This window comes from Gordonia sp. G4 (assembly GCF_057770005.1).
This window is the reverse complement of sequence record NZ_CM173442.1, coordinates 4,650,720-4,881,405: the sequence shown is the minus strand read 5'-3', so window position 1 is coordinate 4,881,405 and position 230,686 is coordinate 4,650,720. Positions and strand designations below refer to the sequence as shown.

Sequence of the window (230,686 nt, the reverse complement as noted above, 5' to 3'; positions counted from 1 at the left end):
CGCCTGCGCGATGTGGTCGCGTACGCCGAGGATCCGGTGGGGCCGGAGGGCAGGTTCTCCGGCCGTGAGGTCATGGCCGAGTTCAAACGCGCGACCGGACTCCCGACCGCGACGAACATGATCGCGACCGACTGGCGCGAGCTGGGACACACGATCCGGACGAACGCCGTCGACATCCCGTTGGCGGATCCGCATTTCTGGACCATGGCCGGCTCCGTGCGCGTCGCGCAACTCTGTGATGCCTGGGGCCTCACCTGGGGCTCGCACTCCAACAACCACTTCGACGTCTCGCTTGCCATGTTCACGCACGTCGCGGCCGCCGCGCCGGGCGAGATCACCGCGATCGACACGCACTGGATCTGGCAGGACGGACAGCGCCTGACCACCGAGCCGTACGAGATCGTCGACGGCCATCTCTCGGTTCCCGACCGGCCAGGACTCGGCGTCGAACTCGACATGGAGCAGGTGGAAGCGGCCCATCAGCTGTACCGCTCCGAAGGGCTCGGAGCGCGGGACGACGCGATCGGAATGCAGTTCCTCATCCCGGACTGGACCTTCGACAGCAAACGTCCCGCACTCGTGCGGAGCTGAGGCGGTGACGGAATCGGGGAGCGACGTCCTGAAAGTCGTGGTGGGCGAACGCAATTTCGCGCCACACCGCGAATTGTTCGAGAGCCTGCTGCCCGCCGGTGTCGACACCTCCTGGCACGCGGCCTTCGACGAGGCCGCACTCGTGGCCGATCTGGCCGACGCCGATGTCTATGTCGGCGGCCGGGTGACGCCGGCGATGGCCCGAGCGGGTTCGGGACTGCGGCTGGTGCTCACCGGCGGTGCCGGCACCGACAAGGTGAGTTTCGATGATCTCCCGGTGCACACCGAGGTGGCCAACACGTTTCACCATGAGGACTCGATCGCCGAGTACATCGCCGCCGCGGTGGTGACGGTGCGCCGCGACCTTCTCGTCCAGGACGCGGCCCTCCGGCAGGGGTCGTGGGCGTCGGCGGTCTATCGAGACGGCGTTCCGCAACCACAGACCCTCCGCGGGGCCATGATCGGTTATGTCGGCTTCGGCCACATCGGTCGGCGAACCGCGGATCTGATGGGGGCATTCGGCGCGCGGGCCTGTGCGGTGACGGGCTCCGGCCGGGTCTCCGACGCCTCCGGGCTCGAATGGCACAGCGACACCGCCGATCTCGGCCGTCTGATGACGGAATCCGACGTCGTGGTCGTCTCCGCGCCGCTGACGTCGAGCACGACAGGGATGATCGACGCCGCGCAGCTGCGACGGCTCGGGGCCTCGGGTGTGCTGGTGAACGTGGGCCGCGGCCCGCTCGTGGTCGAGCAGGATCTGTTCGAGGCGTTGCGGGACGGGGTGATCGGTGGCGCCGCGATCGACGTCTGGTATCGCTATCCGACCGCCGGTGATCACGCGGATCCGTCGGAACTGCCGTTCGGCGAACTGCCCAATGTCCTGATGACCCCCCACATCTCGGGAGTCACCCGCGACACCTTCGTCGGGCGGGTGCACGACATCACCGACAACATCTCCCGGCTGCGGTCGGGACGAGAGATCCTGCGCGTCGTCAGCAGGCCTCAATCGCCCAGCGCAACCGTGTGATTGAGCCTGACCCGAAAGACCCGACCCCCATCGATCCCTGAGGAGCGTACGCGCAGACCTACTGCTCCCTAATCCGAAAGAACCACGCACCCACTGGTCCCTGATCCGAAAGAACCACGCACCCACTGGTCCCTGATCCGAAAGAAGCGACCACCCACTGCTCCCCAATCCGAAAGAAGCGACGACACACTGCTCCCTGAGCCTGGATCCGTGGATGGTTATCCGGGGGTGTGGTTGGTGATGGCTGAGTGTCTGATTGTGGTGTGGGCGTCGGGTATTCGCTGACCTTGTGTCAGCTTTTTCACTGGGGTTCCTGGTCGTGGTTGGGCAGTGTGGAGTTTGGGTGTCAGGTGGTGTTCACTGCGGTCCACAACGCGGTGAAGGCGTGTTGTGCTGGCCAGTGGCGGGGTAGGTGCAGGACGGGTGTTCGTGCTGGTCGGGCCAGTCGGGCGGGCACGGCGATGAGTGTTCGGCGCAGCGTCGCCCCGCGTGCGGCGCGCAGTGCCGGTGCCGCGCTGAGCGCGGCGAGGGCGCGCAGGAGGTTGTGGCTGATGGCGGCCAGGGCCAGCCAGGCTGCGTTGGCACCGAACACTCCGGAGGGCAGATGTGCCAGTGGTCCGTCGATGAGGTCGGCGAACACGGTTTCGATGATGGCGTGGCCGCGGTGGTTGATGTCGGCGGTGACGGTGTCGTCGGTGGTGTTGGTGAAAAATGCGTGGTACCGCCAGGCGGGCATCAGGGTGTCGGTGTTGGCGGGGTGGTGGGCTTTGACGCGGCGCACGATGAGTCGGGCGGTGATCGGGTGAGGCGACTGGGGTTTCACGGTGTAGGTGGTTTCGGCGACTTCGGCATCAGAGATCAGTTCGCCGGTGTCGGGGTCGGTGACCGCGCCGGGATAGTGCACCGGTGTCCAGGCATCGTCTTTGATGGCCGTGATCGCGCGGGCGATCGCGGTGTTGGTCCGCAGGACCAGCGAGAACGTGGCTCCCGCACGCTCGCAGGTCGCCATCACCTCGGCCGAGCCGTAGGCCGAATCCCCGCGCACCGTGATCTCGCCGGCGGCTCCGGCGCGGCGTGCGGTGGTGATGGTTTCGGCGATCATTTTTGCTGCCCCGGCACCGGAGGCGGCGCGCCCGGCGCGCAGCCACGCGTTGGCGATCACAGGTGGATGCCCGGGCGCGCAGACGGTGGCGATCAATGGCGACAGGCCCCGGCGCAGGAGTTCACGTCCGGCGATCTTGGCGTGGCCGTAGGAGCCGCCCTGTTTCTGATAGCCGTAGACCGGGCGCAGCAGCGAGTCGATATCGACAAACACTCGGGCGCCGTCGGTGGGTAACAACCCTGCCCGCGCGCACATCGCCGGTAAGGTCCGGGTCATCACGGCGTTGAGTTGTCGCACATGACCGGTGGTGAACTCGCGCAGGGTCTGTCCGATCGTGGCCGGGGCGTACACGCGGTCGAACAGGCGGGTGTGCCCACCGGCGCGGACGAGGTTGAGGTCGTCGATACTGTCGGCGCCGCAACAGAATCCGGCGATGACGGTCAACAGCTTCGCGTCCAGGTTGGCCCCGGCAGAGGCGACTTGGGTGGTGCCCAAATCGACTCGCTCAGCCAGCTGGGAGGCCAACCCCGTCGAGTGGGCCAGTCGCATCACCGGTACTAGCCCGGCATGCGACACCAGATTGTCGTCATCGAAGACAGCGGACTCGGTAGTGAACTTATGCGATACTTTCACTGAAAGTGCCTTTTGACTGGATTGTTTTGTTGTCTCAACACCACCAATCATCCCAGCTCAAAGGGCATTTTCTTGTCATCGACACCCCAAACTCATCCACGGATCCAGGCTGAGGTGCGAGGAGCGATAGACGGTATGAGGGCCTTGGGGCCGAAGGCCTCAAGCTGCAAACACATCGTGGGTTGCTGCTGCTGAGTTCACACTCGGCGGTAGCACCACATTGCAGATCAGGAGGCCTCCGGTGATTGTTCAGGGTACAAGTGTCGGATTGGATGTTCACGCACGTTCGGTGGTCGCTCACGCCATCGATGAGGACAGCGGCAACGTGATTCGGGAGACGTTGGTTCCCGATGCGGCGACCATCGTGAGCTGGCTTCACAGCTTGGCTCCGCCTGTGCGGGTTGCCTACGAGGCCGGTCCGACGGGTTTCGGATTGGCTCGGGCGATCACTGCGGCCGGGATGGAGTGTGTGGTTGCCGCGCCCTCGAAGCTGCAACGGCCAGCCGGGGACCGCGTCAAGACCGATGCCCGAGACGCTGCGCACCTGGCGAAGTTGCTGCGCCTGGGCGAGGTAGTCGCGGTCGGTGTGCCCGAGGAGGGTACCGAAGCGGCCCGTGATCTGGTCCGCGCCCGCGAGGACGCTCGCAGCGACCTGATGCGGGCGCGGCATCGATTGTCCAAACTGCTTCTGCGCCAGGGGATCGTCTACTCCGGCGGGAAACCCTGGACCGGTGTTCATCAACAGTGGCTGCAGCGTCAACGTTTCGAGCTGCCGCTGTTGCAAGCCGCCTTCGACAACGACCTGGACGCGGTGTTGAGCGTGACCGCACGCCGAGACCGCCTCGATGAGCTGATCGAACAGACCGCGGCCACCGATCCGTGGCGGGCTGTGGTCACCCGATTGTCATGTCTGCGGGGTGTGTCGACGCTGACCGCGTTCGCTCTGGCCGTCGAGATCGGCGACTGGTCGAGGTTCAGTGGCGCCACGATCGGCCCCTACGCCGGGTTGGTGCCCTCGGAATACTCGACCGGCGGTACCCGCAGTCAGGGATCGATCACCAAGGCCGGGAACGCCCACGTGCGGCGGTTGCTGGTCGAGGCGGCCTGGCAACACCGGCGGCCCTACGGCACGCCCGGACAGACCATGCGCCGTCGGTGGGAGGCCGCCTCACCCTCGGCCCGCGCCCGTGGCCATGCCGGCAACCGACGGCTACACAAGCGTTGGCAACAATTCGACCGCCGCAGCAAACATCCCTGCGTGGCCAACACCGCGATCGCTCGTGAGCTCGCCGGCTGGTGCTGGTCGCTGGCGGTGCTCGACGACTAACCAGCACTGACACACAATCTTGGCCACCCGCCGCGACTGCGCTGTGGTGAACAGGGAACGAATCCACGGCGTCGCTATGTGCGCCAGCACCTCTGGGTGCACGGTACGCACGCTTACATAGACCCGTCGGTCAGCGTTTTCATCTCCTGTCGAACACCGTTGAGCGGTAACCAACCCGCGTATATCAGTCCGACAACACCGTCGCGAGTAACGACCACCACACACCGCGGCGGGTGGCCAACCCCCACTACAGCCCCCTAGCAAGGAGGCCAACTCGCCATGGAACTTGACAAAGCAGCACTACATATCAGCGACGAGCCTCGAAGGGCCTGGTGAGATACCTCGCGATGCCCTTCGTGGCTCGCTTCGCTCGCACCTCAGGGAGCGGGGCGGGCCAGCGGGTCTGTGGTTCCCGGTGTGCCTTTCAGTCGACGGAGGCTCCAGACCATGCCCTCGCTCAGGCGTCGGCTGTCTCGACCCGGTCCGGCTCGGCCGCCGAGCGCTTGCCGTTCTGGAACAGCAGGGGGTAGAGGAGGCCGCCGATGAGTCCGCCGATCAGCGGGGCGAGCCAGAAGGCCCACAGCTGACCCGGGGCGCCGTTGCCGTTGAAGAAGGCGACCGCCGTCGAACGTGCCGGGTTGACCGAGGTGTTGCTGATCGGGATCGAGATCAGATGGATCAGGGTGAGGCACAGGCCGATGGCCAGTGGACCGAAGCCGGCGGGAGCGCGACCGTCGGTCGCACCCAGGATCACGATCAGGAAGAAGGCCGTCAACAGGATCTCCGCGATCAGCACCGCGGCCAGAGGGTAGTTGCCGGGGGAGTGTTCGCCGAATCCGTTGGCGGCCATGTTGCCCTCGGCTTCGAAACCGGGTTGACCCTTCGCGATGAGGAAGAGCATCAGACCGGCGAGCAGACCACCCACGACCTGCGCGATCCAGTAGGTGGGCAAATCTTTCCAGGACAGGCGACCGCTGACGGCGGCACCGAGCGTGATCGCAGGATTGAAGTGTGCTCCCGACACGTGCCCGACCGCGTAGGCCATGGTGACCACGGTCAGTCCGAAAGCCAGCGCGACACCGAGGAATCCGATTCCGACCTGGAAGGTGTCCTGGCCGTCTTCGGATTGGGCGATCTGCTTGGCGGCGTAGATGGCACTACCGCATCCGCCGAACACCAACCAGAAGGTGCCGAAGAACTCAGCCGCAAGTCGTGCTGCGGGCGACGGAGAAGGCATGGACGTCCTTTCGCTCGGTGACCTGACCGTCGAGGCGCGCGAGGTGCCTCACCGTTCGAATGGCTCACACCCTAGCGGTGCTGCCGCAAACAGGCAGCAATATAACAAATCATGTGCAGATCAGTGAACAGTTAGGAGCTGCGGGATGTCCCGGCGACGGTCAGCGGGAAAACGTCGTGTGCATCTCCCAGAACAGGATCTCGGCTTCGGTTGTCGTGGAGACGGTGAGGGCGCCGTGGTCGGTCGTGCGCAGAGCGTCACCCTCGACGAGTCGTGCGCCGTCGTCGAGGTCGACGACGCCCCGGGCCACGTAGAGATGTCCGAACGGTGCCGGGGGCAGGGTGACCGATTGTCCGGGTCCGAGACGCGCGACGTGCAGTGCCGCGTCCGGGTTCTTGAGCGAGATCGCCGTGGTGGTGGCGTGTCCGGCCATTCCGGAAGCAACCGTCACCAGCCCGCCGGTGGCGAGGTCGGCGCTGAAATCGCGCTCGGCGTAACCGGGTTCACCCCCGGCGTGCTCGGGAGCGACCCACATCTGGACGACACGCAGGTCCCGGTCTTCGCTGCGCCGGGAAGCGTTCGCCTCTGTGTGGGTGATACCGCGGCCCGCGCTCATCCGCTGTGCGACGCCGGGGGTGATCACGCCGGCGTTGCCAAACGAATCACGATGAGCCACTGCGCCTTCGAGAACCCACGTGACGATCTCGGCGTCGCGGTGGAAGTGGGCCTCGAAACCTTCGCCGGCGTCGACGCGATCGTCGTTGTGGACGAGCAGGATGCCGTGTGCATTCGCGGTCAGGTCGAAGTTGCCGGTGACCGGGAAGGACTGGCGGGAATCGAGCCACTCGCTCCGGAAGACGTACCGGTCGGCGCCCCGGATGACCTGCCGCGACGTCGTGGTCGTGGCCCGTGTTTCGCTCATCGTCGATTCCGATCTCGTCCGGGGACTACGTCGGCTCAACCGCCACGTCGCCGACGCTATTCCGGTAGCACGGCTAGTCGAGGAGATTGACCGCGTTGGCCACGACCAGGCTGAGGATGACGATCGACAACAGTGACTGCGATGCCATCGCGAGCTTCGAGCGACGCGACAGCGGCATCACGTCGGTGGGACTGAACGCAGTTGCGTTCGTCAGTGCCAGGTAGAGGTAGTCGAAGAAGACGGGCCGCCAGTCCGGTGCTGCCAAGCGGGGCTCGAGTTGCTGGGGAAACGCGAGATCCGGGCGTTCGGCCGGGTGCAGGTGCCGGTTCACCGGACCGCCGCCGTCGAGTTCCCAGTAGAGGAACGCGAACGCGATGACGGTCTGCAGCCAGACGAGTGCTCCGGCGACCAGCAACTCGTTCGCCGCCTCGGTCTGCGGATTGCCGTACAGGAGATCCCACACGAGTCGTCCCGCAGCCCAGGCCGCGCCCGCGGCGATGGCCACGACGAGACCGATCGAGAGTGCACGGACCCACCGTCCGGGACGGTCGATCCGGCCGGGATCCACCACGATCAGCATCAGCAGCACGGTCCCCTCGATCGCCGGGAGCAGCCAGGAGACGCCGGCGGCGTAGCGCGCGGGGAGCAGGAACGGGATCGCCATCGCGACCAGCACGAACCCCGATGCCGTCCAGCGTTGCTCGGCGCGGGGCAGGTTCTCCCCGGGAACTCGGTCGTCATCGTTCATCCGGAGGCCTTCGGTGTAGGGGCTACGACACGTTCGGCCAAGACCGTTGACTCGACGTGCCCGGCCGGTACTGTGTTGTGCATCACATAGGCAGGAAGGGATGTGCCATGATATCGACCGAGATGAAGGATCTGCATCGCAGTATCGGGGTCTTGCGGCATCACATGACCACGCTGCAGACGCAGTACGGCGATGTCGACGCCGTCCGGCGAATGTCCAACGATCTGGACCGTCTGGAGATCGACCTCCACGATTTCGAGCACGCGCCACCGCCGCCGCTGCAGGCGAAGCTCGGGCGGGACCAGGTCATCTATGTTCCCGACAGCAAGTCCGACGAGTCGGCCTGGCTGGGCGCGCAAGACGAAGGGCTGGGCTTTCATTCGCGTGAGCGCACGAAGTGAGCGCCCCCGCGACTGAGCGGGACACAGTCGGGGTCTTCTCTCCGGGTCGCGCGCGGATCCTGGCGCGAACACTTCGCCAGGACAGGTGGTGGCTCGCGCCGCTGCTGACTGTCACCGGTCTCGCGGCTTTCGTCATCTACGCCACCGTGCGGTCGTTCGTGCGGAGTGCCTATTACGTAGCGGATTACCACTACCTGTCGCCGTTCTACTCGCCCTGTCTGAGCGAGTCGTGCGTCCCTGGTGCCAGTCATTTCGGCACACCCTTTCCCGAGCTTCCGATGTGGATTCCGCTGGCGTTCTTGTCGCTGCCGTTTCTGCTCGGATTCCGGTTGACCTGTTACTACTATCGCAAGGCCTACTACCGTTCGGTCTGGTTGTCGCCGCCGGCATGCGCGGTCGCCGAACCGCACAGCCGGTACACGGGCGAGACCCGGTTGCCGCTGATCATCCAGAATTCGCATCGCTACTTCTTCTACGCCGCCGTGATCGTCTCGGTGATCAACACCTACGACGCCGTCGTCGCGTTCCACGGCGCGGACGGTGGTTTCGGATTCGGGCTGGGCAACGTCATCCTCGTCGTGAACGTGCTGCTGCTGTGGACCTACACGGTGTCGTGCCACTCGTGTCGCCACGTCACCGGCGGCCGGCTCAAGCATTTCTCGAAACATCCGGTGCGGTACCGGATCTGGACCCAGGTATCCAAACTGAACACACGACACATGCAGTTCGCCTGGATCACGCTCGGCACGTTGGTGCTCACCGACCTCTACATCATGCTGGTCGCCAGCAACACCATCTCGGACCTGAGGTTCGTGGGTTGACCTGTTGAGACACAACGCCTGTTGTGCAGCCGTTTTCAACGTTGGGAGTCGCGCCAGATGGCCGAGCCGGAACGCTACGAGTACGACGTCGTTGTCATCGGTGCGGGTGGCGCCGGGCTGCGCGCGGTCATCGAGGCCCGCGAACGGGGTTACTCGGTCGCCGTCGTGTGCAAGTCGCTGTTCGGCAAGGCCCACACCGTCATGGCGGAGGGCGGATGTGCCGCATCGATGGGCAACGCCAACTCGAAAGACAACTGGCAGACCCATTTCCAGGACACGATGCGTGGCGGCAAGTTCCTCAACAACTGGCGCATGGCCGAGCTGCACGCGAAAGAGGCCCCCGACCGGGTCTGGGAACTCGAAACCTACGGCGCGCTGTTCGACCGGACCGCGGACGGACGGATCTCGCAGCGCAACTTCGGCGGTCACACCTATCCGCGACTCGCGCACGTAGGCGATCGCACCGGGCTGGAGCTGATCCGGACGATGCAACAGAAGATCGTCTCGCTCCAGCAGGAGGACTTCGCCGCCACCGGCGACTACGAGTCGCGCATCAAGGTGTTCGCCGAGTGCACGATCACCGACCTGCTCAAGGACGGCGACGCGATCGCCGGAGCATTCGGGTACTGGCGCGAATCGGGCCGCTTCATCCTGTTCGAGGCACCGGCGGTGGTTCTCGCGACCGGGGGTATCGGCAAGTCGTTCAAGGTGACCTCCAATTCGTGGGAGTACACCGGCGACGGCCACGCGCTCGCGCTCCGGGCCGGGGCGAGCCTGATCAACATGGAGTTCATCCAGTTCCACCCGACCGGGATGGTCTGGCCGCCCAGCGTCAAGGGCATCCTGGTGACCGAGGGCGTGCGAGGTGACGGCGGAGTTCTCAAGAACACCGACGGCAAGCGCTTCATGTTCGATTACATCCCACCGGTCTTCAAGGGGCAGTACGCCGAGACCGAGAAAGAGGCCGACGAATGGCTGGCCGACAACGACAGCGCCCGCCGAACCCCGGACCTGTTGCCCCGCGATGAGGTCGCGCGGGCGATCAACGAGGAGGTCAAGGCCGGGCGCGGCACCGAGCACGGCGGCGTGTACCTCGACATCGCGTCCCGGATGCCTGCCGAGGAGATCATGCGCCGGCTGCCGTCGATGCATCACCAGTTCAAAGAACTCGCCGACGTCGACATCACTGCCGAACCGATGGAGGTGGGGCCCACCTGTCACTACGTGATGGGCGGGATCGAGGTCGATCCGGACACGGCCGCCTCGCGGGTGCCGGGACTGTTCGCGGCGGGTGAGTGTTCCGGTGGGATGCACGGCTCGAACCGGTTGGGCGGCAACTCGCTGTCGGACCTGCTGGTCTTCGGCCGGCGCGCCGGACTCGGCGCGGCGGCGTACGTCGAATCGCTGACGACGCGGCCCGCGGTCTCCGCCGGTGACATCGACCGGGCTGCGGCGTCGGCTCTGGCGCCCTTCGATCCGCCGGCAGAGGGCAAACCGGAGAACCCCTACACCCTGCACACCGACCTGCAACAGGCCATGAACGACCTGGTCGGGATCATCCGGAAAGAGGCCGAGATGCAGGAGGCGATCGGCGTCCTCGCCGACCTGCGAACCCGGCTGGGCGGTATGCAGGTCGAAGGGCACCGCCAGTTCAATCCGGGCTGGCATCTCGCGGTCGACCTGCGCAACATGCTGCTGGTCTGCGAGTGCGTCGCGAAAGCCGCGCTCCTGCGTACCGAGAGCCGCGGTGGACACACCCGCGACGATCACCCCGCGATGGACTCGAGCTGGCGCAATGCCTTGCTGGTCTGCACCGCGGATCTCGACGGGGACGGTCCGGTTCCCGAAGTCAGCGTCGTGCGTACGGAACAGACCCCCATGCGGCCGGACCTGATGGAGTTGTTCGAGTTCCAGGAGGTCGAGAAGTACTACACCGCAGACGAGATCGCCGGTCATCCCGGCGCCGGAGGCGAACGAGCCGAGGGACATTCGGAGGACTGACATGGGATACGACGCGAAGTTCCGGATCTGGCGCGGCGACACCGACGCCGGTGGGCTCGAGGACTACACGGTCGCAGTCAACGAGGGCGAGGTGGTGCTCGACATCATCCACCGGCTGCAGGCGACGCAGGCCCCCGATCTGGCAGTGCGGTGGAACTGCAAGGCGGGCAAGTGCGGCTCGTGTTCGGCGGAGGTCAACGGCCGCCCGAAGTTGCTGTGCATGACCAGGATGTCCACCTTCACCGAAGACGAGGTCGTCACGGTGACCCCGATGCGGACGTTCCCGGTGATCCGCGACCTGGTCACCGACGTCTCGTTCAACTACGCGAAAGCCCGTGAGATCCAGTCGTTCACGCCGCCCGAGGGTCTCGCGCCGGGCGAATACCGGATGAAGCAGGTCGACGTGCAGCGCTCGCAGGAGTTCCGCAAGTGCATCGAGTGTTTCCTGTGCCAGGACACCTGCCACGTCGTGCGAGATCACGAGGAGAACAAGCAGAACTTCGCCGGGCCGCGCTTCCTCATGCGTGTCGCCGAGCTCGACATGCATCCCCTCGATGTGGCCGAGCGGCGCGACTCGGCCCGCACCGAGCACGGACTGGGACTGTGCAACATCACCAAGTGCTGTACCGATGTCTGTCCCGAACAGATCAAGATCACCGACAACGCGCTGATCCCGATGAAGGAACGCGTCGCCGACCGGCACTACGACCCGCTCGTGTGGTTGGGCAACAAGCTGTTTCGTCGGTAGAAGAGCCGGCGCAAGTGCGTGGCCCGGCCGGCGTGACCGTCCCAGGCTGATGTCGCGCAACGTTGCGGCCTGCGCAACGACTCACTACATCCACCGGAGTGCCTCGGACGTGGCACGCCTCGCTGAGACAAAGTGGCTCGGCCATGCCAACGCGACCTTGCCAACAGTCACTGTTACGCTCGCCGTTGACACTGTTATTCGTGGATAGGTAAGCACACCATGGCCGAACGTTCCTCCTGGGAAGACGACGATCTCACCGCATTGCGCGACCTCGCCCGCAGCTTCTGCGAGAAGGAGATCAAGCCGAACGCCGAGAAGTTCATCGAGCAGCACCACGTCGACCGCGACCTGTGGAACAAGGCCGGAGACCTCGGCCTGCTCTGTATGTCGATCCCGGAAGAGTACGGGGGCGGTGGCGGCACCTTCGCTCACGAGGCGGTTCTGATCGAGGAGCAGGCCCGCGTCGCGGACAGTTCGTGGGGCGTCAGCCTGCACAACGGCATCGTTGCGCACTACATCCTGGAGTACGGCTCCGAGGAGCAGAAGAAGACCTGGTTGCCGAAGATGGCGAGCGGCGAGGCGGTCGGTGCCATCGCGATGACCGAACCGGGCACCGGATCAGACCTGCAGAACGTGAAGACGAAGGCGATCAAGCAGGGCGACGAGTACGTCATCGACGGCTCGAAGACCTTCATCACCAACGGCAGCCAGGCCGACCTCATCATCGTCGTCGCCAAGACGGATGTGTCCGAGGGGGCCAAGGGCATCTCCCTGATCCTCCTCGAGGCCGAGCGCGAGGGTTTCCGTCGCGGACGGGTGCTCGACAAGGTCGGCCAGCGCGGTCAGGACACCTCGGAACTGTTCTTCGACGGCGTTCGCGTCCCCGCCTCGAACCTGCTCGGCGCCGAGGAGGGGCAGGGCTTCATCCAGCTGATGCAGCAGCTCCCGCAGGAGCGGCTGATCATCGCGGTCGCGTCGGTGGCAGGTATGGAGAAGGCGGTCTCCGAGACCATCGCCTACACGAAGGACCGCACGGCATTCGGCCGACCGATCTTCGGTTTCCAGAACACCAAGTTCAAACTCGCCGAGGCGGCCACCGAGACGCGGATCGGCCGCGTGTTCGTCGACGACTGCATCGACAAGCACATCAAGGGCGAACTCGACATCCCCACCGTCGCGATGGCCAAGTGGTGGACCAGCGACCGCGCCATGGTGGTGGCCGACGAGTGCCTCCAGCTGTTCGGCGGATACGGCTACATGAACGAGTACCCGATCGCTCGTCTCTGGGCCGACAACCGTGTCCAGAAGATCTACGCCGGGACCAACGAGATCATGAAGGAGATCATCGCGCGGACCCTCTGACGACCGAGCGACTCTCGATGTGGCGGCGGCCCCGGTGATCAGATCACCGGGGCCGTCGCACACCCGTCCGGTTCCCGGGGCGTTCCGAATGTCTGGGGACCGAGAACCGGCCGGCTGTGATCCATTCGATGATTCGTTAGCGGGCGAAACGGATACACCGGGTTGCCGGGGTGCTCAGAAGGGGAGTCAGTACTGACGATGAGAGACGACAACCGCGACGCTCCATGTGGTCCAGAGCTCCTATGAGGTCGAGTGACGACCTTGCGGCAGACGGTCGGACCCGGCACTACGGCGAGTTCTACGGCGTGGCCGAGGCCCCGGGAACCGACGATCGGGAGATGCTGGTCGTCTGGGGAAACTGCCAGGCCGAGGCACTGCGGATCGTTTTGTCCAGCTCGCCTGACCTCCCGTTCCGTACCGTGCGCGTCCCGCCGGTCCACGAACTCGAGTCCTCCGACCTCGCCCGGGTCGAACACCTCGTCCGCCGGGCCGCGGTCATCGTGTCCCAGCCGGTTCGTGCCGGCTACCGAGGTCTGCCGATCGGCGGACCGGACCTGGTGGACATGGCGCCGTCGGCGTCCGTCATCGTGTGGCCGGTCATCCGATACGGCGGTTTGTACCCGTTTCAGGTCATCGCCCGGCATCCCGCGCAACCGTCCGCGGTACCCGCTGCTGTTCCGTACCACGATCTTCGGACGGTGCTCGCGGTGCGGGACGGTCGTGGCCATGACGACGAGTGGGATGTCGACGTCGCGGCCGACCGCATCCGAGAGGCAGCGCAGTGGAGTGTGGAGCAACTCGAGGTACGCGAGCGGCGGCACTGTGACGTCGGGATCTCCGACATCCTGCTCCCTGCCGGGGCCGAGGCCGCTCACACGATCAACCATCCCGGAAACCGGGTGTTGCTGACGCTCGGCGCGCGGATCCTCGACGCACTCGGCGCGTCGGCCCCGGTCCCGCCGTCGCGCGACCTGCTCGGCAACATCCGAGCACCGTTGGAACGACGGGTCATCGATGCGCTCGGTATCGAGGCGTCCCCGCGAGCGTCCTGGGACGTCGACGGCGCAGTGATGTCCGACGACGATGTTCGCCGCCGCCAGATGCACTGGTACGCCGAACATCCCGAATTCATCGATGCCGTCCTGGACCGGTACGTCGACCTCATCGAGATCCTGGGACTGTCGTGACGGGGCCGATAGGACATCTCGTCGTCGGACCTCGGTCGCACGGTGTGGTGCGGTATGCGCAATCGGTTTTCGATGCGGTGATCGCCGAGAGTGCCGGTCACCGGCTCGCGTACATGCGCACACTCAGAGCGGGTGTTCCCCCGGGACTGGCCGAGTGCGCGCTCGTGCACGTGCACGTCACCGATCGGTTGTTCGGACGTACCCCATCGCGAGCACGTGACAACCTGCTCGCCCTGATCGCCGGGCTGCACCGACCGGTCTCGGTGACGCTGCACGATCTGCCCCAGCCCTCGGACGGGGCGGCGATGCAGGCACGCATCGAGTTCTTCCGCTCGGTCGCCCGATCCGCGATGGGGGTGATCGTGTCGAGCCGACACGAGGCGTCGCTCTTCGCGGAGTACGTCGACGCGTCGATCACGCCGGAGGTGGTTCCGCTGATGTTCGACACCATCCGTGTCGACAAACCCACGGAGTCAACCGAATTGACCGTCGGCGTGCTCGGTTACCTGTATCCCGGGAAGGGACACATGGAGACACTCCGGGCGATGTCCGGTCTGGATCCGTCGGTCGGCTTCGTCGCGCTCGGCACCCCGTCACCCGGGCACGAGGACCTGGCCGACGACCTCGCCAAGGTCGCCGCGGACATGGGCAGACGCTGCACCATCACCGGCTATCTGACCGACGACGAACTCCGTCGGGCGTCGGCCCAGGTCACGGTTCCGGTCGCCTACCACCGGCACATGTCGGCGTCCGGTTCGATCAACTCCTGGATTTCCGCCGGTCGCCGGCCGCTGGTCCCTCGTACCACCTATACCGAGGAACTCGATGCTCGTTCACCGGGAGTCGTGACGATGCACGGGAACAACGACTCCGCGCTGAAGTCCGCCATCGAGAGTGCGTTCGTCCGACCGGCGGCCACCTGGATCGATTCGGCAGTGGTGCCGTCGCCCACGGCTGTCGACGTCGGCCGAACCCACGAGCGGTTGTGGCGGCGGTGGAGTGCGTGACGGTCATCGAGCTCGACGACGGTCGGATCATCGTCCCCGACAACCGCTGGGACCTCGTCGGCGACTCCTCGCCGCGGCCGTTGGTGAGTGTCGTGATCCCGTACTACAACCAGCCTCACCAACTCGGGTTGGTCCTCGAGGCACTGACGGCCCAGACCTATCCGGCAGATCGTCTGGAGGTGGTGGTCGCCGACGACGGTTCGACATGCTCGCCCGACGTGAGCGCGTGGACATCCCGTCTGATCCTCACCGTGGTGACACAGGAAGACAAGGGATTTCGGGCGGCGGCCGCCCGCAACCTGGGAGTCGCGGCGTCGAGCGGCTCGGTTCTGTGTTTTCTCGACGCAGACACGGTCCCGACAGCTGACTACGTTCGCCACGCGGTCAGGTTGCCCGCCGCGGTGCCCGACGCACTGGTGGTCGGGCGACGCAAACATGCAGATCTCGGTCAGGTCGTCGTGGACTCGGTGGTCGAATGGCTGCGCGGACGGCGTCATCTCGAGAACTCGCATGACTGCGAACCAGGATGGCTGGTCGACGCATACGACCGCACGTCCAGCCTGCTGGCCCCGGGCTGGGACAGCTACAAATACCTGATCAGCGCGGTGATGACCTGCAGCCGTACGTTGTTCGACGACGTGGGTGGATTCGACCCGTCCTTCGTCCGATACGGGGGAGAGGACTGGGAGCTGGCGAACCGGGCCTTCATGATGGGTGCGGTGTTCGCTCACGAGCCCCGCGCAGTGGCGTGGCACGACGGCCCCGACTGGGCCGACCGTTCGGTGCGCGAACGGATCTCGGAGAAGAACTCGGAAGCGCTGGCACTCGCTCCGCTCGTGACCGATCCGGCGGCGCGAACAGCCGGACTGTCATACGAAATCCCGGACATCGTGGTGCTGGTGTCGACGGAGGGCCACACCGCGGCATCGCTGATGCAGACCGTCGGCAGTGCGCTGCGCGGTGTGGACGGCGCGGTCTGGCTCGTCGGCCCGCGCGCCGGCTCACTGTATGACCAGCTCGGCGTGCATGATTTGCGAGTCCGGATCGGCCGCCCGGACGCATCGACGTTGTCGCGGTGCAGGTTCGTCGCCGAGATCGCCGGTCCCGTCGTCTTCTCGGAGAGCTCGCTCGCGCTCCTCACCGCCCACGTTGCGCCGGGGGAGTGCGGCCAGGTGACGGTGGACTTCGACGGGCCGCGGTCGGCGTCCGTCATCCTGGCGTCGTCGCGTGCACGACACCGGGCCCGACGCTGGGCGGCCCACACCGGCGTGGACTCCGATGACCTCCTCCGCGGGCTGTTCGGGGTCCGGACCGTGCACCACAGCGAGGTCGAGATAGACGTCGCGGATGGCGAGCCGTCGTTGTCCTGGTGAGCGGCGAGGCGATCGCCGCCTGCCCGCGCCGGCCCTCACCGCGTGATCCGGGGGACGGGTCCGATCTATGCCATTCGTCATTCTGTCATCGGAACCGGGTGTCCACACGGTCGTCGAACACGCCGGACTCCACCGCTGAAGGTGTCGGATCAGTTGTGCAGCAGGTGATAGGAGATCTGAGGCCCGTCGAAGCCGCTGGTGGGAATAGCACTCACGATTCTCGTCGCAATCATTTGGTGGCGACTGGGTGCACCTCCTTCACGGTGTTCCTCGGCTTGCCCTAAACCGTCGGCGTGCCACGAGTGCGCTATGTCTCACCCCACAACTTGAATTTGTTGATACATCAACCTATGGCGAGCTATAGTGGTTGATATGTCAACCTCAGCTGTCGAGACCAGGGGGTACCTGTGACCAACTATGGGCACGCCATCCGGACGGGAGTGGAGATGGTCGGCGCGCCGAACGATCCGGCCACCTCGGCCGAGCTCTCCGCGCTCGCCGAACAGATCGGATACGACGTCGTGGTCCTGCCCGACCAGCAGGAGGGTGGCGGTCACGACGCGGCGACCCTCGCTACGTGGGTCTCTGCGCGCACCAGCACTGTGGGTATTGTTCCGAGGCTTCAGGCGGCGGACCGTCCCGCGTCGATCGTGGCTCGCACCACCAGCAGTTTGCAACTGCTGTCGGGTAACCGAGCGGCGATTGCGATCGAAACCGATTCTGCGACCGGAGATGTGGGATCAGTTGAGGACGCGGTCGCCGTGATCCGTTCTCTTCACGACACGTCCGGCCCCAGTCGGGTCAGTCACCACGGTGCACATCATCGTTTGGCGGGGGCGGAGCCTGGTCCGAGCCTGGAGCGCGGAGTCCCCATATGGCTTGCGGGCTCTGCGGCAGCTACCGCTGCGGTGTCCGGCCGGGTGGCTGACGGCTGGATGGTCGACCTCGGGGAGGTCGGCGTCGACGACATCTCCGAGCTCAATGACGTCCTGGACGCTGAGGCAATCGGTGCCGGTCGAGACCCGCGCGAGGTGCGACGCGCAGTGGTGTCGACCATCGACGCGGCGGTCGACCTCGACGCGCTGGTGTCGCTCGTGGTCGGCAGCGGTGTGAGTCTGTTCGTGCTCCGCGTCGATGCAGCTGCCGGGACCGACGTCGGAGCTGCTTCAATGCGGACGTTCGCCGCCATCACCTCCTCGGTGCGGGCACGCGTCGAGCAGATGCTGCCACAAGATGCTCTGTCCACGCGTCCCGTTCGTCGACAGGACGCACTCGCACGCCGGCGCGCGGCGATAGCCTACGACGAGGTGCCCGAGGACTTGGCCGAGGGTGCGGTCGAGCCCGGCGATCCCGCGTTCGCAAGGCTTCGTTCGACATACCTACGGGGAGGTAGTCCAGGCATCCTGCTGCGGCCGACAACGGTGTCTGAGGTGTCGAGTGCGGTGACCTTCGCCCGCAAGCATCAGCACCTTCCCCTCGGGATCCGTAGTGGCGGTCACGGCATCAGCGGTCGGTCGACCAACGACGGAGGACTCGTCATCGATGTGGGTGGACTCGATGACATCACTGTTCTCGATCCGGCCGAGCGATTGGTGAGGATTGGCCCGGGCGCGCGGTGGCGTGACGTCGCCACCGCATTACAAACGCACGGTTGGGCATTGAGCTCGGGTGACTACGGAGGAGTGGGCGTCGGTGGGCTCGCCACCACCGGCGGTATCGGCTTTCTCAACCGCAAGCACGGCCTGACGATCGACCATCTGCGCGCAGTCGAGATGGTCCTTGCCGACGGCACTCGAGTCCGGGCCAGCGACAGCGAGAACACCGAGTTGTTCTGGGCAGTGCGCGGCGCAGGCGCCAATTTCGGGATCGCGGTCGCCTTCGAGTTCGAGGTCGACGAGATCGCCGAGATCGGGTGGGCGCAGTTGGCGTTCCAGGTGTCCGACCCCGCAGACTTCCTGGAGATGTTCGGTCGAGTGGTGCTGCAGACGCCGCGCGATACGACACCATTCCTCGTGCTCGGTCAGGGAATGGCGCAGATCATGGCAATGGTCGACTCCTCCGATCCGGCCACCATCATCGATCAGCTGCAGCCATTTGCAGACATCGCGCCACTGGCCGACCAACAGGTTGCGATCGCGCCGTATGCGTCGGTGATGAACATGTTCCCCGCATCGGCGCACAACGGGCGAGGCGAGCCCGTGTCGCGTTCAGCCTTCACCCGGTACATCACCCCCGAATTTGCCTCTGCCTCCGCTGATCTCATTCGAAGTGGCGCATCCCACTGGTATCAGATCCGCACCGTCGGTGGTGCTGTCTCGGACGTTGCAACCGACGACACCGCGTACGCCCACCGCGATGCCAACTTCGCACTCACGGTGATGGGTTCCAACGCCCAGCGGCTCGACCGATGGTTCGACCCCGTACGCCGAGAGTCCGACGGGCTGTATCTCAGCTTCGAGAGTGATAGCTCCCCGGATCGGATCAATGACGCGTTCCCGCCGGCCACCCTCGAGCGACTACGGCGACTCAAAACGCAGATCGACCCTCAGAACCTGTTCCGCGACAACTTCAATATCACCCCGGCCCACCACACCATGAGGAGCGCCTGATGGACACCAGCACTACCGACTACGGCCACGAGTTGCTCTTCGGTACCTTCGTGACACCGGTCAACAATCCGGCCCATCAGGCCGTCGAGCAGGCACTGGTCGCCGACCGCGCGGACTTGGACTTGGTCACTTTCCAGGACCATCCCTATGTTCCCTCGTTCCACGACACGTCGACCCTCCTGGCGTATGCGGCCGCGCGGACCGAGCGCATCCACCTGGCCGCCAATGTCACCAACCTTCCTCTACGACCCCCGGCCGTACTCGCTCGTTCCGTCGCCACCCTGGACGTGCTGAGCGGCGGACGTGTTGAGCTGGGAATCGGTGCCGGAGCCTTCTGGGACGGTGTCGTCGGTATGGGCGGACCTCGGCGCAGTCCCGGTGAGTCGATCGAGGCACTTGCGGAAGCGATCGAGATCATCCGGGGGATCTGGGACGCCGGCGACCGGTCGCGCCTGTCGGTGAGAGGGCAACACTACGAGGTGCAGGGTGCCAAACGGGGGCCGGCGCCGGCGCACGACGTCGGCATCTGGGTCGGCGCCTACAAACCGCGCATCCTGCGATTGGTCGGTCGCACCGCTGACGGTTGGCTACCGTCCATTCAGTACCTGAAGGATGGCGTGGGGGAGCTCACTGCGATGAACAAACACATCGACGACGCGGCCGTAGAGGCCGGACGAGACCCCAGACGTATCCGCCGGTTCCTCAACATCGGCGGCCGATTCTCCCAGCGAAGCACTGGATTCTTGCAGGGTCCCCCCGACCAATGGGTCGAGGAGCTGACCGACGTCGCGCTCACCTATGGAACCAGCGGGTTCATCATGGCGTCAGACGACACCGCCACGACACAGAAGTATGCAGCCGAGGTGGCACCGGCGGTGCGAGAAGCCGTCGCCGCTGAGCGCGGTCGTCGGCCGTCATGACTCAGTGGCTCGACGAAGACGAGCAGCGCACCTGGCGCGCGGTGGTGAAGATGTTCGGTCAGTTGACCGCCGAACTGGCGCAGGCGCTGAACAGGGATTCGGACATGTCGATTTCGGACTACGAGGTACTAGCGATCCTGTCAGAGGCACCTGATGGGGCACTCCAAGCGCGCGCGCTGCGATGCGAACTGCAGTGGGAGAAGAGCCGTTTGGCTCATCAAGTACGCCGAATGGAGCAACGCGGCCTGGTTCGGCGCGAAACGTGCGCCGACGATCGCCGAGCACCCCTGGTGTGCATCACCGAGGCAGGAAACGCGGCTGTCCGCGCCGCGGCCCCGGCTCACGTGGCTCGTGTTCGCGAACTGTTTTTCGACGCGCTCACACCCGCCCAGTCCCACGCCATGCGCGAGGCAGCCGAGGCGATCCTCGAGAACCTCAGCGCATCCGACCCCGGCGCCGAGGTCGACCGCGCATCCAGCTAGTCGGTACCGCAGTCCTGGAGTTCGATGCGCACGAGAGGACTATGGCGCAGAACATGCATCTTCCACGCGTCGCAGCAGCATGGTCACGCCCGAGAGAAAGAAACACCTGCAATCAGGTGGTCGATGGTGCCCCCGGTCAGACTCGAACTGACACTGGACGGGTTTTGAATCCGTTGCCTCTGCCAATTGGGCTACGGGGGCCAGTGCACGGGGTTGCCCCGCGCCGGGAACCAACTCTAGATGATCGGCCGAGCGGCCTGCCAACCGGTACTCTGCGGGCACACAGACGTGGCGTGAGCGACGTGGAGGAGGGGATGGTGACGGTGACCGACAGTGCGACGACTGCAGCCGGTGAGACCACGACAACCCACCGAGTTCTGGTGGCCGAGGACGATTCGTTGATCCGGATGGATCTGATCGAAATGCTCCGCGAGGAGGGGTACGACGTCGTCGGTGAAGCGCCCAACGGGCAGGTCGCCGTGGAACTGACCGAATCGCTGTCGCCCGACCTCGTGATCATGGACATCAAGATGCCGGTGCGTGACGGTATCGACGCCGCGACCGAGATCGCCGAGAAGCGCCTCGCGCCCGTTGTCATGCTGACGGCGTTCAGCCAGCGGGACTTCATCGACAAGGCGCGCGATGCCGGCGCCATGGCCTACCTGGTCAAACCCTTCACCAAGGCCGATCTGGTTCCGGCCATCGAGGTGGCGGTGAGCCGCTATCAGGAGCTCAAGCAGCTCGAGCGCGAAGTCGCGACCATGAACGAGCGGTTGGAGACCCGCAAACTCGTCGAGCGGGCGAAGGGCCTCCTGATGGAGAAGCAGGCCCTCTCCGAGCCCGAAGCGTTCAAATGGATACAGCGTGCGGCCATGGACCGCAGGACCACCATGAAAGCCGTTGCGCAGGTTGTGGTGGAGACCCTCGGGACCGACTGATCCCGAGCGCCTCCCAGGCGCAATGACCGTGTGCGCAAGTCAGTTTCACTGTCTTTACGCAGCCGCAACAAGATCGCGCTAGCTTTTCTCCAGCGAGGCGCGGTCCGTTGTACTCCGACGTGCCGCCTTCGTGACGAACGCCGAACGCACAGGCCGAACGCCGAACGCGCAGGCCAGACGCAAGGAGAGCATCGATGTCCTTACGCTTTATCAGGAGCGGGGCAGTGGTCATGACCGCCGCGGCAGCACTCGTGGTCGCCGGCTGCAGCAGTTCCGACTCGGGTTCCGAGGGAGGTTCCGAGGCGTCGTCGAGCGCCGCCGTCGAGTCCACTCCGGCCCCTCCGGGCCTCGGCCTCGCCCAGAAACTGGCGTGCAACCCGCCGAAGGCCACCCCTGGCCCGGCCAGTACCGAAGCGCTGAAGATCGGCACCCTGCTCCCGGCGACCGGATCGCTCGCCTTCCTCGGGCCGCCCATGGAGGCGGGTGTGGAGCTCGCGGTGAAGGACATCAACGCCGCGGGCGGTGTGTTGGACAAGCCCGTCGAACTCGTCACAGGTGACTCCGGCGACACCACCACCGACACGGCGAACGCAACCGTCGACCGCGAACTCAGCGCCGGCACCCAGGTCATCATCGGCGCGGCCTCGTCGTCGGTGTCGCTGAAGGTCATCGACAAGGTCGCCAACGCGGGCGCGGTCATGTTCTCGCCCGCGAACACCTCCGACGAGTTCACCTGCTACCAGGACAAGGGTCAGTACTTCCGCACCGCGCCGGCGGATGTCCTGCAGGCGCAGGCACTCTCGCAGACGATGGCCGAGGACGGCGTGCAGCGTGTGTCGATCCTCGCCCTCAACGACCCGTACGGAACGGGACTGGCCGACAACACCGTTCGCGATCTCGAGGCGGCGGGCGTCCCGGCGGACCAGATCCAGAAGATCATCTACGATCCGAACGCCCAGTCGTTCAACGCCGAGGTCGACCAGGTGAAGAACTTCAACCCGGACGGCATCGCGATCATCGGTTTCGAGGAGAGCGCCAAGATCATCACGCGTATGCACGAGGTCGGCATCGGTCCCAGCGACGGCAAGCTCGTGTACGGCGTCGACGGCAACATGGGCAACGCACTCGGCGAGTCGGTCGGCCCGGGTCTCCTCGCCGGCATGAAGGGCACCACGCCGCTCACTCAGACCAGCGGTGACTTCCAGGCGGCTCTGAAGGAGGTCGACAGCGAACTCATCGACTTCAACTACGCGGGTGAGAGCTACGACGCCGCCGTCCTGAGCGCACTTGCGGCCACGGCCGCCAAGTCGACCGACGGGCGGACGATCGCGGCCAACATCATCGGCGTGACCAACGGCGATGAGAACTGCGACTCGTACCAGGCCTGCCTGGACCTGCTGAACGGCGGCAAGACGATCGCCTACGTCGGCAAGACCGGCAACCTGGCCTTCAACGCCGCCGGCGAGCCGAGTGTCGGCTCGTACGGTGTGCTCGAGTTCGACGACAAGAACGCACTGCTCACCCCGACGCGCAAGTACGTCTCGGTCGCAGCGCAGTAAACCCACACAGAACGAGACCCCCGGCTCCGGCCGGGGGTCTCGTCATGTGGGTCACACTCGGGGTACTCGTGCACGTATTCCGTTGTCGCTCAACGCGTCGGCGGGAACGGCCACGGAACGGGTGTGGGGCTCACTTCTTCTCCGAGCTGCCTGCGAGGGTCCCGAGGTAGAGCTCGATGATCTTCGGATCGTTGGCGAGGTTGCGGCCGGTGTCGGTGTAGGCGTTGCGGCCCTGGTCGAGCACGTACCCGCGGTCGCAGATCTGCAGGCACCGGCGGGCGTTCTGCTCGACCATGATGATCGAGACGCCGGTGGCGTTGATCGCCTTGCAGCGGATGAACACCTCGTCCTGGAACATGGGGGACAGGCCCGCGGACGGCTCGTCGAGCAGCAGCACCGCGGGGTCCATCATCAGGGCGCGTCCCATCGCGACCATCTGCCGTTCGCCGCCGGACAGCGCGCCCGCCTTGACCTTCCGGCGTTCGGACAGCAGCGGGAAGAGCTCCGACACGAACTCGAACCTGGTGGCGAAGGTCTTGGGCCGCAGATAGACGCCCATCTCGAGATTCTCTTCGATGGTCAACGCGGGGAAGACGTTCTGCGTCTGCGGAACGTAGCCGACACCCTTGTCGACGAGGACGTGCGCCTTCGCCGAGGTGATGTCGTCGCCGCGGAGTGTGACCGAGCCCTCGCGGACGGGGATCAGTCCGAACAGTGTCTTCAGCAGAGTCGACTTGCCGGCGCCGTTGGGGCCGATGATCCCGACGATCTCGCCGTCCCCGAGATAGAAGTTGCACTCCTCGAGGATGTTGATGCCGGGAAGGTAACCGGCGGTGATGTCGTCGGCGCGCAGTAGTGCGTCGCCGGCGAGTTTGCGGTGTTCCTCGGCGGTGGCCGCGAGTTGCGCCGGCGTCAACTGCCCGGACCCGGGTTCGGTGCTCATCGTCCGTCCTTCTTCGTATCGGGCGCCGACGGTGGCAACTCGGAGACCTCCGAGAGATCCCCGCCTTCCTCGAGTGTGGCCTCGATGGCGGCCTCGACCTTCTCCGCGAGCACCGCGGTCGCACCGACCGGACGCCCCTGATCGTCGAACTCGAGTGCCTGATCGTGGTGGCCGCCGAGGTACGCATCGACGACGGCCTCGTTGTCGCCCAGTCGATCCGGGAGCGACTCGGCGATGACCTGGCCCTGGGCCATCACCACCACCCAGTCGCTGATGTCGCGGATGACGTCCATGTCGTGTTCGACGAAGACGACCGTGACCCCCTCGTCGCGCAGCGATTTGATGTGCTCGAGCAGGCTCTGGGTGAGCGCCGGGTTGACGCCGGCCATCGGCTCGTCGAGCATCACGATCTCGGGGTCGGTCATCAGTGCGCGCGCCATCTCCAGGAGTTTCCGCTGGCCGCCCGACAGTGAACCGGCGAAGTCGTCGGCCTTGGCCTCGAGCTTGAAGCGCCGGAGCAGTTCGTGGGCCCGGTCGGTGACTTCGGCTTCCTGCTTGCGCCAGGCCCAGGGCGCGAGAGCGGCGAGAAAGTGCTCGCCTCGCTGTCCGGTGGCGCCGAGCCGGACGTTGTCGAGGACGGTGAGTTTCGCGAGCGCCTTGGTGAGCTGGAAGGTACGCACCATCCCGCGCCGGGCCACCTGGTGGGGAACCATCCGGCCGAGGGAGTCCCCGTTCAGCGACCACGTGCCCGAGTCGGGCTTGTCGAATCCGGTGATCAGGTTGAAGAAGGTGGTCTTGCCCGCGCCGTTGGGTCCGATGAGGCCGGTGATGGCGCCGCGCTGTACCTCGAGATGATCGACCTGCACCGCCTTGATGCCACCGAAGGTCCGGGAGATGTTGTCCACCACGATGATCGGATCGGGTTTGGACGACCCGGGTTCGGGTGTGACACCGGCGAACAGCCGCGACCGATCCGACGCCGAGAGCGTGGTGAGGTCCCGGCGCGTGGCCCGTACGGATGGGCCCTCGGTCTCGGAGTCGACGGTGACCGCGGTCGACGGTTCGCTGCCGGGGGCGGCATGGCGGCCGGGACGCGGTGTGGTGTCGTCAGGCATCGAGCTGCACCTCCCTCTTGTTCCCGAGCAGTCCCTGTGGTCTGAACACCATCATCAGAATGATCGCCAGACCGAGCAGTACGTAGCGGAATGCACCGACCTGTTGCGCCGACAGATTCAGCAGCGGGTCGTCGCCGGATGTGGCCTGCCGCAGCAGTGCGTCGGGAACGGCGAGCAGGAACCAGAACAGCATGGCGCCGAGCACCGGGCCGAACACCGTCGCCGCTCCGCCGAGGATCAAGGCGCCGTAGGCGAAGAACGTCTGTGCGGTCGAATAGAAGTCGGGGTTGATCGACTGGGTGGCGAAGGCGTTGAAGACACCAGCCAGTCCGCCGATACAACCGCCGAGCACCAGGGCCTGCATCTTGAAGAAGTAGGCGTTCTTACCCAACGATCGTGCGGCGTCCTCGTCTTCGCGGACCGCTTTGAGCACCCGGCCCCACGGACTGCGGACGAGCAGGTACACCATCAGGCACAGCAGGCCGACGACGATCCAGCCGACCACCATCGACCACAGATCGCCGCCGAGGAACTTGACCCCGAAGAACGAATACTGCTTGCCGTTGTCGAACGGGCTGATGGAGAAGAAGCTGCCCGCGTAGGCGTAGATGCCGTTGGTGGAGTGGGTGAAGTCGTCGGTCGAGGTCGACCGGAAGACCAGCCGCAGGATCTCCGACGCCGCGATGGTGACGATCGCCAGATAGTCCGCACGCAGGCGCAGGGTCGGCAGGCCCAGCACGACCGCGAGCATCCCGGCGGCGGCGATGCCGATGATCGCGCCGAGCCACAACGGCTGGTCGTAGTTCACGGCCATGATGCCGACGCCGTATCCGCCGAGCAACGCAAAGGCGATCTGGCCGAAGTTGAGCAGTCCGGCGTAACCGAAGTGCAGGTTCAGGCCGATGGCCAGCAGGGCGTAGAAGATCGCCGACGGGCCGATCAGCTGCGCGATCGCGATCTGGAGCGCTGAGATGATGTCCATGGGTCAGCCGATCCTCGCTCGAGATCCGAGAATGCCCTGGGGCCGGATGGTCAGGATGATGATCAGGATCAGCAGTCCTCCGATGTACTTCAGGTCGGGACTGAGGATGTAGGTCGACAACTGGACCAGCAGGCCGACGATGAGACATCCGAGCAGTGCGCCGTAGGCCGTGCCGAGCCCGCCGAGCGTGATGCCGGCGAACATCAGCAGGAGGAGTTTGAAACCCATCTCCCACTGGACCCGGCCGCCGAGTTCGGAGAGCGCGAACATCACGCCGCCGAGTGTCGCCAGACCCCCGGCCAGTGCCCAGACGAACAGGATGACCCGGTCGACGTCGATTCCCGACGATTCGGCGAGGTCCTTGTTGTCGGCCACTGCGCGCATCGCCTTGCCGATCCTGGTGCGCTGCAACAGCACGGCGACCCCGAGCAGGACCACGATGCTGATGAGGATGCACGCCAGGTTCACCGGTGTGATCGCGAACGGACCGGAGCCGATCTGGGTCTGCGCCTGATAGTCGTTGAACGGTTCGGCCCGATCGGAGAAGAAGATCAGGATCAGGTAGCGCAGTACGAGCGACAGGCCGATCGACACGACGAGCATCGCGATCAGCCCGGTTCGTCGTCTTCGCAGCGGTCTCCACAGGCCGAGTTCGTTGAGGATCCCGATGCCGACGCCGACGATCACCGCCAGGATCGTCGCGGGGATCAGCTGTACACCGAGCTTGACGTTGATGACCCACGCGATCACCGCGCCGAGGGTGACCAGCTCGCCGTGGGCGAAGTTCGTCAGTCCCGTCGTGCCGAAGATGAGGCTGAGTCCCACGCCGGTGATGGCGATGATCAGGCCGAACCGGATCCCGTCGATGGCCAGCCGCGTCAGTTCGGAGATCGCCGACACCTCGGTGCCGGTCCGCACGTCGCCGAAGGAGAAGATGACCGGCCGCGGCGTGCCGCCGCTGACGTCGACGGGTAGCTCCGATTTCTGGACCTCGACGCCGTCGGGGAGTGAGTCGGTGTCGATGACGATCGTGTACTGGCCGGGCGGCACGTTGATCGACCACGCACCGGTGGCCGACGAGGTCGCGGTGCCGACGACGGCCCCCGAGGCGTCCTTGGCCTCGAGGTCGACGCCTTCGACCTTCTCGGTGCCGTTGCGCAGCACACCGAAGACGCGTACCTCGTCGCCGGGGGCGGCCGAGGCGGTGGCCGTACCGAAAAGGCCGCACAGTATCGACGCCGCGACGAGAAGCAGCATGGCGATGGCGGTGAGTCGCCTCGGGGATCGGGGGACAGGCGGTTGGCTCTCGACATCTGAGCGATCATCGAGAGCGCTTCGGGGCGGCGTCTGCGTACAGGTGCCGGCGCGTTGCGATGTCATCCTGCGGGACATTAGCGCCAGCATCGTCACCGCGTGACGACAACGACGTTTCCCGGAGGTAACTTCTGTCGCGGCGACAGGGCCGTCGCTGGTTCCATCGCAATGCGCTGCCGCAGGCTCGATTCGGACCGTAAGGTGACCGTATGATCCCGGTCACCGTCTCGACCACGACAGACCTCGAACTCGCCAGCAGGTTGCTCGCGCAGGCATTCGCCGACGACCCCGTGACGGTGTGGATGCAACCGGACACGTCGCGGCACCTGGTCATGTTCCGCACGCTGTTGAAGTACAGCCACGGGCCGAACGCGACGCTGGACCTCGCGATGCGCGACGGACAACCGGTCGGTGCCGCCGCGTGGGATCCGCCCGGACACAAGGTGTCGGCGAAGGCGCAGACCCTGTCGATGTGGGGCTTCTTCCGGGCAATGGGTTCCCGGATGAGCCGCGGTGCCAAACTCGAGGCGGAGTTCGGCAAGCGCAGGCCCAAGGAACCCCACTGGTATCTCGGGCAGATCGGCGCCCCGGTCCACGGCGTGGGTGTCGGCACCACCCTCTTGCGCCACCGGCTCGACCAGATCGACGGTCCGTCCTACCTCGAGTGCTCGAACGTCCGCAATGTCCCGCTCTACGAGCGATTCGGCTTCGAGGTGACCGAGGAGTTCGAGTTGCCGATGGACGGTCCGAAGGTGTGGGCCATGTACCGGCCGGTGTGAGCTGTCGGGAGTCATCACTAGACTTTGCGAGGTGAGTCCAGCGCAGAGTTCCCCGGCAACGACCCCCGCCACGGCAACCGGAACGACGGGCAAGGCGGCCGCCGGCGCCAAGGGCAAGACCAGGCAGCCGGTGTTGATGCTGCTCGACGGGCACTCGCTGGCCTATCGGGCGTTCTTCGCGCTGCCGGCGGAGAACTTCAAGACGCATTCCGGCCAGACGACGAACGCCGTCTACGGCTTCACCTCGATGCTGATCAACCTGCTGCGCGACGAGGAGCCGACCCACATCGCCGCCGCCTTCGACGTCTCCCGGAAGACCTTCCGGTCGGAGATGTATCCCGAGTACAAGGCGCAGCGATCCAAGTCGCCCGACGAGTTCAACGGACAGGTGGATCTCACCAAGGAGGTTCTCGATGCGCTGGGGGTCTCGGTGCTGGCCATCGAGGGATACGAGGCCGACGACATCATCGCGACCCTCGCGACCCGGGCTCGTGAGGACGGGTACAAGGTCCTGATCGTCACCGGCGACCGCGACTCGCTGCAACTCGTCGACTCCTCGACCACCGTGCTCTATCCACGCAAGGGAGTCTCCGACCTCACCCGGTTCACGCCCGAGGAGGTCGAGAAGAAATACGGTCTCACCCCCGCCCAGTACCCCGACTACGCCGCGCTGCGCGGCGACCCCAGCGACAACCTGCCGGGCATACCCGGCGTCGGGGAGAAGACCGCCTCCAAGTGGATCCGTGAGTACGGATCGCTCGCCGCGCTCGTCGATCACGTCGACGAGGTGAAGGGCAAGGTGGGCGACGCGTTGCGCGCGCATCTGGCGTCGGTGCAGACCAACCGCCAGCTGACCGAGCTCGTCCGCGACATGCAGCTGCCGGCGTCCCCCGACGACCTGGCCATGGTCGGGTGGGACCGCGATCGCATCCACCAGCTCTTCGACGACCTGGAGTTCCGGGTCTTGCGGGATCGTCTCTTCTCGACGCTGAGTTCCGTTGAGCCAGAGGCCGAAGCAGGTTTCGATCTCGACGGAGCGGTCCTGGGTGCGGGCGAGGTCGCCGGCTGGCTCACCGAGCACGCCCGCACCGGCCGCGTCGGTCTGGCCATCACCGCGCCGCACGTCGTCGTGGGGTCGGATCCGACGGGCGTGGCGATCGCGGCCGCAGACGGGACGTCGGCGTATGTCGACGTGACCGCGCTGAACCCGGAAGACGAGGCGGCACTGGGGGACTGGTTCGCCGACCCGTCCGCGTCGAAGGCGGTCCACGAGGCGAAGTGGGCCGTCCACGCGCTCCGCTCGCGCGGCTGGAAGCTCGACGGCGTCACCAGCGACACCTCGCTCGCGGCCTACCTCGTGCGGCCCGGACAGCGAACCTTCAACCTCGACGATCTCGCGCTGCGATACCTGCGTCGTGAACTCCGGGCCGACGGCAGTCCGGGCGACGGCCAGATGTCGCTGCTCGACGACGACTCCGACGGTCGCGTCGCCGAGCAGCACATGCTCGAGGCGCGGGCGGTCCAGGAACTCGCCGACACGCTCGACACCGAACTCGACCGGATCGACTCCAAGCCCCTGCTGACCGAGATGGAATTGCCGCTGTCCTTCGTGCTGGCCGACGCCGAGGCGGCCGGCATCGCGGTCGACGTCGACCACTTCGGTGCTCTCGAGCGGATGTTCGCCGACCGGATCCGCGCCGCGGCCGAGGCGGCGTACGAGGTCATCGGAGAACAGATCAACCTCGGTTCCCCCAAGCAGTTGCAGACCGTCCTCTTCGACAAGCTCGACATGCCGAAGACGAAGAAGACCAAGACCGGTTACACCACCGACGCCGACGCGCTGCAGTCTCTCTACGAGAAGACCGAGCACCCGTTCCTCGCGCACCTTCTGGAGCACCGCGATGCGACGCGGCTGAAGGTCACCGTCGACGGCCTCCTGAAGTCGGTCGCCGACGACGGGCGTATCCACACGACGTTCAACCAGACGATCGCCGCCACCGGACGCCTGTCGTCCACCGAACCGAATCTGCAGAACATCCCGGTGCGCACGGAGGCGGGCCGGGAGATCCGCCGCGGCTTCGTCGTCGGCGCCGACACCGCGACCGGCGTGCCCTACGACTGCCTGATGACCGCCGACTACAGCCAGATCGAGATGCGGATCATGGCGCACCTGTCGGAGGATGCCGGCCTGATCGAGGCGTTCAACACCGGTGAGGACCTCCACAACTTCGTCGGGTCACGCGCCTTCGGTGTGCCGATCGACGAGGTCACCACCGAGATGCGTCACCGAGTGAAGGCCATGTCCTACGGGCTCGCCTACGGCCTCAGCGCCTTCGGGCTCGCCGCCCAGCTCAAGATCAGTCGTGATGAGGCCAAGGAGCAGATGGAGGCGTACTTCGCGCGATTCGGCGGGGTGCGCGACTATCTGCACGACGTGGTCGCCGAGGCCCGTCGCAACGAGTACACCGCGACGCTGTTCGGCAGGCGTCGCTACCTGCCCGACCTGAACAGCGACAACTGGCAGCGTCGGCAGTCCGCGGAGCGAATGGCGCTCAATGCGCCCATCCAGGGCACCGCGGCGGACATCATCAAGGTCGCGATGATCAACGTGCACAAGCGTCTTGCGGCCGAAGGTCTCACGTCGCGGACGCTTCTCCAGGTCCACGACGAACTCGTGATCGAGGTCGCCGCCGGCGAGCGGGAATCCGTCGAAGCGGTGGTGCGCGAGGAGATGGGCAATGCCATCACCCTGTCGGTGCCGCTGGAGGTGTCGGTCGGTTTCGGTCGGTCTTGGGACGACGCAGCGCACTGATGGGCCTGCGCGAGAGGAGGTTCGGCGTCCTCACCGGCGACGGGATCGGACCGGAGATCGTACCCGTGGCAATCGCGATCGCGGATGCTGCCGCCGGACTGGAGTCGATCGAGATCGACTGGCAGGAGCTGCCTTTCGGGTCGTCGGCCATCGCCTCGCACGGCGACCCGGTACCCGCGCAGACTCTGTCGGCCCTCGACGAGCTCGGATTCTGGATCGTGGGACCCCACGACTCGGCCGCGTACCCGCCCGGCCACGGCGATCGGACACCGGGTGCCACGATCCGTACCCGCTACGAGCTGTTCGCGAATCTCCGTCCGGCACGCGGTTTTACGGGCGTGCCGGCGCTCCGGCCCGACATCGACGTGCTGATCGTGCGGGAGAACACCGAAGGCTTCTACGCCGATCGCAACATGGCGGTCGGCAGCGGCGAGTTCATGCCGACCCCGGACGTGGCGCTCGCGGTCGGGCTGATCACCCGCGCGTCCTCGGAGAGAATCGCGCGGGTCGCGTGCGCCGCCGCGATCGAGCGCGCGGGTACCGACCGGCAACCGCGGCTGACTATCGTGCACAAGGCCAACGTCCTGCGTATGACCACCGGCCTGTTCCGTGATGCGTGCCGCGACGTCGCCGCCGAGTTCCCCGAGGTGAAGGTGTCCGAGCAACACGTCGACGCGATGGCGGCCCTGCTCGTCCGGCGCCCCGCCGACTTCGACGTCCTCGTCACCGAGAACCTCTTCGGTGACGTCCTGTCCGATCTCGCCGGAGAGTTGGCCGGCTCGCTGGGCATCGCGGGTTCGGTCAACAGCTCGGAGTCCCGGGTGATGGCGCAGGCGACACACGGTGCGGCGCCCGACATCGCCGGACGCGGCATCGCGAATCCGGTCGCGATGATCGTCTCGGTGGCAATGGGCTTCCGGCGTTACGGCCTGATGACGGACGACGCGGCACTCGTCGCGGCCGGCGCCCGGATCGACGCCGCGGTCGCCGACACACTTGCGCACACCGCAACCCGCGATCTCGGTGGTGGCGCGGGGACCGCGGAGTTCGGGGACGCGGTGGTCCGGCGAATCGCGGAGGCGTGACCCTCTGCTGCGTGAGGTGCGAGCGGAGGCGTGACCCTTTGCTCCCTGAGCCTGAATCCGTGGATGAGGTTCTGGTCGGGTGAGGTCGCGGTGTTTGAGTGTCTGATTGTGTTGTGGGCGTGTGGTATTCGCTGATCTTGTGTCAGCTTTTTCACTGGGGTTCCTGGTCGTGGGTGGGCATGTGAGGGTTGAGGGGTCAGGTGGTGTTCACCGCGGCCCACAGGGCGGTGAAGGCGTGTTGGGTTGGCCAGTGGCGGGGTAGGTGCAGGACGGGTGTTCGTGCTGGTCGGGCCAGTCTGGCGGGTATCGCGATCAGGGTGCGGCGCAGCGTCGCCCCGCGGGCGGCGCGGAGTCTGGGGGTGGCGGTGAGTGCGGCGAGGGTGCGCATCAGGTTGTGGCTGATGGCGGTCAACGCCAGCCAGGCGGCGTTGGCGCCGAACATCCCGGAGGGTAGGTGTGCCAGTGGTCCGTCGATGAGGTCGGCGAACACGGTTTCGATGATGGCGTGGCGGCGGTGGTTGATGTCGGCGGTGACGGTGTCGTCGGTGGTGTTGGTGAAAAACGAGTGGTATCGCCAGGCGGGCATCAGGGTGTCGGTGTTGGCGGGGTGGTGGGCTTTGACCCGGCGCACGATGAGTCGGGCGGTGACCGGCTGTGATGACTGGGGTTGCACGGTGTGCAGGGTTTCGGCGACTTCGGCCTCGGAGATCAGTTCGCCGGTGTCGGGGTCGGTGACCGCGCCGGGGTAGTGCACCGGGGTCCAGGCGTCGTCTCCGATCGCGGTGATGGCGCGGGTGATCGCGGTGTTGGTGCGCAGGACCAGCGAGAACGTCGCTGCGAGGCGTTGGCAGGTGCGCATCACCGCGGCGGTGCCATAAGCGGAGTCGCCGCGTACGGTGATCTCCCCGCTTGCCCCACACTGCCGTGCAGTAGTGAGGGTTTCAGCGATCATCTTCGCGGCCCCGCTACCGGAGGCGCAGCGGCCGGCGCGCAGCCAGGTGTTGGCAATCACCGGTGGATGATCGGGTGCGGACAGAGTGGTGATCAGCGGGGACAGACCTTTGCGCAGGAGTTCACGTCCAGCGATCTTGGCGTGCCCGTAGGAGGCTCCGGCCTTGTGGTAGCCGTAGACCGGGCGCAGTAGCGAGTCGATGTCGACAAACACCCGGGACCCGTCGGTGGGTAACAACCCTGCCCGCGCGCACATCGCTGGTAGTGCCCGGGTCATCACCGCGTTGAGTTGTCGGGCATGGCCGGGGGTGAACTCACGCAGGGTTTGTCCGATCGTGGCTGGGGCGTACACGTGGTCGAACAGGCGGGTGTGCCCACCACTGCGAACCATCCCGAGGTCGTCGATGCTGTCAGCACCGCAACAGAATCCGGCGATCACGGTCAACAGTTTCGCCTCGAGGTTGGCCCCGGCCGAGGCGACCTGGGTGGTGCCGAGATCGACCCGGTCGTCCAGCAGAGACGCCAACCCGGTCGACTCGGCCACCGCCATGACCGGTACCAGCCCGGCGTGCGACACCAGGTTGTCGTCGTCGAAGACAGCGGATGTGGCGGTGAACTTGTGCGATACTTTCACTGAAAGTGCCTTCTGAGCTGGAATGTTTTGTGTCTCAACACCACCAATCATTCCAGCTCAGAGGGCATTTTCGCGTTATCGACACCCCGCACCTATCCACGGATCCAGGCTGAGGTGCGAGCGGAGGCGTGACCCTTTGCTCCCTGAGGTGCGAGCGGAGGCGTGACCCTTTGCTCCCTGAGGTGCGAGCGGAGCCGTGACCCTTTGCTCCCTTCAGTGTCAGGGTTGTGGAGCCACGTGAGTGGTGATTGGGTTTCGTCCACCAGGTGTTTGGCTCTCTTGCTCCCTGCCACCCCTGCGGGGTTGGTGATGCCTCATCGTGCCGACATCTGGTGTGACGGACCGGCCGGCGTGACTTGATAGGAGCGTGGCAGCGGAGCTTGTCAAGATGTCTGTGTAAGAACGTGACTCCTGGGTTTCGTGTGGTTGTTGTTGGGGTCTAGTTGAGGTGGGGTTCGATGCGGTCGGGGTAGGCCAGGGCGAGTTGCCCGAGGGCTTGTTTCCAGTTCGTCACGACTTGGCCCTCGACGAGGCGTCCGGGGGCTTTGCGGGTGGCGGCAGGCTTGCCGCGTTCCTTTTCGCGTTGCCTGGCGCGTTTGTCCTCGATGTCGCAGATGGCCAGCCACAGCAGTTTGCGGACTGCGACGTCGTTGGGGAAGTGTCCCCGGTTCTTGATCACCTTGCGGAGCTGGTAGTTCAGCGATTCGATCGAGTTGGTGGTGTAGATGACTTTGCGGAGCTCGGGTGGGAACGCCAGGAACGGTATGAACCGGTCCCAGGATCGATCGAAAGCCATTGCCGCACTGGGATATTTGACTCCCAACTCTGAATCGCGGAACGCTTCCCATTCGCGGCGGGCGGTCTCGGCGTCGGGGGCGGTGTAGATCGGTTTGATCGCCCGCGCCACGTCTTTGCGGTCTTTGTAGTTCACGAACCGCATCGAGTTGCGGATCAGATGCACCACGCAGGTCTGCACGGTGGCCAGTGGCCAGGTCGCCTCGATCGCTTCGGGGAATCCGGTCAGCCCGTCGCAGCACACGATGAGCACATCCTTGACGCCGCGGTTGGCCAGATTCGCACACACCCCGGCCCAGAACTTCGCGCCTTCCTCGGCCTGAATCCAGATGCCCAGCACATGCTTGACGCCGGTCATGTCGACGCCAATAGCGATGTGGGCGTGTTTGTTTCGGACGTGAGCGCCGTCTTTGACTTTCACCACCAGGGCGTCGAGGTAGATGACGGGGTACAACGCTTCCAGCGGCCGGTTCTGCCATTCGTCGACCGCGTCGAGGACCTCGTCGCAGATCTTGGAGATCGTTTCATGCGACAGATCGGTGCCGATCGTCGAGGCCAGATGATGCTGGATGTCGCGTAACGTCATGCCGCCGGCATAGAGCGAGATGATGATGTCATCGAGCCCGCCGAGCCGGCGGGAGCCCTTGGGCACCAGACGTGGGGTGAAGGTGCCGGCACGGTCACGAGGAACGTTCAGATCGACCGGCCCGGCCTCGGACTGCACCGTTTTCGGGCTCGACCCGTTGCGGGAATTGGGCAGTTCCCGACCGGCCGGATCGCCTTTCTCATAGCCGAGGTGATCGGTCAGCTCGGCCTTCAGGCCGCGTTCGAGGGCGAGTTTGATCAGACCCGGGATCAGGCCGCCGTCGCCGGTGATCTGAACCTGTCCGGTATCGATCTGGGCCAGCAACTCATCGACCATGCCCGAGGCCTGCAGCGCCTCGGCTACCTCCGCAGTCGAGCGCGGCTCGGCCAGCTCAGCCAACCGCTGGTCGTCGTCTCCCTGCTGCTCGTCGTCTAACGCCATGCTCATAGATTGTCCTCTCACTGATGAGCACCGGACTTACACAGACCATCTGACACGCCCTGGCAGCGCCCCTCCACTGAAGTATGTCCACCGACCGGCCCGACTGTCCGCCCACCCTGTGACAGGAAGGCAAGCTCCATGATCGTCATCGGTGCTGATGTTCACAAGCGCTCCCACACCTTTGTCGCCGTCGATGACGTCGGCCGCAAACTCGGATCCACGGTCGTACCCACAACGACCGCCGGTCATCACACAGCACTGCGCTGGGCCCACGATAAGTTCGGTCACGAACTGCTCTGGGCCATCGAAGACTGCCGCAACATGTCCGCCCGCCTCGAACGCGACCTACTCGGCGCAAAGCAGAAAGTCGTGCGGGTCACCCCGCGGTTGATGGCCGAACACCGCCGCACCGGGCGTGAACGCGGTAAGTCCGATCCCATCGACGCGTTGGCCGTGGCGCGGGCCGCCGCCCGGGAACCTGATCTGCCGGTGGCCTCCCACGATGACGTGTCGTATGAGGCCAAAGCGCTGGTGGACTATCGGGAAACCCTTGTGCGGGAACGCACGTCGAAGACCAACCGGGTGTTGTGGCGGGTGCATCAACTCGACCCCGAATACCACATTCCTCGCGGCGGGTTGACGCTGAACAAACACCAGAACAACCTCGCGGCGTGGCTGATCGACCGCCCCGGGATCGATGCCCGACTGGCCCGCCACGAGGTCGCCGCGATCATCGCGTTGACCGCCGAGATCAAGCAGGTCACCCGCGAGATCACCACCCTGGCGCGCGACGCAGTGCCGACGTTGATGACGATGCCCGGTTGCGCGGAACTGACCGCGGCGAAACTACTCGGCGAATCCGCCGGCATCACCCGCTTCGGCACCGAGGCGCATTTCGCCCGGCACGCCGGAGTCGCACCCGTGCCGGTGTGGTCAGCCAACCCCGGCCGCCACCGCCTCACCCGCTCAGGGAACAGACAACTCAACGCCGCCCTGCACCGCATCGCTTTGACCCAAGCCCGCATGCCCGAGTCCCTCGGCCACACCTACTACCAACGCAAACGCGACGAAGGCAAAACCAAACGCGAAGCCATGCGCTGCCTCAAACGACGCCTGGCCCGCGTCGTCTACAACAACCTCACCCTCGACCACCACAACCGCACAACCCCACAACAAGACGCCGCTTGACATAGGAGCTATGAGGTGCGAGGAGCGCAAGCGACGAGCCTCGAAGGGCCGGAACACGCGTGAATCGCGGGTGGCGAGCCGGGGTGCAGGAGGCGAACTACAGTGAGTTGGTGCGCTCGGCCGGATGGAGGGAAGTGGTGTGACGCGGGTTGCTCGCTGGCTCGGCGTCCTGCTCGCCGTCCTGGTCGTCGTGACGGGTTGTGTGGACAACGAAGCCCGTGAACGCGCGAACCAGGTCGCCCCGATCGACGTCGACGTGGCGAAGGTGCCGGCGATCGCCGCCCTCGTCCCACCGGAGATCGCTCGCACCGGACGGCTGATCGTCGGGGTCAACATCCCGTACCAGCCGAACGAGTACAAGGACGCGTCCGGGAAGATCGTGGGCTACGACGTCGACCTGATGAACGCCGTCGGCAAGGTGCTCGGACTCGTACCCGAATACAAGGAGTCCCAGTTCGACACGATCATCCCGTCGATCCAGGCCGGCACCTACCAGGTCGGCATGTCCTCGTTCACCGACACCCTCGAACGCGAGAAGCAGGTCGACTTCGTGACCTACTACAGCGCCGGCGTGCAGTGGGCGCAGGCGACCGACAACGACGACGTCATCGATCCCGACAACGCGTGCGGTCTCCGGGTGGCGGTCCAGACCACCACGTACGAGGACACCGACGAGATCCCCGCGAAGAGCGAGGCCTGCGTCGCGGCCGGAAAGCCCGCGATCGACAAGGTCAGGTTCGACAGCCAGGACGAGGCGGTCAACGCGCTGATCCTGGGACGCGTGGCCGCGATGTCCGCCGACTCGCCGGTCACCGCCTATGCCATCAAGCGCACGGACGGCCGGCTGAAGCCGGCCGGTGGGATCTTCGATTCCGCCCCATACGGTTGGGCCATACGGAAGGGCTCGCCGCTCGCGGTCGCGATGCAGCGCGCAGTGCAATACCTCATCGACAACGGACAGTACGAACAGATCGCGGCCAATTGGGGTCTCGAGGAGGGGATGATCGATGTCTCCGTCATCAACGGGGCGGTGAGCTGAGGTGACGTCACCACAGGCCGGCCCCACCACATCGGCCGAACCGGAACCGATCAAGGCGGTCCCGCTCCGTCGTCCCGGGCAGTGGATCGCCGCCGTGATGATCATCGTGCTGGCTGCGCTGTTCATCTACGGTGCCGCCACCAACGAGGCCTACAGCTGGGGCACGTACGGCAACTATCTCTTCGACTCGCGCATCTTGTCGGGTGTCGGCTACACCCTGGCCCTGACCCTGCTGTCGATGGCGATCGCCATCGTGCTCGGTGTGCTCCTCGCGATCATGCGGCTGAGCCCGAATCCGGTGCTGCGCGGGACGTCGTGGGTGTACCTGTGGATCTTCCGCGGCACGCCCGTGTACGTGCAGCTCGTGTTCTGGGGCCTGTTCCCGGCGATCTACAAACAGATCGACCTCGGCATCCCGTTCGTGCACCAGTTCGTCTCCCTCGACATCCAGACCCTCAATGCGGCGTTCCTGTTCGCGGTGATCGGTCTGGGCCTCAACGAGGCCGCATACATGGCCGAGATCGTCCGGGCCGGTGTGTCTTCGGTCGGTGAGGGACAGACGGAGGCCTCGGTCGCGCTGGGTATGTCGTGGTCGCAGACGATGCGACGCACGGTCCTGCCGCAAGCCATGCGGGTCATCATCCCGCCCACCGGCAACGAACTGATCAGCATGCTCAAGACCACCAGCCTGGTGGCGGCGGTCCCGCTGACCCTCGACCTCTACGGACGCCAGCGTGACATCTCGGGCGTGATCTTCGAGCCGATCCCGTTGCTGCTCGTCGCCTCGACCTGGTACCTCGTCATCACGAGCGTCCTGATGGTGGGGCAGTACTACGTAGAGCGCTATTACGCCAAGGGAGCGACCCGCGCGCTGACCGCGCGACAACTCAAGACGATGGCCGACGGAGCGGCCACGGCCCCCGGCGGCGCCGCCGGCCCGGCAGGGGGAGAGAAGGCATGACCCAGCCAGAGCACACGGCCGCATCGGCAGCACCCGGTGGCTCGCCGCCGCCGATGGTCGTGGCCGACCGTGTCTGTAAGAGCTTCGGTTCGGTGCAGGTCCTCAAGGGGATCTCGCTGGAGGTCGCACGCGGTGAGGTGTTGTGTCTCATCGGGCCGTCGGGGTCGGGGAAGTCCACGTTCCTGCGATGTGTGAACCATCTGGAAGTCGTCAACGCGGGCCGGCTCTACGTCGACGGTGATCTCATCGGCTACCGCGAACGCAGCGGCAAACTCTACGAGATGAGCGCCAAGGACGCGGCCACCCAGCGACGCGACATCGGCATGGTGTTCCAGCATTTCAATCTGTTTCCGCATCGCACGGTGCTCGAGAACGTGATCGAAGCTCCGATGCAGGTGAAGAGACAATCGCGATCGGAAGCGGTCGACAAGGCACGCTATCTGCTGGACCGGGTGGGGCTGTCCACGCGGGCCGATGCCTACCCGGCGCAGTTGTCGGGGGGCCAGCAGCAGCGGGTCGCGATCGCCCGTGCGCTCGCGATGGACCCCAAGCTCATGCTCTTCGACGAACCGACTTCGGCCCTCGATCCCGAACTCGTCGGCGACGTCCTGAAGGTGATGCGCGAACTCGCAGCTTCGGGCATGACCATGATGGTCGTCACGCATGAGATGGGTTTCGCCCGGGAGGTCGCCGATCAGCTGGTCTTCATGGACGGCGGTGTCGTCGTCGAGCGGGGCGATCCCCGCGAAGTCCTCGCCGACCCGAAGGAACAGCGCACACGGGAGTTCCTGTCGAAGCTCCTGTGAGTGCCGCTAGGCGGCCTTGTGACTGCAGAAGATCGCGGTTCCCGGAAAGTAGCTGCCACGCAACGGACTCCACTGGCCCCATGTTCGGTCGAAACCGTCCGGCCACTCGGGTTCGATGATGTCGTCGAGGACGAAGCCGGCGGCACGGAGTTCACGGACACGGTCACCGATCGTGCGGTGGTGCTCGACATAGGTCAAGGCGCCGTCGGCATCGGTCTCGGTGTACGGCGTGCGGTTGAAGTAGGGGATCCGCACGGTCAGACCCTCCGGGCCCGGGTCGTCGAGGAACATCCACCGCATCGGGTGGTTGACGGCGAAAACCCAACGCGCGCCCGGCTTCAGGACTCGGGCGACCTCGCTCATCACGCCGGCGGAGTCGGCGACGAACGGTACCGCGCCGAACGCCGAGCAGGCGGCGTCGAACGACTCGGCCGCGAAGGGCAGGGTCTCGGCGGTGGCCTGCACGAGCGGTACCCGCACACCTTCGGCAGCCATCGCGTCGAGCCCGATGCCCAGCATCCGCCGCGAGAGGTCCACCCCTACCGCACGTGCGCCGTGCGCGGCCAGCCACCGGGCACAGGGCGCCGAACCGCAACCGATCTCGAGGATGTCGCGCCCGTCGATGTCGCCCAGGAGCCGGACATCGGATTCGCGGAGGCCTTCCGGGCACCAGACGAAGTCGCCGCCCGCGGCATGCGCGCCGAGAAAATCACCATGCTCGTCGTGGTAGTTCTCGGCGTCGTGATCCCACCACGACCGGCTGGCACGGTCGCTGGTCGCGGAGTCGACGTCGCCGAGAATTCTCGGGGGTCGGCTCGATCCGGGGCCGGTCGACGTCGTTTGTTCGGATTCCGCCTGGTTGGGGGACATCCTGCGATGATAAGGCCATGGTCTGTCTCGCTCTGCTGGGTCCGGTGGACACATCGGACGGCGCGGGCGTGCCTCGACCCCAGTTCGGGACCCCTCGTCTCCGGTGCCTGCTTGCCGCACTGGCGTTGCGTGCCAACGCGGTCGCCGACGTGGACTGGCTGACCGAGATCCTCTGGACGGATGTAGCTCCCGCCACCCCCGAGTCCGCACTGCACAACCTCGTCTTCCGGCTGCGGGCAACCCTGCGACAGCGTGAGGTCGATGACCGGCTGAGGGTCGTCACGACCTCACCCGGCTACACCCTCCAGGTGGATCGGGCCGACGTCGACACCCTGTTGTTCGACGACATGGTGACGCGCGCCTGCGCTGTCGTCGACACCGAGCCCCGACTGGCGGTCGATCTGCTCGACAGGGCCGAGACTCTGTGGCGTGGAAGGCCTTTCGGGGAGTTCGCCGACGCCTCCTGGGCGCGGGCGGAGGTCGGGGCACTGATCGAGCGGCGCGTGCTGGGAGTCGAGACCGCGGCCGACGCCCTGATCGCCCTCGGCCGCCCGGAGGATGCCTATGTGCGGTTGCTGCCGATCATCGACGAGCACCCCTATCGCGAGGGACTCCACCTGAGAGTCATGGATTCGTTGTGGCGGATGGACCGTGCGGCCGACGCGCTCGACGTGTACCAGCGGCTCCGTCGACGTCTCGCGGAGGACATCGGCACCGATCCGGCCGTGTCGGTCCGCGAGCTGCACGCCCGCATTCTCGACGGGGAGTCGTCATCGTGGACGCTCGGTGTCGCGACGGACCCGGACGCGCCGGACCCGGACAAACCGGCCCACGACCGGACGGTCACCGCCTCGGATGCGCGTGACGGTGCACCGCAGTCCGGATCGGCGTCCCTGATCGGACGCGAGGCACAATTGGCCGACTTGGCGGCAACCATCCGCGCCGGCGGGGTGGTCACTGTGGTCGGACCCGGAGGCGTCGGCAAGACGGCTCTCGTCCGTCGGCACGCACGGTCGGTGAGCGATCGTCCCGTCTGGTTCGCCGAGCTGGCGGCGATCGGGAGTCCCGACGGGGTCGCGCATGTCGTGGCGTCCGCGACGGGGTCGACGATGCGGCGCGACCTCCCGACCCTGGACGCACTCGCCGACGCCCTGAGCGGGCAGCAGGGTCTGCTCGTGCTCGACAATTGTGAGCACGTACTGGACGCCGTGGCCGAAGTCGTTGTCGCGCTACAGGATCGATGTCCGAACGTCACCGTGATCACGACCTCTCGGGCACCGCTCGGACTCGCGACCGAACAGATCATCGTTCTCGATCCGCTGCCCGTGCCCGACGTGGACGCGACCGCCGATGACATCGAGTCATCTGATGCGGTGCGGCTGTTCTGCATGCGCGCCCGTGCCCGGGACCCGCGGTTCGAGTTGAACCCGAACAGCGCGCCGGCGGTCGCCGAGATCTGCCGGCGACTCGACGGGCTGCCGCTCGGTGTCGAGCTCGCAGCGACCAAGGCCCGCGCGATCCCGCCGACCGAATTGGTCGACCGGTTGCACTGGCGTTTTCGAATCCTGCGGGCTCCACACGGAGTCGAGCCTCGGCACCGCAGTCTCCATGCGCTCGTCGACTGGTCCTACACGCTGCTGAGTGAACCGGCACGCGGTCTGTTCGACGTGCTCAGCGTCTTCCCCTCTCGGTTCGGCCTCGACGACGCGGAGTTCCTGGCGGAGGCCATCGGTGTGCTGGCCCGCGACGCCGTGGCCGACGCCGTGGCCGAACTGGTCGAGGCGTCCATGGTGTCCACCGACACGGGTGGCTACCTGATGCTGGAGACGTTGCGCGCGTACGGTACGGAGTCGCTGACCGGCCGCGACGCCCTCGGCGCCGCGCGATGTGCGCACACCGCGTGGGTGGCGGACTGGCTCGGGCCGTTGGGATGCGACGTCTACGGACGCGGGCACCTCGAGGCCGCGCGACTGGTGCACGACCGGCTCGACGACGTGCGGCAGGCGATCGACCACGCGGGCGTTCATGACCTCGACCTCGCCGACACGATGCTGCAAGGGTTGATTCCCTATCTCGAGCTGACCATGAGCCCGGAAGTCACTGGGTGGGCACGGGTCCTCGTCGACCGTCACGAACCCTCGTTGCTCGGTGCCGGCGTGTGGGCCGTGTCGGCCGGCGGCGCTCGATTCGACGGGGATCTGCCGGCCGCTCGGCATTGCACCAACCAGGGCCTCGCCGCCGACCCCGGCCCGGCCGTCCGGGTCTATCTCCACATGATGTTGGTCGACGTCGGACTCTTCCAGGGGGATCTCGACGCCGCGCTACGAGACGCGCGTACGTTTCGCGAACTCGCGCTGGTGGCCGACATGCCGGGCGCGGCGCACATGTCCGACATCAGCGCTCTGCTCATCCGCTCCTACCAGGGCGAGGACTCCTACCCGGCGGCCCGTGCCCTCGAGATCGCCTGCTCGACCGCGGGGGAGGACGTGGTCGCCGCATGGTGCCGATACGTCTCGGGCGAGTGCTTGCTCGACACGGATCCCGTCCGGGCACGGCAACTTCTCGACGGCGCCATCGGATCGGCGCGCCGTCACGGCGATCGGTATCTGCTCGGGGTGGCGATGGCGTCTCGGGCGTCGATCGTGGCGCGGTCCGGCGATACCGAGCGCGCCGCTCTGCTCTACGTCGACGTACTCGAGCACTGGCGACAGACCGGGAACTGGACCAATCAGTGGGTGACCCTGCGTTCGGTGGTCGATGTCTTGGTGGAGCTCGGACGGAGTGAACCGGCCGCGCTGCTGCTCGGCGCCATTCGGCGCGCGAGCCGGGTGGCCGGGTCCGATCCGTTCGGGAGTGATGTCGAACGACTCCGCTCGGCCGAGAACCGCATCCGTGACGCGGTGGGTGACACGACGGCGGACGATCTCGTGGCCACCGGTGCGGCGGTGACACCCTCGGATGCTGTCGACGTGGCCCTGACCGCGTTGGCCACCGGGCGCGCCGACCAGCTCAGGTGGTCAGCTCGTAGAAGCGGAAGAAGCTGAAGTCCTCGATGGGGAGGACTTCCACGCCGGCGAACCCCGCATCGTCGGCGTACTGCCGCAGGGTCGACGACCGGAACACGGTGCCGGTGGCTGCCGACGGAGGCGAACTCATCGAATCGGGTAGACAGACGAACAGCGAGAACCCGTACATGATCTTGTCCAGATCGTCTGCGGGGCCGGTGAATTCGTCGGACACCGCCTCATCCATGACGATCAGCGAGGCGCCGGGTGCCAGCGAGCGACGGACCGCGGCGAGCACCTCGACCGGCCGGGGCATGTCGTGTAGGCACTCGAAAGCGAAGGCGGCGTCGAACGGACCGTGTGCCGCCGCCCCGTCACCATCGGCGACAAGGAAGGTCACACGCTCGGAGACCCCCGCGGTTGCGGCGTTGGCACGGGCCATCCGGACCGACGCCTCGTCGACGTCGAGTCCGATGAAGGTCGCCTCCGGGTAGGCCCGGGCGAGAGCGATGGTCGAGTGGCCCGCTCCGAACCCGACGTCGGCGACACGGGCACCGGGGCGCGACAGCCGCTCGTGGAGGTGTTCGACGCCGGCGAGCGCAGGAGCGAGTCGGGCGTCGAACCACGGCCGATTGAGGTCGGCCTGGGACTCGCGCGCGTCGGCGCCCAGGGTCTCCCAGCTGACGCCTCCGCCGTGCCGGTAGGCGTCGAGCAGCTCCGGCAGATGACGTGCCGCCGCCGCGAACATGCGCGGGAGTGCTCCGAGATACGACAGGCTCGAGGTGTCGGTGAGCACCTCCGCGACGCCCGGCGAGATCGCGAAGGTGGGTGGCCGGTTCGTCAGGTCGGCGTCGAGGATGCCGAAGGCGCACTGCATCTCGAGCCACTCGCGGGCGTAGCGCGCGTTGGTCTGGGTGCGTTCGGCGAGCCCGTCGGCGGTGAGGGGGCCGGATTCGGACAGGCATCGGTACCACCCGAGCCGGTCCCCGAGATAGACGCTCAAGGTCTCGGCGGTGGCAAGGGCCGAACCGAAGAGTCGTTCGGCGAACTCGTCGGCGCCCGGTGCTGATGAGTCGGTGGCGGGTGTCGTTGTTTCGGTCATGACCCGATGATGGCGGCAGCACCTCTCACGTCGCTCTCACGGCGATCGCGAAACCGCGTCGCCGGTGCTCTCGGAAATCAGCTCCGACCGGGAAACATTCCCTGAAGGTATGGAAGAAATGATTTCGCGGCCATCCATATCGGCGGGCGGAAAGGGGTCGATTCGCGATGCCTTGTCGGTGACTGGTTCGCACCGCGCATCCAAACGGATTGGTGCGCAACGTTAAACGGTTCCGTGATTTAACTCACTGGGCGGAAATGCGTTGTTCACACTGTCGCGATTGCGCGCTTAGGGGTTCTGTGCCAGATTGGATTCAGCGATGCACGGGGGGAAACCATTCCGGGGGGAAAGGTTCCGGCGTCGCCCAGCCCCGAGTTCGGGGGCTTCATGCGCAACTCACTGGTCCGACAGGCCGCCGCGGTTGCCGGCATGTCGGACCGACCATGTGTGAGCGCTTCGCTTCTGGTCGACCGGAAAAGGTTTTTGTCATGGGGGAGAATCAATTCGCTCCCGGGGGGAGTTCTGCTGTTCCCGGGATCTGGGACCATCTGGCGCCGGGAACCCCGCGCCCGAAGGTCTCGGTGATAGTGCCTGCGATGAACGAGGCGAGGAACCTGCCGCATGTCGCGGCGCGGATGCCACCGGACGTCGACGAGATCGTCGTCGTCGACGGGCATTCGGTCGACGACACGGTGGCGGTGGGTCGTGCCCTGTGGCCCGACGGCATACACGTCACCCAATCCCGCAAGGGCAAGGGCAATGCGCTGGCCTGCGGTTTCGCGGCCTCGTCCGGCGAGATCATCGTGATGATCGACGCCGACGGAAGTACTGACCCGCAGGAGATCTCGCGGTACGTCTCGACGCTCGTGGACGGTGCGGACTACGCGAAGGGCTCACGGTTCGTGGCCGGCGGCGGCAGCGCGGACATCACCAAGGTTCGCCGCGTGGGGAACTGGGGACTCAATCTGATTGTGAACACCCTCTTTTCGTGTCGGTTCACCGATCTGTGCTACGGCTACAACGCGTTCTGGCGGCAGTGTCTGGGCGTCATGCAACTGCCGTCCACGGCTGAGCCCGATCCGCAGTGGGGCGACGGTTTCGAGATCGAGACACTCATCAACGTCCGTATCGCGGTGAGCGGTCTTCGGGTCGCCGAGGTGCACAGCTTCGAGGCGAACAGGATCCACGGAGAGAGCAACCTCAACGCGGTTCGCGACGGACTCCGGGTGCTGCGGACGATCCGTCAGGAATTCACCCATCAGCGCAGGTCGGCCCGGTCGGTGGGCCCGGTCCGGAACCTGCCGCCGGTGCCAGCCGCGCCGGAACCGCGCGGCGACTCGGGCTGGGCGAGATCCCGCAATGTCAGCTGACCTCGACGCCGGGCATCCATCGACCTCACGGTACGGCGCTCAGCGAGTGCAACGCGAAGCGATTGCGGTCGCCATCGGTTCGGCGATCAATGCTGTTCTCGGGGTTGCCTTCTGGGCGTTCTCGGCGCGGTTCGTGGCACCGGACGAGCTCGGTGTGATGACGGCCGTCCTGTCGGTCATCACTGCGGTCGGATCGGTCATCGCCGCGGGTGTCGGCGACGCCTACACCGCGATCCTGCCCGCCGTCGGTCGCGACCGCCCAGCCGTGTTCCGGCGTGGCCTCCGCCTGACGACTGTGCTGTCGACCGTCGCCGGAATCGTCAGCGGCCTGGTGGTCATCACCTCGCTGTCCGAGGTGCGCGGCGACTACGCGGTTGCCGCCGTCGTCGTCGTCGGGATCATCGCTTGGTCGGCATACGGATTGCAGAGCGCCACGCTGATCGCCATCGGGCGGGCGAACTGGACACCGCCGTCGAACATCGCGCACGGCGTCGCCAAGATCGTGGTGCTGCCGGTGCTCTGTGCGACCATCGCGTGGCAGAGCGTGCCCCTCGCGGTGGTGATCGCCTCTGCGGGAATGGTGGTGGTGCTGCGGCCGTCGATCAGGCGGCTGATCGACACCGGTGACGGGCTACCCACGAGCGGAACCATCTCCGCGGGACAGGCGATGGTCGAGTTCCATCGCGTGGTCAGCCGTACGACCGCGTTGTCCGGGCTCAACCTGGGCGTTCTCGCCCTCACTCCATTTCTCGTGACACTCTTCGCCGGTCCCGAAGACGGTGCGCGATTCGCCCTCGTCTTCGCGATCGTGTCCACCCTCGACTTCATCGGTGCGTCGATGGCGGTGTCGCTGGCGGTTCATGCGTCCGCGGAGCCCGCCTCGGCCGGCGCGATGGCCAAGAGGCTCATGGCCCGTGCGGGTGTCGTGACCGTGCTCGGATCGGTCGGCGCCGCAGCAGTCGTTCCCACCGCGCTCCATGTGCTCAACCCGGCCTACGACAGGGGCACGACTCTTGCCGTGGTCGTGGTGCTGTGCGCGGGCTCGATCATCCGGTTGCCCTATCTGATGTGGGCGGCGCTGCGGCAGTCGGAGCGGCGTCTTCGGGCGCCGTTGGTACTCAGCGGCGCCACCGCGATCCTGCTGTTCGCGATGATGCCGGCGTGCTGCGCGGCGTTGGGAGCCGTCGGTGCGGCGTGGGTCGTTCTCGCGCATCAGGCAGTACTCACCGCGGGAGCGGGGATCGTGTTCGGGCGCAGGTACTTCGGTGATAGTGCCCGTGGTCGCGAAGTGTTGTCCCGCGGCTCGTCTCGGAAGAAGGAGAAGCGATGAGAGACACCGAGACGTCCACTGGACCGGCGACGCTCACACCGGTCAGACAGATCGTGGGCGCGGGTCCGGTGTGGTCGGGAGCCGTCTGGGTGGGGCAGGTCGAGGACGGGGACATCCCGCCCGGGCGGATCGAGGTCGTCGGCGGCTCCGGCTTCTCCGAAGCACGGTTTCTCGTCAGACGGGACGGTCAACCTCTCGGCTTCGTCCAGGTCCCGATCGTCGACGGTACGGTCGACGGGTCGATTCTGCGCACACGCGCCCGTGAACTGCCCGGTCTCGTGTCGCAACCGCGTCGGGAGACCTCACCCGCGGTGTCGGTGGTGATCTGCACCAGGGACCGCCCGGACCATCTCGCGCGGCTGTTGGCGAGCCTCGTCGAACTCGACTACCCGGAGTTCGAGATCCTGGTGGTCGACAACAACCCGGCGAGCGGTGTCACCCGGCCCGTCGTCGAAGCGGCTTCCGGCCTTCCGGTGCGGGTCGTCGACGCGGTCGGGCAGGGATTGTCGATCGCCCGCAATGTCGGTGTCCGCCATGCTATCCACGACATCGTCGCCTTCACCGATGACGACGTGGTCATCGACGCGCAGTGGCTCGATCGCCTCGTGATCGGCTTCGAACGGGACTATCGCGTGGCCTGCGTCTGCGGGATGGTGCCGTCGGTGGAAGTGCTGACGCCGACGCAGGCCTGGTTCGACCATCGGGTCGGTTGGGCCCGGCGGTGGGAACCGGCGCTCTACGGGCTCGACGACCACGCGGCGGACGACGACCTGTTCCCGCTTCGCGTGTCGGAGTTCGGGACGGGCGCCAACTTCGCTGTGCGCAAGGCGGCGGTCACTGCACTCGGCGGGTTCGACGAGGCGCTCGGCGCCGGGTCGCCCGCCGGGAGCGGTGAGGACATGGACATCTTCGTGCGGATCCTTCTGTCGGGCCGGCTCCTCGCGAGGGAGCCCGGTGCGATCGTCTGGCACAGCCATCGGGAGACCGTCGCCGAACTCGACAAGCAGATGCACGACTACGGAGTCGGGTTGAGCGCCCTGCTCGTCAAGATGCTGGTGCATCCCCGCACCACGGGCATGGTCGCCAAACGACTCGTCGTCGGTGTGCGCCATCTGGGAGCAGTCACCGACGTCGAGCATTCCGCGGCGCTCGCGGCGGAGCCCGAGCTGGCCACGGTACGCCGGCGGGAGCTGACCGGCGTCGTTCGTGGTCCGTGGAGGTTGCTGCGAGGCAGACTCGCCGGGCGTAGCGGCACTCCGCTGCGCAACCGTGCGCGCGGGGTCGCCGGGCTCTTCGACTTTCGTCGCGAGCAGATGTGGGGGGACCGGGGCAACACGATCCTGGCGGGCCGCCTGGCAGGCACCGCCGTCTGGTGCGGGGCGATCGGCATGCTGGCGGCGGCCGGGGTGCTGCCGGGCGCGCTGCAGGCGCTGGCGGTGGCAGTGTTCGTCCTGGCCGGGCCCGGTTCACTCGCGGTGTCGTTCTCGGCATACCTGCCGGGTTCGGCGCGTTGGGTGCTGGTCCCGACGCTCGGTTCGGCCATCTGCACCTTCTCGGTGACAGGTCTGCTGATGGCCGGGTTCTGGGATCCATCGGCGCTGTTGGCGGGCCTCGGCGCGCTCACGAGCGTGGGAGGACTGCTGCGTGGCAGGTACCTCGCGTCCCGGGCGGTGCGGCGATGACGGCCACCCCGACCATCGAGCCCATCACCACCGCACGCGAATCGGCAGCCACGGGTTCGACAGCGGCGGGGTCGGCGGCACGGGTCCGCCCGCCGTGGCGCCGGGTGGCGACACCCTGGGTCGTGCTGGCGCTCTGCCTGGCGTGTTTCGTCCACGGCGTCCGGACGATCCCGACGTCGGCCTTCAACCAGTTCGGACTGCTCGCCGGGGCGTCGCCGACGTATGCGATCTCGATCGTGCTCGCCGCACTGGGTTTCGGTGTTGCGATACGACAGCGCAATTCGCCCGCGGCGGTGACGGCGATCGTCGCGATGGTCGTGTGTCAGCGGCTTCCGCGGGCGATCTCCACCGAGGAGCCGATGTATGCATGGACCTACAAACACCTGGGTGTTGTCGACCATGTCCAGCAGAGTCATTCGCTCGCGCACGGTGTCGACGTCTACAACGGCTGGCCCGGGCTCTTCGCACTGACCGCCTGGCTCAGCGATCTCACCGGCGTCGAGCCGATCGACATCGCGCACGGATTCACCCCGGTGTTCTGTCTCGCATTGGCCGCTCTGGTCTACGCCGCGGCGCGTGCCTGGCGATTGACGCGGGACCAGAGTCTGACGGCGACGTTCCTGGTGGTGTCGTTGAACTGGGTGGAACAGGACTATTTCGCTCCCCAGGCCTTCGCCATCCTCCTCACGGTCGGCATCCTCGTTCTCATCGGGCTGTCCCGGACCCGGCCCGCGGGGACCCTCGCCCTGGTGATCCTCTTCGCTGCTCTCGCCATCTCCCATCAGCTGACCCCGTACTGGGTCCTGGGAGCTGCCTGCCTACTCGTGCTGGGGCGACAACTCAAGCCCTGGTGGGTCGTCCTGCTGATGGCCGCGGCCCTCGCCGCGGTTCTCGCCTACAACTTCGACGTCGTATCGCAGTACACGCTGTTCTCCAGCGATGTCACGGGCAATGCGCGGACGAATGGTGCGGGACTCACCGGAATGGCCGGACAGGTCGTCGCGAGCTGGGTGATGCGACTTCTCACGGTGTCGATGTGGGGCGCCACCGCGACCGTCCTGCTGATCAGATGGCGACGTCGCCAGCCGGTCTGGGCGCTGGGAGTGCTGGCGCTGAGTCCCATCCTGATTCTCGGTGGCCAGAGCTACGGGGGCGAAGCGGTGTTCCGCGTGTTCCTCTACTCGCTGGTCGGTTGCGCATTCGTCCTGGCTCCGGCGCTGGTGGGTGGATTACGTTCTCGGCCGGCCATATCCGTGCCGGCGTTCGCGGTGTTCTTGTTGGTCACCGTGATGGCCGCACAGGCGTCCTCGGCCAACTGGTACACGAATCTGATCGGTGCCCCGCAGGTTGCGGCAAGCGAGGAGCTGCTGGAGGGCAACGTCTTTCCCGCCTACGTCACGCCGCTGGTGCCGACGTGGCCGGAGCGCAGCACCGGCGACTACGTGCGCTTCGCCGAGTTCACCGACACCTACGACCACTCGCTGATGTTCGTACCCGGAATGCGCGGCCGGAGTTTCGCGTCCGACACCGACTACCAGCAGTTCATGTCGGTCGTGACCGGACGGGACCGGCCGACGTATCTCGTGCTGTCCGAACCGATGCGGGCCTACGGCGCCTATTTCGGAATGTTCCCGGCCGACTCGGTCGCGAACCTACGCGCCCACGTGTCCACCGACCCGCGGTGGGAGGTCGTCGACGACCGTCCCGGCGCGTGGGTCTACCTGTACCAGGAGGCTTTGAGATGAGTAGAACCGTGACGAGCGATGCGGTGACGAGTGACACCGGGGCCGGCAGCAGCACCGGTCGGACGGACCCCCTCGCGTTGCAGAGGCGCGACCGGCCATGGGTCGGAACGGTGTTGAGCCTGCTGCTCGGCCCCATCGACCTGCCACCCCTCGAGGGTGTCCGGGCGGCGGTGGCCAGGGTGGCCGAGGAGAATCCCCATGCCCGCATCGGATGGGGACTCGACCGCGACGAGCTGCGCTGGATACCCGGAGCGCCGACCGAGGCCATGGTGACCGAGGGCGCGGCGTGGGACGACACCACGGGTATCGGTGAGGTCGTGGATGCGATGGTCGCGGACGCCGACCCGCACCTGCCGCTCCAGTTCGTCGTGTACCCGGGATATCTCGGGATGGTGGTCTGGCATGCGCTCGGCGACGGGCGGAGCAACGGCGCCCTCATCGAGGCCGTGGCCGGCGCGGCGTCCGGTGGCGGGTACAAGCCGGTGGCCTCGCACCCTTCGGGACGGGCACCGGTTCTCGCCGCCGCCTGGGCGACCTTCGGGCGAGACCCGAAACGGCTGCGCGCGGCCTTCACCGACCGGCCGGATCGTCCGGAGACGCCGGCGTCCGGTCTGACGGTGCCCTGGCGACCCTCACGGAAGACGTTGTACACCAGTATCGACGGTGCGGTCCGCGATGAGGCGTTGTCCGCCGCGCGGGAGGCGTCGGGCAAGGTCAGCAACTTCGCGGTCATGGCCTTCGCGGTCACCCGGGCGCTGCGTGAGGCCGGCATCGTCATCGCGCCGATCTCGAACGTCGTCGTCGACCTGCGAACCTACCTCGACGGGGACTGGATCAACGGCAACTTCCTCGGCTCGCTGCCGATCCGGATCGACGACCGCACCTCGATCTCGGATGTGTCGCAGTCGATCCGCTCGGGTCTGCGGACGGGCCGGCCCCTGGCCGGGGCGGTCCTGTCCTCCGTGCGTACCGGCGGACGACGGCACCGCACCGCGATCCCCGAGTCTGCCGACCGGGGCATGCCCGCGGTCGTCTCCTTCTCCGATGTCGGAATGCGCACCGACATCCCGTTCGCGCCCGGTGGCCGTCCGGTGTACGCGAGCAGTTCCGAACCCGATGGGCCCCACGGGGTGACGGTTGTCGGCCTGCACACCCGCGAGGCGAGTCTGCTGTCGGTCTCGTTCCACGACAACGTCGTCGACGCCGACCGCGTCGGCGCTGCGCTCGCCGCGCTGACACATGACTTCGGCGCGATCGTCGCGGGAGGGAGGGTGCGGTGATCAGGGTCCTGGCGGTCTCTCCGTCGCCCGACGTGACCGGCGCCGAGCAGAGCCTCCTCAACATCGCGGCGCACTTCGAGCAGTCCGCGATCCACATGACCCTCGCCGCTCCCGCAGGCGGGACTTTCGAGAAGCGCTGGCGCGAGACGGGTCTCGGGTTCCACGCGCTGGATGTTCCCGCCCGGCAGGGATTGCGGTCCGGTGATGGCCGCCGGTGGCATGGTCTGCGTGCGCTGTCGACCAGCGTGTGGCGAACGGTCCGGGCGACCGGCCGGCTGGTTCGCTCGGTCCGGGAGACCGAGGCCGACGTGATCCACTCGAATCTGCTGATGACGCACGTGGATTGCGTGATCGCGGGTTTGCTCACCGGGGCGAGGCCGGTGCTCGAACTCCACGAGATCGTCGCGCCGGGTCTCCCGCGCTGGATTCTGGGCGCGCTGATCCGCATGTCCGGTGCGACCATCGCCATCAGCGCCGCGTCACGGGACCAGGTGCCGACGTGGGCCCGAGCCGGAGTGGTCGTGGTCCCGCAGTGCGTCGACCCCCGCCGGTTCGACACCCGCCGAGAAGGGAACGGCGCGGCCGACACCCCGTGGCGGGCACGGCTCGCGGCACGCCCGAACGAACTGATCGTGGCCGCCGTCGGCCGCGTCGACCCCGAGAAGGGTCTGCACATCCTGGTCAGAGCGGTTGCGCGGTCCCGGGAGAAGGGACACCCGTTGCAGTTGGCCCTGGTGGGTTCGCCGGGGACCGACGATGGACGGTACCTGTCGGAGCTGACCGCACTGGGTGCGGAACTGCTCGGTGAGGCGGTGCGGGTCGTCCCGCACACCGACGACATCGCCGGCGTGCTGGGCGCGATCGACGTGCTCGCCTGTCCGTCCTACGCAGAACCGTTCGGCATGATCTTGCTGGAGGCCCAGTTGTGCGAGCTACCGGTGATCGCCTGCCGGTCGGGCGGGCCGGCGGAGTTCATCGAGGACGGGGAGACCGGGTTGCTGGTCGAACCGGGGGACGTCGACGATCTCGCCGCGGCACTCGTCCGGCTCGCCGAGGACGACCTCCTGCGGAAACAGCTGGCGCGTTCCGGTTCCGAGCGTGTGCGCGACGAGTACACCGCTCCGGTGCGTGCGAGTCGGGTCGGATCGCTGTACGAGTCAGTGGCGGGTGTGCAGTGATGCGCCGTGTCGGCCTCGTCATGATGCTGGCGGCAGTGCTCGCGTCGACGGGGTGCTCGACGGTCGACGACGGCGGCCTCACCCGTGACCGCGTGGTCGTGGACGGGGAGAACACTGTGGGCGTCGTCGACGCGGATGTGACCACACGAGGCGTCGTCGTCTACTTCCACGGGCTCGACGAAGACGAGTCGATCCTCGAGAAGGATGACCCGCACCGGTCTCTCGTGCGCGATCTCACGGACGCGGGCTACGCGGTCGTGGCCAGTCGTGCGGGCGGAAATGCATTCGGAAACAATGCGTCCCAGCTGAACTACGCCGAGTTGGCGACCTGGGCGGCCGACCGGTATCGCGTCTCCGACGTGTTCTTCCTCGCGGAGTCGATGGGAGCGATCGCCGCGATGAACCTGCTGGCGAAAGATCCGGACCTGCGGCCCCGAGGGCTCGCCGCGATCGGGCCCGCGCTGAATTTCGACCAGGCGCCTGCCGACTATCGGACGAGTATCGCGGACGCGAACCCCGATCCGGCTGCGGTCGATCCGATGCAACTGCCGGTGGAATCATTGAGCGGCAGCAACATCCGCTTCTACGTGAGCCCGTCGGACACCCTGGTCCCGACGTCGGCGAATGCCGATGCGTTCCGCGCGCGGTTCGGTGGCGTGGCGGACATCTCGATCGTCGAATGCACGGGACCGCACCTGGATCCGTCGTGCCTGCAAGGAGAGGATGTGGTGACGTGGTTCAACGGACTCACCCGTTGGTGATCGAGGAGGCCCCCGCACCCTCGGTACCGGACACCGGCATCGAGCGGGTGATGGTCGTGGGCTCCGGGCCGCACTTCGTGAGCGGGATCAGCTACTACACGCACGCTCTCAGCGAAGCGCTCGGTACGCGGTACGACACTTCGGTCGTCCTGATGCGACGCCTGCTGCCGACCCGGATGTACCCGGGCGCGGAACGGGTCGGCGAACCCATCGCCGACCTCGAGTATCCACGGGAGATGCACGTCTACGACGGGGTCGACTGGTTCTGGTTCCCGTCCATGTTCCGGGCCCTCTTGCTGTTGTGGCGGCGTCGCCCGCACGTGGTCACCTTCCAGTGGTGGACCGGGACCGTCGCGCACAGCTATCTGTTGCTCGCCGCGGTGGCACGGTGCCGCGGATCGCGAATCATCATGGAGATGCATGAGATACAGGACACCGGCGAGGCGGACATACCTCTCGTGCGTCGGTACACCCGCATCATGATGACGCTCCTGCTGCGACTCGTCGACGGCTTCGTCATCCACTCCGAGGCGGATCTGGTACCCCTGGCCACGACCTATCCGATCGGCTCGAAACCCGTCGAGGTCGTACGGCACGGGCCCTTCCGGCAGTATTCGTCGAGTTCCCGACCGACGCGGGTGGCGCCGGCGGACTGCACCAACCTGACCTACTTCGGCACCATCCGGCCCTACAAGGGGCTCGAGGATCTCATCTCTGCGTTCGAGACCCTCGAGAACCCGGAACGGTTCTGGCTGACGGTGATCGGGGAGACCTGGGAAGGGTGGGAGCTGCCCGCCCAGCGCATCGGCACGAGTCCGCTCTCCCATCGGATCACCTTCGTCAACCGCTACGTGACCGACGCCGAGGCGGCGAGCTGGCTCGCCGGCGCGGACGCCCTGGTCCTGCCGTACCGGAGATCGTCGGCCAGCGGCCCGTTGCACGTCGGCATGTCCCTCGGCCTCCCCGTGGCGATCACCGCCGTACCGTCCCTGACGGAGGCGGCGCGGGGTTACGACGGCTGCGTGTTCTTCCCGTCGGGGGACATCGGTGCCCTGCGCGATGCCCTCGTCACCGTCGCGACGATGCGCGACACGACCTTCGATGATCCCGCGTCCTGGCAGCATTCGGTGCAGGCGTACGGAGATCTCGTGGGCCGAATCGACGCACGGGCTCGCCGGTGAACCGCCACCGTCAACGGAGTCGCTCCGGAGGGCTGTCCCGTCGATACCTCTGGATCGCGTTGCCGCTCGCGGTCATCGCCGTCCTCGCCCTGGTCGGTGGTCATCAGCTCGGCGTCGGGTCGTCATCGGCGGATCCGGAACGGTGCACCGCCACCGCGGCGCAGCGTGGGGGATGGGGGAGTCCGTCGAAACTGGATTCCTTCGACACCGAGGCCTCGCTGGACAACTGGTGGATCTACGACGGTCCGGGTCACGCCGACAACGGCCGTCGGACGCCCGACGCGGTGGCCGTCTCGGACGGCAACCTGGTCATCACCGCCCGCCCGGACGGCAGCTCGGGCGGGATGGCCGTTCGCGGCGGGGGCAGCAGATTCGGGCGCTGGGAGATCTGCTCGCGGTCCTCGGTGGCCGCGCCGACGTGGCACGCGGTGGCGCTGCTATGGCCCGACACCAACGACTGGCCGGTCGGAGGCGAGATCGATTTCATGGAGATCATCGATCCGCTCCGCCGTTCGGTCGAATACAACCTGCACTACGGAGCGCAGGACGACATCGAACATCACCGGGTGGAGGTCGACGCCACGAGATGGCACGCGTGGGCGGTGGAATGGACCCCGCGCCGCATCGCGGTGTACCTCGACGGAGAGCTGTGGGCGCAGAGCACCGACGTCTCCCGTTTTCCGCCCCGCTCGATGCACCTCTGTCTGCAACTCGACAACTTCGGCGGGCCGACGGTGCCGGGTGGCGAGATGCTCGTCGACTGGGTGACCGAGTATTCCGTGTAGCGACCTCACGTCATAGCCGGTGGATTTCGGTCCCGAGTGGGTAATCTTTGCGCCGTGGGCGACGAGACTTGCCGATGCGGTCACGACCGAGCGGCGCACGAGCACTATCGGGCAGGCACCGAGTGCGCATTGTGCGGCGCCGGCTCCTGTCCGCGATTCCGGCGGAGGTCCCGGCTTCGGCGCCTTCTCGGCGTATTGCCCGGCGGCCCGGGCTCCGGCCGCGCATCCGCCTGACGCCGTTCGGGTCTCTCGGGCGTGATCGGCGGCGCTGTCGTGGCGTCCCTCAGCAGGCCCGCCCCGCGAGCACCACGTCGGCTCCCTCGTCGGGGTCCCAGCGGCGGAGCGCGGTGAACTCGCCGACGATCTCGGCGCGCGGGTCGAGGACGGCCAGTGCCCGGACGAGCTGCTCGGCGTCCATCCGTCGTGCGAGGGTGACGTGCGGTGTCCACTGCCCGGGGGAGGTGTGCGCGAACGCGGACCCGCGACTCCCGGGCGTCGCCGAGGCGCCCGCCTGTCCGGACTCGACGAAGTCGGCGGACAGCCGGCAGACCTGCGCATGGACCGAGAGGAGTTCGCTCGACGGCACCACGAGTCGTGCGAGCGTCGATCGGGTGCCGGCGCCGAAGACGATCGGAGCGCCGAGCCGCATGCCGACCGGCAGGCGCATGGCGACCCCGGCGAGCGCCGCATCGGCCTGGGGATCGATCCGCGACGCGGCCACGAGCGTCACGTGGGGCCGGTTGGTCGCCGAGGCGACGCGCCCCTGATGGGGCAATCCCGCCGTGGCGAGTGCGGCCCATTCGGCACGAACCTGCTGGTCGGACGAGTCGTCGAGGAGGAGTTCGAGCGAGTGGGCCACCAGGCGATCATCTCATCCGCCCGCGGGGCGCTCGTCGGTGCGCACTCATGCGACGAGCCATTTGCCCAGCACATTGCCGCTGGAGTAGGCTTCTACACGCGCGTGTGCGCTATGACGCGCGGTTCGCACCTGACCTGACCGGTGACAGGCTGGTCCAGGTGGTGTCGATCAACAAAGCTTTGACGAAATCGTACCTACTACACACCTGTCCGGAGCAACTCAACATATGTCGTCCCCCACGATCACCTCGCCGCAAGTAGCCGTCAATGACATCGGCACTGCCGAGGACTTTCTCGCCGCCATCGACTCCACGATCAAGTACTTCAACGATGGCGACATCGTGGAAGGCACCATCGTCAAGGTCGACCGGGACGAGGTTCTGCTCGACATCGGTTACAAGACCGAAGGCGTCATCCCTTCTCGCGAACTGTCGATCAAGCACGACGTCGACCCCAATGAGGTCGTCAACGTCGGTGACGAGGTCGAGGCCCTGGTTCTCACCAAAGAGGACAAAGAAGGTCGTCTGATCCTCTCCAAGAAGCGCGCGCAGTATGAGCGTGCGTGGGGCACCATCGAGGAGCTCAAGGAGAAGGACGAGGCCGTCAAGGGCACCGTCATCGAGGTCGTCAAGGGCGGCCTGATCCTGGACATCGGGCTGCGCGGCTTCCTCCCGGCATCGCTGGTGGAGATGCGTCGCGTCCGCGATCTGCAGCCGTACATCGGCAAGGAGATCGAGGCCAAGATCATCGAGCTCGACAAGAACCGCAACAACGTGGTCCTGTCGCGTCGTGCATGGCTCGAGCAGACCCAGTCCGAGGTCCGCAGCGAGTTCCTGCACCAGCTGCAGAAGGGCCAGGTCCGCAAGGGCGTCGTGTCCTCGATCGTCAACTTCGGTGCGTTCGTCGATCTCGGCGGTGTCGACGGTCTGGTTCACGTCTCCGAGCTGTCCTGGAAGCACATCGATCACCCGTCCGAGGTCGTCGCAGTCGGCGACGAGGTCACCGTCGAGGTCCTCGACGTCGATCTGGACCGCGAGCGTGTGTCGCTGTCGCTCAAGGCAACCCAGGAAGATCCGTGGCGTCAGTTCGCCCGCACCCATGCGATCGGTCAGATCGTGCCGGGCAAGGTCACCAAGCTGGTGCCGTTCGGTGCGTTCGTCCGCGTCGACGAGGGCATCGAGGGTCTGGTCCACATCTCCGAGCTGGCCGAGCGCCACGTCGAGGTGCCGGATCAGGTTGTCGCCGTCGGTGACGACGCGATGGTCAAGGTCATCGACATCGACCTGGAGCGTCGCCGGATCTCGCTGAGCCTCAAGCAGGCCAACGAGGACTACACCGAGGAGTTCGACCCCTCGAAGTACGGCATGGCCGACAGCTACGACGAGCAGGGCAACTACATCTTCCCCGAGGGCTTCGACGCCGAGACCAACGAATGGCTCGAAGGCTTCGAGAAGCAGCGTGAGGCATGGGAGGCCCGGTACGCCGAGGCCGAGCGTCGCCACAAGATGCACACGGCCCAGATGGAGAAGTTCGCCGCTGCCGCCGCCGAGGCCGCCAACGTCCCGACCGACTACTCGTCGGCGACGGAGAGCCGCGGAGGCTCCTCGTCGAGCAGCAGCTCGACCGGTGGGTCGTCGGCGGGCGGATCGCTGGCCAGCGACGAGCAGCTCGCTGCGCTCCGCGAGAAGCTGTCGGGCAACGCCTGACACACCCCGCTCACCGAGCAGTAGAGAAGCCCTCCCGGGAAACCGGGAGGGCTTCTCTCGTTCTCACCTCCGGTCAGCGAGGGAGGTCGGCGCGAGGCCCGGACTGCCAGTAGTCCCTGACATCGAACGCGGTCAGCGCCGACCAGCGCGGGGGTATCCGACTCGATGGTGCGTCGGGATCCGGTGCGGCGTCGACGGACGAGCCGTCGAGCGATCCCTCGAAGTCGCGGAGCCGGAGGGCAAGGGCGGGCTCCCGGTCGACCGCGGCGGCGAGCGCGTACAGCGTCGCGAGGATGTGCAGGCACCGATCGCCGCGCGCGCGACACGAACAGTCGGCGACATCGAGACCGGCGGGCGACCACGCCGCGGCCTCGACCAGCCGGTGGTACATGTCGTCGGTCGGTTCGGTGGACGCGCCGAGCAGCTCGCGCAGGGCTGACGCGGTGGCCGAGGTCATCGGGCCGAATTCGAGATGTGCCACCGACGCCTCGCCACCCCGTTGGACCAGACCGCTGACCGATCGTCCGTCGACCGTCAGCGTGACTCCGCCATTGCGGGCGACACTGCGGGCGCGTGGCGCGAGCTGGTTGGGAGAGCGCGTCGAGATCGGCTCGGCGAGCCGGACGATCTCGGCACCCCAGCGGCTGAAGCCGAACTCGGCGGGTGGGCCGGCGGTCATCGCACCTCCCGATTGCGGCGCAGGACGTCGATCAGCCGCTCGTCGCTCAGGCCGGTCAGCTCGGCGAGGGCCGAGGAGTCGTCGGCGTGCGCGCTGAGTGCGGACTTGCGGCGGTGCAGGTCGTCGATGTGCTCCTCGAGAGAGGTGGCCGACGTGAGGGTCGTGATCGTGACCGGACGCTGCTGACCGATGCGGTGCACCCGATCGGAGGCCTGGGCCTCGACCGCGGGATTCCACCAGCGATCGAAATGGATGACGTCGCACGCGCGAGTAAGGGTGAGTCCGACGCCGCCGGCCTTGAGACTCATCACCATCACCCCGGGCCCCGGCCGGCCTGGAAGTCGGCGACGAGTTCATCGCGCCGGCCCGGTGGAAGACCGCCGTGGAAGAACGGGACGTCGACACCGAACTGCTCGGCGAGGTGACGGACCAGGAGTTCGCCCGTGTCGCGGTACTGGGTGAAGACGAGCGTGGGGGAGTCGGTACGCAGGTTGTCGACGAGAATCTCTGTGCACACATCGAGTTTGCCCGAGCGGCCCGTGAGCACTCGGGTGTCGCCGGTGACGAGACCGGGATGGTTGCAGATCTGTTTGAGCCGGGTGAGGGTGGCGAGAATCCTTCCGTGCCTCTCGAATCCATCGCCGAACCCATCGTCTTCCACGCGTGCAAGATGGGCGTCGTAGAGCTGCGCCTGCTCGTCGGTCAGATCGACGAGAACGGGATTGGAGATCTTCGGTGGCAGTGCCGACGCCACGCGGGATTTGGAACGCGCCAACACCACCGGCGACACCGCGACCCGGAGTCGGTGCAGTGCTCCGGTGTCACCGTCGTCCAGGGCCCTGGTGAATCGGCGTCGGAACACCGCCCGGTGGGGGAACACTCCGGGCGCGATGACGCGGAGGATCGCCCAGAGGTCGTCGAGACTGTTCTCGATGGGCGTGCCCGTCAACGCGATGCGAGCGCGGGCGTCGATGGAGCTGGCCGCGCGGGAGACCTGGGTCCGCGGGTTCTTCAAGGCCTGCGCCTCGTCGAACACGACTGTCGCCCAGGGATACCGGCGTATCGCCTCGATGCTCAACCGCAGTCTCGCGTAGGAGATCACGGCGACCGAACCGGGCGCCTCCGGGGTGTGATCGAGAGGTCCGGTGTGCACGTCGAGTGTGGGCGCGAAGCGGGTCATCTCATGTGCCCAGTTGGTCACGAGGCTCGTCGGGCAGACGACCAGTTGGGGTCCCTCGTGTGCCCGGAGCGTCAGCAGCCCGATGGCCTGGACGGTCTTGCCGAGTCCCATCTCATCGGCCAGCACGGCGCCACCGGTGACCTCCGCGGTACGGGCGAGCCATGCGACGCCGCGGATCTGATACGGCCGCAGGCTCGCTCGAAGCGAGTCGCGTAGTGCGTCCTCTGCGGCTAGACAGTCGTGCATCGCCGAGCGCGCGAACTCGGCCGTGGTCATCGCGGTGCCGGTGGGGTCGACCTCGGCGTGCGCGGCGAGAGGCAGTGACGTCGCGGAATCACCGGCGAGCGTGCGCTGCCAGGCGTGTACCGACTCGGCGACCGGACCGGACGCGCTGAGTTCGCCCGGTTCGCCCGGTTCGCCTGCGGCGACGAGCGTCGGGACGTCGACGAGGTCGCAACGGACGTCGCGGACGACGAGGCCGCGGCCCTCGGGAACCGCCAGGCGGCACGAGTCCGGACGGTGTGCGGCATCGGGATCGTGTGACGACCACAGGGCGAATTGATGGAGATCCGGCAGATATGTGGCCTGGATGGTCAGCAGGGGCTCCTCTTGGTACGGTGTACGGAGTTTCTACTCGGTACACCGTACGGGAAAGGCTTCGCCGTGTCGACCGCTGATGACGCACGCGTGCTGGTCCGGCTGTTGTGGCGGGCCGAGGCCGGAGTCGAAGGTCCGCGGCGCGGTCCGCGACAGCGGGTCTCGATCGACGACATCGTGACGACGGCGATCCGCCTCGCCGATGCGGGGGGACTCGACGCGGTGTCGATGCGCGCACTGGCCGCCGAGATGGGCGTCGGGCCGATGAGTCTCTACACCTACGTACCGACACGTGACGTCTTGGTGGCGCTGATGGTCGACCAGGTGGCGGCGGACGCGCCGATGCCTCCGAGCTCGCCGACCGTGGTGGAGTCGCTGGCGGGTGTCGCGCGTGCACTGCGCGCCGAGTGTCTCGCCCACCCGTGGCTGCTGGAGGCCACGCCCTGGCGCCAGGTGCTGGGGCCCCACCGGCTCGCCCGCTATGAGCGACAGCTCGAGCTGCTCGAGTCTGCCGACATCTCGGATGTGCAGCGCGACAACATCATCGCACTGATCGGCGCCTTCGTGACCGGCAACGCCCGCGAAGCGGTCGGGGAGCGGTCGGCAGCCGTGGAGACCGGGATGAGCGATGCGCGATGGTGGGAGATCGTCGGCCCCGCACTCGCGGCGGTCGTTCCTGACGGCGCGTTCCCCCTTGCGGACCGGGTCGGGAGTGCGGTCGGTGAGCTCCATCAGGCGCCCGGCGCCCCCGACGACGCCTTCGAGTTCGGGCTCATGCACGTACTCGACGGATTGCGACCATTGCTGACCTGACTCCCGGGCGCGAGTGCTCGGAAGGATAGCTGCGGACGCGAGGGCTCACCTGCATCCATGCGTTGTTGACAATCATTTTCATTGAGCTGTTCACTGTTCGGGTGTTTGCACAACGGACAAATCTGACCCGATCTCTGGCGATCCTCACCGCCGCATCGTTCGCGCTCGTCGCCTGTGGCAGCGAGGATTCCGGCGACTCGACGCCCGCTGCCCCCAGTTCGGCCAAGGCCGTCGAACAGCAGAGCGCCACACCGCGTCTCGCGCTCAGCTACGACGGCGGCATCCTGGTTCTCGACGCGGAGTCGCTCGAGCAGGTGGCCGACCTTCCGGTCGACGGCTTCATCCGACTCAACAGCGCCGACAACGGCCGGAACGTGTTGGTCTCCGAGTCGGACGGATTCCGGGTTCTCGACATGGGGACCTGGACGCGCCAGCACGGCGACCACGGTCACCACTACACGACCACTCCGGCCCTCACCGACATGACCTTCGGCGGCGAGGAGCCCGGACACGTTGTGCCCCATGACTCCCGGATCACACTCTTCACCGACGGGACCGGCGAGGTCGAGATCGTCGAACCCGCCGAACTTCTCCGTGGCAACCCGGCATCGACCTCGTTCACACTCCCCGAGCCCCACCACGGGGTCGCGGTGTTCCGGGAGGACGGCACCGTCGTCGTCACCGTCGGCAACGAGGACTCGCGCAGCGGGGTCGCGATCCTCGACGGTGAGCGCAAGGAGATCGTGCGCAACGACCAGTGCCCGGGAGTGCACGGTGAGGCCGCCGGCGCCGACGGTGTCCTCGCCTTCGGTTGTGAGGACGGCCTTCTCATCGTGCGAGGGAACGACATCCGCAAGGTGGACAGCCCCGACCCCTACGGCCGGATCGGCAACCAGGCAGGCAGCGACGAGTCCCCGATCATCCTCGGCGACTACAAGTCCGACCCCGACGCCGAACTCGAACGCCCGACGCGCTTCTCGCTCACCGACACCCGCACCGGTCAGCTCCGTCTCGTCGATCTCGGCACCTCGTACAGTTTCCGGTCCATCGAGCGTGGTCCCGGAGGTTCCGCGGTGATCCTGGGAACCGACGGCGCCCTGCACGTCTTCGACGTCAACACGGCCACGAAGACCGCCACCATCCCGGCGATCGGTGCGTGGACCGAACCGGACGAGTGGCAGTCCCCGATGCCGAACGTCGTCGTCCAGGAGGGCATCGCGTACGTCAGTGATCCGGCGGCGAAGAAGATCGTCGCCATCGATCTGAACAAGAACGAGAAGGTCGGTGAGGCGGAACTGCCGCACGAGACCATCGAACTCGCCGCCGTCACGGGCTGACCGGCAGTCCACGGAGACCTCGTCCCGCCGGCGTGTTCCCGATCCGGGATCGCGCGGGTGGTACGAGGTCTCTGCCTGTTTCGTAACATCCGTTCCGGTGGTGCGGCCACGACACCGCGCAGTACTCAGCCGAGGAACAGGGGTCCGGCGTCGTCAGCTCGCGGTACCCGGCCGACGGCCCGGAATAGGGACCAGACCGTCACCTGCGTGGCGGTCAACACCGGAACCCCGGCGGCCTGCACGAGGGCAGAGGTCAAGTGGTCGGTGTGCAGAGCAGTTTCCGGAAGTAGGACGACCCGCGCATCGGGATGAGCGGCCTTATCGACCAGGTCGATGATCCTGGCATCGCCCCACTCCGCCAGGTCACGATCGGTGCGAGCGTTCGCATCGACCCGGTGGATGACCGAAGTGCCGGACTTGGCGATGTGCTCGATGAATCGGTCGGTGAAATGCGGCGGGTACACCGAGGCGACGCTGACGGCAGTCGCCCCGAGATGGGCCAGTGCCTCCTGAAATCCACGCATCGTCGAGGTCGCGGCACACCGGGCTGTCGATTCGATGGTTGTCAGTTGTCGCCGGTGGGCACTCGGGCTGAGCATGAAACTCGCCGAGGTGACCGCCAATGCAACGGCGTCGAACCGGTCCGCAGAACCACTCAGCGCATCGGATATCGCGGAAGGATGACCGAGCCGGGCGACAGTGGCCGCCAGATCTCGGTCCGACATGCTGCCCAGTTCGAAATGCGTCTCTGCCGGCCACGGCAGCTCGACCACCTGCAGCGTCGACCGCGGTGAAGTTCGCCCCGCGAGGCTGGCGAAGTCGTGGACATCGGCGTTCGCAGTAGGGAAGAGCAGACCGAAGTCCGGGTCGGCGTTCGACATCTCGTCACCGTCGCACGACGCAGTCGGTTCCGTCGAGCGGGGCGTGGAACCCGTCGGTCCGATTCAGCCTAGGCTGCACGTATGAAAACGCCGTCGTGGGTGGAGCTCGCCGGTCGCAATGCGGCCGCCGAATCGGTGTATGTGGCCGGTACATTGGCGGTCCGCGAGTCGCCGGACGAGGAGATTGCCTTCGACTTTCAGCACGCCCCGGGCGGGAGATGGCGCGTCGAGAGGGCCGGCAGACCGATATACCTCGCGAATGGCCGGTCCTCGGTCGTTCGCGTCGACGATCACATGCAGCAGCTCGACGGCGACATCCGTATGGCACTTCTGGGTGCTCGGTTCAGCCCACTCGATCTGTTGGGCCCGGACTCCTTGTTGCACAAGATGAGTGCCGGGTTGGCGGCCGACGCGACGAGCCCTGAGGACATCGGCGGCCGGCCCGGGTGGTCGGTCCGACTCGTCGGGGCGGGCGCGGGCGCGGTCGTCCTGGTTTTCGACGACTCGACCGGCTTGCTGGTGCGGGTGGCGAACGACCGCGGCGACGTCCTGCTGCAGGTCGACAACCTCGCCGAACCGGAGACGCTGCCCGACGCACTCTTTGTGTGGGACGGGCCGATTCGCCCGGCCCCGTCGCCTCGCGATCGGCGTCGGAACACGGCAGACGACGACACCGAGCGCCTCGAGTACATGCGGGCCGTCGTCGCCGCGCAGGCAAGACCTCACGAGGTTCTGGCTGCTGTCACCGCTGCCGACGGCGAGGCCTCTGCCCGGGCGGCCGTGATTCGGCTTCTCGGCGTCACCGAGTTCGGCGCCGACGCGATCATGGCGACACCCATCGGTCGGTTCCGGGGTGATCACACGGCCGCCGACCGCCGGACCTTCGAGGTCCTGGAGGAGCGGCGCCGGTACTGATCACCGGTCCGGGCCAGCGCCCCGGCTAGCTTGTGGCCGACGGCCACCGATGGGCCAATGTCTCGCATATGGTGCGCTGTTCGCCTTCGTCCCGCGTGTGCATCAAAAGTCCCTCGACGGTGAACACGGCGATCGTCACCTCGGCGTCGACGGTCTCCGCAGGGACGCCTGCTGTTTCCAGCTCGGCACGGAACAAGGTGGCCGTGAGGAGGTGAAAATTGTTGTGCCACTCCGCTACTGCAGAGGAGTGTGGTACGCGAGAGTGCACTGTGGTCACCAGACCGCTCATCTCGGTCAATCGCCGCACGATCCACAACACCCGAGCGGCGATCGGCTCGTCTGCAATTGCCTGATACTGGGGCCAGACATCGGCCATGACGGCGGACACGACTGCAACGAGCACGTCATCCTTGTCATCGAAATACCAGTAGATGGTGTTGGGCGCCACCCCGGCTTCCTTCGCCAACCTGCTCATCGACGTCGCCTCATATCCGCCTTCGATGAACAGCCTCCGGGCGGCCGCGACGATCTCCTGGCGCTTCTCGTCGGCAGCCTGCGGCCTCTTGTTCCGCGCCACGGACACCACCTCCACACCACTTGGTCTTGAACGGCATTCAAGAAGCTGCTAGCTTGTTGAACGCCATTCAAGATACCTGATGGAGGTCCATCGATGACGCGTCAGTTCACCTACGTTCGATCCGATGTCACGTTCGAGTCCGGCGATGTCCAGTGCGCAGCCTGGCTCTACCGCCCGGATGGGGTCGTGAACCCGCCCATCGTCGTCCTCGCTCACGGTTTCGCCGCATTCCGCGAACTGAGGCTCGACGCCTACGCCGCACGGTTCGCGCAGGCCGGGTATGCCGCGCTTGTCTTCGACTACCGCCATTGGGGTGCCAGTGGCGGGTCGCCGCGTCGCATTCTCGACATCGGAAAACAGCTCAGTGACTGGGATGCCGCAATCGCCTACGTTCGGGGCCTGGAGGGCGTCGACACGCGGCGCGTGGTGGCGTGGGGGTCGTCTTTCGGCGGCGGCCACGTCCTGAAACTGGCTGCCCACGACCACGATGTGGTCGCCGCGATCGTCCAGGTTCCGCACGTGAGCGGCCCCGCGTCAGCGTTCTCCCAGTCTCCAACACTGGTGGCGCGACTGATCATCGCCGGGGCGCGTGATCAATTCCGGGCGTGGACGGGACGGACGCCCTACCGGATGGCCGCGATAGGGCGACCCGGCGACGTCGCGATGATGACCTCGCCAGGCGCTTACGAGCAAGTCGAACGCATGGGGGACATGCGTGAGGAACTGCTCGCCGAAAACGACGTCGCCGCCCGGATCGCACTGCGCGTGCCCTTCTACTCTCCCGGACGTCACGCAGCGGCGATCAACGTCCCAGTGCTGGTCCAACTGGCAGCGAAGGACGACGTCACGCCGATCGACAAAGCCCAGGCTGTAGCGCGCCGCATACCGAAAGGCGAGGTGCACACCTACGATTGTGGCCATTTCGAGCCCTACCTCGACCCGTACTTCGAGACCATCGTCGCCGACCAGCTCGACTTCCTGGACCGCCACGTTGGCGACCCGCGATGAGCGCACACCCTCCCCGCCGCACAGCTCTCGTCACGGGAGCCTCCGCCGGAATCGGAACCGCGTTCGCCCGACATCTCGCCGCCGAAGGCCACGACCTGATCCTGGTGGCGCGACGGGCAGGCCGGCTCGACGAGCTCGCAACCGAACTCCGTCAGCAACACGGCGTTCTCGCCGAGGTCATTGCGGCCGACTTGAGTGACCCGGCCGCTCCCGCCGCCGCGATCATCGATCGGGCGGACGAGCTGGGGATGCCGATCGACGTGCTGGTCAACAACGCAGGCCTGTCCTCGAGCACCAAGTTCTCCGAGACCCCATGGGAATCGGTTGCCGCCGAACTCCAGCTCATGGTCACGGCGGTGACCGAGCTGACCCATCGCGTGATACCCGACATGAAAGCACGGCGCTGGGGACGGATCGTGAACCTGTCGTCTCTCGCTGCGGTATCGCCCCGGGGGAGGGCCTGCTCTACACCGGGATCAAATCCTATGTGCTGAACATGTCCCAATCGCTGGATATGGAGCTCAAACCGCACGGCATTCATGTGACAGCACTGTGCCCGGGCTTCACGCACAGCGAGTTCCACGACGTCATGGGCACCCGCGACGCCGCGGACCGGTTGCCGGGATTCATGTGGCAGGAACCCGAAGATGTCGTCCGCGAAGGTTGGGCCGCGGTCAAGGCCGGAAAACCCGTCTGCATCCCCGGCGTCATCAACAAGGTGTCCGCGGCCGCGATGCGCCCCATCCCCGGACGTATCGGCTACCGCCTTGGGCGCACACTGAACCCGTTCAAGTAGCAGCAGACGAGTTCGTACGTTCTGTTGGGAGGCCGCTTCGTTGACCGCGGCGTGATGGTGTGCAGGGCGACTGCCCCGGACGTACTCCAACGTGAAGGCGTTTGTCAGACTGGGGTCGTGATCAGGCTTGGACTGACCGGTGGCATCGGCGCCGGCAAATCGACCGTGGCAAAGACGTTCGTCGAGCGGGGCGCGTACATCATCGACGCGGACAAGATCGCCCGGGAGGTGGTCGAGCCGGGGTCGGAGGGTCTGGCGGCGCTGGTCGAGGCGTTCGGGCCGGACATCCTGGCCACCGACGGGAGCCTCGACCGTCCGGCTCTCGCGGCGAAGGCCTTCGTCGACGACGAGTCGCGGCAGACCCTCAACGGCATCACCCACCCGCTCATCGGGGCGCGGACGCAAGCCTTGCTCGACGATGCGCCGGCGGACGCGATTGTGGTGCAGGACATTCCGTTGCTGGTGGAGAATCACACGGCGCCGTTCTTCCATCTGGTCGTCATCGTGTTCGCCGAAGCCGACGTGCGGTTGCACCGGTTGACGACGATGCGCGGTGTCGCCGAGGCCGACGCCCGCGCCCGCATCGCCGCGCAGGCGACCGACGAACAGCGTCGTGCCGTCGCCGACGTGTGGCTGGACAACTCCGGCGCCCCCGAGGATCTGGCGGCATCCGCGGCGCGGGTCTGGGATGAGCGTCTCGTGCCGCTCGAGATGAATGTCCGCCGTCGCCGGGTCGCCGATCCCGTCCCTGAACTCGTCGCGTCCGAACCCGATCCGCACGGTCCGTCCGCGCGTCTGGTCAATCGGCTGTGGGCGGTGGCCGGTGAACTGGCCACCGCCGTCGACGTCACCGACGCGGCAGCGGTCGAGTTGCAGGTGACGGCCCGTGATGCCGCTGCCGCCGAAGGCCTGGTCGACCGGTTGGCCGACGGTGGATTCGCGCCGGCCGGGCCGGATCTGTACGGCTCGTGCGACCCCGGCAGACCGGCCACGGTGCGAGTCGTCACCGGGTGAGAGGCGCGCGGCACAAAAACTGACTACAAACGTTGCCAAAATGCTTACGCGCGGTGCGGAGCGCTGCTAGCTTGTGAGTCGCACGCCTCCGCGGTGGTGGTGTGCTCGAGGACGAGCCCAGGAGTGGAGCACAGCATGGTCGGTCGGGGACGTAGGGGTCGCGCGCGGATTGTCGGCGGCGCAATAGCTTTCGGTGCGGTGACGTGCGCCGGTGTCGCACTGGCCGCGCCTGCCGAGGCGGCCCTGCAGGGCATCGCGGTGGACACCCTCCCGGGGTACGGGTCGTCGGCCAACGGCTCGTTCAACTACGGCGTGTACGGCGCAGGGTGTGCCTACGAGCTGTCCGTGCTCGTCGGTGACCCCGGCTCGGCGAAGTCGAATCTGAAGGTGACATCCGTCGGTGCCGGTCGCACGGTCACCATCTACGACCGGAAGCCCACGAGTGTCGAGGTCAGGCCGACGTGGCGCCCGTCGACACCGGGTCGATACGTGCTCAAGGCGACCCTCGACGGGGTGGAGAAGACGCGAGCGGTCACCGTCGGTACCGGCGTCCAGCTCCCGGACTTCATCCGCAACGGAGCCTGTTTCGTCCTTCCCACCTACTGAGACCTCTGAGGTCTGTCGAGATCTACCGGGCGCCGCCGCGGCGATGGTCGTGGTCGCTGAAGGCCACCACGCCGCCCGCCGCGGCGTCCAGCCAGGCCTGGACGTCGTTCCCGTGCTGGGCCGTACCGACGAGCGCGCGCGTGGCGATCTCGACGGCCTCGACGCACTGTGCGGTGTCGAGGAGCCCGTCCCGGTGCGCCTCGAGCAGTTCATCGGTGTCGAGCAGCACCGGCGGGGTGCCGGGTACGTCGACGAGATCGAGATACCAGTCCTCGGCGTACCACCTCCCGGCGTCGTCGGGGCCGGCGAAGCGGCCGACATCCAGATACAGGCGCTGACCCTCCCGGTAGCCGCCCTGATAGTGGAAGATGTTGGCGCGCAGTCCCAATGCGGGCAGGAGCCAGGATTCCAGGTGATCGAACCGCGGATGTCCGGGTGCGTGGCGCGACATGTACAGCCCGTAGTCGGTGACGCGGTACTCCTCGACCGGCCGGACGAACCCCTTGTTGTCCGTGTTCGTCATCCCGGGTACGTCGAAGACCTCCCGCTTGGGCGGGTGCACCGGGTGTGATGCGGGCACCGGCTCGGCCGCGCGTCCGCGATGGTTGGTCATGCACCGAATCTAGACAGAACGACCGACGATCTCAGGGTGAAAGCCCGAGTTCTCACCGATGTGCGAGGCGGGGCGGTCGGCGCAAGGTCGACAGATGACTTCCGTCGAAGCGACCCGTGGTCCCGCGCGCCGATTCACCGCACCGAAATCGTCTGCCAGGCGCGCGAGGCAGATGCTCCTGTGGATCCATGTGCTGTCCTCGGTCAGCTGGATGAGTCAGGCGCTCGCCCTGCTGGTGCTGATGCTGAATCCAGGGGAAGGCGGCGTCGTCGCGGCGCACGTCCTGGACACCACGGTGCTCGTCGTCTCGGCCAACCTGTCGGCGATGTCCGGGTTCCTCCTGTCGTCGACGACGCCCTGGGCTTCTTCGTGCACTGGTGGGTACTCGTGAAATTCGTGATCACGGTCGGGCAGCTCGTCGTCGGGATCGCGGTGCTCTCGCCCACGCTCGACGAGGCGACGCGATCCGGCGACGACGCAACGCCGGGTCTGCTGACCGCGACTGTCGTGATGGCGACGCTGATCGCATTCCAGGCCTGGCTGTCGATCGCCAAGCCGTGGCCGCGGGTGCCGCGCCGGACCCAGGGAAAGGCGCCGGTCCCGGGTACTGTCGTCCGGATCGCGGCGCCGGCGGCGCTCCTCGGCGACGTCGTCGTGTTCGTCTCCGTCGGCCAGCCGATCCCGCTCTGCTCGGTGGTCGTTCTCGTCGCCGCACTCATCGGGCGTCGGCGGGCGCATCGAGCGGGAACATCGTTGTCATAGGTCGCGTTTACCCTGGCACTATGGCTTTTGCAGCAGAACGCCCCGTCATCGCGCACTCGGAGTTCCGGCCGGTCGGCGAGATCGAACGGACCGAAGCCCGGCTGGAGGTCGTCAGCGAATACGAACCCGCCGGCGACCAGCCCGCCGCCATCAAAGATCTGACCCGCCGGATCAACGCGGGTGAGAAGGACATCGTGCTCCTCGGTGCCACCGGTACCGGAAAGTCGGCGACCACCGCCTGGCTGATCGAGCAGGTGCAGCGTCCCACCCTGGTCATGGCTCCGAACAAGACGCTCGCGGCGCAGTTGGCGAACGAACTGCGCGAGATGTTGCCCAACAACGCCGTCGAGTACTTCGTGTCGTACTACGACTACTACCAACCCGAGGCCTACATCGCGCAGACCGACACCTACATCGAGAAGGACTCGTCGATCAACGACGATGTCGAGCGTTTGCGTCACTCGGCGACGTCGAGCCTGCTGTCCCGGCGCGACGTCGTGGTGGTCGCCTCGGTGTCCTGTATCTACGGCCTCGGCACACCGCAGTCGTACCTCGACCGATCCGTCGAGGTGGAAGTGGGTCAGGAGATCGATCGCGATGCACTGCTGCGGCTTCTCGTCGACGTCCAGTACACGCGTAACGACATGTCGTTCACCCGCGGGAGTTTCCGTGTCCGTGGCGACACCGTCGAGATCATCCCGTCGTACGAGGAACTCGCCGTCCGCATCGAGTTCTTCGGCGACGAGGTCGAGTCGCTGTACTACCTGCACCCGCTGACCGGAGACGTCGTGCGCCAGGTCGACTCACTGCGCATCTTCCCGGCCACCCACTATGTCGCCGGGCCCGAACGCATGGAGAAGGCCATGGCGAGCATCGAGCGCGAACTCGAGGAACGGCTCGCCGATCTGGAGGGCAAGGGCAAACTGCTCGAAGCCCAGCGTCTACGGATGCGGACCACGTACGACCTCGAGATGATGCGCCAGGTCGGATTCTGCTCGGGCATCGAGAACTACTCTCGGCACATCGACGGACGCGCCGCCGGGAGCGCCCCGGCGACACTGATCGACTACTTCCCCGACGATTTCCTTCTCGTCATCGACGAGTCGCATGTGACCGTGCCCCAGATCGGCGGCATGTACGAGGGCGACATGTCGCGCAAGCGCAACCTCGTGGAGTACGGATTCCGCCTACCGTCGGCCGTCGACAACCGGCCGCTGACATGGGACGAGTTCGTGGATCGCATCGGACAGACCGTGTACTTGTCCGCCACCCCGGGGCCGTATGAGCTGGGCCAGTCCAACGGCGAGTTCGTCGAGCAGGTGATCCGCCCGACGGGTCTCGTCGATCCCCAGGTCGTTGTCAAACCCACCAAGGGCCAGATCGACGACCTGGTCCACGAGATCCGTGAGCGAACCGACCGTGACGAGCGCGTGCTGGTGACGACCCTGACCAAGAAGATGGCCGAGGACCTCACCGACTACCTGCTCGAACTCGGCATCCGGGTCCGCTATCTCCACTCGGAGGTCGACACCCTGCGCCGCGTCGAACTCCTGCGTCAGCTCCGATCGGGTGACTACGACGTCCTCGTCGGCATCAACCTGCTGCGCGAGGGCCTCGACCTCCCGGAGGTGTCCCTCGTCGCGATCCTCGACGCCGACAAGGAGGGTTTTCTCCGGAGCACCACCTCGCTCATCCAGACGATCGGTCGTGCGGCCCGCAACGTGTCCGGCGAAGTCCACATGTATGCGGACAAGATCACCGACTCGATGCGCAACGCGATCGACGAGACGGAGCGACGTCGCGAGAAGCAGATCGCGTACAACAAGGCGAACGGGATCGACCCCAAGCCGTTGCGCAAGAAGATCGCCGACATCCTCGACCAGGTCTACCGGGAGGCGGAAGACGAGACCGTTGCGGTCGGCGGTTCCGGACGGAACTCCAGCCGCGGACGCCGCGCCCAGGGCGAGGTCTCGAAGGCCGGCAGCTCGGGGGTCATCGAGAAGCGCGACGTCTCGCTGATGCCCCGGGCCGAACTCGCCGACCTCGTGTCTCAACTCACCGACCAGATGATGAGCGCTGCTCGGGACCTGCAGTTCGAACTCGCCGGGCGACTCCGCGACGAGATCGCCGATCTGAAGAAAGAGATGCGCGGGATGGACGCGGCCGGGATCAAGTAGACGCCTCACCGGTTCGCCCGCGCCGTGTGAACGGACAGCTGAGAGTGGTAGTGGCCCGAGGTGAGCGGACCGCCGTGATGCGCAGCTGATGTGCCGATCACCACGAACGGGGGACAGACACGTCCGTGGCAAACTAGTGTCCCGATGCAAGACCCCTGCAATTCGGGGATACGCGGTGACGCCTCGCTGATGGGCAGCGAGGCGATTTCATGTCGGGAGGTTGGGATGAGCTCTTACGAAACCGTCGTCGTCGGTACCGATGGCTCCGAGTCGTCGATGAAGGCTGTGGAACGTGCGGGTGCACTCGCGGGCGACGCTCAGTTGGTGATCGCGTGCGCGTACTTCCCGAACGAGCGCGGTGCCGGGGACGCGGCCGACGTCCTCAAGGACGAGGCATATCAGGTCACCGGGTCGACCCCGACCGAGGAGATCCTGCGGACCGCGAAGGAACGCGCCGCCAAGGCCGGTGCGACGAACGTGGTGCAGCGCCCGGTCAAGGGCGCTCCGGTCGACGCGCTCCTGCAACTGGTGAGCGACGTCAAGGCCGACCTCCTGGTCGTGGGCAACCGCGGCCTGAACTCGATCGCCGGCCGGCTTCTCGGATCGGTCCCCGCCGATGTCGCTCGCAAGTCGGCGTGCGACGTCCTGATCGTGCACACCACCGGGTAGTCGCCGGGAGTCGCCGCGCAGTCGTGCTGCGGCCCACCGATCTCGAGGGCCGATCGATCTGCGTGGCTCATCGACAGGTGTCCCCGCCTCAGCGGGCGGCCGGAAAAGGTCCGGCACGTCCGAGGAGTGCGGGGACATCCTTGTCGAGGGCTGTGCCCAGCCATTGTGCGGCGTCGACCAACTGTCGCATGTCGACGCCGGTGCTGACATCTGATCGATCCAGTGCGTAGACGAGATCCTCGGACGCGATGTTGCCGGTGGCCGCAGGCGCGAACGGGCACCCGCCGAAGCCGCCGATGCTCGCGTCGAGCGCGCGCGCACCCGAATCGAGTGCGGTAAGCGCGTTCGCATAGCCGGTGTTCCGCGTGTTGTGGAAGTGCCAGCGTTGCGGGATGCCGGGAGCTCGTTCGGCGGTCCGTCTGGCGAGGTCGCGAACCTGTGCCGGCACCCCGACGCCGATCGTGTCGGCGAGCGCGATCTCGTCCGGTGCGGCCTGATCGGTCAGCCGGGCCACGATGTCGGAGACCCAGCCCGGACTGACCTCGCCGGTGAACGGGCAGCCGAACGCCACCGCTATGGTCACCGTCGACGCGATCCCGGCCGCGCGCGCGTCCCGGACGACGTCGACGGCTGCCGCGACGGTGTCCTCGACGCTGCAGCCCTGGTTCCGTCGACTGAACTCCTCGGTGGCCACGACCACCGCGTTCACCTCGTCGACCGCGGATGCGAGGGCGCGGTCGAGACCACGACGGTTGAGGACGAGCCCGATATAGGAGACGCCATCCACGCGGGGCACCCGGTCCATGACCTCCTCGGCACCGGCCATCTGCGGAACCCGCCTGGGGTTGACGAAGCTGACCGCCTCGATGCGGCGCACGCCGGCGTCCACGGCCCGGCTGATGAAATCGACCTTCTGGTCGATCGAGAGCAGCGCCTGTTCGTTCTGCAACCCGTCCCGCGGCCCGACCTCGATCACCTGCACGTCTGACATGAGTTCGATCTTGCCCGTTCCGCCTCCACGACTCCACGGGGGTCTCGTTCGGCGCCGGGCGCAATTCGGCCCGCTCGCTTCGCTCCCGGCGCCGGGCGCAATTCGGCCCGCTCGCTTCGCTCCCGGCGCCGGGCCCCATTCGGCCCGCTCGCTTCGCTCCCGGCGCCGGCGACGCCATGTCCGGTATGTCGTTCCATCCCTCTGTCGGTCGAACGACCGAATCTCGGGGGTCTCGAACCGCCTCAGACGGTACGGGAGTGGCCAGTGTGACCCTGCTGGACTCGGGTGATCCCATCTGTCACATATGCTTTCGACTTCTTTTGTTCTCACGAACCACCCGAAGATGCGGGATGTATCACTTTCGGAAGCCGATGCGATGTACCGCGTATGATTCGTTGCTGTTCGACGATCGCTGCGGGGGGACGCGGGGGCGTCTTCGTCGAGCGACCCAATCGGCGAAACCGACGTCGGACGAGGCATGGATGACACTGCGTCCCACCGAGATGGGACTGGGGGGCACAGGCGCCCGGGGACACCCCGAGCGCCTCGAGGGGCGGACCTGCTGGGTCGACCGCGGCGCAACGTGCGATGTGGTTTGCCGAGAACCTCGTCGACGACCACTCGGTCACGGTCGCGCACTACCTCGACATCGTCGACGACGGGCGCCCGTTCGATCGGGACTTGTTCCGTCGTGGCGTTCTCGAAGCGGCGCGTGACCTCCAGACGGCGTACACCCGCGTGATCGAGGTCGACGGCACGCCCCAGCAGTACATCGACTTCTCCGTTCCGTTCGACGTCGTCGACGTCGACCTGCGGTCCGATCCGGATCCCGAAGCGGCGGCCGAGGACTGGATGCGCGCTGACCATCAGCGGACTGTGGACCTGCTCGCCGACCCGGTCGCCGTCGCCGCCTTCATCCGGATCGCCGACGATCGCACGTACTGGTACATGCGCGGGCACCACATCGCGTTCGACGGGTACGGCGCGCTGATGTGCCTCCACGAGGCGGTGGCTCGGTACAACCGGCATCGTGAGCCCGGCGGCGACGATCCCGGCAACATGGCATCGTCAGGGACCGGTCGCCGTCCGGTGCGGCGTGCCAGCGTCGCCGAGGTCGTCGCCGACGACGCCGCGTACCGCGAGAGCACCAGGTTCGAGAAGGACCGCGAGTTCTGGCGCGAACGCGCCGCCGGACTCCCCGAGCGGGTCACCCTGGCGGCCCATCCCGCGACGACGGGCGTCTGCAACGAGACGATCGTCTCCGCTGGAATGCTCGGCCCCGAGCTGGACGAGGCACTGCGTCGGTGTGCCCGGGACCTCGACGCCTCGGTTGCCGCGATCCTCACCGCCGCATTCGCCGCATTCCTCGCCCGTATGTCCGGAAGCGACGACATCGTCCTCAGCCTGCCGGTGACCGCGCGTACGACGGCGCGGATCCGGCACTCGGCCGGGATGGTCTCGAACATGCTGCCCCTGCGGGTGGACGGAATCGCCTCGGCGACGTGTGCCGACGTCGTCTCGGCCGTGACCGCGGAGATCACCGCGGGTCTCCGCCATCAGCGCTACCGGTCCGAGGACATCAGGGCGGCAGCCGGTTTCGGCGACACCCTCGGCACGACATTCGGGCCACTGGTCAACCTGCTGCTGTTCGACAAGCCGATCGTCATCGACGGCGCCCGGGTGCGCTATCACATGTTGTCCGCCGGGATGGTCGAGGACCTCGTGATGAACGTCTTCGCGGCCGGTCCGGACGCGCCGCTGGAAGTGGGCCTGCACGCGAACCCCGCCCTGTACGAGTCGGCCGAACTGAACCTGCACCGGGAACGCCTGCTGAACCTGCTCACACAGTTCGTGGCCGGGCCGAACCGGCCCGTCGCAGACCTCGACCTCCTGATGGTCGGGGAGTCGGCGACGCTGGACGACCTGGGGTCCGGCGGACCGGCCGTCGGCGTGGACGGTGAACACGTCCTGGACGCCTTCGATCGCCAGGTCGCTTCGACGCCGGACGCACCCGCGGTGACCTTCGGCGACACCACCCTCACATATCGCGAGTTCGCGTGGGCCTCCGCGAGATTCGCGGATCGGTTCGCGAGTCTGGGCGTGCGCCGTGGTGATCGGGTCGTCGTGGCGCTGGACCGGTCGATCGAGCAGGTGTGCGCCGTCTACGCCGCGATCGGGCTGGGTGCGGCCTATGTGCCTGTCGATCCCGCCGAACCGGAGGAGCGTCGACGGGCGATCACCGCCGCGGTGGATCCGGGTCTGGTCGTCGACGCGCGGTTCGTCGCCGACCTCCACGCCGACCTCGTCTCACCGGACCCTGTTCCGGCCGCACCGCCGCACCGAGATCGGCAGGCGCCGGCGGGTTTGGCGGCCTATGTCATCTTCACCTCGGGGTCGACCGGGACTCCCAAGGGCGTCGAGGTCGGTCACCGGGCGATAGAGCAGCGCCTCGCGTGGATGCAGCATGATCACCCGATCACCGCCGGGGATGCCGTGCTGTACAAGACACCGGCGACCTTCGATGTGTCGGTCTGGGAGTTGCTGTGGCCGTTGCGCGTCGGGGCGCGGATGGTGATCGCGGCGCCGGGCGGGCACCGCGACCCCGACTATCTCCGCGACCTCATCGAGCGTTCCCGCGTCACCGTCCTGCACTTCGTGCCGTCCATGCTCGACGCATACCTCGACGTGGTGCTCGGACGGGACCCTGCCGGTCCGGAGGCCGACGGGCGCCGGGTGATCGGCGATTCCGGCCCGCGCGACGCAGCGCACGAACGGATCTCGTTGCCCGATCATGTGCGCTGGTTGTTCACCTCCGGGGAGGCGTTGCCTGCCCGGCTCGCCCAGCGCGTGCGGTCGACCAGCCGCGCCGGACTCGTGAATCTGTACGGACCGACCGAGGCCGCGATCGACGTGACCGCCCAGCGGATCACGACCGATGGGGTCGTCGTTCCGATCGGTCGGCCGGTGCCGGGCACGGTGGTGCGGGTCCTCGACGGCCGTCTGCGTCCGGTCCCGGTCGGAGTCGCCGGCGAGTTGCACCTGGTGGGGGATCAACTGGCGAACTGTTATGTCGGCGCACCGGGTCAGACGTCGACCAGGTTCGTGGCCGATCCACAGGGCCTCGCGGGTGCTCGGATGTACCGCACCGGTGACCTGGTCCGGTGGACCGGCGACGGAGAGCTGGAGTATCTGGGGCGGACCGATCAACAGATCAAGATCCGGGGTCAGCGTGTGGAACCCGGCGAGGTCGAGGCGGTGATCGCCGCGATACCGGGCATCGACGCGGTGGCGGTCGTCGCACGCCGCGACCTCGGACCCGCGCCGGTCCTGGTGGCCTATATCCGCGCTCGCGGGGATCAGTTGGCGGGCAACGACTCCCACGCTGCCAACGGCCTCGGGGATGTCGGCGGTGTGGTGGATGCCGAGGTCGTGCGCGCACACTGCCGCCGTCGGCTTCCCGGCCACATGGTGCCCCACGGGGTGGTCGTGCTCGATTCGTTTCCCACCACCAGATCGGGAAAACTGGACCAGCGCGCCCTTCCGGCGCCGGAACTCGGTTCCGTCGCAACGAGTTTCCGGCCACCGCACACGCCTGCCGAGCGGGCGATCGTGGCGCTCGTGGAGGAGGGGCTCGACCGCGACGGGGTCAGCGTCTCGGACAACTTGTTCGCGTTGGGTTCCGACTCGCTGCTTGCCGCCCGGATGGTGTCCCGCGCACGCGTCGATCACGGGCTCGGGATCGCGCTGACCGATGTCTTCGAGGCGGTCGATCTCGCCGATCTCGCCTCGCGTGCGGTGGCGATCCCGGAGTCCGGCCAGGCCACCTCACGCCCGTCACGTCCGCTGCGTCCGGCACGAATTCCGCTGTCGCAGGCGCAGACCCGACTGTGGTTCATCAACCGGATGTCGCCGGCCGACTCGACCTACAACATGTCCGGGGCGCTGCGCCTGACGCATCCGGTCGACGCCGACGTGCTGCATCGGGCCGTCCTGGATGTCGTGAACCGACACGAGATCCTGCGCACGGTGTTCCCCGTCGTGGACGGGGAACCGGAGCAGCTGATCCTGGACCCGAAGGTGGCCGCCGATCTCCTCGGGAGCGGAGCGAGCGGGACGGGTGTCGACGGGAGGGACCTCGCAGCCGCGATCTCCGCGATCACGGACGTGGGATTCGACCTCGCCGAGCAGATCCCGTTCCGCTACCGGCTGGTGACGGGTCATCCCGACGGCGACGCCATCGTGCTGGTCCTGCACCACATCGCGGCCGATGGGCAGTCGCTCCGGCCGCTGCTGCGCGATCTGATGACCGCCTACGACTGTCGGCGCGCGGGCGAGGAGCCGGATTTCCCGCCGTTGCCGATGCAGTACGCGGATGTCGCCGTCGAGCGTGCCGAGACCCTCGGTACACCGGAGTCGCCGTCGCCGTTCCTGGTCGAGGGGCTGGAGTTCTGGCGTGCGGAGTTGCGTGGGGCGCCGGATCTGTTGCAGTTGCCCACCGACCGGCCGCGGCCGCGGGTGATGTCGAGTGGTGGGGCCCACGTGGACATAGTGCTCGGCCCCGATCTTACCGCCGGGATCCGGCGGCTTGCGATGTCGTTGTCGGCCACCCCGTTCGCGGTGTTCCAGTCGGCCCTGGCGATCACGCTGGGCCGGCTGGCCGCCACCGACGACGTGAGTATCGGCACCGCTGTCGCCGGTCGCGACGACCCGGAGGTCGCCGACCTGGTCGGCATGTTCGTCAACACCGTCGTCCTGCGCACGACGCTGCATCCGGGGGACACCGTCGCCGAGTTCGTCACCGCCGCGCATCGCCGCTGCGCCCGCGCGATGAGTTGCGCCGACGTCCCGTTCGAGCGCGTGGTGGACGCGGTCGCGCCGCATCGGTCTCCGGCGCACTCGCCGCTGTTCCAGGTCGCGCTGACGGTGCAGCCCGACCAGCTGGCCGAGCTCGCGCGCTGGACCGGGTCCGCGGAGGTTCTCGATGCGCGGGTGCCGTCGGCGAAGTATGACGTGACCGTCTCGGTGACCGATCACACCGACCGCTACGACGTCGAATTCGCCTATGCCACCGATCTCTTCGACGCCACCACGGTGCGGGAGATGGCGGGACGGCTGGAGTTCGTCCTGCAGCAGATGGTGCGCGGATCGTCGCGGACGATCGGTTCGATCGACCTGTTGCGGCCGGACGAGACGCGCCTCCTGGCGTCGCCGGCCCGGGGCGCGCGTGCGGAACAGACACTCGCCGGTCTGCTGGCGCGCGGCCTCGCCCGCGCGGACCCCGGCGCACCGGCCCTCGTCGGCGACAGTGCGTTGCGCTGGTCGGAAGTCGCGACCACCACCCATCAGATCGCCCGCGTCCTGATCGAGCGTGGCATCGGTCCGGGTGACGTCGTCGCCGTGAGCATTCCGCGATCACACCGGTCCGTCCTGGCCGTGCTGGGGGTGGCCGCGAGCGGAGCCGCCTTCGTGATGATCGACCCCCGTCTGCCCGTCGCGCGCCGAGCCGCGATGCTCGCCGACAGCGGGGCGGTGCTGCTGATCACGACGGATTCGGCCGCCACGGATGAGGGCATTACACCCGGTAGCGGGTCATCGGAGACCCGTTCCACGGTCGCACAGCTCGTCCTCGACGACCTCGAGGTCGATCTGGGCATCGCGGGTCGGCCGACGCACCCGGTGGCCGATGCCGAGAGGGTCCGGCCGATCTCCCTCGACGACGTCGCATATCTCCAGTTCACCTCTGGGTCCACCGGTCGGCCGAAGGCCGCCACATTGACACACGCCGGGTTCGCCGAGCTGGTCGCCGAACAACAGCACCGGCTGGGTGCGGCCCCGGATTCGCGCATACTGCACGTCGCCGCACCGGGATTCGATGTGGCGGTCTGGGAGATCGTGTTCGCGGTGTGTTCGGGGGCCCAGCTGGTGATCAGCCCACCCGATGTGTTCGCCGGACCCGAACTCGAGAACGTCATCGCCCGGCATCGGGTCACGCACACGATCATGACGCCCACCGCGCTCGCCACCCTCGATCCCGCAGCGGTGCCCGAACTCTCGGTCGTGATGGTGGCGGGTGAGGCCTGCCCGCCGGAGCTGGTCGCCAAATGGGACTCGGCGGGTCGCCCGCTGCTGAATCTGTACGGCCCCAGCGAGACCACCATCTGGGCCACCGCCTCCGCGCCCCTGCGGCCGGCGGAGCCGGTCACGATCGGCGGTCCGATCTCCGGAGTCGGCGTCAAGATCCTCGACGGGGGTCTTCGCCCGGTTCCGAACGGTGTCCTGGGTGAGCTGTATCTGTCCGGACGGGCGCTCGGGCGCGGCTATCACGGTCGTCCCGGATTGACGGCGGCCCGGTTCGTCGCCGATCCGTTCGACGTCGGGGGCCGGATGTATCGCACCGGCGACCTCGTCACGAGGACGCCGTCCGGTGACATCGTCTATCACGGCCGCAACGACTTCCAGATCAAGATCCGCGGGATGCGGGTCGAACCCGGTGAGGTCGACGGGGTTCTCGCGAGCCATCCCGACGTAGAGAGCGCGGTCACCGTCGGCACATCGACGCCGGCGGGGGAGACGGTCCTGGTGTCGTACGTGACCGCTCCGGCCGATCAAGTGCCGGCACCCGAGCACATCCTCGACCACGCTGCCGCCCGTCTGCCCGCACACCTCGTGCCGCACACCGTGGTGGTGCTCGACGAGCTGCCGATGACCCGCACAGGCAAGGTCGACCGCCGCGCTCTGCCCGCGGTGGAGATCTCGCCCGCACGTGAGTATGTCGCGCCCCGCAGCCGGCTCGAAGGCATCGTGGCCCAGATCTTCGCCGACGTGCTCGGGGTGCGACAGGTCAGCGTTCACGACGGGTTCTTCGAACTCGGCGGCAGCTCGCTGTCGGCGACCAAGGTCGCCTATCGCGTCGAACAGCACATCGGACGCCGCGTACCGATGTCGCTGCTCTTCGAGAATCCCACCGTGGCGGATTTCGTGGCCGCGGTGGCGACGGCCGACCAGGCGGTGGCCGGGCGCATGCTGACACCGCGCGAACGCACCCACGTCGTCGACCTCACCGGGGTCCAACGCGGGCTGTGGTCCATCAACCAGACCGATCCGACGTCACCCGCGTACAACGTCGGCCTGACCCTGGAACTCGACGGCCGATTGGACGTCCCCGCCCTCACCGGCGCGGTGGGCGATCTCGTCGCCCGCCACGAGTCGCTGCGGACCCGCTATCCGCTGCACGACGGTGCGCCGGTACAACTGATCATCCCCGCCGCGGATGCCGTGCACGTGTTGCGGATTCCGCTGGTCGATCTCGCCGGGGACCGGCTCGAGACCACCTCCGGGGACCGGGTGGCCGCCGAGGTGGCCGGGGTCGTCGACGCCGGTTTCGATCTGACCGGACCGCCGGCCGTCCGTGCGACGATCCTGCGACTGAGCGCCGACCGACACGTGCTGGTGTTCGTCGTGCACCACATCAACGCCGACGGTGGATCGCTCGGCCCGCTCGCTCGGGACCTCGCCGAGTTCTACGCCGCCCGGATCGCGGGCAAGCCAGGACCGCGCAGTGCCGCCGGGCAGCGAGTGCAGTTCGCGGACTACGCGATCTGGCATGCTGAGCGCCTCCAGACCACCCGACCCGACGGAGTCACCGAACGACAGCGTCAACTCGAGTACTGGGGACGGCGTCTCGACCGGGTGGGGGAGCCGGCGACGATCCCGACGGACCGTCCGCGGCCCGTCGAGCCGCGTCACCTCGGTGGCGTCGTCGATCTCCACATCCCGTCGTCGACCGCGACGATGATCCGACAGATGGCGCGGGTGGGTAACACGACCCAGTTCGCCGTCCTGCATGCGGCGCTCGCCGTCCTGATCGGACGACTGGCGGGCAGCGACGACGTCGTCATCGGCACGCCGTTCGCCGGCCGGGACGATCCCGCCCTGACCGACATGGTGGGAATGCTCGCCACCACGGTGCCACTGCGTACGCAGCTGCTCCTCGACGAGCCGTTCGCGGACCTGTTGCGACGCGTACACACCGACGATTTCGCCGACCTGGGGCACACCGACGTGTCCTTCGACGAGATCGTCGATCACCTCGCCCGCGCCGACCGCGGGTCGGTCCGTCGCGGACGCCGCAATCCGCTGTTCTCGGTGATGATCGCCTACCAGAACCTCGAATTCCCGGACGTCGAACTCGACGGCCTGCACGTCCGCCCGCGGCTGCCCTCGTCGTTCCCCGCCAAGGTCGATCTCGAGGTCATGCTCTACCCGGGTGACCCCGACGGCGTCGACCGGAACGGGGCCCTGGGCGGGCAGATCGCCTTCGACACCGATCTGTTCGACCCCGACACCGTGGCCTTGTTCGCCGATCGGTACCGAAACCTGCTGGCCGACATCGTGACACGGCCGGACACCGCGGTCGGGGATCTCGCGCTCTGGGAGGAGGGGACCGCCGCGGACCACCGGGGAACCGAGGACGCGCGGCCGCTGCACGACATCGTGTCGGCGGTCGCGGCGGTCGCGCCCGACACCGTCATCGGCGTCGCGGGGGCGCCGACGGTGACCTTCGCCGACCTCGAGGCGACGGCTGTCGCGATGTCGATCTCGGTTCCCGACGACGATCCGGCGGAGGCGCTGACCATCGCCGTGGCAACTCTTCTCGCCGATGCCGACCGGTCCATCGACGACGTCTTCGAGAGTGTACGAACCGCCGCCGAGGCCGTGTTGCATCTCGACACCGATTCCGGAACGGGTGCGGTCCCGCGAAATCGTGTGGGACCCGCGTGACGTCGGACGCCTCGATTCCCCGCGCCTCGACGGTGCCCGCCCCATCGTCGCCGCACCGCCCCTCGGCGCTACGGTCACTCGCGCTCGCCGCCACCCACGCGGGCGACGACCAGGCCATGACCGGTGCGGCGGGGCCGGTGTCCTTCCGCGCCCTCCATCGACGGGTGTCGGCGTCGGCCATCACCCTGGCCGAGCGCGGCGTCGCGTCCGACGCCGCGCTGCGTGCGACGGTGACGGCGTTGATGCCGCGCGCAGGGCTGAGTGGGTCGCAGCTCGCTGCGGCTGCCACCGAGATCGTCGAAGAACTCGATCGGCGCTTCGCCGAGGTACTCGGCGCCGGCGACCGCGAGTCGCTGCCGGGACTCTTCCGGATCGCCGCACGCCGCCGTGCCGACGCCGTCGCCATCACCGACCTCGACGGCGCGACGCTCACCTACCGTGACCTCGACGGGCGATCGGAACAGATGGCCCACGCCCTCGTTGCCCGCGGCGCGGGACCGGAGACCCTCGTCGGCGTCGCGCTGCCGCGGTCGGTCGACCTCGTCGTGGTGTTGGTGGCGGTCCTCAAGACCGGCGCCGCCTATCTGCCCCTCGATCGCACCCATCCGGTCGCGCGCCTGACCGGCATCGTCGAGGACGCGTCACCTGTCGTCGTCCTGGCCGAGGCCGAGACCGTCGAGGCCTGGGCCGAGATGGACGTGCCGCTGTGCACTCCGCAGGACTTGACGGCGCAGTACGAGATCGCCGCCGACGGCACGCCGCCCCCGCCGCTGCCGGAACACGTGGGCGCGCATACGAGCGCCTACGTGATGTACACCTCCGGGTCCACCGGGCGACCCAAGGGTGTCGTCGTCACCCACGACAACGTGGTGGCGCTGCTGACGGCACTCGACGCCGTCGTGGAGAGCACGCCCGACGACGTGTGGTCGCTGTTCCACTCCTACGCATTCGACGTGTCGGTGGGTGAGATCTGGGCTGCCCTGCGCGCGGGCGGGCGCCTGCTCGTGCTCGATCACGCGACCACACGCGCCCCCGACGACGTGGTCGAGGCCTTCGACCGGCACGGGGTGACGATCGTCAACTTCACCCCGTCGTCGTTCTATCAGTTCGCCGCGGCCGTCCGGCCGCCCCACGGCCGCCGGTTGCCCGACTCCGTTCGGCGAGTGCATTTCTCGGGAGAGCTGCTCGACTACGAGCAGGTCCGGAAGTGGCAGTCGGACCGGGAGACAGACGGGTCGGCGACCCGTTCGGGCGCCGACGTCGCGGGTCCGCAACTCAACAACATGTACGGTCCGACCGAGACGACCGTCTACATGACCCGCCGCGAACTGACGCGCGCCTTCGTCGACGAGGCGACCGCCTCCGACATCGGGACCTCACTGCTCGGTTCGCGTGTACACGTGCTCGACGGCCGGCTGGCACGCGTGCCCGACGGGGTGCCCGGTGAACTGTACGTCTCGGGTGCGCAGGTCACCCGCGGGTTCCTGAACCGGCACGGTCAGACGTCCACCCGGTACGTGGCCGACCCGTTCGGTCCGCCGGGCAGCCGGATGTATCGCACCGGCGACGTCGGGGTGTCCCGTAACGGGTCCATCGAATTCGTGGGACGACGCGATGGCCAGGTGAAGCTCCGCGGCTTCCGCATCGAGCTCGGCGAGGTGGAGTCGGCCATGTCGGGGCTCGCCGGTGTCGACGCCGCGGGAGCGGACATCCGCACCCTCGGCGACACCGAGCATCTCGTCGGTTACCTCGTCGCCACCGACGGGGTCGGTGATCCGGTCGCCACCGACGGGGTCGGCCTGGCGGCGAACGAGATTCGCACACTCCTGGCGACCGCGGTGCCCGACTACATGGTGCCGACGCGATACGTCTGGCTCCCGCGGCTCCCGCTCACCGTGAACGGCAAGCTCGATCGCGGCGCCCTGCCCGACCCGGTGGTGTCCGGGAACTCGCCGGCGGTCGCCGAACCGCCCGCCACCGCCACCGAGACGGCGCTGGCCGCGATCGTCGCCGAGATCCTGGGTGTCGGCGACGTCGGGGTCACCACGTCGCTGTTCGATCTCGGCGGCAACTCGCTCACCGTGACGCGGGTGGCTGCCCGGGCAGCCGAGCGATTCGACACCACCGTCTCCGCGCGTGCCGTGTTCGCCGACCCCACCGTTCGAGGTCTGGCATCGATCATCGACGGGCAGGACGGCGGGGACCCTGATCGGACGGGCGTCCCCGCGCGGCATGTGCCCCTGCGCCGGGTCGACCGCGACGGCGTGCTGCCGTTGTCGCCCGCGCAGCGTCGCATCTGGTTCCTGGAGACGCTCGACCCGGGCGGCGCCGGCTATCTGATCCCGGCGGTCCTCCGCCTGAGCGCCGCGCCGACGCCGAGTCGCGACGGCGGTCACCGGGCCCCGGACCCGGCGGTCGTCGCTGCCGCACTCGAGGATCTGCTTGCGCGCCACGAGGTCCTGCGCACGCGATTCGTGTCGGTGGACGGTGTTCCCGAACAGGTGATCGCCTCGGCCGGCGACCCCCGGCACGACGTCCGGGTGGCGCCCCCGATCGACATGCGCGGCGCGGACGAGGCCGATCTCTCGGCCACCATCGCCGAGATCACCACTCGTGGTTTCGATCTCGAGACCGCCGCGCCGGTCCGGGCGCGTCTGCTCCGCGTCGCCGACGACGACGCGATCCTGGTCCTGGTGGTGCACCACATCATCAGCGACGGCGGTTCGGTCGCGCCGATGGTCACCGACTTCATGGCCGCCTACGAAGCGCGTCAGGCCGGCCGGGAACCCGGCTGGGCGCCGCTGCCGGTCCACTACGTCGACTACGCGGTGTGGCAGCACGACAAGCTCGGGGACGCCGCCGATCCCACGTCCCTCGCCGCACGCCAGCTCGACTATTGGCGGACCCGCCTCGCGGGTGCACCGGAACTCGTCGAACTCCCGGTGGACCGACCGCGTGCCCCGGTCCGCGACGACACCGGGGCCGAACTGTCCTCGGTGTTCGACGCGGCCACCTGGAACGCGTTGAGAGAGCTAGCCGGACGGCACGGGGCGACGATGTTCATGGTCGTCCACGCACTGCTCGCGGTCACTCTCGTCAGGTCCGGCGCGGACGAGGACGTCGTCATCGGGACTCCGGTGGCCGGGCGAGGCGAGCGCGATCTGGACGCACTGATCGGGATGTTCGTCAACACGCTGGCGTTGCGAAGCCGGGTGCGTCGCGACGCCGCTTTCGCCGATCTCCTGGACGACATCCGCGACATCGACGTGGCCGCACTCGATCACGCCGATCTCCCGTTCGAGACCGTGGTCGACGAGGTCGTCGCAGGACGCAACACCGCACATCCACCCCTTGTCCAGGTTGCCCTCGCGTTCCAGAACGCCTCCCGGCCCGAGGTCGAGTTGCCAGGTCTCGTCGTCGCCGAGATCGAGGCCCCGGTCACCACGGCCAAGGTCGACCTGCAGGTCACCGTCCTCGATGAGCCGGGCCGCCCCGCCGACGCCGACACCCGCGTGATCGCGACCTACGCCACCGCGTTGTTCGACGCCGACACCGTGGACGCGTTCCTTCGTCGGATGGTCACCATCGCGCGAGCGGTCGCGGTCGACCCACACACGCCGGTCGGCGACCTGCCCACCGGCGACGACGACTCGGGCTCGGTGGTCGCATCCCCGGGAATCGCGTCGTCGAGGGCGACCTTGGCCGACCTGCTGGACGCGGCGATCTCCGCCAACCCCGACGGCATCGCGGTCACCGAGAACGGGCGGCATCTGACCTACGCCGAGCTCGACGTCCGGACCCGGCGGCTGGCCGGTGTGCTCGGCGCCCGTGGTGCCGGGCCGGGGTCCGTCATCGCCTTGGCCATCCCGAGATCGCTCGAGGGCACGGTGGGGTTCTGGGCCGTCGCACGCACGGGCGCAGCCGTGGCGCCCGTCGACCCCGCCCTGCCGGGCGAGCGTCTGCGACACATGCTGGACACCGTCGACTCACGTCTCGGGGTCGCCTCGGCCGCTGTGGTCGCCGGACTGGAGCCCGCGGTGGAGTGGGTCGTCGCCGACAACCACACTTGTGACGACGTGACCGGGAGCGGCGAGACAGGCGTCGAGACGGCCGCCCGACACCCGCGAACCGATGAGATCGCCTACGTCATCTTCACCTCCGGGTCGACGGGACGGCCGAAAGGGGTCGCGGTCACACACCGTGGGCTGGCCGACCTGGTCGCCGACGCCCGCGTCAGATTCGACCTCACGCCCGCGGCCCGCGTACTCCGCTTCGCCGCACCGGGTTTCGACGCCGCTGTCTTCGAGACACTGGTCGCGGTGGCAGCCGCGTCGACGATGGTGGTGGTACCGGACGGGGTGACCGGCGGCGTCGAGCTCGCGGCGACCCTGCGCCGGGAACGCGTCACGCACGCGACGATCACCCCGACCGCACTGGCCACCGTGTCCGATGCGCTCTCCGAGCCGGTGTCCGATGGGCTCTCCGAGCCGGGATCCGACGATCCGGGATCGGGCACGCGCGCGGCGGGATTCCCGGATCTCGAGGTCATCTCCGTCGCCGGTGACGTCTGTTCGCCCGAACTGGTCCGGACCTGGTCACCCGGACGCTCGATGCGAAACCTCTATGGCCCCACCGAGGCCACCATCTGGGCCACCTCGTCGGGGCCGATGCGTCCGGATTCGGCGGTCACCATCGGCGGTCCGATCGCCGGGATCACCGCCGCGGTGCTCGACCCGCGACTTCATCCCGTCCCGGCAGGCGTGACCGGCGAGCTGTATCTGGCCGGTCCCGCGCTCGCGGCCGGCTACGTCGGCCAAGCGGCGCTGACCGCCGAACGGTTCGTCGCCGCCCCGTTCCCGACCACCGCGTCCGGCGCGCCGGGGGAGCGCATGTACCGCACCGGGGACATCGTCCGGTGGCGCCGACGGAACGGTCGGTGGTCACTGGACTTCTTGGGCCGCACCGACTTCCAGGTCAAGATCCGTGGGTTCCGGATCGAGCTCGGCGAGATCGACGCCGTCCTCGGGGAGCATCACGCGGTGGACTTCTCGACGACCGCCGGCATCGAGCACCCGACATCGGGCGAGACGGTCCTGGTGTCCTGGGTGCACGGCGTCGCCGGTGTGGCACCCGACACCGACGACGTGGCCGCCCACGCGGCCCGTCGACTACCCGCCCACATGATGCCCGCCGTCATCGTGCCGATCGGCGAGATCCCGCTGACGGCCACCGGAAAGCTCGACACCGGGGCGCTGCCCACGCCGCGTTTCGGCGGCGACGTCCACGTCTCGCCGGAGACGGAGACCGAGCAGACGGTCGCGGCCGTCTACGCCCAGGTACTGGGACTCGACCCCGCGGAAGAGGTGTCGGCCGAGGCGTCCTTCTTCGCACTCGGAGGCACGTCGCTGTCGGCGACCCGGGTCGTGGCACGCCTGGGTGTCGCTTCCGGCGTGGAGATCCCGGTGCGCGCGCTGTTCGAGACCCCGACCGTGCGCGCGCTGGCCGCTGCCGTCGACGCCGGCACACACGGCCGCGGCGGCGACCTGCCGGCACTCGAGGCGGTCCGCAGGCCCGACCCGGTGCCCCTGTCGTACGCGCAGCGCCGGATGTGGTTCCTCAACCAGTTCGATCCGGACTCGACCGCCTACGTGATCCCGATCGTGGTCCGCGTGCGCGGCGACCTCGACGTGCCCGCGATGCGCTCGGCGATCCTCGACGTCGTCGACCGGCACGAGGTGCTGCGCACGATCTACCCGACGGTGTCATCCGACGATGCGGTCGGCGCCGGAGCCATCTCGGGCGGTGTCGAACCCGTGACGCACGTACCCACCGACTGGGCGGAGCGGATCACGGTCGGCCACACCGAGATCACGCCCCGGGCCGTCGCATCCTCCGACGAAGTCGTCCACCAGGAGATCCACGAACTGGTGGCCGCCACGTTCGATGTGACGACCGACCTGCCGGTGCGCGCTCGCATCGTGTCCGTGTCGGCGACCGAACACGTACTGGTCATCGTGCTGCACCACATCGCCGCCGACGGCGAGTCGGCGCCGGTGCTCGCGACGGAGATCGCCCGGGCCTATCGGTCCCGGCGATCGGGCCGGGCGCCGGACTGGCCCGCCCTGCCGTTCCAGTACGCGGATTACGCCGTGTGGCAACGACGTCGGCTCGGCGACGCCGCGGACCCCGAATCCCTGATGGCACGACAGCTGCGGTTCTGGGCCGAGCGGCTGACCGGCCTACCCGACGTCCTCCCGCTGCCGACCGACCGTCCCCGCCCCGCCGTATCCGACGGACGGGCGGCCACGGTGCGGTGGACGTTGCCGGCGGCGGCCGTCGCGCGACTGCGCCGGCGCGCCGCGGCGCGCCGCGCCACCCTGTTCATGGTCGCGCACACGGCCACCGCCGCGGTGCTCGCGCGTCTGACGTCGACCACCCGGATCGCGGTGGCCACACCCGTCGCCGGCCGCGGCCGCCAGGAGATCGACCAGCTCATCGGCATGTTCGTCAACACCGTCGTCCTGTCGGTCGACGTCGAGCCGCATCTCACCGTCGGCGCACTGCTCGAGCGTGTCAAGAACGCCGACCTCGCGGCGTTCGACAACGCCGACGTCCCGTTCGAGCGCGTGATCGACGCGGCGAACCCGCGACGCATCGAGAACGTGGAGCCGCTCGCGCAGGTCCTGCTCGTGCACGCCACGACCGGCGAACCGTCGCTCGGCGCACTCGACGGTCTCGACGGTCTCGACGCCGAATTCGTCGAACTCGAGGACACCGCGGCCAAGTTCGACCTCTCCATCGGCTTCCGCGAGACCGCCGACGGCGGGGTGGCCGGCTCGATCACCTATGCCACCGCGCTGTTCGACCAGGCGACCGCGGAGATGATCTCCTCGGCGTTGTCCTCGGCACTCACCGCACTCGCCGCCGACACCGATCTCCCGGTCGCCGACATCCCGATTCTCACGACGGCCGAAGCTGCTGCCCAACAACAACTCTCGGTCGGCCGCGTGGTGCGGTCGGCAGACCTCACGGTGCCGGGCGCGATCGCGGCCGCCGACCACGTCCGAACTCCGGAGGCGGTCGCGGTGCGCTGTGGCGAGCGCACGCTCACCCACCGCGAGTTCGGCGCGCGGGTGGCCACTCTCGCCCGGGATCTCATCGATCTGGGGATCGGCCCCGAGGACTGCGTCGCGGTGTGCATGCCACGGTCGGTCGAACTGGTCGTCGCGATCCACGCGGTCCTCGCCGCCGGCGGACAGTACATGCCGGTGGCACCCGACGCCCCGACCGACCGCACCCGGTACATGGTCGACACCTCGCACGCGACGATCGCGCTGGTCTGCGACGACCGGGCGCCGGCCGCACACGTGGTCGACCGCACCGTCGTGGTGGACGCCGGAAGCCCCGTCGACCTCGACACGGCCCCGGTCGCCGACGCCGAACGCCGGTCGACGCTACGACCCGAGCACGCGGCCTACACCATCTTCACCTCGGGCTCGACCGGCCGGCCGAAGGGCGTCACGGTGAGCCACCGCGCAGTTGTGAACCGGTTGCGGTGGGGCGTGGACGAATTCGGGATCGGGCCGGACGACTCGATCCTGCTGAAGACACCCGTCACCTTCGACGTGTCGGTTCCCGAACTGCTGACCCCGCAGCTGACCGGCGCCCGACTGGTCGTCGCGCCCGACGACGCACATCTCGATCCGCGCTCGATGGCCCGTCTCATCGACGCCGAGGAGATCACCACGGTCCACTTCGTCCCGTCACTGCTCGCGGTCTTCGTGGATGAGATTCGGGACGCCGCGCACCCACTCCTGCCGACCCTCCGCCACCTCTACTGTTCCGGTGAGGCGTTGCCGCCGGCGACCCTGCGGGCGGCGCGCGCGGTGCTCCCACATGTTCGCGTCACGAACCTGTTCGGTCCCACCGAAGCCGCCGTCGAGGTCACCGCGGCGACCCCGGACCCCTACGCCGACATGGTGCCGATCGGGCGACCGGTGTGGAACACCCAGACGCTCGTCCTCGACCGACGGCTGCGTCCGGTGCCCGCCGGCGTGACCGGCGAGTTGTATCTGGGAGGCGTCCAGCTCGCGCGCGGGTATGCCGACCGCCCCGATCTCACCGCCGAACGCTTCGTCGCCGATCCCGCGGGCGGCGGTGCCCGGCTCTACCGCACCGGCGACCTCGTCCGACGCAACCGCGCCGGAGACCTGGAGTATCTCGGGCGCAGCGACTTCCAGGTCAAACTACGCGGTCAGCGGATCGAGCTCGGCGAGATCGAGGCGGTCCTCGCCGAGGTGGACGGCGTCCGGCAGGCCGTGGTCACCGTCGCGAGCGCCCCGGGTGGGTCGGATCACCTGGTGGGATACCTCATCGGACCGGACACCAGCGGAACGGGCGGGGCCGACTCCGTCGCGCGCGCACGGGAGGCGGTGACCGCGTCGCTGCCGGCATACATGCGGCCGACTCTGTGGGTCCCGATGACCGAGGCACCGCTGGGCAGTACCGGCAAGTTGGACCGCAAGGCGCTGCCCGCGCCGCGATTCGACCCGTTGTCGGCAGCCGAGGACTCCGATGCCGCTCCCGTCGGTGAGTCGGAGCAGACGGTTGCCGCGATCGTCGCCTCGGTGCTGGGGCTCGAGGACATACCGATGACCCGTTCGTTCTTCGAACTCGGCGGGGACTCGATCGCATCCATCCGGCTCACGTCGGTACTGCGCGCCGCGGGACTGCACCTCACACCACGCGATGTGTTCGCGGCGTCGACGATCCGTGATCTCGCGCGAGTGGCACGGACGGAGTCGATCGCCGGGCTCGACGAATTACCCGGCGGCGCAGTCGGTCCGGTCGGAATGACCCCGGGTCTGGGGTGGATGCTCGAACTCGCCGACGAACCGGACGAGCTCGCGGACTTCTCGCAGAGCACTGTGCTCACACTCCCCGCCGAGGCCGACGATGCGGCGGTGCGGGCGGTGGTGACCGCCGTCGCCGCGGCCCACCCGATGCTCACCGCGTCGTTGCGGATCGATGCCGGTGGTGCGCCGAGCGTCCTGGCAGGCGGCGGCGACCCGGGGGACGTCGCGGTGGAGATCATCGACCGTTCCGACATCCCCGGGACGGGCACCGGGACGGCGACCTCGGCACCCGCGGTGGACGACGCCGTCCGGGCGGCCCACGCGCGAGCTCTCGGAACGTTGTCGCCCGCCGACGGGCGCCTGCTCGCCGCAGTCGGTGTCCGCTTCGCCGACGGCACCGGCCGACTGGTCGTCGCGGCCCACCATCTCGGCGTCGACGCCGTGTCGTGGCCGACCATCGTGACGGGTCTGGGCCGCGCGTGGTGGCAGCACCGCAACGGGGAGTCGCCGGCCCTCACCACATCGGGTACCTCGTTCCGGCGCTGGTCGGGCGTGCTGGCCGAACTCGCCGACCGGACCGCGGAGATCGACTGGTGGTCAGGACAGTTGCCCCTCGCGTCGCCTCCGGAGTGGACTGTCGACCGCGTCCGGGACCGCCTGGCCACCACGGTCTCGGCGACCCGTACCGTCGAGCCCGTTCTCGCCGAGCGGGTGCTGGGCACGGTCACCGAGTCGTTCCGCGCGCGCCCGGACACGGTGCTGGCGGCCGCCGTCGCGCTCGCGGTCCGGGGTCCGGAGTCGGCGTCGGGTCCGGTGTCGATGATGATCGAGAACCACGGCCGCGAAGAGGGCATCGCACCCGGTGCCGACCTGACGGAGACGGTCGGGTGGTTCACCTCCTTCGTCCCGGTGAGTGTCGATGTCCCGGGGACAGCGTGGACCGGAGGTGTGCCCGGCCCGGTCGGGAAAACCCACGACGTCACTCCGGGGCGTCGTCTGGCAACGATGGTGAAGGCGCTCAAGGACATACAGGCCCGCATGCCGGACAACGGCATCGCGTTCGGACCGCTGCGCTGGTCACGTCCCGACTCGCCGCTTCGGGCGCGGCCCCTCCCACCGATCACGGTGAACTACCTGGGCCTTCTGGGTCATGGCGCCGGGCGCGAAGCGAGCGGGCCGAATAATCGTGCGAACCTCGATGAAACCGAGACGACCGCAACGGAATTCGTTCCGGTCCCCGATGCGCCGTCTCTTCCGCCGTCGGTGCGGGGCGAGATGTCGGCCCTGGCCGCGCTCACCGTGACGGTCGCAGCGGCGGCGACCGCACACGGTCGCGAGTTGCGGGTGGACCTCACCGCGCCCGAAGGTCTGCTCGACGAGTCGGCACTGGCCGGCATCGCGGATCGATGGGCGACGGCCCTGTCGTCGCTCGCGGCGTATGTGGACGCCGTGGGCGATCCGGGGCCCAGTGAGACCGACGTGATCGGCGGACTCGATCAGGCGGAGATCGACCACGTGCTCGCCGCGCGGTCGGCGACACCACGTACGCGCGCCCCCTACGCGATCTGGCCCCCGACCCCGCTGCAGCACGGGCTGTTCTACGAGGCGGAGCGGCTCGTGGGCGCCGACCCCTACGTGACGCAGTCGATCATCGAGTTCGACGGCAATCATCCCGTCGACACGATTCTGCCGGCGATCCGCGAACTGCTGGCCCGGCAACGCGTCCTGCGTTCGGGGTTCACCCGGACGCCGTCCGGCCGGCTGGTGGTGGTCGTGCCGCCGACCGACCATCCCGCGGTCACCGAACCGGACTTCCGCGGCGCCGATCTGACCGATGTGAGCGTGGCCGACGCTGCGGCGCGGATCGCGGAGATCGCCGCCGAGGACCTGCGCCGCCCGTTCGCACTGGACACCCCGCCGTTGCTCCGGTTCTCGGCGGTGTCCCACGACACGGTGACCGGCCCGGCTCTCACGCTGGTGATCACGGCCCACCACATCATCCTGGACGGCTGGTCGGGTCCGGTCCTCGTCGCCGACCTGCTCGCGGCACATCTCGGCCGGCCCGCGATCACCCCCGCCCGCGACTTCGAGTCCTACCTCGCATGGCTCGAGAGTCGCGACCGGACGACCGCGCTGGACGCGTGGCGCGAGCATCTCGCCGACGTCGGCCCGACGCTGGTCTGTCCACAGGTGCACCCCCGCGGTGATCGCGAACCCCGCCGCCACGAGGTGACCGTCCGGGTCACGGCGGACCGGCGGACGGCACTGGAACGGACGGTGCGCCGGCTGGGCACGACGACGAGCACGGTGCTGCACGCGGCGTGGTCGATCGTGCTGTCCCGCTTCACCGGCGAGGAGCGAGTCGTCTTCGGTGAGACTGTGTCGGGGCGGCCCGCCGACCTCGACGGTGCCGACAGCATGATCGGCCTGTTCATCAACACGGTGCCGGTGGTCGCCGACGTCGACCCGCGTCAGACGCTGGCCGGGCTCATCGGTGAACTGCACCGCGCCCGGGCGCGGATGCTGGACCACCAGTTCGTCGGGCTCGGGGACATCACCGCGGTCACCGGACACTCGAGGCTCTTCGACACCCTCGTGGTCTTCGAGTCGTATCCCGTGGACGTGGACACGGTGGTGGAGGGGTCGCGGACCTCGGGTCTGGAGATCCGCGACGTGAGCACGACTGATGCCACGCATTATCCGTTGGCACTCATCGCCGCGCCGGAGGGGGACGACCTCTGTCTCACGGTCAAGGCCGATCTGGCCGTCGTCGGTGACGGGATCGCCGAGGTGATCGCGGCCACGCTGACGGATGTCCTGGACGCGGTAACCGATGATCCGGCGCTGCCGACCGCCGCGCTCGATCCGATGCCGGCCGCCATGCGCTCGACGGTCGAGGGTTGGTCGCGTGGTGTTGGGGTGGGGTTGGGGTGGTCGGGTCGTTCGGTGGGGTCGGTGGTTGCTGAGCGGGTGGGGTTGTCGGTGGGTGCGGTGGCGGTGCGGGTGGGTGAGCGGGTGGTGTCGTATGGGGAGTTCGGTGGGTTGGTGGGGGGTGTGGCGCGGGAGTTGTCGGGGTTGGGTGTGGGTGTGGATTCGGCTGTGGGTGTGGTGATGTCGCGGTCGTTGGAGTTGTTGGTGGCGGTGCATGCGGTGGTGGCTGTGGGTGGTCGGTATGTGCCGGTGGAGGTGGATGCGCCTGCGGAGCGGGTGGGGTTCATGTTGTCGACGGCTGGTGTGGGTGTGGTGGTGGTGCGGGCGGGTGATCAGGCGTTTGGTGATGTGGCTTCTGTTGGTGTTGGTGGGGTGTCGGGTGTGCGGCGTGTGGTGGTGGATTGTGGTGAGGGGGTGGGTCTTTCGGTTGATGGTGTGGTGGTTGGTGGTGTGTCGGGTGTGGTGGGGGCTGGGTTGTTGGGTGGGGTGGTGTCGGGTGTGGGGGAGGTGCCTGGTGGTGCGGGTGTGTACACGTTGTTCACGTCTGGGTCGACGGGGCGGCCGAAGGGTGTGACGGTGTCGCAGGCTGCGGTGGTGAATCGGTTGGGGTGGATGCAGTCGTTGTTCGGGTTGGAGCAGCGGGATGTGGTGTTGTGGAAGACGCCGGTGTCGTTTGATGTGTCGGTGTGGGAGTTGTTTTGGCCGTTGATGGTTGGTGCTTCGGTGGTGGTGGCTGAGCCTGGTGGTCATCGGGATCCGTGGTATGTGGCGTCGGTGGTGGAGCGGTGTGGTGTGTCGGTGTGTCATTTTGTGCCGTCGATGTTGTCGGTGTTTGTGGAGGCGCTGGGGGAGTCGGCGCAGCAGCAGGGTTCGGTGGGGTTGGGGTCGTTGCGTCAGGTGTTTTGTTCGGGTGAGGCGTTGGGTGTGGGTGCGGTGGAGGGGTTGCGGGGGTTGGTGCCGTCGGTGCGGGTGGTGAATTTGTATGGGCCGACTGAGGCTGCGGTGGATGTGACGTCGTATGTGGTCTCGGGTGGTGAGGTGGTGGTGCCGATTGGTCGGGCGGTGCCGAATGTGTCGGTGTGGGTGTTGGATTCGCGGTTGCGGCCGGTGCCGGTGGGTGTGGTGGGTGAGTTGTATCTGGGTGGTGTGCAGGTGGCGCGGGGGTATGCGTCGCGGGCGGGTTTGACTGCGGAGCGGTTTGTGGCGGATCCGTTTGGTGGGGTGGGTGTGCGGTTGTATCGGACGGGTGATCGGGTGCGGTGGAGTGGTGTGGGGGAGTTGGAGTATGTGGGTCGTGTTGATTTTCAGGTGAAGTTGCGGGGGCAGCGGATCGAGTTGGGGGAGATCGAAACCGTCCTCGCAGGTGCCGACGACGTCGTCGCCGCGGCGGTGGTGGTGCGCGACGACCGGCTGGTCGCCTACATCGCCGGTCCGGACGAGTCCGCGGTTCCCGGGGTACGCGAGCATGCGGCCCGGCGACTCGCGTCGTACATGGTGCCCGACACCGTCGTCGTGCTGGATGCGTTGCCGTTGAACACCGCGGGCAAGGTCGACCGCAAGGCGCTGCCCGCGCCGGATGTCGTCTCCGCCGCCCGGGTCGAACCCGACACCGACACCGAACTCGCCATCCAGACCATCGTCGCCGAGGTGCTCGGCCGCGATGAGGACGCCGCAGCAGTCTCGGTCACCGACAGTTTCTTCCAGATCGGCGGGCACTCGCTGTCCGCGACTCGCGTCGCCGCGCGCATCACGCACGCTTTCGGTGTCCGCTTCGGCGTGCGCGAACTGTTCGACGCGCCGACGGTGCGGTCGATGGCCGCGTACGTCGATGCGGAACGCCGCCACTCCGGTGTCGACACCTCCGGCGGGACAACGGAACTCGGGTCCATGCCACGTCCCGCGCGTCCTCCGTTGTCGACCGCGCAGCAGCGGATGTGGTTCATCAACCAATTCGACCCGACGTCATCGGCCTACAACATTCCATTCGCGCTGCGCCTGCGTGGCCGTGTCGATGTGGTCGCCCTCCGGACGGCGCTCGCCGATGTCATCGAGCGTCACGAGGTCCTTCGGACGCGGTACCCGCAGAGTGCCGACGGCCGGCCGTGGCAGGACATCACGCCGATGTCGGAGATCACCGTCGATCAGTGGTGGCGCAACGCGGGCGTGGACACCTTGCCCGCGGAACCGTTCGACGTCACCCGTGACCTGCCGATCCGGGCGGGGATCACCGACGTCGACCCAGGCGAGAGTGGTCCCGACGACCAGATGCTGGTCGTCGTCGTACACCACATCGCCGCCGACGGTGAGTCCCTGGTGCCGCTCGTCGACGATTTCCTGCACGCCTATCGATCTCGGGTCGCCGGCGTCGCGCCCGCCCGCCCTCCGCTGTCCGTGCAGTACGCCGATGTCGCGCTGTGGCAGCAGCGGGCCCTGGGCTCGGTCGACGATCCGGACTCCGAACTCGGCAGGCAGGCCCGCTGGTGGCGGGCTCGGCTCGCCGACCTGCCCGAGGTCCTCGAACTGCCGGCCGACCGTCCACGGCCGCCGGTGGCATCCCATCGTGGTGCGTCGGTCGCGTTCGACCTACCCGACGACCTGGCGCCGAGGATCGAGGCCTTCGCCCGGAGCCACGGCGTGACCGCGTTCATGGTGTTGCACGCATCGGTCGCCGTCGTGCTCTCCCGGTTGTCGGGAACCTCGGACATCGCGGTGGGTTCGCCGGTCGCCGGACGTGGCCGCGCCGAACTCGACGCCCTGATCGGGATGTTCGTCAACACCCTGGTGCTGCGCACCTCCGTCGATCCCGCCGCGACCTTCGGTGAGATGGTCCGGCTGGTGCGGGACACCGATCTCGACGCGTTCGCCGCGGCGGACGTGCCCTTCGAGTACCTCGTCGAGGCGCTCGCACCCACTCGCAGCGAGGCGTTCGCGCCGCTGACACAGGTGTTGCTGACTCTCGAACAGACGTCCGTGGGGGAGTTGTCGGCACCGGGTCTGACGATCACGCCCGTCGATGCCGGTCCGCCCGCGGCCCGATTCGACCTGATGATCGGGATGAGTGCCGAGCGAGACTCCGGTGGCGCCCTCGCATCGCTGGCCGGCCGGATCGTCTACGCGACCGATCTGTTCGACGCGCGCACGGCACGACGCGTCGCCGCCAGGATCGTCGACGTTCTCGACGCAGGCCTCGCCGATCCGGACGTGATCGTCGGCGACATCGACCTCGTCGACGCGGACGAGCGCGCCGCCATCGAGGGTTGGTCGCGTGGTGTTGGGGTGGGGTTGGGGTGGTCGGGTCGTTCGGTGGGGTCGGTGGTTGCTGAGCGGGTGGGGTTGTCGGTGGGTGCGGTGGCGGTGCGGGTGGGTGAGCGGGTGGTGTCTTATGGGGAGTTCGGTGGGTTGGTGGGGGGTGTGGCGCGGGAGTTGTCGGGGTTGGGTGTGGGTGTGGATTCGGCTGTGGGTGTGGTGATGTCGCGGTCGTTGGAGTTGTTGGTGGCGGTGCATGCGGTGGTGGCTGTGGGTGGTCGGTATGTGCCGGTGGAGGTGGATGCGCCTGCGGAGCGGGTGGGGTTCATGTTGTCGACGGCTGGTGTGGGTGTGGTGGTGGTGCGGGCGGGTGATCAGGCGTTTGGTGATGTGGCTTCTGTTGGTGTTGGTGGGGTGTCGGGTGTGCGGCGTGTGGTGGTGGATTGTGGTGAGGGGGTGGGTCTTTCGGTTGATGGTGTGGTGGTTGGTGGTGTGTCGGGTGTGGTGGGGGCTGGGTTGTTGGGTGGGGTGGTGTCGGGTGTGGGGGAGGTGCCTGGTGGTGCGGGTGTGTACACGTTGTTCACGTCTGGGTCGACGGGGCGGCCGAAGGGTGTGACGGTGTCGCAGGCTGCGGTGGTGAATCGGTTGGGGTGGATGCAGTCGTTGTTCGGGTTGGAGCAGCGGGATGTGGTGTTGTGGAAGACGCCGGTGTCGTTTGATGTGTCGGTGTGGGAGTTGTTTTGGCCGTTGATGGTTGGTGCTTCGGTGGTGGTGGCTGAGCCTGGTGGTCATCGGGATCCGTGGTATGTGGCGTCGGTGGTGGAGCGGTGTGGTGTGTCGGTGTGTCATTTTGTGCCGTCGATGTTGTCGGTGTTTGTGGAGGCGCTGGGGGAGTCGGCGCAGCAGCAGGGTTCGGTGGGGTTGGGGTCGTTGCGTCAGGTGTTTTGTTCGGGTGAGGCGTTGGGTGTGGGTGCGGTGGAGGGGTTGCGGGGGTTGGTGCCGTCGGTGCGGGTGGTGAATTTGTATGGGCCGACTGAGGCTGCGGTGGATGTGACGTCGTATGTGGTCTCGGGTGGTGAGGTGGTGGTGCCGATTGGTCGGGCGGTACCGAATGTGTCGGTGTGGGTGTTGGATTCGCGGTTGCGGCCGGTGCCGGTGGGTGTGGTGGGTGAGTTGTATCTGGGTGGTGTGCAGGTGGCGCGGGGGTATGCGTCGCGGGCGGGTTTGACTGCGGAGCGGTTTGTGGCGGATCCGTTTGGTGGGGTGGGTGTGCGGTTGTATCGGACGGGTGATCGGGTGCGGTGGAGTGGTGTGGGGGAGTTGGAGTATGTGGGTCGTGTTGATTTTCAGGTGAAGTTGCGGGGGCAGCGGGTCGAGTTGGGGGAGATCGAAACCGTCCTCGCAGGTGCGCCGGGTGTCGCCCAGGTGGTCGTCTCGGTCATGGCGCTCCCCGCGGGAGAGCAACTCGTCGCTCATGTCACCGGAACCGATGTCGACGTCGAGGTGCTGCGTGCGACGGCTGAACGATTGCCTGCGTACATGCGGCCCGCGTCCTGGGTCGTGCTGGACGCGTTGCCGTTGAACACCGCGGGCAAGGTCGACCGCAAGGCGCTGCCCGCGCCGGACGTCGTCTCCGCCGCACGGGTCGAACCCGACACCGACACCGAAGTGGCGATTGCCGGTGTCTTCGCCGACGTGCTCGGACTGTCGGGCTCGGAGTCGATCTCGGTGACCGACACCTTCTTCGACCTCGGCGGCAACTCGCTGGCCGCCACTCGGCTGGCGGCACGCGTCTCCCGGATGCTCGGCGTCACGGTGCGGGTCCGGGACGTCTTCGACGCCCCGACGGTTCGCGACCTCGCGCGCCGAGTCGACGCTCCCGGCTCCGGTACTGCGACACCGGGTCTGCGCCGCTCGTCGGTGTCCCGTCCGTCCGACTCACCGCGTCCGTCCGTGCTGCCGCTGTCGAGTGCGCAACGCCGGATGTGGTTCATCAATCAGTACGAGCCGGAAGTCGCGTCGTACATCATCCCGTTCGCCTTCCGCATTCGCGGCCAGGTCGACGTCGAGCACCTACGTCGTGCACTCGCCGACGTGGTCGCACGCCACGAGATCCTGCGGACCACCTACCCGATCGGCCGCGACGGGCGCCCGGAACAGCTGATCCGCGAGGTCGATCCGGGGTCGCCTGCATTCGACGGAGATGTATTCGACTGGTCAACTGTGGATTCTGAATCCGAAGCACTCGCCGTGGCCGCCGAACCGTACGATCTGACGCGCGACCTGCCCGTGCGTGCCCGAGCACATGTCGAGCCCGGAACGGGTGCGCTGCTGGTCATCAGCATCCACCACATCGCGGCCGACGGCGAGTCGGGTCGAGCGCTGTCACGCGACCTGCTCATCGCGTACGAGGCGCGACGCGACGGTCGGACCCCGGACTGGTTGCCGCTGCCGATCCAGTACGCCGATCACGTCGTGCGCACGGCCGGACGCGTGGACGAGCAGGACGAGCACCGGCACTGGTGGGTCCGGCAGCTCACCGGTGCGCCGGTTCTTCTCGATGTGCCCACCACATATCCTCGTCCGGCCACGCCGACCATGCGAGGTGCCGCGGTCGAGTTCGTCATCCCGGGACGAGTGGCGCAAGGCGTGGACGCACTCGCACGGCACTGCGACGCCACCGCATTCATGGTGCTGCACGCGGCACTGGCCGCGGTACTGGGCCGGCTGGCGGGGACCCGCGACGTCGTCATCGGGACCGCCGCGGCGGGCCGGGACGGCGACACCGACGACCTGATCGGCATGTTCGTCAACACCGTTGCGTTGCGGACCCCGATCGTGCCCGCACAGGCATTCGCCGACCTTCTGCGGGTGGTGCGCGAGGTCGATCTCGACGCCCTCGATCATGCCGACGTGCCGTTCGACGACGTCGTCGACGAACTCGGCGTGGTCCGCGCTGCCCCTCACGCACCGCTGGTCCAGGTTCTGCTCACCACCTCCGAACTCGCCGTTCCCGTCACACCCGACGGTCGATTCGCCGGACTCGAGATCGAACCCGTTTCGGTCGAGGACAATTCGGCGAAACTGGACCTCACTCTGGGTGTCCTCACCGACCCGGCGCAGGGGGCTCCCTGGCGCGGTTCACTCACCTACGCGACGGACCTCTACGACGAATCCGACGCCCGCCGTCTCGTCGATCGCTTCGTCGGCGTGCTGGCGGCCGCGGTCGGCGACAGCACGTGCCCGGTCGGTGACCTCGACGTGCTGACCGGGGATGAGGAGATGGTCCCCCTCGTGTCCGGCATTCCCGATCCCGATCCGACGCTCCTCGCCGACCTGCTCATCGGCGCGACGCGGACGCGTCCGGCGCACCCGGCCGTCGTCGATGGCGAGGAGATCTGGAGCTACGCCGAACTCGACACGGCGAGTTCACATCTCGCGTATGACCTGGTCGAGCGCGGCATCGGCCCGGAGGACGTGGTGGCGTGCGCGTTTCCGCGGTCGGCGACCGCGCAACTCGCGTTGTGGGCCGTGGCCAAGACCGGTGCGGTGTATTGCCCGATCGATCCCCGGTATCCGGCGGAACGCATCGCTCGCGTCCTCGCCGCCGCGGACGCCGCGCTGATCCTGACCGATGGGACCGTGGACGGACTCACCACCGACGTGGCCGCGACGTCGTCGGCGCCGTTGCTGCTCACCCCGGACCTCGTCCGCGACCTGCGACGGCGACCGGTCGTCGACCCCCCTCGTCCCCTCCGACCGATGACCGCCGATTCCGGCGCCTACATGATCTTCACCTCCGGGTCGACCGGAACTCCCAAGGGAGTGCTGGTGACGCACCGAGGACTCGCGGGCGTCGCCGCGGTGCTGCGCGACCGGCACCGGTCCGGGCCGCAGGCGCGCTGGCTGGGTATCAGCTCGCCGGCCTTCGATGCCGCCATTCTCGAGGTTCTCGGAACCTATGGCAGCGCCGCAACGCTCGTCGTCGTACCTCCCGACGTCGTCGGCGGTCGTGACCTCGCCGATTTCGTCACGGCGAACAATGCCACCCATGCCTTCCTGGTGACCTCGGTGGCGGCGTCATTGCCGGACCCCGCCCGTCTGCCCATGACCGACGTACTCGTCGGCGGCGAGGCCGTCCCCGACACCGAGAAGAACCGGTGGGCCCCGCACGTGGGGTTCCACAACGGCTACGGACCGACAGAGACCACGATCATCAGCGTCACCTCGCCCCCGATCGGGACCGACGAGCCGGTCCATCTCGGCAGCCCGGTCCCCGGTGCGAGCGCGGTCGTCCTGGACGAGCGGCTGCACCCGGTACCGCCGGAGGTCGTCGGGGAGCTGTACCTCGCCGGACCCGAACTCGCGCGCGGCTATAACGCAAGGCCGGCGATGACGGCCGAGCGCTTCGTCGCCGCGCCGTTCGGTGAGCCGGGGACGCGGATGTACCGAACCGGAGATCTCGTGCGCCGGTCCCGTGACGGCGCACTGACGTACGTCGGCCGGTCCGACTTCCAGGTCAAACTGCGCGGCCAGAGGCTCGAACTCGGTGAGATCGAGTCGGTCCTGAGCGCGCACCCGGAGGTGCGGACGGCCGCGGTCGTCGGCGTCGGGAACCCGGTGGCCTCGCTGGCCGGCTATGTCGAACCGGTCGATCCCGGGGGCGGACCGGACCAGGCGCGACAGATGACCGCCGCGCTCCGGGAGCATCTGGCGGCCCACCTCCCGCCGCACATGATCCCGGCCGCGCTCGCGGTCCTCGACACCATGCCGCGCAGCCCGATCGGGAAGATCGACCGTGCGCGCCTCCCGGCCATCGAGCCGACGAGTGCCGACGCCGAGCGCGTTCCGCCCTCGACCCACACCGAGCGGGTACTCGCCGCCATCGTCGGTGACGTCCTCGGCGTCGACGAGGCGGCGTCGGACGGCTCGTCCGGCACCGGGGTTTCGGTGACCGCGGATTTCTTCGCCATCGGCGGCAACTCGTTGTCGGCCACCCGCGTCAGTGCCCGCGCCGGCGACGCCTTCGGGGTCCGCGTGGGTGTGCGCGACATCTTCGAGGCGCCCACGGTCCGTCGGCTGGCGCGTCGCATCGACGCCGCCTACGACGACGCATCGCGCCCGCCGCCGTTGCGCCGGGCCGATCCGCGGCCGGCGTTCATCCCGTTGTCGTATGCGCAGCAGCGCATCTGGTTCCTCAACCGGCTCGACCCGGGATCGGGTGCCTACACCATCCCGCTGCTCGCCCGTCTTCGCGGCCGACTCGATCGGGACGCCCTGCGCGACGCCGTAATCGACCTGATCGCCCGCCACGAGGTCCTGCGAACGATCTTCCCGGCGCAGGGTGGCGAGCCCCGCCAGCACATCCTGCCGGTCGACGAGGCCCGTGCCCGCCTGCGGTGGGAGACCGTCGAGGTGTCAGGGGATCTCGCCGATCCGGACGAGCTCGTCGGGGACGTGACCTTCGACGTCACCACCGAACTCCCGCTGCGGGTCCGACTCGTCGCGGTCGGCCGCGATGGGATGCAACCCGACGAGCACATCCTGGTCGTCGTGCTGCATCACATCGCCGCCGACGGCGAGTCGATGCGCCCGCTCGTCGCCGACCTGTGGAGTGCGTATCTGGCACGCGCCGAAGGAAGGGCGCCGGAACCCGGCGCCGGGAGCGGAGCGAGCGGGCCGAATACCATCGCCGCGGCACCGCTGATCCAGTTCGCCGATCACGCTCTGTGGCAACGGGACACGCTCGGCGACATCGACTCGGCGGAGTCCGTTCTGGGTCGCCAGGTCAGCTACTGGACGAACCGACTCGCCGGAGTTCCCGACCTGCTCCCGCTGCCGACGGACCGGCCGCGACCGCCGGTGGCGTCGCAGCGCGGGGGCCGCGTGACCGCGAACATCCCGGTTGAGCTGACGGGGCGCATCGCGGCCACGGCCCGCGCACACGGCGCCACCGAGTTCATGGTGGTCCACGCGGCACTGTCGATCATGCTGGCGCGGCTGTCGGCGACCCGCGACATCGTGATCAGCACACCGGTCGCCGGTCGCGGGCACGCACAGCTCGACGATCTCGTCGGCATGTTCGTCAACACCGTGGTACTGCGTACCGACGTGGACCCGCGGACACCGATCGGAGAGTTTCTCGAGCGGGTGCGCGTCGACGACGTCAACGCGCTCGCGCGTGCCGACGTGCCCTTCGAGTACTTGGTGGACCGCCTCTCCCCGGTCCGGTCGGAGGCGTTCGCCCCGATCAGCCAGGTGATGCTGTCGGTCCTGCATGACCGGGAGGATCCTGACCGGGCCGACGCTGACCGGGACGGCACCACCCCGCGGGTGCCGGTCGTCAGATCCGGCGCGGTGGGGTCGGACGTACTCGTCCTCGAACCGATCGAAGCAACCACCGGCACCACCCAACTCGACCTGACAGTGGCGGTGACGATCCGTCCCGGACGCCCGTGGGCGGTGGAGATCGTCTACGCCACCGACTTGTTCGACGAACCGACCGCGCGCACCGCGATCATCCGGCTGACCAGGATCCTCGAGGCGATCGTCGGGGAAGGTGACCTGCCCGTCGGCGCGATCGACCTGACCGACGGGGCCGAGCGTGCGCGGATCGCCGGGCTGGTGGCGGGACCGGACCTGCCGGTGCCGTGGTCGACGATCACCGATGCGTTCGTGGCCGCCGCGCGCCGCTCACCGGAGTCGACGGCCCTCGTGGCAGGCGAGCGGACGGTGACCTACCGCGAGTTCCTCGACCGGGTCACCCGGCTCGCCGAGACCCTGACCACCCGCGGGGTGGGGCCGGATGTGGCGGTGGGCGTGTGCATCCCGCGCTCGGTCGAACTCGTCCTGGCGATCCATGCCGTCATCATGGCGGGCGGCAGCTACGTCAGCATCGACCCGTCGACACCCACCGACCGGGTCGCGGCCATGGTCGACGCCGCGTCGATCGCGATGATCCTGACGGTCGACGTCCGACCGCCCGCGCTCTCCGCACTGTCCACGCCGACGCTCGTGGTCGACGGAAGCGCGCCGCAGGCGGCGATCTCCGGTCCACGACCGGAACTGCGCCGGCCTCGTCCGAGCAACGCCCTCTACACCTTGTTCACGTCCGGATCGACGGGAACGCCCAAGGGCGTCACCGTCAGTCACGGTGCCGTACTCAACCGGCTGACGTGGATGTCGGTTCGTTCCCCGCTGCGTCCCGACGACGCGGTCATGCTCAAGACACCGGTCACCTTCGACGTGTCCGTCCCCGAGCTGTTCGAGGCGCTGATGGCCGGCGCCCGCCTGGTCATCGTCGAGGACGGTCGGCATGTCGACCCGGCCCACGTCCTCGCCGAGATCGAGCGGCACCGGGTCACGTCCGTCCACTTCGTGCCGTCGATGATGGCGGCGTTCGTCGAGTACATCGGTGACCATCCGCAGCGGCGGGAGGCACTGTCGTCGCTGCGGCGGATCAACGCCTCGGGTGAGGCCCTGCCTGCCGCCGTAGCGGAGGCGATGACCGCACTGGCACCGCAGGCCGACCTCGACAACCTCTACGGTCCGACCGAGGCAGCAGTCGAGGTGACGGCGTATCGCTTCGCTCCCGGTGATGTGCTCGTGCCGATCGGCCGGCCCAACGCGAACACCACGACGTGGGTGCTCGACGACATGCTGCGTCCGGCGCCGGTCGGGGTGGTCGGCGAGCTGTACGTCGGCGGGGACCAGCTGGCGCGCGGGTACGCGGGTCGACCCGATCTCACCGCCGAGCGCTTCGTGGCCGACCCCACCGGGGTGGTGGGAGGGCGGCTCTACCGGACCGGTGACCTGGTGCGCTGGAACGTCTCCGGCGCGCTCGAGTATCTCGGCCGGGCGGACTTCCAGGTGAAGCTGCGCGGGCAGCGAATCGAACTGGGCGAGATCGAGACCGTCCTGGCTCGCGCCGACGGTGTGACGCACGCGGCCGTCACCGTCCGGAGCGGTCCGGCGGGCGATGCGCTGGTCGGATATCTCGCCGGCAGCGTCGACCTCGACGCGATCCGTGAGCACCTCCGACAATCGTTGCCGCAGTACATGCGTCCGGCCCAGTGGGTGATCCTCGATTCGGTCCCGCTCACGGCGACCGGCAAACTCGACCGTCGAGCACTGCCCGCACCGGGCGGCGAGCTGACCGGGATGGAGCCGCCTGCCGACGCCGCCGAACGAGCGGTCGCCCTCGTCTTCGCCGAGGTGCTCGGACTCGACGAGGTGTCGGTGACGGTGCCGTTCTTCGATCTCGGTGGCAACTCGCTGGCCGCGATGCGGGTCGTGGCCCGGATCGGCGAGCAACTCGGTGTCGACCTCGATGTCCGCGACCTCTTCCGCACCCCGACGGTCCGCGAGCTCGCGCGGATCCTGATGCGACGTCGGGTCGCCGAGCATCCGCTCGTCGCGCGCCCCCGTCCGCAGCGCATCCCGTTGTCGTATGCGCAGCAACGCCTCTGGTTCATCAACCAGTTCGACGTGACCTCTCCGATGTACAACATGCCCGTCGCCTTCGACATCCGCGGATTCCTCGATGTCGGTGCGCTGCGCGCGGCGGTCGTGGCCGTGATGACCCGACACGAACCGCTGCGGACCGTCTACCCGCTGGGCGAGGACGGGGTACCCACACAGCACATCCTCGATCCGGCGACGGCTGCGGACGAACTGCGCTTCGACTCGGCCGGCACGCCAGAGGAAGCGATGGCGTTGTGCGCGGAGGGATTCGACGTGTCGACGCAGTTGCCGCTGCGCGTCGCGATCGCCACGTCACGACCGGAGGCGTCGAGCGGTACGCCGCCGACGCATCGGGTGGTGCTGGTCCTCCATCACATCGCCGGCGATGCGGCGTCCCTGGCGATCCTGGCCGGGGAAGTGCTCGGCGGATACCGCCACGACGCGACGATCGACGTGCCGGAGATCGCGTACGCCGATCACGCTCTCTGGCAACGCGACGTGCTCGGGGACATCGACGATCCGACTTCGCCCATGTCCGTGCAGTATTCGTACTGGGCCGAGACGCTCGCCGGCGTCCCGGCCGCGCTGGAGATACCCGGTGACCGTCCGCGTCCGCCGGTCGCCGATCCCACCGGCGGCCGGCTGTCTCTCGAACTCGGCGAGCGACGCAGTGCGGCAGTGGCATCGACTGCACGAGCCCACGGGATGACGCCGTTCATGGTCTGTCACGCCGCGTTCGTCGCCGCACTCGCGCGCGTGGCCGACGTGGACGATGTCAGCGTCGGCGCCGCCGTGTCGGGGCGCGGCCACGCGGCCACGGCAGGGCTGATCGGGATGTTCGTCAACACGGTGGTGCTACGGACCGAACTGCGGGTCGCGGACACGGTCGGGGACCTTCTCCGTCGGGTACGCGACACCGACCTCGCGGCGTTCGCGCACGCCGACATCCCCTTCGAGACACTGGTCGAGCATCTCGCGCCGGTTCGTTCCACGGCTCACGCGCCGCTCGTCCAGGTCATGCTCAACTACATCGCCGAGTCGTCGGGGGGACCGGCCGTACCGGGACCCGGTCGTGGCCCGGTGATCGGTGTGGACTCCCACCCGTTGATCGTGGACGGTCTCGAAGTGGTGGCTGTCGAACCGGGGCCGCCGCCGGCGAAGGTCGATCTCACCCTCGGTCTCGCGGAGCGACCCGTCGGCGCCGGTTCCGGTGTCGAGCTGGTCGGCGAGATCGATTATGCCGCGGCGCTGTTCGACGTCGAGACGGTGATGACGATCCGGGACGTCTTCCTGCACATGCTCGATGCCGTCACCGGTGACGTCGACGCCGTCGTCGACGAGGTCGACGTGTCCGGTGCCGGGGATGGGGTGTCGGCGATCGTCGACTCCGCCGGCCGGGCCGTGCCCCCGCGGGTGCCGGGGGAGCTGTACGAGCGCGCGGAGGACGGTGCGCTGATCCCGACGGGAGTGCGGGCGCGGTGGGTGGACGCACCGGGGTCACGACCCGAGATCGTGGGGCCGATCGCGCGCCATCCCCGGATCGACGGGCGACGAGTGGATCTGGATGTGGTGGAGGAGGCGTTGGCCGCGGTGACAGGCGTGACCGCGGCGGCCGCTGTCGGTCTGCCGACCGATGACGGCGTCGAGGTGGGCGCCTGCGTCGTACTCGACCGTGACGACCTCGATGTTCCCGGGCTCCGCCGCGAACTGTCGCAGACTCTGGCAGCCCATTGCGTGCCGACGATGATCAGCATCGTCGAGAGCATTCCGCTCGGGACCGACGGCCGGCCCGACCACGGCGAGGTCGCCGCACGGATGACCGCCGACGGTGGCGTGCGGAACGGCACCGAGGACACGGCGCCGACGGGTCGTTGGGAGGTGACCGTCGCGGAAGCCATGACGGAGATCACCGGACAGGCGGTGACGAGCGCGGGCCAGGGATTCTTCGACGCGGGTGGGACGTCGTTGTCGGCGGTGCGGTTGGTGTCGCTGCTGCGTCGTCGAACCGGTGTGCCCGTCGAAGTCGCCTGGATCTTCGCCGGACCCACGCCGCGCGATCTGGGCGCGCGACTCGCCGCGTACGTCGTGCAGGAGGACCCGGGCGCCACGGACGTCCCGCGGGGCGAGGTGGTCGTTCCGCTACGTGCGGAGGGCAGCCGCGCGCCGGTCTTCTGTGTTCACCCGGCCGATGGGTTGGCGTGGCTCTTCGCCGGCTTGACCCCGTATCTCGACGATCGGCCGGTTTTCGGTCTGCAAGACCCCTTCGTCGTGGCCGGCGACACGGCCGACGCGTCGATCAGTGACCTCGGCGCACGGTATGTGACCGAGATCCGACGGATCGTCCCGCACGGCCCCTACCACCTCGTCGGCTGGTCCATCGGTGGGCTGATCGCCCAGGAGATGGCAGCCGAACTACGTTCGCAGGGTGCCGAAGTCGGTGTCCTCGCCCTCCTCGACAGCTATCCCGCCACCGGTGACGACCTCGAGATCGACGACGAGACGGCGCATTCCGGGGTGTCCACCCAGGACGCGCCGGCCGGCGCCGCGAACGCGAGAACAGCGGACACACGGACCACGGTCGCGGACCTGCTCGGCGGGTGGCAGGCCGTCATCGACATCGACACGGTCACCGCGGCGGACGATCCGGCCGTGATCGCCGCGGCGATCCGCGAGCGGGTCACCGGACTGGGCCTGCTCGACGGCGTTGCCTTCGATCGCATGCTGCAGCGGATGGCGACGTCGGCCGAGCGCACCGTCGACCACCGGCCGCGTGCCTACGACGGCGACGCGATGCTCGTCATCGCTGCCGCCGGTGAAGCCGACCCGGACATGACGGCCGAGCGCTGGGCACCGTTCCTCCGTGGGCGGGTCACCCGCGTCGATGTCGATGCCGATCACCTCGGGATCGTCGGCAGCGATGCGCTGCGGGAGATCGGACCGCGGATCGACGCGGCGATCGCGGAGGCAGAGGTTACGACTCCTGCGTGAGGAGTTGCACGGTGACCCAGCTGGTGGCCTCGGTCGGGTGCGCACTTCTACCCACTGACGACCGTCGGCGTCCGGGCCCCGGCGATGAGGTCTGTGCCGGTTCAGTCCGTGAGGTCGGTGGTCGTCGATACCGTCGACGCGCGGAACTGCGGAGATCGCTCCTGCCGGTACTGGCCCGGGGTGCAACCGAAGTGTGCGCGAAATGCCTTGGCCATGTGGGCGGAGTCCGCGTACCCCCAGCGTGCCGCGAGCTCGCCGATCGGCCGACGGTGGTCGCCGCTGAGCAGGTCATGGCTGCAGGCGTGGAGACGGCGCTGGCGAACGGCCGCGCCGAAGGTGGTGCCGGATCGTTCGAAGACCTTGTGCAGCGTGCGTACCGAGACGTTGATGGCTCGGGCGGTCCCGGCGGCCGATACCGGCCCGAGCGGCAGATGCGTGTCGATGTAATGGACCGCGGCGGCGTGACGAGCGGCGTTGTCGACGTGACTCGAGTCAGGTGTCGGGGATTGCCGGGCTCCCGCCAGTACGGCGCGGATGACGGCGGTGTGAGCAGCTCCGAGCATCTGGAGTTCGGCCGCGTTCTCGACGCTGCCGGCCGACTGCCACGTCGAGGTCATGAGTGTGCGCGCGATGTTGGCGCTACCACCATCACCGGTGAAAGTCGTTGCGGTGGCTGCCCGAGACGGGTCCGCTACGAGGTCTGCGACAGACTCTCGTGGAAGACGAAACGACAGCACCCGCCACAGCTGTGAGGAGTCCTCGGGCTCCACGAATTCGAGGCTGTAGGGCCGTGTGGAGTCGACGATGGCGAACTCGCCGCGTCCCACGACGCAGCGGCGGCCGTCTTGCTCGGTCAGGCACTGTCCATCGATCTGCAGGTTCACGAAGATCACGTCGTCCGCGGTTCGGGAAACCTCTCGTTCGCCGTGATCGACCCGCTGAGTGCATGACGCGATCTCGGCGGCATTCGAGGTACCGATGGGCAACGAACGCACCCAACCGGGGAGGCCGGTGCTGACGCGGCTGCGCTCCATGTGGTCGCGTGAGCGTGACGGCGCCAGTGGCGTGAATGCCTGGCACAGCACGTCGGCCCAATAGCCGACCTGGTCGGCGGCCCCCAACTCTGTGGTCGTCCAAAAGTCTGTCATTGCGCACTCCGCGATCCGCCGCCGCCAGGTCTCGTACGGCCACTGGGTCCACCCAACCGCATCGACGGGCTCCTCGCCTGTCGAACGGAATATCGGTGCAGAAATCTACTGCGAACTGCGCAGACAGATCCAAGACCGGCGACCCGAGGGTCGGGCACAGTTTCTCCACATGTGACTCGGCCCCACCATCGTCTACCCCGGTCACTGTCGAAGCAGGAGGGAATCCCATGTCGTTGAGTTTCGAGCTCAGCTCTGAACAGATGGCCGTTCGTACTCAGGCACGTCACGTCGCCGACACGGTGCTGTCGCAGGTCGCGGACGCCATCAGCTCGTTGGACAAGCCTGAGGACAGGTTCTACGCGTTGCTGCCCATCTACAAGCAACTTGTCGGAATGGGCTTCCTGAAAGGGTTGGTGCCCAACGAGTATGGCGGCGCCTACTTCGACAACCTGACGTTCGCACTGGCTGCTGAGGAACTGGCTCGGGTCGACGTGAACGTGCCCTCGGCCCTTCTCGGTACCGGACTGGGGCTCAACCCGATCATCAATTTCGGCACCGAGGAGCAGAAGCAACGGTGGCTGCCCCTGTTCTGCGGCGACGAACCTCGCCTTGCGGCGATCGCCTACACCGAGGTCACCGGGGGAGCGAACTACGATTCACCCGATCCGACCGTCGGCATTCAGACGTTCGCGGTTCGTGACGGAGACGAATGGGTCATCAACGGCGCCAAGCACTACACCACCAACGCCTCAGGCTGGGACGGACTCGGTGCTGACCTGATCAGTGTGGTGTGCCGCACCGACCCGGCGTTGCCGCCCGCCGAGTCCCTGGCCGTGATCGTCGTCGAGCGGGGCACGCCCGGAGTGTCGATCACCGGAATGATCGACACCATGGGCCACCGCGCAACCAACTCTCCGCGTGTCGAATTCTCCGACGTCCGTGTTCCGGTCGGCAATCTCATCGGCCACCCCGGTGATGGGCTCGACATCGTGGCCACCGCCTTCTCGTGGACCTGTTCATCCATCGGCGCGGCGTGCGTCGGGCGGATGCGCGCAGCCTTCGACTACGCCTATCAGTTCACGACCACCGATCATCGGTCCGGACCGGTCCCGGTCATCGATTACCAGAACGCCGGGTACATGCTCGCCGACATCAAAACCCGGATCGAAGCCGTGCGCTACTTCGCCTGGAAGGCCGCAGACCACTTCGATCGCACCGGCGGTAAGGATCGTGAACTGGCCAACGGCGTCAAGATCTTCGCTTCGGAAACCGCCGTCCAGACCGTCTACGACGCCATGCGCCTCGTGGGTGTCGACGCGTACACCAACCTCACCCCGATCGCGTCGATCATGGAAGACGTGCTGTGTTTTCCCGTCTATGACGGCGGCAACATGGGCGTCCGGCGCCGCAACCTGCACAAACTCTTGAAAGACCCCTCGTTCGACCCGCTTGCTGCCGCCGAAAACCGGTTGACGACAGGAGCTGACGCACCGGATCGGTGACTCCGCCACCGACCACGGTCGACTCTCCCGAGTTACGCATACAGCCTGGCGTGGCCATCCGAGCGGTGCCACCGCGTTCGGGGCGAACGCGGTCCGTGGACACTCGGCAAGTGGGCCGCGAGCTCGCTGGGGTGGCCGCCACGCACGGAAGTACGATATGTTGACTGTCACTGACGTATCTACTTCTTGAGTGGCCGATGACGGCGAGGGTTGTGGCAATGAGCGTGACCGATGATCAGCAGAGTCGTGAGCTGGTGTTCGCCGCGTTGGCGGATCAGGTTCGCCGCCAGATTCTCGACACGCTTGCGTCGCACGGCGAATGCAGTGCTGGTTTCATCAGCGATCAGATCTCATCGGTCGGCCGCACCACGGTGTCGACTCACCTCAAGGCGCTGAAGCTGTCGGGAGTCGTCGTCGAGCGACGCTCGGGACGGCACCGTTACTTCTCCATCGATCCTGCCGGACCGGCGAATGATGCCTTGCAGTTCTTGCAAGGTGTGCTCGAGCGGGCCCTGAGTTTGGATGAGGACGCTCGAACCGGCGATGTGCGCGACGACAGCGGATCACGCGTGCGGCGCCGAGCCTGACCTTCTGTCTGTCGCCGGCTACCCGGGGTGGTGTTCTGTGCCGACTCTTTCTGTGACTGCCCAGATCTCGACTGTCGACCCGCCAGAAGCCGCCTTCCGTCGATTCGCTGACGGCGGACTTCTCGAGCTGGAATGCACCAAGCTCGTAGTCGGTGCGGCGGTATCGGTGTCGTTACCGGTCGGTGGGGGCCCGGGTGTTGCCGGGTCACCCATCACATTGCTGGGTCATGTCGCGGCGGTTCGTTGGGGAACTTCGGTGACGATCGTCCACCATCAGCCCTGGCGCGGTCGCCTGACCATCCGGTTCTTCGCCGACCGCGACGGTTCGCGAGTGGTGGTGGAATCCAGCCTGGACCAGGATGGCGTGACGTGGCTGGCCCACAAGCGCGGTTACGATCCGCCTGAACCATTGCGTCCCGACCGTCACCGGATCGGATTGCTCGTGAGCAAGTCCGGGTCCGCGGCGGTCTTCGCCCAAGCGACAGAATCACTGGCGCAGTTGGCCGTCGAGGAGATCAACGCCGGCGGCGGCATCGGTGGTGTACCGGTCGAACTCCTGATCGGAGACGACGCATCGGACTCCCTCGCGGGAGCCACGGCCGCCACCCGGTTGTTGCGCAGCGGTTGCCGAATCATCTTCGCCTGCGTCACCTCGGCGACTTTCAACGCCGCAGCCTCCGCGCTGCGGGGCACGAACGCGCTGCTCGTGCACACGGTGCTCAACGAGGGCGGCAGACCGAGTCCGACCACAGTGCGGCTGGGTGAACGGCCGTTGGCGCAAGCGCGCGCCGCGGTTCCGGTGTTGATGACGGAAACGGGCAGCCGCAGATGGTTTTTCGTGGGCCATCGGTACTCCTGGTCCTACGGCGCCCACTGGGCGGTACGGCGGGTGGTGGCCGAGAACAACGGGTCGGTCCTCGGCGACGTCTACGTGCCGTTGGGCACCCAGGACTTCAGCTCCACCGTCGCCGCGATCGAGGAGTCGGGTGCCGAGTTGATCCTCTCGACGCTCGTGGGTCACGACGAAGTCGTCTTCGAGCGGCAATGCGCTCAGCAAGGGCTGCGCAGTACGACCAGAACACTCGCTCTCGTGCTCGACGAGGCCACCCTGCAGCTGATCGGCGACAGCGCTGCCGACGGGGTATGGGCGGCATTTGCGTATTTCCAAGGCGCTCTTGACGGTTACCGGGATCTCGAGCGCCGCTACCGTGACGAACAGCGGGGGCCGGTACCGCCCATGAGTTCACTGTCCGAGACAACGTACGAAGCGATCAAGATCTACGGCCAGCTGATGACGAGCGAACCAGGACTCGACAGAGAAGAGCTGCGGCACAGGATGATCGCCGGTACAGCAACTTCGAGCAACGAGACTGCCCGACCCATTCTGCTCGCCGAATCGCGTCGGGGCACTCTGCGCCCTCGATAGGCAGACGTCGATATGTCTGTACTCATTGACATATGTGCAGTGGGCCACTACCGTGTGCATATGTGCGGGCAGCCACCAGGGTTCTCCGGGTCGTCCAGAGAGGCTCGACAGCCTGATCGGTGCGCGCCGCCAGCCGTTCGATGGTGACCACGCGAGCCAAAACATATGGCAGGCAGTGTAGTTCGCATCTCACCGGTGAGGTGCGGACCCATCCGGCCGGCGAGAAACACAACCTTAACATGTCAATATGTCGGCATATGTTGACGTATTGGAGGTGGTGTTCGTAGCCTCGAGTTGTTCAGACATCGGCGGAGGCGCCGGCGGGCGCCGGTCTCACACGGTTCACTTCGAGAAGGGGATAGCATGGCGGTTCTTCGTCCTGACGGAAATGACATCAGTGCTGCTGCAGCGCATTTCGGACTGACGCTGACGAGAGCGGACTGCGATGAGTTCGCGGCACTCGTCGACGGCGCCCTGGGGTCCTACGACGTGGTCGACGACCTGTACGAAGCATCGGCGGCACCGGTGGCCCCGGCTCGGACCTACGACGTGGTGCCGCCGGGGGAGTCGAATCCGCTGGGCGCGTGGTACGTGAGAACCGCTCTCACCGAGGACGCACCAGGAGATACCCGACTCGCCGGCCGCCGGGTGGCGATCAAGGACAACGTCGCGGTGGCCGGGGTGCCGATGATGAACGGGTCTCGATCACTCGAGGGTTTCGTTCCGGCCCGGGACGCGACCGTTGTCACGAAGTTGCTCGATGCAGGTGCTGAGATCGCGGGCAAGGCCGTCTGTGAGGACCTGTGCTTCTCCGGTTCGAGTTTCACCCCGGCCTCCGGGCCGGTCCGCAATCCGTGGGATCGCGACCGTGAGGCCGGCGGGTCCTCGGGTGGCAGCGCGGCGTTGGTCGCCAACGGCGACGTGGATCTCGCCATCGGTGGAGACCAGGGCGGGTCGATACGGATTCCGGCATCGTTCTGCGGAATCGTAGGGCACAAGCCGACTTTCGGACTCGTCCCGTATACGGGCGCTTTCCCCATCGAGCGCACCATCGACCATGTGGGCCCGATCACCCGTACGGTCGCAGACGCGGCTCTGGTGCTGTCGGTGATCGCCGGTCGCGACGGGCTCGATCCACGCCAGCCCGACGCGATCACGCCCGCTGATTATCTGTCGGGTATCGCCGATGGTGTGCGCGGATTGCGGATCGGTGTGGTGGCGGAAGGTTTCGGCCACGATGCGTCACAGCTCGAGGTCGACGCCACGGTGCAGGATGCGGCCCTGAGGTTCGCCGATGCCGGAGCGGTTGTCGAGCAGATCAGCATTCCGTGGCATCGGGACGCTTTCCACGTGTGGAATGTGATCGCCACCGACGGCGGCGCTTATCAGATGCTCGATGGGAATGGGTACGGTCTGAACGCCGGCGGTTTGTACGACCCTGAACAGATGGCCTACTTCGCCGGTGGTCGCGTGGAGTTCGCGGACGAACTCTCCGAGACCGTCAAACTCGTTGCACTGTGCGGCCATCACGGCGTCAGCGCCCTGGGTGGGGCGAGCTACGGCAAGGCCCGCAACCTCGTTCCACTGGTTCGAGCAGCCTATGACAATGCCTTGCACGACTACGACGTCTTGGTGATGCCCACGGTTCCCTACGTTGCCACCGAACTCCCCTCGGCCGGGATCGATCGCGCCACGTACCTGACCAAGGCCCTGGGGATGATCGTCAACGCTGCACCCCTCGACGTCACCGGACATCCCGCGTTGTCGGTGCCTGCCGGTCTCGTCGACGGACTGCCCGTCGGAATGATGATCATCGGCAAACACTTCGACGACGCCACTGTCTTGCGCGTCGGGCACGCCTTCGAAGAACTGAGCGGTGGATTCGCCACACCACAACGTGATTCGGTGTCCGCGCGCTGATGAAGGGGACGCGAGGGGTCCGTCTGGTGAGGGAGCTGCCGCCCGACCGCACCGCTGCTCGAACTCTCCGGAGAACAAGAGCGTGAGCAGGATCGCGAATCGGGATTCTCGCGGACCGGGCTCCGCGAGAACGACTGTCAAGCGTCAGACGGTGCGCGACGTGCTCGCCGTTGCACAAGAAAACAAGGAGGCCATCTCATGAACGGTGTTTTTGATCTCGGTGGGACCGACGGTCTCGGTCCGGTCGTCGTCGTCGAGGACGAGCCGGTGTTCCGCGCCGAGTGGGAAAAGCCGATGTTCACCATGTTCCCGGCGTGCTTCCGTGCCGGGTACTTCGGAGTCGATTCGTTTCGGCACGGCATGGAGAAGATGGACCCTGCGGTCTATCTGAAGGCTCCGTACTACGAGCACTGGCTGTACTCGATCGAGAATCACGCCATTGCCGCCGGTGCGATCGATCCGGCCGAACTCGATCGCCGCACCGAGTACTACCTCGCGAACCCGGATGCCCCGTTGCCTGAGCACGAGGAGTCCGAGGAACTCATCGATTTCGTCAACGCTGTCGTCCCGGCCGGCGCGACAGCCATCCGCGCGACCGACAAAGTCGCCAGGTTCAGTCCGGGTGATGCGGTGACGGTGACCGACGTGAGCCCGTTTGGTCACACCCGGCGTGCACGGTACGTCCGGGGCAAGACGGGAACCGTTGTGGCGCATCATGGCTCGTTCATCTACCCGGACACCGCCGGCAACGGACTGGGCGAAGACCCCGAACACGTCTACACGGTGAAGTTCGCCGCCGCGGAACTGTGGGGTACCGGCTACGCAGACCCGAACAGCTCCGTCTACTTCGACGTGTGGGACCCCTACATCGAATTCGCAACAGAAGGAGCAGACAAGTGAGCAACGGAGTACCCAGCCAGGAAGAAATCGCCGCGCGCGTCAAGGCCCTGGAGTCGATGCTCATCGAGAACGGAGTGATGACCACCTCGATGGTCGACCGCATCGTCGACATCTACGAGAACGAGGTCGGCCCACAGCTCGGCGCCAAGGTCGTCGCCAAGGCCTGGACAGACCCCGACTACCGCGCGCGGCTCCTCGCCGATGCCACCGAGGCCTGCAAGGAATTGGGCATCAGCGGCCTGCAGGGCGAGGACATGCGGGTCCTCGAGGACACCGAGACCGTCCACCACGCGATCGTGTGCACCCTGTGTTCCTGCTACCCGTGGCCGGTGCTCGGGCTGCCGCCGAACTGGTACAAGGAACCTCAGTACCGTGCGCGCATCGTGCGTGAACCACGCAAGGTCCTCGCCGAGGATTTCGGGTACGACATCCCCGAGACCACCGAGATCCGGATCTGGGACTCCAGTTCAGAAATGCGGTACTGGGTCCTGCCCCAGCGACCCGCCGGCACTGACGGCTGGACCGAGGAACAGCTCGCCGACCTGGTGACCCGGGACTCCATGATCGGTGTCGGACCGGTCAAGGAAGCGATGGCGTCATGAGGACCATCGCACCGATCTCGGCCGAGCAGCGTCAGACAGTCGAAGACCTGGTCTGTGATCTGCCCGGTGGTCGACCCGAGGACCTCGCATTCAACAGCCCGTGGGAGATCAGGGCGTTCGCGCTCGCCGTGGCGGCCCACCAGAGCGGCCACTATGAGTGGACACAGTTCCAGGGCGCGCTCATCGCCTCGATCCAGGAGTGGGAGACCTCGGTCGCGGACCTGTCAGACGAATCCTGGTCCTACTACCAGCACTGGGTCACAGCGCTCGAACACGTCCTCTCCGAAGTCGGCGCCGTGCACCCCGGCGATGTCGCCGGCCGCACCGCTCGTGTCCTGGCCACGCCACCGAACCGCAACCACCACAAAGCCGTTCTCGAACCAGTCGCCATCGACCGCGCCACGACGTCCTGAGGCATCAGGGCACCCGCCGGTCATCCCGCCCCAAGGAGGCAACGTCATGTCCAACACCGCAGCCCACACCCGCACCGCCGTCCGCGGCTGGGCGGTACCGCATCTGGAGACCGCGTCCGTCGCACTCACTCTGAGTCTGACGACCGCGCTGGCACTGCTTGCGTACTACTTCATCGGCTACGACCAGGGAGCGGTGTCGATCTTCGGATCCGACACCCACGTGCACGAGTTCGTGCACGATGCCCGCCACTTCCTCGGCTTCCCGTGCCACTGACGCACCGACGGACACCAGACCAATGGAGAAGAAGTTCATCGGCGCGGGTCTCTGCGCCGGCCTGATCTCAGGCATCATCACCTATGTCTTCGCCCGCCTCTTTCTTCAGCCACAGGTGAGCGCGGCGATCACCTATGAGGAGGGTCGCGCAAGCGCACAGGAGGCACTCGACAGCGCCGGTGCACACGCGCACGACCACGGCGAGGTCTTCAGCCGGGCCATGCAGGCGAATCTGGGCGCCGCCGTCGGCAGCATCGCGTTCGCGCTCTGCATGGGCGCCCTGTTCGCCGTCGCATTCACCCTCCTGTGGAGCCACGTCGGCAGTCGCCACCCCGACACCGACCCGCGGTGGGTTGCCGCGGCGCTGGGCGCAGCCGGGTTCATCTCGGTGTTCGCCATCCCGTATCTCGTCTATCCCGCCAACCCGCCCGCGGTCGGCAGCGACGAGACCATCGGAGCACGGACCAGCGCATTCCTCACCATCACACTCGTGTCCGTTCTGGCCGCGGTCGCCTCGACGATGCTGGTGACCGGTTGGCTACGAGCGCGATTCGGAGGGCTCGTCTCAGCACTGGCCGGTGTGGCCGTGTACCTGGCGGCCATCGCGGTCACAGCCACCATCCTGCCGAGGTTCGACGAAGTGCCCGGTCCACTCATGAACGGCTCCGCGATCGCCTACCCGGGTTTCCCCGCCGATGTTCTCGGCGCCTTCCGGATGTACACCATCGCCGATCATGCCGTTCTGTGGGCCTCACTCACGACGGTGTTCGCCCTGTTCCTCACGGCGCTGCGGCAGACACGACGGCCCGAAGCAGCAACGTTTCAGCCCAAATGATTCATCGACACACCAAGGAGAGAACATGACCGAGCCCGCAAGCCTCTACGACCGGCTGGGTGGACTGGAGACAGTGAAGTTCCTGGCGAAAACACTTGTGGTACGGGCAATGTTGAACCCGACCATCGGGCACATCTGGAACCACAAGACCGAAGCCGAAGTCCAGGAGGAGATCAGTGGATTCGTCGAATTCCTGGGCATGCACTGGGGTGGCCCGCACACCTACCACGGACCCGACATGGCCACGTCCCACAGGGGCATGGGAATCACCGAAGAGTACTGGGACGCACTGTTCGACGACATCGTCACACCGGCGTTCGCGGAGTTCGACATCCCGGCGAGGGAAGCAGAGGACATCGAAGCCTTTCTGAGGTCGTACAGGTCGGTCATCGTGGGCAGCCCGACCTTCAAGGATGTCATCAAGGAACACCCTGACATGGACGTGATGGCAGGGATGAAGAGTGTCGGCGTGACCTGGCCGGCATCAACGGACGCATAGGTGCCCGACTGTCTCTGTGGCCGGTTCCCGAGACGACCTGCGAAGTGACGGAAGGAGTTTCGATGTCCGAACAGCGCTGGCATTCGGAGGTCTCGCGCCACTGCATCGGTGCCGGCCTCTGTGTCTCTGTCGCGCCCGACCACTTCGAGTTCACGGAGGGGCGCGCACAGAGCACAACTGCGGTCATGGAGAGCGCGGACGATGTCGTCAGCGTTCGCCGGGCCGCCGCCATCTGTCCCGCGCAAGCCATCGCAGTGACGACGATCCAGACCGGCCCGTCCTGATTCCGCGACGCCGCACCACATTGCCGCGAACGCGAGCCCGCCTCCGGTGGCAATCCCGGCCCGTGGCGGCAGACCTCGGCCGGCGACTCAGTACAGAATCTCTGAAAGGAGCAGCCCTCCATGGAATCCGCGATCGACACCCACCTCGCCTGTCCGCGCAGTATCTCCCGCCGGGTGCCAGCCGACTATCAGCCACCGTTCCCCATGTGGGTCGGACGCGCCGACCACCAGATCGAGCAGGTCACCATGGGCTACCTCGGGGTCCAATCCCGCGGTGAAGACCAGCGATTCGCCGCGTTGGGGGCGGTCAGACACCTGGTGGACAGTCTTTCCACCGCCGACGGCACGCAGCACCACGACATCACCCACCATGTCGACAACCAGGGTTACGACAACTACATCGTCGTCGGCTACTGGAACGACCCCGCAACCTTCCGCCGATGGTTGCGTTCACCCGAGGTCGACCAGTGGTGGACATCAGAGGACCGAATCACCGATGGCATCGGCTATTTCCGAGAGATCATCTCCCCGCGAGTCGACCAGTTCGAGACTCTCTACGCATTCCAGGAGCAGCTTCCCGGAGTCGGTGCACTCATGAGCGACATCAGTGGCGAGATCAACGAGCACGGATACTGGGGATCGATGCGCGAACGTGTCCCGCTCTCCCAGACGGACTGGATGCAGCCCGCGGAGACCGACACCCTCCACATCGTTTCCGGGGACCCACATTCCGGCGGCCGAGTGGTCGTGGCCGGTCACGACAACATCGCGCTGATCAGGTCCGGTCAGGACTGGCGCGAAGCCGGAGTGGAAGAGCGAGCACTCTATCTCGACGAAATCCAACCGACACTACAAGCCGGCATGGATTTCCTCCGCGACAACGGCGCCGACGTCGGTTGCTACAGCAACCGGATGGTGCGCAACATCGACGTCGACGGCAATCCCGTCGACGAGTCCTACAACATCGGACACTGGCGATCACTCGAGAGGCTGGAACGCTGGGCAGAATCCCATCCCACCCATCTGCGCATCTTCACCACATTCTTCAAGGTCGCCGGCGATCTCGACAAACTCCGTCTGTATCACGAGGTCTCGGTATCCTCCGGTGCCGATCAGACCTTCGAGTACATCAACTGCCATCCCGCGACCGGAATGATGCGAGATGCCACACCGGGTCCCGCCGCCTGACCTGACACTCGTGCACCGCTGATGTGAGGCGGACGATTCGGACAAGACGGATTCGGACAAGACAAGGGGACGGCGTATGGTGACCCTGGCCGCTGGTGCGGCGCCGATCGGTCGAGAGAATCCGGTGTGAATCCGGAACTGACGCGCAACGGTGAGTGTCCGGCCCCCGCCTGGGGCCGGATGCGAGTCCGATCGCTCCTCCGATCCGGCACAGGTGAACCGAGGTCCCGCGAACGGACCTACGACCAGAAAGTGTTCCCACTCATGCCCATGTCAGCTCTGCGCTGCGCACTCACCCTGGCTGTGTCGGCCCTGAGCCTCGCCGCGTGCGGCAGTTCGACCACCGGACCTGACGCCTCGGCGGGCGGCAAGGAAACCTCCATCTCGCTCGAGAACTGCGGTCGAACGATCCACGTCGAGACTCCGCCACAGCGAGTGGTCTCGCTCAACCAGGCCTCCACGGAGATCCTGCTGTCGTTGGGACTTGCTGATCGCATGGTCGGGACCGCGACGTGGACCGATCCGGTGCGCGCGAACCTTGCCGAAGCCAACGCCTCGGTCCCGAGGCTCGCCGACAACAAACCCACCATGGAGACGGTGCTCGGGGCCAATCCCGATTTCGTGACCGCGTCGTTCGGCTCGTCTGTGGGCGACGGGGGATCGGCGGGCCGGGATCAATACGAGAAACTCGGTGTGCCCACCTACCTTTCGCCGACCGACAACGGTTGCAGCGGTGAGGTGTCGTCGGCATCCAACGCTGACGGTGCGCGGACGACCCCGTACACGATGGACAGCGTCTATCAGGAGATCCGGGATCTCGCAGCGATCTTCGGGGTCGACGAACGTGGCGACGAGTTCATCGGCGAGCTGCAGGACCGCGTGCGAGCGGCATCTCATCCGGTCGACGAGGCAGGCGTATCGCTTGCGTTCTGGTTCGCCGACACCCACACCCCGTACATGGCGGGTTGTTGTGGTTCCTCGGGCGCGATCAGCCGAGCCGTCGGCGCGACGAACGTCTTCGCCGACACCACCGACGAATGGCCGCAGGTGCCATGGGAGACGGTCGCCGATCGCGATCCCACCGCACTGGTACTGGCCGACCTGAGCAGGCGCAGCATCGACGGCGACGCACTCGACAGCAAGATCGCGTTCCTCGAATCCAATCCGGTCACCTCCCAGATGAGGGCCGTGCGTGACAAGCGCTACGTCATCGTCAACGGCGCGGACCTGAACCCGACGATCCGCACCGTCGACGGGATGGAGAAGGTCGCCACTGCCCTCCAGGACTGGAACCTCGTGACTCCTCGGTCATGAGCACCGGTGCAGTCGAATCGGGGGTTCGGGTGTCCGGCGGCCCCGCTGTGCCCGCGCCGCGTCATGAGTCCGCGACCGTTTTCGCGGCGGTTGTCGTCGTCGGCGTCGCGCTACTGGTCGTCTCGGTCGCGGTAACGGTCACGTTCGGGCCGGCGGACCTGTCGGTACGCGACGTGTACGCCGTCATCGGTGCGCACTGGGGCATCGGCTCATCAGGTCTGACCGCACTGCAGGACGGCATCGTCTGGCAGCTCCGGCTCCCGCGCACCCTACTCGCCGCGGTGTGCGGTGCGGGTCTCGCATTATGTGGCGCGATCATGCAATCGCTGCTCCGCAACCCGCTGGCCGACCCCTTCGTCCTCGGCATCTCCTCGGGTGCCTCGACCGGCGCAGTCCTGGTGGCGATCCTCGGGATCGGGGGCGGCGCCGTCTCGCTGTCGATGGGCGCGTTCGGCGGCGCGGTGCTGGCGTTCGCCACAGTCATCGCCCTCGCCGCCGGCGCGGGAGGAGGAACCGCGCGGGTCATCCTCGCGGGAGTCGCGGGCACGCAACTGTTCTCCGCGGTGACCTCGTTCATCGTCATGTCCTCGGCGAACGCCGAACAGACCCGTGGCGTGCTGTTCTGGCTACTCGGTTCACTCAGTGGCGCCGACTGGACCGACGTCATGGTCTGCGGTGCGATCACGAGCTTCGGAATCATCGTGTGCCTGCTGATGTCCTCGTCGCTCGACGCGTTCACCTTCGGCAACTCCGCCGCGTCGTCGTTGGGCGTGTCCGTCCGTCGGGTCCGGTTCCTGTTGCTCACGGTGACCGCTCTGATCACGGCGTCACTGGTCAGCGCCGCCGGCGCGATCGGATTCGTCGGCCTGGTCCTGCCACATGCGGCCAGGCTCCTCGTCGGCCCGCGGCATGGGCGGTTACTTCCGGCCACCATCCTCGTCGGTGCGGTGTTCATGGTCTGGGTCGACGCAGTCGCGCGCACTCTCTTCGCTCCGCAGGAGATTCCGGTCGGTGTCGTCACGGCGCTGGTCGGCGTCCCGGCCTTTGCTCTCATCCTGTTCCGGATGCGTGGCAGCCAGTGACCCCACCCACGCGGAGATCGGTGCGCTGATGCCGCTACACGCCAAGCACATCGGATGGAGCCGCGGCGGCCACCTCGTACTCGACGGGGTCACCGTCGAACCCACCCCGGGTGAGACCATCGGACTCCTGGGGCCGAACGGGTCCGGAAAGTCGTCGCTCCTCGGTCTCCTGGCCGGGGTTCACCATCCAGACACCGGGCGAGTTCTGCTCGACGACAACGACATCCGAACGCTGCGCCGGCGTGACGTCGCGCGACGAGTGGCCATCGTCGAGCAACAGGCCGACACAGAAGTCGACATCACGGTCGGCGACATCGTCCGACTCGGGCGCATCCCACACCGAGGCATGTTCGGAGGTGACGAGGTCGCCGACCGCTCGGCGATCGACGAGGCACTCGCCCACACCGGCATGCTCGGGTATCGGAATCGCCGTTGGCACACGCTTTCCGGCGGCGAGCGCCAACGCGTCCAGATCGCGCGGGCGCTTGCACAGCAACCCGACGAACTGCTTCTCGACGAACCGACGAACCACCTCGACATCTCTCACCAGCTCGACCTCCTGGCCCTGGTCTCCGATCTCCCGATGACCAGTTACATCGCGCTGCACGATCTCAACCTCGCGGCGATGTTCTGCGACCGCGTCGTCGTTCTCGCCCACGGGTCGATCGTCGCACTCGGCACCCCGGCCGAAGTGATCACCGAGCAACTCGTCGAGCACGTGTACTCTGTTCGCGCCCACATCACCGTCGACGATGGAATCCCGCAGGTGACGTGGAGCAGGTACAGACGAGACCGGCTGCTGCACAACGAGTCACCGCACCAGCACGTCGCCGGCACGCGACCCTGACCCCCGCGGCCGATCAGCCGTCCGGGAGGTCGTCGAGTACGTCGGGGAGGTCGTCGCGATGGACGACGACGAGTCGCTGGGTCGCCCGGGTGAGGGCGACGTACAGGTCGCTGAGTCCGCGCGGCGACTGGTCGATGATCGCAGCGGGCTCGACGACGATCGTCGTGTCGAACTCCAGGCCCTTGCAGCTTCGTACCGTGTACACCCGGGGCGGCTCGCGGTCGGTGAGGGCGAAGCCGTCCGGCGACAGAGCCGCATGGATCACGTCGTGCAGGTGATCGGGGACCACGACGGCGGTGAGGCCCTCGGGTTCGGCGAGCGCGACGGCTCGGAGGACGGTGGCGACGATGTCCTGCGGCGACCCACCGTTCGCACGCAGTGCCACCGGTTCGATCCCGTTGCTGCGCAGAGAGGTCGGCGCCTTCTCGCCGTTGCCGATCTCGTCGAGCACACGGGCCGCGTACTCCATGATCTCGCTGGGCGTTCGGTAGTTGACCGATAGTTCCTTGAACTGCCAGCGGCTCGCGACGTACGGCTCGAGGACCTCGCCCCACGAGCGGGTGCCCGCCTCGTCGGACGTCTGGGCGGTGTCGCCGATGATCGTCATCCACCGATTCGGGATGCGCCGCATCACCATGCGCCAGGCCATCGCCGAGAGCTCCTGGGCCTCGTCGACGATGACGTGGCCGAACGTCCAGGTCCGGTCGCCGTAGGCGCGCTCGGCTGTGGTGGCGCGCCGGGTCTCGGTCTGGCGGGAGGCGAGTTGCTCGGCATCGATCAGGTCGTAGGCCATCAGGATCTCGGGGTCGAGTTCGTCCTCGAGGTCCTGAGGCGCCGAGCCGGTCAGGATGTCCAGGGCGTCTTGTGCGTCGGCGAGCTGGCGGCGCCAGCGTGCGCGTTCGGCCCGCTCGGCGTCCTCGGTGCCATAACCGATCAGCTCGGCGAGCTCGTCCAGCAGCGGGACGTCGGCCGGTGAGAAATCCTCGCCCGTCGTCGTGGCCGGCCGCGACGACCGCTGCAGCGCAGCACGATCGGCGTCCGTCCATCCCGGGGTGGCCTTGCGTATCGCGCGCTCGTCGGCGAGGAGGTCGCGCAACAGTGCCTGCGGCGTGAGGGTCGGCCAGTATCGCAACAGCGCGGCACGGATGTCGGGATCGCGGCTCATGTCGTCGCGGATGTCGGCGATGTCGGCGGGACTGAGCAATTGTGAGCCGTCGAGCAGGCTCGATCCGATCGTCGCCGCGTGCCGCGCGGCGAGCTCGGCGAGTCCCGCCTTGAGGAAGGCGTTCTGCGACAGGTTGTGGGCGCGACGCGTGGCGCGGGCCTTGGCGCGCGCGGTCTTGATCAGCTCGGAGTCGATCTCGACCCGGTAGCTGTCGAAATCCACCGCCTCGGGCCGGGACGGCAGCGACTGCTGTGCGCGGACCGCTCGCTTGAGTACGTCGACCATCCGCAGTCCACCCTTGACCGCCGCGGTCGGCCGCGGGTCCTCGGTGCCCGCCCGCACGCCGGGGAACAGATCCCCGATGGTCGACAGGAGTACGCCGGACTCGCCCAGTGAGGGGAGCACCTGGCCGATGTAGTTCAGGAAGTCGTCATTGGGTCCGATGATGAGAATGCCACTGCGCGAGAGGTTCTCGCGATGGGTGTAGAGCAGATAGGCGGCCCGGTGGAGTGCGACCGCGGTCTTGCCGGTGCCGGGGCCCCCCTGGATGACGGTGACTCCCCGGTGGGTTGAGCGGATGATCAGGTCCTGCTCGCGCTGGATGGTCTCGACGATGTCGGTCATCTCACCGGTGCGCGCCGCATTGAGTGCTGCCACCAGTGCCGACTCGTTGACGACGTCGCCGTGCCCGAAGTCGTCGAGTAGGGCATCGCCGGCGGTCAGGGACTCGTCGCTGACGCCGCGGACCTTGCGGCTGCGGGTGCGGATGTGCCGACGGCGCGCGACGTCCTCGGGCGCCGCCGGGGTCGCCAGATAGAACGGACGGGCCAGGGGAGCGCGCCAGTCGAGCAGGAGGGTGGCGTCGGTTGCGGTGGCGTCGAGCTCGCCGTCGTCGGCGAAACCGTCGTCGAGGACACCGATGCGTCCGATGCGCCGGACCTCGCCGTCTTCGAGATCGAGTCGTCCGAAGTACAGATTGTGTTCGGCGGCATCGAATTTGGCGAGATCCTCGTTGTACATCCGCTCGTACGACTCGCGCTCGGACAAGGCCTGCGGGGTGCCGCCTCGCTCGGACAACGTCGACGACAACCGGCGCTGCGTGGTCCGCCGCATCCGGTCGAGGCGGCCGTATACGCGGTCGAGGTGCCGTTGTTCCTCGTCCACCCGGGGATCGGTGTCCGGAGAGAGCGCGGTCATCGGCCGTGTCCGATCGGCAGCGGATCGTCGGACCCGCACGGCCGGGACAATCCGGCGGCCCGGATCCGGGCGGTCGTCGCCTGAGGATCGGCCGCCAGTCGGGTGCACACCTGCGATGCCCGGGCAGCGAGGGACAGATCGTCGAGCTGCAGGGACAACCACGCGAGAACGTCGGCCTGCGGAGCGAAGGGGAGTGGTTCACCGGTCACCGGGTCGGCGAGCACGCCGTGCCGGGACACGTAGAGGTCGAAATCCGTGGGCAGGGGCGGCCGATCGTCCGAGAGGAGAGTGGCGGGCCGGCCATGTGTCAAGGGGTGGTCGCGCGTATTCACTGTCTGTCGATGGTAGTTGGGTTCGGTGGCGTCCAGTGCCGCGACGTGTGCGGGACCGAGCCAGGCCGCGATGGTCCCGATTGTCTGTTGACCTGCGAACACCGGGGCAGCAGGTAGATAGCCGCGGGCCGCGACATGCGCGGAATGGCCGACTGTGATGTTCGTGACGTGGACCGCCTGCAGGCAGATGGTGTCCGCCGACGGCACGTGCGCCAGCTTGCGGCGCAGGACGTCCGGGGCTGCGTTGGATCCGACTGCGACGACCAGCCGGGCGCCGACGGGCGGAACGGTCCCGAACGCCGGATGGCCGAGCACGTCCTGTAGCATTGCCTCTCTCAGCGCCACGGACGCGGGCACCCAGGGATAATCCTCCGGCGGGTGCACCGCGTCCGTGGTCGTGAGATCGGTTGTGTTCAGGGTCGTGCTCGTATCTTGTGCTCGTTCGCGAAAGGATCCCGAGGGATCAGCGACGTGCCTTGCGCAGACGCTTGCGGCCCTGATCGGCCGAGTCCTCGGCGGCTGCGGCGAGCTGACGCGCGGTCTCGGCGAGCTCGGCCGATCGTGCGCGGGCCACGTCGGCCAGCTCGGCGGAGCGGTCGCGGGCCACGTCGGCGAACTCGGGTGCGCGCTTGCGCGCGGTGTCGGCGAGATCCGACGCGCGGTCGCGGGCGGAATCGGCGATCTTCGGAGCCTTCTTCTTGGCCTGCTTCTGCGCCTTCTTGGCCTGCTTCTGGGCCTTCTCGGCTCGCTTCTGCGCTTCCTTGACGAGCTTCGGGCCTCGCTTGCGGGCGGTCTCGGCGAGATCCGACGAGCGCGCGAGAGCGGTGTCGGCGAGTTCCGACGAACGAACGAGCGCCGCATCGGCCAGAACCGGGGCGCGGTCACGGATGCGGTCGGCGACGTCGGATGCGGTGTCCGCAGCCTTCTCGGCGAACTCGAGCGAACGCTTCTGCGCGGCCTCGGCGATCTCGGGAGCGTGCTCGCGGAACTTCGCCGCGGCGTCGGCAGACCGCTCCGAGACGATCTCGGCGCCGTCGTGCGTGCGTTCGACGAGGTGTTCCCAGGTCGACGACCCGGCGGCGGCACCGATCGGCAGGGCCGCGGCGACGGCGGAAGCCTTCTGACGTCCGCGCCACGCGAGCGAGGGCTTGCCCTCGGTGTCGACGGCAGCCAGGAGAACGCCGCCGAGGAGACCGACGTTCTTGATGAAGGCGTTGCGCTGCGCTTCCTTCCTGACCGGGTCCGCCTCGTTCCAGAAATCGGTGCCGGCCGCGGTGGTCGGGATCAGTGTCCCGGCCAGGACGACCGACGCGACTCGCGGGAACTTACCGGTCGCGAGGAGGATGCCGCCGCCGATCTGGGCGGCCGCGTTGATCTGGACCAGCGTCTCGGTGTTCTCCGGGATCCGGCCGGCCACCTCCGGCGGGAGCGACGACCGGGCCTTGTCCACAACCGGTTCCGCGGATTGCGCGATCGGTTTGGGGCTCCGGATGGCGTCCACGCCGCTGGCGACGAACGCCGAGGCGAGGAGCGGACGGGCTATACGGCGGAGAATCATCGGTCACAACCTTCTTCAGTCGGGTTTGGCTATCGAGATCCGTCGGGTGAAGCACGTTTCTGGCCCGTTCAACGCTACCCTCTCGCGACGAATCTGCAGGTCACTCGGCGTGCCGTGATGAGTTTGCCGCTCGCGGGGCCTCCCGGGTCACGTCTCGCCGAACGATCCGATGAACAGGTAACCGTCCACGACGAAGACCAAACACCCGGTGTTCACGAGCGTCGCTCGCGCCACAGTGGTCACCCGCGACGCTCGCGCCGCAGTGGTCACCAGCGGCGCTCGCGCCAGTCCGGCAACGACCCGCGCTCGGCACCCAGAGTCGTGTCCTTGCCATGTCCGGGATAGACGACGGTCGAGTCGTCGAACCGGTCGAACAGCTTCGTCGAGACATCCTCGAGGAGGGTGTCGAAGTCCTCCGGCTTCCAGGTCTTCCCGATGCCGCCCGGGAAGAGGCAGTCGCCGGTGAACAGGTGCACGGTTCGCTCGCCGCCGTCACTCACGTCGGTGAGGGCGAGGGCGATCGACCCCGGAGTGTGTCCGACGAGGTGGATGGCCTCGAAGGAGAGGTCGCCGACCTCGATCACGTCACCGTCGTCGACGAGGCGGTCGGGTGCGACCGGGAGTTCGCCGGCGTCGAGTCGTCCGGCAGCGGTGGGAACCCCGGTCGACTCGGCCACAGCGGCGAGGGCCTGCCAATGGTCGAAGTGCTGATGGGTCGTGAAGATCAGTTTCGGGGTCCCCTCGACAGCCGAGAGCACCTCGGTGATCGTGTCCGCGTCGTTGGCTGCGTCGATGATCAGCTGATCACCTGTCGCGCGGGAGGTCACCACGTAGACGTTGTTGTCCATCGGACCGACGGACAACTTCACGATCGTGGCCGACGACAGCGTGCGGCGCTGCGGGGTCTTCGACTCGGAGAGATCGCCGGTGTAGGTGTCACTGATCGGTGTCGCTTCGGAGGTCATGCCGACAGGCTATGACAGCGGGCGGCCGGAATGTGACGGTCGTGACCCTGAGGGTTTGCGTGGCGCGCGTATCCTGGACTATCGGTTCGACGATGACACACGGGCGGCGAGACCGATCGCCCGGTCGTCGGACTCCGAATCTTTCCCGGGGCGAGCTCGTGATGACGATCCTGTCGGTGGCCGTCGGTACTGTGCCCCTGCGCCGGTCGTGCGCCCTGTGACTCGAGAATGTTAGGACTGCAGTGGTTGATCGTCTGATCGTCCGAGGTGCCCGCGAACACAATCTGCGCGGCATCGATGTCGACCTGCCCCGGGACAGCCTCATCGTCTTCACCGGGCTGTCGGGATCGGGCAAGTCGTCCCTGGCCTTCGACACGATCTTCGCGGAGGGCCAGCGGCGCTACGTCGAGTCGCTGTCCGCCTACGCGAGGCAGTTCCTCGGGCAGATGGACAAGCCGGACGTGGACTTCATCGAGGGGCTCTCGCCCGCGGTGTCCATCGATCAGAAGTCCACCAACCGCAATCCTCGGTCGACCGTCGGCACGATCACCGAGGTCTACGACTACCTGCGTCTGCTCTACGCCCGCGCGGGCAAGGCGCACTGCCCGATCTGCGGCGAGCCCATCGCCAAGCAGACGCCGCAGCAGATCGTCGACCAGGTCCTCGCCATGGACGAGGGCACGCGTTTCCAGGTCCTCGCGCCGGTTGTCCGCACGCGCAAGGGTGAGTTCGTCGACCTGTTCGCCGAACTCCAGACGCAGGGCTTCTCACGTGCGCGCATCGACGGGGTCGTGCACCCGCTGACCGATCCGCCGAAGCTGAAGAAGCAGGAGAAGCACGACATCGAGGTGGTCGTGGACCGCCTGGTGGTCAAGAGCAGTGCCAAACAGCGCCTGACGGATTCGGTCGAGACCGGTCTGCGCCTGGCCGACGGCATCATCGTGCTCGACTTCGTCGACCTCGACGAGGACGACCCGGAGCGCGAGCGGCGCTTCTCGGAGCGGATGGCCTGCCCGAACGCGCATCCGATCGCGATCGACGACCTCGAACCGCGGTCGTTCTCGTTCAATTCGCCCTACGGCGCCTGCCCGGAATGCGACGGGCTCGGCGTCCGCAAGGAGGTCGACGAGGAACTGGTCGTGCCCGACCCGGAGATGTCACTCGCCGAGGGTGCGATCGCGCCGTGGTCGACCGGACACAACGCCGACTATTTCCTCCGGTTGATGTCGGGTCTGGCCGACCAGATGAAGTTCGACATCAACACGCCTTGGAAGAAGCTGCCCATCAAGGCACGTCGGGCTCTGCTCAACGGCAGCGATCACCAGGTCCACGTCAAGTTCCGCAACCGATACGGCCGGACCCGGTCGTACTACACCGAGTTCGAGGGTGTCCTCTCGTTCCTCGCGCGCCGCATGGACCAGACCGAGTCCGAGCAGATGAAGGAGCGCTACGAGGGCTACATGCGCGACGTGCCGTGCCCCGCATGTCAGGGTGCGCGCCTCCGCCCCGAGATCCTCGCGGTGACGCTCGATCACCCGGAGTACGGGCCGAAGTCGATCGCCGAGGTGTGTGCACTGTCGGTCGCCGACTGTGCCGACTTCCTCGACCAGCTGCAGCTCGACTCGCGGCAGGCAGCCATCGCCGGCCGTGTCCTCAAAGAGGTCCAGGCCCGCATCCGGTTCCTGCTCGACGTCGGGCTCGAGTACCTGTCCCTGGAGCGCGCGGCGGGTTCGCTGTCGGGCGGTGAGGCACAGCGCATCCGACTGGCCACCCAGATCGGATCCGGCCTCGCGGGCGTGCTCTACGTCCTCGACGAGCCGTCGATCGGTCTGCACCAGCGCGACAACCGCCGGCTCATCGACACGCTGACCCGTCTTCGGGATCTCGGCAACACACTCATCGTCGTCGAACACGACGAGGACACCATCCGCGCGGCCGACTGGATCGTCGACATCGGTCCCCGGGCCGGCGAGCACGGCGGCCACGTCGTGCACAGCGGTAGCTACAAGGACCTGCTGAAGAACCGGAAGTCGCTGACCGGTGCGTACCTCGCGGGTCGCGACACGTTGCCGGTGCCGGAGATCCGCCGGCCGATCGACCGCAAGCGGCAGTTGACCGTGGTCGGTGCGCGCGAGCACAACCTGCGTGGCATCGACGTGTCATTTCCGCTCGGCGTGATGACCGCGGTGACCGGTGTTTCGGGGTCGGGCAAGTCGACGCTCGTCAACGACATCCTGGCGACCGTGCTCGCCAACAAACTCAACGGTGCGCGGCAGGTGCCCGGACGTCACACGCGAATCAAGGGTCTGGACAACCTGGACAAGCTCGTCCAGGTCGACCAGTCGCCGATCGGCCGCACCCCGCGGTCCAACCCGGCCACCTACACCGGTGTCTTCGACAAGATCAGGACGCTCTTCGCGGCGACCACCGAGGCCAAGGTGCGCGGCTACCAACCGGGCCGGTTCTCGTTCAACGTCAAGGGCGGCCGCTGCGAGGCGTGCACCGGCGAGGGCACGATCAAGATCGAGATGAACTTCCTGCCGGACGTCTACGTCCCGTGCGAGGTCTGCCACGGTGCGCGCTACAACCGGGAGACCCTCGAAGTGCACTACAAGGGCAAGACCATCTCCGAGGTCCTCGACATGCCGATCGAAGAGGCAGCCGACTTCTTCGAACCCGTCACGTCGATCCACCGCTACCTCAAGACACTGGTCGACGTCGGTCTCGGTTACGTCCGGCTCGGACAGCCGGCACCGACCCTGTCCGGTGGCGAGGCGCAGCGCGTCAAGCTGGCCGCCGAGTTGCAGAAGCGGTCGATGGGCCGGACCGTCTACATCCTCGACGAACCCACCACCGGGCTTCACTTCGAGGACATCAAGAAGCTGCTCGCCGTGATCAACGGCCTGGTCGACAAGGGCAACACGGTCATCGTGATCGAGCACAACCTCGACGTCATCAAGACGGCCGACTGGGTCATCGACATGGGACCCGAGGGCGGCGCAGGCGGCGGGACCGTCGTCGCCGAAGGTGTCCCGGAGGACATCGCGGCGACCCCGGGCAGCCACACCGGCAAGTTCCTGGCCGAGATCGTCGACATCGACCGCGCGGTGGCGTCGGTCGGCTGACCCACCGGACAGAATCGCCACTTCCGTTGCAGCAGCGCTGGTCACAGCCTGCGCGTCTGCGGGGAAGTGGCGATTACGTGTAAGTGTTGCCGGGCCTACTTGCCCATCGACTTGCGGATCTCATCGAGACGTTTCTTCGCGGCCTCGTCGCGCTTGCGCATCATCTCGTCGACGCTGTGTCCTTCCGGACTGGCCTCCGCGAGCTCCTGGGAACCGATCGCGGTCGTGATCCGGTTCTCGATCTTGTCGCGGACGAAATCGAAGGTCGGGACGCCGCTGTCGGAGTAGTTCGGATCGGGGAACGCTCCCGGTACCGGGGCGGTCGGCACGATCTCGGCATCGACGATCTCGTCGGATCCCCCGGGCTCATCGGCATTCGTCATGAGTCCAGGGTAGAGGGTTTCGACACGGCTCGTCGCTACGCTCCTCGCCTGCTCAACCAGCAGGAACCGCTACCGCCGAGGCGCGCGAACCGGACCGGTGTACTTCTCGCCCGGGCCCTCGCCGGGCTCGTCCGGGTAGGCACTCGCCTCCCGGAACGCCAGCTGCAGGCTCTTCAGGCCGTCACGGATGGGCGCGGCATGGATGCCGAGATCGGCCTTCGACGCGTCGACGATGCCGGCCAGGGCGGTGATCAGGGTGCGGGCCTCGGGGAGGTCGATGCGGTCGGCGGGGGTGCCCTCGGCCAGTCCGAGCTTCTCGGCCGCCGCACTCATCAGCATGACGATGGACCGGGTGATGACCTCGATGGCCGGAATATCGCCCAGGTCACGGACGTTGTCCGGATCGGTGTGCGCTGCATCTCCCGTGTCGGCGCCGCCACCCGTCGCACCTTCCGGGGGTAACGGTGCAGGTGACGAATAGGAGTTCTCGGCCATGGCTGTTAGACTCCCATAGCACGACCGCCCTGGTATGCGCCGGGGTCGTAAGTGGAGTTCCGCTCCCACCGTTCGACGCGAGGTCACTCGCAGTCGCACGGTCCGGTTCACGCCGATCGTCGCAGATCGCATCTTTCGATGCTGAGCTGTACATCGGCGGCAACGTGTGTCAGTGATGGCATCCGCGTTGCGAACCGGTCGGTATCGGAGCCCCGCGGACAAAAGTCCCGGGGCTTCCTTGCTGAGGTGTCCCGCAGGTTCTCTTGCATACGTCCCTCGCCACGACGCGACGGTTACCACTGCAGGATTGAACAAGGAGGCCCCATCAGCACTGAGACCCGCATCAACGAGCGCATCCGCGTCCCTGAGGTCCGACTCGTCGGACCCAACTCGGAGCAGGTGGGCATCGTGCGTGTTGAAGATGCGCTTCGCTTGGCCTACGAGGCCGATCTCGACCTGGTCGAGGTGGCTCCGGACGCCCGTCCGCCGGTCTGCAAGATCATGGACTACGGCAAGTTCAAGTACGAAGCGGCCCAGAAGCAGCGCGAATCGCGTCGCAATCAGCAGATGACCGTCATCAAGGAGCAGAAGCTCCGTCCCAAGATCGACGACCACGATTACGAGACCAAGAAGGGTCACGTCATCCGGTTCCTCGAGGCGGGATCCAAGGTGAAGGTCACCATCATGTTCCGCGGCCGCGAGCAGTCCCGTCCCGAGCTCGGCTACCGACTGTTGCAGCGCCTGGGCAACGACGTCGCCGACTACGGCTTCGTCGAGACGTCGGCCAAGCAGGACGGTCGCAACATGACGATGGTCCTCGCCCCGCACAAGGGCGCGAAGACCCGCCAGAAGGCGCAAGAGAGCCGTGAACGTTCCGGTGGCCCGAAGGCCGCCGCGGACGAGAACTGAGTCGATCGGCCGGACGAGAGTCCGAACCGTTCCGGCCGAGATCACGACACGCGAACCCGGTACACACCGGACCTCGCCAGGTCCGGTGCCCGAGTTCGCCCGAGAGAAGGAAGAACATGCCGAAGAGCAAGACCCACAAGGGCACCGCGAAGCGCTTCAAGGTGACCGGCAGCGGAAAGATCGTCCGCCAGAAGGCCAACCGCCGCCACCTGCTCGAGCACAAGTCGTCCAAGCGCACCCGTCGTCTCGACGGCACCACCGTCGTCAGCGAGAACGACGCCCCGCGCATCAAGCGACTGCTCAACCGCTGACGCCAGCGACCCCAGACATCTGACAAGCAAAAGGATCTAACACATGGCACGCGTGAAAAGGGCCGTCAACGCCCAGAAGAAGCGTCGGTCCACCCTCGAGGCCTCCAAGGGCTACCGCGGACAGCGGTCGCGCCTGTACCGTAAGGCGAAGGAGCAGCAGCTCCACTCGCTGAACTACGCCTACCGCGACCGTCGCGCGCGCAAGGGTGAGTTCCGCAAGCTGTGGATCTCGCGTATCAACGCCGCGGCCCGCGCCAACGACATCACCTACAACCGACTCATCCAGGGCCTCAAGGCCGCTGGTGTCGAGGTCGACCGCAAGGTGCTCGCCGACATCGCCGTGACCGATCCCGAGGCCTTCACCGGTCTGGTCGAGGTCGCCCGCAAGGCACTGCCGGCCGACGTCAACGCCCCGGCTGCCTGATTGCGCCCCAGCACCCACGACCCGCGAGTCGCGCGGACGAGCCTCCGATGACGGAGATCCTGTCCGAGCGATCCTCGCGGGTCGTGTCGTATGCGAAGCTGCATCGCGCCGCCGAGCGGCGGGAGCAGGGTCGCTTCCTCGCCGAAGGGGCGAACGCCGTCGCGTCGGCGCTCTCCGTCGGACGGGTCGAGGCGCTCCTGATCGCCGACGAGGAGCACCACCGCCACCGCGCTCTCGTCGACACCGCCGCGGCGGCCGACATACCGGTGTCGGTGATCACCGACCGTGCCGCGTCCAAACTCGCGGAGACATCCACGCCCGCAGGTATCTTCGCGATCTGTCCGCTTCTCGACGTTCCGCTCGAGTCCGCTCTCGCCGGTGAACCCCGGCTCCTGGCGATCGCCGTCGAGGCCCGTGAGCCCGGCAATGCGGGGACGCTGATCAGGTGCGCCGACGCGATGGGCGCCGACGCCGTCGTCCTGCTGGGCGACGCCGTCGATCCGCACAACGGCAAGTGCGTCCGGGCGAGTGCGGGAAGCGTGTTCACGGTGCCCGTGGTGCGCGAGCGGTCCGTCGAGGACGCGCTCGACGCCATTCGCGCGGCCGGTGTCACGCTGCTCGCCACGGCGGCCGACGGCGAGGTCGACCTGGACTCCGCCGGCGACATCCTCGCCGGCCGCGTCGCCTGGCTCTTCGGCAACGAGGCGCACGGGCTGCCGCCGCACACTCAGCGCTCGGCCGACCATCGCGTGTCCATTCCGATCCGCGGTCGCGCGGAGAGCCTGAATGTCGCTGCCGCGGCGGCCATCTGTCTGTACGAGAGCGCTCGCGTCCACCGCGCGGCGGGTCGCGTCTGACCGCTGTCCGAGTCGGCCGGTAGGGTCGGCGATCGTGTCAGAAACTGTGTCACCCGACTCCGCCCCCGAACCCGCGCCCTCGACCCCCGGCTCGCCGGCCGCCGCACCGCAGACGGTGCCCGCGCCCGATCCCGCGGTCGTGAACTCCCGCATCGCCTCGGCGATCGCCACCGAGCTCGGTGTGGGCGTCGGCCAGGTGCGGGCGGCGATCGAACTGCTCGACGGTGGATCGACCGTTCCGTTCGTCGCCCGGTACCGCAAGGAGGCCACCGGTGGTCTCGACGACGCGCAACTCCGCACGCTCGACGAGCGTCTCGGCTACCTGCGCGACCTCGAAGCCCGACGTCAGGCGGTCCGCGAATCGATCGCCGCGCAGGGCAAGCTCGACGCCGCTCTCGACGCACGCATCCTCGAGGCCGACACCAAGGCGCGCCTCGAGGACATCTACCTTCCCTACAAGCCCAAGCGCCGCACCAAGGCCCAGATCGCGCGCGAGGCCGGCCACGAGCCCGTGGCCGATGCGTTGCTCTCGGACCCGACGACGGACCCGTCGACCTTCACCGCCGAGCAACTCGACGGTGCTCGCGCGATCGCGGTGGAGCGGTTCGCCGAGGACGCCGACCTGGTCGGTGAACTCCGCGAACTGATGTGGCAGACGGGAGTGCTGCGCACCGCGGTTCGCGAGGGCAAGGAGTCGGCCGGCGCCAAGTTCGCCGACTACTTCGAGTTCTCCGAACCGTTCACCTCGCTGCCGTCGCATCGGGTCCTGGCGGTGCTGCGCGGGGAGCGCGAGGAGATCCTCTCGGTCACTCTCGACGCCGATCCCGAGGCGGCCGATCGACCCGCCGGCCCCGGGCCGTACGAGCAGCGGATCGCCGCCCGTTTCGGCATCTCCGATCAGGGCCGTCCCGCCGACCGCTGGCTTGTCGACACGGTGCGATGGGCATGGCGCACCAAGCTCTTCGTCGGGTTGTCCCTCGATGTCCGGATGCGGCTGCGTCAGGCCGCGGAAGCGGATGCGGTCGCCGTGTTCGCGACGAACCTCAAAGACCTCCTGCTGGCCGCGCCCGCCGGATCGCGCACGACCATGGGGCTCGATCCGGGTCTGCGGACCGGTGTGAAGGTCGCCGTCGTGAACGCGACCGGCAAGGTCGTGGACACCGCGACGATCTACCCCCACGAGCCCCGGCGTGACAAGTCCGGCTCGCTGGCCGTGCTGGGCGCGCTGGTCGAGAAGCACGGCGTCGAACTCATCGCCATCGGCAACGGCACCGCCTCGCGGGAGACCGACGCGCTCGCCGGGGAACTGCTGTCCGCGATCAAGGCGGCCGGCAAGACTCCGCCGACGAGCGTCGTCGTGTCCGAGGCCGGTGCCTCGGTGTACTCCGCGTCGGCCTACGCCTCGAAGGAGCTGCCCGACCTCGACGTCTCCATCCGCGGCGCGGTCTCGATCGCGCGTCGACTCCAGGACCCGCTCGCAGAGCTCGTGAAGATCGACCCGAAGTCCATCGGGGTCGGCCAGTACCAGCACGACATCTCCGAGACCCTGCTCGCGCGCTCGCTCGGCGCGGTCGTCGAAGACGCGGTGAACGCGGTGGGCGTCGACGTGAACACCGCCTCGGTGCCCCTGCTGTCCCGGGTCTCCGGCATCACCGCCGGTCTCGCGGAATCGATTGTCGCGCACCGTGACACCAACGGCGCGTTCCGGAATCGCAAGCAGATCACAGCTGTACCCCGACTCGGACCCAAGGCGTTCGAACAGTGCGCAGGCTTCCTGCGCATCGCCGACGGCGACAATCCGCTCGACGCGTCGAGCGTGCACCCCGAGGCGTATCCGGTCGTCACTCGCATCATCGAGAAGGTGGGCACCGACGTCCGGTCGCTGATCGGTGACACCGCGACCCTCACCACGCTGCGTCCCGAGGAGTTCGTCGACGAGACGTTCGGTCGTCCGACCGTCGTCGACATCATCGCCGAACTGGACAAGCCGGGACGCGACCCGCGTCCCGAGTTCAAGACCGCCACCTTCGCCACCGGTATCGAGAAGGTCTCCGACCTCACCCCGGGCATGGTCCTCGAAGGTCAGGTCACCAACGTGGCCGCCTTCGGTGCGTTCGTCGACGTGGGTGTCCACCAGGACGGACTCGTCCACGTCTCCGCGATGGCGCACCGCTTCGTCTCCGACCCCCACGAGGTCGTCAAGTCCGGTGACATCGTGAAGGTGAAGGTCATGGACGTCGACGTCGAACGCAAGCGCATCGGCTTGTCGCTCCGGCTAGACGACGAGCCGGGGAGCGATGGCAAGCCTGCCCGCGCACCTCGCGGTCAGGCGCGTGAGGACTCTCCGCGCGGCGGCGGGCAGCCGCGTAAGAACGACCAGCGCGGCGGCGGTCGCGGCAACCCGGCCGGGCAGGGTGGCCGGGGAGGTCAGGCCAATCGAGGCGGGAATCGCAACGATCGGCGGCCGGCGCCCAGCGGAGCGATGGCCGACGCGCTCAAGCGAGCCGGCTTCGGCAAGTAGCGTCACAGCCCCGGCGGTCCGGTTTCTCGAACCGGGCCGCCACGGGCACAGGTGGTGTCCAGAGGTTCCGGCCGGCGTCCGGCGACACGGGAATTGCTGACCCCGACCGAGTAGTTCTGCTCAGGTCGTCGCGGCCGCCGCTGCCGAGACTGACGGCATGCTCAGCACCGAATCCGGATGGCCGGCGTCGACCGGTCTGCCGGGTACCCGTGACCTCGACGCTCTCACCGGCAACCGTGATCGCGTCGTCGACCTCCTCCGCATCGTCTCGCTCGTCGTGGTCGTCGCCGGCCACTCGATCATGCTCACCGTCGAGGTCGCCGACGGCTCGATCCATCTGGGCAACACACTCGGCGACGTGCCCGCATTGCAGCCGGCGACCTGGGTGCTGCAGGTGCTGCCGCTGTTCTTCTTCGCCGGGGCCGCCGCGGCGACCCTCGGCTGGACCTCACGCGGCCCTGCCGACATCCCGACGGCGGGGCAGTGGCTGTTCGGGCGGTCGCAGCGCTTGTTGCGCCCGGTCTTCTGGTACCTCGGAACCGTCGGGGCCGTGTACGCCGTCCTGTCCCGCATCGGTGCCTCGGCAGCGGCCGACGTCGTCGCGCGTCTCGGGGTGCAGTTGCTGTGGTTTCTCGGCGCCTACCTGCTCGTGCTGGCCGTCGTCCCGTTCCTGCAACGGCTCTCCTCCGGTGGTGGCGTGGCGCTCGCCCTGGCGTTCTGCTGGGGGAGTACGGCGATCGTCGACGCCGTCCGACTGGCGGACGGTCCCGCCGCACTGGGCTACCTGAACTTCCTCACCGTGTGGACGATCCCCGCTGTCCTCGGAGTCGCCTACGCCAAGAGGATCCTCCGACCCGCCACGGCACTCGCGGTGGCCGTCGGCGCGCTCGTCGCCGACCTCGCCCTCGTCGCGTGGGGGCCGTATGAGGTCTCGCTCGTGACCGTGCCGGGCCAGCAGTTGTCCAACATGAGTCCGCCGAGCCTGCTGCTCGCCGGTCACGCGATCGTGTTGTGCGCGGGCGCGATCGCCGTGCGCCGGTTCCTCGCGGTCGTCGTCGGCCGTCCGCATGTCTGGTGGTGGGTGGTGCTGGGCAACCGGGGTGCGATGACGCTCTATCTCTGGCATCTGCCGGTGCTCGCGGCGATCATCGGGACCGGTGCTGCGCTCGGTGTCGACCGTGCCGATGTCGGGTCGGCATCGTTCGGGGCCGTCGTCGGTGTGCAGACCCTGCTGCTGCTCGCGGCCATGATCCCGGTGGTCGGGGTGCTGTCGCCGCTGGAGAACCGGCCCCTGCCGTGGTGGGACGATCCCGTTGCCCGACGCAGCGGGCCGCTGCGGAATGCGACCCTGCTGATGCTGCTGGCCGGTGTCGGCGTGGCGATCCTGATGGTCGCGCGTGCCGGACTGGCCGGTGGAGGCGTGTGGTGGCTGGTCGTGGGCCTCGTGTGTGCCGTCGCCGCTCGTGGGCTGGCGGTTCCCGCCGGTCGCCGGACCACGGCGGGAGTTGCTTCCCGGAGACGGGGCTCCCGGCAGGTCAGCGCGTCGCGGTAGTCGACTACCCTCGACGGGAGTCATCGTCGGCACCCGAGGTGTGCCGCTGGGTCAGCGTGCGCAGCGGGACGACGGTGGCCCACCATCCACCGATCGACGCATGAGGAGCACGCCCACCGTGGCCACTTCCGCCGACGCAACGGCATTCCCGGGACCCGACGACCTCGAGGCGGCCGCATCCGCGGCGATCGCGGCCTTCGAGGCGGCGGTCGATCTCGATCAGCTCGCCGCGGCCAAGTCGGCGCACCTCGGTGACCGCTCGCCGATCGCTCTCGCCCGCCGCGCGCTGGGTTCGATTCCCAAGGACCAGCGCTCGGAGGCGGGCAAACTGGTCAATCAGGTCCGCGGCCGGGTGTCGGCGGCTCTGGAGGCACGCACCGCAGTCCTCGACGCCGAGCGCGACGCGGCGGTCCTCGTCGCCGAGTCCATCGACGTGACGTTGCCGAGTGGGCGGCGTCCGGTGGGTGCACGTCATCCCATCACCGTCATCGCCGAGCAGGTGGCCGACGTGTTCGTCGGCATGGGCTGGGAGATCGCGGAGGGCCCGGAGGTCGAGACCGAGCACTACAACTTCGACGCGCTCAACTTCCTTCCGGATCATCCCGCCCGGTCCATGCAGGACACCTTCTACATCGCGCCCGAGGGGTCTCGTCAGGTCCTGCGGACGCACACCTCGCCGGTGCAGGTGCGCTCGATGCTGAGCCGCGACCTGCCCATCTACGTCGCCTGTCCCGGCCGTACGTTCCGGACCGACGAACTCGACGCCACCCACACGCCGGTGTTCCATCAGATCGAGGGCCTCGCCGTCGACAAGGGGCTCACGCTCGCCAATCTGCGCGGCACTCTCGAGACCTTCGCCCGAGCGCTCTTCGGACCGGAGACGACGACCCGTATGCGGGCGAGCTACTTCCCGTTTACCGAACCCTCCGCCGAGGTCGACGTGTGGTTCCCCGCCAAGAAGGGCGGGCCGGGCTGGGTCGAGTGGGGCGGTTGCGGCATGGTCAATCCGAATGTGTTGCGCGCCAGCGGTATCGATCCCGACGTGTACTCCGGCTTCGCCTTCGGCATGGGTCTGGAGCGCACCCTGCAGTTCCGCAACGACATCTCCGACATGCGCGACATGGTCGAGGGTGACATCCGTTTCACCCTCCCGTTCGGTCCGGCCGCCTGACACCACGCGGCCGCACCTCCGCCGACTTCTCACGACGCGACGAAAGTAGTTGATACACAGTGCGTGCACCACAGTCCTGGTACACCGAGGTCCTCCGATCCGGCGACCCACAGTGGTCGGCGACCACCGAGGAGATCGACGCGGGATTCGTTCGCGTCGGGTTCGAGATCGAGGACATCGAGGCGTTCCCGGAGATCACCGGTCCGCTCGTGATCGGTCGCGTGGAGACGATCGAGGAACTCACCGAGTTCAAGAAGCCGATCCGGTTCTGCACGGTCGCCGTCGGTGAGGCCGAGCCGCGCGGGATCGTGTGCGGCGCGCGCAACTTCGCCGAAGGTGACCTGATCGTCGCCGCCCTGCCCGGTGTCGTGCTCCCCGGTCCGTTCGAGATCGCCTCACGCAAGACCTACGGCCGGGTCTCCGACGGCATGATCTGCTCGGTCTCCGAGCTGGGGATCGGTACCGATCACAGCGGCATCCTGGTACTCGCGCCCGGCACCGCCGAACCGGGTGCCGACGCCCGTGAGGTCCTCGGACTCGACGACGCCGCGATCGATGTGAACGTCACCCCCGACCGCGGTTACGCGTTCTCGGTGCGCGGTCTGGGCCGCGAACTCGCCGGCAGCTTCGGGGTGCCGTTCGTCGATCCGGGACTGCGATCGGCGGACCTGCCGGACGACGGGTCGGTCCCGGCGTGGCCCGTCGCCATCGACGAGGACTCCGGCGCGACGCGCTACACCGCACGGGTGATCACCGGCGTCGACCCGACGGCCATCTCGCCGTGGTGGATGCAGAAGCGGCTCATGGTCGCCGGGATCCGTCCGATCTCGGCCATCGTCGACATCACCAACTACGTGATGATCGAGCTCGGTCAGCCCCTGCACGCCTTCGACGCCGACCGGGTCACGGGCACCGTCACCGTCCGCTCGGCACAACCGGGGGAGAAGCTCACCACCCTCGACGACACCGTGCGCGTCCTCGACCCCGAGGACGTGCTGATCACCGACGAATCCGGGCCGATCGCGCTGGCCGGGGTCATGGGCGGCGCGAGCACCGAGGTGGGGTCCGAGACCACCACCGTGCTGTTGGAGTCGGCGACCTTCGATCCGGTTCGGGTCTTCCGTACCGCGAAGCGCCACAAGCTGACCTCCGAGGCGAGCAAGCGGTTCGAGCGGGTCGTCGATCCCGAGATCACCGCGGTGGCCTCCGATCGCGCGGCGCAGCTGATCGTCGAGATCGCCGGTGGGCGGGTCGCCTCGCCGCTCGCGGAGACACACGTCCAGACCCCGGCCCGGCCGACGATCTCCATCGCGGCCGACGAACCGGACCGCGTCGCGGGGGTCGGCTACCCGCCCGGCACCACCCTGACCCGACTGACCGAGGTCGGCTGTGTGGTGACCGGAACCGACGAGCTCGACGTGTTCCCGCCCTCCTGGCGACCCGACCTCCGTCAGCGCGCCGACCTCGTGGAGGAGGTCCTGCGGCTCGAAGGTCTCGAGGACATCCCCGCCGTGGTTCCCCGGGCACCCGGCGGCACCGGTCTGACGCCGGTCCAGCGACGCCGGCGCAGCATCGGGCGCACGCTCGCGCTCGACGGATACGTCGAGGTCCTGCCGTACCCGTTCATGCCGTCGGGTGTGTTCGACCTCTGGGACCTCCCGGCCGACGACGAACGGCGACGCACGGTCAAGGTCCTCAACCCGCTCGAGTCCGACCGTCCCGAGCTGAACACGACGCTGCTGCCGGGCCTCCTCGAGATGGCGGCCCGCAACATCGCCCGGGGACAGCGCGATCTGTCGCTCTTCACCATCGGTCAGGTCGTCGTCGCGGGCGATCACGTGGCCGCGGTGCCGGCGCTCGACGTGACGCGCCGTCCCACCGACGAGGAGATCGCCGCGCTCGACGCCTCCTTGCCGCATCAGCCGCTGCACGTCGGCGTCGTTCTCACCGGACTGCGCGATCCGGCCGGACCCTGGGGTCCGGGACGCGCCGCCGACCATCTCGACGCCTTCGAGGCGGCACGCACGATCGGCCGGGCGGCCGGTGTCACCGTCGAGCTGACGGCCGACGATCACCGCCCGTGGCACCCCGGCCGCTGCGCGCGGCTCACGGTCGACGGACGCACGGTCGGATACGCCGGCGAGCTCCACCCCGCGATACTCGAGCGAGCCCATCTGCCCAAGCGAACCTGCGCAGTGGAGATCGACGTCGACGCGCTGCCCCTGGGCGAGCGACTTCCGGCGCCGTCGGTGTCGGTGTTCCCCGCGGTGCTGCAGGACGTCAACGTCGTCGTCGGTGGCGATGTCCCGGCCGCGGACGTCGAGAAGGCGCTGCGTGACGGGGCCGGCGACCTGCTCGAGGACATCGCGCTGTTCGACGTCTTCACCGGCGAGCAGGTCGGCGCGGGGAACAAGTCGTTGACGTTCTCCCTGCGGTTCCGCGCACCCGACCGGACACTCACCGAGGAAGAGGCCAACGAGGCCAAGCTGGCCGCCGTCGATGCCGCAGCCGCCCGGGTGGGGGCCCGACTCCGCTGACAGTCCAGATCCACACCCACCCCTGAGTGAATTCATTTGCACCCTGCTGCATAATGATCCCATGGCTTCGACAAGCTCAACCAGCGGCGAACTGCGCTCGACCAGTGGCGAGGGTTCGTCCTCGACCAGCGGCGAGGGTTCGTCCTCGACCGGCAGTGCAGGGACATCCTCGACCGGCAAGGTGAAGGTGGCGGTGGCCGGCGCGAGCGGCTACGCGGGTGGCGAGATCCTCCGGTTGCTGTGCGGGCATCCCCGTCTGCGATCCGGTGAGCTCGAGATCGGGGCGCTCACCGCGGGCGGAAACGCCGGGTCACTCCTGGGCACCCACCACCCTCATCTGCTCCCGCTGGCCGACCGGGTCCTGCAGGACACGACACCGGAGATCCTCGGCGGGCACGACGTCGTCTTCCTGGGCCTGCCGCACGGCGCGTCGGCGGTGATCGCCGATGCGCTGCCGCCGACCACGCTCATCATCGACTGCGGTGCGGACTTCCGGCTCCGCGACGCCGGTGAATGGACGTCGTACTACGGCGGCGACCACGCCGGGACCTGGCCGTATGGTCTGCCGGAGCTGCCCGGCAATCGGGAGGTGCTCAAGGATGCGAGTCGGATCGCGGTGCCGGGCTGCTATCCGACGGTCTCGATCCTGTCGCTGCTCCCGGCGATCGCCGCGGGCATCGCCGACCCGCACGTGACCGTCGTCGCGGTGAGCGGTGCCTCGGGTGCCGGCCGGTCACCCAAGGTCGACCTCCTGGCGTCCGAGGTCATCGGGTCCGCGCGGGCCTACGGGGTGGGCGGGGTCCATCGGCACACACCGGAGATCTCCCAGGCACTGTCGGCCGCCGCGGACCAGCCGGTGACCGTCTCGTTCACGCCCATCCTCGCCCCGATGGCCCGCGGGATCCTCGCCACTTGCACCGCGCGCACTGCAGCGACCGCCGAGGAGGCCCGCGCGGTGTACGAAAAGGCCTATGCCGACGAGGAATTCGTGCACGTCCTGCCGGAAGGGCGGCTACCCGCCACCGGTTCGGTGATCGGCTCCAACGCCGTACAGCTCGGCGTGACCGTCGACGAACGCGCGCAGACCCTGGTGGTCGTCGGAGCGGTCGACAACCTGACCAAGGGCACCGGCGGTGCCGCCGTCCAATCGATGAACCTGGCTCTGGGTTGGACCGAGAACGAGGGACTGAGCACCGTGGGAGTGGCACCGTGACCGGATCGCACGACACCGACAGCGCCGACACCGGGCAGGACCGGATCGAGGGCGGCGCACCCGGCGACCATCCCCGCCTCGTGCGGGGGCAGGGCGTCACCGCGCCGCTCGGATTCCGGGCCGCCGGCATCGCCGCCGGGATCAAGGCGTCCGGCGCGCTCGACCTCGCGCTCGTCTTCAACGAGGGTCCCGATCACTCCGCCGCAGGCGTTTTCACCCGCAATCAGGTGAAGGCGGCGCCGGTGCTGTGGTCGCAGCAAGTCCTCACCACCGGCCGGTTGCGCACGGTGATCCTCAACTCCGGCGGCGCGAACGCCTGCACCGGACCGGGCGGATTCCAGGACACCCACAAGACCGCGGAGGCCGTGGCCGACGCGCTCAGCAACTGGGGGACCAGCACCGGTGCCGTCGAGGTCGCGGTGTGCTCCACCGGACTGATCGGCGACCGGCTGCCGATGGACAAGGTGCTTGCCGGGGTCACCGAGATCGTCCAGGACATGGGCGGCGGCCTGTCCGGCGGGACGGATGCCGCGCACGCGATCATGACCACCGACACCGTGCCCAAACAGGCTGCGCTGCATCATCCGCAGGGGTGGAACGTGGGCGGCATGGGGAAGGGGGCGGGCATGCTTGCGCCGTCGCTGGCGACCATGCTGGTGGTCCTCACGACCGACGCCGCCGCGACCCCCGAGCAACTCGACACCGCCTTGCGCAGGGCGACGGCGCGGACCTTCGACCGGCTCGACATCGACGGCTCCTGTTCGACGAACGACACGGTGCTGCTGCTGAGTTCGGGCGCCAGCCAGATCCCGGTCGAGCAGACCGACCTCGACGACGCGGTGTTCGCGGTCTGCGACGATCTCGCCGCCCAGATGATGGCCGACGCCGAGGGCGTCACCAAACGGGTCGTCATCACGGTGATGGGGGCCGATACCGAGGACGACGCACTGACCGTCGCCCGCGCCGTCGCGCGCGACTCCCTGGTGAAGACCGCCCTGTTCGGGTCGGATCCGAACTGGGGCCGGGTGCTGGCCGCTGTCGGTGCCTCGCCGGTCACGATCGATCCCGACCGGATCGCCGTGTCCTTCAACGGGAGTCCGGTGTGCGAGAACGGTTTCGGCGTCGAGGGAGCTCGCGATGTGGACCTGTCGGGTCCGGACATCACCGTCGTCGTCGACCTGAAGCTGGGGGAGTCCGCGGCGAGTGTCCGGACCACTGATCTCTCCCACGCGTACGTCGAAGAGAATTCGGCGTACTCGTCATGAGTGGGACGACATCGGGGGCCCACCCGATCGACCCGGCCGCCGGCCTCGCGAAGGCGAAGGTCCTCGCCGAAGCCCTTCCCGCGCTGCAGCGACTCGCGGGTGCGACCGTCGTCGTCAAGTACGGCGGCAACGCCATGATTGACGACGCGCTGAAGAAGGCGTTCGCGGCGGACATGGTCTTCCTGCGCGCGTGCGGCCTGCATCCCGTGGTGGTTCATGGTGGCGGCCCGCAGATCTCGGCGATGCTGAAACGGCTGGGACTCTCCGGTGAGTTCAAGGGCGGCTTCCGGGTGACGACCCCGGAGGTCATGGACGTGGCCCGGATGGTCCTGTTCGGCCAGGTCGGGCGCGAGCTCGTGGGCCTGATCAACTCACACGGCCCGTACGCGGTCGGCATCACCGGCGAGGACGCCCATCTGTTCACCGCGACGCGCCGCACGGTGCTCGTCGAGGGCGTGCCCACCGACATCGGGCTCGTCGGCGACATCGCGTCGGTCAACACCTCGGCCGTGCTGGACCTCGTGGCCGCCGGCCGTATCCCGGTCGTCTCGACGATCGCGCCGGACCGCGACGGGGTGGTGCACAACATCAACGCCGACACCGCGGCAGGTGCTCTGGCCGAAGCGCTCGGTGCTGCTCGGCTCGTGATGCTGACCGACGTCGAAGGTCTGTACACGGACTGGCCCGACCGCGGGTCCCTCGTGTCCCAGATCGACACGGACACACTGACCGAGCTGTTGCCGTCGCTCGACTCCGGCATGGTCCCCAAGATGGAGGCGTGCTTGCGCGCGGTCACCGGCGGCGTCGACCGCGCGCACGTGATCGACGGGCGTGTCGCCCATTCGGTACTGGCCGAACTGTTGACCGAGAGCTCGACCGGCACCACCGTCGTCGTTCCCGAGGAGGACGCATGACCGCCCCACTGCAGCAGCGCTGGACACAGTCGCTGATGAACAACTACGGCACCCCCGCCATCGCCCTCGTCGAGGGTTCGGGAGCGTATGTCACCGACGCCGACGGCAAGCGCTATCTCGATCTCCTCGGCGGGATCGCGGTGAACGCCCTCGGTCATGCGCACCCGGCGATCGTCGACGCAGTGACCACTCAGCTCCAGACGCTGGGGCACGTGTCGAACCTGTACATCGCGCCGCCCGTGGTCGAGCTCGCCGAGAAGTTGCTCGACCGGTTCGGCCACCCGGGCCGCGTCTTCTTCTGCAACTCCGGGACCGAGGCGAACGAGGCCGCGTTCAAGCTCGCCCGGCGGACCGGTCGGCCCGAGATCGTCGCCGCCGAGAAGGCCTTTCACGGCCGGACGATGGGTGCGCTCGCGATGACCGGACAGCCGGCGAAGCGCACGCCGTTCGAACCGATGCCCGCCGGCGTGCGGTTCGTTCCCTACGGAGACGTCGACGCCCTCGACGCGGCGGTCTCCGACCAGACCGCCGCGGTGATCCTCGAGCCGATCCTCGGGGAGGCCGGCGTCGTGGTGCCCCCGGCCGACTATCTGGCGGCCGCACGCCGGATCACCGAGGAGCGCGGCGCACTGCTGATCCTCGACGAGGTGCAGACCGGCGTCGCCCGGACCGGAACGTTCTTCGCCCATCAGCAGGTGGGCGTGGTGCCCGATGTGATGACGCTCGCCAAGGGGCTCGGCGGTGGCCTGCCGATCGGCGCGTGTATCGCCACCGGCCCCGCTGCCGACCTGTTCGAGCCCGGTCAACACGGCACCACCTTCGGCGGCAATCCCGTCAGTGCGGCCGCCGCGCTGGCCGTACTCCGGGTCATCGAGTCCGACGATCTAATCGATTCTGTTGCAGCGGTGGGGAAGTCGATCGCGACCGGTATCGAGGACCTGCAGCACCCGCTGGTGTCCCACGTGCGGGGGTCGGGTCTGTTGCTCGGAGTGGTGCTGACCCAACCGCTCTCGCAGCGCGTCGAGGCCGCGGCCCGGGACGCCGGATTCCTCATCAATGCGCCCGCGCCCGACGTCCTACGCCTGGCCCCACCGCTGATCCTCACCGAGGAGCAGGGACGGGGTTTCGTGCGCGCACTGCCAGAACTGCTCGACACCGCCGCGGCCGCACACGCCGCCACATCGAACGAGGGGGACAAGCCATGACCAGACACTTCCTGCGCGACGACGATCTGACCCCGGCCGAGCAGGCCGAGGTGCTCGCACTCGCGGCCGAGGTCAAGGCGAAACCGTTCGACTTCCGGCCATTGGAGGGCCCGCGGGGAGTCGGGGTGATCTTCGACAAGAACTCCACTCGAACCCGGTTCTCGTTCGAGGTCGGCATCGCTCAGCTCGGCGGTCACGCGGTCGTCGTCGACGGCCGGACGACGCAGCTGGGGCGCGAGGAGACGCTGGAGGACACCGGTCTCGTCCTGTCCCGCTTCGTCGACGCGATCGTGTGGCGGACGTTCGGGCAGGACCGCCTGGAAGCGCTCTCGTCGACCGCCACCGTGCCCGTGGTCAACGCCCTCTCCGACGAGTTCCACCCGTGCCAGGTGCTCGCCGACCTGCAGACCATCGCCGAGCACAAGGGTGCGCCTGCGGGGCAGACGATGACGTATCTGGGTGACGGTGCCAACAACATGGCGCACTCGCTGGCCCTCGGCGGCGTCACGGCCGGCATGCACGTGATCATCAGCTCGCCGGACGGCTTCCAGCCCGACCCCGTGGTCATCGCCGCCGCCGAGAAGCGCGCCGCGCAGACCGGCGGCTCGGTGAAGCTGGTGACCGATCCCGTCGCCGCCGCGACCGGTGCCGACGTGCTGGTGACCGACACCTGGGTGTCGATGGGGCAGGAGGCCGACGGCAAGGACCGCACGGCGCCGTTCCGGCCGTACCAGATCAACGACGAACTCCTCGCTCATGCCGCGGACGACGCGATCGTGCTGCATTGTCTGCCTGCGCATCGCGGCGACGAGATCACCGCCTCGGTGATCGACGGTCCCCGCAGCGTGGTGTTCGACGAGGCCGAGAACCGCCTGCACGCGCAGAAGGCCCTGCTGATCTGGCTGCTGGACCACCAGTGATCCGGTACCACGAGTGACCGGGGAACGACAGTGAGCGTCGAACCGACCATGACCAGGAATCCACGATGACCGCCGGAGCCGAGCCCTCGGAGAGCCGACTCGCCGCCACCCGCGCGGGGCGACATGCGCGGATCATCGAGATCCTCTCCACGCATCAGGTCCGCAGCCAGTCCGAACTACAGCGGCTGCTCGCCGAGGAGGGCGTCGACGCCACCCAGGCGACGCTGTCGCGCGATCTCGACGAGCTCGGCGCGGTGAAGCTGCGCGCCGCGGACGGCGGCGCCGGTGTCTACGTGGTGCCCGAAGACGGTTCGCCCGTCCGCGGGGTGTCCGGCGGGACCGACCGGCTCGGCAGGCTCGTCTCCGACCTGTTGGTGTCGACCGACAGCAGCGGCAACCTCGCGGTGCTGCGAACGCCCCCGGGTGCCGCGCACTATCTCGCGGCCGCGCTCGACCGGGCACGCCTGCCCGACGTCGTCGGGACGATCGCCGGGGACGACACGATCTTCGTGGTGGCACGCGAACCGCTCGACGGAGCCGAACTCGCCCGCCGGATCGAGGGCCTCGTGTAGCCGTCCCCTCATCCATGTCCGGTTCCGCCCCCCATGGCGGACAGACCACACCAACCACAACAGACGAGACGCCGCCAACCGAGACCCGGACGGTGGCGTCGGAACACCGGGGCCGATGATGGACTCGGTCAACGCGCAGAACAGGAGCTTCACCTCATGGCAGAACGTGTCGTACTCGCATATTCGGGCGGCCTGGACACCTCGGTCGCGATCAGCTGGATCCAGAAGGAGACCGGCAAGGAGGTCGTCGCCGTGGCGCTCGACCTCGGCCAGGGTGGCGAGGACATGGAGGTCATCCGTCAGCGTGCACTCGACTGCGGCGCGGTCGAGGCCGTCGTGGTCGACGCCCGCGACGAGTTCGCCGACGAGTACTGCCTCGGCGCCATCACCTCGAACGCGCTCTACATGGACCGCTACCCGCTCGTCTCGGCGCTGTCCCGCCCGCTGATCGCCAAGCACCTGGTCACCGCGGCCCGTGATCACGGCGGCACCGTCGTCGCCCACGGATGCACCGGCAAGGGCAACGATCAGGTCCGCTTCGAGGTGGGCTTCGCGACCCTGGCGCCCGATCTGCAGGTCCTCGCGCCGGTCCGCGACTACGCGTGGACCCGCGAGAAGGCCATCGCCTTCGCCGGGGAGAACGACATCCCGATCAACGTGACCAAGAAGTCGCCCTTCTCGATCGACCAGAACGTGTGGGGTCGCGCCGTGGAGACCGGTTTCCTCGAGGACCTGTGGAACGCGCCGACCAAGGATGTCTACGACTACACCGAAGACCCCACGGTCAACTGGAACTCGCCCGACGAGGTCATCATCGGCTTCGACAAGGGCCGCCCGGTCAGCATCGACGGCCGGCCGGTGAGTGTGCTCGAGGCGATCCAGGAACTCAACCGCCGTGCCGGAGCCCAGGGCGTCGGACGCCTCGATGTCGTCGAGGACCGACTGGTGGGCATCAAGAGCCGTGAGGTGTACGAGGCTCCCGGCGCGATGGTCCTCATCCGCGCGCACGAGGAGCTGGAGCACGTCACCGTGGAGCGCGAGCTCGGCCGCTACAAGCGCGGCACCGATCAGAAGTGGGCCGAGCTGGTCTACGACGGTCTGTGGTTCTCGCCGCTGAAGCGGTCGCTGGACGCCTTCGTCGCCTCGACGCAGGAGCACGTCACCGGCGAGATCCGACTGACCCTGCACGGCGGCACGATCGCGGCCACGGGTCGTCGCAGCTCGGAGTCGCTCTACGACTTCAACCTCGCCACCTACGACGAGGGCGATACCTTCGACCAGTCCGCGGCGCGCGGCTTCGTCGAACTGCACGGCCTGTCGTCGAAGATCGCCGCGAAGCGGGACCTGAATCTGTGAGTGCGGGCACCGGCGGCGGCACCGGCCCGGAGACCGGTGGGACGACCAACCAGGGTTCGCTCTGGGGCGGTCGTTTCGCCGGTGGGCCGGCCGAGGCGATGGCCGCGCTGAGCAAGTCGACTCATTTCGACTGGGCCCTGGCCCCTTTCGACATCGAGGCCTCCAAGGCGCATGCCCGGGTGCTGAACAGCGCCGGGTTGCTCACCGATGACGACCTCGTCGGCATGCTCGACGGGCTCGATCGCCTTGCCGCCGATGTCGCCGACGGCAGTTTCGGGCCCGCGGAGTCCGACGAGGACGTCCACGGCGCCCTCGAGCGAGGCCTGATCGAGCGGGTCGGTCCCGAACTCGGCGGCCGGCTGCGGGCGGGGCGGTCCCGCAACGACCAGGTCGCCACCTTGTTCCGGATGTGGCTGCGTGCCGCCATGCGTCGGGTCGCGCTCGGCCTGCTCGATGTCGTCGACGCGCTGACCGCCCAGGCGGCGGCGCATCCCGATGCGATCATGCCGGGCAAGACGCACCTGCAGGCCGCGCAGCCGGTGTTGCTCGGTCACCATCTGCTCGCGCACGCGCAACCCCTGTTGCGCGACATCGACCGGCTCGCCGATGCGGATCGTCGAACCGCGGTGTCGCCGTACGGTTCCGGCGCACTCGCCGGCTCCTCGCTGGGCCTCGACCCGGCGGCGATCGCGGCCGACCTCGGCTTCGACGGGCCTGCCGAGAACTCGATCGACGCCACCTCCGCGCGCGACTTCGCCGCGGAGGCCGCGTTCGTCTTCGCGATGATCGCGGTCGATCTCTCCCGGTTGTCCGAAGAGGTGATCATCTGGAGCACACCGGAATTCGGCTACGTCACGCTGGCCGACGCATGGTCCACCGGCAGCTCGATCATGCCGCAGAAGAAGAACCCGGACGTCGCCGAGCTCATGCGCGGCAAGGCCGGTCGACTCATCGGTGACCTGACCGGACTGCTGGCCACGCTGAAGGCGCAGCCGCTGGCGTACAACCGGGACCTCCAGGAGGACAAGGAACCGGTCTTCGACGCGGTGGCGCAGCTGGAACTGTTGCTGCCGGCGGTGACCGGACTGGTCGCGACACTGGAGTTCCACACCGACCGCATGGCGGAACTCGCCCCCGCGGGCTTCACCCTCGCCACCGACATCGCCGAATGGATGGTCCGAGAGGGCGTGCCGTTCCGCGTGGCCCACGAGGCCGCGGGCGCCTGCGTCCGCGAAGCGGAATCACGCGGTGTCGGCCTGGACGAACTCGACGACGCGACGCTGGCGGGTGTCCATCCGGCGCTGACGCCGGCGGTGCGGGAGGTCCTGACGGTGCGCGGTTCGGTGGAATCGCGCAACGCACACGGCGGTACCGCGCCCGGACAGGTGCGGCGACAGATCGAGGTCGTGACGGCCGCGACCACCGATCTTCGAACACGCTGGACCGCTGGGCCCGGCGGGCGTCGCTGATCCCGCCCGACTGGGTACAGTGACCTGAGTCACCGACTCGTCGGTGAGTCCGGGAACACCGACGACTGGAGGATCGACACGATGGCGGTGTGGGACGGGGGCCCCGATCTCGCGGGGATGGTCGGCAGGGTGCTGGCCACCGCGCAGAACGGTCTGGAGGTGCTGCGCTTCGGCGGGCTGGAGACCGGTACCGAGCCGGCGCCCTTCGCGGTGGTCGAGACGCACAAGATGTTCAAGCTTCGCCGGTACTTCCCGAACGATCCGTCGACCGGCCCGAACATCGTTCTGGTGCCGCCGATGATGGTGTCCGCCAACGTCTATGACGTGACCGAGCACAACGGTGCCGTGTCGATCCTGCACCGCAACGGCATCACGCCGTGGGTCGTCGACTTCGGCTCGCCGGACTCCGAAGAGGGCGGGATGGAGCGCAATCTCGCCGACCACGTGGTCGCCATCAGTCGGGCGATCGACCTGATCGTCGAGGCGACCGGGCGCGACATCCATCTGGCCGGGTACTCCCAGGGCGGGATGTTCGCGTACCAGACCGCGGCGTATCGCAGATCCAAGGGGATCGCGAGCCTGATCACTTTCGGTAGCCCGGTCGACGTGCTCGCCGCACTGCCCCTGGGGCTGCCCGCGGGACTGGTGGCACCGGCCGCCGAATTCCTGGCGGACAAGGCGTTCTCGCGCAATCTCTGGGTGCGGGATTGGATGGCACGCACCGGATTCCAGCTGTTGGACCCGGTGAAGACGGTCCGCAGCCGCATTGATTTCCTGCGTCGCCTGCACGACCGCGAGGCGCTGCTGCCCCGCGAGGACCAGCGCCGGTTCCTCGAAGCCGACGGCTGGGTCGCGTGGTCGGGGCCGGCGATCGCCGAACTGCTGCGGCAGTTCGTCGCGCACAACCGGATGGTGTCCGGGGGCTTCGTGATCAACGGTGATCTGGTCTCTCTCGCCGAGATCACCTGCCCGGTCCTCGCGTTCGTCGGCGATGCCGACGACATCGGGCAGCCCGCGGCGGTGCGGGGCATCGTCCGGGCCGCGCCCGACGCGGAGGTCTACGAATCGACCCTGCCGGTCGGACATTTCGGACTCGTGGTCGGCAGCGCGGCCGGTGAGCACACCTGGCCGACGACCTCCGACTGGGTGAACTGGATCTCCGACAACGGTCCGCGCCCGGAACTCGTCTCCGAGATGTCGCTCGTGGAGCCGGGGCACGGCGGCGGGGTCAGCCTGTCCTCGCGCATCACGCACGGAATGGGCTCGGTGGCCGACGCCGGGACCGCAGCCTCGCGCGAGCTGCTCGGTCTGGCCAACTCCCTGCAACGGACCTCGCGGGCGGTGGCCTCGGAGTCGGTGCGGACCGTGCCCCGGCTGTTCCGACTGGGCCAGATCCAGAGCGGGACGCGCATCTCGCTCTCGAAGCTCATGGCCGAGAACACCAAACGCGGCGGCGACAGCGAGCTGTTCCTGTTCGAGAACCGCGTGCTCACCCACGCACAGGTCAATGCGCGCATCGACAACGTGGTCGCGGGTCTGGTCGACTGCTGCATCCGTCCGGGCCAGCACATCGGCGTCCTGATGGACACCCGGCCCAGCGCGCTGGTCGTGATCGCCGCGTTGTCCCGCCTGGGTGCAGTGGCGGTGCTGCTCGCCGCGGACGCCGACGTCCGCGAGATGATGCGGCTCGCCGACAGTTCGGTGATCGTCACCGATCCCACGAATCTCGACCTCGCGACCGCTGCATCGGATCGGGTTCTGGTGCTCGGCGGTGGAAGTGGCGATTCCCGCGCCATCGAGGGTGCCGATGGGACGTCGATCGTCGACATGGAGCGCATCGACCCCGACGAGGTGGTGATGCCGACCTGGTACCGGCCCGATCCCGGGCTCGCGGGCGATCTCGCATTCATCCTGTTCAGCCGGGCGTACGGCAAACTCGTCCCGTGGCCGGTGACCAACCACCGGTTCGCGATGTCGGCCTTCGGTGCGGCGTCGGCGGCGGCGCTCACCGACCGCGACACCGTGTACTGCCTGCCACCGCTGCACCACGCGTCGGGACTGCTCACCACGCTGGGTGCGACCGTGGTCGGACGGTCGCGGATCGCGCTGTCGAACGGCATCGATCCGGCGAACTTCTCGGTGGAGGTACAGCGCTACGGCATCACGGTCGTGTCGTACACGTGGTCGATGCTCAGCGGCATCGTGCGAGATCCCGATTTCCACATCAACCAGCACAACCCGATCCGGTTGTTCATGGGCTCGGGCATGTCGGCGGGACTGTGGGAGGACGTGTGCTCGAGCTTCCCTCGGGCGCGGATCCTCGAGTTCTTCGCGACCGCCGACGGTTCGGCGATCCTCGCGAACGTGTCCGGGGACAAACTGTCCTCCGTCGGCCGGCCACTGCCGGAGACCAATCCGGTCGAGGTCGCGGCCTACGACATCGTCGGCGACCGGTTGCTCATCGACGACTCGGGCTTCGTCCGCCGGGCGGAGACGGGGGAGCCGGGTCTGCTCCTGGCCAAGGCGAAGCACAAGTTCGACACCAACGGGACGGTGTTGCGCGACGTCTTCACGACTCGTGACCGGTGGGAGGTGTCGGGACATCTGTTCGTACGTGACGCCGACGGCGACCTGTACTTCCTCGGTGCGACAGACCGGGTGATCCGGACCGCTGACGGGCCGGTGTTCATCCCCCCGCTCACCCACGCACTGTCGCGGCTCAAGAGTGTCGACCAGGTCGTCGTGTACGGCGTCGGCGAACCCGGACACCAGGTCGTGGTCGCCGCGATGACCCTGCGTCCCGACGCGAAACCGGACTCGCTCACGGTCACGCAGCTGCGGATCGCGCTGGGGGAGTACCGCGCCGACGCCCGGCCGCACCTCATCCACGTCGTCGACGACATCCCGCAGTCGGCGTCCTTCCGTCCGCTGAGCACCGGCCTGGTCGAGGACGGACTGCCGAAACCGGGTGCGCGCGTCTGGTATCGCGACGAGGAGGGGCGTTACCGCAGGTACACCCGCACCGTGGCCGGCAAGCTGGACTGGGCCGGGTCGCGGACGAGCGATGCCCTAGGGTGATCGGGGTGACGACACGCGCTGAGGCCATCGACCCGATCGTGCGCGAACGACTGGCCTGCCCGCAGGACCACGGTCCGCTGATCAATGCCGGCGACGAGCTCTACAACCCGCGGTTGCATGTCGCGTACCGCATCGACTCCGACGGAATCCCGGTGATGCTGATCGACGAGGCGCGCGCGGTCGACGACGCCGAGCACGAACGCATCGTCGCCTCGCAGTAGTCGCCGATCGGGGGTCTCTCGTCGGATGACAAGATCGAGGGGTGAGTGCTGACAACGCCGAACCCCCCGAGCCGGCCGAAACCCCCGAGCCGACTGACGTCCCCGCAACCGTCGACATCCTCGACGAGCTCCGGTGGCGTGGGCTGATCGCTCAGTCCACCGATCTCGGCGCCCTGGGTGATGCGCTGGCGAACGGGCCGGTGACCTTGTACGCGGGGTTCGATCCGACGGCGGCAAGTCTCCACGCCGGTCACCTGGTCCCCTTGCTGACCCTCAAGCGGTTCCAGCTCGCGGGCCATCGGCCGATCGTCCTCGCCGGAGGTGCCACCGGCCTGATCGGTGACCCCCGTGACGTGGGGGAGCGGACCATGAACTCGCCCGACGTCGTCGCCGAGTGGGCCGGACGCATCGATGCCCAGCTCCGACGATTCGTCGACATCGAGGACACGCCCACGGGTGCCGTGGTGGTCAACAACCTGGACTGGACCGGTGAGCTGTCGGCGATCGAGTTCCTGCGCGACCTGGGCAAGCACTTCTCGGTGAACGTGATGCTCGCCCGCGACACGGTCAAGCGACGCCTCGAGGCCGATGGCATGAGCTATGCCGAGTTCAGCTACCTCCTCCTGCAATCGAACGACTTCGTCGAGCTCCACCGCCGGTACGGCTGTGTCCTGCAGATCGGTGGCTCCGACCAGTGGGGGAACATCGTCGGCGGTGTGGACCTGGCCCGACGTCTCGACGGCTCGGCGCTGCACGCCCTGACGGTTCCCCTCGTGACGTCGTCGGACGGGAAGAAGTTCGGCAAATCGACCGGCGGTGGCAGCCTGTGGCTCGACCCCGAGCTGACGAGCCCCTACTCCTGGTACCAGTACTTCGTGAACACCGCCGACGCCGATGTCGTCCGCTACCTGCGGTGGTTCACCTTCCTCGGGCGGGAGGAGATCGACGAACTCGAGCGCGCGACGGTCGAGACCCCGCATCTTCGGCGCGCGCAACGAGCACTCGCTGGCGAGATGACGACCCTCATCCACGGCAAGGCCAACACGGATGCGGTCGAGCTGGCCAGCCAGGCGCTCTTCGGAAGGGCCGAGCTCGGCGAACTCGACGAGAGCACGCTTGCCGCGGCCGTTCGGGAGACCTCGATCGCCGAATACCCCGAGACACGTCCGACCATCATCGAGTTGCTCGTCGACACGAAGCTCTCGGAGAGCAACAAGGCTGCCCGTCGCGCGGTCTCGGAGGGCGGCGCGTACGTGAACAACACCAAGATCACGGACCCGGAGTGGCAGCCGGCGGACGCCGACCTGCTCCACGGACGGTGGTTGGTGGTCCGTCGCGGCAAGAAGAGTTTCGCCGGCGCCAGACTAGGCCGCTGACCAGGCGATTTGACGCGTTGTTCGCGCCTGTGTAACTTAATCGACGCACCGCAGAGAGCAACTCCCCCGGAGCCGCAAGCCCCGGGGAAGCCGAAGTGCCCGAGCAACTCGCTCGGGCCGCCTGTGCGGGGCCACTCCCGAGAACGAGATCGCGAGCGTTCAGCGCGCTCTGGGGAGAGCTCATCGGAGCCGGCTTCATACCGAAGACGTCTGGTGGGTGTGTGTTCTTTGAGAACTCGATAGTGTGTTGGTGGATTGTTTGATGCCATTTATTGTGGCGTCGAATGGTTTGCTTAGATGATGTGTCACGCGGCTTCAAGTCGTGTGACGCTGATGAGTTTATTTTTTGATGCCAGTTTTTTTGAGGTTTATTTTGGTCAGGTTTTGCTTTCCTGATTATTGTTGAAACGCTGGCCCTTTTGTGGGGGTTGGTTTTGTTTCGCTGTTTTTTCATGGAGAGTTTGATCCTGGCTCAGGACGAACGCTGGCGGCGTGCTTAACACATGCAAGTCGAACGGAAAGGCCCAGCTTGCTGGGTACTCGAGTGGCGAACGGGTGAGTAACACGTGGGTGATCTGCCCTGCACTCTGGGATAAGCCTGGGAAACTGGGTCTAATACCGGATATGACCAACTGTCGCATGGTGGTTGGTGGAAAGCTTTTGCGGTGTGGGATGGGCCCGCGGCCTATCAGCTTGTTGGTGGGGTAATGGCCTACCAAGGCGACGACGGGTAGCCGACCTGAGAGGGTGATCGGCCACACTGGGACTGAGACACGGCCCAGACTCCTACGGGAGGCAGCAGTGGGGAATATTGCACAATGGGCGCAAGCCTGATGCAGCGACGCCGCGTGAGGGATGACGGCCTTCGGGTTGTAAACCTCTTTCACCAGGGACGAAGCGTGAGTGACGGTACCTGGAGAAGAAGCACCGGCCAACTACGTGCCAGCAGCCGCGGTAATACGTAGGGTGCGAGCGTTGTCCGGAATTACTGGGCGTAAAGAGCTCGTAGGCGGTTTGTCGCGTCGTCTGTGAAATTCTGCAACTCAATTGTAGGCGTGCAGGCGATACGGGCAGACTTGAGTACTACAGGGGAGACTGGAATTCCTGGTGTAGCGGTGAAATGCGCAGATATCAGGAGGAACACCGGTGGCGAAGGCGGGTCTCTGGGTAGTAACTGACGCTGAGGAGCGAAAGCGTGGGTAGCGAACAGGATTAGATACCCTGGTAGTCCACGCCGTAAACGGTGGGTACTAGGTGTGGGTTCCTTTTCACGGGATCCGTGCCGTAGCTAACGCATTAAGTACCCCGCCTGGGGAGTACGGCCGCAAGGCTAAAACTCAAAGGAATTGACGGGGGCCCGCACAAGCGGCGGAGCATGTGGATTAATTCGATGCAACGCGAAGAACCTTACCTGGGTTTGACATACACCAGACGCGGCTAGAGATAGTCGTTCCCTTGTGGTTGGTGTACAGGTGGTGCATGGCTGTCGTCAGCTCGTGTCGTGAGATGTTGGGTTAAGTCCCGCAACGAGCGCAACCCTTGTCCTGTATTGCCAGCGGGTTATGCCGGGGACTTGCAGGAGACTGCCGGGGTCAACTCGGAGGAAGGTGGGGATGACGTCAAGTCATCATGCCCCTTATGTCCAGGGCTTCACACATGCTACAATGGCTGGTACAGAGGGCTGCGATACCGTGAGGTGGAGCGAATCCCTTAAAGCCAGTCTCAGTTCGGATTGGGGTCTGCAACTCGACCCCATGAAGTCGGAGTCGCTAGTAATCGCAGATCAGCAACGCTGCGGTGAATACGTTCCCGGGCCTTGTACACACCGCCCGTCACGTCATGAAAGTCGGTAACACCCGAAGCCGGTGGCCTAACCCCTTGTGGGAGGGAGCTGTCGAAGGTGGGATCGGCGATTGGGACGAAGTCGTAACAAGGTAGCCGTACCGGAAGGTGCGGCTGGATCACCTCCTTTCTAAGGAGCACACAACAACACTCATTACGTGGCCGATTGTGTCGCGGTGAGTGTGTGTTCAAGGGTGAAACATCAAACACGCCACGCAACGGTGCCGGCCTTCAATGGGCGGGTGCCAGTGGTGAGCTTGCCGGGTGACCGGTTTGTTGCTGCCAACACGCTATCGGGGTTCTGAGAGAACACACGTTTTCTCTGGGCTGATCGTTGAGACGTCGTGCTGAGGCATCCTGTGATGGGGTGTGGAGCGGCTGACTGGTGGTCGGTGTGTGTTGTTTGAGAAGTGCATAGTGGATGCGAGCATCTTTATTTCAAACCAACTTTTGTTGGTCTGTGATTTAGCAGAAAATGATTTGTTTGTTGTGGTGATGTCTACATTCGGTCCTCGCGGCGTGACTCTTTGGGGTTGTGTGGTGGGGGTTGTTTGTAGGTGTTGTTGTAAGTGTGTAAGGGCGTTCGGTGGATGCCTTGGTACCAGGAGCCGATGAAGGACGTGGTAGGCCGCGATAGTCCTCGGGGAGTTGTCAAACGAGCTGTGATCCGAGGGTGTCCGAATGGGGAAACCCAGCACGAGTGATGTCGTGTTACCACCAGCTGAATGTATAGGCTGTGTGGGGGGAACGTGGGGAAGTGAAACATCTCAGTACCCATAGGAAGAGAAAACAATTGTGATTCCGTGAGTAGTGGCGAGCGAAAGCGGATGAGGCTAAACCATGCGCATGTGATACCGGGTAGGGGTTGTGTGTGTGGGGTTGTGGGGTTCGTCTTCTTCCATCTGCCTGTGGAAGCGTGAGTCAGAAAATCGTGTGTTAGGTGAAGTGGCCTGGAATGGTCTGCCGTAGTCGGTGAGAGTCCGGTAGCTGAAAACACATGGTCTTGCGTGACGGTGTCCCCAAGTAGCAGCGGGCTCGTGGAATCTGCTGTGAATCTGCCGGGACCACCCGGTAAGCCTGAATACTTCCTGGTGACCGATAGCGGACTAGTACCGTGAGGGAAAGGTGAAAAGTACCCCGGGAGGGGAGTGAAATAGTACCTGAAACCGGACGCTTACAATCCGTCAAAGCCTGCGCGTAGTTTACTGCGGTGGGTGATGGCGTGCCTTTTGAAGAATGAGCCTGCGAGTTAGTGCTCGGTGGCGAGGTTAACCCGTGTGGGGTAGCCGTAGCGAAAGCGAGTCTGAATAGGGCGTTTGAGTCGCCGGGTCTAGACCCGAAGCGGAGTGATCTACCCATGGCCAGGGTGAAGCGTCGGTAAGACGTCGTGGAGGCCCGAACCCACTTCAGTTGAAAATGGAGGGGATGAGTTGTGGGTAGGGGTGAAAGGCCAATCAAACTCCGTGATAGCTGGTTCTCCCCGAAATGCATTTAGGTGCAGCGTCACATGTTTCTTACTGGAGGTAGAGCTACTGGATGGCCGATGGGCCCCACAGGGTTACTGACGTCAGCCAAACTCCGAATGCCGGTAAGTGAGAGTGTGGCAGTGAGACTGCGGGCGATAAGGTTCGTAGTCGAGAGGGAAACAGCCCAGATCGCCGGCTAAGGCCCCTAAGCGTGTACTAAGTGGAAAAGGATGTGGGGTCGCGAAGACAACCAGGAGGTTGGCTTAGAAGCAGCCACCCTTGAAAGAGTGCGTAATAGCTCACTGGTCAAGTGATCCTGCGCCGACAATGTAGCGGGGCTCAAGTACACCGCCGAAGCCGCGGCACTCACATAAGCCCGCCTTCTGCCTACGGGTGGTTGGCCAGGTGTGTGGGTGGGTAGGGGAGCGTCCTGCATCCGTGGAAGCTACAGAGTGATCTAGTGGTGGAGGGTGTGGGAGTGAGAATGCAGGCATGAGTAGCGAAAGCAGAGTGAGAAACTCTGCCGCCGAATGACCAAGGGTTCCTGGGCCAGGCTAATCCGCCCAGGGTGAGTCGGGACCTAAGGCGAGGCCGACAGGCGTAGTCGATGGACAACGGGTTGATATTCCCGTACCCGTGTATCCGCGCCCATGCTGAATCAGTTGTACTAACCATCCTGATCCTCACGAGAGTGCCTTCGGGTGCCGAGTTGGGGTGATGCATGGGACCTTGGCTGGTAGTAGGCAAGCGATGGGGTGACGCAGGAAGGTAGTGGGGCCAGTCAGTGGTTGTACTGGTGTAAGCCTGTAGGGCGAGCGATAGGCAAATCCGTCGTTCATGAAGCCTGAGAGGTGATGCGTAGCCGTTGCGGTGAATTCCATGATCCTATGCTGCCGAGAAAAGCCTCTAGTGAGTTGGTACACGGCCCGTACCCCAAACCAACACAGGTGGTCAGGTAGAGAATACTAAGGCGATCGAGAGAACTGTGGTTAAGGAACTCGGCAAAATGCCCCCGTAACTTCGGGAGAAGGGGGACCCATCCTGGTGACGGCATTTACTGCCTGAGCTGGTGTGGGTCGCAGAGACCAGAGAGAAGCGACTGTTTACTAAAAACACAGGTCCGTGCGAAGTCGTAAGACGATGTATACGGACTGACGCCTGCCCGGTGCTGGAAGGTTAAGAGGACCGGTTAGTCACCTTGGTGGCGAAGCTGAGAATTTAAGCCCCAGTAAACGGCGGTGGTAACTATAACCATCCTAAGGTAGCGAAATTCCTTGTCGGGTAAGTTCCGACCTGCACGAATGGCGTAACGACTTCTCTGCTGTCTCAACCACAGACTCGGCGAAATTGCAGTACGAGTAAAGATGCTCGTTACGCGCGGCAGGACGAAAAGACCCCGGGACCTTCACTATAGCTTGGTATTGGTGTTCGGTTCGGTTTGTGTAGGATAGGTGGGAGACTGTGAAGTGGGCACGCCAGTGTTCATGGAGTCGTTGTTGAAATACCACTCTGATCGTATTGGACTTCTAACCTCGGACCCTGATCGGGTTCAGGGACAGTGCCTGGTGGGTAGTTTAACTGGGGCGGTTGCCTCCTAAAAGGTAACGGAGGCGCCCAAAGGTTCCCTCAGCCTGGTTGGCAATCAGGTGTTGAGTGTAAGTGCACAAGGGAGCTTGACTGTGAGACGTACATGTCGAGCAGGGACGAAAGTCGGGACTAGTGATCCGGCACCGGCAAGTGGAAGCGGTGTCGCTCAACGGATAAAAGGTACCCCGGGGATAACAGGCTGATCTTCCCCAAGAGTCCATATCGACGGGATGGTTTGGCACCTCGATGTCGGCTCGTCGCATCCTGGGGCTGGAGTAGGTCCCAAGGGTTGGGCTGTTCGCCCATTAAAGCGGCACGCGAGCTGGGTTTAGAACGTCGTGAGACAGTTCGGTCTCTATCCGCCGCGCGCGTAAGAAACTTGAGGAAACCTGTCCCTAGTACGAGAGGACCGGGACGGACGAACCTCTGGTGTGCCAGTTGTCCCGCCAGGGGCACTGCTGGTTAGCTACGTTCGGAAGGGATAACCGCTGAAAGCATCTAAGCGGGAAGCCTGTTCCAAGATGAGGTTTCTCACCCCCTTTTGCGGGGTTAAGGCCCCCTACAGACCATGGGGTTGATAGGCCAGAACTGTACGCACAGCAATGTGTTCAGGTGACTGGTACTAATCGGCCGAGGACTTACCAACAACACCCACAACATCACCACAAACCTATTCTTGGTTTCTGGTTGTGTTCGCATCCACTATGTACTTCTGAAACAACACACGAATAAATAAGCAATCGTGTGTGGTTGTTTCACAAAGTTACGGCGGCTATAGCGGAGGGGAAACGCCCGGCCCCATTCCGAACCCGGAAGCTAAGCCCTCCAGCGCCGATGGTACTGCACCTTAATCAGTGTGGGAGAGTAGGACACCGCCGAACACAACTTCAGAAAGGCCCCGTATTCGATGAATTTCTTTCGTCGGATACGGGGCCTTTCTCATGCGTCCGCCCATGCCGGCGTCGTCGCCGAGTGGCATCCAGCAAGGTTCGAGAGCATAGATTGGCAGCTATGAGTGATCGTGATCGTCCGCGCCGCGAGGGCCGCGGACAGCGGGACACGCGTGGACAGCGAGACGGTGGCCGAGGCGGCCGTCCTGATCGTCCGGGGCGTGACCGGGCGTCTGACCGTGGCAGCCGTCAGCCCGGGCCGCCGCTACCCGACGACGTGGCAGCCTCGGATCTCGATCCCGAGGTGCGTCGTGACCTGCTGACACTCGACAAGGCCAACGCCGAGATCGTCGCGCGGCATCTCGTGATGGTGTCGCGGATCCTGCTCGAGGATCCCGCCCAGGCGCTGGAGCACGCACGCGCAGCCCGTGCTCGCGCGTCCCGGGTCGGCGTGGTCCGGGAGACCGTCGGCATCGCCGCCTACAACGCCGGCGAATGGCAGGAAGCCGCGACGGAACTCCGGGCCGCCAAACGCATCACCGGCAATTCCGCCCTGCTGCCGCTCATCGCGGACAGCGAACGTGGTCTCGGGCGCCCCGAACGTGCCGTCGAGATCGCCCGAGGCGACGAGGGCCGGTCACTGACGGGAGAAGACGCCACGGAGATGCGGATCGTCGAAGCGGGCGCCCGGATGGACCTCGGCGAGCCCGAGAAGGCCGTCGTCACCCTGCAGGCGGAGAATCTCAAGCCAGGGCAGCTCGGCACGGGTCCGGCTCGCCTCTTCTACGCGTATGCCTCCGCGCTCGAGTCGGCCGGTCGCCGGGACGATGCGATCACCTGGTTCATGAACGCCGCGGCAGCCGACGTCGACGATGTCACCGACGCCGAGGACCGCCTTACCGAACTGGCCAACGACGATCAGCCTGCACAGGGCGTTTCGGTGAACGGAGCGTCAGCGGGTGGCCACGCACAGGCGGCGCCGGTGCCGGGCGTCGAACACGACGTCGAGCAACAACCGCTGTCGGAGTCGCCGGCACCGGTCGAGGACTCGTCCGGCGACGCCGCCGCGAGCGGTTCGTCCGCCGAGCCGGTTGCACCTGCCGTCGAAATCGGGCATGTCGAGACCCAGAACGACGAGGCCGAGAACATCGAGACCGTTCCGGGTACCGCAGACCTGTCGCAGACCTCGACTCCGGTCGACACAGCCGTGCACGCGGACGAAGCCGGCCCCGCCGTCGAATCGGAAGTGGACCGCGAGACCACCGACGTGGTCGTCTCCGAGTCGACGATCGTCGAAGGCGTGCCGAACCCTCTGACTGCTTTGGAGGACTCGTCGGAGTCGCGGGCTCCGGCCGCGCCCACCGCCGACGGTCCGGCCGATTCCGTCACCCTCGTCGATCGTCACGACGCACTTCTCCTCGATCTGGACGGCACCGTGTTCGCCGGGCACCACGCGCTGCCCAACGCTCTCGACGCGCTGGCTCGGCTGGCCATACCGCGGTTTTTCGTGACCAACAACGCGAGCCGTCGTCCGTCCGAGGTGGCCGCCCATCTCCGCGAACTCGGATTCGAGGCGACCGACGACCTCGTCGTGACGAGTGCGCAGTCGGGTGCCCGGCTGCTGTCCGAGCATCTGGAGCCGGGATCGCGTGCCCTGGTGATCGGTACCGACGGCCTCGCGCAAGAGGTGCGCGAGGTCGGCGTCGGGGTGACACGAAGTGCCGATGACCGGCCCGCCGCGGTGATCCAGGGGCACTCACCGGACACCGGGTGGGCGCAGCTGTCCGAGGCCGCGCTCGCGATCCGAGCCGGTGCGCTGTGGATCGCGACGAACGTCGACGCCACCCTGCCCTCCGAGCGGGGACTGCTGGTGGGGAACGGCTCCATGGTCGCCGCGCTGCGTAACGCGACGGGTAAAGAGCCCCTGGTGGCGGGCAAGCCGGCCGCGCCGTTGATGGCCGACGCGATCGCGCGCGCACGGGCGAGTGCACCGCTCGTCGTCGGGGACCGGCTCGACACCGACATCGAGGGCGGACACGCCGTCGGTATCGAGAGTGCTCTGGTGCTGACCGGCGTGAGCACCGTCGACGATCTGCTGGCGGCTCCGCCGGAGCAGCGGCCCACCTACGTTCTGGACGATCTCGCGGGCCTGTTCGTCGACATCGACGCCGTGCGCGTGTCCGACCAACCCGGGTGGGACGTCGAGGTGGACGGTTCGACGGTGCGGGTCGCCGGTTCGGGCGCGGAGGCGGGTCTGGTGCCCGCGCTCGCGGCGGCCGTCTGGGAAGCGGTCGATGCCGGGTCGGCGGATCCGGACGAGTTGCGGGTTGTCGCGGAGGGAACCGCACTGGCCAAGCTCGAATCCCTCGGTGTCACACTCGTCGGCTAGCGTGGTGCACGATGAATCACCCGACCGCCTCCCCGGCTGACCCAGGACCGTCCCGGCCCACGCCGGGTGCGATGCCGCGTCGGCAGTTCGATCCGGTAGCCGACGGGTTCGGGGCGGCTGGTGACGTGGCCGAGCTGCCCGACGTGGAGGCCGAGGTCACCGGGATACTCGCGCAGGTCGACGAGGTTCGAGAATCGGTGGGCGACACGTTCTCCCTTGCGGCACTCGAACGTCAGGCTGGGCTCCTCGAGCAGGCCCACGACTCGCTCACCGCGGCCCTCGACGCCGTCGACCGGCGATGACCCCGAGCGGGGCGCAGTCGTCGGTGGAAGAACGGTCCTGAGCATGGCGACCAGAGCACGGCTCGATGCCGAACTCGTCCGTCGCGGTCTCGCGCGCTCACGCGAGCAGGCGCGTGAACTCGTCGATGCCGGTTCGGTCCGGGTAAACGGGACCGTCGCGTCGAAGGCGGCCACCGGCGTCACCCGCGACACTCCGATCGTCGTCGACGAGGGTCCACGAGACGACTGGGCGTCACGGGGTGCGCACAAACTGCTCGGTGCACTCGACGCCTTCGAGCCGCAGGGACTCGTGGTCGAGGGACGTCGATGCCTCGACGCCGGCGCGTCCACCGGGGGATTCACCGATGTACTGCTCCGGCGCGGCGCCCGTGAGGTGGTTGCCGCGGATGTCGGTTACGGACAGCTCATCTGGCGGTTGCAGAACGACGATCGCGTCGTGGTCCACGACCGGACCAACGTCCGACATCTCGAGCCCGAGTCCATCGGAGGTCCGGTCGACGTCGTGGTCGCCGACCTGTCGTTCATCTCGCTCGGGCTGGTGCTCCCTGCGCTGGCCCGGTGTTGCGCGCCGGACGCCGACCTGCTGCCGATGGTCAAACCGCAGTTCGAGGTCGGCAAGGACCGGGTCGGTTCGGGCGGCGTGGTCCGCGACCCGGCGCTGCGCGCCGAAGCGGTACTGGCGGTCGCGACCGAAGCCGCCGCACACGGTCTCCGCACCCGGGGTGTGGTCGCCAGCCCGCTGCCCGGGCCGTCGGGCAACGTCGAGTTCTTCCTCTGGCTGCACAACGAGCACCACCGGACAGGCGGGGAGTCGGGACAGAGCGATAGGGTCGACCGGTCGGACTCGGCCGACGCGGATCGCCTCACCGGATCCCCGGACGAACTCCGAGCCATGATCGAACAAGCGGTCGCCGCGGGTCCGCGCTGATCGCTCGGTTCGGTGACGTGGCCGAACTCCGACACCGCACTTTTCCCAGACCGCACTTCGATGGAGGGAATCACCAGTGACCGACGATTCGGCGCCGGACCACACCGGTGCCCGCGAGTTCTTGGTGGTCGCCCACACCGGACGCGAGAACGTTCTCGACACCATCGAAGCGATCGCGCGACGCTGTGCGGCCGCCGGCGTCGCACTCCGCGTCGTCGACCATGACACTCTCGACCGCGACGCCCCCGATCACGACGTGCTGTACCGCAACAACGAGGGCGGGTCGCCGCGTCCCCCGAACGTCCCCGTCGATCCCGAATACCTGCGGTCCCTCGGAGCTGTCGTCGAGGTGACAACCGCCGAGTCCGCCTCGGCCGAGGGCTGTGAGCTGGTCATCGTGCTGGGCGGCGACGGCACCTTCCTGCGGGCAGCGGAGCTGGCCTATCCCGCAGAGGTCCCCGTCCTCGGTATCAACCTCGGGCACATCGGCTTCCTGGCGGAGGCGGAGGCCCATCGGGTCGACGAGGTCATGAACCAGCTGATCGCCCGGGACTACCGCATCGAACCGCGGATGACCCTCGACATCGCCATCGTCGATCCGGCCGACCCGGATCCGCCGACCGCCTGCAGCTGGGCCCTCAACGAGGTCGCGGTCCTGAACACGAGCAACAACGGTGTGCTCGAACTCGTGACCGAGGTCGACGGCCGGCCGGTCTCGGCCTTCGGCGCCGACGGCGTGCTGGTGTCGACACCGACCGGGTCGACGGCCTATGCCTTCTCGGCGGGTGGCCCGGTGATGTGGCCCGATCTGGAGGCCATCCTGGTGGTCCCCAACAACGCACACGCGCTGTTCGCACGGCCGATGGTCACGAGTCCACGATCGCGGATAGCGGTGGAGGTCGACAAGAACGGACGGTCGGCGGTGGCGCTGTGTGACGGCCGGCGCGCGCTCGACGTCCCCGCCGGTGCGCGGGTCGAGGTCGTGCGCAGCGAGCGGTCGGTGCGATGGATCCGGATCGACTCCGATCCCTTCGCGGACCGACTGGTCACCAAGTTCGCCCTCCCGGTCACGGGTTGGCGGGGGAGGCAGGCGTAGGCGTGCTCGAAGAGATCTCGATCACCGGACTCGGCGTCATCGAGGAGGCGCAGGCGCGCTTCCATCCCGGGTTCACGGTGCTCACCGGCGAGACCGGCGCGGGTAAGACGATGATCGTCACCAGCCTGCACCTGCTGTCTGGCGCACGCGCCGACGCGTCCCGCGTCCGGACCGGTAGTGCCAAGGCGATCGTCGAGGGCCGATTCCGTCTCGCGAACAACGGTGGCGCGCAGCGAGACCCGGTCGTCGCCGAGATCTTGGACTCCACCGGGGCCGAGCTCGACGACGACGACACCGTCATCGCGGTCCGGTCGGTCAGCGCCGACGGGCGGTCCCGTGCCCATCTGGGCGGGCGATCGGTGCCGGTGGGCGTGATGGGTCAGCTCACCACCGCGGTCCTGGCCATCCACGGCCAGAACGATCAGTTGCGCCTCCTGCGTCCTGAGCACCAGCGTGCCGCGCTCGACACCTTCGCCGGACCGAAGGCCGCCTCGGCACTGGAGTCGTACCGGAAGGCGCGGTCGGCCTGGGTGGAGTTGCTCGACGAGCTCGACACCCGGCGCGCCAACCAGCGGGAGCTCGCGCAGGAGGCCGACCGGCTGCGGTTCGGCATCGACGAGATCGCCGCCGTCGACCCGGCGCCCGGGGAGGACGAGGAGCTGACCGCGACGATCCGTCGGCTCTCCGACCTGGAGTCCATCCGGGGTGCTGCAGATCAGGCCCACCATCTCGTCGCGGGCGAATCGGGGTCGTCGGTCATCGAGGGCCTCGGAACGGTCCGGACGCTCCTCGAGACCGCGGCGGACGACACCTTGCGCGATCTGGTGCCGCGCGTCGCCGAGGCGCTCACCATCATCACCGACGTCGGTGCCGAACTGACCGCCTTCACGTCGAGCCTGCCCGCCGACGCCGAGGAACTCGACAAACTGCTCGCCCGTCAGGCCGAGCTGAAGACGCTGGTCCGTAAGTACGCACCCGACGTCGACGGCGTGATCGACTGGCGCCGAACCGCAGAGGCCAGACTGGCCGAACTCGAGGACCCGCGTGCCTCGGTCGAGGAGCTCGAGGTCGCCGCGATGTCCGCGCGGGATGCCGTGCAGACCGCGGCGGAGAAGTTGCACACGCTGCGCGCGAAGGCCGCCAAGTCGATGGCGGACAAGGTGTCCCGTGAGCTCAAGGGGCTGGCGATGGGGGACTCGGCGCTGGCCGTCGCGGTCAACCCGGACCCGGCGTCGCCCGACGACCGGCTGGCGGTCACCGTCGCGGGCACCGCTGTGCACGCCGGCGCCGATGGCGCCGACAAGGTCGAGTTCGCGCTCGTCGCCCATCCCGGCGCCACCCCGTTGCCCATCGCGAAGTCGGCATCGGGTGGCGAGCTCTCGCGGGTGATGCTCGCGCTCGAAGTCGTCCTCGCCGCACCCACGTCGGGGTCGGTCATGGTCTTCGACGAGGTCGATGCCGGCGTCGGTGGCCGCGCGGCCGTCGAGATCGGGAAGCGCCTGTCGAGGCTCGCCCGGGCGCACCAGGTCATCGTGGTGACGCACCTCCCGCAGGTGGCGGCGTTCGCCGACAATCACCTCGTCATCGGCAAGAGCAAGAAGGGTGCGCTGGTCACCAGCAGCGTCCGCACGCTCGATCGGGACGAGCGTGTCGCCGAGCTGGCCCGCATGCTCGCGGGCCTGGGGGAGTCCGACACCGGACGCGCCCACGCCGAAGAACTGCTGGCGATCGCGGAGACGGAGCGCGCTGCCAACTGACCGGTCACGAACGGTGAAACACATGGTGCGTGTGTGACAAAAGTTGCTCCTGTTACGGCGCGCCTCCACGGCTGAGACCTGCCTTCGGCCGATCATGGCCGTCATGAAGATGCCTGCACTGCTCGCGCGTACCACCGAAGAACTGCCTGGCGTGACCGGTATCGCCAGAATCGACAAGAACACGAAACGGCTGCTCAACCGCGTCGGGCCGGGCGACATCGCCATCCTCGACGAGGTCGACCTCGACCGGGTGACCGCCGATGCCCTCGTCGAGGCCAACGTCGTGGCCGTGGTCAACGCCTCGCGGTCGATCACCGGCCGCTATCCCAACCTCGGGCCCGAGGTCCTGGTGGCATCCGGCATCGTGCTGCTCGACGACGTGGGACCGGACATCTTCAAGCGGGTCAAGGACGGCGCCAAGGTGCGGGTCCACAACGACCGGCTGTTCGTCGGGGAACGACGACTGGCACTCGGCACCGAACTCGACGAGCGTGAGATCGCCGACATCATGATCGGCGCCAAAGCCGGTCTCGTCGACCATCTCGAGGCGTTCTCGGGCAACACCATCGAGTTCATCCGCAGCGAATCCCCGTTGCTCATCGACGGCGTCGGTGTCCCCGAGATCGACGTCGACGTCGCGGGCCGCCATGTCGTCATCGTCGGAGAAGGCGCCGACCGCGCCGCCGACCTGCGCTCCCTGAAGCCGTTCATCAAGGAGTATCAGCCCGTCATGGTGGGTGTCGGGGCCGGCGCGGACACCCTGATGAAGGCCGGGTACAAGCCCGCGATCGTCGTCGGCGACCCCGACACCATGAAGACTGCGACGCTGAAATCCGGTGCACAGCTGGTGCTTCCGGCTGACACCGACGGCCATGCGACCGGGCTCGAACGCATCCAGGATCTGGGCATCGGCGCCACCACGTTCCCGGCCGCCGGTTCGGCCGGCGACCTGGCGCTGCTGCTCACCGACTACCACGGCGCCGATCTGATCGTCACCGTCGGCTATCCCGGGTCACTCGACGACTTCTTCGACCGCTCGCGCCGGGAGAGCAATCCCTCGATGTTCCTGACGCGGCTGAAGGTCGGTCAGAAGCTGGTCGACGCCAAGGCGGTCGCCACGCTGTACCGCAGCCGGGTGTCGGGAGCGGCCATCGCGTGTGTCGTCCTCGCGGCCCTGGTGGCCGTGATCGCGGCCGTGATGTTGTCGAATGCGGGCACCGACATCACCGACTGGATCGTCCTGCAGTGGAACGCGCTGCTGGACTGGGCACGAGAGGTTTGGAACAGGTAGCCGATGATCTCGCTACGACAGCACGCGATCTCACTGGTCGCGGTCTTTCTCGCGCTCGCCCTGGGACTGTTCCTGGGATCGGGTTTCGTCGGCGACCGTGTCAACTCGATGACCGGCACGAGCCGCGACCGCATCGGCGACCTGGAGAACGAGCGCGACGATCTCAACGCAAAGCTCAATGCCTCCAACAGCTTCGACCTCGCCATCGCGCCGCGGCTGATCGCCGACAAGTTGAAGGGGCAGTCCGTTCTGGTGGTGACCGCACCAAACGCGGCGGAAGCCGACGTCGACGCGGTCAAGGAGTCGATCTCGGGTGCCGGGGCACGCTTCGGCGGACAGCTGGCCCTGACCGACGCACTGCTCACCGACGGCAAGTCCGAGGAGCTGCGGACGATCGTCGACCAGACCATCCCGCCGGGCACGATGCTCCGCGCCGAACTGACCGACTCCGGCGGGCGGGTCGGTGACCTCCTGGGGGCCCTCGTGCTGTCGAACGAGACGGCACGTCCGGCGTCGTCCGGTGATCGTCGGACCGGTCTCGGCACGCTGCGCGACGGTGGATTCATCGACTACGCCGACAACGCCATCACCCCGACCGATCTGGTCGTCGTGGTCACCGGCGACGAGTTCGGACCGGACTCGGGCGCGCAGGGCGCGCTCGTCGGCCGCTTCGCTGCCGCGATGTCGGCACGCGGGGTCGGCGGTGTACTCGTCGGGCGCACCGGGTCGGCCTCGGGTGGGTCGCCGATCGCCATCGTCCGCTCGGATCCGTCGCTGGCCAACGCGGTCTCGACGGTCGACAACATCGATCAGCCGACCGGCCTCATCACGACGATTCTCGCCCTGGCCGCCGAGGTCGACGGTACGACCGGTTCCTACGGCACCGGAGCGGGGGCGACCGCGATCACGGTCGGCGTCGACGGCCGGCCGGCCGCGTGAGAACGGGTTCGCTGCGCTCGCGGAAGTGCCGCCACGCCCGCCTGCGGTGTGGCGGTGCGGCGTCGGGCGCCGGTGGTGTTACCCTGGAGTCCCGTAGGTAATCAGGGCATCGGCCCCGATTCGGCCGACGGGAGACACTTCTTTTGCGACCACTTCGCCATGTTCATGACACCAAGCACATCTTTGTGACCGGTGGTGTCGCCTCTTCGCTGGGCAAGGGCCTGACGGCCTCCAGCCTGGGGCAGCTTCTCACCTCGCGGGGCCTCCGGGTCACGATGCAGAAGCTCGACCCCTATCTGAATGTCGATCCCGGCACGATGAACCCCTTCCAGCACGGAGAGGTGTTCGTCACCGAGGACGGCGCCGAGACCGACCTCGACGTCGGGCACTACGAACGCTTCCTGGACCGCAATCTCTCGCAGTCGGCGAATGTGACCACCGGACAGGTCTATTCGACGGTCATCGCCAAGGAACGCCGCGGCGAGTACCTCGGCGAGACCGTCCAGGTCATCCCGCACATCACCGACGAACTCAAGTCGCGGGTGCTGGCGATGGGCGAGCCGGACGCCGACGGCGAGGTCCCCGACGTGGTGATCACCGAGATCGGCGGCACCGTGGGTGACATCGAGTCGCTGCCGTTCATCGAGGCCGCGCGTCAGGTGCGCCACGACGTGGGCCGCGACAACGTCTTCTTCCTGCACGTGTCGCTGGTGCCGTACCTGGCTCCGTCGGGTGAGCTGAAGACCAAACCGACCCAGCACTCGGTCGCCGCGCTGCGCAACGTCGGCATCCAGCCCGATGCGCTCATCCTGCGCTGCGACCGGGACGTGCCCGAGGGGCTCAAGAAGAAGATCGCGCTCATGTGCGACGTCGAACTCGACGGCGTGATCTCCACTCCCGACGCCCCGTCGATCTACGACATCCCGAAGGTGTTGCACAGCGAGCACCTCGACGCCTACGTGGTCCGCAAGCTCGGTCTGCCGTTCCGCGACGTCGACTGGACGGTGTGGGGCGAACTGTTGCGCCGCGTGCACGAGCCGCGGGAGACCGTCCGCGTCGCGCTGGTCGGCAAGTACGTCGACCTGCCCGACGCCTACCTGTCGGTGACCGAGGCCATTCGTGCGGGCGGCTTCGCCTGGAAGGCGCGCACCGAGATCAAGTGGGTGCCCTCGGACGAATGCGCCACTGCGGCAGGTGCGCAGGCCGCGCTCGGCGACGTCGACGCGATCCTGATCCCCGGCGGCTTCGGCATCCGCGGCATCGAGGGCAAGGTCGGTGCCATCTCGTATGCGCGCCGCCGCGGGATCCCGCTGCTGGGTCTGTGTCTCGGCCTGCAGTGTGTCGTCATCGAGGCAGCCCGGTCGGTCGGGCTCGACGAGGCGAGCTCGACCGAGTTCGATCCGGAGACGCCGCACCCGGTGATCTCGACGATGGCCGATCAGGCCGACGCCGTGGCCGGCGATGCCGACCTCGGTGGCACCATGCGGCTCGGAGCCTACGACGCCGTGCTGAAGGCCGGGTCCGTCGTCGCCGAGGCGTACGGGACGCGTGAGGTGTCCGAGCGTCACCGCCACCGCTTCGAGGTCAACAACGCCTACCGCGACAAGATCGCCGACTCCGGACTCGTCTTCTCGGGCACCTCGCCCGACGGGCATCTCGTCGAATTCGTCGAGTACCCCAAGTCCGTTCATCCGTATCTCGTTGCCACCCAGGCGCATCCGGAGCTCAAGAGTCGGCCGACCCGTCCGCATCCGCTGTTCCGGTCGTTCATCGAGGCCGCGTTGAAGTACAAGGCCGCCGAGCGCCTCCCGGTCGACCTCGGTGACGACTACGAGTCGAACGACGCTCCCGCGGACGCGGTCGCCGCGGTCAACGCGGTCACGGTCGAACCGGTGGCCGGGCTCGGCGAGGCAGCGCTCGACGACTCCGTCGGCAGGGGCTGACCCGCCTTGGGCCACGACTTCGAGGTCAAGGACAGCCGCACGGTGTACGACGGCGCGATCATCACCCTGCGGGTCGACGATGTCGAGATGCCGGGCGGACGCGTCGCCGAGCGTGAGGTCGTCGAGCATTTCGGGGCCGTCGCGATCCTGGCACGCGACGAAGCCGGTCGCGTGGCGATGGTGCGGCAGTACCGTCATCCGCTCGGACGCCGACTGCTCGAGTTGCCCGCGGGGCTGCTCGACCAGGCCGACGAGGAGCCCTTGGCCGCCGCGCAGCGCGAGTTGGCCGAAGAGGCCGATCTCGCCGCCGACTCGTGGCACGTCCTCGTCGACCTCGCCCTCTCACCCGGGTTCACCGACGAGGCGCTGCGGCTGTATCTCGCCGAGGGGTTGCACCATCTCGACGCAGCCGAACGCGTGGACGAGGAGGCCGACATGTCGGTGGAGTGGGTACTGCTCGACGACGCTGTCGCCCAGGTCTTTGCGGGCGAGATCGTCAACGCGACCAGCGTCGCCGGCATCCTGGCCGCGGCGGCTGCGCGCGAATCGACGACCGGTCTGCGAGGTGTCGGCGCCCCGTGGCCGGACGAACCGACCGCATTACGCAACCGTCGTGCCGACGATCGGGGCCGCCGGTCGTGACCCTGGCCGCCGACATCTCGCGCTACCTCGATCACCTGACGGTGGAGCGAGGTGCGGCGGCCAACACGGTGTCGTCGTACCGGCGCGACCTCGAGCGGTACCGGCGATACCTCGACCGACGAGGGATCTCGGCCCTCGACACGGTGGCCGAGGAGGACATCCGCGAGTTCCTCGTGGAGCTGCGGCGCGGCGACGCCGACGCGGGATTCGCGCCCCTCGCGGACAGTTCGATCGCGCGAACCCTGGTCGCGACCAGACGGTTTCACAAGTTCGCGGTGGACGAGGGGATCGTGACGACCGACGTCGCGCATGATGTCCGGCCGCCCCGCGCCGCCCGCCGCCTGCCGAAGTCGTTGCCGGTGGACGAGGTGCTCGCGATCCTCGACGCCGCGGGCGCCGACGACCATCCGCGCGGCCTGCGGGACCGTGCCCTGCTGGAGTTCCTCTACAGCTGCGGGGCGCGGATCTCCGAGGCCACCTCGCTGGACATCGACGACCTGGATCTCGACGACATGCGGGCGGTTCGCCTGCGGGGCAAGGGCGGGAAGGAGCGTCTCGTGCCGATCGGCGGACCGGCCGTCGACGCTCTCGAGGCGTATCTCGTCCGCGGACGGCCCGCGCTGGTGTCGCGGGCGACGCCCGCGCTGTTCCTCAACGCTCGCGGTGGCCGGCTGTCGCGGCAGAGCGCCTGGCAGGTGCTCGTCACCGCGGCCGAACGTGCCGGACTCGACAAGGCGGTCTCGCCGCACACCCTGCGGCACAGCTTCGCGACGCATCTCCTCGACGGCGGCGCCGACGTCCGCGTCGTCCAGGAACTCCTGGGCCATGCCTCGGTCACCACTACGCAGGTGTACACACTCGTGACGGTGAACACGATGCGCGAGGTCTATGCCGTCGCCCATCCGCGGGCGCGCTGACCGCTGCGGTCGCGTCGGGCGCGCCGACGCCGGAATGATCGGGCAGATGTCCTAGGCTGATACGAGGCTCGGACGCCGACGGGCGGACCGGCTGCCCGACCGAACAGCGGCGACAGCGGCACCGACCAGCAGCGTGATCGAACAGCAGCGGCATCGAACAGCGAAGGGAGCGGCGGACACGTGACCACTCCGAGCGCACCGCGGTCTGGCGCCCGTCCGGGAGATCATCAGTACAGCATCCAGGTGTCGCCCGGCAACGACACCGAAGAAGCAGGGCACGACGTCGACGAGATCGGGCCCACCGGGCGGCCGTATCGCGACGTTCCCGAACCGGCATTGCTCGACCGCCACGGACCCGCCACGGTGATCGCGGTCTGCAACCAGAAGGGCGGCGTGGGCAAGACGACGTCGACCATCAATCTCGGTGCGGCGCTTGCCGAATACGGTCGCCGGGTCCTGCTCGTCGACCTCGACCCTCAGGGTGCGCTGTCCGCGGGTCTCGGTGTGCCGCACCACGAACTGGATCAGACCGTCTACAACCTGCTCGTGCCGCCGCAGGTGGCGACCGACGAGGTCCTGATGCGGACCCGCGTCGACGGTCTCGACCTGCTGCCCAGCAACATCGACCTCTCCGCCGCGGAGATCCAACTGGTCACCGAGGTCGGCCGCGAGCAATCGCTGGGCCGGGCACTGCATCCCGTGCTCGACCGCTACGACGTCGTCCTCATCGACTGCCAGCCGTCGCTGGGTCTGCTCACCGTCAACGCGCTGGCCTGCGCCGACACCGTGCTCATCCCGATGGAGTGTGAGTACTTCAGCCTCCGCGGACTGGCGCTGCTCACCGACACGATCAACAAGGTGCGTGACCGGCTCAACCCGCGTCTCGATCTCGGCGGCATCCTGGTGACCATGTTCGACGCCCGCACGCTGCACTCGCGCGAGGTGATGGCGCGTGTGGTCGAGGTGTTCGGTGACGCCGTCTACGACACCGTCATCGCCCGTACAGTCCGGTTCCCGGAGACCAGCGTCGCCGGAGAACCGATCACCTCCTGGGCGCCGCGGTCGGCCGGCGCGAAGGCATACCGGGCGCTCGCGCGCGAGGTCATCGCCCGCAACGTCAAAGGCACATGACGCTCGGCACGGACCAGGTGGCGCCCGACGCCGCGGCCTCCGAACCCGCCACAATCGCAGAAGCGGTGGCGCCGGAAGGCGCCCAGGAGTCCGGCTTCCGGGTGAAGCTGCGCAACTTCGAGGGCCCGTTCGACCTGTTGCTGAACCTGATCTCACAACACCGCCTCGATGTGACCGAGGTGGCGTTGCATGTGGTCACCGACGACTTCATCGCCTACACGCGCGAACTCGGGCCGGAGATGGGCCTCGACGCGACGACCGAGTTCCTCGTAGTCGCCGCGACGCTGCTGGATCTCAAAGCGGCTCGCCTCCTGCCGTCCGGTGAGGTGGACGATCCCGAGGATCTCGCACTGCTCGAGGCCCGGGACCTGTTGTTCGCCCGGTTGCTGCAGTACCGCGCGTACAAGCAGGTGGCCGCTCTGTTCGGCGAGCTCGAGGCGGCCGCGCTCCAGCGCTACCCGCGGGCGGTGTCGCTGGAGAAGCGGTTCGAGGATCTGCTGCCGGAGGTGACCCTCGGCGTCGACGCCGACGGCTTCGCCCAGGTCGCCGCGACGGGGCTGACGCCGCGCCCGGTGCCCACCGTCGGCCTCGACCACCTGCACGACGTACAGAAGGTGTCCGTTCCGGGCCAGGCGCGTCGGATGGCGTCCCTGCTCAGTGCCGCGCCGGGCACATGGTTGAGCTTCCGTGATCTGACCGCGGACTGTGCGAGCGGGCTGGAGATCGTCGGCAGCTTCCTCGGACTGCTCGAGCTGTTCCGGGAGCGGGCCGTCGCCTTCGAACAACCCGTGGCGCTCGAGGACCTGGCGGTGATGTGGACCAGCGAACGCGGCGCCGACGACCTGCGCATCGACAAGGCAGAGGACTACGGATGACAGACCACGTTCCCGACGTCGAGACATACGACGCGACCAGGCCGGCCGCGGGGGAGGATCCGGGACCGGCCGAACCCGAGCAGACCGCGCTCCAGGGTGACGGGGAGTATCTCGACGACGATCGTCTGCGCTCAGCCCTGGAGGCGGTGCTCCTCGTCGTCGACACCCCGGTGACCACCGACGAACTCGCGAACGCAGTGGACCAGGACCGCACGCGGGTACGAGAGACGCTCAACGCGATGTCGTCCGAGCTCACCGCGTCGGGCAGCGGCTTCGATCTGCGATTCGCCGGCGACGGCTGGCGCTACTACACACGAGCGGAATACGCCCCGTACGTCGAGCGGCTGCTGCTCGACGGGGCGCGGTCGAAGCTCACCCGAGCGGCCCTCGAGACACTGGCGGTCATCGCGTACCGGCAGCCGGTCACCCGGGCCCGGGTCAGCGCCATCCGCGGCGTCAACGTCGACGGCGTGATCCGCACGCTCGTCGCACGCGGGCTGATCAACGAGGTCGGCAACGAACCGACCACGAACGCCACGACGTATGCCACCACCGAGCTGTTCCTCGAGCGCCTCGGCCTCGCGTCCCTGTCGGAGCTACCCGATCTGGCGCCGCTCCTACCCGACGTGGACCTGATCGACGACCTCGACGAGGAACTGCTGGCGGATCCCCGATTCGCCAAACTGTCCTCTCAACCGTCAGACTCGAAGGAACTGATCATCGACGGTGGCACCACCACCGACTCACAGGACTGAGAGAACATGGCATCCGCTGGCCGAGATGGCTCACCGGGAAACCGCCGCAAGGGCGCGCCCGCACAACAGCCGCGAACCAAGAAGACCCACCGCAAGGGGTCCTCGAAGCCGAACGCCGAAGTGGGCAAGATCCGGCTGAACAACGCAAAGCCGGCGCGCCACCAGACGCCCGCCGATGACACTCACGGCTCCGGCGACGGCGCCGCCTACGTCGAGGACGGCGTTCGGTTGCAGAAGGTGCTCGCCCAGGCCGGCGTGGCGTCACGACGCGGCGCCGAGGAGATGATCGCGGCCGGTCGTGTCGAGGTCGACGGCGAGATCGTCACCGAGCAGGGTCTGCGGATCAACCCCGACACCGCGATCATCCGCGTGGACGGCGCCCGCGTGATCATGGATGAGACGCGGCAGTACCTGGCGTTCAACAAGCCCAAGGGCTGGCAGTCGACGATGTCGGACGACCAGGGCCGTCCCTGTGTGGGTGACGTGGTCGCCGAGCGGGTCATGGCGGGCCAGCGGCTGTTCCACGTCGGTCGCCTCGACGCCGACACCGAGGGTCTGCTGCTGCTGACCAACGACGGCGAACTCGCGCACCGGTTGATGCACCCGTCTTTCGAGGTGCCCAAGACCTACCTCGCAACACTCAAGGGCGAGGTCCCGCGCGGGATTGCGCGACGCATGCGCGAGGGCGTCGACCTCGACGACGGCCCGGTGACGGTCGACAAGTTCACCGTGATCGAGGTCCACGAGGGGCAGTCGCTGGTGCGGATCACTCTGCACGAGGGCCGCAATCGCGTGGTGCGTCGCATGATGGACGAGGTCGGTTACCCGGTCGTCAAACTGGTTCGCACACATGTCGGTTCGGTGGCACTGGGCGAGCAGCGCCCGGGCAGCCTGCGCGTCCTGGGCAGCGACGAGGTCGGTGGCCTGTACAAGGCGGTCGGCCTGTGACCGACGGGGTGTCCTCGTCTGCCGGCGGAACCACGCATGTCGTCGCCATCGACGGTCCGGCGGGTACCGGTAAGTCGTCGGTCTCGAAACTGCTCGCGGCCAAGGTCGGGGCCAGCTACCTCGACACCGGTGCGATGTACCGGGCGGTGACGCTCGCTGTTCTCGATGCCGGTGTTGCGCTGGACGATCCAGCCGGGATCGCCCGCGTGGCGGCCGGCGTCGACATCGCGCTGGTGCCGGACGGAGACGGGGCCAAGGTGTTTCTCGACGGTCGCGACGTCTCCGGTCCCATCCGGACCGAGCACGTCACGAGCGCCGTGTCCGCGGTGTCGGCGGTACCCGAGGTGCGCACGAAACTGGTTGCGCTGCAACAGCAGAATGCGCAAGGACGGTTCGTCGTCGTCGAGGGCCGCGACATCGGCACCGTGGTGTTCCCCGAGGCGGACGTCAAGATCTTCCTGACCGCGACGCCCGAGGCGCGCGCCGAGCGGAGGCACAAGCAGAACCTGGCCGGCGGACGCGACAGCGACTACGAGGCGGTGCTGGCGAGTGTCAACCGGCGCGACCATCTCGACTCGACGCGCAAGGTGTCGCCGCTGCGTGCGGCCGACGACGCGACTCTCGTCGACACCAGTGACAAAACCCTCGACGAGGTGCTCGACGAACTGAGCGGCCTCGTGGAGACCCGGATCGGAGCTGTGGAACGGTGAGCGACAACTACTCGGACGATCTCACGGCGCTGCCCGGCGACGGCACGTGGTCGGACGAAACCGACTGGCAGCTGACCGATGTCGGGGGCGCCGACGACGCGTCCGGCGTCGAGCACATGCCGGTGGTGGCGATCGTCGGACGGCCCAACGTGGGCAAGTCGACGCTCGTCAACCGCATCCTGGGCCGTCGGGAAGCCGTGGTCGAGGACATCCCCGGCGTGACCCGTGACCGCGTGTCGTATGCGGCGTCGTGGTCGGGCCGGCGGTTCACCGTCGTCGACACCGGAGGTTGGGAGCCGGACGCCAAGGGCCTGCAACAGGCCGTCGCCGCCCAGGCCGAACTGGCCATGCGCACTGCCGACGCCATCGTCGTCGTGGTCGACGCCACGGTCGGCGCGACCGCGACCGACGAAGCGGTCGCACGGGTGCTGCGGCGCTCGAAGACCCCGGTCATCCTGTGTGCCAACAAGGTCGACAGCGAACGTCTCGAGTCCGATACCGCCTCGCTGTGGTCGCTGGGGCTCGGCGAGCCGTACCCGGTGTCGGCCGCGCACGGCCGCGGCGCCGGCGATCTGCTCGACATCATCCTGGACAAGCTGCCCGAGACTCCCCGGGAGGCACCGACTCTCGGCGGTCCTCGTCGGGTCGCGCTCGTCGGCAAACCGAACGTCGGCAAGAGTTCGCTGCTGAACAAGCTGACCGGTAGCGAGCGTTCGGTGGTCGACAACGTGGCCGGCACGACCGTCGACCCGGTCGACGAACTCGTCGAACTCGGCGGCAAGACCTGGAATTTCGTCGACACCGCCGGTCTGCGACGCAAGGTGCGGACCGCGAGCGGTCACGAGTACTACGCGTCGCTGCGGACGCGGTCGGCGCTCGACGCGGCCGAGGTGGCGGTCCTGCTGATCGACGCGTCGGAACCGATCACCGAACAGGACCTGCGCGTGCTGTCGCTCATCATCGAGAGCGGCCGCGCGCTCGTGATCGCGTTCAACAAGTGGGATCTGGTCGACGAGGATCGTCGGTATCAGCTGGACAAGGAGATCGACCGCGAGCTCGCTCGTGTGCCCTGGGCGCGGCGGGTGAACATCTCGGCGTCGACCGGCCGGGCCGTCCAGAAGCTGGTGCCCGCGCTGGAATCGGCGCTCGAGTCGTGGGACAAGCGCATCTCGACCGGCCCGCTGAACAACTGGCTCAAAGATGTCATCGCCGCCAACCCGCCGCCGCTGCGCGGGGGCCGGCAGCCGCGCGTGATGTTCGCGACCCAGGCCTCGGTCCGGCCGCCGACCTTCGTGCTGTTCACCACCGGCTTCCTCGAGGCGGGCTACCGCCGATTCCTCGAGCGGCGGCTGCGTGAGGAGTTCAACTTCGACGGCTCGCCGGTTCGGATCAACGTCCGCGTCCGCGACAAGCGGGAGCAACGCCGCAAGCGCTGACCCGCGGCGCCGTCAGGTCCACCACGGCTGGACAGTTCCTCCACCGCTCAGGTGGTGGACGTGTCCAGCTCTGGTGGATCTGTGGTGTATGACACGCGTTGTGGGCTAGGGTGTCTCGTGCTCATCTTGGCAATCATCGTTTTCGGCATGGTCATCGGCGCCCTCGCGCAGATCCTCCTCGGCGGCAAGAACCTGCGAACCGTCGACTGGGGTCTCGCCCTGGTGGCCGGACTCGTGGGTTCGTTCCTCGGCGGGCTGCTCATCAGCCTGCTCTCCGGCGACGGACTCGAACTCCGTCCCAGCGGCATCATCGGCTCCCTTGTCGGCGCGGTCCTGGTGACCGCGGGCTGGATCTGGTTCAAGAGGCGTTCGGCGGTCTAGGCCGCAAAGAGATGTCGCGGATCGTTGCGCCGATCGCACCGTTTCGCGACACCTGACGGCAAGCGTCGAATCGGCCCCTGACCAGCCGATTGGTTCGGGACCGTGCTCGTCGGCTACGCTTTACATCGCTCCGCTTCGGCGGGAGCAACGGGCTGTGGCGCAGTTTGGTAGCGCACTTGACTGGGGGTCAAGTGGTCGCAGGTTCAAATCCTGTCAGCCCGACAGAAAACCCTGATGAGCGTCGCTCATCAGGGTTTTTTCTTTCGCGGCGTCCGACGGTTCTCCCGTTTCCGGGTCGGCGTACGCGCCGGCAGGTCGCACTGTGCGATGCGGTGCGCCGGTGGCGACCCACATACGCTCGTGGTGTGGACGCAGCCGAGTACCGACGCAGCCTGGCACACATCCTTGCGACGCGATCCGTAGATGTCGCAGCAATGTTGGAACGCCTCGGCGCGGCGGCGTCCGACGTCGCCGGCGGCGTGACGGTCGACGGTGTGATGATCGATGTGTTCGTCGACCAAGACGGCGAAGGTCCGTTCGATGTCTGGGCACGATTCGAGGGTGCGGACGCGTTCGGACTGGACCGGCGATTCGGCGACGAGCGATGGCTGTTCGGCGTCGAATGGGGGGAACTCGGCGGGGAACCGGAGGTGCCGTCGCGACCGCGGGGATGGTCGCAAGATGACCTGGAGCAAACGATCGTCGATGTCGTCGCGACGTGGCTCGACGCGCTTGTCCCGAGTGGGCCGGTGCACTGGGAGATCGGTTCGGCCGCAGGAACGCTCGACCGACGGCCGCTGGGGCCGAGCGCCGACCGGGACGGAACAGGCCCACGGGGCTGACGCTCGGCGCCCGATCAGCTCAGATGGCGGACGAAGAATCCGGCGGCGGCGTCACCCGCGTACGTCGGGACGCCGGTGTGTCCACCCATGTTCGCGTGGAGGCTTTTCTCCGTCGAACCGAAGGCGTCGAAGAGGTCCAGCGCGGCCTGCCGGTCATTGTGTTCGTCGTCCCATTGCAGCAGCACGTGCAGGGGGATCGTGACGCGTCGGGCCTCGTCGAGAATCGCTCGCGGGATGAAGCTCCCCGCGAACAGCACGGCGGCCGCGATCCGGGGTTCGGTCACGGCGAGCCGGACGCCGACGGAGATGACGCCCCCGGAATAGCCCACCGGCCCATCGATGTCGGGCAGTGCGAGGAGTTGGTCCATCGCCGTCTGCCATTCCGGGACCGACTGCTCGACCAGGGGCAGGACGAGCCGGTCGACGATGTCGGCGCTGACCTCAAGGCCGGCCTGCAGCGTTCGACGCAGCTCGGCACGGGCGTGTTCGGCAGCGATCGACGTCGGTCGGTCACCGCCGCCGGGAGTCTCGATCGTCGCCGCGGCGAAGCCGTCGGTCACTGCCCGCCGCGCCCGGGCGGACAGCCGTGGATACATCTGCTGAAGGCCGCCGGGGTGGCCGAGCAGGATCAGCGGAACGGGTGACGAGGTCGTGGCGGGCGACCACAGGATGCCCGGGATGTCGCCGAGGACGAAGTTCCGTTCGACGACGCCGCCGACGAGGTGGGTCTCAGAGGTGAAGTGCATGGTCGTGCCTTTCGGGGAGTGCGCTCATACGGCGCTCCCCGGACGACCTATCGCCCGACCGTGACTCCGCAGGGGAGCGCCCACGTCGAATCGTTCATGGGTATCGCCTCCTCGGTCTGTCGCACGGACGGTGAACACACTAGCAGCGGTCGACCTGCCGCCACGCCGGATTGTCGTCGGCGCTAGACACCCAGCGGCACCGCGACGTCGGCACCGCCCTCTTCGGTGATCCGGGCACCCATCTGGGTGTAGGTGGGGGCAGTGATGAACCCGCCCGCGAAGAGCGCCTCACCCTGGCGGAATCCGGGGGACTCCGCCAGCAGGTGCTCGGGGACGAAGCCGAAGGTGTCGGCGAGTTCGGCGAGATCCCGCGGGGCGTTCATCCGCATCAGGCACAGGTTGTCGCACTGGGACAGGACATTGGGATGGATCTTGGTGGGCCGTTGCGTCGACAGCAGCAGCCAGAGGCCGAATTTGCGTCCCTCGGCGGCGATCTGCACGACGCGATCGATCAGTGCCTGTTCCACCGCGCTCGTGGCCAGCGGCGGACAGATGTTGTGGGCTTCGTCGATCACGATGAGGACGGGCCGTCGTTCGTCGCGGCGTTCCCACAGGTGCTCGAGCACACTGAGAGCGGCCACCTTCGGTTCCGCCGGGTGGGCGAAGCCGCCCAGGTCGAGCACGGTCGCCTGCGGTCGCTCGTCGACGATGTCGGTGGCTGCGACGCCACCCCGCGCCCACAGTGCCCAGTCGAGAACCTGGAGATTCTCGATCCGCTTGGCCAGCCGTTGGTGTCCGGGGTCGTCGGAACGGCGGAGGGCCTCGAGGTAGGTGGTCTGGTCCGACGTCTCGGTGAGCGTGGCGTCGGCGTGTAGCAGGACGTTGTACTCGTCGGCGTCGGCGATCGGATCCAGCTGCAGGACCGCGGCCTTCGCGGCGAGCGGCAGGGCGAGAAAACGTGTCCGCAACTGCGGTCCGTCGCGCCGGGTGGAATGGAGCACCCGGATGTCGGCGGCCGCGATCGCGTCGGCCGTTGCGGGGTCGGTGGTGCCTCGTGTCTCCGGCAACCGCGTGAAATCGGCGTTCGGGTCGAGGATGAGCAAGGGGAGTCGGGTGCGGAGCAACAGCTGCTCTAGCACCACCCCGAGCGCGTACGTCTTTCCGGATCCGCTCTGGCCGCACCAGAAGGTGTGGCGGTTGAACTTCTCCGCGGCGAGGAGGACGTCGGTCGTCGCGTTGTCGCGATGGCTTCCCACTGTCAGCTGAACCACGCCCGTACCTTACTGGCACGAGCGGCATCTCATCGGACTTACGGGGTGGACAGCTCTTTGCGCAGTACGAAAGCTCGGTCGCCGGTGGCGGGGTCGCGCATCGGGAATCCGTGCCTGGCGTAGAAGCGGTGTGCGTCGACATCGGGTTCGTCGACCTCGATCTCGAACTCGCCGGCGCCCCGCCGTGTCGCCTCGGCGACGGCAGCGGTGAGAACGGCACTGCCGAGTCCGCGGCTCCGTTCGGCGGGTGTCGTGTACATCTCGTCGAGCAGCGCGATGCCGCCCTCGACCCAGACGTTGGTGCGGATGGTGACCAGTCCCAGCGACACGATCGGAGCGCCGGCGACGACGGCGAAAGTAGAAGCACCGGAGAGCAACTCGTGTAGACGGCGTGCCAGCGCCACCGGCCCGGGCGACGGCTCGTCGAACTCGCGATTGAACTCATCCAGCAGATCGGCGATCGTCGCTGCGTCTGCCGTCGTCGCCAGTCGGGCGCGGTTGTGGACGTTCACGATCCCACGGTAGCGGTGCGCACTCAGCCGATCCGGCCGAACCGGGCGAGGAGACGGTCGACTGCGCTGCAGTCCTGCAGGACTCGACGGCGATCGGGGTCCTCGGCGACATCGCGGAGAATCGTGTCGCCGTCCGGGATTCGCTCGGCGTCGACGATCGCCGACCACAGGGCCCCATCGGTGGAAGTGAACGCGTCGACACCGTCACGCAGGGCGCGCGCCAGGATGATCCGATCGTCTGGGTCCAGCCGGTCGTGGACCAGACCGATCATCTCACCGGCGACCGAGCCGTGCGCGCGCTCGTCGCGGCGATGCAGGGCGACGGTGGCCTGGTGTACCGGCTGAATGGTCCGGTCGTCGGCGATGAGGGCCAGGTAGTCGCCGATGGAGGTCTCGGCGACCGTCGCGTACGCCAGGGTCGTCAGAGCCGCGGCTCGCGCCGACTCCGCCCGCGCGAGCGCCTCTCGGTGCCGGCGCACCGTCAACGACTCGGGCAGCGCCGCGTCCGGCAGCGCCCAGCCGCGCCGCCGGCGGGTCAGCGCGGACGCGTTCAGGTGCATCAGCGTGTGGTACTCCTCGTCGACCATCGACTGCACCACCGCCGCCCGGCCCGCATCCGAGAACCCCGTGCCGAACGTATCCCGGAACAGCAGTCCGAAACCGGGTGTCACCACGTCTTGCTCGATGTCGACGACGTTCTTGTTGTAGGCGATCCAGGCCCAGGCGCGGACCCTGGACCGGATGTCCTCGTCGAGCCGATCCCAGCCCGGATGCCCGTCGAACGGGAGCATCGAATCGGGATAGTCGGAACGGGCGTCGTCGAAGACGTCGTCCATCGTGGGACCGTCGAGTTCGGGTTCGGTGCGCCGTACCGTCGCACGGCGCGGCCAGCTGCGGACCAGCCCGCGGATCACCGCCGTCTCCACCGGATCGGAGGCGTCGTGGTCGGGCAGCCCCCCGGTCACGATGCCATTCCGTCGAACAGTCGGGCACACATCTCCGCGTATCCGTCCCCGCGGTCGCCCAGCGATGCACCCGCCCGGGCGAGCAGCGCCGTGAACTCGGTGCCGGCGGTGTCATCGTCACCGTCGCAGGCGGCCGACACCCGGGACACGGCCCGCGCCAGCGCATCTCGCGCCGCAGGCGCGCACGGGTTCGATCTCTGCACGTCCCGGTACACCTCTGGTGTCCCACCGGTGATCCGAGCCAGCATCGCCGACATCGTCGTGAACGGAGGGGTTGCCAGCGTCGCGGTCTCGTCGGCGTCGACGCCGAGGTCGGCCAGCGCGCACCCGAACGACAGGATGGTCGCGTGGGTGAGGGCCTGCACCGCCGCACACAGGCGGTCGTGCCGGTCCGCGGTGGTGACCTCCCTCCTGGCGCCCCACCGTGCCAGGTCGTCGAGCAGAAGGTCCGCGCCCGGCCCGCCCCGATGGACGACGACCGCGACCGCACGGCCGGGTAGTCCGAGGGACGGCGCGAACATCGGATTCACCCCGACGATCGGCCCGCCCGCGTCGACGTCGACCCCGTCGAGACGCGCGACAGCCGCCGAGAACCGCGACTTCACCGACAGCGTCTCCATCAGCAGCGCCGTCGAACGCAGCAACGGCCGGACCGTTGCCACCGCCGCCAGCGCCACGTCTTCGGGGACCGCGAGGACCACGATGTCGGCCTCGCGCATCCGCGCCGCCGACTCCGGGCCGGGAGACCTGATGTCGTCCCCGAACGCGGCGTCCAGGATGTACACGTCGGCGCCGTCCGCGCGCCACCGGTCCGCGAACATCGCCCCCACCGCTCCCGCACCGCCGGCCACGACCACCGACCGCGCACCGGGGGCGGTCGATCCTGTCACGGCCCGCTTTCGTCGGCAACGGACAGGCAGCGTCGCATGGTGAGCGCCTTGACCATCGTCTCCTCGAACTCCTCGTCCGGATCCGACAGCGCGACGATCGCACCGCCGACCCCGAACGTCACCTCGGAATCGGTGGCGACCATCGTGCGGATCACGATCGACAGATCGGCGGTTCCCGTCAGCGAGAAGTAGCCGATCGCGCCCGAGTACACCCCCCGCGGACCGGCCTCGAGCTTGTCGATGATCTCCATCGTGCGGATCTTCGGCGCCCCGGTCATCGAACCGCCCGGAAACGCCGCCCGCACACAGTCGACCGCCGACAGCCCCTCGCGCAGCGTCCCACGCACCGTCGACACCATCTGATGCACCGGTGCGTAGGTCTCGATGTCGAACAGGGACGGCACGTGCACCGAACCCGGCTCACAGACGCGCGAGAGGTCGTTGCGGACGAGGTCGACGATCATCAGGTTCTCCGACCGGTCCTTCTCGCTCGCTCGCAGCGCGCATCGGAATTCCTGGTCCTCCAGCGGATTCGCCGACCGAGGCCGGGTGCCCTTGATCGGTTTCGACTCCACCGTGCGGTCCGCGGCGACCTTCAGGAAGCGTTCCGGAGACGCGCTGAGCACTGACAGCCCCGAGAACTGCAGCAACGCACTGTAGGGCATCGGGCTGATCTCGCGGAGGCACGAATACCCGGACACGGGGTCGAGGGTGCGGTGCACGGTGGCCGAGTTCGTCAGGCACACCTCGTAGGACTCCCCGGACCGGATCTCCGCCAGGCAGTCCTCGACGAGCCTCAGGTACGTCTCGTGGTTGTGCCGGAACACGATCGGCACCTCATGCGGAACCGGGACCAGCGGGGGAGTCGTCGATCGGGGGAGTGGGGGCGGCAACTCCCGGATGGTCGACGCCGTCTCGCGCAACCATCGAGTCGTGTCGGGATCCGGTGTGCCGAAATTCTCGACCGGTTCGAGTGCCAGTACGTACACGCACCCGCCCTCGTGGTCGATCACCACCGCCCGGTCCGCGAACACCAGCGCGGCATCGGCCTGCTCGGACGCATGAGCCAACTGTCCACCGGTGTCCGCCTTGAGTTCGTAACCGAGGTAGCCGACATAACCGAGACAGAACCCGGACGGCAGATCCGACCGCGGCGCCACCGAGCGCTCCCGCACCTGCGCGCCGAGATAGTCGAAGAAGGTGCTGCCGACCACCTCGACCGTTCCGTTCGAATGTTGCACTCGCACCGTCATTTCCGGCACACGGTAGGTCACATACTCGGCGTGCGGTCCCGAACAGTCGCCCATGACGGAGAATCTGCCGTCCTCGTCGTCGGCCGCCGATCCGTCGAGCCAGTAGCTGTTGGGTCCGTCGGCGAACAATCGCTCATACAGCGCTTGCGCATCCACGGTCCGGTCGACGCGCACCGATCGCACCCGATAGCGGTGTTCGTGTTTCGTCGACGGCATATGCTCTGCGGGAACAGATCTCGTCGTCGGTGACGTTCCCGCCGCCACGCCCGTCGCCCGCCGGTTCGTACGCAGCGGTGTCGCTGCGGCAAAGTTCGCCAGCAGTTCCCGGCCGTACTCGCTGCAGATCGACTCCGGATGGAATTGCACCCCCCACATCGGCAGATCCCGGTGGTGCACCGCCATCAGGACGCCGTCGTCCGACCACGCCTGCTCCTCCAACACGTCGGGGACATCCATCACCGCGAGCGAGTGATATCTCACCGCCCGGAACGGGGACGGCAGCCCCGCGAAGAGGCCCCGGCCGTCGTGGTGCACCGCGCTGACCCGCCCGTGTCGTGGCTCCGGGGCCCGCACCACGGGACTGCCGAACACATGGCACAGGCCCTGGTGTCCCAAACACACACCGAGTACGGGCAGCCCGCTGTCGGTCAGAGCCGTTGCGCTGATCCCGAAGTCGCGGACGTAGTCCGGTCGACCCGGGCCGGGGGAGACCACCACGTTGTCGACAGCCGTGAGGTCGACCGACGCCCACGGCACGTCGTTGGCGACGACGACCGGCTCCTGGCCGTTGACCTCGGTCAACAGCGCGTACAGGTTGTAGGTGAACGAATCGTAGTTGTCGATCAGCAATGTGCGCACCGCGGCCACCTCACTCCGCGCTCGAGTCGGCGGACGTGCGCTGGACGGGGGCCCGATCCGGGTTCGCCTGTCGCGCCGAACCGCGGTTCGGCCGTGGTTGCTCGGCCGCCACGATGAGGTCCTCGACGCGGCAGGTCTCCGAGATCATCAGGTCGTAGAGGGCGTGCAGGAAATCCGGGGACAGGTCATGATCGACGGCGAACCGGTGGGCGTGCTCGTGCACAGCTCCGACGCGGTGCGGTTGCATCACGGCAATGGCGTATCGCCGTTTGAGTTGCGCGATGCGGGTACACACCTCGAGCCGGGCGCGCACGTCTTCGAGCAATCGATCGTCGATCCCGTCCAATTCCGTTCGCAGTGCTTCGAGTTCGCGTTCGCTGAGCTCGTTCTCACCCAGCACTCGCCCGTCGATGTTCGTCGATTGGTTCACGGCGCGACCACCTAGAAGTGTCCGAATGTGCGGCCCGCCGGCTTGAACCGCCCCGAAATGCGGCGCCGCCCCGTGGGTACTGCGCCTGGGTTCGCGTCGGCGAACCCCAACCCCGCCTCGGTCCATGGTCGCACCGACCGCGAGATCGCGAAGGCGTTGACGTCACCACCTGATCACGATTCACCAACGACCGATACGTCACCGCGGCGAGATCCGTTGCCGGGCACCGGTTCGATTGCGGCAAGTCCGGCCTTCCGGGCAGTGCGAACCGCCGAATCCTTTGCAGCACTCACTTTCCGGCGTGCCGCAGGTGCCCGTACAGGGCGGCGCGATAGCCGCGGGTGTAGCTCGGCTCCTCGTCATCGGGATGGGGCGGGCAGGCGAGCGTGGACGACGCGAGTTGTCGCGCCCAGGGCGCCGGGAGGGCATCGAGATCGGCAGCGGCATCGAGAAAACCCTGCTGGAACAGGTCCGGGTCGAGGTGCTCGTCGAGTTCGGCGTCGTAGATGGGAAACGACGTGGGCAACCGCGTGACGACGCCGTGTTCGGTCACGATATCGAGCTCGGGCAGGTCGGAATCAGGATTCTTCAACGGACCGAACGCCTTTCGGCAAGCGTACGATACAGGGTTGCGCGACTGACCCCGAGCTCCTGCGCGATCTTCGGTACGGAGACCCCTCGCGCGCGCATCTGCTCGGCGCGCGCCACCTGGTCGGCGTCGAGCGCGCGCGGACGACCGATGGTCGACGTCGACCCGCGCAGCGTCCTCGGTGTCGAACGGTCCGACCGCGGTCCCGCGTCGTCGAGTTCGGCCAACGACGCCAAGACTGCGACGATCATCGCTCCGGCCGGGTCGGCGGTGTCGATGCCCTCGCGTAACGAGCGCAGTCCGATACGACGCCCGGTCATCTGGTTGGCGATCTCCATGACCTCGTGCACGGTGCGGCCCAGGCGATCGATACCGACCACCACCGTGATGTCTCCGGCACGTGCGTAGTCGAGAAGTGCGGCCATCCCGGGCCGGTGGCCGGAAGGTGCGGATCGGTCGCTCGCGTCGGTGTAGATGCGTGCGGGATCGACGCCGGCGTCGGTGAGTGCATCGATCTGCGGCGCGAGTGGGTGGGCGCCGGCTGTTTCGCGGGCATAGCCGAGGGCCATCCCCGACGACTCTGTTGCATCTGCTGTCACCGGGGCAGCGTATCTCAAAAGTATCGAAATACCGCGCCACGGCGCGCTGCGTTTTCGAGACTGCATTTGCGGAGCGATTGCGCACTCAGTGGTGGATGCCGGCTACGAACTCTCAGAAGTCTCATATATGGTCTCGAAATAATCTGAGACTGCCGGCGAGGCGGGTGGAAGGCCGCGGTCGGCGGTGATCGTGCACATCGCCCTTGCTTTCGGGACGGATGGCATAGATGTAAAGCGCGCCGACACCATCTGTTCACAGGGGTTTCGTCCGCTTCCGCCGCGAACGGCCCGCACCGGCGCTACCGTCGCACCACCCGACGTCGACGGTGGAGGCAGGTTCATGGGACTCACACACTCCGACGGCCATGCGACCGGATCGCGGCTGATCGAGACGCCGGCCGGGCCGGTCGAGTGCATCGACGTCGGGACGGGACCGCCGCTGGTGTTCCTGCACGGGTCGCCGGGTGGCTGTGACCAGGGTGTTCTGATGACTCGTTTCCTCGCCGGGTCGCACCGTGTCATCGCGATCTCGCGGCCCGGTTACCTGGGCACGCCCCTCGGTCATGACACGCGCGCCCCGGCAGCGCAGGGTGAGCTGGCCGCGGCCACCCTGGATGCACTGGGGGTCGAGCGTTTCGCGCTGATGTGCTGGTCCGGTGGTGGACCCGCCGCGTACTCGCTGGCTGCCGCGGTGCCGGAGCGGGTCGCATCGATGGTCGCCGTCGCCACGGTCAGCACTCGTTTCGACCCGCGGAGCAGCCTGCGCGGACGACTCGAACTATCCGAGGAGAAACTCCTCTTCAGCCGTTTCGGTCAGTGGCTGGCGACCACGCTCGTGTCGAAGGCGCCGTCCACGGCCATCTCGACACTCCTGTCCGGTGAGGGAGACCTGTCGCGTGCGCAGATCAGGGCGCTCACCGCGGAGATCATCGCCGATGACGACCAGCGCACGCTGGCGATCGATCTGTTCGACACCGTGTCGGGGTCGCGAAAAGCGGGCTTCGACAACGACTTCGACCAATTCTGTGACCTCGACCTACCGCTCGCGGAGGTGAGCGCACCCGTGCTGGCGATACACGCCCGAACCGACGCCGACGTCCCGTTCGATCAGAGTGTCCACGCGGCGCAGACGCTGCCCGATGCTCGCCTCGAAGCCGTCGACGAAGGAACGCACCTGTCGTTGTGGCTCGGCCAGGACGCTCCAAGGCTGCAGTCGCTGGTCGTCGACCATCTGTCCGGGGCGTCGCGAACGTGACGCTCGACGTCAGAACAGCGTCGGCGGGAGAACGCCTTCGAACTCGAGCAACCAGCGCTTGGTCGCCAGACCCTGACCGGTCGTGCCTCCCGAGTAGCCGCCGAGACCGTCACCCGCGATCACGCGATGGCAGGGGACGATCAGCGGTACCGGATTGATGCCCATGATGGTCCCGACGCCACGCGCGGAGACCCGTGTGCCGGTCATCGCCGCCAACTCCCCGTAGGTGACGGTGTCGCCGTGGGTGACCTCCCGATGCAGCGTCGTCAGGACTGCACGCGCGGCGTCCGACATCCCGTCGAGGTCGACAGGCAGATCGAAGTCGGTGAGCTCGCCGGTGAAGTAGGCCCGGAGTTGTCGGATCGCTTCGGCGAGAACCGCATCGGTGGTGTCGATGTCGGTCGCTGTATCGGTGCCGACCCGCCAGGCCACGCGCACGATGGCGGAGCCGTTGCTGTCGACGGCCACGGTGCCGACCGGCGTCGGCAGGAGAGCACGGCGTGGTGAGGGCATCGGTGGAGACTCGCGATCAGGGGTCGGGTGTCGCCACAGTAGCGGAGGGTCAGAACATCGGACGGTGAGGAGCACGTCGGCACGCGGAATATCCGGGGCGGTCGTGGTGTTCCGCCCACCATGAGTGCTAATGCAGAGTTGAGTCCTGAAGGCTGGGTCCGCGAGCAGACCGAGAAGATCCTCGAGCAGGGCACCACCGACGGTGTGACAGTGATGGACCGCCCGATCGTCCTGTTCACGACCACCGGCGCCAAGTCGGGCAAGAAGCGCTACGTCCCGCTGATGCGCGTTGAAGAGAACGGCAAGTACCTGATGGTCGCCTCGAAGGGCGGCGCTCCCGAGCATCCGGCCTGGTACCACAACGTGAAAGCGAATCCTCAGGTCACCGCTCAGGACGGCACCGAGGTGAAGGAACTGACCGCTCGTGAGCTGAGTGACGGCGAGGAGCGTGACCACTGGTGGGAGCTCGCTGTCGCGGCCTACCCTCCCTACGCGGAGTACCAGACCAAGACCGACCGGCAGATCCCGGTGTTCGTCCTCGAGTGAGAATCGCGCTGGACTGAGCCACGCTGAACCGATAGAGCCCCCGACGGTGGTCGGGGGCTCTACTCTGTCTCACGCAGTGTTCGGGAAGGAAGTGCCATGGGCCACGTCGCCGACTTCAAAGATGTCTCCACCGCAGGACTCGAGAGTTCACCCGTGTCGGAGGCGCTGGCCGGTCTGCGGGCCAACGAGGCCCGGTACCACAAGACGAAGTACGGGCACGACTTCACCGTCGTCCCGGCGTCGGATGCGCCCGACATCCTCGATCGGGTGACCACGATCCTGGCGAACGAGCGGGACATCACCATCAGCTCGCCCGCGCTCGAGGTCAGCGACTTCGAGGTGGGCCCGGACGACGCCAGGCTCCGTATGTCGTACGTGTTCTACGAGTCGGGCCTGGCCGTCAACGTCATGTACAGCATCGACCCGGCCGGGAAGCGGGCCGTCGGGTTCAAACTCTCCGACGGTATGGACGTTCCGGCGGAGCTGGAGTCCAGGTTCAAGTTCGCAAGGCAGAAATCGAAGCTCGCCGGCGTCATCCGTGGGTCGTACTTCGTCATCAAAGGGGAGTACTGACCCTGACGGTCACTTGAAGCGGATGTTCATGGTCGCGAGACCGAAGATCTTGCGACCACCCGACTTCGCCACCACGATGACGACGCCCGTTCGGGTCTCCGGATCGAGCGACTTGATGCGACCGCTGTATTCGATCTCGCCGCCTTCGGCGCCCGAGACGACAGCGGGCTGGGACAGGCGGACCGCGTAGCGGGTGACGGCACCCGGGTCACCAGACCACGAGGACACGAAGGCGGCCCCGAGGCCCATGGTCAGCATGCCGTGCGCGATCACATCGGGCAGGCCCGCCAGCTTCGCGCTCGTCTCGTCCCAGTGGATGGGATTGGCGTCGCCCGCGACACCGCCGTAGTTCACGAGATCGCCGCGGGACAGCCGAATGGTGTGCGGCGGTAGCTCGTCGCCGACGCTCAATTCGTCGAAGTTGCGGGCTCCCGAGGTCCGGCCGGTGTCATCGGCGGCCCGGATGTCGCCGTCGGGACGAACCGTCTTCACGTATCGTTGCGCGGATTCGTCGTGGCTGAAGATGTTGACGTCGTGCATCATCACCTTGCGAACCGCGATGCTCAACTCCGGGTCGACCTCGTCGGCGGTCACGCCGACGACCGTGGTGTGCATCGTGTGCACTCGCTCGCCCGCGGCGTCGGTCATGGTGTTGGTCACGGTGATCAGGTCTTTACCCGCGATCCGCCGAACACTGGTCAGCTCGACGTCGGTGGTCAGCTCGTCCCCGGCGACGATCGGACGGTGCTGCTCGAAGACCTGCTCGGTCTGCACGTAGGTGTCATATCCGACGATGACCTTCTCGAAGAGCTCCCGGTTCGCCGCCATGGCCGGGATGGAGGTGAAGGTCAACGGTGTGACGAGTCCCGGATAACCCAGTGCCGCAGCGGCTTCGGGCTCCCAATGGGCGCCGTGATAGTCCTGGACCGCGCGTGCGTACTCGCGAACCTTCTCTCGCCCGACCTGGTACGAGCCGTCGAGGACGTAGTAATGACCCACGCGGGATTCGATCCCGGCGGGATCATCGGTCGTGGCGGTGGTCGTCGGAGTGTGCGTCACCCCGAACAGGCTAACGGTGTGTGCATTCGTGTCCAACTCCGGAGTAACTTCGGTGTGCTGTCGTCAGCGCCGGAGTCCTTTCCCGTGCGCGTACTCGGCGGGACGCCCGGAGGTCTGCCAGTCGTGCCAGTTCTCCCGGTGGCGGCACATCCACTTCTCGTGCACCCGGCGAAATCGGGGTGACAGTCGACGTATTGTCTCGACGACGATCACGGCGGGCAGGCGGAGCACGATGACCAGCACCCCCGGAACCGGACTCGGCATCCGATAGCGCAACCGCGTCATGGGCAGCATGTAGATGCTCGAATAGGCCGCGTACATCGCCGCGTTGTACCGGCCGCGAAGTCGCTCCAGGCCGGTCGCTCCGCTCTTCGCGAACGCCGCGGGGAACGACTCGATGAGCTCGGCGCCGTCGTCCCCGGCGTCGTAGCTGCGGGTCGAGGTGACGAACGCCAGCAATCGCAGCGAGTCGGCGATGGTCTCGGGGTACCACTGGGTGCGTACACCCAGCAGGTGGCCGAGGTAGCGCTGGTAGTGCATCAGGACCCGGATCTCACGGGGCGTCGTCTGTACTCCGGTCAGCCACAGGGCCATTGCCGGAACCACGCTGCCGCCGAGCAGGGTCAGCAATTGATACGACTGGCTGATCGGGTCGCCCCAGCGATGCCGATCCCATTCCGGGTGGTCGGCGACCGTGCGACGAACCCACACGTGCATGACGCGCACCCGCATGGCCGTCGCGCGACCCTGCGACCCCGGCGTGAGCAACGCCCCGGGTTGCGAGACGTCGATCCAGAAGCGCGAGGTCTCCAGGAACCTGCGCAACGCGTTGTCTCCCGCGTAACCGCCGGCCAGTGACAGCGGCTTCGCCACAGCGGCTTCGGTGTACATCTCCAAGGTGATCCCGCCGGCGACACTGAACAGGCCGGTACCCCACCGACGCCAGATGGCCTCGCCCTCGGCGATCAGCTCGGGGTCGACCCAGTCGGGCACGGCCTCGAACTCCTCGAACAACTCGACCAGCGCCGGCGGGGGATCGTCGATGCTGTCGAGGCCGTCGGTGAGTGCTTGGTCGAGGAGCGCTCGGGCCGCGTCGCCGCCGATCGTGCCGTAGACCTCGTCGACGAACCGTTCGGCGACCGGATCGGTGCGGAACATGTCTGCGGCGAAGGTGCGCAGGTTCTCCTGCTCCGGGAAGAGGTCCTTCCCGGTGGCGCGGCGGACCAGCGCCCGGGCGCGTCGGAGGCGCCGGTTCGCCATCGCGGACTCATAGCCGACCGCGGCGGGAAACGCGGGAGCGTCGGACGACAGCGAAGTGGACACGTGAACTCCAAACAGGTGAGACGGATCTTCATATGTGTATCACTCGGTGGCGGACTCGTGTACGGGCGGTCGTGGACGTTGACTTCAAGCGGACATGAAGTTGCACCGTGGTTGGACATACCGACCGACTCGAGGAGACACCGATGCGCCGCGTTCTCGCCGACCTGTGGGAAACCATCAGCGACAGTCCGTTTCCCGGACTGACCACACATGCCTACCTGTGGACGTCGAACCGGAACGTCCTCTTCTACTCGGTTGCCTCCGACGCCGAGTTCGACGACTTCGAGCGGCTCGGAGGAATCGATCACCAGTACCTGTCGCATCAGGACGAGGCCGGGCCGCAGCTGGGCGCGATCTCCGAACGCTTCGGGGCGACGCTGCACGCGCCGGCCGCCGAAGCGGACCGGATCGGCGGCCACGCTCGGATCGGGGTTGCCGTCGCGGACCGGCACATCGACGACAACGGGGTCGAGGTGATCCCGACACCCGGCCATTCCCCGGGGAGCACGAGCTACCTCGCGACAGGCGCCGACGGCGACCGGTACCTGTTCACCGGGGACACTCTCTACCGCAACGCCTCGGGGCGATGGACCGCCGGTTACCTACCGGGTATCAGCGACGCGGACCAGCTCGCGGCGAGTATGGAACTCCTGGGAACGCTCGATCCGGACGTCGTCATCTCCAGTGCCTATGCGGGTGACTCCGCCGTTCACCGGGTCGACGCGTCGACGTGGAGCGCGGATGTCGCGGAGGCCGCCCACGGTGTGCGGGCGGCCGTCGACCGGCAGGCCTAGTCGAACAGACGTCGGAACAGGTTGGTCTCGGCGAGGTCGACCAGTTCGTCGCCACGTCCCGACAGCACGGTTCGCAGGGCGTACAGCGTGAACCCCTTCGCCTGGGCGGCGGTGATCGCCGGCGGAATGGACAGCTCCTGCCGGGCGGTGACGACGTCGAGCAGGGCCGGACCGTCGTGGGCGAGGAACTCGTCGACCGCGTCGGCGAGATCGTCGGGCTGCTCGACCCGGCGGCCTCGGATGCCGACCGACTCCGCCAGCGCGGCGAAGTCCGGGTTCTCCAGATCGGTTCCGTAATTGACGAATCCGGCGGCCTTCATCTCGACCTCGACGAAGTTCAGGGACGAGTTGTCGAAGACGACGATCTTCACCGGCAGCCGGTTCTGCGTGATGGTGAGCAACTCGCCGAGCAGCATCGCCAGCCCGCCGTCGCCGGCGAGCGCGATCACCTGGCGGTCGGGAAAGGCGGTCTGCGCACCGATGGCCTGGGACACCGCGTTGGCCATCGAGCCGTGGGTGAACGAACCGATCAGGCGGCGGGCACCGTTCATCGCGAGGTAGCGAGCCGCCCAGACCACCGGTGAACCGACGTCGGGGATGAACACCGCGTCGTCGCCTGCCTTCTCGCTGATCAGGCGGGCCAGGTACTGCGGGTGGATCGGTGCCCGGTTGCGGTCGTTGCCGGCGAGGTCGTCGAGGCGGCGCCGCGCCGTGGCGTAGTGGGCCAGCGAGGTCGACAGGTGTTCGGAGTCGCGGCCGGTGGTGATCGACGGCAGAAGCGCTCGGACGGTGTCGCCGACGTCACCGACGAGTGGCAGGTCGACGGGACAGCGTCGGCCGATCTGCTCACCGCGGATGTCGACCTGGATGATCGTCGCCTTCGAGGGATAGAACTGTTCGTACGGGAAGTCGGTGCCGAGCATGAGCAGGGTGTCGCACTTCTCGATCGCGCGATACCCCGACGAGAAGCCCAGCAGCCCGGTCATTCCCACGTCGTAGGGGTTGTCGTACTCGGTGAACTCCTTGCCGCGCAGCGCATGCACGATGGGGGCCTGCAGGACCCGCGCCAGCTCGACGACCACGTCGTGGGAGTCCTTCACCCCGGCACCGGCGAGAATGGTCACCCGCTCGGCGGCATTGAGAGTGGCAGCGGCACGCGCGATCTCGCCGTCGGTGGGACGTGTGACGCGCGGGATGTGGCGGATGGGGGCGCCCGCTCGTCGCTTCGGGCACGGCGCGAGGAAGGTCTCGCCCGGGATGACGAGCACCGCGACGTCCTGCTTCTCGACGGCGGTGCGCAGCGCGATGTCGAGCAGGCGCGGCATCTGCTCGGGAGTGCTGACCATCTCGCAGAAGGCACTGCATTCCCGGAACAGCTGCTCGGGGTGCGTTTCCTGGAAGTAGCCGGTGCCGATCTCGGTCGCGGGGATGTGCGCGGCGATCGCGAGGACCGGAACACGACTGCGGTGTGCGTCGAACAGTCCGTTGATCAGATGCAGATTGCCGGGCCCGCAACTTCCCACGCACACCGCGAGTTCACCGGTGAGGGCGGCTTCCGCGGACGCGGCGAAGGCCGCCGACTCCTCGTGCCGGACATGCCGCCACGAGATGGTGTCGTTCCTGCGCAGGGCATCGGTGAAACCGTTGAGCGAATCGCCTGGTAGCCCGTGGACGCGCCGCACTCCCGCACGGTCGAGCTCCTCGACGATCCTCTCCGCGACTGTGGTCGACATGGCGATCCGTTCGGTCGGGGTCGGTGTGACCCGACTATAGACGCGAGTCGGGTACCGCCGGCGGCCACGGAGTTCGGCTCACGCTGATCCTCTTGGGCGTCGTCCGGCTCATGGCAGTGTGAGAATCGACGCATGCCTCGACGCGGTGAACCCCTCCGTAAGCTCGGATTCCTGACCATCGGACGCTTCGACGGCGACAACCCTCGCCCCGGCCACCTCGAAACGCTGCGGATGATCGAGCTCGCCGAACAACTCGGCTTCGACAGCGTGTGGGTGCGCAACCGCCACTTCCAGTACGGCATCTCCTCACCCGTGGCAGTGCTGGCGGCCGCCGCGGTGCGGACCAGCCGCATCGAGCTGGGCACCGCGGTGATCCCACTCGGTATGGAGAACCCGCTGCGCCTGGCCGAGGATCTGGCGACCGTCGACATCCTCAGCGACGGACGTCTCAATCCAGGTGTGTCCGTGGGCGTCCCGATGCGCTACGACGACTACAAGACTGCGATGTATCCCGAAACCCATGCGCTGGAGAACTTCTCGAAGGACCGGGTGGTGCGGCTGCTGGACGGCCTGCGCGGTGAACCGGTCAGCGACTTCGAGGGGACCGTCGGGATCGAGACCTTCTCGCGGCGAGTGCAACCGCACTCACCCGGCCTGGCCGATCGGGTCTGGTACGGAGGCGGACTCAGCTCGGCGATCTGGGCGGGCCGGCAGGGGATCAACTACCTGACCTCCTCGGTGGTGACCGTCGAGGGAACACGGTCGCGAGACTTCGCCACCATTCAGGCCGAACACATCGACGCCTACCGCGCCAATCACATCGATCCCGACCGTGCGCGGGTCTCCCAGGGACTGGTGGTCATCCCCACGGACTCGGCAACCCCGAGCCAGGTCCGGAAATACCGGGCCTATGCCGACAGCCGATACGAGCGCACGCTCACCCCGCAGGGTCCGCGTGGCCTGCTGTTCTCGCCGGACCACGTCGGGCCGTCCGACGAGCTCGCCGAGAAGCTCTATGATCACGCGGGATTCCAACGCGCCACGGAGGTGGCCTTCGCGTTGCCGTTCTCCTTCGATGAACCCGATTACCTGCAGATCGTGGGTGACCTCGCCGGACGGCTCGGGCCGGCGCTCGGCTGGGCGCCGGCCGGGGGCGATGTGTAGCAAAAGTGCGTGCTATACACCGTCTTTCGCTACGAAATCCCGGTGGCCGGCGTCGCGGGTTCCACCGGCTGGCGCAACAGCGTCCGGAGTCTGTCCGGCGCGACCCGGCGGAAGTCGCTGAAATAGATCTCGTGGTGATGGCCCCGCATGGTCAAACCGTTGTCGGGTATGAACCGATCGTGCATCTCTGCCAGCACCGGGCCCTCGTCGTCGAACGAACCGTGGTGAAGCGTCTGGACGCACAGTCCCTCGTCCAGGGATGCGATGCGGAGGTCGTCGAGGCGCGGCGGTGGTTTCTTCGAGCCGACCCGCAGGACGGCGGCGTCGAGCAGTCCGTCGTCGATCCAGTCCGGGATCATCAGCATGAGAGTCCAACTCCAGCGGCCCTTGTCCCGAGCACCGGTGAAAGCGCTCATGTCCTCGGCCCACCAGAGACCCTCGAGCGGGGGGACGACGTAGTCGCGGCCCAGCTCGCCTCGGCTCGCGAACTTCAGGGTGTACGCGACCGGGTAGAGCGTCTCGATGGTCGCCACGAACTGTGGCGTGGTGTTCGGGTCTCCCGACCCGTCGATCATGACGTAGCGCATCACGGGTACCTCGAGCACACGTATCCGGCCCCGATGGGCCTTGTACGCGTCGAATGTCTTCTTGAAATCGACCTTCTCGGGCACGCCGACGACCCTATCCGGGAATGCGCCGCCGCTCATAGGTTCGGAGGGCGAGGAAGTACGAGGCCCCGCCGATGGCAACACTCCAGGCGAGTGCCGCGATCACGCTCCCGGCAGGGACCGAGGCGTCGGTGAGGGTACCGCGCAGGACCTCGATGACGGGCGTGAAGGGCTGATACTCCGCGAACTGCCTCAGCCCGGCGGGCAGCGACTCGGCCGGGACGAAACCCGTGCTGAGAAAAGGCAGGATCGTGAGGAACATCGGTGTGTTGCTGGCCGTCTCCACGCTTTTCGCCGCCAGTCCGAGATAGACCGACAGCCAGATCAATGCGATCGCGAACACGCTGGTCACCCCGAACGCGCCCAGCCAGTCGAGAGGGCCGGCCGTCGGTCGGAACCCGATCGCGACCGCAACGGCGAGGACGAGGACGATGCTGAACAGTGCCTGGAGCAGGCTGGCCACCACGTGACCGGTCAGGACCGCGGAGCGGGCGATGTCCATCGTGCGGAATCGGTTGATGATTCCCGCGGTCATGTCCATCGCCACGACGATGGCGGTACCCTGCACCGCTGACGCGACGGTGACCAGCACGATCCCGGGCACCACGTAGTCGAGGTAGGTTGCCCGCCCGCTGTCACCGGATTGCGTGGTCATCCCGGCGCCGAGCTGCCCGCCGAACACGAAGACGAAGAGCAGCAGGAAAACGACCGGGATTCCGACCAGCATCACGGTGAGTGCCGGGAACCGGAGGAGCCGACGAACGTTGCGGCGGATCATGACCCGCGAATCCGACACCGTGTGGGCCAGGGCCGTCATGATCCCGCTCCGGACTGATCCGGGTCGGGGACCTCGGGAGCCGGGTTGCCCGTGAGGGCGAAGAACACGTCGTCGAGTGTCGGCGCATGGACGCTCACGTCGGCGACCGGTACCCCTGCGGCCTCGAGCCGATTCAGAGTGGTCCGGATCGTGGCGACGGTGTCGTCTGTCGCGATGTCGAGGCGCCGTGAGTCGGTGACGCGACGCGCATCCGGGAGCAGCGAGGCCGCCGCGTCGAGCGAGTCGCGGTCGGCGAACGTCAGGCGCACCTCGGAGGCGTGAACCCGGCTCTTCAACTCCGCAGCTGTTCCCTCGGCCACGATGTGTCCGTGGTCGAGGACGGCGATGCGGTCGGCGAGGTGGTCGGCCTCCTCGAGGTACTGCGTGGTGAGGAAGATCGTGACGCCGTCGGCGGCGAGCCGGGAGATGGTCTCCCACAGCATCCGACGACTCCTGGGGTCGAGTCCTGTGGTCGGTTCGTCGAGGAAGATGACGCGCGGGATCGCCACGAGCGTCATCGCGAGATCGAGCCGCCGGCGCATTCCGCCGGAGTACGTCGACACCGGGCGGTCGGCGGCCTCCACGAGGTCGAACTGTTCGATCAACTCCTGCGTTCGTGCCCGCCCGCTGCGCCGGCCCAGCCGGCGAAGGTCGGCGATGAGAGCGAGGTTGTCTCGCCCGCTGAACAGATCGTCGACGGCGACCGACTGGCCGGTGACGCCGATGATCGCTCTGACCGACCGGGTCTGCGCGACCGTGTCGTAGCCGCCGATGGTCACCGTTCCCGAGTCGGCGGGGAACAGGGTCGAGGCGATGCCGACGGTCGTCGTCTTCCCGGAACCGTTGGGGCCCAGGAGCGCGGTCACGCCGCCCGCGGGAACGTGCAGATCGATGCCGTCGAGAACACGGTGCTCGCCATAGCTTTTCGTGAGTCCGCTGATCTCGATGTCGGCGGCGGCGGTCAACCGATCGGGTCCGTCGTCGTGCCGCGTGCGTCGATCATCGATCGTCGGCGTCGAGTCGTGCCGCGACGTCGGCGGGGAATCCGCCGGTGGCGACCGGGACCCAACTCGTCGGCGTGATGCGGATCAGCGACTTGCCCTGGGTCCGCATCGCGGCGCGGTACTCGTCCCAATCCGGATGCTCACCGGAGATGCTGCGGAAGTAGTCCACGAGTGCATCTTCGGCCTCGGGCATGTCGAGCACCTCGGCGTCGCCGTCGACCTGGACCCAGGCGCCGTTGAAGTCGTCGGAGAGCACCACGACGGTGGCGACAGGAGTGTGCCGGAGGTTCGCGGCCTTGGCCCGACCGGGGTAGGTCGAGATGACGATGCGACCCTGTTCGTCGACCCCGCCGGTGACCGGCGACATCTGCGGACTGCCGCTGGATCGGACGGTGCTGAGGATCATGTGGTGACGCGGCCGGATGAACTCGAGCAGTCCGGCACGGTCGACGACATCGGCTTTCGCGACTGTTCTGGCCATGCCGCCGACTTTACGCGGGGACCGGTGTCGGAGTGGGCCCCGTTCCGATTCGGGTGAGGTGCCGGACTCAGTCGGGTAGTGCGGCGACGAGGCCCGCCTGGACCGCGTAGACCGGGGCCATGGACTTGCCGTCGACGGTGACGGCATCGTCGGTGTTGATCACGATGATGATCGTCGTGTCCGACTCGTAGTCGTGGAACAGCGAGGTGTTGTATCCCGGGAAATCGCCGTCGTGGCCCCACCATCCGTCGCGGTTCCCGATACCGATGCCATATCCGGAGGTGGCGGTGTTGGGCGCCGGCGAGGTGAGAATCGAATCCCGGCGGAGCTGCTGAGTCGCCGGATCCAGGACACCCTGTCCGGTGAACAGCGCTTCGCCCCAGGTCTGCAGGTCGTCGATCGTCGATATCACGGCGCCCGCGGTGGAGGCGAAGGATGGATTCCAGCGAGTGGAATCGACCGTCTTACCGTCGGATTGACCCTGGTCGGTCAGTCCGTTCAGGTGTGGATCGGGGATCTCGACGGACCCGCCGGGCCATGAGGACTCGTCCATTCCGAGCGGCGTGAAGATCCGGTCGGCGAAGATCTCGCCGATGGGTTTGGCGAGCACCTTCTCGATGACCAGACCCAGCAGGACGTAGTTCGTGTTCGAGTACTGCCAGCCCTGCCCCGGCGGGAAGCTCGGTGGCAGCGCCTTCGCGGTGTCCACGAGTTCGGTGGGGCTCCACACGCTTTCGGGATCGGCGAAGAACCTGCGGTCGAAGGCCTCGGAGGCGGTGTACGACGGTATGCCGCTGGTCATGTCGGCGACCTGCCGCAGCGTCGCGGTGCCGTTGGGTGCGTCCGGGACATACTTCTCGATCGGATCGTCGAGGGAGACCCGGCCCTCCTGCACGAGTTGGAGCAGGAGCGTCGCGGTCATCGTCTTGGTGAGTGAACCGATCCGCGTATGGTCCGCGGGTTCGGTGGGCTCGTTCCCGCCGGCCGCCCGCACACCCGATGTCCCCGTCCAGGTTCCGGCCGGCGAGATGACCCGGGCGATGACGCCGGGGAGGTCGCCGGCGGCGCGCGTGTCGTCGATCGCCTTCTGGAATGCCGCAGCGGTGTCGGCGGGCACCGAGGTCGTCTGTCCCGAACCGGACGCCGGTGCCGACGATCCCGTACCCGACGCCGTCTCCGAGGGCGAGCACGCGACGAGGCCGAGTGCGGCCACCGCACCGAGCGTCGTCATACGGAGGAGGACGGTGGCGCGCAGAGGCTTTCGGCTCATCCGCTCACTGTAGCGGCAGACCGGCGCGGCGAGGTGGATTGAGACAAAAGCCGCAAAGGTTCCGGCGAGGAGTCACATGCGGTGTGCCAGCACCGGCGGGACGGGGTAGATGTCGATGGCCGTGGCGAGTTTGGCCGCGACCGCCCGCTCCCGCGCGACCGCGTCGAAGCCGTGTCCGTCCGGTCGGTCCGGTACAGACGTACCGGAATCCACGACGGTCCAGTCCGAGCCGGCCTCGATCAGGGACCGGTGTTTGGTGGAGTAGTACCCCGGCATCGCCACGACCGCGACCCCGGGATCGCCCGCGGCCGCGGCCATGAGATGCGGGTGGAACCGGGTACTGATCCACGTGTTTCGATGCCCGGCGGGCAACCCGCCACTCCACACGTCGCGGAAGTTGAGGACGGTGGCGCCGGCCAGGCGCGGACCGAGGAGGTAGGGAACCTCGTTGTCGTGCCCCGGGATTCCTTCGACGACGGTGACCGCCGATCCGGGCACGTCCCAGGCGTCGAGGGTCGCGTGCACGAAATCGGCCAGGGCCTCGACGCCGGTCGCCCGTGGCCCGACGAAACGCTCGGTGAGATCGGATTGGAGGCAGAGTACGACACCCCGTTCGGCCGGCGGGTCGGTGCGGTACAGCGGAGGTCGGGGCCGGTGCAGAGCCAGCCATGCATCGTCACCGGAATGCCGTGCCGCGACGGCGCCGTCGAGTACGTCTACCGACGCGGTGTCGCGCACGTCCACGATGTCGAATGCGGCGAACGCCTCGGTCAGCGCGGCCCGAGCCCGGCCCTGCAGTGCGGGAACGAGTCCCTGACCGGTCGCGGCGAGTCGGGCGCCGGATCGCCGGGCCACTCCGGCGGCGGCGACGAACAACGAAACGTGGTGCGGCCACACGGTGTTGAGGTAACCGCCACCGAGTAGGTGAATGGTGGTCGCCGAGTGCAGGAGGTCGATACCCGCGGTCACGCGCGGCGCGAGACCGGAGTCGAGCGCAGCGGACGACACCCATTCCCAGGGGTCCTGTTGTTCGGCGTCCGCCGCGTAGGTGGTCAACTGCCACAGCGTGTCGACGACGAGCATGTTCGGATGTGCGTCGTGCAGCAGCGTCGTGGCCGTACCGGGGCTGTGGCAGTCCAGCACGACCGTGGCGTTCGGGCGCACCCGAGCCAGATGTCGCAGCCACGTCCGGGCGATGAGTTCGTCGCCGTAGTTCGGATGACCGGCCGGGGCCACCAGATAGATCACCTCGCCGGTGCCCATCGCGCGGCCGAGCCGGGAATCGGCGGTGCGGTGCCGGACCGAAATGCCGATGCGGTCGGCGAGGATGCCCGCGGTCCGGAACAGCGGACGGTCGGTTGCCGGTCGTCTCGTCACGGTCCCCAACGTTACGGCGTGCCCGGGCATCGGCCCCCGCCGGACGGTGTGCCGGGGGGCCCGCGAGAGCTACCCGAACGTGCCCTCGAGGTAGGCGAGTGCGGCCTTGGTGTCGGCGATGGGGCCGCGGTATCCGATGTAACCGTCGGGCCGGATGACGAACACCGTCGAACCGTCTGGGAGGTAGCCGTCGGCGAACCGGCCGTCGGTGTCGCGGAGCAGCGGTAGATCGGTGCTGCCGACCTGTGCCGTCGCGGCCGCGATCACATGGATGTCGATGTGGCCGTGCGCCTTCGCGGAGATCTCGCCGGCGAGGGATTCGAGAACCGCGACGTCCCCGGTCCCGGCGGTGGCGTCCGCGTACAGGATGAGCGAGTGGTCGACGCCGTCCAGCACGCCGAACAGGCGCACCGGGTGATTGACCGATTCGCGGCTGAGGCCCGTCGCGTCCGGCGCGCGCTCGCCTGCCCGTGGCGCGGCCGGGGCGGTGGGCACCGTCGACCCCGCGACGGCGGGACTGTCGGCGTAGGAGATCAGCAGCTGGGCCTCCCGCCGCATGATGAAGTCCATGTCGGTGGAACCGGCGCCGATGCCCTCGCGAGCGTCTCGGACGGTGCGTCCCACCACCTCCTCGCCGACGGGCCGGCGCTCGAGGTCGTAGCTGTCGAGGAGCGCGTCGGAGGCGACCCCGGTGACGGCGAGCGCGAGTTTCCAGGCGAGGTTGTGCGCATCCTGCACGCCGGTGTTCATGCCCTGCGCACCGGTCGGCGGATGGATGTGGGCGGCGTCGCCCGCGACGAACACGCGTCCGCGGCCGTAGGAATCGACGATCCGATGACTGATGCGGAACACCGACGACCATCGCAGGTGCGAGACCGTTGCGGGCTCGGGCGCGAGCCTGTCGACCACGGCCTGGATGTGGGACAACTCCGGCGCGCGGGTGCCCTCGAAGCCGTGGGCCACACCGTCTCCGCCGGTCGTCGGTGCGACCGCCAGCTCGTCGGGGACCAGCATGGACATCCGGTAGCGGCCGCGGCCGGGCAGCGGGATGCACACCAGTTGGTCGTCGGTGGTGCCGTCCGCGGTCTGGTGCATCGATCGGATGGCGTAGCCGCGGGGCATCGACCAGTCCACCACGACGTCGCCGAGCATGTACTGCTCGGTGAAGGCGCCGCCTTCGAAGCTCAGCCCCAGTCCCTTGCGCACGACGCTGTGCGCACCGTCGGCGCCGATGAGATAGCCCGCCCGGACGGTGGTTTCCCCGTCCTGACCCGTGAGGGTGACGGTCACGCCGTCTGCGTCCTGCTCGAATGCCGAGACCGCCGTGCCCCGATCGATCTCGGTGCCCAGATCGGAGAGTCGCTCACGCAGGATGCGCTCGGTCGCGTACTGGGGGAGCAGGTGGAAACGGTAGGGAACATCGGGCGGTGTCGTGAGGTCGACCCGTGAGACCTGACTTCCGTTGACGTAGACGAGCTGACCGCGCATCTCCAGGCCGGCGTCGAGCACCGGTCCGACGACGCCCATGCTCTCGAACACCTCGAGCGTGCGGGGCTGGATGCCGACAGCTTTGGCGTACTGCGGAGGTTCGAGGAGCGGATCGACGATGCGGACACGGATTCCGCGCCTGCGTAGTTCGACGGCGGCGGTCAGGCCGATGGGTCCGGCACCGGCGATCAGGACATCTGCTTCGGTCATGGAATCCTCCTGTGGTCGGCCGGTCGCCGATGCTCAGGAGATTATCGGCCGATCGCGCCGACCGGGTGACAAGTCGGAGAAAGCGGACGCCGAACAGACGTCACCGAGCGGCGGACTACCGCGGGATGGCGGCGGGACCGATCGCCCGTGCGCCCAATCGCACGACCCTGGCCCGCAGTTCGCGGTCGGCGGTGACCACGATCCGCTCCCGGTGCGGGCTCGAGTCGGCGACGACCTCGACGATCGTGTCGTCGCCTTCGGCGGGTGCCTCGACGACCCGGACGTGTTCGCTCGCCTCGACTCCGCGAGCCCGGCCCTCGACGACGAGCACCACCTCGAGCGGTCCCGGCAGTCCCGCGAGGCCACCGAGGGCGACGGCCTCGAGTCGCGTCCGCAGTCGTTCGGCGGCACCACGGCGATCGCGCCACCAGCCGTCGGGCACCGAACCGACGGCGTTGGCGCCGTCGACGACCAGGAGGGGACGGGCATCGTCCGCGCTGTGGGACCGGAGTCCGGACGGATCAGTCATGCCGACCATCAGCGCACACAGTGCGCGCCGGGGCAAGTGGGCCGTGATCGCCCGCCCGGGTCGTCCCGTCAGATGTCGCCGTGGCAGAAGCGGTTCGACGGGTCGAGGGCGGCTTTGATCTCGTCGAGACGTCGTCGGTGGTCCGAGCTGTACGCGTCGTCGGCGCGGGCCACCCGTTCGGTACCCGAGGTGAAGTTGAGATAGGCGGCGCCGGTGACGTACGGCGCAAGCTCGGTGCGGGTCACGCGCAGCGTCGACTCGACCGCCAGCGCCACCTGGGGGTCGGGCACCGCCGCGACGAGTTCGAGGAGGAACCGTCCCGTCCGGGCCCGGTCGTTGGGCGCGTGCTCCGCGCCGCGGGCGATCGCTCCGCCGGCGTGGCGGATCTCGCCGATCACGATCAGCGGTGCCGATGCCGGGGCGGGCCGGACCCTCGCGGCGACGATGTCGACGGCGACGTCCGGGAGGTCGTCGAACCATTCGGTGGTGACCATCACCGGCATCGGTTCGGTCGGATCCATGCTGACGGCGTCGATCGCGGCGAACGGCAGCACATCCCACATGTCGACGACGGGCGTGCGCCAGTCGCGCCATTCGTCGACGACCGCGCGACCGGCGTCGAGATCGCCTGACCAGCATCCGCGCACGACGGCGAAGCTCCGGCCGCGTAGCGGTTCCGGGACGTCGTCGGTGGGCGGGAGGTTGAGGATGGCGACCGCCGAGGTCAGCGCGTCCGACTGCGCGGGTGCCCAGTCCCGGAATCTGCGGATGATCTCTTCGGCGTCGGCGGCAGGGTAGAAGAGGTTGCCCGCGTACACGGTCGACACCTCGACGAGCGAGATCTCCATCGACGTCACGACGCCGAGGCCGCCTGCGCCGGCGCCCTTCAACGCCCAGAAGATGTGCGGGAAACTGGTGTCGGTGACCCGGATCGGCGTGCCGTCGGGGGTGACCAGGTCGAACGAGAGCACGTGGTCGGACGCCAGGCCGAAGCGCCGACCGAGCCAGCCGAAGCCGCCGCCCAGGGTGTATCCGATCGCACCGACACCACTCGCCGAGCCCATCAGCGGCGCCAGTCCGTATGGCGTGGCGGCGTCGACAACCGTCCGCCAGGTGGCGCCCGCACCCACGCGCGCGGTCCGGGTGACCGGGTCGACGCTGACCGACGCGAGGCGGGAGGTGTTGATCAGCAACCCGCCGTCGGCCGGCCTGCCGGTGCCGTGCCCGGTCGCCTGCACGGCGACGCGCAGGTCCTCCTCGACGGCGAAACGGACCGCCTCCACGACATCGAAGTGGTTGGCGGGAACGGCGATCACGGCGGGACGATGCACGTCGAGCCGGCTGAAACCCGATCGTGCGTCGACGTAGCCCGCGTCGCCGGGACCGTAGACGTCACCCGCGATCCGATCGCGGAGTTGTGCGAGCACCGAGGTGCGGGTTCGGACGGTGAGGCGTTCGGTGTTCTCGGGCGTGGAGGAGGCGGGTGTTGCGGTCATCGGCAGGTCCTCGGTTGCGGCCGGAGCGGTCCGGCAGGATTCGTCGGGCTCCGGTCGGCGCCGGATTCCCGACAAGGGTCGCCGAAGGTCCTTGGATGCGACTTGAGACGGACTTGGTGCGCTCAGGCGGGGGAGGTGAGTCCCCAGGTCGACGCCAGTGCGTCGATCCTCCGGACCAGCCCGTCCGCCTCCTGTGCGAGTGCGGTGTCGCGCGCGGCGGACAGGGTCGCGCCCACAACGGAGGCCGGGCGACCGTTGGCGTATTCGTACCGGGCGCGGACGATCAGACGGTGTGCGTCGGCATAGCGTTCGCCCGTGCGGCCGGCGAAGTCCGCGGCCCGGTCGAGGAGCGTCGCGGCGTCGGTGAGTTTGCCCGCGACCACCAGGACCTCGGCGTGCAGGCCCAGCCAGTAGCCCTCACCCGTGCGCGGATGGTCCTCCATGCCGATGTCGTCGGCCCCGAGCCGGTCGATGTGCTCGAGTGCTTCGTCGAGGTCGCCGGTCATCGCCCGCGCCCACCAGTACATCCGTTCGCCGCCACGACGGAGGTAGGCGAGCGCGGCGGCGCCGTCGGACATGATGGCCGGACCGGCATCCAGAACCCACTCTGCGTCGCCGAGCATGGACGCCGCGCCGACCGCGAAGATGGCCATGCCGAACTGCGACCGGGGATCGGGATGGGCGTCGGCCATCGTCGCGAACAGCGCCCGGCCGGCATCGGAGCCGAGGTGCACCGTCGCCGCCCAGCCACGGAAACCGCGGGCCATCGCGAGCTGATCGTCGCGCAGGCCTTCGACATCGACGTCGATCGGCGCGTAGGTCTCCAGGATGCGATGCGCCGCACCGAAGTTCCCGCGGTGGAAGTCGTCGATACCGGCGGCGTGCATGCCCAGGTGGGTGACGACCGGGTCGTCGGATCGTTCGGCGCGCCGACGCAGGTCCTGCGCGAGGCGGTGACCGGTCTCGGTGTCCGCGATCTGGATGTGGGCCGCGCAGCGTGCGTAGTCGAGGGTCGCGAGCAGGCGGGTGTCGCCCAGTGTCGATGCCAGCGTCCGGGCGCGCTCCTGCAGGACGGGGTCGGCGGCGAAGTAGCCGTGCGCCGCGACCTCGCCGGCCAGCTGGGTGGTGATCGCGACGAGTTCCGCCTGCTGGTCGCCGGTCGAGCGGGCGAGCGTCGCCGCATCTCCGAGATGTCTGCGTGCGCCGTCGAAGTCGTAGGTGCGCAAGGCGATGTCACCCGCGGTGAGCAGTGCGATGGTGGTGCGTTCCCGATCGGCCAGCGGTCCGGCGGACCACAGGTGCCGGGCGACTCTCGTCACCGCATGCGGCGAGGAGTTGCCGGCGAGGGCGTCGGCGATCGCGAGGTGCAGCCGTCGCGCGCGCATCGCGGCGATGCCGTCCGCGATCGCCTCCCGGATGATGTCGTGGCTGAACCCGAAACCGAACGGATCATCCGGTCCGAGGTCGATGACCCCCGCACCGCCCGCGGGCTCGAGCAGGTCGAGTGCCTCGTCCACCGGGCGGTTCGCGGCGGTCGCCAGGAGGACGAGGTCCACGCGGGTTCCGATGAGCGACGCCAGCTCGAGGAGTTCGGTCGTCTCCGGCGACAATCCGACCAGTCGCTGGCGGACCACATCGCGGACACCGGACGGGACCGCGGTGCCGGCGATGGACCCGCGATCGGCCAGGATCCGGGCCAGCTCCCTGACGAAGAAGGCGTTGCCGCCGGTTCGTCGCTCGATCGACGACACGGTGGCGACCTCCGGCCACTGCCGGGTCTCGCGCCGGATGAGTTCGGAGATGTCGTCGCCGCTGAGCGGTCCGACGTGCAGGCGCCGGTGTTCCGGGAGACGGGCCAGCGTCGCCAGCGTGGTGGCGACGACGGGTCGTGCCGACGGCGAACGCAGCGAGGCGAAGAACGTCACGCCGGTGGTCCGTCGTGCGGCCATGTGCGCGAACAGTTCCAGCGACGCACCGTCGGCCCACTGCAGGTCGTCGAGCACGATGATCAGCTTCGCCGTCGCGGCCACTCCGTCGAGGAGATCGGCGGCCTGGTCGTAGAACTGGAATCGGGCGGCCGCATCGGGCATCTGCCGGGGCGGCGGGATCACGTTGACGCCTTCGGTCACCATCCGGCCGAGCGAGCTGTCGAGGAGACGTTCCCGATCGGCGGGATCGAGCCGGGGCAGCACCGCACCGAGGATCTGCACCCATGGCCACATCGACGGCGCGGCCGGGTCGTCGACGCAGCGTCCCCACAGGACCAGCAGATCGGCGGCACCCGCGGCTCGGCGGCCGGCTTCGTCGATCAGCGCGGTCTTTCCCGCGCCCGGCTCACCCTCGACCACGACGACGCCCCCGTGCCCCGACATCGAGGCGAGCACTGCGCGATGCAGGGCGGCGAGTTCCTCGGTCCGGCCCACGACCGACGGCGTCTCGTCGGGTTCGAGGGTGTCGACACCGTGGTCGGGAACGGTGTCCGCCGGGGTCGTCGGGCCGGGGTCGGCGAGGTCCGACGCGATGGTCGCGGTGTCCGGGCGGGGCGCCCTCGGCACGTCGAGATGCGGAGCGTGGTCGAGGATGTCGCTCTCGAGGGTCCGGAGCCGCGGTCCCGGGTCGACGCCGATCTCGTCGGCCAGGATTCGACGGGCGGTGGCGATCGCACCGAGGGCGTCGGACTGGCGACCGAGACGGTAGAGCGCCGTGGCGAACAGCACCCACAGTCCCTCGTCGAGAGGCGAACGCGCGACCTCGCTCTCCAGTTCGGTGACGAGCAGACGGTGGTCGCCGTCGGCCATCCGGGCCTCGAAGGACATCTCCCGAGCGGCCTGCACCATGCGGTCGAGGTGTCCGGCGGCCTCGTCCCGGAACGCCAGGCCCTCGAACTCCGGCAGCAGGGGGCGATAGTCGTCGAGCACCTGTGCCAGGAGTGGTGCGGCCCCCGCCGCGTCGCCCCGCTGCATCAGGGTGCGTGCGGAGCCGAGCCGCGCGGTCAGCCGACGCGCGTCGACCTGCTCGGCGGTCGTGGGGAGGCTGTATCCGGTTCCGTGGGTGAGCAGGACCGTGGAGGGGGTCCGTGGCTTCCGGTGTGGTTCGAGGGCCTTGCGCAGACCCGAGATGTAGGACTGGAGTGACACTTCCGCCCGCTCGGGGGGTGAATCGCCCCAGATGCCCTCGATCAGACTGTCGGCGCGCACCGGCGCGCCCTCGGCGAGGATCAGCTGGGCGAGCGTCGCCCGCTGCTTGCGCGTGCCGAGTTCGACGGGGTCGGAACCGATCTGAGCCCCGAGGCCGCCCAGGATCGTGTAGGAGAGTTCGGGCATCAGCGTGAGTCTAGGTGGTGACCGCAGCCGTGGGGCGGTAGTGGCGAACGCGCCCGGCGACCCCCAGTGCGACCGAGCCCGGATGTCGGTGACCGGGAGTAGCTTGGCTGCCATGACTCTCGCACTGGGCATGATCACCGTCGACGCGCTCGCGCCGGCACCACTGGCGACGTGGTGGGCCGACCAGCTCGGCGGTCGGATCGTCGAGGAGAACGACGGGTACTTCGTCGTCGTCGCAGTCGGGGAGGGCACCCCGCTGTTCGCGTTCCAGCAGGTCGAGGACCCCACACCGGGGAAGAACCGCATCCATCTCGACCTGACGACCGACGATCTCGAGTCGGAGGTCGGGCGACTCGTGGCCGCGGGCGCCACCAAGATCGCCGATCGCGAGATGCCCGGCTTCGCGTGGGTGACCCTGGCCGACCCCGACGGCAATCAGTTCTGTGTGTCGGCCAGGCACGAGGCGGAGGCGACGTCCTGACACGCAGGCATGTCGTCCGGCCGACCGACGGGTGCCCCTGATGGGATTCACTCGTGCCGAACTCCTCGGCTATCAGGACCGCACCGTCGACGATCTGGTCGGCGAAGGGTGCAGGCTGCTGTTCGTCGGGATCAATCCGGGTCTCTGGACGGCGGCCACCGGAGCGCATTTCGCGCGTCCGGGCAATCGGTTCTACCCGGCGCTCGCCAAGGCCGGCATCGTCGACCACGTCATCGACGCCTCACGCGGTATGTCCGACGCCGACCGCGCGCTGCTGCTCGACCGCGGTGTGGGAATCACGAATGTCGTGCCGCGTGCCACCGCGACCGCCGCCGAACTGACCGTCGACGAACTCCGTGAAGGCGGACGCCGGCTGCGCGAGCGGGTTCGGATGATCGGCCCGCGGGTCGTTGCCATCGCCGGTATCACCGCCTACCGCAGCGCGTTCGGGCGCCGCGACGCCGTGCCGGGACGGCAGGACGAGACGTGGGATGTGGGCACAGGGGACGGTGCCGAACTGTGGGTGGTTCCGAACCCCAGCGGGCTGAACGCCCACGAGACCGTGGACTCCCTCGCCGCCGCCTACCGTCGGGCCGCGGTCGCCGCCGGGGTGGTGGAGGACCTCAGAAGTCCTCGGAGCTGACGACGCGGCGCCGCACCGACAACAGCTCGACCTCGGGGTGGCCCGCAGCTGACCGTTCGACGGCGTCGAGCACGTCGACGACGTGCCCGCGATCGGCGGCCACCGCACTGACACCGATGACGGTCCGACGATGCACGTCCAGGTGACCCACCTCGGCCGCCGAGACCGTGTACCGCTTGCGGAGATCGGCGACGATCGGCCGTACCACCGACCGCTTCTGCTTCAGCGAATGAACATCACCGAGCAGATAGTCGAACTCGCAGAACCCGATCCACATCAGTGGTCGGTGCGGATCAGCGTCGCCACGTGGTCGGGTACGTACTTGGACAGCGAGCGCGGCGGCCGGTGATAGTTGCCCGACTCGATCGGATGCTTGGGCAGGGACACGCGGGGACGCGGGACCTCTTCATAGTCGATGGTCGACAACAGGTGGGAGATCATGTTGAGCCGCGCGTGCTTCTTCACATCGGACTCGACGACATACCAGGGGCTCAGGGCGGTGTCGGTGTGGACCATCATCTCGTCCTTGGCGCGCGAATAGTCCTCCCACCGATACACCGACTCGAGGTCCATCGGGCTCAGCTTCCACTGCCGGACAGGGTCGTTCATACGTGACCGGAATCGTTTGAGCTGTTCGTCGTCGGACACCGAGAACCAGTACTTGCGCAGCAGGATGCCGTCGTCGATGAGCATCTGCTCGAAGATCGGGGTCTGCCGCAGGAACCGCGAGTGCTCCTCGGGCGTACAGAAACCCATGACCTTCTCGACGCCGGCCCGGTTGTACCAGGACCGGTCGAACAACACGATCTCACCGGGCGCGGGCAGGTGTGCGACGTAGCGCTGGTAATACCACTGGCCGCGTTCACGATCCGTCGGTGCGGGCAACGCGGCGACCCGCGCGATGCGCGGGCTGAGGTACTCGCTGATGCGTTTGATCGTTCCGCCCTTGCCGGCGGCATCGCGTCCCTCGAAGACGACCACCACGCGGGCGCCGGTCTCGCGGACCCACTCCTGGAGTTTGACGAGCTCGGTCTGCAACCGGAACAGTTCCGCCTCGTAGACCTTGTTCGCGATCTTGGCCTGCTTCGGTTTGTCCTTCTTCGACATGAGCAGAAAGACTACGGGGTGCGGACGGCCTCGCGCTCGGATTGCAGTTCGGCGACCGACGCGTCGATGCGCGCCCGGGAGAACTCGTTGATGTCCAGACCCTCCACGATTTGCCACCGCCCGTCGACCGATCGCACCGGGAACGAGCAGACGAGTCCGTCGGGGACGCCGTACACACCCGGCGACGGCAACGCCACCGACGTCCAGTCGTCCGGCCGTGTGCCGAGAACCCAGTCGTGGACGTGGTCGATCGTGGCGTTGGCCGCCGACGCCGCCGACGACGATCCGCGGGCTTCGATGATCGCGGTGCCGCGCCGGGCGACGGTCGGGATGAAGTCGTCGACGAGCCAGTCGCGGTCCGCGGCGATGTCCGCGCCGCTCCGGCGGCCGACCCGCGCATGGAAGATGTCGGGATACTGCGTCGCGGAGTGATTGCCCCACACGGTGACCCGGCTGATCTCGTCGACACTCGCGCCGGTGCGCCGGGCGAGCTGCGCGATCGCGCGATTGTGGTCCAGACGGGTCAGCGCCGTGAACCGTTCGGCCGGCACCTCGGGTGCATGCGCGGCGGCCACCGCGGCGTTCGTGTTGGCGGGGTTGCCGACGACGATCACCCGGATGTCGTCCGCGGCAACGTCGTTGATCACCGAACCCTGGGCCGCGAAGATGTCGGAGTTGGCCGCGAGCAGGTCGGCCCGTTCCATGCCCTTGGTCCGCGGCCGGGCCCCGATGAGCAGACCGAAACTCGCCCCGTCGAACGCCTTGCGCGGATCGTCGAGGACGTCCACCGACGTCAGGAGCGGAAAGGCGCCGTCGTCGAGTTCCATGGCGGTCCCGACCGCGCCGGAGATCGCCTGTGGCAGCTCGAGAAGCCGCAGGGCGACGGGCTGGTCGTGACCGAGCATCGCGCCGGCGGCGATGCGGAACACGCTGGCGTACCCGATGCTGCCCGCCGCTCCGGTCACGGTCACGGTGACGGGCATCCGACGGTTCACGACGCCTTCTCCGTGAGCAGGACCTGAGCCGCCGGTCCGACGAGGACCAGGGCGTGGCCGACGGAATACCAGGTCAGCGGTTCCTTCGTGAACTCGGTGACCCAGGTGTCGGCGCCGGCGCGCGGCCCGGGGCAGGCCATCATCGTCGAGGCGAGGGAGCCCAGGCGCAGCAGTGAGTTGTCGACGCGGAGGTCGCCGATGTGTCGGTTGCAGCCGGCCGACAGGGCGATCCGGTTGGCGGCGGGAAAACTGACCTCCAGCGGTCCGCCGCCGGGGATCTGCTCTCCGGTCACCGCAGTCGAGGTGTAGGTCTTGCCGACGAAGCCGGGGGCCGGGGGAGCCGCGGACGCGGAACCGGCTCCGACGATCGTCGTACCGAGCGCTACGATCACCGCGCTGAGCAGCAACGCCATGCGTAAGCTGATGCGGTGTTCGCGGGCTGGGTGACGGTCGTGCGCGGATCGACGTCCCGGTACGGGTTGACGTCTCTGCGCCGGATGACGGCGTTCGCCGGAGCTCACGTGCACAACGGTAGCCGACCGGACAGGGGTATGGATATGACGAATGTGGGCGCTCCATGGTCCCGGTGACGTGTCGAACCGAGTACCTGACCGGTCGCCATCATCGTTCGGCCACAGCCGCATGGGTCCTCATGGTCGCCGGGATGGTCGCCCTCGTGGCCCTCAACGTCGCCGGGGTCGGCGGTCTGGTCACCTCGGCGGTCTGGTCACCTCGGCGGTTGTCGGCGCGGCAATCGTGGCCTCCCTGCTCGGGGCGGCATTCGGGCGGCTCGGCGAACGAGGCGCTGTCCTGCTGACCGTCGACGAGGACACGGTCTACTTCGGGAACGAGGACCGCACACTGGTCAGCTATCCGCTCTCCTCACTGGTCACGGTCGCGGTGGGCGGGCCGGCGGACGCCACCTCGGACATGACCGGCGAGCGTGCTCGACATCTCACGGTGATCGGGCAGAAGTACCTCAAACTGACCTTCGCGACCCGGGACGGAAAGCCGGTCCCCGCCGACCGGACCCCGCGTGACCGCGACGACGACCCCGACACCGCGCCGGAGACGCACTTCTGGCGGGTCGCCGTCGTGGAAGGGGACCCGGCGGTGGCGGAGGTCCTGGCCCGTCTCCGGCGGCACGCGCCCGAACGCATTGCCACCAGGAAGAAGACCGCGACGTCGGCCGGGCAGCAGCCGCGGGCCGCCGCGGCAAGTGCTCCGCCGGACGAGCCCGTCGATCTGACCCGGCCCTCGACGAGCGGACCGCGGATCGTCGACGCGGGTTCCGACGAAGCGGCGCAACGACTGTGGGAGGAGGCAGCGCGTCGCCACGACGAAGTTCTCGGCGCCTACGGAAGTTACGAACTCGATCCCGCCATGCTGCTCCGGTACCCGGCCGTGACCGACGTGACCGTCGACCAGACGCAGACCTTCCATCTCGCGCTCGACGAGGCGATGGCCCTGCGGACCGACGACTACCCGGGCAACCGCTCGCGCGCCGACGCCTACCAGCAGTCGGTCGCCCGACTGCGGCGGGCCTGGATCGCCTGCGAGAAGAACGGCCGACGGGTGGGGGCGTCCTACCTGGAGCAGGGCGATCAGGACGACCTCGACACCGCGCTCAAGCTCTACAACCACGCCGCGGCCAGCACCACGCCTGCCGAGCAGGCCACCTACTACGGCCGGGTCCGCGACATCGTCAGCACCATGACCGACCGCGGTGTGCTCCACCCGCCCGAGGCGGCGGTGGCCGAACTGCAGGCCGTCACCCGGAGAGCGCTCGAGGCGGGTACGCCGAAGGTGTGAGGTGAGGCGGTAAAGGCCCCGGCCAGGGGAGCCGTCCGGTTACCGGCCTTCCTTGATGAAACGTCCGTCCAGGGTGTACAAACCCTCGGCGCCGTCGGTATTGGCGATCTCCATCCGGATCACGAACTCCTGAGTGTCGCTGATGCGGTCGAGTTCGACCTCCACGCCCACTGCGTCGCGGTCGTACTCGGGGACCGACGCGCGTGTCATCAGGTCGGCACGCACCCGATCGAAGACCTCCGCGGAGATGCTGTCGAAGCGGAAACCGTCGGCTCGATACCGGCCCGCCGAGATGCTCGATGAAGGGAAATAGCCTGGGGCGACGGCAATCTCGCCGCCACGGTCGGCGATCCGGTAGCGGACCAGAACGCCGCCCGAGTTCTGGATGACGCTCGCCGTCACCGGAGAAACGCCGTCGGCGATGCCCTGGATGATGAACTCCTCGATGACGGGTGCGTTCAGCGGGACGCGTGCCGCGGCCAGTTCACGCCGGGCCAGTTCGAAGGACTTCTGGAAGTCAGCAGGGTCGAAGAACTCGGCGACGGTGCCGTCGGGTGTCGCCTGGACGGAGTAGTCCTCGAAGACGCCCTCGCCGGGTTCGATCGTCCCGGTGATGAGCACCGGCGCGTCCGGTGCGCCGCGCTCGATCGCGATTCGTTCGAGTTCGGGTTCGGTGGAGTACGGACGGACGGCCGCAACCATCGGTTCGGTGACCGAGCCGAGCACGTTCGGGTCGATTGTCGTGGCGTCGAAGGTCTTGTTCGCCCGGTCGGTGTTCGGCACCGCCGAGGAATTCGAGTACCCGTCCCCGACGAGGACGCTCGTCGCGCGTCCGGTTGCCGGGTCGAGGACGATCGCCTGATCCGACGAGGAGTCGATCTGATACCTCAGCGCCAGCACGTTGCGCGTCGCCTCCGGCCCTTCGTATTCGACGATCGCCTCCAGCATCCGACGGTGCCGGTCGGCGAGGCTCGCCGCTTCCTCTTCGGTGGACGAGTCGTCGCCGGAATCGAGGGCGGAGTCGAAACCCGACAGCGAGGGTCCCTCCACGTGCCAACCGCCGGCGACGCCGAACAGCAGTGCGCCGGCCACGAGCAGGGTCACCACCGGGTAGGCGAGAGCCCAGCGCCCGGGCTGGTCGTCGAACTCGGGGGTGTCGGTCTGATCGCGCGGCGGCAGTGAGTCCGGCGGCAGTGTCGTGAACGGGGTGTCGGTCAGCGACTGGAAATTCCCCTTGGTCATCGAGGTGATCCAGCGCGCCCGGTACGCGGTGTCGTTCGGTGGGTTGATCGTCGCGGTGACCATGGTCGGTTGCGAGTCGTCGGCGGTGAGGCTGCTGCGGGTGAGCGCCTCGACCTCCACCTGCGGGGCGTCCGGCGACGTCGCGCGCCGGAACTCCGGCAGTTCCGACACCCGGGAAGCGCGGGGACTGACCGCGATGCCGGCGAAGACCAGGGGGATCCCGAAGAACAGCGCGACCCACCAGTCGTTGAATGCACCGAGGCCTACCCCGACCGCGATGAGCAACCCGGCGATCGTCGCGCGCAGGAGACGGAGTCGAACCCTGGTCCGGCGAGTCCTGGTCATGGGCCGTCCTTAGTCCTCGAGCCGAATCGGGTGGACTGATCATAATGTCGGCGTCCTCGGTCGACCAGCGGCCGCGTACCGTTGTTGCTGACCTGACCGCCCGGAGGGGGTGGGTCGCGACGGAACCGGGAACGATCAGGAGAAATGTTTCGGTGGGAAAGCTGAGCAACAGCATGTGGCGCCTTCTGGGCGCCCAGTCGACTCGCAACCAGTCGAAGTCGTTGGGTGTGATCAAGGACGCCGAAGCCCACACCGACTGGGCCGCCGAACTCGCCGACGACGCGTTCGGCGCGGAGGCCGAGAAACTCGACATCGCCGAGAAGCCCGCGGACCGCGCGAAGTTCCTCGCCCTGGTCCGGGAAGCCGCCGACCGCACCATCGACCTGCGGCCCTTCGATGTCCAGTTGCAGGGCGCCCTCCGACTCCTGGAGGGCGACATCGTCGAGATGGCCACCGGTGAGGGCAAGACGCTCGCCGGCGCCATCGCCGCGATCGGCCATGTGCTGCAGGGACATCAGGTCCACGTGATCTCGGTCAACGACTATCTGGCGACCCGCGACGCGGAGTGGATGAAGCCGCTGTTCGACGCCTTCGGCATCACCGTCCACGCGGTCTCGGAGAACTCGAGCCGCGAGGAACGGCGACGCGCCTACACCGGGGACGTCACCTACGGGTCGGTCAACGAGATCGGCTTCGACGTCCTGCGTGATCAGCTCGCCCTGTCCGAAGCGGACCTCGTCTCACCGACACCCGACGTGGCCATCATCGACGAGGCGGATTCGGTGCTCGTCGACGAGGCGCTCGTGCCGCTGGTGCTCGCCGGTTCGACCGAGACCGAGGTGCCGGACGCGGCGATCCACGACGTCGTGTCGCGGATGAAGAACAAGCACTACGAGGTCGACGCGGAGGGCCGCAACGTCACCCTGACCGACGAGGGTGCGGTGTTCGTCGAGGAAGAACTCGGCGGCATCGATCTCTACAGCGAGGAACACGTCGGCACGACGCTCGTACACGTCAGCATCGCCATGCACGCCCACTATCTGCTCGAACGCGACATCCACTACATCGTCCGCGACGGCGGCGTGCACCTCATCAACGCCTCGCGCGGCCGCGTCGCGCAGCTCCAGCGCTGGCCCGACGGGGTCCAGGCCGCGGTCGAGCTCAAGGAAGGGCTGGCGCAGACCGATTCGGGTGAGGTCATCGACACCATCACGGTGCAGGCCCTGATCGGCCGCTACCCGAAGGTCTGCGGCATGACCGGCACCGCGCTCGCCGCCGGCGAGCAGTTCCGCCAGTTCTACGAACTGCGCGTCTCGCAGATCCCGCCGAACACCCCCAACGTCCGGACCGACCTGCCCGACCGGGTCTACGACACCAAGGCCAACAAGGTCGAGGCGATCGTCGCCTACGTCAAGGAGATTCACGAGACCGGACAACCCGTCCTCATCGGTACCCACGACGTGGCCGAGTCCGAGGAACTCGCGTACTTCCTCGACAAGGCCGGGGTGTCGTCGGTCGTGCTCAACGCGAAGAACGACGCCGAAGAGGCGAAGATCATCGCCGAGGCCGGCGCCCGGGACGCCGTCACCGTGTCCACCCAGATGGCCGGACGGGGCACCGACATCCGCCTGGGCGGCTCGAAGGACGACGCGGACGCCCACGACGAGGTCATCGAACTCGGCGGGTTGTGCGTCGTCGGCACGGGCCGCCACGACACCGAACGTCTCGACAGTCAGCTGCGCGGACGCGCGGGGCGTCAGGGCGATCCCGGTACGTCGGTGTTCTTCTCCAGCCTCGAGGACCCGGTCGTCACCAAGAACCTCGCGTTCAAGCGAGATCCCGTGTCGCCCAACGAAGACGGTTCGATGGGCAGCAAGGGCGTCGACCTCATCGAGCAGGCCCAGCGGATTGCCGAGGGCGTGATGCTCGAACTCCACGCGAACACCTGGCGTTACAACAAGCTGGTCAATCAGCAGCGGGACATCATCGTCGAACGTCGTATGCAGATCCTGACCACCGACGCCGCGCTCGAAGAGCTCGCGGATCTGGAACCGGACCGCTACGCGCAGTTGACCGGGAACACGACGACGGTGGAGACCACCACCGATGAGGCCGACGCCGACAAGGCCGACGCCGAGACGGCCGACGCCGAGAAGGCCGCGACCGATCACGAGGCCACCCCCGCCGTCGCGCCCGTGCCTCGCGAGGTGCTGTCACAGGCCGCGCGCGAGATCGTGCTCTACCATCTCGACCGCGCCTGGGCCGACCATCTCGCCTTCGTCTCCGACGTCCGCGCCAGCATCCACCTCCGGTCGCTGGGCAAGGAGAGCCCGCTGGACGAGTTCCACCGGCTGATCCTCGCCGAGTTCGCCGATCTGCCCGGCACGGCCCTCGCGAAGGCGCGCGAGACGTTCCGGGAGGCCGACATCACCCCCGACGGCGTCGACCTCGGATCGGCGGATCTGCACCGGTCGACGACCACCTGGACCTACATGGTCCACGACAACCTGTTCTCCTCGGGCGGAGCGAAAACCTTGCAGGGCATCATCGGGATCTTCCGGTGACCGAGCCGGAGGCGGCGACCACGCCGGCTCCGGACCGGATCGTCACGGTCCCGAACGCGCTGAGCGTGCTTCGGCTCGCACTCATCCCGGTGTTCGTGTGGCTGCTCCTCGTCGAGAAGGCGGACGGCTGGGCCTTCGCCGTCCTCATGTTCTCGGGCTTCTCCGATTGGGCCGACGGCAAGATTGCGCGACTCCTCGACCAGTCGTCGAAGATCGGTGCGCTGCTCGACCCGGCCGCCGACCGGCTCTACATCGTGATCATCCCGATCGCGTTCGGCATCCGGGAGTTCCTGCCGTGGTGGCTGATCGGTGTGATCATCGCGCGCGACGTCCTGCTGTTCGCGTCCGCTCCACTGTTGCGATCGCGGGGCGTGCTGGCGCTCCCGGTGCTCTACATCGGCAAGGCGGGGACCTTCGCGCTGATGAGCGCATTCCCGTGGCTTCTTGCCGGACAGCTCGATTCGATCGTGGGGACCATCGCGTACCCGATCGGCTGGGCTTTCATGATCTGGGGCGTCGGACTGTATCTGTGGTCCTTCGTCCTGTACTGGTATCAGACGATCCTGGTGATGCGGCTCATGCCGCCGCGTCACCCGGCAGGCGACTCGGCAGACAGTAGAGTCTGACGAGGACGAAAGGGGTTCGCGTGACCGACAGCAAAGTGCCAGAGACCTTGCGCTACACCGCGGAGCACGAGTGGATCGAGCGACTCGGGCCGACGACGGTGCGCGTCGGGATCACCGACTACGCCCAGGACGCTCTCGGCGACGTGGTGTTCGTCCAGCTACCCGAGAGCGGTGCGGAGGTGACCGTCGGCGAGTCGTTCGCCGAGGTCGAGTCGACGAAGAGCGTCTCGGACATCTTCGGGCCGCTCGCAGGCACGGTGTCGGCGGTGAACGACGCCCTCGACGCCTCGCCGGAACTGGTCAATTCGGACCCGTACGGCGAGGGGTGGCTGGTCGAGATCGAGGCGGCAGACGAGGCGACCCTCGACGAACACCTGGGTGAGGTACTCGACGCCGCGGGGTACCGCGCCGTCATCGAGGGGTGAGTTCTCCCGGCCGTGAACGGCCGGTGCCCCGATCGACCCGGCTGATCGCCTCCGGAACGATATGATCGTCGATGCCGGAGTCGACTCGCGCGCCGGTGGGATCGGCAGGACCGGTACGGTTACGGCAGTGGGAACGAGGCGCGACGTGACACCGATGCTCACGATCTCGCGCCGAGAACTACCCGGCCGCACAAGTCATGTAGATTCGACCGGCCATCGTGGCGAGAGCCGACGGGCACCGTCCCAGGCGATGCCGGCGGTTCCGAGAACGAGGTTGGCGACTGTGCGGTCGGCACTGACGACGACGAAGGAGAAGTGGTGAGCGAAAACGACAGGGACTTCGAGGCGCCGGTGGAGACCACATCGGTGTTCCGGGAGGAGTTCATCAATGAACTCGATGCCGGGACCAGCACCTCGAGTGAGCCGGCCGACACGGGGGTCGAACGACTCGCTCCCGGGACCGCGCTGCTTGTCGTGAAGCGAGGACCCAATGCGGGGTCGCGGTTCCTCCTCGATCAGCCGACGACCTCGGCCGGCCGGCACCCCGACAGCGACATCTTCCTCGACGACGTGACCGTCAGCCGTCGTCACGCCGAGTTCCGTCTCGGCGACAACGACTTTCAGGTCGTCGACGTGGGCAGCCTCAACGGCACGTACGTCAACCGCGAGCCGGTCGACACCGCGTCGCTGAGCAATGGCGACGAGGTTCAGATCGGCAAGTTCCGTCTGGTGTTCCTCAGCGGTCCCCGCGACGAAGCAGACGCCTGACACCCGTGACGGCGTCCACGGCCCCCCGCGGCGAAGGATCGATGTCGATCGGCACGGTTCTCGCCCAATTGCGTGATGACTTCCCGGACATCACGATCTCGAAGATCCGATTCTTGGAGTCGGAGGGTCTGGTGACCCCGGAGCGGGCTCCGTCGGGGTATCGGCGGTTCAGTCAGGCCGACTGCGAACGGCTGCGGTTCGTGCTGACCGCGCAGCGGGACCGGTATCTCCCGCTGAAGGTGATCAAGGAACAGCTCGACGCGATCGACAACGGCAACGGCGGTTTCGGTCCCGGCGGAACGCGCGTGCTGTCCGCGGCCCGCGGGACCGTGGCGCCGGCCACCGACTTCGGTGCGCGCGCCGGACGCGTCTCCCGGGAGTCGCTGATCGAACGCACCGGGGTGGATTCGGCGTTCGTCACCGAACTCCAGCGCAACGGCCTGTTGACCGCCGGGCCCGCCGGGTTCTTCGACGAGGACGCCGTACGGCTCGTCGAGGCGGCTGCGGCCCTGGCCAGCTACGGCCTGGAGACGCGTCATCTCCGGGCATTCAAGGTGTCCGCGGATCGCGAGGCGGGCCTCGTCGCCCAGATCGCCAACCCGATCGCCAAGGGCAAGGGCACCGGTGCGCGCGACCGTGCCGAGGAACTCGTGCGCGAGATCGCGGCCTTGTCGGTGACGCTGCACACGCAGTTGGTCAAGGCGGCCGTCAAGGGTGCGCTGGACTGAGATCGCCGTGCGCGCGTGCGACCGCCGCACCGGACTGAACAGCGACGATCCGTCGAGGGCATCCGCTGAGGGGATCCGCTGGGGCGCCGCGAGTCGGCCGCCGCTGTCCGCTCAGTCGGTGTAGCGTCGAGGTCACTGAATCGAGCGCCGTACAAGGCGTCTGGGAGGTGCGAGATGAGCGAGATGCGTGTGGTGGGCATCAGGGTCGAACCCCCGCAGAGTCAGCCGGTGTTGTTGCTGCGCGAGGTCGAGGGCGAACGCTACCTGCCGATCTGGATCGGGCAGAGTGAAGCTGCGTCGATTGCGCTGCGGCAGAAGGGGATCGAGCCTCCTCGTCCGTTGACCCACGATTTGATCGTGAACCTCATCAAGGAGTTCGGGCAGACCCTCGTCGAGGTCCGGATCGTCGACATGCAGGAGGGCACCTTCTACGCCGAGATGATCTTCACCGGCGATCTGCGGGTGTCGGCGCGGCCGTCGGATTCGATCGCGGTCGCGATGCGTGCCGAGGTGCCGATCATCGCCGACGAAGAGGTTCTCGCCGAGGCGGGGTTGCTGATCCCGGACGAGGATTCCGACGAGTCCGCCGAGGTGCAGCCCGAAGAGGTCAAAGAGGACGAGGTCGAGAAGTTCAAGGAGTTCCTCGACAACGTGTCCCCGGACGACTTCAAGGCAAGCGGCGCCTGACCGGTTCGTGGAATCCGTCGAGGAACGTGTTCGCCGACCGGAACCGAAACTCAGATCACGGAATCGACACCGCCCGATCACCATTTGTCTTGATCTCAAGTTGAGGTTGAGTGTCGTGGCGAGTCGCGTTGATCCACCGTCCTCCGCCGCATAGCGTCATCAGCGACATCGAGCACCGGACACGGGCCGATGAAGATGATCGGCCGACCGGAAACAGCCTGGACCGCGTACTGTGGACGTGGACGTCAGGCACCGTGGTGCGGCGTCCGATCCGAGCTTTGCGAGGGAGTCAGAAGTGGGCGATCGTCCGGTCGACAGCGAAACGACGTCGAGCGACCAGTCACCCGATCGTCCGGTGGGCGAGCGTCCAGACGCCGTCCCGACCCAGGGCAGCCTCGGCGAGATCGCCCCAGGTCTGTTCCCGGACGACACCGTGCCCGACGAACTCGTCGGTTACCGCGTGCCGAGTGCGTGCCAGATCGCCGGGATCACCTACCGCCAGCTCGACTACTGGGCCCGCACATCGCTGGTCGTCCCGTCGATCCGCGGAGCGGCGGGTTCCGGAAGCCAGCGCCTGTACTCGTTCAAGGACATCCTCGTCCTCAAGATCGTCAAGCGTCTGCTCGACACCGGGATCTCCCTGCAGAACATCCGCGTCGCCGTCGACCACCTCCGTCAGCGCGGTGTCGAGGACCTCGCGAAGATCACCCTGTTCTCGGACGGTACGACCGTGTACGAGTGCACCTCGGCCGAGGAGGTCGTCGACCTCCTGCAAGGCGGGCAGGGCGTGTTCGGCATCGCCGTCAGCGGCGCGATGCGCGAACTCACCGGCACCATCGCCGACTTCCCCGGCGAGCGGGCCGACGGCGGTGTCAGTGAGACCGCACCCGAGGACGAACTGGCCGCGCGGCGCAAGAACCGCGCCCGTCGCACCGGGTAGTCGAGACTCCGCGTAGACTGGCCCCGCGTCGCTACGCTGCGGGAGAGCGCCGTCGGATACTCATCGCCGGCGGCCGCCGAAGGAGCAACACCTCTCCGTCAAACTCTCAGGCACCCAGGACCGCGGTGGTGACGACGTCTCTGGAAAGTGACGATCCGTCGTCCGCCCACGGTGAAAGGCGATCGCGCAGAGTTGCGCGGCGCCGAATCTCTCAGGCGTCACATCGGCTGTGGCCGAAGACATGACAGAGGGGGAGGGTCAGCAGCCGGTCCGTGTACCGGCGCCTGCGAGAGGTTGCCCGCCACCGTGTCCACCACTGAAGCGACCCCGTCCGACGCCCCAGAAGGATCCAGCCCAGAAGGATCCGGCCCAGAAGGTTCCGGCCCGGATCCCACTCCGGCCGCTCCCCATCTGTCGGCCGCCTTCGTCGACCGTCATGTCGGTCCGGACGCCGACGAGACCCGCCGGATGCTCGAGGCGATCGGCGCGGCTTCCCTCGATGATCTGGCGCACCGTGTCATACCCGCAGTCATCGCCGACGAACTCGATTCCGACGTCCTGGGGGCGCTGCCCGCACCGCTGAGCGAGAGTGCGGTCCTCGCACAACTCGGTGACCTCGCAGCCCGTAACACCGTGGCCCGGTCGATGATCGGGCTCGGCTACTACGGAACCCACACGCCCGGCGTCATCCTGCGCAACGTGCTGGAGAACCCCGCCTGGTACACCGCGTACACGCCATATCAGCCCGAGATCAGCCAGGGACGTCTCGAGGCGCTGCTGAACTTCCAGACCATGGTCGCCGACCTCACCGGCATGGAGGTGGCCAATGCCTCCATGCTCGACGAGGCCACCGCGGCCGCCGAGGCGATGACGCTGATGCGTCGCGCGGGCAAGTCGAAGTCGAACCGCGTGATCGTCGACGCGGACCTGTTCCCGCAGACGCGTGCCGTCCTCGACACGCGCGCCGAGCCCCTGGGCATCGAGGTCGTCGAGGCCTCGTTGCACCCCGATCTGCCCGGATGCGGACTGCCGGACGGCGACTTCTTCGGCGTGATCCTCCAGGTGCCCGGCGCATCGGGTCGCATCGTCGACGCCACCGCGATCGTCGACGCCGCGCACGAGCGCGGCGCTCTCGTCGCGGCCGGTGCCGATCTCCTGGCGATGACACTGGTCACGCCGCCCGGCGAGCAGGGAGCCGACGTCTGCTTCGGCACGACGCAACGCTTCGGTGTGCCGATGGGCTTCGGCGGACCGCACGCGGGTTACCTCGCCGTCGGGTCGATGCACGCCCGACAGCTTCCCGGGCGGCTCGTCGGTATCTCCAAGGATGCCGACGGCAACCTGGCCTACCGGCTCGCGCTGCAGACCCGCGAACAGCACATCCGCCGGGAGAAGGCCACGAGCAACATCTGCACCGCGCAAGTGCTGCTGGCGGTGATGGCCGCCATGTACGCCTCGTACCACGGGGCGGACGGCCTGCGAGCCATCGCACGACGCACCCACGACGCAGCGGCCCGGATCGCCGACTCGATCGCCGCGGGCGGGTTCTCGGTGGCGCACGCGAACTTCTTCGACACCGTCGAGGTGCACGCACCCGGTCAGGCCGACACGATCCTCGCCCGCGCCCGCCACGACGGGATCAACCTGCGACGCGTCGACGCCGACACCATCGGCATCGCCTGTGACGAGACGACGACCGACGCCGACATCGATGCCGTCCTGCGGGCCTTCGACGTCGCCGGCGTCACCCCGCGGGCACTCGCGCAGCCGATCGAGAATCGCACCAGCGAGTACCTGACCCATCCGGCGTTCAACCGGTACCGCACCGAGACCGCGATGCTGCGCTACCTGCGGGCCCTGTCGGACAAGGACATCGCGCTCGACCGCAGCATGATCCCGCTCGGGTCGTGCACGATGAAACTCAACGCCACCACCGAGATGGAACCCATCACGTGGCCCGGCTTCGCCCAGCTGCACCCCTTCGCCCCGGTCGACGACACCGCGGGCATCCGCGAGCTGATCACCACGCTCGAGGGCTGGCTCGTGGCGGTCACCGGTTACGACCGCGTCAGCCTCCAGCCCAACGCGGGTTCACAGGGGGAGTTCGCGGGACTGCTCGCGATCCGCGGATACCACCTCAGCCGCGGTGACGTCGACCGGGATGTCTGCCTCATCCCGTCGAGCGCCCACGGCACGAATGCCGCGTCGGCGGTGATGGCCGGGATGCGCGTCGTGGTGGTCGGGTGCCGCGAGAACGGCGACGTCGACCTCGACGATCTGCGCGCCAAGATCGCGGCGAACGAAGGCCGGGTCGCGGCGATCATGATCACGTACCCGTCGACGCACGGCGTCTTCGAGCACGACGTCCGCGACGTCTGCGGCGCCGTGCACGACGCCGGCGGCCAGGTCTACGTGGACGGCGCCAACCTCAACGCGCTCGTCGGTGTCGCACGGCCGGGTCATTTCGGCGGTGACGTCAGCCATCTCAACCTGCACAAGACGTTCTGCATCCCGCACGGCGGCGGCGGGCCCGGCGTCGGACCCGTCGCGGTCCGGGAGCATCTGGCCCCGTTCCTCCCCGGACACCCGCTCGCCGACGAGCTGCCCGGGTCGGCCACGATCGCCGCGGCCCCGTATGGCTCGGCGGCGATCCTGCCGATCACCTATGCCTACATCGCGATGATGGGCGCGGACGGTCTCCGGCGGGCGACGCTCACGGCGATCACCGCCGCCAACTATGTCGCCAAGCGGCTCGGTGAGCACTATCCGGTGCTCTACACCGGCGAGGACGGCTTCGTCGCCCACGAGTGCATCCTCGACCTCCGGGCCATCACCAAGGCCACCGGCGTCACCGTCGACGACGTGGCAAAACGACTCGCCGACTACGGTTTTCACGCACCGACCATGAGTTTCCCGGTGGCCGGCACGCTGATGGTCGAGCCCACCGAGAGCGAGAACCTCGACGAGATCGACGCGTTCTGCGATGCGATGATCGCCATCCGCGGCGAGATCGAACTCGTCGGACGAGGGGAGTGGCCCGCCGAGGACAATCCGCTCCGCGGCGCCCCGCACACGGCCGAGTCGCTCGTCGGCGAGTGGGACCACCCGTACTCGCGGGAAGTCGCCGTCTACCCGCAGGGACTGCCGTCCGCAGGTGGCCGGGCGAAGGTGTGGCCGGCCGTCCGGCGGATCGACGGGGTGTACGGCGACCGCAACCTGGTGTGCAGCTGCCCGCCGATCGAGGCCTACAGCAGCTGACTTCTTCATCGTCTTAAGCTCCTCACCTGTTCGTTGAGCAGGTGAGGAGCGCAGCGACGAACCGTGTCGAAACGACCCGTCCTCGCGAGCTCTAACCCCCCGCGCTTCCCGACGGCACCGAGGGCGGCGTGGAGCTCGCCGGAACGCTGGCCGGCCCGTAGACGAGCCGGTTGATGGCGACGATCGCGCCGTTCTCGGGTGTCGCCATCGGATCGGGCGTGCGCGGGAACGTCACGGTCGGGGTCGGGGAGGGCATCGGGGCGTCGCCGCGGAAACCGAGCTCGGTCAGCAACTGCAACTGCTCGGGCTCCGAGGCGAACTGGATGAACTCGGCGACGGCATCGGCTGCCGACTCGGAGACCTCGGGACCCGACATCCGGATGACGGGGTAGTCGGCGATCGGCGTCGGACCCGACGGGATGAGTTCGGCCAGGCGTGCGCGGTCGTCCTCGCGGGTCATCTGGAACAGGCGTTGTTCGGTGATGGGCACGACGTGGATCTCCGCTCGGGCCGCGTCCGGTGCGTCGGCGATGGCCGTTGCCGCGCCCTGGGGTGTCCCGTCCGGGGAGAGCGGCGCGCCCTCCAGCATGGCGCGGACACTGGAACTGACCCGCGGCGACTCGGCGTCGGCGGTGGTCAGCGGTCCGGTGGTCCGGGTGACGCGTGTCGCGACCGCCTGGGCGGCCAGCGCGCTGGCGTCGGATTGTGCGCCGATCGGCATCGCCATGCGCAACGATCCCCAACCCTGGAGTCCGAAGTCGGCGAGTGAGTTGTCGCGGCGCTGCAGGGTGGGGATCTGTGACCAGTCGAGGCGGCCGGCCAGGGAGCTGTTGAGCTCAGGGGACACCGCCAGCACGACCGGCGTCGAGACCAGTGATCGGGTGTTGCCCTCGATCGCATCGGGTTTCGCCGCCGCCAGATCTGCCGACCACACCGACGACTGCGGCACCCAGGCGGCCGGGTACGCGCCCATCGACTCGGTGTCCCACGACCCCGACAGACCGTCGAGGGTGATCTTCGCGTCGCCCGGCCGGACGTCGACGCTGACGCATTTGTCGCGCACGACGGGGCTCGTCTCGCCGAAGTTGCGGGCGACGGCCGCCAGTCCCGGCGCGATGTCGGGATCGGCGACGATCGGTACCGACTCACGACCCTCGACGCACTGCGCGGCGGCCTCCTCGGCCTGGCGATCGATCTGATCGCCGAGGTCCTGCCAGGTGACGACCACGGCCGCGACGAGCAGGATCGACAAGAGTGTGGCGACGACACCTCGGCTCACGCCGCGGCTTCGGATGCTCTCCCCGCCGCTACTCCGGTGATGTGCCAACGCCGATGCCCTCCCTGCTCGGTGCGTCCCTCGCCCGGTCGGCCGTGGCGAGCCGGTGCGCAGTGCAGGGTACGACGATACGCCGTGCCGATCCGCGGTGGATCGGCACGGTCGTATCGCCTATGTCGGAACGCGGTCGCTCAACCCGCCGGGTTGGCCGCCTTGTACTCGCGGCGCCGCCGGTGCAGGATCGGCTCGGTGTAGCCGCTCGGCTGCGTCGTGCCCTCGAGGATCAGTTCCTTGGCCGCCTGGAAGGCGATGTTGGAGTCGAAGTCCGGCGCCAGCGGACGGTAGGTCGGGTCGCCGGCGTTCTGACGGTCGACCACGGGGGCCATCCGCTCGAGCGAGGCCACGATGTCGGACTCGCCGACGATGCCGTGACGCAGCCAGTTCGCCAGCAGCTGGCTCGAGATCCGCAGGGTCGCACGGTCTTCCATGAGCGCGACGTCGTGGATGTCGGGCACCTTGGAACAGCCGACACCCTGGTCGATCCAGCGCACCACGTAGCCGAGGATGGACTGGCAGTTGTTGTCGAGTTCCTGCTGCTTCTCCTCGTCGGACCAGTCGGTCTTCGGCGCGAGCGGGATGGTGAGGACGTCCTCGACCCGGGCGGGATCGCGCTTGGCGATCTCGTCCTGGCGCTCGAAGACGTCGACGAGGTGGTAGTGCAGCGCATGCAGCGTCGCGGCCGTCGGCGACGGCACCCACGCGGTGGTGGCGCCGGCCTTCGGATGCCCGATCTTCTGCTCGAGCATGTCGGCCATCAGGTCGGGCATGGCCCACATGCCCTTGCCGATCTGTGCCTTGTGCTGCAGGCCGGCGTGCAGGCCCGTGTCGACGTTGAAGTTCTCGTACGCACCGATCC

At 67.6% G+C, this 230,686-nt stretch carries 168 protein-coding genes, 2 tRNA genes, 3 rRNA genes, 4 pseudogenes and 1 riboswitch (2 of these 178 only partly in view); of the genes and pseudogenes, 120 read left to right on the top strand and 57 right to left on the bottom strand.

Going from position 1 to position 230,686, the window contains the following annotated elements; all coding sequences use genetic code 11:
* On the top strand, positions 1 to 591 hold the final stretch of the coding sequence (locus AC3B5T_RS22025; RefSeq protein WP_488357914.1) for an enolase C-terminal domain-like protein. It extends 768 nt beyond the left edge of the window; only the last 591 of its 1,359 coding nucleotides appear in the window; its start codon lies beyond the left edge, outside the window; the stop codon is at positions 589 to 591.
* Positions 592 to 595: 4 nt separating this feature from the next.
* Positions 596 to 1,618 (top strand): 2-hydroxyacid dehydrogenase, encoded by a 1,023-nt coding sequence (locus AC3B5T_RS22020; RefSeq protein WP_488357913.1) that lies wholly within the window; start codon positions 596 to 598, stop codon positions 1,616 to 1,618.
* A 346-nt stretch (positions 1,619 to 1,964) separates the two neighbouring features.
* Here AC3B5T_RS22020 and AC3B5T_RS22015 read toward each other — a convergent pair whose 3' ends face one another.
* Positions 1,965 to 3,353, bottom strand: a complete 1,389-nt coding sequence (locus tag AC3B5T_RS22015) for an IS1380 family transposase (RefSeq protein WP_488357638.1) — start codon at positions 3,351 to 3,353, stop codon at positions 1,965 to 1,967.
* Between the two features lie 241 nt (positions 3,354 to 3,594).
* Between AC3B5T_RS22015 and AC3B5T_RS22010 the strand changes: the two genes are divergently transcribed.
* On the top strand, positions 3,595 to 4,680 hold the full coding sequence (locus tag AC3B5T_RS22010; RefSeq protein ID WP_014924910.1) for an IS110 family RNA-guided transposase: 1,086 nt from the start codon (positions 3,595 to 3,597) through the stop codon (positions 4,678 to 4,680).
* Between the two features lie 457 nt (positions 4,681 to 5,137).
* On the opposite strand, the gene aqpZ is transcribed toward AC3B5T_RS22010, so the two are convergent.
* The 3 genes from aqpZ to AC3B5T_RS21995 all read right to left on the bottom strand — a co-directional run bounded on the left by aqpZ (position 5,138) and on the right by AC3B5T_RS21995 (position 7,587).
* Positions 5,138 to 5,917 (bottom strand): aquaporin Z, encoded by a 780-nt coding sequence (aqpZ, locus tag AC3B5T_RS22005; RefSeq protein ID WP_488357912.1) that lies wholly within the window; start codon positions 5,915 to 5,917, stop codon positions 5,138 to 5,140.
* A gap of 160 nt (positions 5,918 to 6,077) precedes the next feature.
* Entirely contained in the window at positions 6,078 to 6,839 is a 762-nt protein-coding gene (locus AC3B5T_RS22000; protein ID WP_010842381.1) for a pirin family protein, read from the bottom strand.
* Between the two features lie 73 nt (positions 6,840 to 6,912).
* Positions 6,913 to 7,587 carry a DUF1345 domain-containing protein gene (locus tag AC3B5T_RS21995; protein ID WP_010842382.1) on the bottom strand — a complete coding sequence of 225 codons (675 nt, stop codon included), beginning with the start codon at positions 7,585 to 7,587 and terminating at the stop codon, positions 6,913 to 6,915.
* Positions 7,588 to 7,694: 107 nt separating this feature from the next.
* Here AC3B5T_RS21995 and AC3B5T_RS21990 point away from each other — a divergent pair, with 107 nt between their 5' ends.
* The 11 genes from AC3B5T_RS21990 to AC3B5T_RS21940 all read left to right on the top strand — a co-directional run bounded on the left by AC3B5T_RS21990 (position 7,695) and on the right by AC3B5T_RS21940 (position 20,498).
* Positions 7,695 to 7,988 (top strand): hypothetical protein, encoded by a 294-nt coding sequence (locus AC3B5T_RS21990; protein WP_014927206.1) that lies wholly within the window; start codon positions 7,695 to 7,697, stop codon positions 7,986 to 7,988.
* Positions 7,985 to 8,809: a hypothetical protein gene (locus tag AC3B5T_RS21985; RefSeq protein ID WP_488357911.1), complete on the top strand. Its 825-nt coding sequence runs from the start codon at positions 7,985 to 7,987 to the stop codon at positions 8,807 to 8,809. The genes AC3B5T_RS21990 and AC3B5T_RS21985 overlap by 4 nt, the downstream gene beginning before the upstream one ends.
* 57 nt (positions 8,810 to 8,866) lie before the next feature.
* Positions 8,867 to 10,810, top strand: a complete 1,944-nt coding sequence (locus tag AC3B5T_RS21980) for a fumarate reductase/succinate dehydrogenase flavoprotein subunit (protein WP_014927204.1) — start codon at positions 8,867 to 8,869, stop codon at positions 10,808 to 10,810.
* Position 10,811: 1 nt separating this feature from the next.
* Positions 10,812 to 11,558 carry a succinate dehydrogenase/fumarate reductase iron-sulfur subunit gene (locus AC3B5T_RS21975; RefSeq protein WP_010842386.1) on the top strand — a complete coding sequence of 249 codons (747 nt, stop codon included), beginning with the start codon at positions 10,812 to 10,814 and terminating at the stop codon, positions 11,556 to 11,558.
* Positions 11,559 to 11,777: 219 nt separating this feature from the next.
* Positions 11,778 to 12,920: an acyl-CoA dehydrogenase family protein gene (locus AC3B5T_RS21970; protein ID WP_488357910.1), complete on the top strand. Its 1,143-nt coding sequence runs from the start codon at positions 11,778 to 11,780 to the stop codon at positions 12,918 to 12,920.
* 242 nt (positions 12,921 to 13,162) lie between these two features.
* The gene (locus AC3B5T_RS21965) at positions 13,163 to 14,107 is read left to right on the top strand and encodes a WcbI family polysaccharide biosynthesis putative acetyltransferase (RefSeq protein WP_488357909.1); all 945 of its coding nucleotides are present in this window, start codon (positions 13,163 to 13,165) and stop codon (positions 14,105 to 14,107) included.
* A complete protein-coding gene (locus AC3B5T_RS21960) occupies positions 14,104 to 15,114 on the top strand; it encodes a glycosyltransferase family protein (RefSeq protein WP_488357908.1) in 1,011 nt (336 codons plus the stop codon). The genes AC3B5T_RS21965 and AC3B5T_RS21960 overlap by 4 nt, the downstream gene beginning before the upstream one ends.
* Positions 15,111 to 16,487 (top strand): glycosyltransferase family 2 protein, encoded by a 1,377-nt coding sequence (locus AC3B5T_RS21955; RefSeq protein ID WP_488357907.1) that lies wholly within the window; start codon positions 15,111 to 15,113, stop codon positions 16,485 to 16,487. Before AC3B5T_RS21960 ends, AC3B5T_RS21955 begins: the two co-directional genes overlap by 4 nt.
* 446 nt (positions 16,488 to 16,933) lie before the next feature.
* Positions 16,934 to 19,096 (top strand): LLM class flavin-dependent oxidoreductase, encoded by a 2,163-nt coding sequence (locus tag AC3B5T_RS21950; RefSeq protein WP_231632712.1) that lies wholly within the window; start codon positions 16,934 to 16,936, stop codon positions 19,094 to 19,096.
* Positions 19,096 to 20,016, top strand: a complete 921-nt coding sequence (locus AC3B5T_RS21945; protein ID WP_055475872.1) for an LLM class flavin-dependent oxidoreductase — start codon at positions 19,096 to 19,098, stop codon at positions 20,014 to 20,016. Before AC3B5T_RS21950 ends, AC3B5T_RS21945 begins: the two co-directional genes overlap by 1 nt.
* Positions 20,017 to 20,066: 50 nt before the next feature.
* Entirely contained in the window at positions 20,067 to 20,498 is a 432-nt protein-coding gene (locus AC3B5T_RS21940; protein WP_231632709.1) for a MarR family winged helix-turn-helix transcriptional regulator, read from the top strand.
* 124 nt (positions 20,499 to 20,622) lie between these two features.
* Here the strand turns inward: AC3B5T_RS21940 and AC3B5T_RS21935 are convergent.
* Positions 20,623 to 20,699: transfer RNA gene (locus AC3B5T_RS21935), tRNA-Leu, on the bottom strand.
* Between the two features lie 113 nt (positions 20,700 to 20,812).
* Between AC3B5T_RS21935 and AC3B5T_RS21930 the strand changes: the two genes are divergently transcribed.
* Together AC3B5T_RS21930 and AC3B5T_RS21925 are read left to right on the top strand one after the other, a co-directional pair.
* Complete coding sequence (locus AC3B5T_RS21930; protein WP_010842412.1) at positions 20,813 to 21,436, top strand: ANTAR domain-containing response regulator; 624 nt, start codon at positions 20,813 to 20,815, stop codon at positions 21,434 to 21,436.
* Positions 21,437 to 21,630: 194 nt separating this feature from the next.
* Entirely contained in the window at positions 21,631 to 22,995 is a 1,365-nt protein-coding gene (locus tag AC3B5T_RS21925) for an ABC transporter substrate-binding protein (protein ID WP_035717236.1), read from the top strand.
* Positions 22,996 to 23,125: 130 nt separating this feature from the next.
* Here AC3B5T_RS21925 and AC3B5T_RS21920 read toward each other — a convergent pair whose 3' ends face one another.
* Genes AC3B5T_RS21920 through AC3B5T_RS21905 form a run of 4 tightly spaced genes read right to left on the bottom strand, consistent with a single transcriptional unit; the run spans position 23,126 to position 27,292 of the window.
* Entirely contained in the window at positions 23,126 to 23,938 is an 813-nt protein-coding gene (locus tag AC3B5T_RS21920; protein ID WP_010842414.1) for an ABC transporter ATP-binding protein, read from the bottom strand.
* Positions 23,935 to 25,053: an ABC transporter ATP-binding protein gene (locus AC3B5T_RS21915; protein WP_055475871.1), complete on the bottom strand. Its 1,119-nt coding sequence runs from the start codon at positions 25,051 to 25,053 to the stop codon at positions 23,935 to 23,937. The genes AC3B5T_RS21920 and AC3B5T_RS21915 overlap by 4 nt, the downstream gene beginning before the upstream one ends.
* Positions 25,046 to 26,035 carry a branched-chain amino acid ABC transporter permease gene (locus tag AC3B5T_RS21910; protein ID WP_010842416.1) on the bottom strand — a complete coding sequence of 330 codons (990 nt, stop codon included), beginning with the start codon at positions 26,033 to 26,035 and terminating at the stop codon, positions 25,046 to 25,048. The genes AC3B5T_RS21915 and AC3B5T_RS21910 overlap by 8 nt, the downstream gene beginning before the upstream one ends.
* Before the next feature lie 3 nt (positions 26,036 to 26,038).
* A complete protein-coding gene (locus AC3B5T_RS21905; protein WP_010842417.1) occupies positions 26,039 to 27,292 on the bottom strand; it encodes a branched-chain amino acid ABC transporter permease in 1,254 nt (417 codons plus the stop codon).
* A gap of 266 nt (positions 27,293 to 27,558) precedes the next feature.
* On the opposite strand from AC3B5T_RS21905, the gene AC3B5T_RS21900 reads away from it, so the two are divergent.
* Genes AC3B5T_RS21900 through AC3B5T_RS21890 form a run of 3 tightly spaced genes read left to right on the top strand, consistent with a single transcriptional unit; the run spans position 27,559 to position 32,025 of the window.
* Positions 27,559 to 28,128: a GNAT family protein gene (locus AC3B5T_RS21900; RefSeq protein ID WP_010842418.1), complete on the top strand. Its 570-nt coding sequence runs from the start codon at positions 27,559 to 27,561 to the stop codon at positions 28,126 to 28,128.
* 31 nt (positions 28,129 to 28,159) lie between these two features.
* Positions 28,160 to 30,940, top strand: a complete 2,781-nt coding sequence (polA, locus tag AC3B5T_RS21895; RefSeq protein WP_055475870.1) for a DNA polymerase I — start codon at positions 28,160 to 28,162, stop codon at positions 30,938 to 30,940.
* Complete coding sequence (locus tag AC3B5T_RS21890; RefSeq protein ID WP_055475869.1) at positions 30,940 to 32,025, top strand: isocitrate/isopropylmalate dehydrogenase family protein; 1,086 nt, start codon at positions 30,940 to 30,942, stop codon at positions 32,023 to 32,025. Before polA ends, AC3B5T_RS21890 begins: the two co-directional genes overlap by 1 nt.
* 196 nt (positions 32,026 to 32,221) lie before the next feature.
* Here the strand turns inward: AC3B5T_RS21890 and AC3B5T_RS21885 are convergent, their stop codons facing one another.
* Complete coding sequence (locus tag AC3B5T_RS21885) at positions 32,222 to 33,610, bottom strand: IS1380 family transposase (RefSeq protein ID WP_488357906.1); 1,389 nt, start codon at positions 33,608 to 33,610, stop codon at positions 32,222 to 32,224.
* Between the two features lie 439 nt (positions 33,611 to 34,049).
* Positions 34,050 to 35,438, bottom strand: a complete 1,389-nt coding sequence (locus AC3B5T_RS21880) for an IS256 family transposase (RefSeq protein WP_488357905.1) — start codon at positions 35,436 to 35,438, stop codon at positions 34,050 to 34,052.
* A 132-nt stretch (positions 35,439 to 35,570) separates the two neighbouring features.
* On the opposite strand from AC3B5T_RS21880, the gene AC3B5T_RS21875 reads away from it, so the two are divergent.
* From AC3B5T_RS21875 to AC3B5T_RS21860, 4 genes are all read left to right on the top strand, one after another.
* A complete protein-coding gene (locus tag AC3B5T_RS21875; RefSeq protein ID WP_488357904.1) occupies positions 35,571 to 36,620 on the top strand; it encodes an IS110 family RNA-guided transposase in 1,050 nt (349 codons plus the stop codon).
* A gap of 124 nt (positions 36,621 to 36,744) precedes the next feature.
* The gene (locus AC3B5T_RS21870) at positions 36,745 to 37,659 is read left to right on the top strand and encodes an ABC transporter substrate-binding protein (RefSeq protein ID WP_051129789.1); all 915 of its coding nucleotides are present in this window, start codon (positions 36,745 to 36,747) and stop codon (positions 37,657 to 37,659) included.
* 1 nt (position 37,660) lies between these two features.
* Complete coding sequence (locus AC3B5T_RS21865; RefSeq protein ID WP_010842422.1) at positions 37,661 to 38,620, top strand: amino acid ABC transporter permease; 960 nt, start codon at positions 37,661 to 37,663, stop codon at positions 38,618 to 38,620.
* A complete protein-coding gene (locus tag AC3B5T_RS21860) occupies positions 38,617 to 39,426 on the top strand; it encodes an amino acid ABC transporter ATP-binding protein (RefSeq protein WP_442902700.1) in 810 nt (269 codons plus the stop codon). Before AC3B5T_RS21865 ends, AC3B5T_RS21860 begins: the two co-directional genes overlap by 4 nt.
* Positions 39,427 to 39,432: 6 nt before the next feature.
* On the opposite strand, the gene AC3B5T_RS21855 is transcribed toward AC3B5T_RS21860, so the two are convergent.
* Entirely contained in the window at positions 39,433 to 40,296 is an 864-nt protein-coding gene (locus AC3B5T_RS21855) for a class I SAM-dependent methyltransferase (protein ID WP_055475866.1), read from the bottom strand.
* Between the two features lie 17 nt (positions 40,297 to 40,313).
* Between AC3B5T_RS21855 and AC3B5T_RS21850 the strand changes: the two genes are divergently transcribed.
* Complete coding sequence (locus AC3B5T_RS21850; RefSeq protein WP_055475865.1) at positions 40,314 to 43,340, top strand: BTAD domain-containing putative transcriptional regulator; 3,027 nt, start codon at positions 40,314 to 40,316, stop codon at positions 43,338 to 43,340.
* Here the strand turns inward: AC3B5T_RS21850 and AC3B5T_RS21845 are convergent.
* Complete coding sequence (locus AC3B5T_RS21845) at positions 43,306 to 44,403, bottom strand: class I SAM-dependent methyltransferase (protein WP_055475864.1); 1,098 nt, start codon at positions 44,401 to 44,403, stop codon at positions 43,306 to 43,308. The two genes, AC3B5T_RS21850 and AC3B5T_RS21845, sit on opposite strands and share 35 nt — an antisense overlap.
* A gap of 488 nt (positions 44,404 to 44,891) precedes the next feature.
* On the opposite strand from AC3B5T_RS21845, the gene AC3B5T_RS21840 reads away from it, so the two are divergent.
* The 9 genes from AC3B5T_RS21840 to AC3B5T_RS21800 are packed head-to-tail and all read left to right on the top strand — an operon-like array spanning position 44,892 to position 55,715.
* A complete protein-coding gene (locus AC3B5T_RS21840) occupies positions 44,892 to 45,773 on the top strand; it encodes a glycosyltransferase family 2 protein (RefSeq protein ID WP_425307025.1) in 882 nt (293 codons plus the stop codon).
* Positions 45,763 to 47,103 (top strand): lipopolysaccharide biosynthesis protein, encoded by a 1,341-nt coding sequence (locus tag AC3B5T_RS21835; protein WP_055475863.1) that lies wholly within the window; start codon positions 45,763 to 45,765, stop codon positions 47,101 to 47,103. Before AC3B5T_RS21840 ends, AC3B5T_RS21835 begins: the two co-directional genes overlap by 11 nt.
* The gene (locus AC3B5T_RS21830; RefSeq protein ID WP_055475862.1) at positions 47,100 to 48,785 is read left to right on the top strand and encodes a glycosyltransferase family 2 protein; all 1,686 of its coding nucleotides are present in this window, start codon (positions 47,100 to 47,102) and stop codon (positions 48,783 to 48,785) included. The genes AC3B5T_RS21835 and AC3B5T_RS21830 overlap by 4 nt, the downstream gene beginning before the upstream one ends.
* The gene (locus AC3B5T_RS21825; RefSeq protein WP_055475861.1) at positions 48,782 to 50,530 is read left to right on the top strand and encodes a hypothetical protein; all 1,749 of its coding nucleotides are present in this window, start codon (positions 48,782 to 48,784) and stop codon (positions 50,528 to 50,530) included. The genes AC3B5T_RS21830 and AC3B5T_RS21825 overlap by 4 nt, the downstream gene beginning before the upstream one ends.
* A complete protein-coding gene (locus AC3B5T_RS21820; protein WP_035717242.1) occupies positions 50,527 to 51,810 on the top strand; it encodes a hypothetical protein in 1,284 nt (427 codons plus the stop codon). The genes AC3B5T_RS21825 and AC3B5T_RS21820 overlap by 4 nt, the downstream gene beginning before the upstream one ends.
* Positions 51,807 to 52,988 carry a glycosyltransferase family 4 protein gene (locus AC3B5T_RS21815; RefSeq protein WP_055475860.1) on the top strand — a complete coding sequence of 394 codons (1,182 nt, stop codon included), beginning with the start codon at positions 51,807 to 51,809 and terminating at the stop codon, positions 52,986 to 52,988. The genes AC3B5T_RS21820 and AC3B5T_RS21815 overlap by 4 nt, the downstream gene beginning before the upstream one ends.
* Positions 52,988 to 53,749 (top strand): alpha/beta hydrolase, encoded by a 762-nt coding sequence (locus AC3B5T_RS21810; RefSeq protein ID WP_010842433.1) that lies wholly within the window; start codon positions 52,988 to 52,990, stop codon positions 53,747 to 53,749. The genes AC3B5T_RS21815 and AC3B5T_RS21810 overlap by 1 nt, the downstream gene beginning before the upstream one ends.
* Positions 53,722 to 54,930, top strand: coding sequence for a glycosyltransferase (locus AC3B5T_RS21805; protein WP_231632707.1), 1,209 nt, complete (start codon positions 53,722 to 53,724; stop codon positions 54,928 to 54,930). Before AC3B5T_RS21810 ends, AC3B5T_RS21805 begins: the two co-directional genes overlap by 28 nt.
* Entirely contained in the window at positions 54,927 to 55,715 is a 789-nt protein-coding gene (locus AC3B5T_RS21800; protein WP_010842435.1) for a glycoside hydrolase family 16 protein, read from the top strand. Before AC3B5T_RS21805 ends, AC3B5T_RS21800 begins: the two co-directional genes overlap by 4 nt.
* A gap of 283 nt (positions 55,716 to 55,998) precedes the next feature.
* Here AC3B5T_RS21800 and AC3B5T_RS21795 read toward each other — a convergent pair whose 3' ends face one another.
* Positions 55,999 to 56,574 carry a 2'-5' RNA ligase family protein gene (locus AC3B5T_RS21795; protein ID WP_055475858.1) on the bottom strand — a complete coding sequence of 192 codons (576 nt, stop codon included), beginning with the start codon at positions 56,572 to 56,574 and terminating at the stop codon, positions 55,999 to 56,001.
* 226 nt (positions 56,575 to 56,800) lie between these two features.
* Here AC3B5T_RS21795 and rpsA point away from each other — a divergent pair, with 226 nt between their 5' ends.
* Entirely contained in the window at positions 56,801 to 58,279 is a 1,479-nt protein-coding gene (rpsA, locus tag AC3B5T_RS21790) for a 30S ribosomal protein S1 (protein WP_055475857.1), read from the top strand.
* A 73-nt stretch (positions 58,280 to 58,352) separates the two neighbouring features.
* On the opposite strand, the gene AC3B5T_RS21785 is transcribed toward rpsA, so the two are convergent.
* Positions 58,353 to 58,958, bottom strand: coding sequence for an SWIM zinc finger family protein (locus tag AC3B5T_RS21785; RefSeq protein WP_055475856.1), 606 nt, complete (start codon positions 58,956 to 58,958; stop codon positions 58,353 to 58,355).
* Positions 58,955 to 60,639 (bottom strand): annotated as a pseudogene (locus tag AC3B5T_RS21780) (DEAD/DEAH box helicase). Before AC3B5T_RS21780 ends, AC3B5T_RS21785 begins: the two are co-directional and overlap by 4 nt.
* Before the next feature lie 162 nt (positions 60,640 to 60,801).
* Between AC3B5T_RS21780 and AC3B5T_RS21775 the strand changes: the two are divergent.
* Positions 60,802 to 61,548, top strand: a complete 747-nt coding sequence (locus AC3B5T_RS21775) for a TetR/AcrR family transcriptional regulator (protein ID WP_197282776.1) — start codon at positions 60,802 to 60,804, stop codon at positions 61,546 to 61,548.
* Between the two features lie 101 nt (positions 61,549 to 61,649).
* On the top strand, positions 61,650 to 62,885 hold the full coding sequence (gene aztD / locus AC3B5T_RS21770) for a zinc metallochaperone AztD (RefSeq protein WP_055475854.1): 1,236 nt from the start codon (positions 61,650 to 61,652) through the stop codon (positions 62,883 to 62,885).
* Between the two features lie 125 nt (positions 62,886 to 63,010).
* Here the strand turns inward: aztD and AC3B5T_RS21765 are convergent, their stop codons facing one another.
* A complete protein-coding gene (locus AC3B5T_RS21765; RefSeq protein ID WP_055475853.1) occupies positions 63,011 to 63,766 on the bottom strand; it encodes an aspartate racemase/maleate isomerase family protein in 756 nt (251 codons plus the stop codon).
* An 81-nt stretch (positions 63,767 to 63,847) separates the two neighbouring features.
* Here AC3B5T_RS21765 and AC3B5T_RS21760 point away from each other — a divergent pair, with 81 nt between their 5' ends.
* The gene (locus AC3B5T_RS21760) at positions 63,848 to 64,681 is read left to right on the top strand and encodes a hypothetical protein (RefSeq protein ID WP_055475852.1); all 834 of its coding nucleotides are present in this window, start codon (positions 63,848 to 63,850) and stop codon (positions 64,679 to 64,681) included.
* Positions 64,682 to 64,706: 25 nt separating this feature from the next.
* On the opposite strand, the gene AC3B5T_RS21755 is transcribed toward AC3B5T_RS21760, so the two are convergent.
* On the bottom strand, positions 64,707 to 65,258 hold the full coding sequence (locus AC3B5T_RS21755) for a TetR/AcrR family transcriptional regulator (protein ID WP_197282775.1): 552 nt from the start codon (positions 65,256 to 65,258) through the stop codon (positions 64,707 to 64,709).
* Positions 65,259 to 65,351: 93 nt separating this feature from the next.
* Here AC3B5T_RS21755 and AC3B5T_RS21750 point away from each other — a divergent pair, with 93 nt between their 5' ends.
* From AC3B5T_RS21750 to AC3B5T_RS21735, 4 genes and pseudogenes are all read left to right on the top strand, one after another.
* The gene (locus AC3B5T_RS21750; protein WP_055475851.1) at positions 65,352 to 66,266 is read left to right on the top strand and encodes an alpha/beta hydrolase; all 915 of its coding nucleotides are present in this window, start codon (positions 65,352 to 65,354) and stop codon (positions 66,264 to 66,266) included.
* Positions 66,263 to 67,062: pseudogene (locus AC3B5T_RS21745) on the top strand (SDR family NAD(P)-dependent oxidoreductase). The gene AC3B5T_RS21750 and the pseudogene AC3B5T_RS21745 overlap by 4 nt, the downstream one beginning before the upstream one ends.
* A 117-nt stretch (positions 67,063 to 67,179) precedes the next feature.
* Entirely contained in the window at positions 67,180 to 68,076 is an 897-nt protein-coding gene (gene coaE / locus AC3B5T_RS21740; RefSeq protein WP_055475850.1) for a dephospho-CoA kinase, read from the top strand.
* 135 nt (positions 68,077 to 68,211) lie between these two features.
* Positions 68,212 to 68,682: a hypothetical protein gene (locus AC3B5T_RS21735; RefSeq protein ID WP_035717260.1), complete on the top strand. Its 471-nt coding sequence runs from the start codon at positions 68,212 to 68,214 to the stop codon at positions 68,680 to 68,682.
* A 22-nt stretch (positions 68,683 to 68,704) separates the two neighbouring features.
* Here the strand turns inward: AC3B5T_RS21735 and AC3B5T_RS21730 are convergent, their stop codons facing one another.
* Positions 68,705 to 69,295: a ribonuclease FAU-1 family protein gene (locus tag AC3B5T_RS21730; protein WP_055475849.1), complete on the bottom strand. Its 591-nt coding sequence runs from the start codon at positions 69,293 to 69,295 to the stop codon at positions 68,705 to 68,707.
* Positions 69,296 to 69,389: 94 nt separating this feature from the next.
* Between AC3B5T_RS21730 and AC3B5T_RS21725 the strand changes: the two genes are divergently transcribed.
* The 4 genes from AC3B5T_RS21725 to AC3B5T_RS21710 all read left to right on the top strand — a co-directional run bounded on the left by AC3B5T_RS21725 (position 69,390) and on the right by AC3B5T_RS21710 (position 72,903).
* A complete protein-coding gene (locus AC3B5T_RS21725; protein ID WP_231632702.1) occupies positions 69,390 to 69,686 on the top strand; it encodes a hypothetical protein in 297 nt (98 codons plus the stop codon).
* Positions 69,683 to 70,057, top strand: coding sequence for a hypothetical protein (locus AC3B5T_RS21720; protein WP_231632701.1), 375 nt, complete (start codon positions 69,683 to 69,685; stop codon positions 70,055 to 70,057). Before AC3B5T_RS21725 ends, AC3B5T_RS21720 begins: the two co-directional genes overlap by 4 nt.
* 20 nt (positions 70,058 to 70,077) lie before the next feature.
* Positions 70,078 to 72,234, top strand: coding sequence for an excinuclease ABC subunit UvrB (gene uvrB, locus AC3B5T_RS21715; protein ID WP_014927058.1), 2,157 nt, complete (start codon positions 70,078 to 70,080; stop codon positions 72,232 to 72,234).
* A gap of 225 nt (positions 72,235 to 72,459) precedes the next feature.
* Positions 72,460 to 72,903 (top strand): universal stress protein, encoded by a 444-nt coding sequence (locus tag AC3B5T_RS21710; protein WP_004018865.1) that lies wholly within the window; start codon positions 72,460 to 72,462, stop codon positions 72,901 to 72,903.
* An 88-nt stretch (positions 72,904 to 72,991) separates the two neighbouring features.
* Here the strand turns inward: AC3B5T_RS21710 and AC3B5T_RS21705 are convergent, their stop codons facing one another.
* Positions 72,992 to 73,894, bottom strand: a complete 903-nt coding sequence (locus tag AC3B5T_RS21705; protein WP_055475848.1) for a hydroxymethylglutaryl-CoA lyase — start codon at positions 73,892 to 73,894, stop codon at positions 72,992 to 72,994.
* Between the two features lie 588 nt (positions 73,895 to 74,482).
* On the opposite strand from AC3B5T_RS21705, the gene AC3B5T_RS21700 reads away from it, so the two are divergent.
* Positions 74,483 to 82,675 carry an amino acid adenylation domain-containing protein gene (locus AC3B5T_RS21700; protein ID WP_055475847.1) on the top strand — a complete coding sequence of 2,731 codons (8,193 nt, stop codon included), beginning with the start codon at positions 74,483 to 74,485 and terminating at the stop codon, positions 82,673 to 82,675.
* Complete coding sequence (locus tag AC3B5T_RS21695; RefSeq protein ID WP_488357902.1) at positions 82,672 to 109,158, top strand: non-ribosomal peptide synthase/polyketide synthase; 26,487 nt, start codon at positions 82,672 to 82,674, stop codon at positions 109,156 to 109,158. Before AC3B5T_RS21700 ends, AC3B5T_RS21695 begins: the two co-directional genes overlap by 4 nt.
* Before the next feature lie 101 nt (positions 109,159 to 109,259).
* On the opposite strand, the gene AC3B5T_RS21690 is transcribed toward AC3B5T_RS21695, so the two are convergent.
* The gene (locus AC3B5T_RS21690; RefSeq protein ID WP_084817308.1) at positions 109,260 to 110,306 is read right to left on the bottom strand and encodes a helix-turn-helix domain-containing protein; all 1,047 of its coding nucleotides are present in this window, start codon (positions 110,304 to 110,306) and stop codon (positions 109,260 to 109,262) included.
* Positions 110,307 to 110,566: 260 nt separating this feature from the next.
* Between AC3B5T_RS21690 and AC3B5T_RS21685 the strand changes: the two genes are divergently transcribed.
* The 15 genes and pseudogenes from AC3B5T_RS21685 to AC3B5T_RS21615 form a co-directional block, all read left to right on the top strand.
* Positions 110,567 to 111,808: an acyl-CoA dehydrogenase family protein gene (locus AC3B5T_RS21685; protein WP_231632770.1), complete on the top strand. Its 1,242-nt coding sequence runs from the start codon at positions 110,567 to 110,569 to the stop codon at positions 111,806 to 111,808.
* Between the two features lie 218 nt (positions 111,809 to 112,026).
* Entirely contained in the window at positions 112,027 to 112,395 is a 369-nt protein-coding gene (locus AC3B5T_RS21680; RefSeq protein WP_055476544.1) for an ArsR/SmtB family transcription factor, read from the top strand.
* Positions 112,396 to 112,651: 256 nt separating this feature from the next.
* Positions 112,652 to 113,821 carry an ABC transporter substrate-binding protein gene (locus AC3B5T_RS21675; protein ID WP_231632769.1) on the top strand — a complete coding sequence of 390 codons (1,170 nt, stop codon included), beginning with the start codon at positions 112,652 to 112,654 and terminating at the stop codon, positions 113,819 to 113,821.
* A 363-nt stretch (positions 113,822 to 114,184) separates the two neighbouring features.
* On the top strand, positions 114,185 to 115,741 hold the full coding sequence (locus AC3B5T_RS21670) for an amidase (RefSeq protein WP_055476542.1): 1,557 nt from the start codon (positions 114,185 to 114,187) through the stop codon (positions 115,739 to 115,741).
* A 198-nt stretch (positions 115,742 to 115,939) separates the two neighbouring features.
* A complete protein-coding gene (nthB, locus tag AC3B5T_RS21665) occupies positions 115,940 to 116,641 on the top strand; it encodes a nitrile hydratase subunit beta (protein ID WP_055476541.1) in 702 nt (233 codons plus the stop codon).
* Positions 116,638 to 117,243: a nitrile hydratase subunit alpha gene (gene nthA, locus AC3B5T_RS21660; RefSeq protein WP_055476540.1), complete on the top strand. Its 606-nt coding sequence runs from the start codon at positions 116,638 to 116,640 to the stop codon at positions 117,241 to 117,243. The genes nthB and nthA overlap by 4 nt, the downstream gene beginning before the upstream one ends.
* Positions 117,240 to 117,656 (top strand): nitrile hydratase accessory protein, encoded by a 417-nt coding sequence (locus AC3B5T_RS21655; RefSeq protein WP_055476539.1) that lies wholly within the window; start codon positions 117,240 to 117,242, stop codon positions 117,654 to 117,656. Before nthA ends, AC3B5T_RS21655 begins: the two co-directional genes overlap by 4 nt.
* A 46-nt stretch (positions 117,657 to 117,702) precedes the next feature.
* Positions 117,703 to 117,930: a CbtB domain-containing protein gene (locus AC3B5T_RS21650; protein ID WP_055476538.1), complete on the top strand. Its 228-nt coding sequence runs from the start codon at positions 117,703 to 117,705 to the stop codon at positions 117,928 to 117,930.
* 22 nt (positions 117,931 to 117,952) lie between these two features.
* A complete protein-coding gene (locus AC3B5T_RS21645) occupies positions 117,953 to 118,765 on the top strand; it encodes a CbtA family protein (protein WP_055476537.1) in 813 nt (270 codons plus the stop codon).
* A gap of 25 nt (positions 118,766 to 118,790) precedes the next feature.
* Complete coding sequence (locus AC3B5T_RS21640; protein ID WP_055476536.1) at positions 118,791 to 119,264, top strand: group I truncated hemoglobin; 474 nt, start codon at positions 118,791 to 118,793, stop codon at positions 119,262 to 119,264.
* 62 nt (positions 119,265 to 119,326) lie between these two features.
* Positions 119,327 to 119,548 (top strand): ferredoxin, encoded by a 222-nt coding sequence (locus tag AC3B5T_RS21635; RefSeq protein ID WP_055476535.1) that lies wholly within the window; start codon positions 119,327 to 119,329, stop codon positions 119,546 to 119,548.
* A gap of 120 nt (positions 119,549 to 119,668) precedes the next feature.
* Positions 119,669 to 120,736 carry an aliphatic aldoxime dehydratase gene (gene oxdA, locus AC3B5T_RS21630; protein WP_055476534.1) on the top strand — a complete coding sequence of 356 codons (1,068 nt, stop codon included), beginning with the start codon at positions 119,669 to 119,671 and terminating at the stop codon, positions 120,734 to 120,736.
* Between the two features lie 264 nt (positions 120,737 to 121,000).
* Positions 121,001 to 122,050, top strand: coding sequence for an ABC transporter substrate-binding protein (locus AC3B5T_RS21625; protein ID WP_055476551.1), 1,050 nt, complete (start codon positions 121,001 to 121,003; stop codon positions 122,048 to 122,050).
* The gene (locus tag AC3B5T_RS21620; protein ID WP_055476533.1) at positions 122,047 to 123,132 is read left to right on the top strand and encodes a FecCD family ABC transporter permease; all 1,086 of its coding nucleotides are present in this window, start codon (positions 122,047 to 122,049) and stop codon (positions 123,130 to 123,132) included. Before AC3B5T_RS21625 ends, AC3B5T_RS21620 begins: the two co-directional genes overlap by 4 nt.
* 28 nt (positions 123,133 to 123,160) lie before the next feature.
* Positions 123,161 to 123,670, top strand: a pseudogene (locus tag AC3B5T_RS21615) (ABC transporter ATP-binding protein); the annotation flags it as partial.
* A gap of 322 nt (positions 123,671 to 123,992) precedes the next feature.
* Here the strand turns inward: AC3B5T_RS21615 and AC3B5T_RS21610 are convergent.
* The 4 genes from AC3B5T_RS21610 to AC3B5T_RS21595 all read right to left on the bottom strand — a co-directional run bounded on the left by AC3B5T_RS21610 (position 123,993) and on the right by AC3B5T_RS21595 (position 129,196).
* Positions 123,993 to 126,341 carry a HelD family protein gene (locus tag AC3B5T_RS21610; protein WP_055476532.1) on the bottom strand — a complete coding sequence of 783 codons (2,349 nt, stop codon included), beginning with the start codon at positions 126,339 to 126,341 and terminating at the stop codon, positions 123,993 to 123,995.
* Positions 126,338 to 127,030 carry a hypothetical protein gene (locus AC3B5T_RS21605; RefSeq protein ID WP_055476549.1) on the bottom strand — a complete coding sequence of 231 codons (693 nt, stop codon included), beginning with the start codon at positions 127,028 to 127,030 and terminating at the stop codon, positions 126,338 to 126,340. Before AC3B5T_RS21605 ends, AC3B5T_RS21610 begins: the two co-directional genes overlap by 4 nt.
* Before the next feature lie 106 nt (positions 127,031 to 127,136).
* Positions 127,137 to 128,231: a DoxX family protein gene (locus AC3B5T_RS21600; protein ID WP_010844351.1), complete on the bottom strand. Its 1,095-nt coding sequence runs from the start codon at positions 128,229 to 128,231 to the stop codon at positions 127,137 to 127,139.
* A 266-nt stretch (positions 128,232 to 128,497) separates the two neighbouring features.
* The gene (locus AC3B5T_RS21595; RefSeq protein ID WP_014927051.1) at positions 128,498 to 129,196 is read right to left on the bottom strand and encodes an MBL fold metallo-hydrolase; all 699 of its coding nucleotides are present in this window, start codon (positions 129,194 to 129,196) and stop codon (positions 128,498 to 128,500) included.
* A gap of 242 nt (positions 129,197 to 129,438) precedes the next feature.
* On the opposite strand from AC3B5T_RS21595, the gene uvrA reads away from it, so the two are divergent.
* On the top strand, positions 129,439 to 132,321 hold the full coding sequence (uvrA, locus tag AC3B5T_RS21590; protein WP_055476531.1) for an excinuclease ABC subunit UvrA: 2,883 nt from the start codon (positions 129,439 to 129,441) through the stop codon (positions 132,319 to 132,321).
* A gap of 95 nt (positions 132,322 to 132,416) precedes the next feature.
* Here the strand turns inward: uvrA and AC3B5T_RS21585 are convergent, their stop codons facing one another.
* Entirely contained in the window at positions 132,417 to 132,704 is a 288-nt protein-coding gene (locus AC3B5T_RS21585) for a hypothetical protein (RefSeq protein WP_010844354.1), read from the bottom strand.
* Positions 132,705 to 132,773: 69 nt separating this feature from the next.
* Positions 132,774 to 133,199, bottom strand: a complete 426-nt coding sequence (locus AC3B5T_RS21580; protein ID WP_010844355.1) for a DUF1844 domain-containing protein — start codon at positions 133,197 to 133,199, stop codon at positions 132,774 to 132,776.
* Between the two features lie 267 nt (positions 133,200 to 133,466).
* Here AC3B5T_RS21580 and infC point away from each other — a divergent pair, with 267 nt between their 5' ends.
* The 41 genes from infC to AC3B5T_RS21375 all read left to right on the top strand — a co-directional run bounded on the left by infC (position 133,467) and on the right by AC3B5T_RS21375 (position 182,137).
* Positions 133,467 to 134,108, top strand: coding sequence for a translation initiation factor IF-3 (gene infC / locus AC3B5T_RS21575; RefSeq protein ID WP_084817310.1), 642 nt, complete (start codon positions 133,467 to 133,469; stop codon positions 134,106 to 134,108).
* Positions 134,109 to 134,224: 116 nt separating this feature from the next.
* Positions 134,225 to 134,419, top strand: coding sequence for a 50S ribosomal protein L35 (gene rpmI / locus AC3B5T_RS21570; RefSeq protein ID WP_004018754.1), 195 nt, complete (start codon positions 134,225 to 134,227; stop codon positions 134,417 to 134,419).
* Between the two features lie 43 nt (positions 134,420 to 134,462).
* On the top strand, positions 134,463 to 134,843 hold the full coding sequence (rplT, locus tag AC3B5T_RS21565; protein ID WP_010844357.1) for a 50S ribosomal protein L20: 381 nt from the start codon (positions 134,463 to 134,465) through the stop codon (positions 134,841 to 134,843).
* Positions 134,844 to 134,890: 47 nt separating this feature from the next.
* Entirely contained in the window at positions 134,891 to 135,700 is an 810-nt protein-coding gene (locus AC3B5T_RS21560) for a TrmH family RNA methyltransferase (RefSeq protein ID WP_055476530.1), read from the top strand.
* Positions 135,701 to 135,746: 46 nt separating this feature from the next.
* Complete coding sequence (locus tag AC3B5T_RS21555; protein WP_055476529.1) at positions 135,747 to 138,221, top strand: Tex family protein; 2,475 nt, start codon at positions 135,747 to 135,749, stop codon at positions 138,219 to 138,221.
* Between the two features lie 157 nt (positions 138,222 to 138,378).
* Positions 138,379 to 139,773, top strand: a complete 1,395-nt coding sequence (locus AC3B5T_RS21550; RefSeq protein ID WP_055476528.1) for an acyltransferase family protein — start codon at positions 138,379 to 138,381, stop codon at positions 139,771 to 139,773.
* Positions 139,774 to 139,891: 118 nt separating this feature from the next.
* Positions 139,892 to 140,944: a phenylalanine--tRNA ligase subunit alpha gene (gene pheS / locus AC3B5T_RS21545; protein ID WP_010844361.1), complete on the top strand. Its 1,053-nt coding sequence runs from the start codon at positions 139,892 to 139,894 to the stop codon at positions 140,942 to 140,944.
* 59 nt (positions 140,945 to 141,003) lie between these two features.
* Positions 141,004 to 143,481 (top strand): phenylalanine--tRNA ligase subunit beta, encoded by a 2,478-nt coding sequence (gene pheT / locus AC3B5T_RS21540; protein ID WP_014927043.1) that lies wholly within the window; start codon positions 141,004 to 141,006, stop codon positions 143,479 to 143,481.
* A 187-nt stretch (positions 143,482 to 143,668) separates the two neighbouring features.
* On the top strand, positions 143,669 to 144,694 hold the full coding sequence (gene argC, locus AC3B5T_RS21535; RefSeq protein ID WP_197282802.1) for an N-acetyl-gamma-glutamyl-phosphate reductase: 1,026 nt from the start codon (positions 143,669 to 143,671) through the stop codon (positions 144,692 to 144,694).
* Positions 144,691 to 145,959, top strand: a complete 1,269-nt coding sequence (argJ, locus tag AC3B5T_RS21530) for a bifunctional glutamate N-acetyltransferase/amino-acid acetyltransferase ArgJ (RefSeq protein ID WP_055476527.1) — start codon at positions 144,691 to 144,693, stop codon at positions 145,957 to 145,959. Before argC ends, argJ begins: the two co-directional genes overlap by 4 nt.
* Complete coding sequence (gene argB, locus AC3B5T_RS21525) at positions 145,956 to 146,873, top strand: acetylglutamate kinase (RefSeq protein ID WP_055476526.1); 918 nt, start codon at positions 145,956 to 145,958, stop codon at positions 146,871 to 146,873. The genes argJ and argB overlap by 4 nt, the downstream gene beginning before the upstream one ends.
* Positions 146,870 to 148,078 (top strand): acetylornithine transaminase, encoded by a 1,209-nt coding sequence (locus tag AC3B5T_RS21520; RefSeq protein WP_055476525.1) that lies wholly within the window; start codon positions 146,870 to 146,872, stop codon positions 148,076 to 148,078. The genes argB and AC3B5T_RS21520 overlap by 4 nt, the downstream gene beginning before the upstream one ends.
* On the top strand, positions 148,075 to 148,998 hold the full coding sequence (gene argF, locus AC3B5T_RS21515; protein WP_010844367.1) for an ornithine carbamoyltransferase: 924 nt from the start codon (positions 148,075 to 148,077) through the stop codon (positions 148,996 to 148,998). Before AC3B5T_RS21520 ends, argF begins: the two co-directional genes overlap by 4 nt.
* Before the next feature lie 65 nt (positions 148,999 to 149,063).
* Positions 149,064 to 149,570, top strand: a complete 507-nt coding sequence (locus tag AC3B5T_RS21510) for an arginine repressor (RefSeq protein WP_010844368.1) — start codon at positions 149,064 to 149,066, stop codon at positions 149,568 to 149,570.
* 156 nt (positions 149,571 to 149,726) lie between these two features.
* On the top strand, positions 149,727 to 150,926 hold the full coding sequence (locus tag AC3B5T_RS21505) for an argininosuccinate synthase (RefSeq protein ID WP_010844369.1): 1,200 nt from the start codon (positions 149,727 to 149,729) through the stop codon (positions 150,924 to 150,926).
* Entirely contained in the window at positions 150,923 to 152,395 is a 1,473-nt protein-coding gene (gene argH, locus AC3B5T_RS21500; RefSeq protein ID WP_014927038.1) for an argininosuccinate lyase, read from the top strand. The genes AC3B5T_RS21505 and argH overlap by 4 nt, the downstream gene beginning before the upstream one ends.
* Before the next feature lie 81 nt (positions 152,396 to 152,476).
* Positions 152,477 to 155,473: an AMP-binding protein gene (locus AC3B5T_RS21495; RefSeq protein WP_010844371.1), complete on the top strand. Its 2,997-nt coding sequence runs from the start codon at positions 152,477 to 152,479 to the stop codon at positions 155,471 to 155,473.
* A 5-nt stretch (positions 155,474 to 155,478) separates the two neighbouring features.
* Positions 155,479 to 155,694 (top strand): Trm112 family protein, encoded by a 216-nt coding sequence (locus AC3B5T_RS21490; RefSeq protein ID WP_035718125.1) that lies wholly within the window; start codon positions 155,479 to 155,481, stop codon positions 155,692 to 155,694.
* A gap of 41 nt (positions 155,695 to 155,735) precedes the next feature.
* Positions 155,736 to 157,070 carry a tyrosine--tRNA ligase gene (tyrS, locus tag AC3B5T_RS21485; RefSeq protein WP_055476524.1) on the top strand — a complete coding sequence of 445 codons (1,335 nt, stop codon included), beginning with the start codon at positions 155,736 to 155,738 and terminating at the stop codon, positions 157,068 to 157,070.
* A 449-nt stretch (positions 157,071 to 157,519) separates the two neighbouring features.
* A 16S ribosomal RNA gene (locus AC3B5T_RS21480) occupies positions 157,520 to 159,042 on the top strand.
* Positions 159,043 to 159,475: 433 nt separating this feature from the next.
* Positions 159,476 to 162,611 (top strand): 23S ribosomal RNA (locus AC3B5T_RS21475).
* Between the two features lie 118 nt (positions 162,612 to 162,729).
* Positions 162,730 to 162,846, top strand: a 5S ribosomal RNA gene (gene rrf / locus AC3B5T_RS21470).
* The 16S, 23S and 5S rRNA genes sit together here, the layout of an rRNA operon.
* A 130-nt stretch (positions 162,847 to 162,976) precedes the next feature.
* On the top strand, positions 162,977 to 165,244 hold the full coding sequence (locus AC3B5T_RS21465; RefSeq protein WP_488357901.1) for an HAD-IIA family hydrolase: 2,268 nt from the start codon (positions 162,977 to 162,979) through the stop codon (positions 165,242 to 165,244).
* Between the two features lie 11 nt (positions 165,245 to 165,255).
* Positions 165,256 to 165,546, top strand: coding sequence for a hypothetical protein (locus AC3B5T_RS21460; RefSeq protein ID WP_055477230.1), 291 nt, complete (start codon positions 165,256 to 165,258; stop codon positions 165,544 to 165,546).
* A 43-nt stretch (positions 165,547 to 165,589) separates the two neighbouring features.
* Complete coding sequence (locus tag AC3B5T_RS21455) at positions 165,590 to 166,474, top strand: TlyA family RNA methyltransferase (protein WP_010844798.1); 885 nt, start codon at positions 165,590 to 165,592, stop codon at positions 166,472 to 166,474.
* Positions 166,475 to 166,550: 76 nt separating this feature from the next.
* On the top strand, positions 166,551 to 167,570 hold the full coding sequence (locus tag AC3B5T_RS21450) for an NAD kinase (RefSeq protein WP_010844799.1): 1,020 nt from the start codon (positions 166,551 to 166,553) through the stop codon (positions 167,568 to 167,570).
* 2 nt (positions 167,571 to 167,572) lie between these two features.
* Positions 167,573 to 169,327 (top strand): DNA repair protein RecN, encoded by a 1,755-nt coding sequence (gene recN, locus AC3B5T_RS21445; protein ID WP_055477231.1) that lies wholly within the window; start codon positions 167,573 to 167,575, stop codon positions 169,325 to 169,327.
* A 103-nt stretch (positions 169,328 to 169,430) separates the two neighbouring features.
* On the top strand, positions 169,431 to 170,618 hold the full coding sequence (steA, locus tag AC3B5T_RS21440) for a putative cytokinetic ring protein SteA (RefSeq protein WP_044507963.1): 1,188 nt from the start codon (positions 169,431 to 169,433) through the stop codon (positions 170,616 to 170,618).
* A gap of 3 nt (positions 170,619 to 170,621) precedes the next feature.
* Entirely contained in the window at positions 170,622 to 171,557 is a 936-nt protein-coding gene (locus AC3B5T_RS21435; RefSeq protein ID WP_014927031.1) for a copper transporter, read from the top strand.
* Positions 171,558 to 171,700: 143 nt separating this feature from the next.
* A complete protein-coding gene (gene pyrG, locus AC3B5T_RS21430; RefSeq protein WP_084817360.1) occupies positions 171,701 to 173,500 on the top strand; it encodes a CTP synthase in 1,800 nt (599 codons plus the stop codon).
* 6 nt (positions 173,501 to 173,506) lie between these two features.
* Positions 173,507 to 174,142, top strand: coding sequence for an NUDIX domain-containing protein (locus AC3B5T_RS21425; protein ID WP_055477232.1), 636 nt, complete (start codon positions 173,507 to 173,509; stop codon positions 174,140 to 174,142).
* The gene (gene xerD / locus AC3B5T_RS21420) at positions 174,139 to 175,059 is read left to right on the top strand and encodes a site-specific tyrosine recombinase XerD (RefSeq protein ID WP_010844805.1); all 921 of its coding nucleotides are present in this window, start codon (positions 174,139 to 174,141) and stop codon (positions 175,057 to 175,059) included. Before AC3B5T_RS21425 ends, xerD begins: the two co-directional genes overlap by 4 nt.
* Before the next feature lie 180 nt (positions 175,060 to 175,239).
* Positions 175,240 to 176,190: a ParA family protein gene (locus tag AC3B5T_RS21415; RefSeq protein WP_055477233.1), complete on the top strand. Its 951-nt coding sequence runs from the start codon at positions 175,240 to 175,242 to the stop codon at positions 176,188 to 176,190.
* The gene (locus tag AC3B5T_RS21410; RefSeq protein ID WP_010844807.1) at positions 176,187 to 177,065 is read left to right on the top strand and encodes a segregation and condensation protein A; all 879 of its coding nucleotides are present in this window, start codon (positions 176,187 to 176,189) and stop codon (positions 177,063 to 177,065) included. The genes AC3B5T_RS21415 and AC3B5T_RS21410 overlap by 4 nt, the downstream gene beginning before the upstream one ends.
* Complete coding sequence (gene scpB / locus AC3B5T_RS21405; protein WP_055477234.1) at positions 177,062 to 177,820, top strand: SMC-Scp complex subunit ScpB; 759 nt, start codon at positions 177,062 to 177,064, stop codon at positions 177,818 to 177,820. Before AC3B5T_RS21410 ends, scpB begins: the two co-directional genes overlap by 4 nt.
* A gap of 6 nt (positions 177,821 to 177,826) precedes the next feature.
* Entirely contained in the window at positions 177,827 to 178,768 is a 942-nt protein-coding gene (locus tag AC3B5T_RS21400) for a pseudouridine synthase (RefSeq protein WP_035718315.1), read from the top strand.
* On the top strand, positions 178,765 to 179,478 hold the full coding sequence (gene cmk / locus AC3B5T_RS21395; RefSeq protein ID WP_055477235.1) for a (d)CMP kinase: 714 nt from the start codon (positions 178,765 to 178,767) through the stop codon (positions 179,476 to 179,478). Before AC3B5T_RS21400 ends, cmk begins: the two co-directional genes overlap by 4 nt.
* On the top strand, positions 179,475 to 180,914 hold the full coding sequence (der, locus tag AC3B5T_RS21390; RefSeq protein ID WP_010844811.1) for a ribosome biogenesis GTPase Der: 1,440 nt from the start codon (positions 179,475 to 179,477) through the stop codon (positions 180,912 to 180,914). Before cmk ends, der begins: the two co-directional genes overlap by 4 nt.
* A 117-nt stretch (positions 180,915 to 181,031) precedes the next feature.
* Positions 181,032 to 181,295 (top strand): hypothetical protein, encoded by a 264-nt coding sequence (locus AC3B5T_RS21385; protein ID WP_010844812.1) that lies wholly within the window; start codon positions 181,032 to 181,034, stop codon positions 181,293 to 181,295.
* A gap of 148 nt (positions 181,296 to 181,443) precedes the next feature.
* Positions 181,444 to 181,517, top strand: a tRNA-Pro gene (locus tag AC3B5T_RS21380).
* 143 nt (positions 181,518 to 181,660) lie between these two features.
* Positions 181,661 to 182,137 carry a DUF6389 family protein gene (locus tag AC3B5T_RS21375; RefSeq protein ID WP_231632667.1) on the top strand — a complete coding sequence of 159 codons (477 nt, stop codon included), beginning with the start codon at positions 181,661 to 181,663 and terminating at the stop codon, positions 182,135 to 182,137.
* A gap of 14 nt (positions 182,138 to 182,151) precedes the next feature.
* On the opposite strand, the gene AC3B5T_RS21370 is transcribed toward AC3B5T_RS21375, so the two are convergent.
* The 9 genes from AC3B5T_RS21370 to AC3B5T_RS21330 form a co-directional block, all read right to left on the bottom strand.
* The gene (locus tag AC3B5T_RS21370) at positions 182,152 to 182,883 is read right to left on the bottom strand and encodes a dienelactone hydrolase family protein (RefSeq protein ID WP_055475369.1); all 732 of its coding nucleotides are present in this window, start codon (positions 182,881 to 182,883) and stop codon (positions 182,152 to 182,154) included.
* 182 nt (positions 182,884 to 183,065) lie between these two features.
* Positions 183,066 to 184,154 (bottom strand): ATP-binding protein, encoded by a 1,089-nt coding sequence (locus AC3B5T_RS21365; protein ID WP_014927020.1) that lies wholly within the window; start codon positions 184,152 to 184,154, stop codon positions 183,066 to 183,068.
* A 38-nt stretch (positions 184,155 to 184,192) separates the two neighbouring features.
* Positions 184,193 to 184,666 (bottom strand): GNAT family N-acetyltransferase, encoded by a 474-nt coding sequence (locus AC3B5T_RS21360; RefSeq protein ID WP_010843770.1) that lies wholly within the window; start codon positions 184,664 to 184,666, stop codon positions 184,193 to 184,195.
* Between the two features lie 23 nt (positions 184,667 to 184,689).
* Positions 184,690 to 185,631, bottom strand: a complete 942-nt coding sequence (locus AC3B5T_RS21355; RefSeq protein WP_010843771.1) for a diiron oxygenase — start codon at positions 185,629 to 185,631, stop codon at positions 184,690 to 184,692.
* Positions 185,628 to 186,521: a prephenate dehydrogenase/arogenate dehydrogenase family protein gene (locus AC3B5T_RS21350; protein ID WP_010843772.1), complete on the bottom strand. Its 894-nt coding sequence runs from the start codon at positions 186,519 to 186,521 to the stop codon at positions 185,628 to 185,630. Before AC3B5T_RS21350 ends, AC3B5T_RS21355 begins: the two co-directional genes overlap by 4 nt.
* On the bottom strand, positions 186,518 to 188,641 hold the full coding sequence (gene pabB, locus AC3B5T_RS21345; protein ID WP_010843773.1) for an aminodeoxychorismate synthase component I: 2,124 nt from the start codon (positions 188,639 to 188,641) through the stop codon (positions 186,518 to 186,520). Before pabB ends, AC3B5T_RS21350 begins: the two co-directional genes overlap by 4 nt.
* A gap of 1 nt (position 188,642) precedes the next feature.
* Positions 188,643 to 189,062 carry a chorismate mutase family protein gene (locus AC3B5T_RS21340; protein ID WP_055475370.1) on the bottom strand — a complete coding sequence of 140 codons (420 nt, stop codon included), beginning with the start codon at positions 189,060 to 189,062 and terminating at the stop codon, positions 188,643 to 188,645.
* A gap of 289 nt (positions 189,063 to 189,351) precedes the next feature.
* Positions 189,352 to 189,654, bottom strand: coding sequence for a hypothetical protein (locus tag AC3B5T_RS21335; RefSeq protein WP_010843775.1), 303 nt, complete (start codon positions 189,652 to 189,654; stop codon positions 189,352 to 189,354).
* Positions 189,651 to 190,220 carry a recombinase family protein gene (locus tag AC3B5T_RS21330; protein WP_055475371.1) on the bottom strand — a complete coding sequence of 190 codons (570 nt, stop codon included), beginning with the start codon at positions 190,218 to 190,220 and terminating at the stop codon, positions 189,651 to 189,653. Before AC3B5T_RS21330 ends, AC3B5T_RS21335 begins: the two co-directional genes overlap by 4 nt.
* Positions 190,221 to 190,590: 370 nt before the next feature.
* Here AC3B5T_RS21330 and AC3B5T_RS21325 point away from each other — a divergent pair, with 370 nt between their 5' ends.
* Positions 190,591 to 191,505, top strand: coding sequence for an alpha/beta fold hydrolase (locus tag AC3B5T_RS21325; RefSeq protein ID WP_055475372.1), 915 nt, complete (start codon positions 190,591 to 190,593; stop codon positions 191,503 to 191,505).
* Between the two features lie 9 nt (positions 191,506 to 191,514).
* Here the strand turns inward: AC3B5T_RS21325 and AC3B5T_RS21320 are convergent, their stop codons facing one another.
* Positions 191,515 to 192,018, bottom strand: coding sequence for a methylated-DNA--[protein]-cysteine S-methyltransferase (locus tag AC3B5T_RS21320; protein ID WP_055475373.1), 504 nt, complete (start codon positions 192,016 to 192,018; stop codon positions 191,515 to 191,517).
* 120 nt (positions 192,019 to 192,138) lie between these two features.
* On the opposite strand from AC3B5T_RS21320, the gene AC3B5T_RS21315 reads away from it, so the two are divergent.
* Together AC3B5T_RS21315 and AC3B5T_RS21310 are read left to right on the top strand one after the other, a co-directional pair.
* On the top strand, positions 192,139 to 192,564 hold the full coding sequence (locus tag AC3B5T_RS21315; RefSeq protein ID WP_035717879.1) for a nitroreductase family deazaflavin-dependent oxidoreductase: 426 nt from the start codon (positions 192,139 to 192,141) through the stop codon (positions 192,562 to 192,564).
* A gap of 96 nt (positions 192,565 to 192,660) precedes the next feature.
* Positions 192,661 to 193,137 carry a hypothetical protein gene (locus AC3B5T_RS21310; RefSeq protein WP_055475374.1) on the top strand — a complete coding sequence of 159 codons (477 nt, stop codon included), beginning with the start codon at positions 192,661 to 192,663 and terminating at the stop codon, positions 193,135 to 193,137.
* 9 nt (positions 193,138 to 193,146) lie between these two features.
* Here AC3B5T_RS21310 and AC3B5T_RS21305 read toward each other — a convergent pair whose 3' ends face one another.
* Both AC3B5T_RS21305 and AC3B5T_RS21300 read right to left on the bottom strand, forming a co-directional pair.
* The gene (locus tag AC3B5T_RS21305) at positions 193,147 to 194,196 is read right to left on the bottom strand and encodes a fused (3R)-hydroxyacyl-ACP dehydratase subunits HadA/HadB (protein ID WP_055475375.1); all 1,050 of its coding nucleotides are present in this window, start codon (positions 194,194 to 194,196) and stop codon (positions 193,147 to 193,149) included.
* Positions 194,197 to 194,259: 63 nt separating this feature from the next.
* On the bottom strand, positions 194,260 to 195,519 hold the full coding sequence (locus AC3B5T_RS21300; protein ID WP_055475376.1) for an oxygenase MpaB family protein: 1,260 nt from the start codon (positions 195,517 to 195,519) through the stop codon (positions 194,260 to 194,262).
* A gap of 143 nt (positions 195,520 to 195,662) precedes the next feature.
* Here AC3B5T_RS21300 and AC3B5T_RS21295 point away from each other — a divergent pair, with 143 nt between their 5' ends.
* Positions 195,663 to 196,313, top strand: a complete 651-nt coding sequence (locus tag AC3B5T_RS21295) for an MBL fold metallo-hydrolase (RefSeq protein WP_055475377.1) — start codon at positions 195,663 to 195,665, stop codon at positions 196,311 to 196,313.
* Here the strand turns inward: AC3B5T_RS21295 and poxB are convergent.
* Entirely contained in the window at positions 196,310 to 198,046 is a 1,737-nt protein-coding gene (gene poxB, locus AC3B5T_RS21290) for a ubiquinone-dependent pyruvate dehydrogenase (RefSeq protein ID WP_055475378.1), read from the bottom strand. The two genes, AC3B5T_RS21295 and poxB, sit on opposite strands and share 4 nt — an antisense overlap.
* Before the next feature lie 132 nt (positions 198,047 to 198,178).
* On the opposite strand from poxB, the gene AC3B5T_RS21285 reads away from it, so the two are divergent.
* Positions 198,179 to 199,210, top strand: a complete 1,032-nt coding sequence (locus tag AC3B5T_RS21285) for an LLM class flavin-dependent oxidoreductase (protein ID WP_010843785.1) — start codon at positions 198,179 to 198,181, stop codon at positions 199,208 to 199,210.
* A gap of 29 nt (positions 199,211 to 199,239) precedes the next feature.
* On the opposite strand, the gene AC3B5T_RS21280 is transcribed toward AC3B5T_RS21285, so the two are convergent.
* The 10 genes from AC3B5T_RS21280 to AC3B5T_RS21235 form a co-directional block, all read right to left on the bottom strand.
* A complete protein-coding gene (locus tag AC3B5T_RS21280) occupies positions 199,240 to 199,881 on the bottom strand; it encodes a GyrI-like domain-containing protein (protein ID WP_055475433.1) in 642 nt (213 codons plus the stop codon).
* A 10-nt stretch (positions 199,882 to 199,891) separates the two neighbouring features.
* Positions 199,892 to 200,695, bottom strand: coding sequence for an ABC transporter permease (locus tag AC3B5T_RS21275; protein ID WP_055475379.1), 804 nt, complete (start codon positions 200,693 to 200,695; stop codon positions 199,892 to 199,894).
* The gene (locus AC3B5T_RS21270) at positions 200,692 to 201,660 is read right to left on the bottom strand and encodes a daunorubicin/doxorubicin resistance ABC transporter ATP-binding protein DrrA (protein ID WP_055475380.1); all 969 of its coding nucleotides are present in this window, start codon (positions 201,658 to 201,660) and stop codon (positions 200,692 to 200,694) included. Before AC3B5T_RS21270 ends, AC3B5T_RS21275 begins: the two co-directional genes overlap by 4 nt.
* Positions 201,661 to 201,694: 34 nt before the next feature.
* Positions 201,695 to 202,180, bottom strand: a complete 486-nt coding sequence (locus AC3B5T_RS21265) for a PPOX class F420-dependent oxidoreductase (protein WP_055475381.1) — start codon at positions 202,178 to 202,180, stop codon at positions 201,695 to 201,697.
* Between the two features lie 67 nt (positions 202,181 to 202,247).
* Positions 202,248 to 203,450 carry a serine hydrolase domain-containing protein gene (locus AC3B5T_RS21260; protein WP_231632668.1) on the bottom strand — a complete coding sequence of 401 codons (1,203 nt, stop codon included), beginning with the start codon at positions 203,448 to 203,450 and terminating at the stop codon, positions 202,248 to 202,250.
* A 72-nt stretch (positions 203,451 to 203,522) separates the two neighbouring features.
* Positions 203,523 to 204,827, bottom strand: coding sequence for a polysaccharide pyruvyl transferase family protein (locus AC3B5T_RS21255; RefSeq protein WP_055475383.1), 1,305 nt, complete (start codon positions 204,825 to 204,827; stop codon positions 203,523 to 203,525).
* A gap of 69 nt (positions 204,828 to 204,896) precedes the next feature.
* A complete protein-coding gene (locus AC3B5T_RS21250) occupies positions 204,897 to 206,525 on the bottom strand; it encodes an FAD-dependent monooxygenase (RefSeq protein ID WP_055475384.1) in 1,629 nt (542 codons plus the stop codon).
* 115 nt (positions 206,526 to 206,640) lie between these two features.
* Positions 206,641 to 207,054, bottom strand: coding sequence for a PIN domain-containing protein (locus tag AC3B5T_RS21245; RefSeq protein WP_055475434.1), 414 nt, complete (start codon positions 207,052 to 207,054; stop codon positions 206,641 to 206,643).
* A gap of 68 nt (positions 207,055 to 207,122) precedes the next feature.
* Complete coding sequence (locus tag AC3B5T_RS21240) at positions 207,123 to 208,550, bottom strand: FAD-binding oxidoreductase (RefSeq protein ID WP_055475435.1); 1,428 nt, start codon at positions 208,548 to 208,550, stop codon at positions 207,123 to 207,125.
* Between the two features lie 122 nt (positions 208,551 to 208,672).
* Positions 208,673 to 211,873 (bottom strand): ATP-binding protein, encoded by a 3,201-nt coding sequence (locus AC3B5T_RS21235; protein ID WP_055475385.1) that lies wholly within the window; start codon positions 211,871 to 211,873, stop codon positions 208,673 to 208,675.
* Positions 211,874 to 211,985: 112 nt separating this feature from the next.
* Between AC3B5T_RS21235 and AC3B5T_RS21230 the strand changes: the two genes are divergently transcribed.
* Both AC3B5T_RS21230 and AC3B5T_RS21225 read left to right on the top strand, forming a co-directional pair.
* Positions 211,986 to 212,354 (top strand): VOC family protein, encoded by a 369-nt coding sequence (locus AC3B5T_RS21230; protein ID WP_055475386.1) that lies wholly within the window; start codon positions 211,986 to 211,988, stop codon positions 212,352 to 212,354.
* Positions 212,355 to 212,394: 40 nt separating this feature from the next.
* Entirely contained in the window at positions 212,395 to 212,997 is a 603-nt protein-coding gene (locus tag AC3B5T_RS21225) for a mismatch-specific DNA-glycosylase (RefSeq protein ID WP_055475387.1), read from the top strand.
* Here the strand turns inward: AC3B5T_RS21225 and AC3B5T_RS21220 are convergent.
* From AC3B5T_RS21220 to AC3B5T_RS21205, 4 genes are read right to left on the bottom strand one after another with little or no spacing between them, the layout of a single operon-like run.
* Positions 212,978 to 213,274: a DUF503 domain-containing protein gene (locus AC3B5T_RS21220; RefSeq protein WP_004022174.1), complete on the bottom strand. Its 297-nt coding sequence runs from the start codon at positions 213,272 to 213,274 to the stop codon at positions 212,978 to 212,980. The genes AC3B5T_RS21225 and AC3B5T_RS21220 overlap by 20 nt on opposite strands.
* The gene (gene ppk2 / locus AC3B5T_RS21215) at positions 213,274 to 214,104 is read right to left on the bottom strand and encodes a polyphosphate kinase 2 (protein ID WP_010843798.1); all 831 of its coding nucleotides are present in this window, start codon (positions 214,102 to 214,104) and stop codon (positions 213,274 to 213,276) included. The genes AC3B5T_RS21220 and ppk2 overlap by 1 nt, the downstream gene beginning before the upstream one ends.
* An 11-nt stretch (positions 214,105 to 214,115) precedes the next feature.
* The gene (locus AC3B5T_RS21210; RefSeq protein ID WP_193363278.1) at positions 214,116 to 215,087 is read right to left on the bottom strand and encodes a malate dehydrogenase; all 972 of its coding nucleotides are present in this window, start codon (positions 215,085 to 215,087) and stop codon (positions 214,116 to 214,118) included.
* A gap of 8 nt (positions 215,088 to 215,095) precedes the next feature.
* Positions 215,096 to 215,512 carry an META domain-containing protein gene (locus AC3B5T_RS21205; protein ID WP_055475388.1) on the bottom strand — a complete coding sequence of 139 codons (417 nt, stop codon included), beginning with the start codon at positions 215,510 to 215,512 and terminating at the stop codon, positions 215,096 to 215,098.
* Between the two features lie 164 nt (positions 215,513 to 215,676).
* On the opposite strand from AC3B5T_RS21205, the pseudogene AC3B5T_RS21200 reads away from it, so the two are divergent.
* Positions 215,677 to 216,911, top strand: a pseudogene (locus tag AC3B5T_RS21200) (hypothetical protein).
* A gap of 39 nt (positions 216,912 to 216,950) precedes the next feature.
* On the opposite strand, the gene AC3B5T_RS21195 reads toward AC3B5T_RS21200, so the two are convergent.
* Complete coding sequence (locus tag AC3B5T_RS21195) at positions 216,951 to 218,498, bottom strand: hypothetical protein (RefSeq protein WP_055475389.1); 1,548 nt, start codon at positions 218,496 to 218,498, stop codon at positions 216,951 to 216,953.
* A gap of 152 nt (positions 218,499 to 218,650) precedes the next feature.
* Here AC3B5T_RS21195 and secA2 point away from each other — a divergent pair, with 152 nt between their 5' ends.
* The 8 genes from secA2 to gcvP all read left to right on the top strand — a co-directional run bounded on the left by secA2 (position 218,651) and on the right by gcvP (position 228,494).
* Positions 218,651 to 221,062 carry an accessory Sec system translocase SecA2 gene (gene secA2 / locus AC3B5T_RS21190; protein WP_055475390.1) on the top strand — a complete coding sequence of 804 codons (2,412 nt, stop codon included), beginning with the start codon at positions 218,651 to 218,653 and terminating at the stop codon, positions 221,060 to 221,062.
* Positions 221,059 to 221,688: a CDP-alcohol phosphatidyltransferase family protein gene (locus AC3B5T_RS21185; RefSeq protein WP_055475391.1), complete on the top strand. Its 630-nt coding sequence runs from the start codon at positions 221,059 to 221,061 to the stop codon at positions 221,686 to 221,688. The genes secA2 and AC3B5T_RS21185 overlap by 4 nt, the downstream gene beginning before the upstream one ends.
* A 20-nt stretch (positions 221,689 to 221,708) precedes the next feature.
* Positions 221,709 to 222,113 carry a glycine cleavage system protein GcvH gene (gene gcvH, locus AC3B5T_RS21180; RefSeq protein ID WP_055475392.1) on the top strand — a complete coding sequence of 135 codons (405 nt, stop codon included), beginning with the start codon at positions 221,709 to 221,711 and terminating at the stop codon, positions 222,111 to 222,113.
* Positions 222,114 to 222,428: 315 nt separating this feature from the next.
* Complete coding sequence (gene garA, locus AC3B5T_RS21175; RefSeq protein WP_055475393.1) at positions 222,429 to 222,881, top strand: glycogen accumulation regulator GarA; 453 nt, start codon at positions 222,429 to 222,431, stop codon at positions 222,879 to 222,881.
* A gap of 5 nt (positions 222,882 to 222,886) precedes the next feature.
* Positions 222,887 to 223,609, top strand: a complete 723-nt coding sequence (gene ftsR / locus AC3B5T_RS21170; protein ID WP_431840247.1) for a transcriptional regulator FtsR — start codon at positions 222,887 to 222,889, stop codon at positions 223,607 to 223,609.
* Positions 223,610 to 223,783: 174 nt separating this feature from the next.
* Positions 223,784 to 224,296, top strand: coding sequence for a bifunctional nuclease family protein (locus AC3B5T_RS21165; protein ID WP_055475394.1), 513 nt, complete (start codon positions 223,784 to 223,786; stop codon positions 224,294 to 224,296).
* 295 nt (positions 224,297 to 224,591) lie between these two features.
* On the top strand, positions 224,592 to 225,236 hold the full coding sequence (locus AC3B5T_RS21160; RefSeq protein WP_055475395.1) for a MerR family transcriptional regulator: 645 nt from the start codon (positions 224,592 to 224,594) through the stop codon (positions 225,234 to 225,236).
* Positions 225,237 to 225,265: 29 nt separating this feature from the next.
* Positions 225,266 to 225,369, top strand: a riboswitch (glycine riboswitch).
* A gap of 173 nt (positions 225,370 to 225,542) precedes the next feature.
* Positions 225,543 to 228,494, top strand: coding sequence for an aminomethyl-transferring glycine dehydrogenase (gcvP, locus tag AC3B5T_RS21155; protein WP_388033297.1), 2,952 nt, complete (start codon positions 225,543 to 225,545; stop codon positions 228,492 to 228,494).
* Between the two features lie 91 nt (positions 228,495 to 228,585).
* Here the strand turns inward: gcvP and AC3B5T_RS21150 are convergent, their stop codons facing one another.
* Positions 228,586 to 229,821: a substrate-binding domain-containing protein gene (locus tag AC3B5T_RS21150; RefSeq protein WP_055475396.1), complete on the bottom strand. Its 1,236-nt coding sequence runs from the start codon at positions 229,819 to 229,821 to the stop codon at positions 228,586 to 228,588.
* A gap of 140 nt (positions 229,822 to 229,961) precedes the next feature.
* On the bottom strand, positions 229,962 to 230,686 hold the 3' portion of the coding sequence (locus tag AC3B5T_RS21145) for a malate synthase G (RefSeq protein WP_014926982.1). It continues 1,468 nt past the right edge of the window; 725 of the gene's 2,193 nt are visible here — the last part of the coding sequence; its start codon lies beyond the right edge, outside the window; the stop codon is at positions 229,962 to 229,964.

What these genes read in the sequence shown, in the direction of transcription:
- AC3B5T_RS21210 (WP_193363278.1), bottom strand. Translation starts at nt 215,087, where the DNA reads ATGCCCGTCACCGTGACCGTGACCGGAGCGGCGGGCAGCATCGGGTAC.
- AC3B5T_RS21635 (WP_055476535.1), top strand. Translation starts at nt 119,327, where the DNA reads ATGTCCGAACAGCGCTGGCATTCGGAGGTCTCGCGCCACTGCATCGGT.
- AC3B5T_RS21245 (WP_055475434.1), bottom strand. Translation starts at nt 207,054, where the DNA reads ATGACTGATCCGTCCGGACTCCGGTCCCACAGCGCGGACGATGCCCGT.
- nthB (WP_055476541.1), top strand. Translation starts at nt 115,940, where the DNA reads ATGAACGGTGTTTTTGATCTCGGTGGGACCGACGGTCTCGGTCCGGTC.
- AC3B5T_RS21750 (WP_055475851.1), top strand. Translation starts at nt 65,352, where the DNA reads ATGACGCGTCAGTTCACCTACGTTCGATCCGATGTCACGTTCGAGTCC.
- AC3B5T_RS21670 (WP_055476542.1), top strand. Translation starts at nt 114,185, where the DNA reads ATGGCGGTTCTTCGTCCTGACGGAAATGACATCAGTGCTGCTGCAGCG.
- AC3B5T_RS21550 (WP_055476528.1), top strand. Translation starts at nt 138,379, where the DNA reads ATGCTCAGCACCGAATCCGGATGGCCGGCGTCGACCGGTCTGCCGGGT.
- AC3B5T_RS21850 (WP_055475865.1), top strand. Translation starts at nt 40,314, where the DNA reads ATGGTCTGTCTCGCTCTGCTGGGTCCGGTGGACACATCGGACGGCGCG.
- aqpZ (WP_488357912.1), bottom strand. Translation starts at nt 5,917, where the DNA reads ATGCCTTCTCCGTCGCCCGCAGCACGACTTGCGGCTGAGTTCTTCGGC.
- AC3B5T_RS21510 (WP_010844368.1), top strand. Translation starts at nt 149,064, where the DNA reads ATGACCGCCGGAGCCGAGCCCTCGGAGAGCCGACTCGCCGCCACCCGC.
- AC3B5T_RS21505 (WP_010844369.1), top strand. Translation starts at nt 149,727, where the DNA reads ATGGCAGAACGTGTCGTACTCGCATATTCGGGCGGCCTGGACACCTCG.
- AC3B5T_RS21495 (WP_010844371.1), top strand. Translation starts at nt 152,477, where the DNA reads ATGGCGGTGTGGGACGGGGGCCCCGATCTCGCGGGGATGGTCGGCAGG.
- AC3B5T_RS21730 (WP_055475849.1), bottom strand. Translation starts at nt 69,295, where the DNA reads ATGACCAACCATCGCGGACGCGCGGCCGAGCCGGTGCCCGCATCACAC.
- AC3B5T_RS21950 (WP_231632712.1), top strand. Translation starts at nt 16,934, where the DNA reads ATGGTCGGCGCGCCGAACGATCCGGCCACCTCGGCCGAGCTCTCCGCG.
- AC3B5T_RS21295 (WP_055475377.1), top strand. Translation starts at nt 195,663, where the DNA reads ATGCGCCGCGTTCTCGCCGACCTGTGGGAAACCATCAGCGACAGTCCG.
- AC3B5T_RS21580 (WP_010844355.1), bottom strand. Translation starts at nt 133,199, where the DNA reads ATGGCCGAGAACTCCTATTCGTCACCTGCACCGTTACCCCCGGAAGGT.
- AC3B5T_RS21835 (WP_055475863.1), top strand. Translation starts at nt 45,763, where the DNA reads ATGTCAGCTGACCTCGACGCCGGGCATCCATCGACCTCACGGTACGGC.
- oxdA (WP_055476534.1), top strand. Translation starts at nt 119,669, where the DNA reads ATGGAATCCGCGATCGACACCCACCTCGCCTGTCCGCGCAGTATCTCC.
- AC3B5T_RS21765 (WP_055475853.1), bottom strand. Translation starts at nt 63,766, where the DNA reads ATGTCGAACGCCGACCCGGACTTCGGTCTGCTCTTCCCTACTGCGAAC.
- AC3B5T_RS21250 (WP_055475384.1), bottom strand. Translation starts at nt 206,525, where the DNA reads ATGACCGAAGCAGATGTCCTGATCGCCGGTGCCGGACCCATCGGCCTG.
- AC3B5T_RS21680 (WP_055476544.1), top strand. Translation starts at nt 112,027, where the DNA reads ATGAGCGTGACCGATGATCAGCAGAGTCGTGAGCTGGTGTTCGCCGCG.
- AC3B5T_RS21645 (WP_055476537.1), top strand. Translation starts at nt 117,953, where the DNA reads ATGGAGAAGAAGTTCATCGGCGCGGGTCTCTGCGCCGGCCTGATCTCA.
- AC3B5T_RS21560 (WP_055476530.1), top strand. Translation starts at nt 134,891, where the DNA reads ATGACGGAGATCCTGTCCGAGCGATCCTCGCGGGTCGTGTCGTATGCG.
- rpsA (WP_055475857.1), top strand. Translation starts at nt 56,801, where the DNA reads ATGTCGTCCCCCACGATCACCTCGCCGCAAGTAGCCGTCAATGACATC.
- AC3B5T_RS21940 (WP_231632709.1), top strand. Translation starts at nt 20,067, where the DNA reads ATGTTCGGTCAGTTGACCGCCGAACTGGCGCAGGCGCTGAACAGGGAT.
- AC3B5T_RS21690 (WP_084817308.1), bottom strand. Translation starts at nt 110,306, where the DNA reads ATGACAGACTTTTGGACGACCACAGAGTTGGGGGCCGCCGACCAGGTC.
- AC3B5T_RS21285 (WP_010843785.1), top strand. Translation starts at nt 198,179, where the DNA reads ATGCCTCGACGCGGTGAACCCCTCCGTAAGCTCGGATTCCTGACCATC.
- AC3B5T_RS21855 (WP_055475866.1), bottom strand. Translation starts at nt 40,296, where the DNA reads ATGTCCCCCAACCAGGCGGAATCCGAACAAACGACGTCGACCGGCCCC.
- AC3B5T_RS21240 (WP_055475435.1), bottom strand. Translation starts at nt 208,550, where the DNA reads ATGACCGCAACACCCGCCTCCTCCACGCCCGAGAACACCGAACGCCTC.
- AC3B5T_RS21685 (WP_231632770.1), top strand. Translation starts at nt 110,567, where the DNA reads ATGGCCGTTCGTACTCAGGCACGTCACGTCGCCGACACGGTGCTGTCG.
- AC3B5T_RS21595 (WP_014927051.1), bottom strand. Translation starts at nt 129,196, where the DNA reads ATGACCTCCGAAGCGACACCGATCAGTGACACCTACACCGGCGATCTC.
- AC3B5T_RS21930 (WP_010842412.1), top strand. Translation starts at nt 20,813, where the DNA reads ATGGTGACGGTGACCGACAGTGCGACGACTGCAGCCGGTGAGACCACG.
- ppk2 (WP_010843798.1), bottom strand. Translation starts at nt 214,104, where the DNA reads ATGTCGAAGAAGGACAAACCGAAGCAGGCCAAGATCGCGAACAAGGTC.
- AC3B5T_RS21325 (WP_055475372.1), top strand. Translation starts at nt 190,591, where the DNA reads ATGGGACTCACACACTCCGACGGCCATGCGACCGGATCGCGGCTGATC.
- AC3B5T_RS21825 (WP_055475861.1), top strand. Translation starts at nt 48,782, where the DNA reads ATGACGGCCACCCCGACCATCGAGCCCATCACCACCGCACGCGAATCG.
- AC3B5T_RS21640 (WP_055476536.1), top strand. Translation starts at nt 118,791, where the DNA reads ATGACCGAGCCCGCAAGCCTCTACGACCGGCTGGGTGGACTGGAGACA.
- AC3B5T_RS21820 (WP_035717242.1), top strand. Translation starts at nt 50,527, where the DNA reads ATGAGTAGAACCGTGACGAGCGATGCGGTGACGAGTGACACCGGGGCC.
- AC3B5T_RS21520 (WP_055476525.1), top strand. Translation starts at nt 146,870, where the DNA reads ATGACCGCCCCACTGCAGCAGCGCTGGACACAGTCGCTGATGAACAAC.
- AC3B5T_RS21220 (WP_004022174.1), bottom strand. Translation starts at nt 213,274, where the DNA reads ATGTGGATCGGGTTCTGCGAGTTCGACTATCTGCTCGGTGATGTTCAT.
- AC3B5T_RS21235 (WP_055475385.1), bottom strand. Translation starts at nt 211,873, where the DNA reads ATGCCCGAACTCTCCTACACGATCCTGGGCGGCCTCGGGGCTCAGATC.
- AC3B5T_RS21600 (WP_010844351.1), bottom strand. Translation starts at nt 128,231, where the DNA reads ATGATTCTCCGCCGTATAGCCCGTCCGCTCCTCGCCTCGGCGTTCGTC.
- AC3B5T_RS21845 (WP_055475864.1), bottom strand. Translation starts at nt 44,403, where the DNA reads ATGACCGAAACAACGACACCCGCCACCGACTCATCAGCACCGGGCGCC.
- AC3B5T_RS21725 (WP_231632702.1), top strand. Translation starts at nt 69,390, where the DNA reads ATGACTTCCGTCGAAGCGACCCGTGGTCCCGCGCGCCGATTCACCGCA.
- AC3B5T_RS21260 (WP_231632668.1), bottom strand. Translation starts at nt 203,450, where the DNA reads ATGAGCCGAAAGCCTCTGCGCGCCACCGTCCTCCTCCGTATGACGACG.
- poxB (WP_055475378.1), bottom strand. Translation starts at nt 198,046, where the DNA reads ATGTCGACCACAGTCGCGGAGAGGATCGTCGAGGAGCTCGACCGTGCG.
- AC3B5T_RS21370 (WP_055475369.1), bottom strand. Translation starts at nt 182,883, where the DNA reads ATGCACTTCACCTCTGAGACCCACCTCGTCGGCGGCGTCGTCGAACGG.
- AC3B5T_RS21410 (WP_010844807.1), top strand. Translation starts at nt 176,187, where the DNA reads ATGACGCTCGGCACGGACCAGGTGGCGCCCGACGCCGCGGCCTCCGAA.
- AC3B5T_RS21915 (WP_055475871.1), bottom strand. Translation starts at nt 25,053, where the DNA reads ATGCCTGACGACACCACACCGCGTCCCGGCCGCCATGCCGCCCCCGGC.
- AC3B5T_RS21230 (WP_055475386.1), top strand. Translation starts at nt 211,986, where the DNA reads ATGACTCTCGCACTGGGCATGATCACCGTCGACGCGCTCGCGCCGGCA.
- AC3B5T_RS21275 (WP_055475379.1), bottom strand. Translation starts at nt 200,695, where the DNA reads ATGACGGCCCTGGCCCACACGGTGTCGGATTCGCGGGTCATGATCCGC.
- AC3B5T_RS21165 (WP_055475394.1), top strand. Translation starts at nt 223,784, where the DNA reads ATGAGCGAGATGCGTGTGGTGGGCATCAGGGTCGAACCCCCGCAGAGT.
- AC3B5T_RS21195 (WP_055475389.1), bottom strand. Translation starts at nt 218,498, where the DNA reads ATGACCAGGACTCGCCGGACCAGGGTTCGACTCCGTCTCCTGCGCGCG.
- AC3B5T_RS21910 (WP_010842416.1), bottom strand. Translation starts at nt 26,035, where the DNA reads ATGGACATCATCTCAGCGCTCCAGATCGCGATCGCGCAGCTGATCGGC.
- AC3B5T_RS21945 (WP_055475872.1), top strand. Translation starts at nt 19,096, where the DNA reads ATGGACACCAGCACTACCGACTACGGCCACGAGTTGCTCTTCGGTACC.
- AC3B5T_RS21890 (WP_055475869.1), top strand. Translation starts at nt 30,940, where the DNA reads ATGGGCCTGCGCGAGAGGAGGTTCGGCGTCCTCACCGGCGACGGGATC.
- AC3B5T_RS21435 (WP_014927031.1), top strand. Translation starts at nt 170,622, where the DNA reads ATGATCTCGCTACGACAGCACGCGATCTCACTGGTCGCGGTCTTTCTC.
- AC3B5T_RS21880 (WP_488357905.1), bottom strand. Translation starts at nt 35,438, where the DNA reads ATGAGCATGGCGTTAGACGACGAGCAGCAGGGAGACGACGACCAGCGG.
- AC3B5T_RS21465 (WP_488357901.1), top strand. Translation starts at nt 162,977, where the DNA reads ATGAGTGATCGTGATCGTCCGCGCCGCGAGGGCCGCGGACAGCGGGAC.
- AC3B5T_RS21905 (WP_010842417.1), bottom strand. Translation starts at nt 27,292, where the DNA reads ATGCTGCTTCTCGTCGCGGCGTCGATACTGTGCGGCCTTTTCGGTACG.
- AC3B5T_RS21920 (WP_010842414.1), bottom strand. Translation starts at nt 23,938, where the DNA reads ATGAGCACCGAACCCGGGTCCGGGCAGTTGACGCCGGCGCAACTCGCG.
- AC3B5T_RS21460 (WP_055477230.1), top strand. Translation starts at nt 165,256, where the DNA reads ATGAATCACCCGACCGCCTCCCCGGCTGACCCAGGACCGTCCCGGCCC.
- AC3B5T_RS21225 (WP_055475387.1), top strand. Translation starts at nt 212,395, where the DNA reads ATGGGATTCACTCGTGCCGAACTCCTCGGCTATCAGGACCGCACCGTC.
- argF (WP_010844367.1), top strand. Translation starts at nt 148,075, where the DNA reads ATGACCAGACACTTCCTGCGCGACGACGATCTGACCCCGGCCGAGCAG.
- rplT (WP_010844357.1), top strand. Translation starts at nt 134,463, where the DNA reads ATGGCACGCGTGAAAAGGGCCGTCAACGCCCAGAAGAAGCGTCGGTCC.
- rpmI (WP_004018754.1), top strand. Translation starts at nt 134,225, where the DNA reads ATGCCGAAGAGCAAGACCCACAAGGGCACCGCGAAGCGCTTCAAGGTG.
- AC3B5T_RS21650 (WP_055476538.1), top strand. Translation starts at nt 117,703, where the DNA reads ATGTCCAACACCGCAGCCCACACCCGCACCGCCGTCCGCGGCTGGGCG.
- AC3B5T_RS21785 (WP_055475856.1), bottom strand. Translation starts at nt 58,958, where the DNA reads ATGACCGCCGGCCCACCCGCCGAGTTCGGCTTCAGCCGCTGGGGTGCC.
- scpB (WP_055477234.1), top strand. Translation starts at nt 177,062, where the DNA reads ATGACAGACCACGTTCCCGACGTCGAGACATACGACGCGACCAGGCCG.
- AC3B5T_RS21310 (WP_055475374.1), top strand. Translation starts at nt 192,661, where the DNA reads ATGGGCCACGTCGCCGACTTCAAAGATGTCTCCACCGCAGGACTCGAG.
- AC3B5T_RS21970 (WP_488357910.1), top strand. Translation starts at nt 11,778, where the DNA reads ATGGCCGAACGTTCCTCCTGGGAAGACGACGATCTCACCGCATTGCGC.
- AC3B5T_RS21735 (WP_035717260.1), top strand. Translation starts at nt 68,212, where the DNA reads ATGGTCGGTCGGGGACGTAGGGGTCGCGCGCGGATTGTCGGCGGCGCA.
- AC3B5T_RS21980 (WP_014927204.1), top strand. Translation starts at nt 8,867, where the DNA reads ATGGCCGAGCCGGAACGCTACGAGTACGACGTCGTTGTCATCGGTGCG.
- AC3B5T_RS21705 (WP_055475848.1), bottom strand. Translation starts at nt 73,894, where the DNA reads ATGTCAGACGTGCAGGTGATCGAGGTCGGGCCGCGGGACGGGTTGCAG.
- AC3B5T_RS21625 (WP_055476551.1), top strand. Translation starts at nt 121,001, where the DNA reads ATGCCCATGTCAGCTCTGCGCTGCGCACTCACCCTGGCTGTGTCGGCC.
- AC3B5T_RS21205 (WP_055475388.1), bottom strand. Translation starts at nt 215,512, where the DNA reads ATGGCGTTGCTGCTCAGCGCGGTGATCGTAGCGCTCGGTACGACGATC.
- AC3B5T_RS21400 (WP_035718315.1), top strand. Translation starts at nt 177,827, where the DNA reads ATGGCATCCGCTGGCCGAGATGGCTCACCGGGAAACCGCCGCAAGGGC.
- AC3B5T_RS21995 (WP_010842382.1), bottom strand. Translation starts at nt 7,587, where the DNA reads ATGAACGATGACGACCGAGTTCCCGGGGAGAACCTGCCCCGCGCCGAG.
- AC3B5T_RS22000 (WP_010842381.1), bottom strand. Translation starts at nt 6,839, where the DNA reads ATGAGCGAAACACGGGCCACGACCACGACGTCGCGGCAGGTCATCCGG.
- argB (WP_055476526.1), top strand. Translation starts at nt 145,956, where the DNA reads ATGAGTGGGACGACATCGGGGGCCCACCCGATCGACCCGGCCGCCGGC.
- AC3B5T_RS21585 (WP_010844354.1), bottom strand. Translation starts at nt 132,704, where the DNA reads ATGACGAATGCCGATGAGCCCGGGGGATCCGACGAGATCGTCGATGCC.
- AC3B5T_RS21900 (WP_010842418.1), top strand. Translation starts at nt 27,559, where the DNA reads ATGATCCCGGTCACCGTCTCGACCACGACAGACCTCGAACTCGCCAGC.
- AC3B5T_RS21925 (WP_035717236.1), top strand. Translation starts at nt 21,631, where the DNA reads ATGTCCTTACGCTTTATCAGGAGCGGGGCAGTGGTCATGACCGCCGCG.
- AC3B5T_RS21320 (WP_055475373.1), bottom strand. Translation starts at nt 192,018, where the DNA reads ATGCCCTCACCACGCCGTGCTCTCCTGCCGACGCCGGTCGGCACCGTG.
- steA (WP_044507963.1), top strand. Translation starts at nt 169,431, where the DNA reads ATGAAGATGCCTGCACTGCTCGCGCGTACCACCGAAGAACTGCCTGGC.
- AC3B5T_RS21840 (WP_425307025.1), top strand. Translation starts at nt 44,892, where the DNA reads ATGGGGGAGAATCAATTCGCTCCCGGGGGGAGTTCTGCTGTTCCCGGG.
- AC3B5T_RS21710 (WP_004018865.1), top strand. Translation starts at nt 72,460, where the DNA reads ATGAGCTCTTACGAAACCGTCGTCGTCGGTACCGATGGCTCCGAGTCG.
- AC3B5T_RS21830 (WP_055475862.1), top strand. Translation starts at nt 47,100, where the DNA reads ATGAGAGACACCGAGACGTCCACTGGACCGGCGACGCTCACACCGGTC.
- AC3B5T_RS21620 (WP_055476533.1), top strand. Translation starts at nt 122,047, where the DNA reads ATGAGCACCGGTGCAGTCGAATCGGGGGTTCGGGTGTCCGGCGGCCCC.
- AC3B5T_RS21965 (WP_488357909.1), top strand. Translation starts at nt 13,163, where the DNA reads ATGAGGTCGAGTGACGACCTTGCGGCAGACGGTCGGACCCGGCACTAC.
- AC3B5T_RS21610 (WP_055476532.1), bottom strand. Translation starts at nt 126,341, where the DNA reads ATGACCGCGCTCTCTCCGGACACCGATCCCCGGGTGGACGAGGAACAA.
- AC3B5T_RS21265 (WP_055475381.1), bottom strand. Translation starts at nt 202,180, where the DNA reads ATGGCCAGAACAGTCGCGAAAGCCGATGTCGTCGACCGTGCCGGACTG.
- AC3B5T_RS21315 (WP_035717879.1), top strand. Translation starts at nt 192,139, where the DNA reads ATGAGTGCTAATGCAGAGTTGAGTCCTGAAGGCTGGGTCCGCGAGCAG.
- uvrB (WP_014927058.1), top strand. Translation starts at nt 70,078, where the DNA reads ATGGCTTTTGCAGCAGAACGCCCCGTCATCGCGCACTCGGAGTTCCGG.
- AC3B5T_RS21875 (WP_488357904.1), top strand. Translation starts at nt 35,571, where the DNA reads ATGATCGTCATCGGTGCTGATGTTCACAAGCGCTCCCACACCTTTGTC.
- AC3B5T_RS21455 (WP_010844798.1), top strand. Translation starts at nt 165,590, where the DNA reads ATGGCGACCAGAGCACGGCTCGATGCCGAACTCGTCCGTCGCGGTCTC.
- AC3B5T_RS21990 (WP_014927206.1), top strand. Translation starts at nt 7,695, where the DNA reads ATGATATCGACCGAGATGAAGGATCTGCATCGCAGTATCGGGGTCTTG.
- AC3B5T_RS21810 (WP_010842433.1), top strand. Translation starts at nt 52,988, where the DNA reads ATGCGCCGTGTCGGCCTCGTCATGATGCTGGCGGCAGTGCTCGCGTCG.
- AC3B5T_RS21655 (WP_055476539.1), top strand. Translation starts at nt 117,240, where the DNA reads ATGAGGACCATCGCACCGATCTCGGCCGAGCAGCGTCAGACAGTCGAA.
- AC3B5T_RS21760 (WP_055475852.1), top strand. Translation starts at nt 63,848, where the DNA reads ATGAAAACGCCGTCGTGGGTGGAGCTCGCCGGTCGCAATGCGGCCGCC.
- AC3B5T_RS21870 (WP_051129789.1), top strand. Translation starts at nt 36,745, where the DNA reads ATGGAGGGAAGTGGTGTGACGCGGGTTGCTCGCTGGCTCGGCGTCCTG.
- AC3B5T_RS21860 (WP_442902700.1), top strand. Translation starts at nt 38,617, where the DNA reads ATGACCCAGCCAGAGCACACGGCCGCATCGGCAGCACCCGGTGGCTCG.
- AC3B5T_RS21975 (WP_010842386.1), top strand. Translation starts at nt 10,812, where the DNA reads ATGGGATACGACGCGAAGTTCCGGATCTGGCGCGGCGACACCGACGCC.
- AC3B5T_RS21330 (WP_055475371.1), bottom strand. Translation starts at nt 190,220, where the DNA reads ATGGCCCTCGGCTATGCCCGCGAAACAGCCGGCGCCCACCCACTCGCG.
- AC3B5T_RS21700 (WP_055475847.1), top strand. Translation starts at nt 74,483, where the DNA reads ATGTGGTTTGCCGAGAACCTCGTCGACGACCACTCGGTCACGGTCGCG.